Consider the following 225,300-nt stretch of genomic DNA (forward strand, 5'->3'; position numbering starts at 1 on the left):
GGAGTCCGGCGGCGGTGATGCTGCGCCGCTACGCCGTCCTGGGCCTGCTGTTCGGACTTCCGCACCTGGCGGTCTTCGACGGGGACATCCTCACCCAGTACTCGGTCGCGGCGCTGCTGCTGACCCCGCTGGTGCCGCTGCTGCTCGGCGGGTCCCGCCGCAGACCGCTGGTCGCGGCGGCCGTGCTGTTCGCCGCCGTGCCGGTGTCGGACCTGCTGCTCTCGCCGTTCCTCGGGGACCACACCTGGGGGGCCTCGGCGATGCTGGTCCCGCAGACCCTCGGGTTCTTCTGCGTGGGCGTGTGGCTGGCCCGCCGCCCGGAGCTCACCGCCGAGCCCGGAACCGGTGCGGAGGGGACCTCCCGCCTGCCGCTGCGCATGCTCGTGTTCGGCGCGGTGGTCCAGGTCCTGAGCGTGGCCCTCATGCTCGTCGGCAGCGTCGTGTTCCCGACCGAGTTCGGCGCCGACGGCGCGCCGGTGCGGTCCGTGGGCGAGACCGTGGTCGTCCTCCTGGGGAACACCTTGCTGAACCTGGGCGGAGCCCTGCTCTACCTGGGACTGGTGTGGTGGCTGGTACTCAGGGGACGGGGCGCGGCGCGCGTGCTGGGGACCCTGGCCCCGCTCGGGCGGATGACCCTCACGGTGTACCTGGGCAGCACGGCGGTGTTCCTGGCGGTCATGGGCCCGTTCGAGGGGACGGTTCCCCAGCTGGCCCAGTACGCCCTGGCCGCCGCCTACTTCGTCGCGACCGCCGTCCTGGCCCACCTGTGGGCGCGCCGGTTCCGGCTCGGTCCGCTGGAGTGGGTGTGGCGGAGCCTGACCCACCTGCGCCCGGTGCCCCTGCGCGCCGAGCGCTCCGGTCGGCGGTCCGGCCTCCCGGCCGCCAGCGGGGACCCGGCCTGACACCGGAACCCGACCGCTTCCGGCGGCGGTGGTGCTCACCTGCCGGCGGTTGCGGAACCGGGTCCCACCCGGAGAGAGCCATGGGGCGGCGGACCGGTGCACCCCTTCCGGTCACCGCGCCAGCCCGACGGGGACGCCCGTCCGGGGCACCGCCCCACGGAGGTGTCGGCGGAAGTCGCGCGGCGCCCCGCCCGCCCTGCCCCCGGGGGGGGGCTCCCGGACGACCCGCACGTCGTGCGGGTCCCCCTCAGCCCCCGGCGACCGAGGGCAGCACGCGCACGTCCGCGCCGTCGCGGACCGGCGCCGCCAGCCCGCCGGCCCCGCGGCACTCGTCCTCGTCCACGAACACGTTGACGTAGCGGCGCAGCCGCCCCTGCTCGTCGCGGATCCGCCTGTCCAACCCCGGATACCGGGCGGTGAGCGCGTCCAGCACCCCGCCCAGCGCGGTCCCGTCCTCGACCTCCACCGGGACGTGGGCCGCGCCGTCGGCGTCGGCCATCAGCAGACCCGGCAGGTGTACCGTCACCCGCATCTCACACCTCCGCGGCGCGTACGCACAGGACGTCGGGCAGGTGCTGGACCACCGGGTGCCAGCCGTCACCGCCGTCGGTGGCGGCGTAGACGTCGCCCGACCGGGTGCCGAAGTAGAACCCGGGCACGTCCGCCCCGTCGGTGCAGGCGCCGTCGCGCAGCACGATCCCGAAGTAGGGCTCCCGCGGCAGGCCCTGCGTGAACGGCCGCCAGCTGCCGCCCCCGTCGTCGGTCCGGTACACGCCCAGCCGGTGGTCGGGCGGCAGGTGTACCTCCTGGCTGACCACGGGGAAGTTGAGCGCGGTCTCCGGCCGGTGCGGGTGGGCGACCACCGCGAACCCGAAGTCGGTGGGGAGGCCGGTCTCCACGGCCGTCCACCCCTTCCCCGCGGGGTCCGAGCTGCGGTACACCCCGTGGTGGTTCTGCGCGTAGAGCACGCCGCCCGGCCCGGCGGCCACCTTGTGCACGCACTGGCCGTACTCGGGCTCCTCGTCGGGCAGGAACACCGCCGAGATCCCCCGGTTGGCCGGAGCCCAACTGGCACCGTCGTCGCGGGTCTGGTAGACACCACCGGTGGACATGGCCACCGTCACGGCTCCGGGCACGCGCTCGCCCGCGCCGAGGATCCCGGGCAGGATCGTGTGGACCGCGCCGCCGCCCGCCCCGGGGAACCAGTCGGCGCGGTGCGGGTGGTCCCACAGGGCGCGGACGAGTTCGAAGCGCAGCCCGCCGTCGGAGGACCGGAACAGGGCGTGCGGCTCCACCCCCGCGTACACGGTGTCGGCGTCGTCGCCGAAGGCGAACTGCCAGGCCCGGACGAGGGAGGCGTCGGTGTCCTCGGGGAAGGCGATGGGCGCGGACCCGGGCTCGTGCCAGGTGGCGCCCCCGTCGTCGCTGTACCAGACGCTCGGTCCGAAGTGCGAGCTCTCCGCTCCGGCGAGGATGCGGCCGCTGTGCGGGTTGACGCCGACCGCGTACACCGCGCTCATGCTGGCGTAGTCCGCGGAGTCGAGCCGGTGCGGGCCGCTCACCTCCCACGCGCGCCGATCCTCGCTGCGGGCGGTGAAGAGCCCCTTGCGTGTGCCGATGACCAGGAGATATGCCATGACCAGCTCCAGAATGGGATCGAGGTCTCCACTGTGGCACAGGCCACTGACAATCGGCGGTCGCGCGCCCCGGCGGGCCGCGTTCCCCGGCCGGGAAACTGTAAGGAAACCGAACATTTTCCTGGAAGATGTTCAATGGGGACTGAACCGGAATGGCTCCCGCTCCGGCCGCGCGGAAGGCGAAATCCGCTGAGAGGCGAACCGCTTTCCGGGTAGATGTTCCGCACGGTCCGGAAGGCGGTTGTCAGACGAACCCCGCTCTGCAATAAAATTCCGGGCCAACCAGTGCGCCCGCGTGGGTTTCGGACTGTGCCCACCGGATGCGTTCCCGCTACAACAGGACAGACGACTTCCCGCTCCCCGGTCTCGCGGTGCGTTTCAGGACTACCGTCCCAATGGTCCCGCGTACCAAAGAGAACCGGATCCCCACTCGATAGGGTCGCCTCATGCACCACCCCCCCGACACGCTCCACGCCCGCAAACGGCGTAAGGCCCGGGCCATGATCGTGTCAGCAGCCTTCCAGCTCTTCGCGGAGCACGGATTCGACAACGTCACGGTCGCCGCGATCGCCGAACGCGCGGAAGTCGGCCGGACCACCTTCTTCAGGTACTTCGGCGACAAACAGCAGGTGCTGTTCGCCGACGACGGGGCGGAGGCCGACCGCATGTGCGCCTACGTGCTGGAGAAGGCTCCCCGGCCGCTGGGCGAGGACCTCGGCGCCGCCGTCGAACTGCTCAGGGAGGCCGACGCCGCCGTCAGGCCGCACACCGCGCTCTCCCCGGCCCACTCCGCCGTCCTGGCGCGCCTGCTCCGGGAGAGCGGTGAGCTGCGCTCGCGCTACCTGCTCACCCGCCAGCAGCGCGCCCACCGGTTCGCCGGTGCACTGGTGGAGGCGGGTGCGGTCGAGAACGTCGCCGTGCTCGCCGCCCACACCGCCATGGCCTGCGAGTTGACCGCCATGCGGCTGGCGGAGAACCCGGAGGCCTTCCCCGCCCGCCTCGACGAGGCGCACGTCCTCCTCCACACCATCGGCAGACCGGCGGCCCCCTGACCCGGGCCCCCACCCCGCACCGACCCGGGGCGCACCGATACCGGTACCGGCCGCCCCGGGCCGTGTCGCGCGGCCGGTACGCCCACGGCGTCCCGGACACCCGCGCGGTCCGGAGCGTGCGCGCCTGGACGCGGCCGGCGCGCTCGCGGCGCCCCGGCACGTCCACGGCGTCAGGACGTGCGCCGGGCCGCGTCGAGGGCCGCCTCCACGCCCTCGTCGTAGCGGAGCGCGGCGGTGATCAGGCCGTGGCGCACCTCGAACAGGGTCGCGGTGCGCACCGGGGCCGCCTCGGGCCCCGAGTCGGCGCGGCCGGGCCATGCGGCGTCCTGCTCCACCACGACGCGGTGCTCGTCCACGGTGTGCCAGCCGACCGGTTCGATGCGGATGCCCGAGTCGCGGACCCAGTCCAGGAAGGCGTCCACGCCCTGCGCGGAGCCCTGGGGGCCGCCGACCCTGATGCCGGGGTCGGCGACCGCCTTCGCCGCCGTCAGGTCCCTTGCGCTCACCGCCGCGTGCCAGTCCCTGACCGGCGCCCAGCGCGCGTCGTCGGTGTCCGCGCTCATGTGCATCGCCCTCTCTGCGTCGGGTGTCCGTTCCTTCGGCCCGCGTGCTCCCGCGGGCTCCCCCAACCCGCTACCCGGAACCGGGCGGTCGTGATCTTCCCCCTCCGGGAACAGGGTGCGCGCGGGTCGTGGAGGAAGCCCCCCGCGCCTTCGGGGCGGTGTGCTCTTCCCTCCGGAGGGAAAGGGCGTTCCCCGTGGGAAAAGACGGCGAGGGCGTTTTCCCGATTTCCGGTCTGACGTTTTCCCCGGTGTCCGGGCAGGCCGGGAACGCCGTTCGGAAGCCGTTCTCCGCGGGCGCCGCCGCGGGAGGGCGCGCGCCGCTCCGGCGCCGCCGCGCACGGGCGGCCGGGCCGCGGGTGACGGCGGGGGAGGGCGCGCCCGGACCTGGTGTTCCGCGTGGCCGGGGCGTCCCCGGGGAGGCCGTGAGAAGTGGTTTCCCCTGTGTCCCCCCGCCGACGTCCTTTCCCCGGCGAGGAACCGGGTACGACGAGGACGCGCGGGAAAGCGCGTCGGAAGGAGCACGGGAAACCGAGGGAAAAAGCCCTGGAACACGCGGCGGAGAAACCCCGCGACGCGTTCCCGCGCCGGAACCCCTCTCCGAAATCCCCTGTGCAGGGGCGCGCGGGGAGCACCTTGCCGTCCTCCCCGCGCTTTCCGGCCGCCCGTCCAGGCGGGGCCCCTCGGCCGGGGCGCCGCGCGCCCGCCGGGAGCGAACGTTCCCCCCGGTCCCCGTCCTCTCCGCGCCTCCCCGGTCTCCCGGCCCGGGCGGCTCCCCTCGGCCGGGGTCAGTGCACGACGGCGGCCCGGTACGGCTCGGCCCTGAGCAGGGTGACCCCGATGACCGCGCCCCGGGGCGCGGTGAACGTGCGCCGCTCGCCCTGGCGGGCGCCCACCAGCGCCGCGCCCAGCGGGGACTCCGGGGAGTACACCGTCATCCGGTCCGCCACGGACGCGTCCCGGACGCCGAGGAGGAACACCTCGTCCTCCTCCTCGCCGTCGTAGCGGATGGTGAGCACCTTGCCGGGAGCGGCGATCCCGTCGTCGGGCGCGGCCTCGTCCACGACGGCCTCGCTGAGCAGCCGCTCGATGGTGTGCACGCGCGCCTGCCGCACGGCGGGGTCGTGAATGTAGCGGGGCGCGGGGAGTACGTCCCCCGCGCCCCGGTCCGCCCCGGTGCCGGGGTCGTCGTCGGGGAGCGCGCGCAGCGTCCGGAGCTCCTCCCGGAGCCGCTCGTAGGCCTCCCGGGTCATCCATCGGTCGGTGGTCCTGGCCATGAACGTTCCTTGTCTTCAGGGCCCGCGCCGCGGACCGGGTCCACGGACGGGGCGAGCACAGCGGCGGCCGACACGGGGGCCGTCACCTACCACGAGTGTGTCCACGGGGACGGGGCCGGGCGTTATCCTCGGGCGACAATCAGGTGAGGCCCCTTTGTGGCCGCGGAACAACTCCGCCGCCGGGGAAAGGAGCGGGCGTGATCCACCTCGACCGTCTCGTCAACGTCCTGGGCGGCTACGGCGCCCGGCTCGTCGGCCCCGAGCCGCTGCGCCGCAGGGAGCTGCGCAGCGTCGCCATGCACGATCCCACCGACGACGTGCCGCAGCTGGGCGACGCCTTCCTCGCGGTCGGCGTGGACTCGGCCGCCGAGGCGGTGCGCCTGGCCGAGCAGGCCCGCGCGACCGTCGTCATCATCCGGTCCGCGACCGAACCCGGCGACGACGTACGCGCACGCCTGGGCGAGGGCGGCCCCGCCCTCCTGGTCGTGGAGCCCGCCGTGTCGTGGAGCCAGGTCTCCGGGGTCGTCTACGGGCTGGTCCTGGAGGGGCGCGAGACCGAGGCCGGGCGCGGCCCCAGCGACCTGTTCACCCTGGCCGACACCGTCGCCGCCGAGGTCGGCGGACCCGTCACCATCGAGGACCGCGCCTCGCGCGTGGTGGCCTACTCGGCCTCCCAGGGCGGCACCGACCGGGTACGGCGCGACACCCTCGTCGACCGGCGGGTCCCCGAGCGGGTCCGCGAACGCCTCGACGCCGACGGGGTGCTCACCCGGCTGGCCGCCGCGACCGGCCCCCGGTTCGTACCGGGGATACCCGAACTCGACATGGGCGGACGCACCGCCGCGCCGATCCGGGTGGGCCGCGAACTCCTGGGCACGCTGTGGGTGGCGTGCGACGCGCCCCTGGACGCGGACCGCTCCCGGGCGCTGAGCGAGGGGGCGCACACGGTCGGGCTGCACATGCTGCGCGCCAGGGTCAGCAGCGACCTGGAGCGGCAGGTGGAGTCGGAGTCGGTGATCGACCTGCTGGAGGGCTCGGCCGACCCGGCGCAGACCGCCGGGCGGATCGGCCTGCTCGGGGCGGGGCTGCGGGTGATCGCCTTCCAGGCACGCGCCCGCACCGAGCCCGAGGCCGCGATCCTGCACCTGTTCGAGCAGGTCACCACCGGTTTCGGCTGGTCGCGTCCAGGACGCAGCACCCTGCTCGGAACCACCGTGTACACCGTGCTGCCGTGCGGGGACGACCCCGCTCCGGCGGTGGAGTGGGTGCGCTCGACGCTGCGCGGCCTGCCCGACCGGCTGGGCGTGGTGGCCGGGGTGGGCGGCACCGCCGACGCCGCGGGCCTGCCCGCCAGCAGGCAGGAGGCGGACGAGTGCCTGACGCTGCACGGACAGGCGCCCGAGGGCGCCGACGCGGTCGTCTACGACGACGCCTGGGACTCCGTGCTGCTGCGCCGCCTGCGCCTGGTGGCCGAGGCCGGGCGCATGCCCGTCCGCAACCCGGTGGCGGACCTGGTCCGGTACGACGCCGAGCACGGCACCGACCACGCGCGCACGCTCCGCGCCTGGCTGTACGTGCACGGGGACCTGGGGAGGGCGGCGGAGCTGCTGGGCCTGCACCCCAACACGGTGCGGTACCGGCTGCGCCGGATGGGCCGGGTCGCGGACCTGCCGCTGCACGACCCGCGGGCCCGGGTGGCGATGACGGTCGCGCTCGCCGCGCTCGTGGCGGACCCGCCCGGGGAGGAGGGACCTCACCCGCTCTGAACCGACACCCGTGTCCGCCCGCGTCCGCGTGCCGCGCGGACCGGCGGCGCACCCGCTCCGGGCGGGCGGCCGGGTGTGTTCCGGCGCACTCTCCCGAGTTCGGGCAATGCCCGGGTGCGCGGGTCCGCGGATCGCTACCGTTTGCGCATGAGCACACTGATCAAGGACCTGACAGCGTTGTTGGGGACCGCGGCGGCGACCACCCGGTGGGACGGGCGAGTGGAGGAGGAGCTGGCCCGGCCCCTGGTGGAGGCGGGCCTGGCCCGCAGGACCCCGGCCGGGACCTACCTGACCCCCGCCGGGCGCGACGCCCTCCCCGACGGCGCCACCGCGCGCGAGCTGCGCCCGCGCTTCGACTGGGGCAGTGACCCCTATCCGGCCGCGCCCCCGGCCGCGCCGACCGTGGAGGACGTGCGGGCCTACCCCGCCTACTGGCTCTGCGGCCCCGGCAGGGAGCGCGTCCGCGAGGAGTGCTGAGGCGGGCACCGCGGGGACCCGTCCGTCCGGGACGGGTCCGAGCGTCACGTGGGACGGGCGGAGCCCTCTCTTTGAAGGCCCCTGCCAACACGGACCGGGCCCGCGCGGGGCGACCACGGAGGCGGTCGGCCCCGGCTCACGCGGCACCGGGCCCGCGCGCACGGGACGGGGAGCGGCAGGTTCGCCCCGGCCCCTTGTCAGAAGGGGCGGGCGCGGATTCAATCGGGGTGTCGGGCGGTCCGTCGGCACGGCCCGCCGTCGCCTCGGCGGAGGGAAGCGCGCATGCCGGGACCGTGGAACGCGTGGCCGTGGGAGGCCGACCCCGAGGCCGTGCGCCGGGACGTGGCGGTCGCGCACGCGCGCTTCACCGACTCCGGTCGGGTCAGCGGCCCGGTCCGCCCCGTCGTCGGCGCCTCCTGGCGGCGCAGCGCCCAGCACGGCGTGGACCCCGACACCGCCCTGCCCCGGATCGAGCTCACCGGCCCCGACCTGCGCGACCACCGCGACGCGCACCCGCTGGCCGCCGTCATGCCGCTGCTGCGGCACCTGCTCGTCGACACCGCGCCCGGCCCCCAGATCCTCGCGGTGGGCGACGCCTCGGGCCGCCTGCTGTGGGTGGAGGGCGACCACCGGCTCCGCGGCCGGGCCGAGGACATGTGCTTCGTCGAGGGCGCCAACTGGCACGAGCACGCGGTCGGCACCAACGCGCCCGGTGTCGCCCTCGCCCTCGACCACGAGGTCCAGGTGTTCGCCAGCGAGCACTTCGCCCGGGGCGTGCAGCACTGGAGCTGTTCCGCGGCGCCCCTGCACGACCCCGGCACCGGCGCCCTCCTGGGCGTCCTCGACCTCACCGGGGACAGCCACCTCGCCTCGCCGCAGGCCCTGGCCCTGGTCCGCGCCGCCGCCACCGCGGCGGAGGCGGAGCTGCGCGCCCTGCGCGCCGGGGCCCGGGGGCCCGAGCCGAGACGGCGGCGGGCGGGCCGGACCGCCCGCCCGCCCACCGGTCCACGCGGAGGCGCCGCCTCCGCCGAAGCCCGCGGACCCGCCGGGGACGACCGGCTCCGCGTCCTGGGACGCGACGGCGCCCGGCTCACCCTGGACGGCCGCGACCTGGACCTGAGCACCCGCCACTCCGAGATCCTGCTCCTGCTCGCCCGCAGTCCGCGCGGGCTGACCGGCGACGAGCTCGGCGCCCGGCTGCACGAGCGGGACGCCTCCCCGGTCACCGTCCGCGCCGAGGTGTCGCGCCTGCGCCGCCTCCTCGGCCCCGGCCTGCTCGCCTCCCGCCCCTACCGGCTGTGCCGTCCACTGGCCACCGACGTGGACGAGGTGCGCCGCCACCTGGCCGCGGGCGCCTACCGGCGGGCCCTGGACGCCTACGCCGGGCCGGTCCTGCCCCGCTCGGAGGCGCCCGGCGTGGCCGAGGTCCGCGACGGCCTCCAGGCCGAGGTGTGCGAGGTCCTGGGCGCCAACGCCGGACCGGACGTGCTCCTGGACTGGGCCGAGCACCCCGAGTGGCGCGACGACCCCCGAGTCCTGACCGCCGTGCTGCGCGCCCTCGACCCCGCCTCCCCACGCCACGCCGCCCTGCGCGGCAGGCTGCGCTGGCTCGGCGGCTGACCCGCCCGCAACGTGGTCGCAACGTGGTGGTGACTAGCGTCACCCTCCCGACCTCCCCGGAAGCGGCTGCCGGCCCCACGGCCGGAGCCCGGTGAACTAAGGAGACCTCCATGGCGATCTACGCACCCCCGGGCCAGCCCGGAAGCGTCGTCGAGTACGCCGCCCGCTACGACAACTGGATCGGGGGCGAGTGGGTCAGGCCGGTCCGGGGCCGCTACTTCGAGAACCCCAGCCCCGTCAACGGCCGTGTCTTCACCGAGGTCGCCCGCAGCGGCGCGGAGGACGTGGAACTGGCCCTGGACGCGGCCCACGGCGCCGCCCCCGCGTGGGGCCGCACCTCCGCCGCCGAGCGGGCCCTGGTCCTCAACCGGATCGCCGACCGCGTCGAGGAGAACCTGGAGAGGCTCGCCGTCGCCGAGTCCTGGGAGAACGGCAAGCCCGTCCGCGAGTGCCTGGCCGCCGACCTGCCGCTGGCCGTGGACCACTTCCGCTACTTCGCCGGGGCGATCCGCGCGCAGGAGGGGCACACCTCCCAGATCGACGGCGACACCGTCGCCTACCACTTCCAGGAGCCCCTGGGCGTGGTCGGCCAGATCATCCCGTGGAACTTCCCGCTGCTCATGGCCACCTGGAAGCTCGCGCCCGCGCTGGCCGCCGGGAACGCGGTCGTGCTCAAGCCCGCCGAGCAGACCCCCGCGTCGATCCTGCTGCTCATGGAGCTGGTCGCCGACCTGCTGCCGCCCGGCGTGGTCAACGTCGTCAACGGCTTCGGCGCGGAGGCGGGCAAACCGCTGGCCAGCAGCCCCCGCGTCAGCAAGGTCGCCTTCACCGGCGAGACCACCACCGGCCGCCTCATCATGCAGTACGCGTCGGAGAACCTCATCCCGGTCACCCTGGAGCTGGGCGGCAAGAGCCCGAACATCTTCTTCGCCGACGTGGCCGCGGCCGACGACGCCTTCTACGACAAGGCCCTGGAGGGCTTCACCCTCTTCGCCCTCAACCAGGGCGAGGTGTGCACCTGCCCCTCGCGGGCCCTGGTGCAGGACGCCGTCTACGACCGCTTCATGGGCGACGCCCTGGCCCGCGTCGGCCGGATCCGGCAGGGGAACCCGCTGGACACCGACACCATGGTCGGCGCCCAGGCCAGCAACGACCAGCTGGAGAAGATCCTGTCCTACATCGACATCGGCCGCCGGGAGGGGGCCGCGGTGCTCGCCGGAGGGGAGCGGGTCGATCCCGGCGGAGACCTGTCCGGCGGCTACTACGTCGCGCCGACCGTCTTCGAGGGCCACAACGGCATGCGGATCTTCCAGGAGGAGATCTTCGGCCCGGTGGTGTCGGTGGCCCGCTTCGACGACTACGACGACGCCCTCAAGACCGCCAACGACACCCTCTACGGGCTGGGGGCGGGGGTGTGGTCGCGCGACGGCAACACCGCCTACCGCGCGGGCCGCGACATCCAGGCGGGCCGCGTGTGGGTGAACAACTACCACTCCTACCCGGCGCACGCGGCCTTCGGCGGGTACAAGCAGTCCGGCATCGGCCGCGAGAACCACAAGATGATGCTCGACCACTACCAGCAGACCAAGAACCTGCTGGTCAGCTACTCCGACAAGGCGATGGGGCTGTTCTGATGGATCCCCGCGCCGACGGCGCGGCCGTGGAGAGGGTGGCCGTCACCGACGCGGCGGCCGCCCTGCTCCGCGAGCTGCGCGCCGAACACGGGCCGCTCATGTTCCACCAGTCCGGCGGGTGCTGCGACGGCAGCTCGCCGATGTGCTATCCGGCGGGGGAGTTCCGCACCGGGGCCTCGGACGTGCGCCTGGGCGACCTGGAGGTGGGCGCGCCCGAACCGGTGCCGGTGTGGATGTCGCGGGCGCAGTTCGAGCTGTGGAGCCACACCCACCTGACCATCGACGTCGTCCGGGGCAGGGGCGCGGGCTTCTCCCTGGAGGCGCCGACGGGCAACCGGTTCCTCATCCGCTCCCGGCTGATGACCGACGACGAGGCCGAACGCCTCTGAGCCCGCGCGGACCCGGCGGGGCGGAGAACGCGGTGGGGCCGCCCTGACGGAGCCGGACGGGGCGGCCTCCCGGGGGAGCGCGGGGGGAGCGGCCCTCCGGTCCGCGCCGCCCCGTCCCCCGTCAGGCGTTCCCGGGGTCCGGACGCCCGTCGGTCCGCGCGCCGGCTTCGGAGGCGCGGAGTTCCTCGTTGATCCGCTGCGCCTCCTCCAGCTGGTCCTCCAGGATGATGATCCTGCACGCGGCCTCGATCGGAGTGCCCTCGTCCACGAGTTCGCGGGCGCGGGAGGCGATCCTGAGCTGGTAACGGGAGTAGCGGCGGTGCCCGCCCGCCGAGCGCAGGGGCTCGATCAGCCGGGCCTCACCCAGGGCGCGCAGGAAGGCCGGTGTGGCACCGATCATCTCCGCCGCGCGGCCCATGGTGTAGGCGGGGTAGTCGTCATCGTCGAACCGGTCTTCGGTTTCGGGACGGGACAAGCGTTTCTCTTTCTCTCCTCATCGCACGCCGAGGGCCCCAGCGCCGAACAGCGCTGGGGCCCGAGAGTTCAACACCATCTACCGGCTGCTGCCGGTCTTCCGCTTCCCGAGGTCGAACTGGGACGGGAGCGCGGGGATCGCGGTTGTGTGACCGTGGACCACCTTCTTCCGAACCGGGGCCTGCGGTACCCGAGTGGGACATCCCCACACCCGGGCGATCCTCGATGGCATCTACTCCTCTCGATCTCACTGCGTACACTTCACACCTGCCGCGGCGCCCCCCGTACGGGCGGGGCGCCGGTCCTGCGGTACTGCCTTACCTCTGTACTGCGTGTCGCTGTCCTACCGGCTCCCGGCGTCTTGAGGCACGTGCACACCGGTCGAGCCGACCTGCTCTGTCACTGCGCGGTCCTCCCCGTGCGGGCGAAGAACCGGTCCTGCGGTACTGCCCTACCTCTGTACTGCGGTCCTACCGGCTCCCGACGCCGTACGCAAACCTCTGCGTCGGTCGAGCCCTACCGCGTTCTCCCTGTTGCCGCGGCGTCCCCCGTGCGGGCGGGACGCCGGCCCTGCTCCCCACCGGCGCATCCGGTGGTCCACCTCGTGGATCTCTGTGGCTACGACAGGAAATGTATCAGCGCTTCCGGCGGATGTCTACTCTGGCCGATGTAGATTTCGGTGAGTCCCGCGAGGAGGTTTTCCGGAAGCGCCGCCTCAGCCCGCCTCGGCGTACACCGGGGCCTCCAGGGACGCCCTCAGCTGCTCGGCGAGCGGTTCGTCGAGGCTGTGCGGCAGGCCCCCGTGGCGAGGGTCCCGGCACGCCCGCCGGAAGGAGTCGGGGTCGCCGGTCAGCTCCGCGGTGGCGTTCCTGAGGTCCTCCAGCGCCTGGCGGAGGCGGTCGGGAGTGCTCCCCCACGCGGTCTCGTAGGCCCGGAGGGCGCGGAAGAAGCGGACGCACGCGAAATGGGTCGTCTCCCGGTGGTCGTGGCGCTGGATGTGCTCGGCCACGGCGCGGGTCCTGCGGAGTGTGGAAGGCATCGGATCACTGCTTCCTGAGGGGAGGGACACGGACACTGCTCAGGGGCGGGCGGCCCGGCCGGAGCCGGGCCGTCGGGGGCTCAGGCCCGGATACTGCGGGGCTGGCCCTCGCCTGTGCCGACGCTGATCTTGCGCGGCTTGGCCTGCTCGGCGACCGGGATGCGCAGGGTCAGGACGCCGTCGGCGTAGTCGGCCTGGATGGCGTCGGTCTCCAGCGTCTCGCCGAGGAACAGCTGCCGGGAGAAGGTGCCGGTGGGCCGCTCGGCGACCACCACCGACTCGCGGTCGCGCACGGTGTCGGGGCGCTCGGCGGTCACCGTGAGCACGTTGCGCTCGACCTCCAGGTCGATGGAGTCGGCGCGCACGCCCGGCAGGTCGAAGCAGACGACGAAGACATCACCGTCACGGTAGGCGTCGATCGGCATCGCGGCCGGTCGGGACGCATCGCCCAGGATCCGCTGTGTCAGGCGGTCGATGTCCCGGAAGGGGTCGGTACGCATCAGCATCATGGAAACCTCCCTTGGCTCTACTAGAAAACCTGATGCGAGGTGACGCAAGTTTTATACCTCAGTCTGGAGAGGTAAACAACTATGTCTGACAAAGATTTTCTCAAGCCGTGGGTAAGACGACGGTCCCGACGGGAAGGATGCGCTGATGAGGGGACCGGGGCCGGATCCTGTCCGGGGCCTGTACACGATCTCCGTGGCCGCGGAGCTGTCCGGCGTCGCGCCGCGGAGCCTGCGCGCCTACGAGGAGCGGGGCCTGGTCGCTCCGGCGCGCACCGAGGGCGGCACGCGGCTGTACAGCGACGACGACATCATCCGCCTGCGGCGGGTGGCCGAGCTGGCCGCCCAGGGGGTGAACCTCGCGGGGATCGGCCGGATCCTGGAGCTGGAGGAGGAGAACACCCGGCTGCGCGGCGGTCCCGGGTGAGGCGGGCGGGGGCCGGCTCCGCCCGGACCCGGCCCGGACACGGCGAGGGCCCCGGGAGCGGGCTCAGCCGCCCTCCCGGGGCCCTCGCGGGGGTTCTCGCCCGCCGTCTAGCGGGAAGCGCCGTCCGCTTCGCCGCCGCCCTTCCCGCGCTTGGCCTCCAGGCGCTCGGCCAGCTCGTCACGGGTGGTGAGCTCCTCGTCGATGCGCCCGGTCCGGTAGCCCACGCGGGCGGCGATGTGGCCCGCCACCGGGACGGTCACGATCTGGAACAGCGCCACCAGCAGCAGCGTTCCGGCGCTGAAGACGTTGGTCTCCACGGGGATCAGCCGGATGCCGATCCCCACCAGCACCAGCAGCAGTCCCAGGATCTGCGGCTTGGCGGCGGTGTGCATGCGCGAGAGCAGGTCGGGGAAGCGCAGCAGGCCCACGCCCGCCACGAGCGAGAGCATGGCCCCGGCCAGGACGCACAGGAGCGCCACCCAGTCCAGGACGGTGATCAGCTGGTCGCTCACGAGGTCTCCCCCTTCTCCGGCCGCTCCGAGTCGGGGACCGCGTCGGTGGGCGTCGCTGAGGTCGGATGGGCCTCGGTCGGCGTGGCGATGTGCTCCTGGTCCTCGTGCGCCCGCCGCGCGACGAACTTGGCGATGCTGACCGAGCTGACGAAGCCCAGCAGGGACAGGACCAGCAGCGTCGGCAGGACCGTGGGGTCGCGGGTGAAGGCCGCGTAGGCGCCCACGCCGGCCAGCGCCGAGGCGAGCAGCACGTCCACGGAGATGGCCCGGTCCAGGATGCCCGGACCGATGAGCATCCGGGTCACGCTCAGCAGCGCGGCCAGGCCGAGCATGACGCCGATGACGATCCACAGGACGTTCACGGTCTCCCCCTCCCCCCGCCCAGCACGGGCTCCCCGGCCCGCAGCGCGGCGATGTCCTCACGGGTGCCCAGCGCCATCACGATCCGCTCCTCCAGGTGCAGGACGTCCTCGCGCCCCTGCTCGATCGAGCCGTCGTCGTCCGCGCCCAGCACGTGCACGTACAGGGTCCGGTCCGGCTGGCCGACCTCGACGATCACCGAACCCGGGATGATCGAGCTGGCGATCGACACGCACACCTGCATCAGGTCGGAGTCGGTACGCAGCCGCACCTCCACCACCGAGCTGTGCACCCGTCCGGGCGTGAAGGTCTGCACGGTCACCCGGAAGCTGGCCCAGACCATTCGGGCGAGCATGTACACCAGCAGCCGGACCAGGTACAGCGGCCGGAACCGGAACCCCGGGGAGATCGGCGGCAGCGGGAACACCAGCATGATCACCACCGACACCAGGAAGCCCAGGACCAGCAGGCCCAGCGACTCCGGCCGCAGATGGAAGGCGTCGAAGAGCAGCATCCACACCAGGGTCATGCCGAGTGCCACCGGGATCTGCACCTTGCCCAGGCGCCTGCGCAGCGCGGTCAGGCCGATCCGCTTCTTCTCCTGCAGGCCGTTCACCGGTCGCCTCCCAGAACCGCCTCGATGTAGGGGCCGCGCGCCTGGAGCTCGACCGCCGCGTCCGAGGAGTACTCGATCAGCGGTCCGGCCAGCACCGTCAGGGCGATGCTGAACACCACCAGCGCCACCGTGGCGCCGACCATACTCCTGGGCAGGACGACGGACGTGACCACGGGCGTGGCCGCGGTCGAGGTGTCGCCCAGGCGGGAGGACGGACCGACCGCCTCGCCGGGGCCCAGGGCCGCGGTGGAGGGGTCGTCGGTCTCGGTGTCCTCCAGCACGGTGCCGGGCTCGGCCACCATGCCCTCGGAGGGCGTGCGCCAGAACGCGTAGTTCCACACCCGGGCGATGACGTACAGGGTCAGCAGGCTCGTCAGCACCGACGCGCCCACCAGGGCGTAGGCCAGCGGCGTGCCCGCCTCCACCCCGGCCTGGATCAGGCCGAGCTTGCCGAGGAAGCCCGACAGCGGCGGGATGCCGCCCAGGTTCATCGCCGGGACGAAGAACAGGACCGCGAGTATCGGCGCGATCCGCACCAGTCCGCCCAGCTGGTCCAGCGAGGTGGAGCCGCCCCGGCGCTCGATCAGACCCGTGATGAGGAACAGCGTGGTCTGCACCGTGATGTGGTGCGCGACGTAGAACACCGCGCCCGCCATGCCCTGCTCGCTGCCCAGGGCCACACCGAACACCATGTACCCGATGTGGCTGATCAGCGTGAACGACAGCAGACGCTTGATGTCGGTCTGCGCGACCGCGCCGAGGATGCCCATGATCATCGTCGCCAGGGCGACGACCATCAGCAGGTCGTTGAGCTGGTCGCCCGGGAACAGCAGGGTCTGGGTGCGGATGATCGCGTACACGCCCACCTTGGTGAGCAGGCCCGCGAACACCGCCGTGACCGGCGCGGGCGCGGTCGGATAGGAGTCGGGCAGCCACGCGGCCAGCGGGAAGACCGCCGCCTTGATGCCGAAGGCGAACAGCAGCACGACCTGGAGGACCGCCCGCAGGTCCGAGGACAGCTCGGGCAGCCGCTCGCCGAGCTGGGCCATGTTCACGGTGCCGGTCGCGCCGAAGACCAGCGCGATGGCGATGAGGAACAGCACCGACGACACCAGGGACACCACGACGTAGATGGCGCCCGCCCGCATCCGGGACTGCGTGCCGCCCAGGGTCAGCAGCACGTAGCTGGCCGTCAGCAGGATCTCGAACCCGACGTACAGGTTGAACAGGTCACCGGCCAGGAAGGCGTTGGAGACGCCCGCCACCAGGATCAGGTAGGTCGGCTGGTACACCGACAGCGGTGCCACCTCGGCCTTGCCCGCCATGCCCTGGCCGATGGAGTACACCAGCACGGCCAGCGTGATCGCCGCCGACACCGTCACCATCAGCGCGGAGAGCCGGTCGGCGACCAGGGTGATGCCGATCGGCGCCTCCCAGCCGCCCACCTGCACGACCTGCGGGCCGTAGGCGTGGGAGCCGAGCATCAGCACGAGGCCGATGACCAGCACCAGGGCCAGCGAGATGACGCTGAGCGCCTGCTGGAGCCGGGGCCAGCGGATGCCGAGCGCCAGCTTCACCCCGGCCGCGAACAGCGGGAGCACCACCGGCAGCGGGATGAAGTAGTGCAGCAGACCGACGAAGTAGTCCGTCCCCATGGTCACTCGCTCCCTTGCAGGTCGCTGTCCTCGGCGCGGGCCAGGCGCTCGCGTTCGGCCCGCATGGTCTGGCGCGCCTGCCTGCGCTGCGAGCGGATGCGGCGGCGCAGCTCGCGCCACAGCTCGCGCTCGGCGGCGCGGTCCGCCCGCCTGTGCTCGCGCAGGCGCCTGCGCCCCTGGCGGATGCGCCCGCGCAGCTCCTGGACCTGGGCGGTCATCGACTCCGCGCGGTCGCTCAGGCGGCGCATGGTCTCGCGGGACTGCTCGTCCGGATCGTTCTCCTCCGCCTCCAGCTCGTAGCGGGCCAGTTCGGCCTGCGCCCGCGCGATCTCGGCCTTGATGCGGGCCTGCTCGGCCAGCTCGCGGGCGTCGGCGGTGGCGATGGTCGCCTGGAGTTCGGCCCGCTGGCGGCGGATGTCGGCCTGGAGCCTGCGGCGCTCCTTGAGGAAGCGCTGGCGCACCGCGCGGCGGCCCTCGCCCTGGACGATGCGCAGGTCCTCCGCGTCGTCCTGGACCTCGTCGTTGCCCTCCAGCTGCCAGTTCCGGTAGGCCATGGCCAGCAGGAAGGCGGTGATGCCGAGGGTGATGACGATCGCCGTCAGGATCATCGCCTGCGGCAGCGGGTCGGTCATCTCCTCCGGTTCGGTGAACCACAGGACCGGCGGCCCGCCGGGCTCGCCCGCCATGGACAGGATCATCAGGTTGACCCCGTTGCTCATGACGATGAAGCCGAGCAGCACGCGGGTGAGGCTGCGCTCCAGCAGGAGCACGACGCCCACCGCGACCAGGACGCCGACGATGACGACCAGGAGCAGGCTGGGGGACTCGTTCACGAGATGACCTCCTCGGGGCGTTCGGGTCCCCCGGTCCTGGCCTGGGCCTCCGAGTGCGCGGCGTCCCGCTCGATCTGCTCGTCGATGCGGGCGCCGAGGCTGCGCAGGATGTCGAGGATGAGCCCGATCACCAGCAGGTACACGCCGATGTCGAAGAGCATGGACACCGTGACGTGGGCCTCGCCCAGGATCCAGAAGTCGATGTAGGTGTCGCCTCCCGCGAGGACGTCGGTGCCGAAGACGGCCCCGCCCAGCGCGGTGCCGGTGGCCACGGCCAGGCCCGCGCCGATCAGCGCGCCCGGCTGCACCCACGCGGTGGCGTACAGCTCGAACCGGCCTCCGGCCAGGTAGCGGACGATGAACGCCAGGCCCGCGACGATGCCGCCCGCGAAGCCCCCGCCGATGGCGGTGTGGCCGGTGAGCAGCAGGTACACCGAGATCACCATGATCACGGGGAACAGGAAGCGCGAGACGACCTCGAAGATGACCGACCGGCGCTCGGTGGGCAGGGCGTCGGCGCCCGGCAGCCAGGTGCGCGCCCACCGGGGCTCGACGTGCATCCTGCGGGGGGCGAACCGCAGGCCGCCGAGGTCGAGTCCGCGCTGGCCGTCGGCGGGCGGCGGCGGTTCGGTGACCGACAGGGCCATCACCCCGCCCGGCGTCTTGCGCGGCTGGGCGCGGCGGCGCACGAACATCAGGCTGGCCACGCCGGCGGCCGCGGCGGCGAGCACCGAGATCTCGCCCATGGTGTCCCAGGCCCGGACGTCGACCAGCAGGACCGAGATGATGTTGTAGCCGCCCGCCTCCTCGGCCGCGGCCGGGTAGCCCGCCGAGATGGAGGGCTCCTGGCGGCCCGCGAGGGCGAACCAGGTCATCGCGGCCACCAGGACTCCGGTGGCCGCGCCCAGGGCCAGGTTCCACACCCGGCGCCCGCGCAGCGCGGGCGCCGAGAAGCGGGCCGGGAAGCGGCGCAGCACCAGCACGAAGACCACCAGGCTGACGGTCTCCACGAGGAACTGGGTGAGCGCGATGTCGGGGGCGCCCATCAGGTAGAACAGGGCGGCGACGCCGTAGCCGCCGGTGCCCACGAGGATCACCGCGAACAGGCGGCGGCGCACGAACAGCGTCAGCAGGGCGGACGCGCCGATGATCAGGACCGGGATGATCTGGACCGGGCTGTCCCACAGGCGCACCGCGGGGTAGTCCCCCTCCCAGATCCGGCCGCTGACCATCCACCACCCGGCGGCGACGACCAGCGTGACCAGGATGGTGCCGAGGTAGACCGGCAGCGAACCGCGCTGGGTGCCGCCGGTGACCTGGAGGGCCAGGTTCTCCAGCGCGGCCAGCATCCGGCGGTAGACCCGGTCGGCGTCGGGCAGCGCGGTCCGCGTTCCCGCCCACACGATCTCGTGGCGGAACCGGAACAGCGCCAGGCCGCCCGCGACGCACACCGCCGACAGCAGCAGGGGCAGTCCCAGGCCGTGCCACAGGGCCAGGTGCTTGGCGTAGTCGCCCTCGGCGACGGGGACGGTGTCGGCGTACACGGCCAGGAAGGGGTCCACGAGGGTGGAGAGCAGGCCGCCGAGCAGGCCGAGCCCGGCCAGGACCGCGGCGGGCGCCTGGAGGAGCGGGCCGGGGGCGTGCAGCGGGGTGGCCGGGACGTTCTCCTTGTCCCAGAAGGCGCCCCACAGGAAGCGCAGGCTGTAGGCGACGGTGAAGGTGGAGCCGATCACGATGCCCGCCAGGACGGCGATGTCGGCGCCTCCGCCGTGCTCGAAGGCGCCGAAGGCCAGCTCCTTGGCGGCGAACCCGAGGGTGGGCGGCAGACCCGCCATGGAGGCCAGAGCCACGACCGAGGTCCAGAAGGTCACGGGCATGGAGGAGCGCAGGCCGGACAGCTCGCGCAGGTCGCGGGTCCCGGTGCTGTGGTCGATGACGCCGACCACGAGGAACAGCGGCGCCTTGAACAGCGAGTGCGCGATGAGCATCGAGATCCCGGCCAGGGCGCCGGCCTGGGTTCCGGCGCCCAGCAGGGTGATGAGGAAGCCCAGCTGGCTGATGGTGCCGTAGGCCAGGACCAGCTTGAGGTCGTACTGGCGCAGCGCCTTCCAGCCCGCGAGGACCATGGTGAGCGTGCCGAAGAACAGGGCCGTGTACTTCCACACGGCGACGTCGTGGAAGGCGGGGGTGAGCCGGGCCACCAGGTAGACGCCCGCCTTGACCATCGCCGCGGCGTGCAGGTAGCCGGAGACCGGCGTGGGGGCGCGCATGGCGGCGGGGAGCCACAGGCTGAACGGCAGCAGGGCCGACTTGGACATCGCGCCGACCATGATGAGCACGAGCGCGACGTTGACCAGGGCGCCGGCCGGCGGCGAGGCGACGATCTCGGAGATCACGTAGGTCCCGGCGGTCTCGCCGAGCATGATCATGCCCACGAGCATCGCCAGTCCGCCGAAGGTGGTGACGGTCAGGGCCGTCATCGCCGCCCGGCGGCTCTCCTTCAGCTCCGTGCTGTGCCCGATGAGCAGGTAGGAGAAGACCGTGGTCAGCTCCCAGTAGACGAAGAGCTGGATGAGGTCGTCGGCCAGCACCAGGCCCAGCATGGCCCCGGCGAAGGCGACGAACACCCCGGCGAAGCGGGCCAGACCGGGTTCGGAGTCGTCGAAGTAGCGGGCGCAGTAGATCAGGATCAGCGCGCCCACGCCCGCGGCGATGAGCGTCATCACCAGGCCCAGGGCGTCCATGTACAGGCCGAGCCGGAGGGAGAACTCCGGTGCCCAGGGGATGGAGACGGCGAGGGTCTCGCCGCGCATGATCGCGGGGATCTGGAAGAGGGCCCAGAGGGTGGACACACCCGGGACGACGGCGAGCGCGAGGAAGGCGTTACGGCCCCACTGGCGCACCAGTAACGGCGCGATCGCAGCTGCGATGAAATGCGCGATCAGCACTGTTGTCAATGCGCCCCTCCCGGACCTGTCCGGGCCCGCCCTGGTGTCGGACGGACGTCCACTGCCCCGCACCGTGTCCACAACCGGTCAGTGGACGGGAGGTGTCGCTACGGTTTGTGGGGGCATGGATGTATGTGAACTTGCGTGCCTTAGCTATTTAATAGCTAGACTACACAAACGTCAAACCACCGCGCGGATTGTGGACCCGCGGTGCCCGCCCAGCATGCGAGGACCGTTTCGTGCCCGACGAGACCCACGAACCCCGTGCCGAACAGCACGGTTCCGAGCTTGAGGAGTTCCAGCGCGCCTGGACCGAACTCATCAACGCGGCTCTCCACGCCCGCTCGCGCAGCGGTCACGGTCACCGGGGTGCCGAAGATCTCACTCTGACGCAGGCGCTCCTGATGGAGGCGGTGCGCGGTATGGACAGCCCCAGCGTCGGCGCCGTCGCGCACATCGTCGGTGTCTCGTCCCCCTCCGCCACCCGCATGATCCAACAGCTGGAGCGCAAGGGCATGATGGCGCGCCGCCGCTCCGAGCGCGACGAGCGCAGCACCGTGGTGACCCTCACCGAGGAGGGCGAGCGGGTGCTCGCGATCCGCCGCAGGGACATGGAGCGCAAGCAGCGCCAGGTGTTCGACGCCATAAGGCCGTCGCTGCGCCCGATGGTGCTCACCCTGCTGCGCGACCTGCGCGAGGCCCTCGACGAGACCTGAGGCGCCCGGGGCCGGCGGGGTCCCCGGTACGGGCCCGGAGCCCCCGCCCGGGGGGCCTCTGCCGTCGGCAGATCTGCCCCGGGCCGAAACGGTGGAAGTCTCCCTCCCCGCCGCCGCAGGCTGGGATCACCGGCCCACGGGGGCCGGGGAAGGGAGAGTGCCATGCCGACCCATGTCGCCGCCTCGGACGAGACCTCCGGCGGTGCCTTCGACGACCAGCTGGCCACGCGCCTGCTGCGCAGCCGCATCGTGCTGCTGGGCACGCAGGTGGACGAGGCCAGCGCCAACCGCGTGTGCGCGCAGATCCTGCTGCTCGCCGACGAGGACCCGCGCAGGGACATCACGCTGGCCGTCAACAGCCCCGGGGGCTCGGTGTCGGCCGGACTGGCCATCTACGACGTGATGAACTTCGTCCCCAACGACGTGTCCACCCTGGTCATGGGGTTCGCGGCCAGCATGGGCCAGTTCCTGGCCTGCGTCGGCACGCCGGGCAAGCGCTACAGCCTGCCGCACGCGCGGATCATGATGCACCAGCCCTCCGGGGGCCTGGGCGGGACGGCCGCCGACATCGCCATCCAGGCCGAGAACCTCGCGCACACCAAGCAGACCATGGTGCGGCTCATCGCCAAGCACACCGGCCAGACCGAGGAGACCATCTCCCGGGACCAGCACCGCGACGCCTGGTTCACCGCGCAGGAGGCCAGGGAGTACGGGTTCGTCGACCACGTGGTCGCGTCGGTCGCGGAGATGGACGGCGGAGGCATTCGGCTGGGCGCCGGGGCACCCGGGTTCGCCACGTACGTGAAGGGGGAGGACCGGTGAGCGGTCGTTACACGGTGCCGATGGTGGTGGAGCGCACGCCCCACGGCGAGAGGTCCTTCGACGTGTTCAGCCGACTGCTGTCGGAACGGATCATCTTCCTGGGCACGCCGATCGACGACGACGTCGCCAACGTGGTGATGGCGCAGATGCTCCACCTCGACTACGAGTCGAGCGAGACCGACATCCAGCTCTACATCAACTCGCCGGGCGGCTCGAACACCGCGCTGACCGCCATCTACGACACCATGCGGTTCGTGCGCGCGGACGTGGCCACGGTGTGCATGGGCCAGGCGGCCTCCGCCGCGGCGGTGCTGCTGGCGGCGGGCACGGCGGGCAAGCGCACGGCCCTGGAGCACGCGCGGGTGCTGCTGCACCAGCCCTCCGGGGAGGGCCAGGGAGTGGCCGCCGACCTGGAGATCCAGGCCGAGGAGATCCTGCGGGTCCGCTCGCAGGTGGAGGAGATCCTGGCCCGGCACACCGGGCAGACGCAGGAGCGGCTGCGCGCCGACACCGACCGGGACAAGATCTTCACCGCGCAGCAGGCGAAGGAGTACGGCCTGGTGGACGGGATCATCACCACCCGCCAGGCGCACCCGGCGACGGGGAGGACCGCCGCCTAGGGGACCGTCCGGGGCCGGGGGCAGGCCCCCGGCCCCGGGGCCCGCCCCCTCAGGCGGCCAGCGACAGGACCCGGGCCTGGTGGGCGGGCGCGGTGGCGGGCCGGTAGTCGCCCAGACCGGTGCCCGTCCGGGTCAGCCGGGCTGTCACGGTGCGCTCGTACAGCCCGCCCAGCACGTCGGACAGGCTCAGCCCCAGGGAGCGGTAGACGGCGGCGAGCACCTCGGAGGAGGCCTCCTTGCGCCCGCGCTCGATCTCGGACAGGTAGGGCAGCGAGACCTGGGCGTCCTCGGCCACCTCGCGCAGCGTGCGGCCCTGTTCGTTGCGGGTGCGCCGCAGCAGGTCGCCGATGAGGTCGCGCATGAGGGGTTCCGGCGGCTCCTCGGCGCGCCTGCCCGCGCGGGCCTCGTCCAGGGAACTCAGGACGTCGGTCATCGGGCCTCCACGGTTGTCGTGCGCGACGGTCTCACCCGACGAGCCTACGCCGCCGCGGTCTCGCGGGGGAGTGCGTCCACAGGCGTTCTGCGAAGGGCAGAACCGTCCGGGCCGCGCGTGCGTCGCATCCGCTGTCGGGCACCCCGGCCCCCGCGCCGCGGGGCCGACGCCGCGGCCGAGGAGAGCCGGTGCCCCCGAGGAGAGAGGCCAGGGTTGTGGACACGACCGCCAGGACAGCCGGAACAGGGAGCCCGCCCCGGGAGGAGTTCTCGACCGCGCGCAGGCGCGTGCTGCGCACGCGCAGCCTCATCGCGCTCGGCGTCTACGCGCTGACCTGGGCCCTGGTGTTCGTGGTGCTGGCGACCGCGCACTCCATGGGCGCGCTCGCCGTCTCCCAGGACGGCATGGCCTCCGTGCTGTTGGTGAGCCTCCTGCTCGCACCGGTGCTGCTGTGGCTCGTGGTCAAACCGCTGCACGTGCTCGGCCGCGCGCTGACCCGCTGGCTCGGCGGCCACCGGGTGCTCTGGACGACGCTGCTGGTCGTGGCGGCCCTGGCCCTCGGGGTCGCCGCCCTGACCGCGCTCACGGCCGACCCCGCGCTCGGCGCGGTCGCCGCGGGGGATCTCGTCACGCCGCTGGCCGAGGGCGTGGCGCTCCTGTCCGCCGCCGCCCTGGTGGCGCTGCCGATGACCGTCCTCTACGCCGCCCTGCGCGTGGACCGGCCGATGCCCGAGTCCATCACGCGCGGCCTCCTCGCCCTGGCCCTCCAGGCGGTCGCGAACTGGTAGTCGGCCAGGCCACGGCCGGGCACGGAACGCGCAAAGCCTTGGTGCCGGGCGCGTGTCCCGCGTGTTTTCGCCGTCACCGAGCGGGCAGGGGGTGAGGGCGTCAACATCCGGGAGGAACAGATGGAGATCACCGGAATCATCAGTGCGATCATCGTCGGCCTGATCGTCGGCGCACTGGGACGCCTCATCGTCCCCGGCAAACAGCACCTGCCGATCTGGCTGACCCTGGTCCTGGGCATCGTGGCCGCCTTCATCGGCGGTTGGATCGCCGCGGGGCTCTTCGGCGCCGGGTGGATCATCACGCTGATCATCCAGGTGCTGGTGGCCGCAGCGATCGTCTACCTCGCCGACGGCTTCTACTCCAGGGGAGCGAAGGGCCGCACCGCCTGACCCCGCGGCCGACGAGGTCCGGAGAGGCACCGCCGCCGCACCGGAGGCCGACCCGCGAGGTCCGCCTCCGGGCGGCGCCGTCCCGTGCCGCTAACCGAGCGCCTCGTCCACGCCCACGGCCCGGCCCAGGCGCACGGAGGCCTCGGCGGCCTCCAGCACGGCCACCACATCCCGGCCGAAGCGCACGTCGCAGGGGTCGCCGACCTCTCCTTCCACCTGTGCCAGCAGCCGGTCGACCGCCGTGCCGAACGCCTGCACCGGGCTCCGGTCGCCGCCGGGCACCGGCACCCAGCCCCGATCGCCGTGCAGCACGACCTCGAAGGCCTTGGCCTCGGGCGCGGCGTCCACGGTCACCGCGAACGAGCCGACCGCGCCGCTCTCGTGCCGCGTGAGCATGTGCACGGTGTCGCGCGGCCCGGCCATCGCCGTCACCTGCGTGACCGGGCCGAGCACGGGCAGCACCAGCGACAGCACGTGCGGGCCCACGTCCCACAGGCCGCCCTTCTGCTGACGCCAGCGCGAGCCGCCGTAGGGGTTGCCGGGCTCGAAGATCGAGGCGAACAGCGTCGCCCGCACGCCGTGCCAGCCGCCCTCCGCCGCGGCCGAGTCCACGAAATCCACCACGTTGTCCGAGAAGCGGCTGGTGAAGAAGACCACCGACGCCAGCCCGCGCGCCTCGGTCTCGGCGACCACCGCGTCCGCCGCCAGGGTCGACAGCGCCAGCGGCTTGTCCAGCAGCAGGTGCTTGCCCGCCCGGGCGGCGCGCAGGGCCAGGTCGCCCTGGATGTGGGGCGGCAGCGCGATCGCCACGGCGTCCACGTCGTCCAGCAGCGCCTCGAAGTCCTCGTACGCCCGGGTCCCGTAGCGTTCGGCGAGCGCCGCCGCCTTGACCGCGTCGCGTCCCCACACCCCCGCCAGGGTGGCGCCGGGGTGGGCGTCCAGCGCCGCGGCGTGCGTCTCCGCGGCCCAGTAGCCGGTGCCCAGCAGACCGAACCTGAGTCCCATGCGTGCTCCCTCGTCCCTTGTGTCCACCGTCTCACCATTGTCCATGGAAGCGCTCCCACACTCCCGGTCGGGGCCGATCGCCCGCGGCTCCCCGCCCGGCGCCTCAGGGGTGCAGACGGCGCGCCCCCGCGGACGGCAGGGCACCGAACGCGGCCGGTTCCTCGAAGCCCCGCTCCCGGTAGGCCTCCAGCACCGCCTTCCCGCAGGCCTCCACGCGCCCGGTCTCCACCAGGGCGACCACGCACCCGCCGAAGCCGCCGCCGGTGATCCTGGCCCCCAGCGCGCCCGCGGCCAGCAGCGCGTCCACCGCGGTGTCCACCTCGGGCACGCTCACCTCGTAGTCGTCGCGCAGCGAGGCGTGGGAGGCGGTGAGCAGCGGCCCCACCTCCCGTGTGCGCCCGGACCGGAGCAGGTCCACGGCCCGCAGCACCCGCTCGTTCTCGGTCACCACGTGGCGCACCCGGCGGCGGGACACGTCGTCGGGCAGCGCGGCCAGGGCGCCCGGCAGGTCGGTGACGTCGCGCAGGGCCGCCACCCCCAGGACGCGCGCGGCCTCCTCGCACGAGCGGCGGCGCTCGGCGTAGGCGCCGTCCACGTGCCGGTGCGGGGCGCGGGTGTCCACCACCAGCACGGTCAGCCCGTCCGCGGAGGGGTCGAAGGGCACCTGCTCGGTCTCCAGGGTGCGCGTGTCCATGAACAGGGCGTGCCCCTCGGTGGAGAGCATGGACGCGGACTGGTCCAGGATCCCGCAGGGCATGCCCACGAAGTCGTTCTCCACCCGCTGGGCCAGCCGGGCCACCCCTCCCGGCGCGAGGTCGGCCCCGTACAGGGAGGCCGCGGCCATGACGGCCGCGCACGACAGCGCGGCCGACGAGGACAGGCCCGCCCCGCTCGGGATCGTGCTGTCCACCAGCAGGTCCAGCCCGTCCACCGGGTGGCCCTCGTCCCGCAGGACCCACAGCGCCCCGGCGGGGTAGGCGGCCCACCCCTCCACCGCGCCGGGGACCAGGTCGCCCACCGGGCCCGCGTACTCCTCCGGCGACTGCCGGGAGAGCAGCCGCACCCGCCCGTCCGTCCGCCGGGCGGCCGAGGCCGTCAGCGCGTGGGGCAGGGCGAAGGGGAGCACGAACCCGTCGTTGTAGTCGGTGTGCTCGCCGATGAGGTTGATCCGCCCCGGCGCGGTCCACACGCCCTCGGGCCCGTACCCGAACGCCGAGTGGAACGCGGTCGTCACGTCGTCCACGAGGTCCTGCCTTCCTGCTGTGCGATGGGGGTCAGGCCGTGCCGCGCCGCGCCAGGACGAACTCCCAGGCGTCGGCGACGGTCTCCTCCAGCGTGCGCACCGGCGTCCAGCCCAGCTCCTGACGGGCCCGGTCGTTGGCCGCGACCAGGACGGCCGGGTCGCCCGCGCGGCGCGGGCCGTCCACCACGGGCACCGGGCGGCCGGTCACTCGCCGGACCGCCTCGATCACCTCGCGCACGCTGTGCCCGCCGCCGGTGCCCAGGTTGTGGACGCGGAAGACGCCCGGGCGCACGCTCTCCAGGGCGCGCAGGTGCGCGTCGGCCAGGTCGGCGACGTGCAGGTAGTCGCGCACCGCCGTTCCGTCCCGGGTCGGGTAGTCGGTGCCGAACACGCTGGCGTGCCCGTCCCCCTCGGCGGCCACCCGCAGCAGGTTCGGCACCAGGTGCGTCTCGGTCTCGTGCCGCTCCCCGAAGCCCAGGTGCGCCCCCGCCACGTTGAAGTAGCGCAGGCTCACCGCGCCGACACCGTGCGCCGCGGCCCACGACTCCAGCATGTGGTCGACGGCGAGCTTGCTCGCGCCGTAGGGGCTGGTGGGCACCGCCGGGTCGGTCTCGCGGATCGGCGCGTCGCCCGCGGGGTCGCCGTAGACGGCGGCGCTGGAGGAGAACACCACGCGCCCCACGCCGTGGCGCCGCACGGCCTCCAGCAGGGCCAGCGTCCCCGACACGTTGGTGTGCCAGTACTTGCCCGGGTCCGCCACCGACTCGCCCACCAGGGACTTGGCGGCGAAATGCAGCACGGCGTCCACGGACGGGTCCAGCACGTCGGCGGCCTCGCGCACGTCGGCCACCACCAGCCGGGCCCCCTCGGGCACGGCGTCCGCGTGCCCGGTGGACAGGTCGTCCAGGACGGTCACGGCGTGGCCGGCCCGCAGCAGCAGGGCGGTCACCACGCTCCCGACGTATCCGGCGCCCCCGGTGACGAGCAGCCTCACGGCGCGACCTCCCGCAGCCGCTCGGCGACGGTCTCGGGCGCGACGTCGCTGATGAACGCGCCCATGCCGGACTCGGTTCCGGCCAGGTACTTGAGCTTGCCCGGCGCACGCCGCACCGAGAACAGCTCCAGGTGCAGGTGGGCCAGGTCGCGCCGGTCGCGCACGGGCGCCTGGTGCCAGGCGGAGATGTAGGGCAGGGGCGCGTCGTAGAGCGCGTCGAAGCGGCGCAGCAGGTCCAGGTAGAGGCGGCCGAAGTCCTCGCGCTCCTCCTCCGACAGCGCGGGCAGGTCGGGCACCTGCCGGTGCGGGTACAGGTGCACCTCCACGGGCCAGCGGGCCGCGGCCGGGACGAAGGCCGTCCAGTGCTCGGTCCTGGCCACCACCCGGATCCCGGCCTCCTGCTCGGCGCGCAGCACGTCGGCGAACAGCGAGCCGCCGGTGCGCTCGCGGTACTCCTCGGCGGAGTCGAGCATCCGCCGGGTGCGGGGGGTGACGAAGGGGAACGCGTAGATCTGTCCGTGCGGGTGGTGCAGGGTCACCCCGATCTCGGGCCCCCGGTTCTCGAAGCAGTACACCTGCTCCACGCCCGGCATCGCCGACAGCGCCTCGGTCCGGTCGATCCAGGCGGCCATGACCGTGCGGGCCCGCTCGGGGCCCAGGTCGGCGAAGGACGCGTCGTGGTCGGAGCCGAAGACGAGGACCTCGCAGCGGCCCGCGGCCACGCGCCGGGACGGCTCCAGCTCCCCGACCCCCTCCAGGGCGCGACCGTCATCGCGCACCAGCGAGGGGAAGCGGTTCTCGAAGGCGACCACGTCGTAGGAGGCGGCCGGGACCTCGGTCAGGCGCCCCTCCGCCGAGGGGCACAGCGGGCAGTCGTGGCTGGAAGGCAGGTGGGTGCGGCCCTGCCGGTGGGAGGCCACCACCACCCACTCGCGCAGCAGGGGGTCGAAGCGCATCTCCGCGCCCGTCGCGGACGGGGGCAGCTCGCGCAGGTCGGGCGCGGGTTCGCGGGCGGTGTCGCCCTCGTCGAAGTAGACGATCTCGCGGCCGTCGGCCAGCCGGGCCGAGGTCCTCCTCATCCGTCCTCCCTCTTCCTCGGTCGCACGTCGGCGACCACCAGGCGGCCCACGTGCTCGGTCAGCGCGGCCCGGACGGCCGGGTCGGTTCCGGAGTCGGTGACCAGCACGTCGCAGCGGTCCAGCGGCGCGATGGTGCTGATCCCGACCGTGCCCCACTTGCTGTGGTCGGCGGCGACCACGAGGGAGGCGGCGGCCTCCACCAGGGCGCGGTTGGTCTCGGACTCCATGAGGTTGGGCGTGGTGAACCCGGCGCGCTCCTGCATGCCGTGCACGCCCAGGACGAGGACGTCCAGGTTGAGGCCGCGCACGGAGGCGAGCGCGAGCGGGCCCACGAGCGCGTCGGAGGGCGTGCGGAAGCCGCCGGTGAGCGCCACGGTCTGGTCGGGCCGCGCGGCCCGGTGGAACACCTCGGCCACGCGCAGCGAGTTGGTGACGACCGTCAGCCCCGGCGTGTCGGTGAGGTACTCGGCGACGGTGGCGGTCGTGGTGCCCGCGGACAGGCCCACGGCGCTGTGCGGCTCGACCAGCTCGGCCACGGCCCGCGCGATGGCGTGCTTCTCGTCCTCCTGACGGGTGGACTTGGCCTCGAAACCGGGCTCCTCGGTGCGCGCGCCCTCCGGTGCCACGGCCCCGCCGTGCACCTTGCGCACCTCGCCCCGGCTCTCCAGGGCGTCGAGGTCGCGGCGCACGGTCATGTCCGACACCGAGAGGCTCTCGACCAGGTCGGCCACCCGCACCGCCCCGCTGCGCCGCACCTGTTCGAGGATCAGCTCCTGCCGTTGCGCAGCCAGCATCCGCCCCCCAGGCATGATCGAAAATGTGGGAATGTGTTGGATCCAGTGTTCCAGGTTCCCCTCCGGTGTCAATGGTACCCACCCTCTTGCCGGAAAACTGTTGGAAAACGTTGGGACCTGTTGACAGAGCCGGGGGTGCGTGTCGAACATATTAAAACGTTCGTGTGACCCCCTTCACATCAGTTCACCCCCTTCGAAGGAGGCCCCCATGCACCACGGACCACCGGGATCGTCGGGACCGCCCGGCCCGCCGGGCCTGAGGCGCCGCACCCTGCTGCGCGGTCTGGTCGGCGCCGGAACGCTGCTGGCCCTGCCCTCCCTGGCGGGCTGCGGAGCGGGCCGGCGCGGGGACCCGAACCTGGTCACCCTCGCCTCCAACCGGGCCAACCCCGCCCAGCGCGAGGCCGTCGCCGAGAGCGTCGGGCTCTTCGAGGCGGACTCCGGGCTGACCGTGGAGGTCAACACCTTCCAGTCCACCGCCTTCCAGGAGAGCGTCAACAACTACCTCCAGGGCACCCCGGACGACGTCATCGGCTGGTTCGCTGGCTACCGGACGCGCTTCTTCGCCGAACGCGGCCTCATCAGCGACGTCTCCGAGGTCTGGGACCGCCACTTCGGGGACGTCTTCACCGACCAGGTGCGCGGGCTGTGCACGGCCGACGACGGCAAGCAGTACATCGTCCCCGACTCCACCGCGCCCTGGGCGGTCTTCCACCGCAGGAGCGTGTTCGAGGAGCACGGCTACGAGGTCCCCGCCACCCGCGCGGAGTTCGAGGAGCTGTGCGTGCGCATGCGCGCGGACGGGCTCGAACCCCTCGCCTCGGGCATCCGCGAGGGCTGGCCCGCGATGGGCATGTTCGACCACCTCAACCTGCGGCTGAACGGCCCCGAGTTCCACCTGGAGCTGCTCAACGGCGACCACTCCTGGGACTCCGCCGAGGTCAGGAGCGTCTTCGGCACCTGGGCCGAGCTGCTGCCCCACCACCAGCCCGACCCCCTGGGCCGGGGGATCAACGAGGCCCAGACCGCCCTGGTCCGGCGCGAGGCCGGGATGATGCTCTGCGGCATGTTCATCACCCACGTCTTCCCCGAGGGAGAGGACCTGGACGACCTGGACTGCTTCGCCTTCCCCGAGTTCGACCCCGCGATCGGCGCCGACGCCGTCGAGGCGCCCATCGACGGGTTCATGCTCTCCGGGGACCCGCGCAACCCCGACGGGGCCCGCGAACTCGTGGGGCACCTGGGCACCCTCCGGGCCCAGGAGATCTACACCGCCATCGACCCGCAGGCGCTCCCCACCCACCTGGACGCCGACACCAGCGGGTTCAGCGCCCTCGACGCCAAGGTCAACGACATGGTCGCCAACGCGGGAGCGCTCACCCAGTACATGGACCGGGACACCCGTCCCGACTTCGCGTCCGTCGTCATGATCCCCGCGCTCCAGCGCTTCCTCGAACAGCCGGACGACATCGCCGACCTGACCGCCAGCATCCAGCGCCAGAAGGTCTCCATCTTCGGCGGCTGAACCAGAAGGGAGAGCAGGTGTGGTGTCGAACGCCCCCTCACCGCCTCGAAACCCGACCCCGGGGTCCGCGCAGGCCCCGCCCGGCCGGTCCCCGCGCGCACGCGGGAGCATGCGCCACAGCCGAGGGGACCGGATCGCCCTCGGCCTGATGCTGGGCGTGCCCGCCCTGCTCGTGGTGGGCCTGGTCTGGCTGCCCGCGATGGCCACGGTCGTCCTGTCCTTCACCCGCTGGGACGGCATCGGCGGCCTGGACACCATCGAGTGGATCGGGACGCGCAACTACACGGACGCGTTCACGATCTACCCGCCCTTCGCACCGGCCCTGCGCAACAACCTGGTCTGGCTGGTAGCGCTGTTCGCGGTCCCCACCCTCCTGGGGATGTTCCTGGCGGTGCTGCTCGACCGCGAGCTGCGCGGCGGTTCGGTCTACCGGAGCGTCTTCTACATGCCGGTCGTGCTGTCGCTGGCCCTGGTCGGGTTCATCTGGCAGCTCGTCTACTCCCGCGACCAGGGGCTGCTCAACGCCTTCCTCGCCGTGGTCGCCGACGTTCCGCCCGTGGACTGGTTCGGCGACCCCGAGATCAACCTGTACGCGGTCCTGGTCGCGGCCGGGTGGCGGCACACCGGCTACATCATGCTGCTCTACCTGGCCGGGCTGAAGGCGGTCGACCCCTCCCTGCGCGAGGCCGCCGCGATCGACGGCGCCGGGCCGGTGCGCACGTTCACCAGGGTCGTCTTCCCGACCCTGCTGCCCATCAACCTGGTCGTGCTCGTCGTGACCGTCATCGACGCGCTGCGCGCCTTCGACATCGTGTGGATCATCAACCGCGGCCGCAACGGCCTGGAGCTGATATCGGCGCTGGTGACCTCCAACGTCATCGGCGAGGCCAGCCGGGTGGGCTTCGGCTCGGCGCTGGCCGTGGTCATGCTGGTGATCTCGCTGGTGTTCATCGTCGTCTACGTGTCCACCATGCTGAGAGGGGCCTACCGGTGACCGCCACGACCCTCCCCGACGCCTCCCGGCGGCACCGCCGCCCCAGGGTCCGCCCGGCCCGGCTGGTGCTGCACGCCTTCCTCGGCGCCACCGCGCTGGCCTGGTTCTTCCCCATCCTGTGGGCGCTGGTCAACTCGCTGCGCGACTACGAGTACACCGCCCTGCACGGCTACCTCTCCCTGGGCGGGTTCACCCTGGACAACTACGCGCGGGCGTGGAACGAGGGCGAGCTGCCCGGCTACTTCTGGAACTCGCTGGTCATCACGGTCCCGGCCGTGCTGCTGACCCTGTTCCTGTCCTCCTGCGCGGCCTTCGTGCTCTCCAGCTACTCGCGCGGGTTCAACCTGACGATGCTCGCCGTGTTCCTGGCCGCGAACCTGCTCCCGGCCCAGGCGCTGCTCGTCCCGCTGTTCCGGCTCTACACCTCCATTCCCCTGCCGTACTGGATCAGCGAGTCCGGCTCCCTCTACGACAGCCACATCGGCGTGGTCCTCATCCACACCGCCTTCCAGATCGGGTTCTGCACGTTCGTGCTGAGCAACTTCATGAAGGCCATGCCCGCCTCCCTGCTGGAGGCGGCCAGGGTGGACGGGGCATCGGTCTTCCAGCAGTACTGGAGGGTGGTGCTCCCGCTGTGCCGCCCGAGCCTGGCGGCCCTGGCCACCCTCCTGGTCACCTGGATCTACAACGACTTCTTCTGGGCGCTGGCGCTGCTGTCCAGCGGGGACAAGCTGCCCATCACCACCGCGCTCCAGAACCTCCAGAGCGCCTTCTTCGTCGACTACAACCTGCTCTCGGCCGGGTCGGTCATCGTCGCCCTGCCCACGCTCGTCGTGTTCTTCGCGCTGCAACGCCACTTCGTCGCCGGACTCACCCTGGGAGCGAGCAAGGGTTGACTTCCTCTCCTGCCGGAAGGCAGGAGATTCCGGAACCACCTACCGGTGGTTCGAGGCCAATGCCTCGTCACGGGTCGCCCCGTGGCCTTCCTGTTTCGTCGCCGGTCGCCCCGTCCGGGAGGACTCCCGTTGAGGTCTCACACCAGCTCCGCAGGCAACAACCGCCAGCCCGGCGGCTTCGAGATTGTTCGCCGCATTCACATCACGGTCATGAGTGATCCCGCACCCGGGGCACGTCCACTCCCGCACGTTCAACGGCAGCGACGCGTGCACGTACCCGCATCCGGGGGTCGAGCACGTCTTGGAGGAGGGGAAGAAGCGGTCCACCACGACCAGGTCGCGTCCGTACCAGGCGCACTTGTACTCCAACATGGTGCGCAGCTCACGCCAGGCCGCATCCGAGATCGCCCGGGCGAGCCTGCGGTTCTTGACCAGGTTGCGCACCGTCAGGTCCTCGATCACGACCACTTGGTTCTCGCGGACGAGTCGGGAGGTGAGCTTGTGCAGGAAGTCGCGCCTGCGGTCGGTGATGCGGGCGTGCACCCGCGCCACCTTCCGGCGGGCCTTGTCCCGGTTCGCGCTGCCCTTGGCCTTGCGGGCCAGCGCCCGCTGGGCGCGGGCCAGCCTGGCGCGGTCGCGTTGCTCGTGGCGGGGGTTGGCTACTTTTTCCCCGGTCGACAACGTCACCACGGAGGTGATTCCGGCGTCGACGCCGACCGCGTTGTTGACGGCCGGGGCCGACGTGATGGTGTCCTGGCACAGGAGCGAGACGAACCAGCGTCCGGCCGCGTCCCGCGAGACCGTCACCGTGGACGGCCGTGCCCCTTCGGGCAGGGGCCGCGACCAGACGATGTCCAGGGCTTCGCTCATTTTGGCCAGGGTCAGGTGGCCGTCGCGGTAGCGGAACCCGGACCGGGTGTACTCCGCCGAGGCACGCGACTTCTTCTTGGACTTGAACCGCGGATACCGCGCGCGACGGTCGAAGAAGTTCCGGAAGGCGGTGTGCAGGTGGCGCAGCGTCTGTTGCAGCGGGACGCAGGAGACCTCGGTGAGGAAGGACAGCTCCTCGGTCCTCTTCCATGCGGTGAGCATGGTCGAGGTGTGGGAGTAGCCCACGCGTTCCTGGTGCTGGTGCCAGGCGGTGCTGCGTTCGGCCAGAGCGCGGTTGTAGACCAGGCGCACGCACCCGAACGTGCGCGACAGCTCGGCCGCCTGCGCATCGGTCGGGTAGAAGCGGTACCGAAACGCCCGCTTCACGCTCTTGTTGGTCATGGAACACACCGTAGCGACCGCTCTGCGATCGCGTGAGCCGAATCCAACACAAAGTCACGAGAAGGGAGAGGGCGTTTCCTCCCCGCCCTGAAGGGCGGGGTCTCCACGCCCAACAAACAGATGACCCACCGCACCATCAGCCTGCGCGCGGCGGGGACCGCCCTGGTCCTCGCCGTGCCCGAGGCCGGACTCCCGCACGTCCTGCACTGGGGCGCCGACCTGCCCGACGCCGAGGGGCTGGCCGCCGCCGCGGCGCCCTCCGCCGCGCACAACGACGTCGACCAGCCCCGGCGGCTGTCCCTGGTGCCCGTCCAGGGGGAGGGCTGGCGCGGCCACCCCGGGATCTCGGGCCACCACGAGGGCCGGGTCACCTTCCCCGAGTGGACCGTGCGCGAGGTCCTGGCGGACCCGTTGGAGGACGCCGCCCCCGGCGTGGGCGGGGCCCTCACGGTCCTGGCCGAGGCCGCGGGGATCGCGCTGCGCTGCGAGCTGCGCATGGAGGCCTCCGGGCTGGTCCGCGCCCGCAACACGGTCACCAACACCGACGCCGCGCCGTGGACCCTGGACGCCCTGCGGGTCACCCTGCCCCTGCCCCGCGAGGCGGGCGAGGTCCTGGACCTGACCGGCCGCTGGTGCCGTGAGCGCTCCCCCCAGCGACAGGAACTGGCGACGGGCACCCGCCTGCGCGCCTCGCGCCGGGGCCGGACCGGGCACGACGCCGCGCTGGTCCTGGCCGCCGGGACACCCGGGTTCGGGTTCCGCCACGGCGAGGTGTGGGGCGTGCACACCGCCTGGAGCGGCGACCACGTCCACCTGGCCGAACGCCTGCCCGAGGGCGCCGGGCAGGCCGACGCCGTGCTCGCGGGCGGCGAACTGCTCCACCCCGGCGAGGTGCGCCTGGACCGGGGCGCCTCCTACTCCACCCCGTGGGTGTTCCTCTCCTGGTCCGACCGGGGGCTGGACGGGCTGTCCGCGCGGATCCACCGCTGGCTGCGCGCCCGGCCCGCCCACCCCTCCACCCCGCGCCCGGTGGTGCTCAACACCTGGGAGGCCGTCTACTTCGACCACGACCTCGCCACCCTCAGGCGGCTCGCCGACACCGCCGCGCGGATCGGCGTGGAGCGGTTCGTGCTGGACGACGGATGGTTCCGGGGCCGCCGCGACGACACCGCCGGACTCGGCGACTGGACCGTGGACACCGGCGTGTGGCCCGGGGGCCTGCACCCGCTCTTCGACCACGTGCGCTCCCTGGGCATGCAGGTCGGGCTGTGGGTGGAGCCGGAGATGGTCAACCCCGACTCCGACCTGGCCCGCGCCCACCCCGAGTGGTTCCTGGCCGCCGAGGGGCGCCCGGCCCCGCCCAGCCGCCACCAGCAGCTCCTGGACCTGTCCCGCCCCGAGGCCTTCCGGTACGTGTTCGAGCACCTGGACGCGCTGGTCACCGAGTACCGGCCCGACTACCTCAAGTGGGACCACAACCGCGACCTGCTCGAACCCGTGCACGCCCCCACCGGCGCCGCCGGGACGCACCGCCAGACCCTGGCCGTCTACGCGCTGCTCGACCGGCTGCGCGCCGGGCACCCCGGCCTGGAGATCGAGTCGTGCTCCTCCGGCGGGGGCCGCGTGGACCTGGGGATCCTGGAGCGCACCGACCGCGTGTGGGCCTCCGACACCAACGACCCCCTGGAGCGGCTGGCCGTCCAGCGCTGGACCTCCCTGCTGCTGCCGCCCGAACTGGTCGGCAGCCACGTCGGCGGACGCACCGCGCACACCACCGGCCGCGACGCCGACCTGTCCTTCCGCTGCCTGGCCAGCCTCCTGTCCCACGCCGGGATCGAGTGGGACGTCACCCGCTGCACCGACGACGAGCTGGCCGCGCTGACCTCGTGGATCGCGCTGTACAAGGAACTGCGCCCGCTGCTGCACTCGGGCGAGGCCGTGCACGCCGACGCGCCCGACCCCGCCGAGCAGCTCGACGGGGTGGTCGCCCCGGACGGGAGCGAGGCGGTGTTCCGCTACGCCCGGCTGGCCACCTCCGTCCGCGCCCTGCCGGGGCGGGTCCGGCTGCCCGGCCTGCGCGAGGACCGCCTCTACCGCCTGACGTGGCGGCCGGAGGCGGGTACGCCCTCGACCACGCAGCGCGTGCTCCCGGAGTGGTTCGCCAGCGGCGGGGCCACCGTGTCGGGGGCGGTGCTCACCCGCTCGGGCGTGCAGCTGCCCAACCTCAACCCGTCCCAAGCCCTGCTCCTGCACCTGAGGGAGGCCTGACGTGCCCGCCATCCGCAAGCCCGCCTACCTGGAGGACTTCGCGCCCTCCGAGGGGACCCTCGCGCCCCGCGCCCGCTTCTCCTCCGACGCCCCGTCCCTGGACCTCAACGGCACGTGGCGGTTCCGGCTGCTCGACCGCGCGCGGGCCGACACCGACGGGTTCGAGGAGCCCGGCCACGACGACTCCGACTGGTCCGAACTGCCGGTGCCCGCCCACTGGCAGATGCACGGCCACGGCGCCCCCGCCTACACCAACATCTCCTACCCCTTCCCGATCGACCCCCCGTACGTGCCCGACGACAACCCGACCGGCGACCACCGGCGCGTCTTCGACCTTCCCCGGGAGTGGCCCGAGGGGGCGGCGGTCCTGCGCTTCGACGGGGTCGACTCCTGCTTCCGCGCGTGGCTGAACGGCACCGAGCTGGGCTTCTCCACCGGGAGCCGCCTGGCCGCCGAGTTCGAGGTCGGCCACCTGCTGCGCCCGGGGCGCAACACCCTGGCGGTGCGCGTCCACCAGTGGTCGGCGGCCAGCTACCTGGAGGACCAGGACATGTGGTGGCTGTCGGGGATCTTCCGCGACGTCACCCTCCTCGCCCGGCCCGCCGACGGGGTCGGCGACCTCGCGGTGAGCGCCGCCTACGACCACACCACGGGCACGGGTACCCTGCGCGTGGACGTGGCCGGATCCGCCGACGCCCTGGTCAGCGTTCCCGAACTGGGGCTGGTGGACGCCGCCGCCGGTGTGGACCACGGGGTCGGCGCGGTCGAGCCGTGGACGGCCGAGACGCCCCGCCTGTACGACCTGGAGGTGCGCACACCGGGGGAACGGGTCCGGACGCGGACGGGCTTTCGGACCGTGGAGGTCTCCGGCGGGCTCCTGCGGGTCAACGGCCGCCCCCTGCTGCTGCGGGGCGTGAACCGCCACGAGTGGCACCCCGACCACGGCCGCGCCGTGCCCCGGGAGACCATGCGCGAGGACGTGCTGCTGATGAAGCGGCACAACGTCAACGCCGTGCGCACCAGCCACTACCCGCCCCACCCGGACTTCCTGGACCTGTGCGACGAGCTGGGCCTGTGGGTCGTGGACGAGTGCGACCTGGAGACCCACGGGTTCGAGGAGGTCGGCTGGCGCGGCAACCCCTCCGACGACCCGCGCTGGCGCGAGGCCTACCTGGACCGGATGCGCCGCACCGTCGCGCGCGACCGCAACCACCCCAGCGTCGTCCTGTGGTCCCTGGGCAACGAGTCCGGGACCGGGGAGAACCTGCGGGCCATGGCGGAGTGGACCCGCGCACACGACCCCTCCCGGCCGCTCCACTACGAGGGGGACCGCGACAGCGCCTACGTGGACGTGTACTCGCGCATGTACGCGCCGCACGAGGAGGTGGACGCCATCGGCCGCCGGGAGGAGGCGCCGACCGCCGACCCGGCCGCCGACGGGCACCGGCGCGGACTGCCGTTCGTCCTGTGCGAGTACGGGCACGCCATGGGCACCGGCCCCGGCGGGCTGGAGGAGTACCAGCGGCTCTTCGAGGAGCACGAGCGCTGCCAGGGCGGGTTCGTCTGGGAGTGGATCGACCACGGGGTCCGCCGCCGCGAGCCGGACGGCACCGCGTGGTTCGCCTACGGCGGCGACTTCGGCGAGGCCCTGCACGACGGCAACTTCGTCGCGGACGGCCTGCTGCTGCCCGACCGCACGCCCAGTCCCGGGCTGGAGGCCTACGCCAAGACCGTCGAACCGGTCCGCGTGGTCCCCGACCCGGCCGCCGGGACCGTCCGCGTCACCAACACCTGGGACTTCCGGGACACCGCGGGCCTGGCCTTCGTCTGGCGGGTCGAGGGGGAGGGGATCCCCCTGGGGGAGGGCCCCCTGGACGTGCCGGTGCTCGCCGCCGGGGAGAGCGCCGAGGCGGTGCTGCCCGCACTGCCCGAGCCGTCCGGGGAGACCTGGCTGACCGTGTCCGTCCGGCTGGCCGAGGACCAGCCCTGGGCCCCGGCCGGGCACGAGCTGGCCTGGGGACAGGCCGAGGTGGGCGCCCCCGGGGAGCCGGGCGCGGCAGCGCCGGGGGTTCCGGGTGGGCAGGAAGGGACGAGTGCGTCGGAGAGGTCGGGCGCGCTGCGAGAGCCGCGGGAGCCGGGGGACCCGGGTGCGTGGCCGGGGGCGGAGGGAGCTGTCGTGCTTCCGGCGTCCGCCGGGCAGGACGGCACCGTGCGGATCGGCCCCGGCCTGCTGGACACGGGGACCGGCGCGCTGCTCTCCGTGGGCGGCCTGCCCGTGGACGCGCCGGCCGTGGACCTGTGGCGCGCTCCGACCGACAACGACGTGGCCCGGCACGGGGACTCCGTGGCCGTCCCCTGGCGCGCGGCGGGGCTGCACCGGCTCACCGAGCGCCTGCTGTCCACCGGCTGGGAGGACGGCGCGTTCGTCGTCCGGACACGGCTGGCTCCGGCGGCCCAGGAGTTCGGCATGCGCGCCGCCTACCGGTGGGGCGCCGACGGGGAGCGCCTGCTCCTGACCGTGGAGGCCGAGGCGGAGGGGGAGTGGCCCTGCCCGCTGCCGCGCTTCGGCGTGCACGTCGGCCTGCCCGCCTCCCTGGGCGAGGCGGAGTGGTTCGGCCGCGGACCCGGGGAGGCCTACCGGGACGTGTCCCAGGCCGCGCGGGTCGGCCGCTTCTCCAGCACGGTCGACGGCCTCCAGACGCCCTACCTGCGGCCCCAGGAGAACGGCAACCGCGTGGACGCCAGGTGGCTCGCCCTGCGGGCGGCGGACGGGACGGGCCTGCGGGTGGAGGGCGACCCGGTGTTCGACTTCACCGCGCGCCGCTGGGACACGGCGGCGCTCGACGCGGCCGACCACCCGCACGAACTGGTCCCCGGCGACCGGATCCACCTGCACCTGGACCAGGCGCACCAGGGCGTGGGCTCGGCCTCGTGCGGCCCCGGGGTGCTCCCCGCCCACCGCCTTGCGGCCGGGAGCCACCGCCTCCGGCTCGCCCTGGTCCCGCTGGGCTGAGTCCCCGGGCGGCGGTCGCCGCGCGGTGGTGGTCCGGGTCGGCACCACCGCCGCGACCGCCGCCGGGGCGCCCGTCCCCTGTGCGGGGGGGTGAGGGCCCCGCCCAGCACCGGGAAGCCCGGGGCCGTGGCGGTCAGCGGACCGGCCGGGGAAGGACACGGCCACCGCGGGCAGGCGTTCCGGGCCCCGGGACCGGAACGCGCGGGTCGGCAGGGAGCCGACCACGCCCAGGCAGGCGAACCCGAGCGCGTTCGGCGCGGTGGGGGCGCCTCGCGGCCGGGCCCGTCCGGGGAGGGAGAACCGTGTCCGGGGCCGGGAAACCGCGGAGGAGGGGTGGCCGCGGCCCCGGGGCCCTGCTGCGATGGAACCCCCACAACGAAAGGGGTTCCGCCCATGGCAGAGCCGACCGGACCCGCCGCCTCCCCCGCCCGGGGAGCCCCCCGCCTCGACCGCAGGTCCCTACGCGCCGACCTGCGCCGTCTGGTACCCGACACCGCCGCAGCCCTCGCCGTCACCTTCGCCCTCTTCGTCCTCCTCTACTCCCGCGTCGAGGCGGGCACCTCGCAGACCCTCGTGGTCATGCCCTTCCTCGCCGACGCCGACGAGTACTGGCTGTACTGGCTCTGCCAGGCCTTCGGCTGGTCCGGGCTGCTGTGGGCCTGGATCACCGTCATGCTCGGCCTGCTCCGCTCGACCGCCCCCCTGCCCGGGGCGCCGGTCTCCCACGCCCGGATCGAACGCTGGCACCGCGTCATGAGCCTGACCACCATCGGGCTCATGTTCGCCCACGCCCTCGCCTTCTTCCTCGAACTCGTCCGGGACAACGAGGACGGACTGGGCTGGGGCGGGCGCCTGTCCTCCGCGTTCGTGGACACCTTCGTGCCCGGCGGCTACTCCTCCGGGACCGGGCAGGTCGCCATCCTCATCGGCCTGATCGCCTTCTACCTGGCGATCCCTCTCGGCCTCGCCTACTACGTGCGCTCCTGGACCGGGACGCGCGTGTGGCGGGCCCTGCACCGGTTCGTCATCGTCGTCTACGCGCTCAGCGTGTGGCACACCCTGCTCTACGGAACGAACGTGTGGTTCGACGGCTGGTTCCGCACGGCGGTGTGGGCGCTCCAGCTCCCCGTGGCCCTCCTGCTGCTGGCCCGGCTCCTGGCGCCGCTGCGCGCGGACGAGCGCCTCACCCCGGGCGACCTCGCGGGAGGGCGCAGGCTCAGGGGACTCGCCCGCGCGGGTGCGCGTCTGGGCGTCGCGGCCGCCGTCGTCGTCCTGCTCGCCGTGACCGTCACCGGTCGCGACGGGGGCAGGACGCCGGGGGCCGGGAGCGGGGAGATGCTGGTGACCCAGAGCATGGTCTGGGGCGGGCTCGCCCTCCTGCTCACGGTGATCGGCGCGGTCGTCCTCGCGCTGCGCGGGCGCCCCGCGCGGGAGTGACGAGGACGCGCACGCGGGCGGGGGGAGCGTGTCGGCGCGTCCGCGCGCCATGAGGGTCGGGCGGGCGCGCACGCGGGCGGGGAGGCCCCTGTCGGTGCCTCCCCGCCCGGGATCGCGCGGAACCCCCTATCTCCCGGGCTTGTCGTCCCGGGTCAGGGCGTCCTTGGCCTTCTCGCCCGCCTGCTTGAACTTCGAGGTGTTCTTCTCGGCCTTGCCCTCGGCCTGCCACTGCTGGTTGTCCGTGGCCTCGCCGAGCTTCTCCTTGGCCTTGCCCTTCAATTCGTCGGCCTTGTTCCTGGCCTGGTCGCCTGCGGACATGTGCGCCTCCCACTCGGTGTTCGCTCCTGTGGGCAGACCCCTGACCGCCGGGCGGGGGCACGAACCGTGGTCCCGGTAAAAAATCCGACAAAAAGGTCAGAGGGGAGATGTCGCCTGGGTCCTGTTTTTTGAACCGGCCTCAGCTCGGGGGGTCCGTCCGGGCGCCCGAACACGGACCGAAGCGAAGGTCCAAAAAACACTGCCTAGGCTCCGGGGGCGACCGTGGCCACCGAGTCGAACGGGGCGTGCGTGCCCACCCGGTTGCTGATGCCCTCGCGCACCATCTCCTTGGCCACGTCGGCGGCCGGTCCCACGTCGCCGCCCTTGGCCAGCTCGGCGGTGATCGCGGCGGCGAAGGTGCAGCCCGCGCCGCTCACCCTGGCGTTCCCGATCTTGGGGGCGCTGAGGACGACCGTCTCCTCGCCGTCGAAGTACACGTCCACGGCGTCCGGGCCCGGCAGCTCCACGCCGCCCTTGACGATGACATGCCGCGGCCCCAGTTCGTGGATGCGGCGGGCGGCCTCGACCAGGTCGTCCACCGTCTCCAGCGCCTCCATCCCCGCGAGGGTGCGCGCCTCGAAGAGGTTGGGCGTGATCACGGTGGCCAGCGGCAGGATCTGCGCGGTGAGCGCCTTGTCGGTGTCCAGGGCCGCGCCCGGCTCCTGGCCCTTGCAGATCAGCACGGGGTCCAGGACCACGTGCCGCCACGGCTGGCGCCGGAGCCCCTCGGCGACCACGTCGATGGTGTCCGGGGTGCCCAGCATGCCGATCTTGACCACGTCCAGGTCGTGGCAGGAGGTGGCCGCCTCGATCTGGTCGGCGATGACCTCGGGGGCCACGGGGACGAAGCGGTGGCCCCAGCCGTTCTTCGGGTCGAAGGACACGATGCAGGTGATCGTCCCCATGCCGTAGACGCCCAGCTCCTGGAAGGCCTTGAGGTCGGCCTGGATGCCGGCGCCTCCTGTGGCCTCCGACCCTGCGATCACGTACGCGCGGTTGGTCATCGGGGAACCCCCTCGTCTCGGTGTGCTGTTGCGGAGTCCGCGGCCCCCACCTGCCCGCGAACCCCCGAACAATTGCACCACAGCGGACAGACCCGACGTTCCTCCAGGTCGGGGCGGCCGATCCGCGACGCCCCGGCCGGATCCTTCCAGGATCTGGACGGCATAAAAATATTACCGTATTATTTTTTCATGGCACGAACAGCGGACCACGAGGAGCGCAGGCGGCAGGTCGCCCGCGCGCTCCTGAGCACGGTGGGGGAGCGGGGGCTGGCGCGGACCACCCTCGCCGACGTCGCCGACCGGGCCGGCGTCTCGGTCGGCCTGGTGCAGCGCTACTTCCGCACCAAGTCGCAACTGCTGCGCTTCGGCGTGGAGTACCTCTACAAGCAGGGCGCCGACCGGCTGACGGCGGTGAACACCGACGGGCCGCCGATCGCCTCGGCCCGCGATTGGGTCTCCCGCGCGGCGCGGACCCTGCTGCCGCTCGACGACGAACGCCGCGCCGAGCTGACCGTGTGGCTGGAGTTCCTGCCGGCCACGATGACCGACCCGGAGATGTCGCGCCTGCACAAGGACACCACCGCCGAGCTGGTGGGCGTGTTCACGCAGGTGATGGACGAGGCGGTGCGCCGGGGCGAACTCCCGCCCGGCACGGACACGGCGGCCGAGGCCGCCGGGCTCGTCGCCCTCGTGGACGGCCTGACCGTGCACCACCTCATCACCGGCGACGACGCCTTCTCCGAGAGCGCGGTCCGCGCCGCGCTCGCCACCCACCTGGACCGGCTCTTCCCCGCCCCCGAGGGGCCGTGAACCCGTGAACCCGTACGAGCCAGAGCCCGAGGGGGCCGCTATGACCAGCACGACACCGCGGAGCACGGCCACGGCCCGCCCGACCACCCGGCTGCCCCTGCTCGACGTCCTGCGCGGCGTCGCCATCATGGGCACCCTGGGCACCAACGTGTGGCTGTTCGCCGCACCGGGCGCCGAGGCGGGCATCATCTTCGTCCCGGACTCGATCGGCCCGATGGCGGCCTTCCGCGAGGACCCGTCGGCGGCGACCCTGGCGCAGGGCCTGTTCGCCTTCGCCGCCAACGGCAAGTTCCTGGCCCTGCTCACCCTGCTCTTCGGTGTGGGGCTGGCCATCCAGTTCCGCTCCGCGGCCAGGCGCGGCGGGCGCTGGCCCGGCCCCTACAAGTGGCGGGCGCTGTTCCTGTTCGCCGAGGGGCTCGTGCACTTCACGCTGGTCTTCGCCGCGGACGTGCTCATGGGCTACGCGGCGGCCTCGATCGTGGTGGCCTGGCTGCTCACCCGGTCGGAACGGGCGCAGAACGCCGTGATGTGGACGTGCGCCGCCCTCCACCTGGCCTTCGTCGGCCTGGTCACGGCCGCGCTCCTGTCCGAACCGGATCCGCAGGGCGCCGAGGTCCCGCCCGAGGCCGTGGAACTGTACGCCGAAGGCGGTTACCTGGAGCAGGTCGCCTTCCGGCTCGACAACGCGCTGCTGTTCCGGGCCGAACCGGTCGTCACCTTCGCCCTGATGGTGTTCATGTTCCTGCTGGGCGTACGGCTCCTCCGCGCCGGGGCCTTCGGCGGCGACGACACCGGCCGCCGGATCCGGGGCCGCCTGCTCGCCTGGGGGCTGGGGATCGGGCTGCCGGTCAACCTGGCCACGTCCCTGGCCGGACCCGACCTGTTCATGCTGGACCGCTACGCCGCCGCGCCCGTCGTGGCGCTCGGCCTGGTCGGCGCGGTCGGCTGGGTCGTGGACCGGGCGAACCCCGCCGGACGGGGGATCACCGCCGTGTCCTCCCTGGGGCGGATGGCGATGAGCGGCTACGTCGCGCAGAACGTCGTCTGCATGCTGGTCTGCTACGGCTTCGGCCTGGGGCTGGCCGCACGCCTGGCCGACACCGGCCCGTGGTGGGTGATGGGCCTGTGGGCGTCGGTGTGCGCCCTGCTCCTGACCGTCTCGACGCTCTGGCTGCGCCGCTTCCGGGCGGGGCCGCTGGAGGCGTTGCAGAAGGCCGTGCTGGCGCGGGTGCCCGAACGCCGCTGACCGCCCCGCCGGGGGGACCCTCCGAGGGGCCCCGCACGCCGCGTCCGCCGAGGGCGGACGAGCCGGTGCCGGAGCGAGGGACGGCCCGGCACCGGGCGGCGTGCGGGGGAGGCCCCCGTCAGATCTGGTAGACGGGGGTCTGGGGCGTGTTCCACCGCGTGGGAGTGCCCTTGGACCCGAAGAAGTCGCCGCCCTTGCGCAGGGCGTCGTCGGTGCCCCAGGCCTCGTCGCGGCCGACCTTGCGCAGGTGCGGGATGTGCTTGCGGCAGTGGATGTAGGCCTCCTCCACGTGCACCACCGTCCACAGCACCGCCTTCTGCCCCGGGACCTCGGGCTCGGGCAGGCCGCGGACGTGGCGCCGCAGCTCCACGTCCTCCAGCAGGGACGCGCGGCCGTTGACGTGCAGTCCGATGCGGTCGTGCGTGAAGTCCAGGAACATCAGGCCCACGTGCGGGTTCTCCAGGATGTTGCCCGCGCTGGCGAAGACGCCGTTGCCCCGGAACTCGGGATAGGTCAGGGTGTGCTCGTCGATCACGTGGACGAAGCCGGGCGGGCCCGCGCGGAAGCTGGAGTCGCACTCGCCGTGCCGGTCGGAGGTGGCGATGAACATCATCTCCTGCCGGGCGACGAACTCGCGCATGAGCGGGTTCAGGTGGTCGAGCATCTGGTCTCGGTAGAAGCGTTCGGCGCGTTCGCTCGTGCCGTTCAGCGCCTGGACGCGGTGCTCACCCTCGCTGCCGGGAACGTGCCGTGGGGAGGTCTCGCGCATCACTGCCTCTCGGTGGGGCTGGTGGGGCCGGTGGGGCTGGTGTGACTGTTCAGGGACTCAGGGGCCGCTGCTGTCGGGGAGGAGGGGGGTCGGGGAAGGGAGTGCGGACGCGCCGGGGCGTCAGCCGGTGCCTTCGGGGTGAGGCCGCCGCGCCGCGGCACGGGTCAGCGTGTCGGGGCGTCGGCCCGCCGGTAGGGGGAGGCCCCCTCGGCGGAGGGGCCGGGCTGGGGCGGCGCGGGTGGTGCGGACGGCGCGGGCGGTGCGGGGCGCTCCTCGGCCGGGGACGCGGCGGCCCTGCCGTGCCTGGCCGTCTCGGACCCGGCGTGCCTGGCCGTCCGGGACTCACCCGACCCGGCCGACCCGCCCGACCCGCCCGACCCGCCCGACCCGGCCGACCCGCCCGACTCGGCCTCGCGCGCCCCCGCGAGCATGTTGGCGGTGATCCACTCGTAGACCACGATCCAGGCGGAGCTCATGGAGGAGGACCAGGTCGGCGAGACCTCGCTGACCGCGCGCACCAGGGCACGGCCCACGTAGGGGTAGTGCTCGGGCTTGATGTCCATGTCCCGCTTGTGCTGGGCGCCCAGCCGCCTCAGGTACCCGGCGACCTCCTCGGGCTCGTCGAGGTAGCGGACGACCTCCAGCAGGGCGAAGGCCATGCGCTCCTTCTGCGTCTGCATGTTCGCGGGGAACATGTCGCGGACGGCGGGCGCCATCTCGAACAGGTTCTGGTAGAAGCGGTCGGCCAGACGGGTGGAGCCGGGCGGTAACGCGGAGCACGACTGCCGGACCGCCTCGATGACGGCGGGGGCGGGGAGCGGTACCTCTTCGATGGAGCGGGGAGACAAGGAAGCCTCCAATCAGGTCGCGGAAAGGGCTGTGCCACGGGGGTGCACGTACCACCGTGGTGACGGAGCGTAGTCATGCCGGGGGTGCGGACACGCGTTCCCCACTGGTTCGCCGACCGAGGGGACACGTGCGGGCTCCACGCGCGCGGAGCCGGACGACCGGACGCGCGCGGGAGGGCCTCAGCTCACCGCTGGCCCGGCGGAGTCCCGGGGAACGGATGGGCCGCCCCGGCGGCCGGTTCCGCCCTTCGGGTACTCCCAGCCTCCGGCGCTCCTGACGGGGCCGTGTGCGCGGGCTGGGGCGAAGGGGACGGACGTAGCGCTCCTTCGGCAGTAGCGGGGGTGTCGGGAACCCTCATCGCTGCCTCGTCTTCTTCCGGATTCAGTACACATCCAAGGTTCGGATAGCGCTGAATGCCACGTGAGGGGTGAGCGACGACCGTTTCAACGTTCGCTACCCCCTTTACTGTGCCTGTTGTGGCAATGTAACAGAAATGTCGACGTTTGAGGATATTACCCTCTGGTAGCGCATGAGGCCACAGTGCTACCTGAGTTATCAGTGACAACTTTCGTCCTTCGTGTGACAGACGGCCTCCGTGCACCGTCCGGAGGGAGCGCGTCAACCGATCGGTTGACGCCGCGATCCACCGATCCCGTGGCCGGGCGGGCGATCCGCGGCGCACCCGCCGCGGGCGATGCTCGGGACATGCCGATCATCGACGTCAGGAACCTGCACAAGCGCTACGGGGAGAAGGTCGTCGTCGACGACGTGTCCTTCTCCGTCGAGGAGGGTGAGATCTTCGGGATCCTCGGCTCCAACGGGGCCGGGAAGACCACCACGGTCGAGTGCGTCGCGGGGATGCGCCCCACCGACGCGGGGTCGATCACCGTGCTCGGCCAAGACCCGAGGCGGGAGCGGGACGGGGTCCGCCAGCGCCTCGGCATCCAGCTCCAGGAGGCGCGGCTGCCCGACCGGATCAGGGTCGGGGAGGCCCTCGACCTCTACGCCTCCTTCTACCGCTCCCCGGCCGACACCGGTCAGCTCATGGAGAGGCTGGGCATCGCCGACAAGCGCGACACCCAGTACCGCAGGCTGTCCGGGGGACAGAAGCAGAGGGTGTCCATCGCCCTGGCCCTCGTGGGCCGACCCGCGGTGACCATCCTCGACGAGCTGACCACGGGACTGGACCCCCAGGCGCGCAGGGACACCTGGGACCTCATCGAGGATGTGCGCGAATCCGGGGTCACGGTCGTGCTCGTCACCCACTTCATGGACGAGGCCGAGCGGCTCTGCGACCGGCTCGCGCTGATCGACTCGGGCCGCGTCGCCGCCCTGGACACCCCGGACGGGCTCGTCACGCGGGCCAGCCCGGAGCAGCGGGTGACCTTCCGCGCGCCCCCCGGGTTCGACGAGCAGCTGCTCACCGCGCGGCCCGAGGTGGTCTCCGCGCACCGCAGGGGACGCCAGGTCCGGGTGGCCGGGCGGGACGACCTGCTCCACGCCGTGACCTCCGTCCTGGCCCGCGAGCACGTCGTCGCCGAGGACCTGCGCGTGGAGCGCTCCAGCCTGGACGACGCGTTCGTCGTCCTGACCGGAAGGGCCCTCGAATCATGAGCACCGACACCAGGAGGAGAGCCACCGTGTCCACCCTGCTGCGCGTCACCGCGACCGAGGCCCGGCTGCTGACGCGCGAGCCCGTGGCGGTCAGCGTCGGCATCCTGCTGCCCACCGCGCTCCTGCTCGGGCTCGGCGCCCTGCCGACGCTGCGGGAGCCCTCCCCGGAGTTCGGCGGCCTGCGCTTCGTCGACACCTGGGCTCCCATGGCCCTGATCCTCGGCATGGGGATCCTGTGCGTCCAGCACCTGCCGACCACCCTGGCCGCCTACCGGGAGCGGGGCGTCCTGCGCCGGATGTCGACCACGCCGATGCACCCCGGAACGCTCCTGAGCGCGCAGATCATCGTGGTCTCCGCCGCGGCGGCCGTCTCCGCCGCGCTCCTGGTGCTGTCCTCCTGGCTGGTCTTGGACGTCGAGCCGCCGAGCCGGCCGCTGCTGTTCACCGCCGCGTTCGCCGTCGGGACCGCCTCGCTCATCGCGCTGGGGGTCCTCATCGCCGCCGTGGCGCCCAGCGCGGGCGCGGCCAACGGCCTGTCGATGACGCTGTACATGCTCCTGCTGCTCCTGGGCGGGGTCTTCCTGCCGCAGAACGCCCTGCCCGACCTCCTGGTGCGCGCGGGGGAGTTCGCGCCGCCCGGCGCCCGGCTCCTGCTGGAGAGCTGGTCGGGCGGAGCCGGGGACGCGGGGCTGCCGCAACTCGCCCAACTGGCGATAATGGCGGGGATCGCCGTGGCGGCCGCGGCGCTGGCGGCCCGACTGTTCCGATGGGAGTGAGCGGCGGATGAGCCGACGGAGCACCGGGGCGGACGCCGTGCGGGACTGGGACCGGTGGTGGGACGGGTTCCTCGCCGCCGCCCCCTGGGCCCTGCTGCTGCCCTCGGCGGCGCTGGTCCTGTCCCGGCCCGTGGCGGACTGGACCGAGCACGCGGTCACCGTCGGCCTGACCGCGCTCACCGCCGCCTGGGTGCTCCTCGGGTACACGCCGCCGTGGCGGGACGGCCGACCGCTGCCCGCCGGGATCCACTTCGCGGTGCTCCTCGCGCTGGCCTCGGCGCTGATGGCGCACGACACCCTGTTCATGATGTTCACGGTCTCGCTGTTCTTCCGCGCGATGGCGCTGCCCCGGCGGCTGACCCTCGTCGGGATCGCGGCCACCGCGGTCGCGCTGTACACGAACACGATGGGATTCCCCGGAACGGACACGGAGCGGCCGTTCCTGGAGCACCTGTTCGTCTACGTCGGCGTGATCACCATCCAGACCGTGGCCGTCGGCGGAGGGCTCGTGATCGCGTCCAAGGCGGCCGAACAGCACCGGGAGCGCCGGGTGACGGTGGCCAGGCTGGAGGCGGCCCTGGAGGAGAACGCCGGGCTGCACGCGCAGCTCCTCACCCAGGCCCGGGAGGCCGGGGTGTTGGACGAGCGCCAGCGGATGGCACGGGAGATCCACGACACCCTGGCCCAGGGGCTCGCCGGGATCGTGACGCAGATCCAGGCGGCGCAGCGGGTGTGGGAGGACCCCGGGGCGGCGCGTCCGCACGCGGACCGCGCGCTCGGCCTGGCGCGGGAGAGCCTGGCCGAGGCCCGGCGCTCCGTGCAGGCCCTGCGCCCCGGGCAGCTGGCGGAGAGCCAGCTGCCCGAGGCCCTGGGCGAACTCACCCGCCGCTGGGCGGAGGAGCACGGCGTCCGTCCCGACCTCGACGTCACCGGCGAACGCGTCGCACTGAGCCCGGCGATCGAGGTGGTCCTCTTCCGGGTGGCCCAGGAGGCGCTCACCAACGTCGCCAGGCACGCCGACGCCTCGCGCGTGGGCGTGACCCTGTCCTACTCCGACGACGTCGTCCTGCTCGACGTGCGCGACGACGGCAGGGGCATCACGGGACACAACCAGCACGGGTTCGGGCTCAGCAGCATGCGCCAGCGCGTGCGCGGGATCGGAGGAGCGTTGGAGATCGAGAGCGGCGAGGGGGAGGGCACCGCCGTCAGCGCCACGGTGCCCGCGATTCCGGTGGGGGCGGCGTGATCCGGGTCCTGATCGCCGACGACCACCCGGTCGTGCGCGACGGCCTGCGCGGAGCCTTCACCGCGCAGGACGACATCGAGGTGGTCGGCGAGGCCGCCAACGGCCGCGAGGCGGTCGAACTGGTCGGACGGCTGGCCGTGGACGTGGTGCTGATGGACCTGCGCATGCCGGTCCTGTCCGGCGTCGGGGCGATCGCCGTCCTGTCCCGGGAGCGGCCGGACGTGCGCGTCCTCGTCCTCACCACCTTCGACAGCGAGAGCGACGTGCTCCCGGCGATCGAGGCCGGGGCCACCGGCTACCTGCTCAAGGACGCCTCCCCCGACGAACTCCTGCGCGGGGTGCGCGCGGTGCACCGGGGGGAGTCGGTCCTGGCGCCGACCGCGGTCCGGCACCTGATGGGTCAGGTCCGCAGACCCGCCGGTCAGAGCCTGAGCGACCGCGAACTGCAGGTGCTGGGGCTCGTCGCCGACGGCGCGTCCAACCGGGCCGCGGCGGCGCGGTTGTTCATCAGCGAGGCGAGCATCAAGACCCACCTCCAGCACGTGTACAACAAGCTCGGCGTGCGCGACCGGGCCGCTGCGGTCGCCGAGGCGTACCGGCGCGGCCTCCTGGGGTAGTCCCCGGTCCCCGGTCCCCGGTCCGCTGCTTTCGCCTCCGATTACCCCGGAGGGTGATTAGTCAGATACTCTCCGCTTGTGTCCGGGGTGGTGACCCCGGGCCGTACGAGCGGGAAGTAGGCGCGATGGACGCGTTTGGACATGGCGGGGACCCGGGGCCATGGGACGGTTTCGGGGGGCGGCGGGGGATGGACGCGCGTCCCGGTGCCGAGCCGGACGCGCCGGACCCGCGGGGCGGGCCCGACCGGCTGCGGTTCGCGTTCCGACTGGTCGACGGTGCGGACGAGTACGGGCTGGTGTTCTCCTTCGCCCGCCTCGGCGGCGCGGCGGGAGGGGGCGCGGAGGCCCACCAGGCGGTCTGGTACGTGGCCGACCGGAGCGCACGCGTGCACGGCGGCGAGTCGTGGGTGGACCAGGGGTGCGTCGACGCCGTCCGCGCCCTCGTCGGGGCCGACCGGGTCACCGACCCGCGGGTGCGCCGTGCGCTCCTGGACACCCTCTCCCAGGGGCGCCTGCCCGAACCCGACCGCCTGCTCCCGCGCGCGGCGCGGTGGCGGGAGGCGCCCCTGGACCTGGACGCCGGGGACGTGGTGCTCGTGCGGGGGGACGGGCACGGCGGTCTCCTCGTCGAGGCGCGGGGGGAGGAGTCCGGTTTCCGGCTGCGGCTGTCCCCGCCCGGGGACGGAGGCCGACCGCGCGAGCACGTCGGCACGGCCCGCGCCTCCACGGACGCGGCCGGGGCCGCGAGCCCCGAGGCCCCCGTCCTGGAGGCCCCCGTCCTGGAGGCCCCCGTCCTGGAGGCCGCGAGCCTGGAGGCCGCGGGGGTCCTCCACTTCCGGGGCCGATCCGCGCGGGTCACGGGCCGGGGCTGGCACGAGCGCGCGTTCGGCGGGGACATCCTCCCCGCGCGGGACGGCCGCGACGCCTCCTGGTCCCGTGCCCGCGTCCGCCTGGACAACGGATGGGAGCTGGCCGTCCACCGCACCGGCGGGGCCGACGCCCCGGACGGGACCCCGGCCGCGTGCGGGGCGACGGCCGTGCTGTCCTCCCCGGACGGGGAGCGCGTCGAGGCGCCCGCGACCCTGCTCGGCCTGCGCCCCTGGACGTCCCTGACCACCCTCAACACCTATCCCACGGCCTGCGACGTGGAGGTCCCGCTCCTGGACCTGCGGCTCCGGACCACGGCGTGGTTCCCGCGCCAGGAGGCGGTCTCGGTCACCGCCCCCTCCGGGAGGCTGGAGGCCCACGCCGACGCCGAGGGCACGATGGGCGGCCGCCCGGTCCGCGGCCACGGACTGTGGGAGGTCTTCCCCGACAACCGGATCGAGGACTTCGAGCGCCACGTCACCCGCATCCGCGCGGTCACCCGCCAGGAGATCGACCGCCTCTACCCGGCGGAGCCGGACGCGCGCTCCCTGACGGAGCTGGCCGGGACCGAGCACCGGCCCGAACGTCTCGACGGCGCGGTGCTGGAGGACCTGCACGCGTCGCTCGTGGGCCCGGTCCGGCACACCACCGCGGGCCTGGGCAGGAGCTGGCGCTCCTACGTCTCGATGGCGGCCATCGAGCTGTTCGGCGTCGACAGCGAGCCCTACCGGCCCCTGGTGGCAGCCGCCGAGCTCCTGCACACCGGCAGCCTCATCGTCGACGACGTCGAGGACCGCTCACCGCTGCGGCGGGGCCGACCCGCGGCCCACGTCGTCTTCGGCGAGGCGGTCGCCGTCAACGCGGGCACGGCGGCCTACTTCGCGCTGGACCGCGTCCTGAACCGGGTCCTGCCCGACGACGCGGCCCTGAGGCTGCGCGTCTACCAGGTCTACCTACGGGTGCTGCGGGCCGGACACGGCGGACAGGCGATCGACATCGCGGGCCACCGGGCCGCGATGGACGAGGCCGTGGAGACGGGCGACGCCGAGGCGCTCCTGCGGCGGGTGCGCTCGGGCCACTGGCTCAAGACCGCGGCGCCCGTGCGGGGGCTGGCCGAGATCGGCGCGCTCGTCGCCGGCGCCCGGGAGGAGCAGTTCCGGGCGCTGGGCGAGTACTTCGACGCCGTGGGGCTGGCCTACCAGATCTCCGACGACGTCATGGACCTGCGCGGCCTCACCGCGCCCGCCGGGGGCGGCGGGCGCTCGGCGACCAAGCACACCGCCGAGGACCTGCGCGCGGGCAAGGTCACGATGCCGCTGGCCCACGCCGTGGCCCTGCTGCCGCCCCGCCGGGTGCGCGAGCTCTGGTACGCGGTGCGCGACGGCGACGCCGACGAGGCGACCGTGGCCGCCGCCGCGGCGTCCCTGGAGGAGTGCGGCGCGGTCGCCGCCTGCACCGGGGAGGCCCGGGACCTGGTCGAGCGGACGTGGAAGCCCCTGCGGGACCTCGTGCCCTGCACCTGGGCCTCCGTCATGATGGGCGCCCTCGGCGCCTACGCCGCCCGCAGGGAACGCGAGTAGTAGCGGCGACCCCCTTCCCCCTCCCTCACGAGTGAGCAGACCGATGTCACACGCACCCACCCCCACACCGGCGCTGCGGGTCCGCGGCGTCCACAAGTCCTACGGCCGCCACCACGTGCTGCGCGGCGCCGAACTCGAACTCCCCGAGGCCTGCCTGGCCGGACTGGTCGGGGAGAACGGCTCCGGCAAGTCCACCCTGCTGCGCATCCTCTCGGGCGTCCTCGCCCCCGACCGCGGCACCGTCGAGCACCCCGGCAGCCTGGGCTACTGCCCCCAGCACACGGTGCTGAACCCGGCCTTCACCGTCTCCCAGCACCTGCGCCTCTTCCAGGTCGCGCACGACCTGCCCGACCTGTCCCGCGCCCGCGAACTCCTCGACGTCCTCGGGTTCGCCGAGTACCTCCACCACCGGGTCTCCACGCTCAGCGGCGGCACCCGCCAGAAGCTCAACCTCACCCTCGCGCTGATGCACGACCCGCACCTGCTGCTCCTGGACGAGCCCTACCAGGGGTTCGACTGGGACACCTACGAGCGGTTCTGGCGGCTGGCGGCCGACCTGCGGGACCGGGGCCGCTCCGTGCTGGTGGTCTCGCACATCGCCTTCGACACGGTGCGCTTCGACCGCCTGTGGCGGCTGGAGGGCGGGCGTCTGGTGGAGGGGGCGTCCTCGTCGGCGCCCTCGGCCCCCGCGGCGGCGGAGGGCCGGTGATGCGCCGCGCCTGGACCCGTTACGCCACCGCCACCCGCATGGCCCTGCTGGAGCACCTGCGCAACCGGCTGGCGCTGGTCCTGGTGGTGCTCTTCATCCCCGTCTGGATCACCCTGGTCTACCTGGTGATCGCCGACGCCGACGTGCGGTTCCTCCTGCGCGCCACCGGGGAGGCCGTCACCGTGCACGGCAACCACGTCAGCAAGATCTCCGGCGCCGTCAACGCCGTCACGCTGATCGTCGGGTTCATGATGTTCATCGTCACCTACCGCTCCTTCGGGTTCGACCAGCGGCTGGCGATGGCCGGGTACCCGCGCCTGCACCTGCTCGCGGCCAAGCTCACGGCGCTGGTCACGGCCTCGGCGCTGGTCTGCGCCTACGCGGTGGCGGTGATCTGCTGGTACTGGGTCCCCGAACAGCCGTTCATGCTCTGGCTCTCCCTGCTGGGGTCCGCGCTGGCCTTCGGCGGGATCGGGGTGATGCTGGCGGCCCTGCTCCGGGGGGAGCTGGAGGGCATGTTCTGCATCGTCATGCTGTCCATCATCGACATGGGGCTGCAGAACCCGGTGGCCAACCCGTCCTCGGACAGCGACGTCGTGCGCTACCTGCCCACCTACGGCACCATGCAGACCGGGGTCGCCGCGGGCTTCCAGGACACGGTGCCGCTCGCGTACCTGCTGCTGGGGCCGGCGTGGTTCCTGGCCACGGTGGCGGTGGCGGGGACGGCGTTCCGCCTGCGCACCCGGGACCGCAGCCGGTCCTTCGTCCGCCCGCGTGCCCTCCGGTCGCGCCCGGTCCGTGCGGACTGAGTGACGGCGCCGCGCCCGCCGGACCCGGACGGCGGCGCGGCGCCGGAGGTTTTTCTCGCGCCGGAAAAGACGGGAAACGGATGACGAAGCGCCGTGGAAAATCCGGAGGAGGGTTTTAACGGCGGTGGAAATTGCGTTCCCGGGGGCGGTCGGTCGCTTTTTCCCGAACCTTCCGTCGGGGGCGCGACAAGCCCCTCTGGTCAGGCGGTCCGGCCTGGTTCGGCGGGCTGTTCCGACCCTCTTCCCGGCAGGGCACGCGGAGCTTTTACGGGAATATCCAACGGCGCTTTCTGGTTGGAAAAGACAACAGGAGTGCGGGCCGGTGGTGAGGGCCCGCCGCAACGCCGCTCCGGTGCCCGAGACGGCGGGCGGGAGCGGAGGCCGTGGGGAGGAGCGGTGCAGCACACCGAACACATGCCGTACGACGAGGTCCTGGCCGACGCCGACCTCGGCGCGATGACTCCGGAGGCGCTGGCCTCCCTCGAACGCTTCGGGCGTGAGGTCTCCGCGGCCGCGCGCCGGGCCCTGCGGGCGCACGCCGAGGCGGGGGAGACCGCCTCCGCGGCCCGCGCGTGGAACGTCCTGGCCTCGGCCGACGGGGACTACTCCGTACGCGAGGCGGCGCACGTCCTCAACCGCGACCCCGCCATCTCCACCGGGCAGCGCCGACTGTTCTCCTTCATCCGCGCCAGCGGAATGGTCTCCCCGGACGACGACGTGCCTAGGGCCCGGCACGAACGGCACCTGCGCCTGCGGCCCACGTCCTACGACCACCCCCGCACGGGCAGGCGCGTGCCGGGGAGGCCGCAGCTGCGGGTCACCGCCGAGGGGCTGCGGTACCTGCACCGGAGGCTGGCCGGACACACCGCCCCGGCCCTGGACGAGGCGGCGTAGGGCCCGCGGGGCGCACGCCGCGTCCGCCACCGCCCGCGGGCACGGTGCGGAACGCGCCCGGCGGCGCGCGCCAGAACCCTCGCGCGTGCTCCCGGGCCCCCGGCGCGCGCCGGGGGCCCTCGCGCGTCAGGACAGGCGCAGGTCCACGCGGGCGGTCCCTGCCGGAACCGACACCAGGGTGCCGTCGTCGGTCACGGTGACCTCCGCCCCGGTGCCATCGGTCTCGGCCCCGCCAGTGCCGACCAGCAGCACCCGCCACCCGTGGGCCGGAGCGGCCCCGGCCTCCACGGTGACCCCGCCCCCCGAGCGCTCGGTCCGGAAGATCGCGGCGGCCGAGCCGTCGGCGGACGGCACGACCGTGGTGGTCGCCGTGGCCGCCTCCCCGGCACCGTACACGCGCAGGGTCAGCCCGTCCGTGTAGTCGTAGTCGGGCCGGTCGTCCACCGCGCCGACCGGCAGGACCGCGTTCGGCCGCACCAGCAGGGGCAGGGAGTCGAACCCGTGGGTCTCGCGGCGCCAGACCGGGCCCCGCACCGTCTCGCCCGTGATCAGGTGGGTCCACACGCCCTCGGGGACGTAGTACTCCACGGAGCCGTCCGCGCTCAGCACCGGGGCGACCAGCAGGTCCTCACCCAGCATGTACTGCGTGTCCAGGTGGTGGCAGGTCGGGTCGTCGGGGAACTCCAGCAGCATCGCGCGCATCACGGGCGTCCCCTCCCGGTGGGCCTGCACGGCCGCGCCGAACAGGTAGGGCATGAGCGCGCACTTGAGCCGGGTGAACACGCGGGCCACCTCGGTGGACTCCTCGTCGAAGTCCCACGGCACCCGGTAGGAGCGGCTGCCGTGCAGCCTGCTGTGCGAGGAGAGCAGGCCGAACGCGAGCCAGCGCTTGAACACCGCGGCGTCGGGGGTGCCCTCGAAGCCGCCGATGTCGTGGCTCCAGAACCCGAACCCCGACAGCCCCAGGGACAGGCCGCCGCGCAGGCTCTCCGCCATCGCCTCGAACGTCGAGGCGCAGTCGCCGCCCCAGTGCACCGGGAAGCTCTGCCCGCCCGCCGTGGCCGAGCGCGCGAACAGGACGGCCTCGCCCTCACCGCGCTCGCGCTTCAGCAGGTCGAACACCGTCTCGTTGTACAGGTGCGTGTAGTAGTTGTGCATGGCCTGCGGGTCGGAGCCGTCCGACCACACCACGTCGGTCGGCACCCGCTCGCCGAAGTCGGTCTTGAAGCAGTCCACACCCATGTCGAGCAGGACCTTGAGCTTTCCGGCGTACCACGCGCGGGCGTCGGCGGACGTGAAGTCCACCAGCGCCATCCCCGCCTGCCACATGTCCCACTGCCACACGGTCCCGTCCGGCCGCCGGACCAGGTGCCCCAGCCGGGAGCCCTCCTCGAACAGCGCCGACCGCTGGGCGATGTAGGGGTTGATCCACACGCAGGTCCGCAGCCCGCGCCCCTTGAGTCGGGAGAGCATGCCCACGGGATCGGGGAACAGCTCCGGGTCCCACTCGAAGTCGCACCAGTGGAACTCGCGCATCCAGAAGCAGTCGAAGTGGAACACGCTGAGCGGCACGCCCCGCTCCGCCATGCCGTCGATGAAGCGGTTGACCGTGTCCTCGTCGTAGGAGGTGGTGAACGACGTGGACAGCCACAGCCCGAACGACCACCGCGGCGGCAGCGCGGGGCGGCCGGTGAGCGCGGTGTACCGGGCCAGGATCTCCTTGGGGCTCTCCCCGTGGATCACGTAGTAGGTCAGGGCGTGGTCCTCCACGCTGAACTGCACGCGGCCCACCGACTCCGAGCCGACCTCGAACGACACCGGCCCCGAGTGCGCCACGAACACCCCGTAGCCCCGGTTGGTCAGGTAGAACGGCACGTTCTTGTAGGCCTGCTCGCTGCTCGTGCCGCCGTCGGCCTGCCAGATGTCCACGGTCTGGCCGTTGCGCGTGAACGGCGTGAACCGCTCGCCCATGCCGTACACCAGCTCGCGGATCCCCAGCGACAGCTGCCCGAGCATGTGGTGGGAGCCGTCCGCGTCCTCCATGAACGCGGTGCCCTTGGCGTCGGAGCCGGTCAGCACGGCGCCGCCCGCGCGGAACTCCATCCGCCAGGGGCCCTCGGTGGCCACCCGCAGCGACAGCTCCCCGCTGGTCAGCTCCACCGAGGAGCCGTCCCGCGCCACCGAGGGGGCGGCGCCGGGGTCGCTGCGCACGTCGAACTCCGGCGCGCGCCGGACCGAGCCCGCCAGGTGCGTGCTCCGCACACCGATCACACCGGGCGCGGGCGACCAGCAGTCCACCGTGATCAGCGGTGTGTTGAGCGTGTCCCCCCGGTGCCCGATCGGGCGCACCGGGGCGTAGAGGGTGAACCGGTCGTCGTGCACCCGCACGTCGCGGGCCTCGCGCGCGCGGTTGGCGCGCACGCCCTCCCTCATCTGCCAGAAGCCGTCGGTGAACTTCATGGGCGTCCCTTCCCTGTCGTCGTGGTCTCGGTTCGCCGGTGGTGCGGGCGGCGGGTCACTTGATCGACCCCCCGGAGATCCCGGCCGCCACGTATTTCTGCGCGACGACCAGGAGCACCGCCGCGGGGATCGAGGAGAGGACGGCCACGGCCATGACGGCGCCCCAGTCGCCGACGTGCGCGCCGATGTACTCGTAGATGCCGAGCGTCACGGGCTTGACCGCGTCGGTCGTGTTCAGCGTCAGCGCGAACAGGAAGTCCGACCACGCGAACAGGAAGGTGAACAGGCTGCCCGTGATCAGCGCGTTGCGGCTCATCGGCAGCACGATCGAGACCAGCACGCGCAGGCGTCCGCCGCCGTCGAGCATCCCGGCCTCCAGCACCTCCTCGGGGATGGACACCATGAACGCGCGCAGCAGGACGATCGTGAAGGGGATGCCCAGGGACGCGTCGGCCAGGATCAGCCCGAGGTAGGAGTTGACCAGATCCAGTTCGACGTAGGCGTTGTACAGCGCGTTGGCCACGACGATGCCCGGGACCATCTGGGTGATCAGGGTGGCGAACACGACCGTCTCCGCGCCGCGCAGCCGGAACCGGGCCAGGGCGTAGGCCGCCGGGGCGGCCACCGCCAGGCAGACCGCGACCGCGCCGAGCGCCACCAGGATCGAGGTGAGCAGGTTGCCCGCCTGCGACTCCCACGCCCGCTGGAAGTTGCCGAGGTCGAGCGTGCGCGGGAACCACCGCAGCTCCACCATCGCGGCGCCCGGTTGCAGCGCCGTGTTGACCATCCAGTACAGCGGGAACAGCAGCACGGCCAGGACCAGGACGCCGAACACCGCGCTCACGGCGTCGCCCCGCGCCCTGCGCGTCACGCGCGGGCGCCGGGGCCGCGCGGCGGCCGGTGCCCCGCCGCTCCGGGACGGGCCCGCCGGGGAGGGGGCGGTGCTCTCGGGTGCGGCGCTCATCGGGTGACACCTCCACGGTTGGCGCGCAGGTAGATGACCGCGAACACCATGCTGACGAGGATCAGGACGTTGCCGACCACGGCCCCCTGGCCGAAGTCGAGCTGGAGGAAGGACAGCTGGTAGGTGAGGGTGCCCAGGGTCTCCGTGGAGTGCGCCGGACCGCCGTTGGTCAGCGCCAGGATCAGGTCCAGGATCTTCACGGTCGACATGAAGCCCAGCACCAGCACCACGGTCACGACGGGCCGCAGCAGGGGCAGGGTCACCCCGAAGAAGGTGCGCAGCGGGCCCGCGCCGTCGAGCACGGCCGCCTCGCGCAGCTCCGCGGGGATCTCCTGGAGCCCGCCGTAGAGGATCACCATGTTGAAGGGGATGCCGATCCAGATGTTGACCAGCACCACCGACAGCAGCGCGAAGTCGGGGCTGCTCAGCCAGGGCACGGCCGACGACGTGATCTGGAGCGCCTGGAGCGACTCGTTCAGCACGCCGGTCTCCTGGTCCAGGACCCTGCGCCAGACGGTGCCGGCCACCACCATCGGGATCAGCCACGGCAGCAGGAGCAGGGACCGCATGATCCCCGACAGCGGGAAGCGGCGGCTGAAGAAGACCGCCAGCGCCATGCCGATGCAGAACTGCCCCGCCAGCGATCCCAGTGTGAACAGCAGGGTGTGCCACAGGGACGCGCCGAACAGCTCGTTGGCGAAGACCGCCCGCCAGTTCTCCAGCCCGTTGAACGGCGCCTCCCCCGTGAAGTACGTGGAGAAGGTGTAGTCCTGGAAGCTCATCGCCACGTTGCGGACCAGCGGGTACCCGAAGAACAGCAGCATGTACAGCAGCGCCGGGGCGACGAACAGCCACTTGGTGAGGTTCTGGCGCCCGCGCGCCGTGGTCGCCGTCCTCGCGGTCGCCGTCGCCGTGGGCCTCGTCCCCGTCGCCGTCATGACCGGGCCTCCAGCTCCGCCTCGACCCGCGCCTGGGCGCGTTCCATGGCCTCCCGCGGGCTCGCCTCGCCGGTGAGCGCCGCCTGGAGCGCGGTGCCGATGGCCTGGGAGTAGGCGTTCCACTCGGTGCCGGCGTGCTCGGTCCGGCTGCGCGCCGTGCGCACCTGGTCCACGAACGGGGCCAGCTCCGGGACCAGGTCGCGGTACTGCTCGGCCGCCCCGGTGTCCACGGGCACGTTGCTGCCCTTGGTGGACCAGTCCAGCTGCGCCTCGGCCGTGGTCAGGCAGGCCACGAGTTCGGCGGCCACGCGTTCGCGGTCGGGGTCCTCGGCGTTGACCGGCACGGTGAAGGTCGTCCCGCCGATCGGCGCCACCGAGGTGTCCCCGGCCTCGGGCACGGGGATCTCCGCCACGGCCCACTCCAGGTCGGGGTGCTCCTGGAGGACCGGCAGCTGCCAGGGGCCGTTCACCATCATGGCCGCGTTGCCCGCGATGAACTGGTCGTTGACGTCGGCCTGGGTCCAGTTGACCACCGAGGGGGAGACCGATCCCGCCTCGACCAGCGAGGTGACGTACTCCAGTGCCTCCACCGACTCCGGTGAGGCCAGCTCCCTCTCGTCGCCGCCGTTGGACCACAGCCACGGCAGGAACTGGTAGACGCCGTCCTCGGTGGCCAGGGCGCTGATCGCCAGGCCGTAGCGCCCGCCCCCGGTCAGCTCGGCGGCGGCCTCCTCCAGCTCAGCCCAGGTCCGGGGAGGGTCGATGCCCGCCTCCTCCAGGGCGGCCGCGTTGTAGAAGAGGCCGAGGGAGTTCACCGACCGGGCGGCGCCGTAGTACACGCCCTCGTAGCTGCCGATGGACAGCGCGCCCTCGGACAGGCCGTCCGTGGGTATGCCGAGTTCCTCCAGCGGTACCAGGCCCCCGGCCGCCGCGAACTGCGGCAGGTCCGAGCCGTCGAGGTTGAGCACGTCGGGGAGCGAGTCGGAGGAGGCCATCCGCAGGGCCTTGGGCACGAGCTGGTCGGCGGGCACGCTGATGTGGCGCACCTCCACGCCCACCTGTTCCCCGCAGGCGTCCATCGCCTCCTGGTCCCAGGTGTGGTAGGGCTCGTCGGTGCTGGAGTCCATGATGGTGTACACGCTCGGGTCGCGTTCGGCCGCGCAGCCGACTCCGGTCAGGGCGAGCGCCGCGGCGCAGACGGCCGCCGACGCCGTTCGTAGCGGGCGGTGCGGGTGTCGGTACAGGTGTTCGCGCATGTCGGGGGGCCTTCTCGGCGGGGGCGGGTGTCAACGCGCCGGTCGCGTCGGGGGCTGGCGCCGCCGGGGTCGCGACCGGCCGTCGGGTCCGGCGAGCGGGTCGCCGGGGCCGGGGGGTCAGGGCGGGGGAGCGGCTACCGTCCCCCCGGGGGTGATCTCGGGCGGGATGAGTTCGCGCCGTCCTCCCGGGAGCGGCGGGCTGCCGCGCGCGGCCTCGGCGGCCAGCCGGGTCACGGCGGCCGACATCCGCTCGACGGGCAGCTCGACCCGGGTCACGTCCAGTCCCGCGAGGTCCTCGGGGAAGCTGCCGATGGCCACCAGGGAGACGTCCCCGGGCACGTCGGTGCCGCGCGCTGCGAGGTGGCGCAGGACCCCGGGCACGGCGGCGGGGTGCTGGAGGGCGAGCGCGGTGGGCGGGCGGTCCCCGTCGAGGAGCGCGTCCAGCCGCCGGTACAGCTCGGCGGGGTCCTTCGCCGAGGGCAGGACGCGCACGGGGACGCCGAGTTCGGCGGCGGCGCGTTCGGCCCCGCGCAGACCGCGCACGGAGTAGCTGCGGCCCGAGGCGATGTCCTCCTCCACAGTCGACACGAAGCACAGGTCGCGGTGCCCGGTCCCGTGCAGCAGGCACAGCGAGGCGACCGCGGCCTCCTCCCAGTCGAGGTCGGCCCAGGGCGCGGCGTCCTCGTCGGAGGGGCGGCCGAGGACCACCACGGGGAACCCCAGCGCGTCCATCGCGCCGATGCGGGGGTCCTCCATCTCCACGCCCATGATCACCGCGACGTCGGCGAGCCTGCTGCGCGCGGCGCGCTCCAGCCCGTACGCCCCGGCGTCGTCGTCGCGCACGGTCAGGAGCAGCAGGTCGTAGCCCAGCTCCCCGGCGGCGCGGCTCAGCCCGTACATGAACCGCCCGCCGACCGGCAGGTAGCCGGGCGAGGCCAGCGGCAGGGCCAGCGCGATCACGCGGGTGCGGGCGCTGCGCAGGGAGCGCGCACCCGCGTTGGGGTGGTAGCCCAGTTCGTCGATGGCCGTCCGCACCGCGGACCGGGTCCGTTCGGAGACGCGGCGGGAGCCGCTGAGCACGTAGGACACCGTGCTCGGGGCCACGCCCGCCGCCGCGGCGACGTCCTTGATGGTCACCATCGCGGCCTCCCTCCCCCGCACACCTTTGTCGAAGCGCTTCGACAGCCCGCCGCGCGGATCCGTCGAATCGATTCGATGAACGGGCACCATGGTAGGAACCACACCCCCGTGTGACAACCCCCTCATCGGAGGATCCTCGCGGAGTCCGGGGCCGGGCCGCCTCGCCCCGGACCGCCGTGCGCCGAACCGGCGGCGCCCCCGTTTGCCGCGCGCCCGTGCGGTCAGGAGCGGGGGAAGGCGGACGAGGGGAGAACGCCATGGGACGCGGAGTCGCGCGCAAGCTGATCGACGCGCACCTGGTCGAGGGGGAGATGGCGCCCGGGGAGGTCATCGGGCTCTCCGTCGACCAGACCCTCACCCAGGACGCCACCGGCACCCTGGTCATGCAGGAGCTGGAGGCCCTCGGACTGGACCGCACCCGGGCCCGGGTCAGCGTGCAGTACGTGGACCACAACCTGCTCCAGACCGACGAGAAGAACGCGGAGGACCACGCGTTCCTGCACTCGGCGGCGCGCCGGTACGGTCTGTGGTACTCCAAGCCCGGCAACGGCGTCTCCCACCCCACGCACATGCAGCGCTTCGGGGTGCCCGGCGCGACGATGGTCGGCTCGGACTCCCACACCTGCGCCGCCGGATCGCTGGGCATGCTGGCGGTCGGCGTCGGCGGCCTGGAGGTGGCCATGGCCATCGCCGGGCGCCCGCTGCGCGTCCGGGCGCCGCTGATCTGGGGCGTGCGCCTGACCGGGGAGCTGCCCCCGTGGACCTCGGTCAAGGACGTCATCCTGGAGATGCTGCGGCGGCACGGGGTCAAGGGCGGGCTCAACCGGATCATCGAGTACCACGGTCCCGGAGTCGCCGCGCTCACCGCCATGGACCGCCACGTCATCGCGAACATGGGCGCCGAGCTGGGCGCCACCACCACGGTCTTCCCCTCCGACGGCGCGGTGCGCGACTTCCTGCGCGCCGAGGGCCGTGAGGACGACTTCACCGAGCTGCTGCCCGACGACGACGCCGACTACGACGTGACCGACGAGATCGACCTGTCCGGGGTGGAGCCGCTCATCGCCCGGCCCTCCTCGCCCGGCGACGTCGTCCCGGTCCGCGAGGTGGCGGGCACCGACGTCAGCCAGGTCGTCATCGGCTCCTCCGCCAACCCGGGACTGCGCGACTACGCGGTCGCCGCCGCCATGGTCAGGGGCCGCCAGACCGACAGCGCGGTCAGCTTCGACGTCAACCCGTCCTCACGCCAGATCCTCTCCGACCTGACCCGCACGGGAGCGACCCTCGACCTCATCCAGGCCGGGGCCCGCATCCACCAGGCCGGATGCCTGGGCTGCATCGGCATGGGCCAGGCGCCCGCCGTCGGCCGCAACTCGCTGCGCACCTTCCCGCGCAACTTCCCCGGCCGCTCGGGCACGGTGGAGGACGCGGTGTGGCTGTGCTCCCCGGAGACGGCCGCCGCCTCCGCGCTCACCGGAGTCATCACCGACCCACGCGACCTGGCGAGGGAGCTGGGCCTGGACCATCCCGACCTGCGTCCGCCGGAGCGGGCGGCGGTCAACACCGCGATGCTGGTCCCGCCGCTGCCGCCGGAGGAGGCCGCGCGGGTCGAACTCGTCAAGGGGCCCAACATCTCCGCGCTGCCGGACTTCCCGCCCCTGCCCGACCGGATCGAGGCGCCGGTGCTGCTCAAGGTCGGCGACGACGTCTCCACCGACGAGATCTCCCCGGCGGGCGCCCGCGCGCTGCCCTTCCGCTCGAACGTGCCCCGGCTCGCCGAGTTCACCTTCACCCGTATCGACGAGGACTACCCCCGCCGGGCGAGGGAGGCGGGCCGCGAGAGGGGCCACATCGTGGTCGGAGGGGAGAACTACGGGCAGGGCTCCTCCCGCGAGCACGCGGCGATCACCCCCCGCTACCTGGGCCTGCGGGCGGTGATCGCCAAGTCCTTCGCCCGCATCCACTGGCAGAACCTCGCCAACTTCGGTGTGCTGGCCCTGCGGTTCACCGAACCCGGCGACTACGACCGCGTCGGCTCCGGCGACGTCCTCGTCCTGGACGGCCTGGAGGAGGCCCTGACCTCCGGCTCGGAGCTGACCGCGCGCAACACGACGAGGGACGAGGAGTACCGGCTGGACCACCAGCTCTCCCCGGCGCAGGCCGAGGCGGTGCTGGCGGGCGGCCGGATCCCGCTGCTGGCCCGGGAGCTGGACTGACCTGCCCGCCGCCCGGGCCCGACGCCGGGACTCCCCTCAGGAGGCGGTGTCGGAGGAGCGCTGCCTCTCCGGCTCGGCGGCGCTCGGCGCGGTCGGCTCCGCGCTCTCCTCCGGGGCCGCGGGGGCGGCGCGGCGCTCGACGAGGTGGGCGCGCAGCGACCAGACCACGGCGCCGATCCACGCCGCCCACACGAGCACGTAGACGGCCGTCTGGGCCGCCGGGGGAAGGGTCAGCCACTCGGTGCCGAGCAGCGTCCGGGTGTTGGTCAGCACGATCAGCCCGCCGACCAGCGAACCGAGGATGCGGGGCGGGATGTAGCGCACGATCCAGGCGGCGATCGGCGCCGCGATGATGCCGCTGATCAGCAGCGCGAGCACCCAGCCGACGTTGATCCCGGCCGCGCCCAGACCGACGAGGAAGCCGAGGCTGGCGGCGAGGGCGACGATGAACTCGCTGGTGTCGATGGTGCCGACGACCTTGCGCGGCTCCATGCGCCCGCTGGCCAGCAGGGCGGGGGTGCCGACCGGGCCCCAGCCGCCGCCTCCGGTGGCGTCGACGAACCCGCCCACCAGGCCGAGCGGGGTCAGGAAGCGCCTGCGCAGGGGCTTGTCCAGGTTCCGGGTCGGCGTGCCCCACGCGGTGAAGCGGATGAGGATGTAGAGGCCGAGCGCGAGCAGGATGCCGGACATGATCGGCGCGGCGGCCTCGGTGGACAGCCAGCTCAGGAAGGTCGCCCCGGCGAACGAGCCGATCGCGCCGGGCAGGGCGATGCGCCGGACGACCTTCCAGTCGACGTTGCCCAGCTTCCAGTGCGAGACGCCCGAGGCCAGCGTGGTGCCGATCTCGGCGAGGTGGACCGTGGCCGAGGCCGCGGCCGGGTTGGTGCCGAAGAGCAGGAGCAGGGTGGTGGAGGTGACGCCGTAGGCCATGCCGAGACTGCCGTCGACGAGCTGGGCGAAGAATCCCGCGATGGCGAGGAGGACGAGAGTGCGCATGTGGGCCTTCCGGTGGGGAGGGATACGCGGGGCGGTGGAGGTCGGCGCGGTGTCCGGCTCCGGACGGAGGGCTCGGATCGGTCCGCCGCGGGCGCCGGATCGGGCGCCGTGCTGGCGATGGAGGTAAATCTACCATGTTGGTAGGAATAGTGGCCAAGTAGATCGCCGGGTGTTTCCGAGGATTTTTCGGCGCCCGCCCGGGGCGGCTCCCGGATCCCGCGCGGCTCCAGGGGTGGCCGCAGAGGGTGTCCGGTGGCGTGCGCCACGAAACCATATTATTCCTACCAACTTAGTTGACTTTAGGGTTCGGCCGGTCCTACCTTCGTGTCACTCGCCGCGAACGGCCCGCGACCGGACGCGTGAGGTGACCGCCGCGCCTTCCCGCCCCGTGAGGAGCCCTGCCGTGACCACCACCACGGACCTGTCCCTTCGCCCCGTCGCCGGACGCATCGGCGCCGAGATCTCCGGCGTGCGCCTGGGCCCCGACCTGGACGGGGCCACCGTCGCCTCGATCCGGGCGGCCCTGCTCGCCCACAAGGTGGTCTTCTTCCGCGACCAGCGGCACCTGACCGACGAGACCCAGGCGGGCTTCGCCGCCCTGCTCGGCCCGCTCACCACCCCGCACCCCACCACGGGCGCGGCCTTCGGCGGCGACCACCACGTCCTGCCGATCGACTCCGAGCGGGGCAAGGCCAACAGCTGGCACACCGACGTCACCTTCGTCGACCGCCCGCCGCAGGCCAGCGTCCTGCGCGCCGTCCACCTGCCCCCGCGGGGCGGCGACACCGTCTGGGCCAACACGGCCACGGCCTACCAGGACCTGCCCCAGCCGCTCAAGGACCTCGCCGACGGCCTGCGCGCGGTCCACACCAACGACTACGACTACGCGGCGGTCGCCCCCGAACGCGAGCCCACCGGCGACCTCAGGAAGTACCGGGAGGCCTTCGTCTCCACCCTCTTCAAGACCGAGCACCCCGTGGTGCGCGTCCACCCCGAGACGGGCGAACGGGTCCTGTTCCTCGGCCACTTCGCCCAGCACTTCACCGGCCTGAGCAGCAAGGACTTCCACCACCTGTTCGACCTGCTCCAGCAGCGCGTCACCCGGGCCGAGAACACCGTCCGGTGGAGCTGGCGCGAGGGGGACGTGGCCGTGTGGGACAACCGCGCCACCCAGCACTACGCCGTGGCCGACTACGGGGACGAGCCCCGGCGCCTGCACCGCATCACCGTCGGCGGCGACCTCCCCAGGGGCGTGGACGGCCGCCCCAGCCGCTCCCTGACCGGCGACTCCAGCGGCTACACCCCCGCGGTCTGACCCGCGGCCCCGAACCTCCTTCTGCCCGCGGCGGGCCGGCGAGCCCGGCCCGCCGCCCTCCGGAGCCAACACATGCACACCCGACGCGACATCCTGCGCCACACCGCGGCCGCCGGGGCCGCCCTCCCCCTGCTCTCCGCCTGCGGACCCCCGGGGAGCGGCGCGGCCGGAGCCTCCCCCGTGATCCGCTACCAGGGCTGGACCGGAGACGTCCTCCTGCCCGAACTCGCCGAGGACCTGGGCTACCTGGACGGCATCGGGCTGGAGTGGATCGGCGACACCACCAGCGGCCCCCAGGACATCCAGGCCGCGGCCACCGGCAGCACCGACGTGGGCGGCGCCTTCAACGGGGCGATCGCCAAGCTGGCCGCCGCCGGGGCGCCCGTCACCGCCGTCCTGGCCTACTACGGGGCGGACGAGGAGACCCACAACGGCTACTACGTCCTGGAGGACAGCGACATCACCGGGGCCCGCGACCTCGTCGGCAAGCGGGTCTCCATGAACACCCTGGGCGCCCACCACGAGTTCGTGGTCCGCGAGTGGCTGGCCAGGGAGGGACTGACCAACGAGGAGATCGCCCGGGTGGAGCTGACGGTGGTCCCGCCGGTCAACGCCGAGCAGACCCTGCGCAACGGGCAGGTGGAGGTCGCCACGCTCGGCGACCTGCTGCGCGAGGTCGCCCTGGAGCGCGGCGGCATCCGGCCCCTGTTCACCGACCACGGCCTGTACGGCGCCTTCAGCTACGGCTCCCTCGTGCTGCGCGACGACTTCATCGAGGCACACGAGGACACCGTCCAGGCCTTCGTCGGCGGGGCCGCCCGCGCGATCCGGTGGACGCAGACCACCCCGCGCGAGGAGGTGGTGGACCGCTACACCGACATCATCGGGCGGCGCGGCCGCAACGAGAGCGCCGAGGCCGTCCGGTACTGGCGCAGCACCGGCGTCGCCGGACCCGGCGGCGTCATCGCCCCGGACGAGTTCCGGACCTGGATCGACTGGCTGGTCCGCAACGGCGAACTCGACGAGGGGGCGGTCGAGGCCGAGGAGCTGTTCACCAACGACTACAACCCCTACGCCAACGGGACCTACCCCGAGGGCTCCGGCCCCGACGGCCGACCCCTCGCGGAGGGCGGTGCTCCCGGGGACGGCGCCTCCGGGGGAGCGGACGACACACGGCGCGCGGCCGGGGACGGGGGGAACCGATGAGCACCGCCACAGCACCCGTCAAGCTCCGCCTGAACGGGGTGCGGCAGACCTTCACCGCACGCGGCCGGTCCGCCACCCTGACCGCGATCGACGACGTCACCCTGGACATCGCCTCGGGCGAGTTCCTCACCCTGGTCGGGCCCAGCGGCTGCGGCAAGTCCACCCTGCTCGACCTGGTCGGCGGGCTCACCCGGCCCGCCTCCGGCGAGATCCTGCTCAACGGCGCCCCGGTCAGGGGACCGGGCCTGGACCGGGGCCTGGTCTTCCAGCAGTACGCGCTGCTGCCCTGGCGCACCGCGCAGGGCAACGTCGAGTTCGGGCTGGAGGCCAAGGGCCTGCCCCGACGCACCCGGGCCGACCGCGCGCGCGAGTACCTGTCGCTGGTCGGCCTGGAGGGGTTCGAGGACCGCTACCCCCACGAGCTGTCCGGCGGTATGAAGCAGCGCGTGGCCATCGCCCGGAGCCTGGCCTTCGACCCCGAGGTCCTGCTCATGGACGAGCCGTTCGCGGCCCTGGACGCCCAGACGCGCGAGTCCCTCCAGGAGGAGCTGCTGTCCGTGTGGGAGCGCACCGGCAAGACGGTCCTGTTCATCACGCACGGCATCGACGAGGCGGTCTACCTGGGACAGCGGGTCGCGGTGATGACCTCGCGCCCGGGCCGGATCAAGAGCGTCATCGACATCGACCTCGACCGGAGCGCGGGCGGCGACCTGCGCTCGGACCCCGCGTTCGCGCACTACCGGCACCGGGTGTGGCGGGAACTCCACGACGAGGTGGCCCAGGCCCGGCGGACCGAGCGCGCGCTCACCGGGAGGGGAACCGACCATGGCTGACACGCTGACCCGCTCGGCGGGCACCGCCCCCTCCGACGCCTCCTCCCCGGCGGCGCCGGGCCCGGGCGGACCTCCCCCCGCGCTCACGGCCGCGCTCCGGCTGGCCTGGCTCTGGTTCAAGCGCTCGGCCGTCATCGCGGCCTTCCTCCTGCTGTGGGAGGTGGCGCCGAGGATCGGCCTCCTCGACCGGGTGTTCCTGCCCCCGCTGACCGAGGTCCTGGCCGCGACGCGGGACCTGGCCCTGAGCGGACAGCTGTGGAACCACGTGTCCGCCAGCCTCGCCCGCGCCCTGAGCGGCTTCCTCGTCGCCGTGGCCGCCGCCGTGCCGCTGGGCGTCCTCATCGCCTGGTACCGGCCGGTGTCGGACTTCCTCACGCCGATCCTGGAGCTGTTCCGCAACACCGCGGCCCTGGCCCTGCTGCCGGTGTTCGTGCTCGTCCTGGGGATCGGCGAGGCCTCCAAGGTCTCCCTGGTGGTCTACGCGTGCGCCTTCCCGGTCCTGCTCAACACCATCACCGGGGTCCGGACCGTCGACCCCCTGCTCGTCAAGTCGGCGGCCTCCCTGGGGTTCGGGCCGCTCGCGCTGTTCCGCAAGGTGGTGCTGCCCGCCTCGGTCCCGTCGATCTTCACCGGCGTGCGCATGGCCGGGGCCTCCTCGATCCTCGTGCTCATCGCCGCGGAGATGGTCGGCTCCCAGTCGGGCCTGGGCTACCTCGTCAACGCCGCCCAGCTCAACTTCCTCATCCACGACATGTACGCGGGAATCCTGGCCATCGCCGTGGTGGGGGTGGCCCTCAACGGCGTCCTCGTCGCGCTCGAACGGCGCTTCTCCCGCTGGCGCACGACCGAGCGGTGACCGCGTGCCCCGGAGGCGGTGACCGGAACCGCCGACCGCTGGCCGACGACCGATGACCCACGACAGCGAAGGACCACGCAGATGACCGACGGACGACGGCTCCACCTCAACGCCTTCCTCATGGGGGTGGGGCACCACGAGGCGGCCTGGCGGCACCCGCGCACGCGGCAGGACGGGGTGCTGGACGTGGCGCACTTCCAGAACCTGGCGCGCGTCGCCGAACGCGGACGGCTGGACTCGGTGTTCTTCGCCGACGGCCTGGCCGTGGGCCACCGGGTCGAGCGCAACACCCTCGCCGTCTTCGAGCCCATCACCCTGCTCAGCGCGATGGCCGCGGTGACCGAGCGGGTGGGGCTGATCGCCACCGCCTCCACCGGCTACTACCCGCCCTACCTGCTGGCCAGGGCCTTCGCCTCGCTGGACCACATCAGCGGCGGACGCGCCGGATGGAACATCGTCACCTCCGGCCGCGAGGACGAGGCGGCCAACTTCGGACTGGACCAGGTGCCCGAGCACGCCGACCGCTACGCGCGTGCGGCGGAGTTCACCGACGTCGTCGTCAAGCTGTGGGACAGCTGGGAGGACGGCGCCCTGCGACTCGACGCCGAGGAGGGGGTGTTCGCCGACCCCGACCGCGTCCACGCCATCGACCACGAGGGCGAGCGGTTCCGGGTGCGCGGGCCGCTGAACTCCCCCCGCCCGCCGCAGGGCCGTCCGGTGCTGGTGCAGGCGGGGTCCTCCGAGGACGGCAGGGAGTTCGCCGCGCGCTACGCCGAGGCGGTGTTCACCGCGCAGCAGACCCTCCGGGAGGGGGTGGACTTCTACCGCGACCTCAAGGGGCGGTTGGCGCGTTTCGGACGCGCCCCGCAGGAGTTGAAGGTCCTGCCCGGGATCGTGCCGTTCATCGCGCCGACGGAGGCCGCGGCCAAGGAGCTGGAGGCGGAGTTCACCGGGCTCATCTCCCCGGACTACGCCCTGCGCCAGCTCTCCCAGATGCTGGGGGTGGACCTGACGGGGCACCCGCTGGACGCCCCCCTGCCCCCGCTGCCCGGCGAGGACGGCATCCGCGGCAACAAGAGCCGGTACACCCTGGTCGCGGACCTGGCGGCGCGTGAGTCGCTGACCGTGGGGGAGCTGATCGGGCGCCTGGGCGGCGGGCGCGGCCACCGGACCTTCGCGGGCACGCCCGAGCAGGTGGCGGACGAGATCCAGGGCTGGTTCGAGGCCGGGGCCGCCGACGGGTTCAACGTCATGCCGCCCCACCTCCCCGGCGGCCTGGAGGACTTCGTCGACCAGGTGGTGCCGATCCTCCGGGAGCGCGGCCTCTTCCGGGAGGAGTACGAGGGGACGACCCTGCGCGACCACTACGGTCTGCCCCGTCCTCCCAGCCAGTACGCCGAAGCCGTGCCGGTACCGGAGGTCTCCGGCGCGGTCTGAGGCGGCCGCGGACGGGACCGCGGCGTCGGCGCCCTTGGCGGCCCCTGCCGCCGCGGTTATTCCATACTTTTTCGGTTGGCAAAGTGGATTGAAGGGAAGGACCCTCGACACGGGGCGGTGGAATCGCGGAGCCGCCGCCCCGGGGCCGACCTCCGGCCGCCGCTCCGACGACCGCCGGAGCGGCGACCGCGCGGTCGGCCCGCGGATCCGGGGCAGGGGAGGGCCGCTGCGCGCGGAGCGCCGAGGCCCCGCCCCGGATCCGCCTCCCCGGCCCCGGCCCCGTCCTCCGCCCCGGATGTGTCGTCCCGCCCCGGGAGGCCATGCGCCTCCCCGGGCCCGTTCGCCTCCCGGACCTGTGCGCCCCCACGGGTCCCGACCGCCGTACGGCCACCGCCCGGCCGCCTCACGGCCACCGGCCGTGAGGCGGCCCCGCCCCGTGGCGCACGCCGCCTGAACGCCGCGTTCCCAGTACCGAGGGAGAGTCCGATGAGCACCGCGCAGAGCGCTTCCCCGCCCCACCCCGCCTCCGAGGCCGCCCGGTTCCGCGCGACGCTGCGGCACCACCCGGCGGGGGTCGTCGTCATCACGGCCGGTGTCGACGGCCGCCCCGTCGGACTGACGGCCACCTCGTTCACCAGCGTGAGCCTCGATCCGCCGCTGGTGGCCTTCTACGTCGCCGAGACCTCCTCGACGTGGACGACGCTGCACCTGGCCGGGGCGTTCGCCGTACACCTCCTGGCCGAGGACCAGACGGACCTGGCGGCGAGGTTCGCCCGCAGCGGCGCGGACCGCTTCGCCCCGCCGACGTCGTGGCGCCCGGGTCCCGAGGAGGTCCCCCTGCTCGACGGGGTGTCCGCCAGCCTGGTGTGCAGGAGGTTCGATACCCGGCTGATCGGCGACCACTGGCTGGTCGTCGGCGAGGTGACGCACACCCTGGTCCTGGACGACCTCCGTCCGCCGCTGCTGTACCACCGCGGCGCCTTCGGCGGTTTCGTCCCTCTGCACGGCCCGAACCCCGCCTGACCAGGGCGACTCCGACGGCCGCCCAGGACCCGGCGGTGACGCGTCGTACCCCCGCGGGGGTACGGCGCTCAGTCGTGCGCGGCGGACGATTGACATGACGTCATATTTGACGCCATAATGACGTCATGGATTTGATGCCGTATGTCGATGAACTCCGACGCCAGCTCCAGGTGGCCGCCGAGGCCGGGAACGAGGACGCCCGGGTCATCGCCGAACGTCTCAGTGCAGCTCTGGAACCCGCTGCGCGGCTGACTCTGCTGGACGCGCTCTCCGCCGCCGCAGACGAGATCACGCGCGAACTCGCGCCCGGGTCGGTCGAGGTCCGGCTGCGCGGACGGCGGGCTGACTTCATCGTGACGTCACCCGACTTCGAAGACGTCGAAGACGACGGTCTCATGACGCCACAGGCGCACCAGGATGACGTCAGACAGGCCGACCGGGCCCTCACGGAGCAGCTCCGGGCCGACGCCGAGGACGGGGGCACGTCGCGGATCACCCTGCGCCTGCCCGACCGCCTCAAGCCGCACGTCGAGGAGGCGGCCCGCGGGGAGGGGCTGTCGGTCAACGCCTGGCTGGTGCGCGCGGTGACCGCGTCCCTCGACAGCGGCAGGCGCCGACCCGACACCCGGGCACGCCAGATCGGCCGCGGTTACACCGGCTGGGTCCGCTGACCGGACCCGGCCGCCCGACTCCACCACGTCTCCCACCGGCGGAGACGACCACCAACGCCACGTCAGGGAGACAGCCATGCCAACTTTCGACACCCCCGGACCCGTCACCGCCGACATCACCCTGGTCGCCGGAACCCTCCAGATCAACGCCGGAGGCCGCACCGAGACCACCGTCGAGGTCCACCCGCGCGACGCCGCCAAGGAGAGCGACGTGCGGGCCGCCGAACAGGTCGAGGTCGAGTACGCCGGAGGCCGCCTCCAGGTGAGGGACCCCCAGCCCTCGGGCCTGGGCCGCGTGATCGGGCGCAAGGGCATGGTCGACATCACCGTCGAACTGCCCGCGGGCTCGCGCGTCCACGTCAGCGGCGGCTTCGGCAGCGCCCGCTGCGAGGGGGTCCTGGGCGCGTCCGAGATCACCTTCTCCAACGGCAACATCGCCGTGGACCGCGTCACCGGCAACGCCGAGCTCACCACGGGACACGGCTGGGTCCGCGCGGGGGAGATCGACGGCTCCGCCGTGGTCAAGTCCACGGGCGGGGCCCTCACCCTCGGCACGGTGACCGGTGATCTGCGGGCCAACTCCGCGCACGGTGACATCACCGCCGACCGCGCCCTGGCCTCCGTCACCGCGCGCACCCACCACGGCAGCATCCGGCTCGGCCAGGTGGTCCGGGGCGGCATCGACATCGGGACCGCCTTCGGGGAACTGGAGATCGGCGTCCGCGAGGGCACCGCCGCCTGGTTGGACGCGGTGTCCAAGAAGGGCGTCGTGCGCAGTTCCCTGGAGGCCGCCGACGGCCCCGGCCCCGCCGAGGAGACCGTCGAGATCCGCGCCCGCAGCGTCCACGGCGACGTCATCGTCCACCGGTCCTGAACAGACGGAAGAAGAGACCGAACATGAACCAGCGCACCCCCCGCTCGGCCGTCGCGGTCACCGGACTGCGCCGGACACACACCACCGCCAGACGAGGAACGGCCATGAGCGACCCCCTCCACACCGTCACGGCGCTGCCCGAGGCGCGTCGGCCCGGCTGCCCCTTCGATCCGCCCGAGGAACTGCTCCGGGCGCGCGAGCACGGCCCCATCAGCCGCTACGCCTTCCCCGACGGCCACCAGGGCTGGCTGGTCACCGGATACGACCTGGTCCGGTCGGTCCTGGCCGACCCGCGCTTCAGCTCCCGCAAGGAGCTCATGCGCCACCACCCGCTGATCGACTACGGCGACATCGAGGTCCCTCCGGCGCCGCCCGGCGAGTTCCTCCTCATGGACGAGCCGCAGCACGGGCGCTACAGGAAACCGCTGGTGGGCAGGTTCACCGCGCGGCGGATGCGGCTGCTCACCGAGCGCGTCGAGGAGATCACGGCCGAGCACCTGGACGCCATGGAGGCGGCCGGGCCGACGGCGGACCTGGTGACCGCGTTCGCCAAGCCCGTCCCCACCATGGTGATCTGTGAGCTGCTGGGGGTGCCGTACGAGGACCGGCGCTCCTTCCAGGAGAACATCGACAAGTTCATGAGCGGGGAGACGAGCGACGAGGACCTGACAGCGGCCTACACCGCGACCCAGCGCTACCTCGCGGAACTGGTGGCCGCCAAGCGCGCGAACCCCACCGACGACGTGCTCAGCGACCTCACCGACAGCGACCTGACCGACGAGGAGCTGAAGGGGATCAGCCTGGTCCTGCTGGCGGCCGGGTTCGACACCACAGCGAACACCCTGGCGCTGGGCGCCTTCGCACTGCTGCGCGATCCGGCGCAGCTGGCCGCGCTGCGGGACGAACCCGCGCTCGCCGACCGTGCCGTGGAGGAGCTGCTGCGGTACCTGAGCGTGGCCAAGACGTTCATGAGGACGGCGCTGGAGGACGTCGAGCTGGGCGGCCGGACCGTCGAGGCCGGTACGACGGTCATCGTGTCGCTCAACACCGCCAACCGCGATCCCGAGCGCTTCACCGATCCCCACGTCCTCGACGTCGGCAGGCGCGAGGGCGGGCACCTGGCCTTCGGCCACGGCATCCACCAGTGCCTGGGGCAGCAGCTGGCCCGCGTCGAGATGCGGGTCGCGCTGCCCGCGCTGTTCGACCGCTTCCCCACGCTGCGCCTGGCCGTGCCGGCCGAGGAGGTCGAGGCCGGACTGCGTCCGGAGACCGCGGACCTGCACGGGCTGAAGAGCCTCCCGGTCACCTGGGACGTGTCTACGGTGACGGCGTGAGGTGACCGTGCGGGCGGGGGAGCGTGACCGTCACGGTCAGCCCCCCGCCCGCGCGCGGTCGCAGGTCCAGCGCGCCGCCGTGGACCTCGACCACCCGCGCGACCAGGGCCAGGCCCAGCCCGTGGCCCGGGTCGGCCCCGAACCTGCCCTGCCCGCGCAGGAAGGGTTCGTGCAGTCGGGCCACCGTCTCGGGCGTGTGGTGCGGACCGGTGTTGTCGACCCGCAGGACGGTCCCGGCGCCGGGGGCGTGACCGGTGCTGACCGAAGCCGTCCCGTCCCGCCCCGCGTTGTGGCGCAACGCGTTCTGCACCAGGTTCTGCGTGAGCTGGGTGAGCAGTGCGGGGTCGCCGAGCGTCGGCGCCGGAGCCGACGCGAGGTACAGCCGCACCCCGCGGCGCTCGGCCTCCGCCGAGTTCTCGGCCACGACGTCGCGGACGATGTCGGCCAGGTCGACCGGCACGGAGACGGCGGTCACGGCGTTCGCGTCGGCCAGCCGCAGGAGGGCCTCGGTGAGCTCGACCGCCCGGGCGTTGGTGACGCTGAGCCGTTCGACCAGGTGCGGGACGTCCTGCCCCTCCGGGTCGCGGCGGGCCACGTCCAGGAGGGTGGCCGTCACGGCCAGCGGGGTCCGCAGTTCGTGGGAGGCGTTGGCGGCGAAGCGCTCCTGGGTCTCGAACGCGTTCTCCAGGCGGTCGAGCATGTGGTCGAAGGCGTCGGCGAGCTGTCGGAACTCGTCGTTGCGCTCGTGCAGCCGGATGCGGTGCTCCAGCCGCCCCGAGGCGGCGATGCGCACAGCCTCGTTGATCCGGTGCAGGGGGCGCAGCACCCATCCGGCGAGGAACCACCCGCCGACGAGTCCGATCACGGCCAACACCGCCAGGACGACCCCGGAGACCATGACGACGGCGTCGAGGATCTGCCCGCGGGTGGGGACGACCGGGCCGCCGGAGTCGCGCGGGTTGGCCGCGGTGAGCGGGTAGTCGGGGACGTAGCGCAGGACCACGTAGACCCCGGCCAGCACCGCCAGGCCCGCCGCCACGAGGAAACCGGCGTAGCTCAGGGTCAGGCGCAGGCGTGCGCTGCCCCTCCTCCCGGACGGGGCGGGGACGCGGGCGTTCACCGCTCCTCCCCGGGGGCCGCGAGGCGGTACCCGGCTCCGGGGACGGTGACGATGGGGTCCGGCCTGCCCAGGGTCCTGCGCAGCTGCGACATCGTCACCCGGGGCGCGCTGGTGAACGGGTCGGCGTTCTCGTCCCAGACCTTCTCCAGCAGCGTCTCGGAGCTGACCACGCCCCCTCCCGCCCTGATGAGCAGCTCCAGGACGGCGAACTGTTTGCGGGGCAGCCTCAGACGGCGCCCGTCCCGTTCGGCCTCCCTGCGGTACGGGTCCAGGCGCAGTCCGCCCCATTCCAGGACCGGCGGAACGGACGACGAGGGCCTCCGGGCGAGTGCGCGCAGGCGCACGACCAGTTCCTCCAGAGCGAAGGGCTTGGTGAGGTAGTCGTCGGCGCCCAGGGCGAATCCGCCCACCTTGTCCCGTAGCCGGGTCGCGGCGGTGAGCATCAGAACCCTGGTCCCGGGATGGTCGCGCACCACCGCCGCGCACACGTCGTCACCGTGGACCCCCGGGATGTCCCGGTCGAGGACGATCGCGTCGTAGTCGTTGACCGCGGCGCGCTCCAGCGCCTGGTCGCCGTCGAGGGCGATGTCGGCGGCGATGGCCTCCTGGCGCAGCCCCGCCTGGAGCGCCTCGGCCATGAAGACCTCGTCCTCGACGATCAGCACACGCATGGTGCCCCCTCCCGCTCCGATCGCTGCCGCGTCCCGGCACGCCCCGCCGACGGCGCCGGCGTCCGCGCGACCCGGCTCCGTGGCCGTTCAGCATAGGCGGGGGCCTGTTGCGAAAACGTTGGGCGCCGGGCACGAGGACCACACATCCGCGCAACAACCGCCCTCCTACGGTCGGGCGCATGCGAAGTCGTACTCTCCTGTCCGCTCTCGTCCTCGCGGTGACCGCGACCGTGGTCACCGCGGTCCCGGCGCACGCCATCGTGGGCGGGAACCCTTCAACACAGTCGTATGAGTTCATGGGCTCGTTCCAGCCTGACTACCCCGCGCCGCCGCGCCCGGACGGCCACGGGTGCGGGGTCGTCGTCCTGGCTCCCCAGTGGGTGCTGACCGCCAGCCACTGCGCGGGCAAGAACCCGACCAACGCGCGGACGGGCGTTCCGCGGGGCTGGAGCGTCCGCGTCGGGTCGCCGGACTCCGACTCCGGAGGCGAGGTGGCCGAGGTCGACCACTACTACCGGCTGGCCACGAGCGGGGACGAAGGGGGTTTCTGGGGCAGGGACCTCGCACTGATGCACCTGGAGCGCCCCGTCGAGGCCCAACCGTTGCCCATCGCCTCGGCCTCGCCACCGCCCGGGACACCGGTGCGGATCATGGGCTGGGGCATGACGTGCGACGACGCCGGGAACCCCGACTGCTTCCCGACACGGTTGCGGGAGGCCGACACCGTGGTGCAGCCGCCCTCGGCGTGCCTCGGCCAGGCGGTCGAGGGCGAGTTGTGCGTCGGCAGCCGGGACGGGAGCGTGGCCGCGGCCAACATGGACTCGGGCGGTCCCGCGCTGGTCCGCGAGGACGGCGCGTGGGCGCTGTCCGGGGTGGTCAGCGGTCCCAGCGGGGAGGGGGCGCCCACGCTGTTCACCGACGCCACCCGGCACACCGGGTGGATCGACGGCGTCGTCTCCGGCACCGACGTGCCCCCGGACGACGAGATCCCGGACGTGGAGGGCATGGTGGACCTCCAGGGCTGCGTGGGCTCGGTGGTGCGCACCCCGGCCTCGGAGCCGGACGCGCCGGCGCTGATGCTGACCAACGGCCACTGCGTACGGGAGGACTGGCCGGCGCCGGGGGAGGCCCTCGTGGACCGGCCCGCCGACCTGGAGGTGCCCGTGGCCGACCCCCGGGGCTATCCCCGGGTCACCGCCCGGGCCGAGCGCCTGGTGTACGCGACGATGACCGGAACCGACGTCGCGCTCTACCGCCTGGACCGGACCTACGAGCAGTTGGCCTCCCAGGGGGCGAAGACCTTCGAACTCGGCACCACCCCCGTGCGCCCCGGCGACGAGGTGACCATGGTCTCTCCCGGCACCCGCTCGGACTGCTCCGTCGAGGCCGTGCCCGCGCACCTGCGCGAGGGCGGCTACCAACAGGACGACCCGATCCGCTACGCCTCCGGTGAGGGATGCCTCCCCTACCCCGGCATGTCCGGCTCGGTGCTGTTGGCCCCCGACGGTTCCACCGTCGTGGGCGTCCACAACACCCACAACAGGGACGGCGAGGAGTGCACCGACGACAACCCCTGCGAGGTGGACGCGGACGGGAACGTGACCTTCGAGCGGGGACGCGGTTACGGCCAGCAGGTCCACACGGTCCCGGCCTGCCTGACCGACCGTTCGGAGCTGGACCTGTCACGCCGGGGCTGCTCCCTCACCGGCGCCGGGTCGGCCTGACCGTTCCGACCGGCCCGCCCGACGCTTTCGGGGCCGCGACGGGGAGCCCGTGCGCGGCCCCGGCGCGGCCCACCGCGTCCTCGTGGTTCACGACGCCGGGCTGTCGCCCCCGGACGCCGCCAACGACGTGATGAAGCGCTCGGCCGCGGCGTCGACCTCGGCGGAGGGGGCCAGCAGCCTCTGCAGCAACAGCCCTCGCAGGCACGAGGTCGCGATGATGCTCCGCTGCCTCGCGTCCGCCGCCGTGTGTCCGTCGCGAAGGGCGGCCGCTTCGAGGAGGGACGCCAGGTCGTCGATGTCGGCGACGAACTCATGGAAGACGTCGTGCTCGTACACCGCGAGTCCGACCAGGTGGAAGAAGGCGCGGATCCGGTCCTCGTGCGCGTCGTTCGCGTAGAAGCTCCACACGGCCCTGCACAGGGCGGCGAACCCGAGTTCGCCGCCGGTCGCGGCGATGACGAGGTTGTCGCGGCGGCGCGCCTCCAGCAGCACGGCGCGCAGGAGTCCCGGCCGCGACCCGAAGTGGTAGGTCAGCAGCGTGTGGTGTACGCCGAGCCGCTCCGCCACCTGGCGCATCGACAGGTTCGGGCTGGGGCCGCTCCCGCCGTACTCCTCGAACAGCGCCTGCAGGAGGCGCTCCCTGCCTTCCCCGACCGGTGCCCTCACACTGCCTCCCTTGACGAATTCACCACTGTTGAGTACGTTACCGCACAGCGAATTCACCACTGTTGAGGATGGTGGGTCGCAGTCCCGGAGAGGAGGCCCCGTGGCCGATGCCTGGTTCGCCGGCGGCATCGTCGCGGACGGATCGGGCGCCGACCCGACCGCGGTCGACGTGGGTGTGCGGGACCGCCTCGCCGGGTCCGTCAGCGCATGGCCTCGGCGTTGGAGGCCTCCCGTGCGGCGGGCCCGCGGATCGGCCTGGGTTCGGACCTCATCGGGCCGAACCAGCGGCGCCGGGGCGAGGAGCTGCGGCTGCGCGCCGAGCTGGAGTCACCCATGCGGGCGCTCGTGTCGGCCACCGGCGTCAACGCCGACATCCTCGGCCTGGGCGGGACGGTCGGGACGATCCGGGTGGGGATGCGGGCCGACATGGTCGTCTGGCGGCGGAACCCGCTCCAGGACGCGGCGGTGTTCGCCGATCCGGACACGGCCGTCCTCGTCGTGAAGGACGGCCGCATCATGAAGGGAGAAGCCCGATGAGCGGGATACTGCACGGCTGCCTGCCGGACACGGAGTACCTGGAGACCACCGCGCGGTCGGGGCGCCGCTACGGCGTCTGGGTGACCACACCCCCCGGTTACGCGGACTCCGCGGACCACCTGCCGCTGATCTACGTGTTGGACGGCAACTGGACGGTCGGCCTCACCGCGCCCCTCATCGTCACCCAGGCGGACCCCTACCTGACGATCGCCCCCTACATCCAGGTCAGCGTCGGGTACGCCGGTGAGGAGGCCGCGGGCTGGGCGCACATCCGCAACCGCGACCTCGTGCCGCCGGGCGAACCCGTCGGTGACGACATGCTGGCCACCCTCGCGGCGGCCCGCGAGTCGGGTGCGATGACCCGGGAGCAGGTCGACGCCTACCTCGCGGAGCTGCGGGAAACCCGGGCCGACGCCTTCCTCGACTTCCTGACCGGCGAACTCCACCCCCACCTGCGGTCGAAGCTGCGTGTCAGCGAGTCCGGGCACGGCCTCTTCGGCTACTCCTACGGAGGCCTCTTCGCCCTCTACGCGTGGCTGCGCGGGACAGGACCCTTCGCGAGCGTCGGTGCGGGCAGCCCCGGTGTGGCCAGTGCGGACAGCCGGATCCTCACCCTCGTCGAAGCCCTGCCGGAACCCGGCGAGGACGCGGCCGCTCCACGGCTGCACATCACGCTGAACGAAGCCGAGCTGCTGGGGGACATTCCGTTCTACCGCGGGATGGCCCGTAACGTCCTGACGACGGTGGAACAGTTGCACGCCAAGGGGCGGTCGGAGCGGATCTCGCACGTGTTGTTGCGGGAGACGCACGTCACCGGGCTACAGGCGTCGTTCCTGAGCTACCTGAAGGCGTGCCACACGCGCTAGCCGACGCTGCTCCCCGCCGACCGTGCGGCGGGAGCGCGTCACCGTCCCCTCGCCCCGCCCCGTCCGTCCTGGGAGGCGACACAGGACCCGCGTCCGCCTCCGCCGCGAACGGCCCATGGCGGGCGGGACGCGGGGCGGGCGACCCGACCATCGTTCGGGCCGTTCCGCGCACAATGGTCCACCGCGCCCGGCGGCGGTGTTGTGCGTGGGACGGGTGACGACCGCGCCACGCGCTTCCGGGCGTGCGGACCCACGCCGCCGAGCAGGTGGCGTCCCCCTTCGGACGATCCACTCCGGTCGCACCCCCGTCGCGGCCCGGGCATGAAAAAAAGGCCCTGCGAGCAGGGCCTTTCGTTTGTGTCCGAGGGGGGACTTGAACCCCCACAGCCTTAACGGCCACTAGCACCTCAAGCTAGCGCGTCTACCTATTCCGCCACCCGGACCGGGTGTGCTCGGCGCTCCCGCGCCGGACACGTCAACCATAGCAAAGGTCGAACACCGCGCGAACCATGTTTTCCGCCGGTGGAAGACATGGCAGGGTCGGTGGAACAGTAGGGCGACAAGGTGCGGCTGGACGGGAGCGTCAGATGGCGGAGCCAGGCAGGGAACTGAGCGCGGCCGAGGTCGAGGTGGTCGACCTGTGCCGGGAGCTCATCGAGTTCGACACCTCCAACTACGGCGACCACTCGGGACCCGGGGAGCGCAAGGCGGCCGAGTACGTGGCGGCCAAGCTCGACGAGGTCGGCGTCGAGTCGAGGATCTACGAGAAGCACCCGGGGCGCAGCAACGTCGTGGCCCGGATCACGGGGGAGGACTCCAGTCGTCCCCCGCTGCTCATCCACGGCCACCTCGACGTCGTTCCGGCGGCCCCGGAGGACTGGACCCACCACCCCTTCGCGGGCGAGGTCGCCGACGACTGCGTGTGGGGCCGCGGCGCGGTCGACATGAAGGACATGAACGCGATGGTCCTGGCGATGCTGCGCCAGCGCCTGCGCGAGGGCCGCCGTCCCCCGCGCGACATCGTGCTGGCCTTCCTCGCCGACGAGGAGGCCGGGGGCACCTGGGGCGCCCAGTACCTGGTCGACGAGCACCCCGACCTGTTCGCCGACTGCGACTCGGCGATCAGCGAGGTCGGCGGCTTCTCGTTCACGGTCAAGGAGAACCGGCGCCTCTACCTCATCGAGACCGCCGAGAAGGGCATCGCCTGGATGAAGCTGACCGCGCGCGGCACCGCCGGGCACGGTTCGATGGTCAACACCGACAACGCCGTCACCGAACTGGCGGCGGCCGTCGCCCGCCTGGGCGAGCACCGGTTCCCCGTCCAGCTCACACCGACCGTGCGGACCTTCCTGGAGGAGATCTGCGAGGAGTTCGGCATCCCCTTCGACGAAGGGGACGTGGACGCCACGGTCGCCCGCCTGGGCCCCATCGCGCGCATGATCGGCGCTACCCTGCGCAACACCCTCAACCCCACGGTCCTGGGCGGCGGCTACAAGGCCAACGTCATCCCGGGCGAGGCCACCGCCCAGGTGGACGGCCGCTTCCTGCCGGGCACCGAGGACGCGTACTTCGCCGAGATCGACCGGCTGCTGGGCCCCAAGGTCAGCCGCGAGTTCATCCACCACCTGCCCGCCGTGGAGACCTCCTTCGACGGCGGCCTGGTCAGCGCCATGTCGGAGTCGCTGCTGGCCGAGGACCCCGGCGCCAAGGCCGTCCCCTACTGCCTCTCCGGGGGGACGGACGCCAAGAGCTTCTCGCGGCTCGGGGTGCGCAACTACGGTTTCGCCCCCCTCCAGCTGCCCCCCGAGCTGGACTTCGCGGGCATGTTCCACGGGGTGGACGAGCGCGTCCCGATCGAGGGCCTCCGGTTCGGGGTCCGCGTCCTGGACCGTTTCGTCGGGTTGAGCTGACCCCGGGCGCTTTGCGCCGTCCCCTCAGCCGAACCGCGCCGAGAACTTTTTCGGCGCGGTTCGTAATCCGGCCTCCCGTCACCGAACGTGATGTTAGTGTTGCTGTGAGTTCGACGGTGCACGGCTCCCCGCCCGCCTTCGCGGGCGCGGAACGGCACCGGCGTGTGACCGTGGCGGGACCACCGCACGGGACCGTCCAGTAGCAGCGAAACGGGGGGCATCCATGGTGCTCGCGGGCAAGGAGTGGCTGGTCTCCAGTCGCGCTGCCCGCATGGCCCTGAGCCCCGCCCGGCTGCTGCTCCTGTCCGGCATCGTCGCCGTCGCATGGCTGGCCGGGGGGATCGGTGTCGCCCACGGCGAGACCGCCCCCGAGTCCGGTGGCCTGGTCGACCGCGTGCTGGAGGTCGGCGACGGGACCGGACGCACCGGACAGGCCGCCGCGGAGGAGATCCGCAGCGCCCGCCTCTCCGACGCCACGGCCCGCGCCGCGTCGGCCACGGAGTCGCTCGCCGACACCGTGGTGCCCCAGACGGCCGCTCTTCCCGCCGAGACCCTGCACGGGACCGGCGTGACAGCGGCCCTGGAGCGGACCAGGACCGGATCCGCCGCCAACAGGGCGGTCGAGGACACCACCCGGACCGTCGACGAGACCGCGCGCGGCGCGGGCGACCTCGTCGGGGGCATCGCCCGCAGGGGCCACGACATGGTGGAGTCCACCGACCGCTCGCTGCGCGACGGCAGCCTGGTGGGCACGGTCTCCGAGGGGCTCGCCGAGTCCACCCGGGCCGTGCAGGACCGGATCGGCGGCTCCGCGGGCACCGCGACGCCGCTCGGCCTGCCCGTCCTCGGCGGCGCCGACGAACTCTCCCCGACCGCACCCGCGCCCAAGCGCTCCGCGTCCGACGAGGACGAGGGCTCCGGCGCGGAACGCGACGGGGACCGCACCGGCGGGGTGACGGCCGTCCACGCTCCCGTGGACCCGTCCGTCTGGCACCGGGTCGCCGACGAGGGCGCCGACCGGGCGCCGGGCGACGACGGCCCCGGTGAGCGCATCCGCCTCATCGCGGGCGGCGGGTACCACCAGGCCGGAGCGGACGCCACCGGCGCCGCGTCTCCGTCCTTCCCCGCGCCCGGCGCCGCCGGGTTCCTGACGGCCCGGGCCGACCACCTGGCTCCCCGGGCCCAGCGGGTCGCCCTTCCCGGTGACCCCACCCTGGTTGTCCGCGACGCCGCGGACGACCCCTCCTTCGCTCCCGACTAGCCGCGTCCTCCACGACCGCGGCCGGTCCGTGCGCTCCTCTGCGCGCAGCCGCCTCGCCGAATCCGGCGGGCGTGCCTTCTCCCCGGCTTCCCCGGAGCACGAAGCTCTCCGTCCGCGGTCCACGAGCAGCTGGCCGATCTTTCTCGTTGACCAAAGGACACGCGATGACCTACCACACGCACGCCCGTATCGCCGCACTGGTGGCCGCGGGATTCTTCACCGCCGCCGGCGCCGGAGTGGCCTACGCCGACACCACGGCCACGACCAGCGGAAACGGCTCCATCCTCGGCGGCAACCAGATCGTGGCCGACCTGGACGCCCCCGTCAACGTCTGCGGTAACTCGATCGCCGTCCTCGGCCTCGCGGGCGCCCAGTGCACCGACAGCGGGGCCGTGGTGGAGGACGACAGCTCCACCTGGACGCCCGAGAAGCCCGAGGAGCCCGAGACCCCCGACGAGTCCGAGAAGCCGGAGACCCCGGAGAAGCCCGAGAACCCCGAGAAGCCGGAGAAGCCCGGCTACGGGGGGGAGCCCGGTGACGGCGGCCACGACGGCGGCGGTCACGACGGCGGTGGCCACGACGGCGGTCACGACGACGGCTACGGCGATGGTGACCACGGCGGCGGCGGTGGCGGTGGCGGCCACCACGGCGGCGGCGGTGGCGGTGGCGGCCACCACGGCGGCGGCGGTGGCGGCGACCACGGCGGCGGCAACGGCGGCGGTGGCGGCGGCACGCCCGAGCAGCCCGTCTCCCCGCCCGCCACGGACGAGGAGCCCCCGGCGCCCGCCCCGGAACTCGCCCGGACCGGCACCGACGGCAGCGCCCTGAGCGGTCTGTTCGCCAGCGCCGCCGCCGCGATCGCCGCGGGCGCCGGACTGCTCCTGTTCGGCAGGCGCCGCGCCCGCGCCTGACCCCGGCCTCCCGGGCCGTTCGCGGCCCGGGGGCTGACGCGAGTCCCGTAGCACCGGCCAAGGCCATGTGCGCGGGGTTCACGTCAGCCGCCGCCCTCCGGGGCGGGGCTGATGGACGGGGTGCGCGCGTTCCGCCGCAACCAGCGGAGCGGGACCGCGGCGCACTCTCCAAGCACCGGTAGCACGCACCTTCCAGGTGTGAGGCGGACCGGAGGAAACCCCGGCCTTGGCCGAAGGCCCGCACCCCACCCAGGGGCGTGGAACGGCCTGTGGCCCGAGCACACACCTTCTCATCGACATGTTTGAAAGGACCTCCCACATGCGTAAGTGGGTCAGCACATCCGCGAAGTCGGTGCTCCTGACAGCCGGTTTCGTCGCGCTGGGCAGCGGCGTGGCCTTCGCGGACAGCCAGGCCGTCACGAGCGGCAACGGCTCCCTGCTGGGCGGCAACCAGGCGGTCGTGAACGGGGACGTCCCCGTGAACGTCTCCGGCAACGCGATCGGCGCCGTCCTGGGCACCGCCGGTGCCAGCAGCACCGACACCGGCGCGGCCGTGGTCGACCACCAGCACGGCCCCGACGCGGCCACGTCGGGCAACGGCTCCGCGCTCGGCGGCAACCAGCTGGTCGTGGACGGCGAGATCCCCGTGAACGTCTCGGGCAACGCGATCGCCGCCGTGGCCGGGATCGCGGGCGCCAGCACGACCGACACGGGCGCCGCGGTGGTCGAGCACCAGCACGGCCACCGTCACCACCACCACAGCCCCGACGCCGTTACCTCCGGCAACGGCTCGCTGCTCGGCGGCAACCAGGCCGTGGTCGACCTGGACGTGCCGGTCAACGTCGCGGGCAACGCCATCAGCGCGGTCGGCGGCGTGGCCGGCGCCGCGGCCACCGACACCGGCGCCCTGGTGCACGACGGCCACGGCCACGGGCACCGCGAGCACCACTCCGCGCCCGCCGAGTACACGGCCATGGACCTGGTGCACGAGGCCGCGGAGAACGCCACCATCCTGCCGCTGCCGGACACCTCCGGCGTGAACGCGGGCGTGCTGCGCCAGTCGGCGCCCCGTGAGCACCAGTCGGCCCCGCGCGAGCACCAGTCCATCGCGACCTCGGGCAACGGCTCGCTGGTGGGCGGCAACCAGGCCGTGGTCGACCTGGACGTGCCGGTCAACGTCGCGGGCAACGCCATCGGCGCGGTCGGCGGCGTGGCGGGTGCGGCCTCCACCGACACCGGCGCCCTGGTGCTGGAGGAGGAGGAGCACGTCGCGACCTCGGGCAACGGCTCCGCGGTCGGCGGCAACCAGCTCGTCGCGGACGGCGAGGTTCCGGTCAACGTCTCCGGCAACGCCATCGCGGCGGTCGCGAGCCTGGCCGGCGCCAGCAGCACCGGCGACGGGGCCGCGGTCGTGCACCAGAGCGCGCCCGAGGCCCAGTCCAGCGCCCTGGACGCCCTGCCCCTGGTGCAGGACCTGCCCGAGGTCCCGGTCTCGGACATGCTGCCCGTCGAGTACGAGGTGAGCGAGACCACCCGTCAGGCCGTGGAGCAGCACGCTCCCGAGCACGCCGACCAGCTGCCCGCGTCCGCCCCCGTGGGTGTGGCCGACCCGGTCAACGAGCTGCTCGGCGCCGCGGGCGTGGGCCTGTAACGACAGAACAGGGGATCGCGCCCGCGTCCGTGCGGGCCCGGGGGAGTACGGCGTCCCGTTCCGTGAGGAACGCGGTGGACTGCGGGGTGCCGTATCCCACAGGGCGGCGTCGGACACGGAGCGCGATCCCGGACCGGCACAACGCGTGCCGTACGCGTCGACGGGCCACGACGACCCGCCTCCGCACTCCCGTTCCGTGAGGAACGCGGTGGACTGCGGGAGCGCGGAGGAGCTGGCCGTCAGCCCGTGACGTGAGCCGAGTCCTCCCGGGAATATCCGGGAGGACTCGCCGCATTCTGGGGAAAGCGGGCACTCGACGACCATCAAGTGTGACTGAAGTCACTCGCGGGGGTCGTTATGGGTGCTCGTCAGAGGCGGTGCTGGCCAACCGGCCCACGTTGCCGGGGCGGCTCACGTACGCTACGGACCGGTACCGGTTCGGGAAGCGCTTATTCTGCGGGTGCCGGTGGGCGTGGGCCGGGTGTCCACCCAGAGCGACGGAGCCCTCACCCGCGGAGGGGACAGCCCCTCCCGCCCACCGACGGGGGTAGCGCCTGGAGTTTCGGTTACTGTCGGTTCCCAGGAGCTTCCGACAGACCGCGGCCGGAAAGATCACGTAGGGCTAGACGTAGGGGAAGAGCGTGCCACCCACGAAGGGCAGCGCCGGCAAGAACGGCTCGAAGGACAGCGGACGACAGGGGGCGGGCACCGCCCTCGTCATCGTCGAGTCACCGGCCAAGGCGAAGACCATCGCCGGTTATCTGGGGCGCGGCTACGTCGTGGAGTCCAGCATCGGCCACATCCGCGACATGCCCAACAAGGCCGCCGAGATCCCCGCCAAGTACAAGGGGCAGGCGTGGGCCCGGCTCGGGGTGGACGTCGACGGCGACTTCGAGCCGCTCTACGTGGTCAACACCGACAAGAAGGCGCACGTCAAGAAGCTCAAGGAGCTCATGGCCGACGCCGACGAACTCCTCCTCGCGACAGATGAGGACCGCGAGGGCGAGGCGATCGCCTGGCACCTGCTGGAGGAGCTCAAGCCCCGCATCCCCGTCCGCCGCATGGTGTTCAACGAGATCACCAAGGACGCCATCCAGCGCGCGGCCCACAACACCCGCGACCTGAACACCCGCCTGGTCAACGCACAGGAGACCCGGCGCATCCTGGACCGCCTCTACGGCTACGAGGTCTCCCCCGTGCTGTGGAAGAAGGTCATGCCCAAGCTCTCGGCGGGCCGCGTGCAGTCCGTGGCCACCCGCCTGGTGGTCGAGCGCGAACGCGAGCGCATGGCGTTCACCTCCGCCGAGTACTGGGACCTCAAGGCCCTCTTCGACGCCACCGAGGCCGGTGTCGCCGAAGGCCCCGCCACCTTCCCCGCCGCCCTCGTCTCCGTGGACGGCACCCGCGTCGCCGCGGGCCGCGACTTCACCCCGCAGGGCACGCTGCGCTCGGACCGCCCCGTCCGCCAGCTGGACGAGGCCGCGGCGCGCGGCCTCGCCGAGCGGCTGTCCGGCGCCGGGTTCTCGGTCTCCTCGGTGGAGCGCAAGCCCTACCGCCGCTCGCCCTACGCGCCGTTCCGCACCACCACCCTCCAGCAGGAGGCGTCCCGCAAGCTCGGCCTGTCGGCCAAGCAGACCATGCAGGTCGCCCAGCGGCTGTACGAGAACGGCTACATCACCTACATGCGCACCGACAGCACCACGCTGTCGGACAGCGCGGTCAAGGCCGCCCGCTCCCAGGTGCGCAGCCTCTACGGCGGCGACTACCTGCCCGACAAGCCGCGCGTGTACGCCAAGAAGGTCAAGAACGCCCAAGAGGCGCACGAGGCGATCCGCCCGTCCGGCGACACCTTCCGCACGCCCGCCCAGACCGGCCTGTCCGGCCCCGAGTTCCGGCTCTACGAGCTGGTCTGGAAGCGCACCGTCGCCTCCCAGATGAAGGACGCGGTCGGCGAGTCCGTCACCGTGCGCATCGAGGGCACCTCCTCCGACGGCGAGGTCGCCGAGTTCAGCGCGACCGGCAAGGTCATCACCTTCCACGGGTTCCTCAAGGCCTACGTGGAGGGCTCCGACGACCCGGCCGCCGACCTGGACGACCGCGAGCGCCGCCTGCCCGCGATGTCGGAGGGCGACCCGCTCAAGGCCCAGAACCTGGAGGCCGAGGGGCACAGCACCCGGCCGCCCGCGCGCTACACCGAGGCCACCCTGGTCAAGGAGCTGGAGGAGCGCGAGATCGGCCGCCCCTCCACCTACGCCTCGATCATCGGCACCATCCTGGACCGCGGCTACGTGTTCAAGAAGGGCACGGCGCTGGTGCCGTCCTTCCTGGCCTTCGCCGTGGTGCAGTTGCTGGAGCGCCACTTCGGCAACCTGGTGGACTACGAGTTCACCGCGCGCCTGGAGGACGTGCTCGACGACATCGCCCGGGGGGAGGCCGAGAGCCTGCCCTGGCTGCGCCGCTTCTACTTCGGCGGCGAGGACACCGAGGGCCAGCGGGAGACCGGGCTCAAGGAGCTGGTCAACGACAACCTCTCCGACATCGACCCCAAGGAGATCAGCTCCCTGCCGCTGCCCGGCACCGACATCGTGCTGCGGGTGGGGCGCTACGGCCCCTACCTGGACCGGGACGGCGTGCGGGTGAACGTGCCCGAGGACCTGGCCCCGGACGAGTTGACCGTGGACAAGGCCGAGGAGCTGTTCGCCCAGCCCAGCGGCGACCGGGAGCTGGGCACCGACCCCGAGACCGGCCGCGTCATCGTGGCCAAGACCGGGCGGTTCGGCCCCTACGTCACCGAGGTGATCGAGGAGCCGCAGGAGGCCGAGGAGGGCAAGGCCAAGACCAGGGCCAAGGCCAAGGTCAAGCCGCGCACCAGCTCGCTGCTCAAGTCGATGAGCCTGGACACCGTCACCCTGGAGGACGCGCTGCGCCTGCTGTCGCTGCCGCGCGTGGTCGGCCAGATCGACGGCGAGGACGTCACCGCGCAGAACGGCCGGTTCGGCCCCTACATCAAGAAGGGCACCGACAGCCGCTCCCTGGAGACCGAGGAGCAGATGTTCACGGTCACACTGGAGCAGGCCGCGGCGCTGTTCGCCCAGCCCAAGCAGCGCGGGCGCCGCGCCGCCGCCCCGCCGCTGCGCGAGCTGGGGGAGGACCCGGCCTCGGGCGCCAAGATGGTGATCAAGGACGGCCGGTTCGGCCCCTACGTCACCGACGGGGAGGTCAACGCCTCCCTGCGCAAGGGCGACGAGGTGGAGTCGATCACCGACCAGCGGGCCGCCGAGCTGCTGGCCGAGCGCCGCGCCAAGGCGCCCGCCAAGAAGCCCGCGGCCAAGAAGCCCGCCGCGAAGAAGGCGCCCGCCAAGAAGACCTCCACGACGGCCAGGAAGACGGGCACGGCGGCCAAGAAGGCGTCCACCTCCACGACGGCCAGGAAGTCACCGGCCAAGGGGACCGGCGCCTCCGACCCCGCCCCGGAGGAGTAGACGCGGGCGGCGGGGAGCGGCCGGGATTCGTCTCCCGGGCCCCGGCACGCGTAGGCTCACCCGGACACCTCCCGACGGGGGTGACCGGGTGGGCGGTCTCCCGCGTGTTCACCCCGGGTGGGCGCAGCCTCACCCCTGTGCGGGAGCAGCCTTCCGTACTACGCTTGGCAGGACTCACGGGAACGCGGAAACGTGCGCGCTCCCCGGAGCCATCCAACGATTCTGAGGCGGGTCCGCGACCCGTCCTTCCCTCTCCCCCTCACCGATAATCTTGAGCGCTATGAGCAGATCTGCACCCCTGGGAGCGCCGGCCGAGGCGCGCAACGTTCTTGCGATCACACCCTTCCGAAGGCTGTGGATCTCTCTCTCCCTCTCCAGCCTGGGCGACTGGCTCAGCCTGCTGGCACTGGTGTCCCTGGCGACCGTCTTCACCGCCGACGGATCCCAGCTCGTCCAGTACCTGGCCGTCAGCGGCGTCGTGGCGATCAAGCTCGCCCCGTCGATCCTGCTCAGCCCCCTGGTCGGGTCGGTCGCCGACCGCCTCGACCGCAGGTGGACGATGGTGGTCGGCGACGTCCTGCGCGCCGTGCTGTACGTCTCCATCCCGGTCGTGGGCCTCCTCTTCCCCGGCTTCGCCCTGGAGTGGCTCCTCATCGCCACCCTCCTGGCCGAGGTCGTCGCCCTGTTCTGGACCCCGGCCAAGGACGCCACGGTCCCCAACCTGGTGCCCCGCAAGCTGCTGGGGCAGGCGAACCGGCTGAGCCTGCTCACCGCCTACGGCACCGCGCCCGTCGCGGCGCTGCTGTTCGCCGCGCTCGCCTCGGTCAGCAACGTGCTCGGCGCGTTCCTGCCCTCCATGGCCAGCCCCGAGGCCGACGTCGCCCTCTACCTCAACGGCCTCACCTTCGTCGTCGCGGCGGTCGTCGTCGCCGGGCTGCCGATCCCCAGGCACAAGCCCTCCAAGGACGCGGAGAGCGACACCCGCGACAGCGGCATCCTGCGCGCGCTGGGGACCGGTCGGCGCCACGCGGGCGGCACGCCCCGCGTGCGCGGCCTGGTTCCGGGCATGCTCTGCGTCGTGGCCGCCGGGGGCGTGGTCATCGGTGTCGGCCGCGTGCACGTCGAGGGCCTGGGCGCGGGCAACGCCGGTTTCGGCGTGGTCTTCGCCGCGGTCTTCGCGGGCATGGCCCTGGGCGTGCTCGCCGGGCCGCGCGTCCTCAAGCAGTTCAGCCGCAGCCGGCTGTTCGGTCTGAGCATCGCCCTCGCCGGGCTGGCCCTGCTGTTCGCCGGGGCCGTCGCCGACATGGTGCTCACCGCCGTGCTCACCGCGCTGCTCGGCGTGGGCGCGGGTATCGCCTGCGTGATCGGCCTGGCGGTGTTCGACCGCGAGGTGGAGGACGAGCACCGGGGTTCCGCCTTCGCCTTCCTGCACGGCGCCGCCCGCGTCACCCTGGTCGGCGCCGCCGTGCTCGCCCCGCTGGCCGCCGGGCTCATCGGCAGTTACCGGATCCCGGTCGGCCCCCTGAGCTACGACCTGCGCGGCAGCGGCCTCGTCCTCATGCTCTCCGGCCTGGCCGTCCTGGTCGTGGCGCTGGTCTGCTACCGGCGGATGAACCGCCGGGACGACCCCGAGGCCGGTCCCGGCCTGCTCCCGGAGCTGTTCGCGGCGCTGCGCGGCGTCGCGATCGCGCCGGAGGAGGACGAGGAGGCCAGGCTCGCGGGCGCGTTCATCGTCGTCGAGGGCGGCGAGGGCGCGGGCAAGTCCACCCAGGTGCGCGAGCTGACGGTGTGGCTGCGCGACCAGGGGTTCGAGGTGATCGGCACCCGCCAGCCGGGCGCGACCAAGCTCGGCATGCGCCTGCGCGGCCTGCTCCTGGACCGGGAGAACTCGCACATCACCCCGCGCGCCGAGGTGCTGCTCTACGCGGCCGACAAGGCCGACCACGTCCAGCAGGAGATCCTGCCCGCCCTGCGGCGCGGCGCGGTCGTCATCAGCGACCGCTACGTGGACTCCCTGCTGGCCTACCAGGGCTCGGGGCGCGACCTGTCCTCGGACGAGATCCGCCGGATCAGCGACTGGGCCACGCAGGGCCTGGTTCCGGACCTGACGGTGCTGCTCGACGTGCGGCCGGAGGACGGCCTGTCCCGCCTGGGCGGCCCGGCCGACCGCATCGAGGGCGAGCCTGCGGAGTTCCACGACCGGGTCCGCCGGGGCTTCCTGGAGCTGGCCAGGGCCGCGCCGGAGCGCTACCTGGTGCTCGACGCCCGCGAGCCGCAGGACAGGATCACCCGCGAGATCCAGCGCCGGGTGCGCTCCCTGCTGCCCGACCCGGTCCCGAGCAGCGCCGAGGCCGTCACCGGCATGATCCCGGTGATCAGGAACGACGAGGTCGGACAGGGCTGAGGCCGAGGCGGCCGGGCCGTCCGACACGCCGAGGGCTCCCTGCCCCGCTCGGGGGAGGGAGCCCTCGCCCGTGTCCGGGCGGGGCTCGCTCCGGAGCGGGCCGACCCGGGTCCGGCGCAGCGCCGGGGGAGAGCGGCCTGTGGACAACGGTCCGGACGTCGGCGCCGACTCCTATCCTGAAGACCGAAGCACCAGCGGTGGGAGGGAAGCATGACGGTCTTCGACGACCTCATCGGCCAGCGGTCCACGGTGGGCCAGCTCCAGCGGGCCGTCGCCGGGGCCGCCGACCTCGTCTCCGGCGGACGGGGCACGGGGATGACCCACGCCTGGCTGTTCACCGGGCCGCCCGGTTCGGGCCGCTCGGAGGCCGCCCGGGCCTTCGCGGCCGCCCTCCAGTGCCGGGACGGCGGCTGCGGGCACTGCGCCTCCTGTCACCAGACCCTCGCCGGCACCCACCCCGACGTGCTGTACGTGCGGCCCAGCGGACTGAGCTTCGGTGTGGCCGCCACCCGCGACCTCGTGTTGCGCGCAGGCTCCAAACCCTCCGGCGGCCGGTTCCGGATCGTGCTGTTCGAGGACGCCGACCGCGCCACCGAGGCCGCCTCCAACGCCCTGCTCAAGGCGGTGGAGGAGCCCTCGCCGCGCACCGTGTGGCTGCTGTGCACCCCCACCCCCGACGACCTGCTCGTCACCATCCGTTCGCGCTGCCGCATGGTCACCCTGGCCACGCCCGGCACCCGGGAGCTGGTGGACGCCCTCGTCCAGCGCGACGGGATCGACGCCGAGACCGCCCGCGCCGCGGCGGTCGCCGCCTCCGGGCGGATCGACCGGGCCCGGCAGCTGGCCACCGACCCCGAGGCGCGCAGACGCCGGGAGGAGGTGCTGTCCATCCCCGCCCGGCTCGACGGGCTCGGCGCGTGCGTCACCTCCGCCGCCCGGCTCTACGAGATCGCCGAGGAGGAGTCCAAGGCCCTCACCACGGCGCTCGACGAGAAGGAGAGGGAGGAGCTGCGGGCCGCGTTCGGCGAGGGCTCCACGGGCAAGGGCGTGGCCAAGGCGATGCGCGGCTCCGCGGGGGCGATGAAGGACCTGGAGGAGCGGCAGAAGCGCCGTGCCACCCGCATCAAGCGCGACTCCTACGACCGCGCCCTGCTCGACCTGGTCGCGTTCTACCGGGACGCGCTCACCCTCCAGCTGGGCGCGAGGGTGGAGCTGTCCACGGCCGAGCGCTCCGGCGACCTGGAACGCGTCGCCCGCTCCAGCACACCGGAGTCCACGCTGCGCAGGATCGACGCCATCATGGAGTGCCGTGAGCGCATCGCCGCGAACGTGCACCCCCAGATCGCCATGGAGGCCATGACCTCCGCCCTCCTGGCCGGATAGGCGGCCGCCCCGCGGGCGCGGCCTCCCCCCGCGGGCGGGACCGCCCTTCCCGGGCACCGTTCCGGCGGTCCCGTGGCAGGCGCGGCCCTCCGCGCGAACCCGTCGCGGGGCGGTGCGGCGGCGTCCGCACCCGGACGGCGGCCCCCGCGCCGGAGCGGGGAGGGGTACGCGACACCGCCCCGGCGGGGGAGAGGAACGCGAGTTGGACCGGTGCGGGCCGCGCCGGTCGTGGAGAATGGGGCGGCGCCGACGACACGTCGGTCGCGGTCGGACGTGACGAGAGGGCGGGACACCGTTGGCGACGAGGGTTCGGGGACCGTGGGCGGCCGTGCTCGCCGGGTCCGTGCTGCTGGCGACGGCGTGCACGGCGCAGGGCGACCAGCCGAGGGAGGGAGGCGTCGCGCCCGGGCTCTCCGGGGACCTGGCGGCCTTCGCCGACCAGGAACTGGCCTGGGGCGAGTGCGAGAGCGGAGCGCCCGGCACCGAGTGCGCCACCTACGAGGTGCCCCTCGACTACGGGGACCCGGACGGCGAGCGCATCGAGATCGCGGTCAAGCGCTTCCCCTCCGAGGGAGGCGACGTCCTCGGCTCCCTGCTCGTCAACCCCGGCGGACCCGGCGGCTCCGGGTACGACTTCGTGGACCACGCCCCCTACACGGTCAGCGACGCGGTGCGCGAGAGGTTCGACGTGGTCGGGTTCGACCCGCGCGGTGTCGGCCGCAGCTCACCGCTGACCTGCCTGGACGCCGAGGGCATCGACGAGTTCCTCGGCGGGGTGGACAGCGTCGAGGGCGACGGCGACATGTCCGAGGTCTCCGCGGCCGAGCTGGCCGAGCTGGAGGAGGACAGCCGCGGCTTCGTCGAGGCATGCCAGGCCAACCACCCCGAGCTGATGCGGCACGTGGGCACCGCGGACGTGGCCCGCGACATGGATCTGCTGCGCGCCCTGCTCGGCGACGAGAAGCTCACCTACCTGGGCGCCTCCTACGGCACCAGCATCGGCGCCCACTACGCCGAGCAGTTCCCCGACCGCGTCCGCGCGCTGGTGCTCGACGGCGCAGTGGACCCCAGCCAGGGGCAGCTCGACCTCAGCGTGCAGCAGGCGACCGGGTTCGAGACCGCCCTGCGGGCCTTCGTGGAGGACTGCCTGAGCCGGTCGGACTGCCCGCTCGGCGCCCCCGGCGACAGCGTGGACGACGGCATCGGGGCGCTGACCGCCTTCCTGGCCGACACCGCCGAGAACCCCCTGTCCAACAGCATGGACGACCGCGAGGTCAACCGCGCCCGCGCCGAACTGGGCGTGCTCGCCGCGCTCTACACCGAGGACTGGTGGCCGCGCGTGCGCGAGGCCCTCACCGCCGGTACGGAGGGCGACGGCACCCTTCTGCTCCAGCTCGCCGACGACCTCTACAGCCGGAGCGACACGGACGCCTACGTCAACTCCACGGCCGCGCTCATCGCGGTGAACTGCTCCGACTCGCCCAGCCCGCGCGACGTGGAGGCCTACACCGAGGCCGCGGCCCGGGCCGGTGAGGAGTCACCGATCTTCGGCCCCAGCCTGGCGTGGGGCGCCCTGCCCTGCGCGTACTGGCCGGAGGAGGCGGTCGACCCGCCCGTGGAGCTGGACGGGGACGGAGCCGCGCCCGTCATGGTGCTGGGCACCACCCGGGACTCGGCCACCCCGTACGCGTGGTCCGAGGCGCTCGCGGAGCAGCTCGACTCGGGTTTCCTGGTGACCCGCGACGGCGACGGACACACCGGTTACCGGATGGGCGACCAGTGCGTCGACGCGATGGTGGACGCCTACCTGGTCGACCTCACCGTGCCCGAGGACGGCATGGCCTGCGCCTGAGGCCGGCGGCCGGGTGAGCAGGCCGCCGTGTCCCCGGCACTCCGCCGAGGGGCTAGAATGGTGACCGCATCGCCGCGTGGAACACGCGGCGGCGCGCCGCCTTAGCTCAGTCGGCAGAGCGATTCACTCGTAATGAATAGGTCGTCGGTTCGATTCCGACAGGCGGCTCCAGCCGAAACGCCACCCCGGTCCGGGGTGGCGTTTCGCGTTGGTGACCAATTGGGTGACCAATGCCTACTCGGCGAAGAGGTCCCCCATGAAGCGTGCCCCCTCGGTGATCACCGGCCGCAGCTCCTCGCGGTGGACGAGCTCGGTCGCGGCCGTGCCGCTGTGCCCGACCAACCGCGCGATGTCCAAGTGGACGCCGTTGGCGGACATGGGCGGCACGAAGCCGTGTCACAGCTCCCGGGGCGTCCACGACCCTTCGACCCCGACGGCCCGCGGGGGCCCGAGGCGCCTCGCGGACCGTACCGCCGTCCGGCCCGGGCCCCGCGCCGCCCTCAGGCGCGCTGCCGGTTCTGGAACCAGCCCCACACGGCGGTGGCCACGAACAGGACGGCGCCGATGACGGCGAGCCAGAGCAGGCCCTTGATGACCATGCCCAGGATGGCGAGGATGAGCCATATCGCCAGCAGCACCAGGATGAAGTAGACCATGTCGTCCCCCAAGATCGCGTCTCTTCGGGGCCTACCCGCTTCCGCGCCCGACCGCACACGCCGGGAGCGCACGGGCCCCGCGCGGCGCACCGGCACCGCCGTGGACCGGCCCGTCAGGGCCAGGTGCCGTCCACCACGGTTCCGTGGCCGGGTTTGCTGCGGTCCATCCACTCCTGGCGGTTGCGGGCGAAGGCCAGGGACCAGTCGACCTGGCGCTGGTGCAGCTCGGCCAGGCTGACGGCGGCGAGTTCGGGGTGCCTGGCGCCGATCTCCTCGGCCAGGGCCAGCGCAGCCGAGGCGTCGGCGGCCGCGGTGTGGGCGTCGGTCAGCTCCACGCCGTAGTACTCGCACATGGCGCCCAGGTTGCGCTTGCCCCTGCGGTAGGGTTCCACGCCCCGGTCGATCACCAGCGGGTCCACCACGGGCGCCAGCGGGCCGCTCAGGCGTTCCGCGAGGGGGGTCAGCCCGTGCCGCCGCATCTCCCCGGAGAGCACCCGGAGGTCGTAGGGGGCGTTGAAGACCACCAGCCCCTGCCCCGAGGAGAGCTGGTCGGCCAGTGCCTGGCCGATCTCCTCCAGGCACTCCCCGGCGGGGCGGCCCTCGGCCCGTGCCCGCTCGGTGCTGATGCCGTGGACGGCGACGGCGTCCGCGGGGATCTCGCGGGGGCCCGGGTCCACCAGCCAGGTGCGGGCCTTGCCCTCGCGGTCCACCAGCGCGGCCGAGACGAGGAAGGCGGTGTCGGGGTCGCGGGAGGAGGTCTCGGTGTCGAACCCCAGCAGGGGAGTGGTGTGCCAGCCGGGGTGGCCGCCCCGGACGGGAGGGGTGGGGCGCGGCTCGTGCTCCGCGCAGTAGGTGCGCCACCGGCCGCCCTCCTTGACGACGACACCCTCACCGGCGCCGACGGAGGACTGGCAGTCGGTGCATGTCCCGGGATAGCGGTTGCGCATGGGATCCTCTCGGTCGGACGGTCGACACCGCCGTGAACAGCGGCGATTCGTGGACATCGTAGAACGGCGGGGGGACAGTCCGCCGGGAGAGCGTGCCGCGCGCACCGCGGCGGGAGACGCCTGGGGCCCTTGATGTGCAAGTGCCGACTTCTGGGGAAGGAAGAGGGACATGAGTCTGGAAGAGGCATCACGTCAACTCGAAGCAGCCATTCACGACGCCCGCGTCTCCTTCGACTGCATCCTCCTGGAGGAGCTGGACCGGGCGCACACGAACGCCATCACCGCGCGTGCCGCCGTGGACGCCGCGGAGCAGGCCATCCGGGTGGAGATGGAGAGACGCGAGTCCGCCGAGGGCGGGACGCCCGGATCCTCCGGGACCGTGGACTGACCCCTGGCCGCATCGAACAGGTTTTCGAACAGCGGGTATGATCGGAGGCATGCCCGATCAGTCGCTGACGCCGGACTGGCCCGCGAGCGTCCACCCGCCCGGGGCGGACTCCTTCGAACAGACGGCCCTGGTGTGGCTGTTCGACCACGTGCCCGCCGACTACCGGCTGCACGGCGTCCTGAGGCGCCATCCGGTCGCCCTGTCCCGGCTGGCCCACCAGTACGTCTCCTCGGCGCTGGAGGCCGCCCGGGAGGGCTACCGGACCGCCCGGGTCGACCTGCGCGACCACATGCCGCCCCACGCCCTCGACCAGGTCATGAACGCCTACCTCGCGGAGGGACAGCGCATGGCCGCCGTCCTCAGGTCGGTCGAGGCGGTCGACGCCGCCCTGCGCGCGGCCGCGACCGAACGGGGCGGCGATGAGTGAGTTCGCGTGTCCGTGCGCCCGTTCAGGCGGTCACCCGGACCACCACGGCCACCTCGTCGCCGGTGTTGACGAGGTGGTGGCGGCCACCGCTGCCCTCGGCGGAGCCCACCACCCGGGCCCGGCCGGCGGACAGCTCCGACGCCGAGCGCATCTGCCCGTCCGAGGCGGAGGCGATCAGGTGCGCGCGCCCGCTGACCAGGTACAGCACCTCCATGCCGTGCTGTCGGGACGGGTGCGGGGCGGGTCCGGACACGAAACTGTTGGGTTCGAGGGCCACCGCGGTCACGCGGAGCCTGCCGCCCGCCTGGCGCCGGGCCGCGCGGGGGACGAGCTGCCAGCGCCCCCGCCGGGACGGCCGCAGCGTGGGCCCGCCCAGGGAGGCGGCGGCGCCCCGGGCGGCGGTCACCAGGCGGCCGAGGGTCGGCATGCGGCGCTCGCCCAGGTGGGCGTAGCCGGAGCGGCGTCCGGCGTCCACCACGTCGCCGATCCCCTCCAGGGAGACGGGCGCGCTCCTCGGGGACGGCGCGGACGACGGGGCCGGTGCGGCGGCGGCCGGTGCAGCGGCGGCCGGTGCGGTGGCGTTGTGGGGAGCGGGGAGTACGGCAGTGCCGGAGAGAGTGCGCTGGGGCATCGTGAGAGGATCCTTCACGTGTGCGCGCCCCGGGAACGGGAGCGCGCGGATGTCGTCTGGAAGCCCCGGTGCGCCGGGGCGGCAGGGGGAGCGGCCCCGCGGATTCACGCGGAGACGGAGATCACCCTGCGGGGAGGTGCCCAGCGCCCGGCGTCCACGATGGACTTGGGGGCGCGGAGGGGCACGCGGTCGGTCGGCGGCGTACGAGGACGCCTCGGCTGCGACTCAGCGACGACAACACGGACACGCCGCACGGGCCAGGCGGCAGGAGGCCCCGGGGGCCGTACGAGCCATGGCGTCGGTGCGCGTGCGCGGATACATGGGTGTAAGGAGACCAGCAAAGGCCGGGAGGAGTCAAGCGACGGTGCGGTGGCCCCGCGTGTCGCCCCCCTCACCCCGGCGTTCGCGGGGCGTGTTGCGGGCGGCGCTCCGTGGTGGTGACATGTGGAACCCGAGTACGGTGTGCGGCCACCGCCGGAAAGGGCTCCATCCCCCAGCCGTAGTGACAGGAGCGGCCGTTATGGCATCCGTCCCCGGAAGGCGCAGTTGAGCACCGAGGCGCCGGGACTGTGGGCGCGCGTCCTGGTGCGCGCGCTCGTCGTCGCGGCGGCCTGGGTGATGGCGCTCGGCTTCCTCGGACCGGGGGAGGCCCTGCTCGTCGCCGTCCTGACCGCGCTCACCTTCGTGCTGCTGTGGCTGCGCTCCCGAGCCGGTGGGCCCGCCCCGCCGCCACCGGATTCGACAAAGCGGTGAGCACCGTGCCGCGCGCGGCGTAGATTCTTGGTCTATGACGGACCGGGATCTTCTCCACGCCCTGCGCTCCGGCCGTACTCCGCCGGAGGACGCCTACGCCAGGCTTCTCGACGCGTACGGAGCGGAGCTGTACCGGCGCTGCATCCTGGTCCTGCGCGACCGCGACGCCGCGCACGTGGTGCTCAGGGACACGCTGATCGTCGCCCGCGCGCACATCGGGCGCCTCGCCGACGCCGATCGGCTGGGGGAGTGGCTGCACGCGCTCGCCGAGGCCGAGTGCGCCCGCCACCGGGCCAACGGCCCGCAGGCCGGCGCCCCGGCCGAGCTGGGGCTGCCGGAGAACACCGCGCTGGTCCCGACGCGCGTGCTCAACGGCATGGTCGGTCCCGAACTCGACGGCTACCGCACGCATGTGGCCGTGCGCGCCGACCGCTTCGACCGCGAGGGCTTCCCCAAACCGCCGAGCGGTCCGCTCCTGACCCGCGGCCTGGCCTCCCTGCTGCCCGTCGCCCTGGCGCTGCTGTTCGCCCTGCTGCTGATCGTGCTGGCGGGGTACGTGCTCACCAAGGACTCCGCGCACGAGCCCCTGCCCGGCCCCGGGGCGGTCGCCTCGCACGGTCAGCGCTGAGGCCGCCCGGACACGGCGCGGCCCGGCGGGGAGTCCTCCGCCGGGCCGTCGCTGCGACGCCGTGACACGTGTGTTCGGGAGCCGACTAGCTCTCCTTGACCTCGGAGATGTGCGAGGCGTCGCCGTGCACGCCGGCCTCCTCGGCGCGCTTGACCGAGGCCACGATCTCCTGCTCGGCCTCGTGGCGGCCGACCCAGGTGGCGCCCTCCACGGACTTGCCGGGCTCCAGGTCCTTGTAGACCGTGAAGAAGTGCTCGATCTCCAGGCGCTCGAACTCGTTCACGTGGTGAATGTCACGCAGGTGCTCCTGGCGCGGGTCCGTCGCGGGGACGCAGAGCAGCTTGTCGTCGCCCCCCGCCTCGTCGCGCATGCGGAACATGCCGATGGCGCGGGCCCGGATCAGGCAGCCCGGGAACGTCGGGGCCTTGAGCAGGACGAGGGCGTCCAGGGGGTCGCCGTCCTCGCCGAGGGTCCCCTCGACGAACCCGTAGTCGGCGGGGTAGGTCGTGGAGGTGAACAGCATGCGGTCGAGACGGATACGACCGGTCTCGTGGTCCACCTCGTACTTGTTGCGCTCCCCCTTGGGGATCTCGATCGTAACGTCGAATTCCATGCTGATCTCGGCTCCCAATGCGACTAATGTCGCCGTATAACTACAACGTCAGGCCGCTACACCGAAGGAAGGGCAGGTGCCCCCGAGTGCGACGGGTACGAGGCGAGGCGCTCCTCGCGCTGGCCCTGCTCAACATATTCGTGCTGATTGCCGGGTTTGTCGCCCTCGACGTGATCGGGGCGCGGCCCCTTCCCGCGGCGCCCAACCCGGTCACGGACGCCGAGGGCGTGGCGGCGGCGCAACCCGCGGCCTCGACTCCGGCGGACCCGGAACGGATCGCGGACATCCTCGATGATCCCATGTCGGATTCCGGGATCGAGGAGGGCCTCTCCGGTTTCGTCGTGGACGCCGCCACCGGTGAGACGCTCTTCGAGCTGGACCCGGACGCCCCCGTGACCCCGGCCTCGACCACGAAGATCGCCACGGCCGTCGCCGTACTGGACGCAGTCGGACCCGACCACGTGCTGAGCACCGAGGCCTACCTGGTTCCCGGACAGGACCGCGTGGTGCTGCGCGGAGAGGGCGACGTCACCCTGACCACGACCGCCGACTCCGCAGCTTACCCGCAGGTAGCGACCCTGAAGGAGCTGGCCGAGCGCACGGCGCGGGCCCTTGGCGCGGAGGGCGTCGACACGGTCTCCCTCGGCTACGACGACTCGCTGTTCACCGGTCTGGACAGCGGCCCCGGCTGGAAGCCCAACTACGTCACCGAGGGCAGCACCGCCACGGTGCACGCGCTGATGATCGACTCCGGGAGGTTCTCCCCCGAGGCCAGCGGCTACGGGTCGCGCGTGCCGGACCCGCCCCTGTTCGCCGCCGAGGCCTTCGCCGAACAACTGGAGGAGGCGGGGATCACGGTCGAGGGCTCGCCCACCGAGGAGCGGGCCTCCGGAGAGCCCGTCGCCAGCGTCGACTCGCCCCCGATGTCGGCGCTGGTCGAGCACATGATGCTGGCCAGCGACAACAACATGGCCGAGGCGCTGGGGCGGGTCACCGCGATCGCCCTGGACGGGGAGCCCTCCTTCGACGGCGCCGCGGCGGCCACCCACCAGGTGATGGAGGGCCTGGGCGTGCAGGGCGTGCGGCTGTCGGACAACAGCGGCCTGAGCACCGAGAACAGGATCACACCGCGGGCCCTGGTGGAGCTGCTGCGGTTGGCCGCGAGCGACGACCGCCCCGACCTCAACGCCGCCATCACCGGGCTGCCCACGGCCAACTCCACGGGCACCCTGGCCAGCGGGGGCCGCTACTCGGCCTACTCCGCGGCGCACGAGGGCGCGGGGCTGGTGCGCGGCAAGACCGGCACCCTGAACGGGGTGAGCACCCTGGCCGGGACCGTCCACGACCAGGAGGGCAACCTGTTCCTGTTCGCCTTCATGGCCAACCACCCCCAGGCAGTGGGCTCCCGCCTGGACCCCCTGGCCTCCGCGCTCAGCCAGTGCGGCTGCTCCTGACCGGTCACCACGCGTACGCCCCCGGCCGCGCGACCCGGCGGCGCGGAACCCGTCGGTGACACCGGAGGAATCGGGGAAATCGGTCGTCCTCAGGGTCATCCCGGGCGGTACCCGGAATTCCCACCCTGATCCCCGTGCCGTCCCGCGCCTCGTGGGTAGGCTGGCGGTGTGACTGTGATCGACTGGGACGTAGCCGTGAACACCGGTGTCCGCCTCGTGCGCCCGGGCCCGCAGGTGGACCTGTCCGACGCGCGGCAGGCCGTCGCGCAGTTGCGGGAACTCTCCACCGTGGCGGCCGGGCACGTGCGCGAATTCACCGGAATGAACCCCCTCGAACCAGCGGGCCCCGCGGTCATCGTGGACCGCCCCGGCTGGATCCGAGCCAACGTCGACGGGTTCCGAGTGGTCATCGAACCCGTACTCGAACAGATGGGCGCCGACCGGCTCAACAACAGCCCGGCCGGGAGCCTGACCAGCGCGGTCGGCTCCCGGATCACCGGGGTGCAGCTCGGAGCGGTGCTCTCCTACCTGGCGGGGAAGGTCCTCGGCCAGTACGAACTCTTCCTGCCGCCGGACCCCGACGGCACCCTGCCGACCGGCCGTCTGACGCTGGTGGCGCCCAACATCGTCAACGCCGAACGCGAGATGGACGTCGACCCCCGGGACTTCCGCCTGTGGGTGTGCCTGCACGAGGAGACCCACCGCATGCAGTTCACGGCCACGCCGTGGCTGCGCGGCCACGTCCAGGGGCTCATGCAGGAGCTGCTCCTGTCGTCGGAGATGGACGCGGGCGACCTCATCGGCAGGCTGCGCGCCGCGGGCGAGGCCGTCGCCGACGCCGTCCGGGGCGGGGGCGAGAGCAACCTCATCACCGCCATCCAGAGCCCCGAGCAGAGCGAGATCATGGACCGGGTCACCGCGGTCATGAGCCTCGCCGAGGGCCACGGCGACTTCGTCATGGACGCCGTCGGCCCCGAGGTGGTGCCCAGCGTCGCCACCATCCGCGCCCGCTTCCAGAAGCGCCGCGAGTCCGCCAACCCGATCGACCGGATCATGCGCCAGCTGCTGGGCATGGACATGAAGATGCGCCAGTACGAGGAGGGCGCCGCCTTCGTCCGCGCCGTGGTGGCCGAGGTCGGCATGACCGAGTTCAACCGGGTGTGGACCTCGCCCGAGACCCTGCCCACCCTGGCGGAGATCCGCAACCCCACCGCCTGGGTCGACCGGGTCGTGCGCCCGGCCGCCGTCAACGAGTGAGCGGTCCGCACCCCGCCGTCGCCGCCGTGCGCTCGGCGGTCCGGCGGGTGCTGCGCGACCTGCCCGACGACACCACGGCTCTCGTGGCGTGCAGCGGCGGCGCCGACTCCCTGGCGCTGGCGGGCGCGGTGGCCTTCGAGGCCCCCCGCGTCGGCCGGGCCGCGGGGGCGGTCACCGTCGACCACGGGCTCCAGGAGGGCTCGGACCGGCGCGCCGAGGACGTGGCCAAGGTCCTGGCCGGGCTCGGGCTCGACCCCGTCCTGGTCCGGACCGTGCGGGTGACCGGACCGGGCGGGCCCGAGGCGTCGGCCCGGCGCGCCCGCTACGAGGCACTGGACGGCGCGGTCGCCGAGCGCGCCCCCGCCGTGGTGCTGCTCGGCCACACGCTCGACGACCAGGCCGAGACGGTCCTGCTCGGCCTGGCCCGCGGCTCCGGGGCCCGTTCGCTGGCGGGCATGGCGCCGCGCGTCGGCCACCGCCTGCGCCCCCTGCTGGACCTGGACCGGGCCACCGTGCGCGAGGCCTGCGCCCGGATGGGTCTGGACGCGTGGGAGGACCCGCACAACCTCGACCCCCGCTTCGCCCGGTCGCGGGTGCGCCACGAGGCGCTGCCCGCCCTGGAGCGCGCGCTGGGCCCGGGGATCGCCGCCGCGCTCGCCCGCACCGCGGGCATGCTGCGCGCGGACGCCGACACCCTGGACCTGCTCTCCGACGGACTGTTCGAGGAGGCGTCCGGCCCGGGCGAGGGGGACGGGCGGGACGCGCGCCCGGTCGGGCCCGTGCTGGCGGTGGCACCGCTGGAGCGGGCCCCCGAGTCCCTGCGCACCCGGGTGCTGCGCCGCGCCGCGCTCGCCGCGGGCTGTCCGGCCAGCGCGCTGACCGCCCGGCACGTGCGCGAACTGGACCGGCTGGTCACCGCGTGGCGTGGTCAGGCCCACATCGACCTGCCCGGGGGCGTCCGGGGCCGCCGTGTCGCGGGCCGTGTCCGTTTCGAGCGCTGAGGCCCGGCCGCGCCCGGCGTGTCCGCCCCCGGGACGCGCCGCCGCGGGGGAGGGCGGGCCGGTCCGGCTCCGCCGCCGCGTTCGGCACGTTTATCCTGGTTGCCGCAAACGGGGAACCCAGCAGCGAGGACATCAGCGTGGACGCCAAAGACATGGGTCGGGACCTGGAGAAGGTCCTGGTCACCGAGGAAGAGATCAAGGCCCGCCTGGAGGAGGTCGGCGCGCGCATCGACGCCGACTACGCGGGCAAGGACCTGCTCATCGTCGGTGTGCTCAAGGGCGCGGTGATGGTGATGGCCGACCTCGCCCGGGTACTGCACACCCCGGTCTCCATGGACTGGATGGCGGTCTCCTCCTACGGGGCCGGGACCACCTCCTCCGGGGTGGTCCGCATCCTCAAGGACCTGGAGACCGACATCAAGGACCGCGACGTCCTCATCGTCGAGGACGTCATCGACTCCGGTCTGACCCTGTCGTGGCTGATCGGCAACCTGAAGTCGCGCGGGCCCCGCTCGGTGGAGGTCTGCACGATGATCCGCAAGCCGCTGGCCTTCGACGTGGACCTGCACGTGGAGTACGTCGGCTTCGACCTGCCCAACGAGTTCATCGTCGGCTACGGCCTCGACTACGCCGAGAAGTACCGCAACCTGCCCTTCATCGGCACCCTCGCCCCGCACGTCTACGAGAGCTAGGAGGGCGGGCCCGACCCGCCGCGGAGGCGCCGTCCGGACTCCGTACGGGCTCGCACTGACCCGTACGGAGGCTGTGGGGAGCGCCACGGGAACAACGCGGTGGGGTGTCGTCGTTGCTTTCATGACGGTTCCCGTCCGGTCGTCCGTGCGGGCGTGCCCGCCCTCGGGGGCGAGGTGTACCGTCGAATATCCCGGCGACGTTCCGGGGAACCACGTGTCCGATAGGTCCTGCTTCGGAAACTCCTCTGGGGCGGGGCGGCCTGGTCAGGAGGGACGGACCCGACAGGGTTCCGCTCACATGAATCTGAAGCGTTTTTTCCGCGGTCCGTGGATCTGGATCCTGGCCGTCGGCCTCATGCTCATCATCGGCTTCCGCGTGTTCGACGTCGGTGGCGGTCCCCAACCCACGGAGACCGACATCTCGACCGTCCACCAGCTCATCGAGCGGGACGAGGTGGACAACGCCGAGATCGTCGACCGCGACCAGCGCATCGTGCTGACCACCGTGGACGACGAGATCTACGAGGCGTACTGGGTCGAGGGGCAGGGCCTCCAGCTCGCGGAGATGCTCCAGACCTCCCTGGACAGCGAGGGCTCCAACCTGGAGTCCTACGAGGTGTCGGTCGCCACCACACCGGTGTGGACCACCGCGCTGTTCAGCCTGCTGCCGCTGGTCATCATCATCGTCATCTTCTGGTTCATCTTCAGCCAGATGCAGGGCGGCGGCTCGCGCGTGATGAACTTCGGCAAGTCCAAGGCCAAGCTCATCACCAAGGACACGCCCAAGAACACCTTCGCCGACGTCGCCGGGGCCGACGAGGCCATCGAGGAGCTCCACGAGATCAAGGAGTTCCTCCAGAACCCGGCCAAGTTCCAGGCGATGGGCGCCAAGATCCCCAAGGGCGTGCTCCTGATGGGCCCGCCCGGAACCGGTAAGACCCTCCTGGCCCGCGCCGTCGCCGGCGAGGCCGGGGTCCCGTTCTACTCCATCTCCGGCTCGGACTTCGTCGAGATGTTCGTCGGTGTGGGCGCCTCCCGCGTGCGCGACCTGTTCGAGCAGGCCAAGGCCAACGCCCCCGCGATCATCTTCATCGACGAGATCGACGCCGTCGGCCGCCACCGCGGCGCCGGCATGGGCGGCGGGCACGACGAGCGCGAGCAGACCCTCAACCAGATGCTGGTCGAGATGGACGGCTTCGACGTCAAGGGCGGCGTCATCCTCATCGCCGCCACCAACCGGCCCGACATCCTCGACCCGGCGCTGCTGCGCCCCGGCCGCTTCGACCGGCAGGTCGTCGTGGACCGCCCGGACATGGACGGCCGCCGCGACATCCTCAAGGTCCACGCCAAGGGCAAGCCCATGGCGGACGACGTCGACTTCAACGTCATCGCCCGCCAGACCGCCGGGATGACCGGCGCCGACCTGGCCAACGTCATCAACGAGGGCGCCCTCCTGTCCGCGCGCGCCGACCGGAACGTCATCACCCACGCCGTCCTGGAGGAGGCGATCGAACGGGTCATGGCCGGTCCCGAGCGCAAGACCCGGGTGATGTCCGACCGGGAGAAGAAGGTCATCGCCTACCACGAGGGCGGCCACGCCCTGGTGGGCCACGCGCTGCCCAACTCCGACCCGGTGCACAAGATCACCATCCTGCCGCGCGGCCGGGCCCTGGGCTACACGATGTCGGTGCCGACGGAGGACAAGTTCCTCACGTCGCGTTCGCAGATGATGGACCAGCTCGCGATGATGCTCGGAGGTCGCGCCGCGGAGGAGCTCGTCTTCCACGAGCCCACCACCGGCGCGGGCAACGACATCGACAAGGCCACCAGCCTGGCCCGCAACATGGTGACCGAGTACGGCATGAGCGAGCGCCTGGGCGCCCGCAAGTTCGGCTCCGGCAACACCGAACCCTTCCTGGGCCGGGAGATGTCGCACGCCCGCGAGTACTCCGAGGAGATCGCCTCCATCATCGACGAGGAGGTGCGCCGCCTCATCGAGTCCGCGCACGACGAGGCCTACGAGGTCCTCGTCGAGTACCGGGACGTCCTGGACGACCTGGTCGTGGCGCTGCTGGAGAAGGAGACCCTGTCCAAGGCCCAGGTGCTGGAGATCTTCGCGCCGGTGGTCAAGCGACCCTCCCGCGGCTCCTACACGGGGTACGGCAAGCGCCAGCCCTCGGAGCGGCCCCCGGTGCGCTCCAAGAAGGAGCTGGCCGTGCTCAACGGCGCCGAGGTCCCGGGCGCCGACGCGGTGCAGGGCTCCACTGACGTCCAGGACCCCCAGGCGGTCCGGGGCTCCTCGACCAACGGACAGCTCCCGGGGCCGTCCGACAGAGGCGAGGAGGAGAGCTCGTGAGCCCGACCGAGGACCTGCCGCCCAGGTCCGTGGACCGTCCGCGCATCGAGCGCGCCGTCCGCGAGATCCTGCTCGCCATCGGCGAGGACCCGGACCGCGACGGCCTGGTCAAGACGCCCGAACGGGTGGCCAGGGCCTACGAGGAGCAGTTCGCGGGGCTGGGGCAAAAGCCCGGGGACGTGCTCACCACCGTGTTCGAGGCCGACCACGAGGAGATGGTCCTGGTCAAGGACATCGAGCTCTACTCCACCTGCGAGCACCACCTGGTGCCGTTCTACGGGGTGGCGCACGTGGGCTACATCCCCGGCGCGGACGGCCGCATCACCGGTCTGAGCAAGCTCGCCCGCCTGGTGGACGTGTACGCGCGCCGGCCGCAGGTGCAGGAGCGGCTCACCGGCCAGGTGTCGGACGCGATCATGGAGTTCCTCCAGCCCCGCGGCGTGATCGTCGTGGTCGAGGCCGAGCACCTGTGCATGACCATGCGCGGGGTACGCAAGCCCGGGGCCAAGACCGTCACCTCGGCCGTGCGGGGGATCTTCCGCAGCAGCGACCGGACCCGCTCCGAGGCGATGAGCCTGATCCTGAGCCAGCGCTAGCCAGGGGCCCTTCCCGTGAACCCTCCCCCGCGACTCGGTCGCGGGGGAGGGTTTCGCGCCTCTGCGGACGGGCACAAGCCCCGGGCGCGCGCCTCCGGTTTTCCGGCGTACGCGTAGGGTGATCCTTATGGGGCCGAAACACACACTTCCGGGCCTGCCCGATCGCGGGCGGTGCCTGGTCATGGGGGTCGTGAACGTCACCCCCGACTCCTTCTCCGACGGCGGCGCGTGGTTCGATCCCGACAGGGCGATCGAACACGGGATGCGCCTGGCCGAGGAGGGCGCGGACCTGGTCGACGTAGGCGGTGAGTCCACTCGTCCCGGCGCGCAGCGCGTCTCCGCCGCCGAGGAGCTGCGCAGGGTCGAACCGGTCGTGCGGGAGCTCTCCGCGCGGGGCGTCGCCGTCAGCGTCGACACCATGCGCGCCGAGATCGCCGAGAAGGCCGTGGAGGCCGGGGCCGTGCTGGTCAACGACGTCAGCGGCGGGCTCGCAGACCCGGCCATGGCCCGACTCGTGGCTTCTTCCGGCGTTGCCTACGTGTTGATGCACTGGCGTGGGCATAGTCATGACATGCAGAGCCGTGCCGTGTACACGGATGTCGTCCAGGAGGTCCTCGATGAGCTCCGCGACCGTATGGAGGCCATGATCAGTGCAGGTGTCGACCCCGGACAGATCGTTCTGGACCCCGGGTTGGGATTCTCCAAGCGCCCCGAGCAGGCGCACAACTGGGCGCTGCTGCACGAGCTGGAGCGCTTCCACGAGCTGGGGCGCCCCGTGCTGGTGGCCGGATCGCGCAAGCGCTTCCTGAGCCGCCTGCTCGGCGACGCCAAGGGCGAGGACCGCCCCTTCACCGAGTGCGACGCCGCCACCGCGGCCGTCACCACCCTGTCCGCGGACCGGGGGGCGTGGGCCGTGCGGGTGCACGACGTCCGTCCCAGCGCCGACGCCGTCCGCGTGGCGGCGGCCTGGTCCGACGGCGGCGCCCGTCTGGACGAGGGACGCGCCGAGCCGGTGGAGGGCCGCCTGTGAAGTCGCGGCAGGAGGTCATGGAGAGCGTGGCCGAGGCCAACGCGCAGTTCTACAGCGCCATCGAGAACGGCGACATCGACCTGATGCGCAGCGTCTGGGCGGAGGAGCACGAGGCGCCCGACCTGGTGTGCGTCAACCCCGGCTGGCCGCTGCTGCGCGGGCGCACCGAGATCATGCGCGCCTGGTCGCTGATCATGGCCAACGTCACCTACATCCAGTACGTGCTCACCGAGACCCACATCGGGGTCGGCGGCGACATCGCCATGGTCACGTGCGAGGAGAACGTGCTGACCGCCGAGGAGGACAGTCCCGGCTTCGTCGCGGGCGGCCAGGTGGTGACCACCAACCTGTTCGTGGACACCGACCAGGGGTGGCGGCTGTGGTCGCACCACGCCTCGCCCGTGCTCATGGAGGACGACGAGGACGAGGGAGAGGTCGAGGCCTGATGCCCGATCGCGTCGCGCTCCGCGGACTGCGGGCCCGCGGCCACCACGGCGTGTTCGAGTTCGAGCGTCGGGAGGGCCAGGACTTCGTGGTCGACGCGGTGCTGTACCTGGACACCGCCCCGGCGGCGGCCTCCGACGACGTGGGCGACACCGTCCACTACGGCCTGCTCGCCGACCGCCTGGTCGCGATCGTGACCGGGGAGCCGGTCAACCTGATCGAGACCCTCGCCGAGCGGCTGGCCCGGGAGTGCCTGGCCGAACCGCTGGTCGAGCGGGCGGAGGTGACGGTGCACAAGCCGTCGGCGCCCATCGAGCACGAGTTCGCCGACGTGGCCGTCACCGTGGTCCGGGAGCGGACACGGCGCGAACCCGGCGACCTCGGGGACGCCCGGGACCCGGCGGGCGCGCAGGACCCCGCCAGGCGGCGCGCCGTACTCTCCCTGGGCTCCAACCTCGGGGACCGGATGGCCGCCCTCCAGGGGGCCGTGGACACGCTGCTGGACGGCGCGGACGCGCCGGTCCCGGTGGCGGTGTCCCCCGTCTACGAGACCGCGCCGGTGGGGGGCCCCGAACAGGGCGCCTTCCTCAACGCGGTCCTGGTCGTGGACACCGACGGTCCGCCCCGCGCCCTGCTGGAGCGCGCCCGAGCGGCCGAGCGGGCCTTCGACCGCGTCCGCGGGGTCCGGTGGGGGCCGCGCACGCTGGACGTGGACGTCATCGCGTTCGGGGACGTGCGCGACGACGACCCGGAGCTGACCCTGCCGCACCCGCGCGCCCACGAACGGGGGTTCGTGCTCCGTCCCTGGCTGGACGCCGACCCCGGGGCGCGCCTGCCCGGGAGGGGTCCGGTCGCCGACCTGCTGGAGGCCTGCGGTGAGCAGGGACTGCGCCGGCGCGACGACCTGCGGCTGCGTCTGCCGGGGCGGGACTGATGCCCCGGGACGAGGAGGGGCGGATGCGCCCCACCGGATGGCGGGTCCCGTCCCTGCTGGCGGTCGTCGGCGCCCTCACCGGGGTGCTGGTCACCAACTCCCTGCCGGGGCTGCCGCTGCTGCCGTGGTCGGCGATCCCGACCCTGCTGCTGCTCGCGGTCGCCGAGGGCTACACGGCGGGGCGGACCCGCAGGCGCATCCTCCGGGAGCCGGGGACCGAGCCGATGCAGCCGCTCAGCGCGGCCCGCCTGGTCGCCCTGGCCAAGGCCAGCGCGCTGTTCGCGTCCCTGGCGCTGGGCTTCTTCGCGGGGATGGCGCTGTCGGTGTCGGACACGCTGGTGCTGCCCGTGCACCGGGAGGTGTTCCTCACCGCGCTGGGCACGGCCCTGTCGTCGGGGTTGCTGCTGGCCGCCGCCCTGTACCTGGAGCACGCCTGCAGGGTCCCCGAGGACGACGATCCGCAGGACGGCGCCCGGTTCTGACGCCCCGGGGTCTTTCGCCCGGATTCGCCTGCGCGCCGCGTCGGTCTGCCGGTGCTTGCCCCCGGATGGTTGACTGGCTCCGTGGAGACCAGTGACACGACACCGCCGCCCGGGCCCTCCAGGCCACTCGACGCGGCGTTCGCACCGCCCGGGGAAGCCTCCTGGAGCCGTGTGTCGCCCGCCCTGGCCTGGTACCGCCGGATCGTGGTGGGCACGCTGTGCCTGCTCGCCGGGGGCGGGGGCGCCGTGCTGCTGCTCGTGCGGGCCTCCTGGCCCTGGGCCGCCGCCTGGGCGGTTCTGGCCGCGGCGGTCCTGGCCGCGGGCTGGGTCCTGGCCGGGCTCTTCCGCCGGTCGTGGGGCTACGCGGAGGCCGATGAGGAGCTCTACCTCACCTACGGGGTGTTCGTGAGGCAGTTGGTGGTCATCCCCTACGGCCGGATGCAGGTCGTGGACGTCACCGCCGACCTCCTCGAACAGGCCCTGGGCATCGCCACCGTGCAGGTGCGCACCGCCGCCAGCACCGCGGACACCCGGGTGGTCGGGCTGCCGCTGGCCGAGGCCGTCCGGATGCGCGACCGGCTCGCGGCGCGCAGTGAGAGCTTCTCGACGGGGTTGTAAGTGCACGGACCAGCTCAGCCACCGCAGGGTCCCCCGGGCCCGCACGTCCGACCGGGGACCGCCGGGCCTCAGTGGTACCAGGGTCCTCCGGGACCGCCCTTCGGGCCGCCCGGGCCGTCGCAGCCGCCCGGTCCGCCGTTCGGTCCGCCGCAGCCGCCCGCCATGCTGCCCCCGTTCGGGTGGCGGCCCCAGCCGGCCCGGCCCCCGCGGCCGGAGGACGACGTCACCACGGGCGTGTTCCGTGCGCACTGGATGAGCGTCCCGCTCCAGGTCGTCGCGGTGACCCTGGTGTTCGTGGCGCTGGTCGGCCCCATCCTCAACACCTTCGGCTTCGCCTGGGTCGTGATGATGGCCGTGGCCGTCGTCTTCGGCACGCTCGCCTACGCCCTGCCCGCGTGGTGGTACGCCACCTTCGGGCTGCGCGAGGACCACCTGGTCGTCCACAGCGGCCTGGTCAGGCGCAGCTCGCGCGAGGTGCCGCTCAGCCGCCTCCAGGCGGTGGACGTGGTCCGGCCCCTGTTCCTCCAGGTGTTCGGCATGGCCGAGCTGCGCATCGAGCTGGCGGGCGGCGACGGGAGCGACATCCGGCTGCGCTGCCTGCCCCGCGTCCTGGCCGAGCGCCTGCGCGTGGCGGTCCTCGCACACGCCGCCGGACTCCCCGGGCGCTCGCCCGAGGCGCCGGAGTGGCCGTTCTACCGGCTGCCCTTCCTGCTGCTGCTCGGCGCGCTGACCTTCCGTGTGCCGGTCCTGCTGTCCTTCATCGCGCTGCTCATGCTCGCCACCGCGGGCGCGGTCTTCGCGGAACCGGGCGTGGTGGGCGCGCTCCTCCCGCTCACCCTGGGGCTGCTGCGCTACTTCTGGGGGCCCCTGGCCCGCTACACCGACTACTACGCCTCCCTCTCCTCCGACGGTCTGCGCCTGCGCTACGGCATGTTCCAGCGGCGCATGCAGACGGTCCCGCCGGGGCGCGTGCAGGCCGTGCGCGTGGTCGAGCCCCTGCTCTGGCGGGCCCTGGGCGTGGCCCGGGTCGAGGCCAACGTGGCCGGTTACGCGGGCGCGCGCCAGGCCGACTCGTCCACCCTGCTGCCCGTGGCGCCGCGCCGCACGGCCTTCGCCCTGGTCAACGAGCTGTTCCCGGAGAGCGAGGCGGCCCATGTGCCGCTCGTGCCCAACGACAGGCCGGTGCCGAACCTGATGGGCGTGGACGAGCACCTCTTCGTCAGCACGCGCGGCCTGTTCTGCCTGGTGACCGAGATCGTCCCGGTGGAACGCGTCCAGACGGCGCGCCTGGTGGCCGGGCCGCTGGCCCGCCTGACGGGACGTGTCGCGGTGGACGTGGACACGCCCCCGGGGCCGGTCCGCGCCAGGGCCCACGGGCGCCGGGCCCGGGAGGCGCGCCGCTTCCTGGACGCGCTGACCGAGCACGGGCGCCGGGCCCGGGTGCCCGCGGCGGGCACGGAGCGCTGGGCGACCCGAGCCACCCTCACCCGCCGGACCGGGGCCGCGGGGCGGCCCCCCTTCGAGGAGGCCGGGCCCGGAGAACCCGCGTCCGCCGGGGCGGCGTCGGCGCACATCGAGGACGCGCAGGACCTGACGCGCGTCGAGGCCCCGGCTGCGGACGCGCCGCCGCCGGGCGGCCGTCCGCGTTTCCTGGCGCCGGGGGCCGAAGGTCCCGAATCCGAGGATTGGGGACCAGGGGTCGCGGAAGCCGGGAAAGACGGCACCGCCGACACCTCCGCCGAGGACGGTACGGAGGGGACCCGGGACACCCCCGAACGCTGATGTGGTGTGCGTCACATTAAGGGGTTCTCGGGCTCCCTTTTGTGACTCACATGTCGGACATGGATGCGCACGGAAGGTGATAATTCCAGCTCGCGGTCGCGAAATGCTTTCGCGTTATGGCCACGCGGAGTGAGGGAGTATGGCTAAATGGTGACCGAACACGAGGAGTGTTCATTGTCATACGCATAGTCAATGGTATCGACCGGTTGGCGCCCCCCGCCAACCGGTCCGACGGGAGAAACCACATGCTGAAGAAGGCTTTCGCCGCCAGTGCCATCGTCGCCGCCGCCGCGGGCGTCCTGCTCACGGGCGCTCCGGCCATGGCCAACAGCAACGTCTCGACCTCCGGCAACGGAAGCGTCCTGGGGGGCAACCAGCTCGTGGCCGACCTGGACGTGCCGATCAACGTCTGCGGCAACGCCATCGCGGTCCTCGGTGTGGCCGGCGCCAACTGCGTCGACTCCGGCGCCGTCGTGAAGAACTAGTAGCGGCTCAGGGCGGCCCGACCCGGCTCCGCCGGGCGGCGGGCTCCCGGCCGAGGCGCCATCCCGTGACGACGGGGTGGCGCCTTCGTCGTGTCCGGGTCCCGCACCCGATCCTCCCGGATCCGGCCCGCGAACCCCGTCCGCGACCCGCCCCTTCCGCTCGACCGCAATCGCAATTGTCGTCCGACTGGAAACCGTCCGGCCGGTGACGCTGCGCGCACACGCCTCCCGCCGATGTCTGGGTCTTTGTCCCGAACACACCCGAGAGGCGCGCGCACGCAGTGTGAACATAAGGATGCTTCTCGTTATAAGGCCAGTTCAAAGCGGGGAAACAAGGTCTTCCCGGGGGTAATTTCTTGAGCGGCTCCCCAGGGGGCCGCCACACAACCAGCCGTCCGGCGGTCCCCCCGACCGGACACAGAAGGAGACGCGCAGTGCTCAAGAAGACGCTCGCCACCAGCGCCGTGATCCTCGCCTCGGCCGGGGTCCTCCTCACCGCGGCACCGGCGGCCGCGAACGTCGGCACCTGGACCTCCAACCACGATTCCGAATTCAGCGGCAACCTCTCCTACATCAACGGCCTGACGAACGGGAACGTGGGTTGCGGCAACTCCAACGCCGCCTTCGGCCAGTCCCTGGGCTCGTGCTTCAACACCGGGGTGATCATCCAGGACTGATCCTGTCGGCCCCGCGGAGGGGGTCGGCGTGCCGGGTGGTGGGGGCGGACGCGGTGTCCGCCCCCACACGCGTGCGCGGGGGCGGGTCGGCAGGTCACCGGCCGGGGAGGACTATCGTGTGCTCAGGCGCCCCGGTACGACAGGAACCGGACGCGCCCCACGCGTTCGGACCACGAGGGGGCACACATGGAGACGACGCAGGGACGCCCCGCCCGCCTGCGGATCGGCGTCATCGGATCCGGCCGGGTCGGCTCCGTCCTCGGACAGGCCCTCGGCCGGGCCGGGCACAAGGTCGTCGCCGCCTCCGCGGTCTCCGACGCCTCCCGTGCCCGCGTCGCCGACCGCCTGCCCACCGCGCGCGTGCTCGAACCGGCTCAGGTCGCCGAGGCCAGCGACCTCGTCCTGCTCACCGTCCCCGACGACGCCCTTCCCGAACTCGTCGAGGGGCTCGCCTCCACCGGCACCGACCTGCGCGGCAAGATCCTCGTCCACGCCAGCGGCGCCCACGGCTACGGTGTCCTGGCCCCCGCCACCCTCGTCGGCGCGCTGCCCCTCGCGCTCCACCCCGCCATGACCTTCACCGGGCGCGACGAGGACGTCGACCGCCTCGCCAACTGCGCGTTCGGCGTCACCGCGCCCGAGCAGCTGCGCCCCATCGCCGAGGCCCTCGTCGTCGAGATGGGAGCCGAACCCGTGTGGATCACCGAGGACAAGCGCACCCTCTACCACGCGGCCCTCGCCGGGGGCGCCAACCACCTGGTCACCCTGGTCTCCGACAGCGCCGCCCTGCTCGCCTCCGCCGGGGTCCCCGAACCCGGCCGCATGCTCGCGCCCATGCTCAGCGCGGCCCTGGACAACGCCCTGCGGCTGGGCATCCACGGGCTCAGCGGCCCCGTCCTGCGCGGCGACGCCGGAACCGTCGCCGGGCACATCGAGCAGCTGCGGGAGAACGCCCCCGAGAGCGTGGCCAGCTACGTCGAACTCGCCCGGCTCACCGCCGACCGCGCCATCAACGCCGGAATGCTCAAGCCCGAGGACGCCGCGCGCCTGCTCGACGTCCTCCGCCGCTGAGACGCCGCCGGGTCCGGCGCGCGCACGGCCGCCGCGACGCAGAACACCACCACGGGAAACCACCGATGACCGCACCGCACCCCGCCGCCCCCGCCCCCCTCGTCGCGCACACGCCCGACGAGCTGCGCCGCGCCCTCACGGGCGCCGGGCGCGTCGCCCTCGTCCCCACCATGGGCGCCCTGCACGAGGGCCACCGCAGCCTCATGCGCCTGGCCCGCGAGCGCGCCGACACCGTGGTCGTCAGCGTCTTCGTCAACCCGCTCCAGTTCGGGCCCAACGAGGACTTCGACCGCTACCCGCGCACCCTGGACACCGACACCGCCGTGTGCGCGGAGGAGGGCGTCGACGTGGTCTTCGCCCCCGGAGTCGACACCATGTACCCCGCCGAGCAGACGGTCACCGTCCACGCGGGCGCGATGGGCGACCGGCTGGAGGGCGCCTCCCGCCCCGGGTTCTTCACCGGCGTGCTCACCGTGGTCAGCAAGCTCCTGCACCTGGTCGGCCCGGACCTCGCGGTCTTCGGCAGCAAGGACGCCCAGCAGCTCGCCGTGGTCCGCCGCATGGCCGCCGACCTCAACATGCCCGTGGAGATCGTCGGCGCGCCCACCCTGCGCGACCCCGACGGCCTGGCCACCTCCAGCCGCAACGTCTACCTCTCCGGGGCCGAGCGCACCAGTGCCCTGTCCCTGTCCCGCGCCCTGGAGGCGGGCCGCGCCGCCGTCCCGGGGGGCCCCGACGCCGTCCGCGCCGCGGCCCGGGCCGTCCTGGACGACGCGGCCGGGGCCGAACCCCCCGTCGAACTCGACTACCTCGCGTTGGTGGACCCCGCCACCTTCGCCGACGTCCCCGCCGACCACACGGGCGAGGCCGTCCTGGCCGTCGCCGCCCGCGTGGGCGCGACCCGGCTCATCGACAACGTGTCCCTGACCCTCTAGGCCGACCCCGCCCCGCGTCCCAGGGGTGGGCCGGATCCCCCGCACACCAGCGCCGCGTACCGGCGGCACCCCGGAAGAGAGAACACGGATGAGCACACCCCTCCAGACGCGGCTCGACGCCCCCGAGCCGGGGTGGACGATCGAGGCCGACGTGGCGGTCGTCGGCTCGGGCATCGCCGGTCTGAGCACCGCGCTGCGCTACGTCCAGCGCACCGAACGCGGCCGGGTCGTGCTCGTCACCAAGGACCGCCTGTCCACCGGCTCCACCGCCTACGCCCAGGGCGGGATCGCCGCCGCCATGGCGCCCGAGGACGGGCCCGTCGCCCACATGGTCGACACCCACCTGGCGGGGGCGGGCCTGTCCGACCCCCACGCCGTCAACGTCCTGGCCGCCGAGGGCCCCGACGCCCTGCGCTGGCTCATCGGGCTGGGCGCCGAGTTCGACCTCGCCGAGGACGGCGCCCTGGCCCTCACCCGCGAGGGCGGCCACCGCGCCGACCGCGTCGCGCACGCGGGCGGCGACGCCACCGGCGCCGAGATCCAGCGCGCCCTGGTGGCCGCCGTCCTGGCCGAGGAGCGCATCGAGGCCGTCGAGCACGCCGTGGCCCTGGACGCCCTGCGCGACCCCGACACGGGAGCGGTGTGCGGCGCCACCCTGCACGTCATGGGCGAGGGCGCCCGCGACGGCGTCGGCGCTGTCCTGGCCCCCGCCGTGGTGCTGGCCACCGGCGGCATGGGGCAGGTCTTCGCCGCCACCACCAACCCGCCCGTGTCCACCGGCGACGGCCTCGCCCTGGCCGCCCGCGCCGGGGCGCGCCTGCGCGACCTGGAGTTCATCCAGTTCCACCCCACGGTGCTCTGGCTCGGCCCCGAGGCGCGCGGGCGCCAGCCCCTGGTCTCCGAGGCCCTGCGCGGCGAGGGCGCCTATCTGGTGGACGCCGAAGGCAGGCGCATCATGGAGGGCGTCCACGAGCTGGCCGACCTCGCCCCCCGCGACGTGGTGGCGCGCACCATCGCCCGCACGATGGCCGAGCAGGGCGTGGACCACGTCTACCTGGAGACCCGCCACTTCGGCCGGGCCACCTGGGAGCGGCGCTTCCCGACCATCCTCGCCTCCTGCCGCGAGCACGGCATCGACCCGCTCGCCCAGCCGGTCCCCGTCGCCCCCGCCGCCCACTACGCCTCCGGCGGCGCCGAGGTCGACATCGACGGCCGCACCTCGGTCCCCGGCCTGTGGGCCGTGGGCGAGGTCGCCCGCACGGGGGTGCACGGCGCCAACCGGCTCGCCTCCAACTCCCTGCTGGAGGGCCTGGTCTACGCCGACCGGATCGCCGCCCGCCTGGCGGTCGACCCCGCCCCCCGGTCCGCGCGGGCCGAGGCCGTCGGCACCGTCACCCCGCTTCCCGACCCCGCCGCCGCGGCCCGCGTGCGCACCCTCATGTCGCGCCACGCCGGGGTGCTGCGCACCGGTGAGGGGCTCGCCGAGCTGACCGCCGAACTCGACGGCCTCGCCCGTCCCGGTTCCCCGGCCACCCCCGACGTGGCCGCCTGGGAGACCGCCAACCTGCTCACCGCGGCTCGGCTCGTGGCCGCCGCCGCGCTGCACAGGACCGAGAGCAGGGGCGCGCACCAGCGCGCCGACCACCCCGAGCCCGTGCCCGGGCTCCGGATCCGCCCTGTCGTCGTCCGACTGGAAGGGAACACCATCGTGACCACGGATGAGGACTGGACGCCCTCCCTGCCGCCCGCGCTCACCGCGGAACTGGACTCCATCGGCCTCCCCCTCGCCGGTCCGGGCGCCGGCGGGGTTCTGGAGGCGTCGGACGCCCACCCGGACGCGCGCGCCGAGTTCTCCCTCCCGTACACCGCCCCCTCGCAGTCCCACGTGGACCTGGTCCGCCGCGCCCTGTCCGAGGACCTCACCGCGGGGCCGGGCATCGACGTCACCACCGTCGCGACCATCCCCGGCGACCAGGTGCGCACCGCGCACGTGGTGGCCCGCGCCGACGGCACCGTCAGCGGCCTCCCGCTCGCCGAACTCGTCTTCTGGCTGGTCGCCGACGGGGCCCTGGAGGCGCACCGGACCGTGGCCGACGGCGACGCGGTCAAGCGCGGCGACGTCCTGATGACGGTCACCGCGCGCACCCGCGACCTGCTCACCGCGGAGCGGACCGCGCTCAACTTCCTCACCCACATGTCCGGAATCGCCACCGCCACCCGCGCCTGGGTGGACGCCGTGGCCGGGACCGGCGCCCGGATCCGGGACAGCCGCAAGACCCGGCCGGGGCTGCGCGCGCTGGAGAAGTACGCCGTGCGCTGCGGCGGCGGGGTCAACCACCGCTACGGCCTCAGCGACGCCGGACTGGTCAAGGACAACCACGTCGTCGCCGCGGGCGGCGTCGGCGAGGCGGTCCGCGCCATCCGCGCGCGCTTCCCCGACCTCCCCCTGGAGGTGGAGGTGGACCGGACCGACCAGATCGAGGACGCCATCGCCGCGGGCGCCGAGGAGATCCTGCTCGACAACTTCACCGTCGAGCGGCTCCGCGAGGCGGTCGCGCTGGTCGCGGGCCGTGCGCGGCTGGAGTCCTCCGGCGGCCTGACCCTGGACGTGGCGGGTGACGTGGCCCGCACCGGGGTGGACTACCTGGCGGTCGGGGCGCTCACCCACTCCAGCCCGGCGCTGGATATCGCGCTTGACCTGTTGTGAGCGGCCCGGTTGGTGGAAGATTCCTTGAGAACACACCACTTCGACCACGGATGAGGCCCCCAGCATGCTGCTCGCGATCGACGTCGGCAACTCCGAGACGGTCTTCGGTCTCTTCGCATCCGACGACCTTCTCGAACACTGGAGGGTGGGAACCGACACCAGGCGCACGGCCGACGAGTGGGCCGTGGTCCTGCGCGGGCTCGTCGACGGCAGCAGCCTGGGCCGCCCCGAGGACATCGACGGCATCGCCCTGTGCTGCTCGGTCCCGTCGGTCCAGCACGAGATGCGGGACATGTTCCGCCGCCACTTCGGGGACGTCCCGGCCGTGATCGTCGAACCCGGCGTCAAGACCGGGGTGCCGATCCGGATGGACAACCCCAAGGAGGTGGGCAGCGACCGGATCATCAACGCGCTGGCCGCCAACCACCTCTACGGCGGCCCCGCGGTGGTGGTGGACTTCGGGACCGCGACCACCTTCGACGCGGTCAGCGCGCGCGGGGAGTACGTGGGCGGGGCCATCGCCCCGGGCATCGACATCTCCGTGGACGCCCTCTCACGGCGAGGCGCCCAGCTGCACATGGTGGAGATCGTCAAGCCGCGCGCGGCCATCGCCAAGAACACCACCGAGGCGCTGCGCTCGGGGATCGTGTTCGGGTTCGCGGGCCAGGTGGACGGGATCGTGGACCGCATGGTCGCCGAGCTCACCGACGCGCCCGACGACGTGACCGTGGTGGCCACCGGGGGGCTCGCCTCCATCGTGGTGGCCGAGTGCGAGACGGTCGACCTGCACGAGCCGTGGCTGACCCTCATCGGCCTGCGTCTGGTCTACGAGCGCAACGTCGGCTGATCCGGGTCCGGGGCGGGGGAGAGGGAGGAGGCCTTCCGCCCCGGCGGGTTCAGTCCTGGTCGTGCCGCTGCACGCGCAGCCGGGGGAACACCTCGGCGAGGTGGTCGAAGTCGCGGTCGCAGTGCACGAGGACCGCGTCGGTGCGCAGGGCGACGGCCGCGATGAGGCAGTCGTAGAGCTTGCGGATCGTCTTACCCCTGGAGCGGGCCTCACGGTAGATGCCCGCCGAATGGTGGAAGTCGAGCCTGTTGTCCAGAGACAGCTGGATCAGGCCGTCGGTGAGGCGTTCCAGCTGCTGGAGCTCGGTGGAGCTCTTCGCCCCGCTCAGGATCTCGGCGGCGACGGGTTCGGTCGTGGCCAGGTGGACGCCGCGCTCGATGAGTTCCCTGACGAAGACGTGGGTCTCGGAACCGGTCTTGCGCAGGTACTCCACCCAGGCGGAGCTGTCCACCAGATAGACGGTGTTCACGAGGCGGGCGCCCCGCCCTCGAAGCCGGAGCGGCGCATCTCTTCCAGGTCGCCCTCCCAGCCGATGCCCTCCAGGCTGAGGAGGAACTCCTTGGTGAGAGGTGTGCCCACGGCCCGGCGAAGGGCGATGTCCACGGCTTCGCGCTTGGTGCTCACCTGGAAGCGTTCCATGGCGGTAGTGACCAGTTCGTCGTCGATGTCAATGTTTGTGCGACTCATGCACCCATATTACACCTGTTACCCTGTGTAAAGAAACGGTTTCCGGGAGTTCGCGGCCGCGGTGGTGCGGCGACCGGCCCCGGCCGCCGCGCCACCCCCGGTTCAGCCCGAGGAGACGGTGCCGGGGGACGCCTCCGGAGAGGCCCCGCCGCGGAACAGGTCCGGCTCGATGTAGACCAGCGTGGCGATGGGCACCGCCGTCCGGATGCGCTCCTCGGCCTCGTTGATCGCCCGCGTGATCCGGCCCGCGTCGTCGTGCGCGTCCACGGCCACCTTCGCGGCCACCAGCAGCTCCTCGGGGCCCACGTGCTGGGTGCGCATGTGGATCAGGCGGTCGATGTCCTCGACCGACTCGATGGCCCGGCGGATGGCCCGCACGTTCTCGCTCGTGGCGGACTCGCCGATGAGCAGGCTCTTGACCTCGACGGCCAGCACGACCGCGATGACCACCAGCAGGACGCCGATGGCGGCGGTGCCCAGGCCGTCCCACAGGCCGTCGCCCGTGATCAGGGTCAGACCGACACCGGCCAGGGCGAACACCAGGCCCAGCAGGGCGCCGGCGTCCTCCAGCAGGATCACCGGCAGCTCGGGGGACTTGGAGCGGCGGACGAACTGCACCCAGCCCGCCTTGCCCCGGACCGCGTTGGACTCCTTGACCGCCGTGCGCATGGCGAACGACTCCAGCACGATCGCCACCAGCAGCACGGCCACGGGGACCCAGTGCCAGGACGTGATCGGCTCGGGGTGGGAGATCTTGTGCCAGGCCTCGTAGAGCGCGAACAGGCCGCCCAGGCTGAACAGCACGATCGCCACCATGAACGCGTACACGTAGCGCTCGCGGCCGTAGCCGAAGGGGTGCTCCTCCGTGGCGCCCCGGCGCGCCCGCTTGCCGCCGATCAGCAGCAGCGCCTGGTTGCTGGAGTCGGCGACCGAGTGGATGGACTCGGCCATCATCGACGACGATCCGGTCAGGAGGTAGGCCACGAACTTCGTCGCGGCGATTCCCAGGTTCGCGCACAGCGCCGTGACGACGGCTCTCGTGCTTCCCTCGACACTCACCAGTGGGGTCCGTCTCTCGGTAGGTACTGCTCTCGGATGTGAAGGCGCGGGGCAGGGCAGCGCAATACTAGTGATCCGCGTCACTGCCGACCCGCCGTGCCCCTACCCCGGGACGGGACCCCGACCACCGGAGCGCGCCCCGTTCCCGCGGACGCCGACCGGTCGGGCCGGACCGCGGCCGCCGGTAGGATCGTGCGCGTGAATGACGCGCACGACGACACCTACGACGACCTGCCCGAACAGATGCGGGTCCGGCGCCAGAAGCTGGACCGGCTGCGGGAGGAGGGCACCGACCCCTTCCCCGTGACCTTCCCGCGGTCCACGTCGATCGGGGCCGTGCGCGACAAACACCAGGGACTGGAGCCGGACACCCGCACGGGCGCGGAGGTCTCCGTCGCCGGACGCGTCATGCTCTACCGCACCGGCGGCAAGCTGTGCTTCGCCACCCTGCGCGACGAGACCGGCGACATCCAGATCATGCTGTCCCTGGACCAGGTGGGCCGGGAGCGCCTGGACGCCTGGAAGGCCGACGTCGACCTCGGCGACCACGTGGGCGTGGAGGGCGAGGTCATCACCTCCCGCCGCGGCGAGCTGTCGATCCTGGTGACCTCCTGGACGCTGACCGCCAAGTGCCTGCGCCCGCTCCCGGAGAAGCACAAGGGCCTGACCGACCCCGAGGCCCGAGTCCGCCAGCGCTACGTCGACCTCATCGTCAACCCCGAGTCCCAGCAGATGGTGCGCCGCCGCTCGGCCGCCATCCGCGCGATCCGCGAGGGGCTCGCCTCCCGCGACTTCGTCGAGGTCGAGACGCCCATGCTGATGCGGGTGCACGGCGGCGCCACGGCGCGCCCGTTCACCACCCACATCAACGCCTACGACATGGACCTGTACCTGCGCATCGCCCCCGAGCTGTCCCTCAAGCGGCTGGTCGTGGGCGGCCTGGAGAAGGTCTTCGAGGTCAACCGCAACTTCCGCAACGAGGGCGCGGACTCCACGCACAACCCCGAGTTCACGATGCTGGAGTTCTACCAGGCCTACGCCGACTACAACGTCATGGCCGACCTGACCCGCGAACTCATCCAGGAGGCGGCGCGCGCCGTGTTCGGCTCGACGGTGGTCGAGCGGGACGGGCGCACCTACGACCTGGGCGGGGAGTGGCCGCAGGTCACCCTGTACGGGGCGGTGTCCGAGGCGCTGGGGGCCGAGGTCGACCCGCGCACGCCGATCGACGAGGTCCGCCGTCTGGCCGACTCCAGGGGAGTGGAGTACGACCCCTCCTGGGGACAGGGCAAGCTCGTGGAGCACGTCTTCGAGGAGCTGGTGGAGCACACGCTCGTCCAGCCCACCTTCGTGCGCGACTTCCCGGTGGAGACCAGCCCGCTCACCCGGCAGCACCGCGAGGACCCGCTGCTCACCGAGAAGTGGGACCTCATCGGGTTCGGCATGGAGATGGGCACGGGCTACTCGGAGCTGGTCGACCCCGTCGAGCAGCGCGAGCGCCTCACCCGGCAGTCGCTGATGGCCGCGGAGGGCGACCCCGAGGCGATGCAGCTGGACGAGGACTTCCTGCGGGCCCTGGAGTACGGAATGCCGCCGACCGGCGGTGTGGGCGTCGGTATCGACCGCCTCCTCATGGCCTTCACCGGAAAGAACATCCGGGAAACTGTCCTTTTCCCGCTCGTGAAGCCTTCCGGGGATTGAGTCGGAGCACCATGGTCCCGGATTTACCGGGGATATAACGGCGTCGGCCGGATGACCGAAAGGCGGGGCGGGGCCGTCGCACACACGGTGCGGCGGCCCCGCCCCCTCAGTCGGGACAGGGCCCGTACCACGGGTTCCGCCGTCCCGGCCGGACAGGCCGTGCGAACCGGGGGCCACGGCCGCGTGACCCGTCGGACAGTTCCGAAGTTTTTGCCGACCGGGGCCGGGCGAACTCGGCCACTCTCCGCTGAACGTTGTTTACGCAGGTCAATGTAGTCAGCGTATTTTCCCTTCCATTACTTTGTCACGGAAGGGGCTGCCATAACTACACATGGTGATTTATGGGGCCTTGACGGTATCATCTCTGCGGCCTAGCGTGCTGTGAGCGGGTCGAGACCCGTGGAGTTCGCCGAAGTGGATCGAGAACGACGGTGAGCGGGGAGAGGGACCGCCGGACGCGGTCCGCGTTCCCGCGCGCATGCGCGCCCTCGGTGGAGTCTGTCCGTCCCAGCCTCCAGCGAACCGGCCCCTGCGACGTCCGTGCGCCCGCCCCCGGTCCCTGTGCCAGAGGGATACGCGGGGGACAGCGGTGCGCCCGGGAGTCTTCCGTCGCGCCGGACCAGGGGGAGACCCGTGTCCGGCGCGCTCGCGTCCGCCAGGTGACGAGTCGATGTTCCGCACTCACATGATGAGGGAGGACGGAGTGGAACAGGCCACACTCGTACGACGTACCGCTGATGAGCAGGGCACCCTTCAGACCAGGGAGCACCGGGAGAACGTGGTCCCCCTGCAGGCCCGCCCGCACGAGACGGCTGTGAGCAGCCCCTACGCGCCGGTGGAACTGAACCACGAGGAACTCGAACTGCTCGCCGAGATCGCCACCGGTGTCACCACGGAGGTGGCGGCCCGGCACCTCGAACTCAGCGCGCGCACCCTGCGTCGCCGCATCCGCAACATCTGCGACGTGCTCGGCGTGAACACGCCCATCGAGGCGGTCGTCTGGGCCGCGCGGCGCCAGCTCATCTGAGCCGTCCGCGGCACGGCGCCGCGGTCGCGCGGCGGCGCCGGGCGACCTCCGGAGAAGGTGCTCGCCGGAGTAAGGGCGATCCGGTGGGCGCGGCACCCACCACGGCACCCACCGGCGCACCGGTGGGTGCCGACGCGTTTTCGGACCGCGCGCGTCCGCCGGGCTCGGGGTCCGGGCGTAGTCTGGTCCGGCTATGCCCGTTCGCCATGTTCACGTGCGCCGCGCCAGGACGCGCGACGTCGCCGCCGTCCGACGCCTCGTCGACGCCTACACCGTCGACCGGCGCGTGCTCTCCAAGAGCACCGTCAACCTCTACGAGGACGTTCAGGAGTTCTGGGTGGCCGAGGCCGAGGTGGTCCCCGACGGCTCCGGCCCCGCCTCCCCGCACGCCGCGCCCCCTCCCGACGCCCCCGCGCCCGGAGCGGAGCGCGCCGATCCTCCCGACGCCGGGGCCGAGTACCGCGTGGTGGGCTGCGGAGCGCTGCACGTGCTCTGGGAGGACCTGGCGGAGGTGCGCACCGTCGCCGTGGACCCCTCCCTGCGCGGGTTCGGCGTCGGACACCGGATCGTGTCCGCGCTGCTGGACACCGCACGGGAGTTGGGCGTGCGCCGTGTGTTCTGCCTGACATTCGAGACCGGTTTCTTCGCCAAACACGGCTTTGCCCGGATCCAGGGCACGCCGGTCTCCCCCCGTGTGTACGAGGAACTCCTGCGTTCCTATGACGAGGGCGTCGCCGAATTTCTCGACTTGGAGCGGGTTAAGCCCAACACCCTCGGGAACACCCGCATGCTTGTGCACCTCGACGCGGCAACGCGAACCACCCGGACCTAAAGGTTTTCGCGCTCACTCGGGACCAAGTTCCCCATACGGGCCGCAGCCGGGCCAACACCGCGTCCGACCCGCGTCCGCGCAGCTTATGCACAACCGGATGGCGGGGCCGGGGAAGGGGGCGGGTAATGTGTACCCCAGGGGTGGAGTCCCGCCCACACGTTGAAGGAAGTTCCGCGAAGCGGTGACGAAGGGTCGGGATTTGACACCGGTGGACACGGTGTTCCCCCGCGGACACACCAGGGCGCCGAACGCACGGCCGGACATTGGCCCCCTTCGGGTTTGCCGGAGGTGTCTCGGGTACGTCCGGTGTCAAACCGGGGGCAAACGATGTCTATGATGTCCGGTATGCGTTTGCCCGGGTGCCTGGCGAGCCATCCCCCAGGAGCAGCCCGACACGGAGTCGGGTATTTGCTGCAATAAGTAACAACCAGGAAGGGTGGACGGCTTCGATGGGGAACTTTTTGTCGTCGGTGCTTCCCCCCGGACTGATCGACGTATTGTCGGCGCTCATCCCACCGGTGGTTGTCGGTGCCGTCTTCTGCACCTTCGTCATCCAGCTCCTGCGCAAGGAGATGGCGCCCCGCCGGATGGACGGAAGCCTGGTCAGCAAGGACAAGGCGGCCGAAGACACGGGTGAGGGCAGGGATGGTTCCGGGGCCGCTGAGCCGGGAGCCGCGAACGAGACGCCGATTGTCCGGGGTGGGGAACGCACCGAATCCGACGGTCGTTGATACGGTACTCGACCGATCACGCGCTCCTCGGGGAGCGACGAACCGGCCACGCGCGTGCGCGGGCCATCTCGCCGATCCCGCGCGCCCGCCGGTGACCCCCGAAACCCGACACGGTGTCCGGGTGATTTCAGGCACGCCGGGAATTGTCTTCCGCGTTCTCGCGAGATAGCTTTACATTCAGGTGTGGAGACACCGCTCTTCTGAAAGGTTTGATTCCATGGCACAGAAGGTCCAGGTTTTCCTGGTCGACGACCTCGACGGCGGCGAGGCCGAGGAGACGGTGACGTTCGGTCTGGACGGCTCCGTGTACGAAATCGACCTCAGCGCGGGTAATGCGGCCAAGCTCCGCGAGGCCCTTACTCCGTTCGTCGACGCCGCCCGCAAGGCTCCGGCCAAGGCGTCCCGCAGCGCGGGCCGCCGCACCGGCAGCCGGAATGCTCCCAGCCGTGAGCGCAGCGCCGAGATTCGCGCCTGGGCGAAGGCCGCGGGCAAGCCCGTCAATGAGCGCGGCCGTATCCCCGCGGCGATCGTCGCCGAATATGAGGCCATCAAGGGCTAGGTTTGCCGCCGACCCCCGGTTCGCCGAAATGTTGTCAGGTCTTGATCGAATTACGGTCGGTACCTGCCGGGGGAAGACACCCGAACCCGACCATCCCGGGCCGCGGCGCGGCCCAGTGACACGGGATGCCAGGGGATACGCCGGGCCCGACGGGTCCCTCGGGCGGCACGGAGCGCCGGACAGGGCTCCGCGTCGATGACAGCGCTCCTGCGGCCCCGCGGCTCCAGACCTCCGCCGCCACACCCACGCGCTGGGCCGGACGGCGAGGCGGAGCGGGGCAGTGCGCCGGAGCGCCGCGACGCCGCCTCCGCGCGCGACCGCCCACGAACGATCGGGACCGCACGCGACACCTCCCGGTTCCGGGGAAAGGCACTCGCTTCCGGTCCCGCGGCCCCGGTCGCGGGACCCGAGTCCCACACCATCCCCGCTCCGGTCGACGGCGCGCATTTCCCGCTTTCCCCGACCGAACGGTCCGGTCGGAAGAACAACACGCGGCTTGTTCGCTCAGAGCCGATAACGCTTACACGTGCGCGGTCCGGGCACTCCTGTGACACAGGGAGAGCCCGGGCCGTTCGCCTTCGGCGTACAGGGAAATCTGGCGCCGCAATTGGTAGTTGGATGTTGGGTGAACGCCCTATCGTCGGGGAAAGTCTCTGGCACGGACGGCTGCGGCCGACCGTACGGAGGCCTACGTCTGGTCGGCAGCCGGTCGACCGTACGGACGGGTGCGACAGCGCTCCCCGGGGCGGTTCATCCCTGTGGGGCCGATATGCGGAAGAGTTGGGTCGGAGTGAACCGTCCCTGCCTGACCGCTCTGTAGAGGAGCGACGAGACATGTTCGAGAGGTTTACCGACCGCGCGCGGCGAGTGGTGGTTCTGGCCCAGGAAGAGGCCAGGATGCTCAACCACAACTACATCGGTACGGAGCACATCCTGCTCGGTCTCATCCACGAGGGTGAGGGCGTCGCCGCCAAGGCTCTGGAGAGCCTTGGTATCAGCCTCGAAGCGGTTCGGCAGCAGGTTGAGGAGATCATCGGCCAGGGGCAGCAGGCCCCGTCGGGGCACATCCCGTTCACCCCGAGAGCCAAGAAGGTCCTGGAGCTGTCGCTGCGCGAGGCGCTTCAGCTGGGCCACAACTACATCGGTACCGAGCACATACTGCTGGGCCTGATCCGCGAGGGCGAGGGCGTCGCCGCCCAGGTCCTGGTCAAGCTGGGCGCGGACCTCAACCGCGTGCGCCAGCAGGTCATCCAGCTGCTGCACGGCTACCAGGGCAAGGAACCGCAGGCCACCGGCGCCTCGTCGGAGTCCACCCCCTCCACCTCGCTGGTGCTGGACCAGTTCGGCCGCAACCTGACCCAGGCCGCCCGGGAGAGCAAGCTCGACCCGGTCATCGGCAGGGACAAGGAGATCGAGCGGGTCATGCAGGTCCTGTCCCGCAGGACCAAGAACAACCCGGTCCTGATCGGTGAGCCCGGCGTCGGCAAGACGGCCGTGGTCGAGGGTCTGGCCCAGAAGATCGTCAAGGGCGAGATCCCCGAGACGCTCAAGGACAAGCAGCTGTACACGCTGGACCTGGGCGCGCTGGTCGCGGGCAGCCGCTACCGCGGTGACTTCGAGGAGCGCCTCAAGAAGGTGCTCAAGGAGATCCGCACCCGCGGCGACATCATCCTGTTCATCGACGAGCTGCACACGCTGGTCGGCGCGGGCGCGGCTGAGGGCGCCATAGACGCCGCCTCCATCCTCAAGCCCATGCTGGCCCGGGGTGAGCTCCAGACCATCGGCGCGACCACGCTGGACGAGTACCGCAAGTACCTGGAGAAGGACGCCGCGCTGGAGCGCCGCTTCCAGCCCATCCAGGTGGACGAGCCGACCATCAAGCACGCCATCGAGATCCTCAAGGGCCTGCGCGACCGCTACGAGGCCCACCACCGGGTCTCCATCACCGACAGCGCTCTGGTGGCCGCCGCGCAGCTGGCCGACCGCTACATCAGCGACCGGTTCCTGCCCGACAAGGCGATCGACCTCATCGACGAGGCCGGCTCGCGGATGCGCATCCGCCGGATGACCGCTCCGCCGGACCTGCGCGAGTTCGACGAGAAGATCGCCGGGGTGCGCCGCGACAAGGAGTCCGCGATCGACGCGCAGGACTTCGAGAAGGCGGCGTCGCTGCGCGACGACGAGAAGCAGCTCCTGGGCAAGAAGGCGCAGCGGGAGAAGGAGTGGAAGGCCGGCGACATGGACGTCGTGGCCGAGGTGGACGAGGAGCTCATCGCCGAGGTCCTGGCCGCCTCCACCGGCATCCCGGTCTTCAAGCTCACCGAGGAGGAGTCCTCCCGGCTGCTGCGCATGGAGGACGAGCTGCACCGGCGCGTCATCGGCCAGGAGGACGCCATCAAGGCGCTCTCCCAGGCGATCCGCCGTACCCGCGCCGGGCTCAAGGACCCCAAGCGCCCGGGTGGTTCGTTCATCTTCGCCGGCCCGTCCGGTGTGGGTAAGACCGAGCTGTCCAAGACGCTGGCCGAGTTCCTGTTCGGGGACGAGGACGCGCTGATCCAGCTGGACATGTCCGAGTTCATGGAGAAGCACACCGTCTCGCGGCTGTTCGGCTCCCCGCCCGGATACGTGGGCTACGAGGAGGGCGGCCAGCTCACCGAGAAGGTGCGCCGCAAGCCGTTCTCCGTGGTGCTCTTCGACGAGATCGAGAAGGCCCACAACGACATCTTCAACTCGCTGCTCCAGGTGCTGGAGGAGGGACGTCTCACCGACGCCCAGGGTCGCAACGTCGACTTCAAGAACACGGTCATCATCATGACGACCAACCTGGGTACCCGGGACATCTCCAAGGGGCAGGCCATGGGCTTCGCCAAGGAGGACGACGCCCAGACCAACTACGAGCGGATGAAGGCCAAGGTCAGCGAGGAGCTCAAGACCAACTTCCGGCCCGAGTTCCTCAACCGTGTGGACGACATCATCGTCTTCCACCAGCTGACGGAGAAGGAGATCTTCCAGATCGTGGATCTGATGATCACGAGCCTGGACAGCCGTCTCAAGGAGCGGGACATGGGGATCGAGCTGCGGCCCAAGGCCAAGCAGATCCTCTCCGAGCGCGGGTTCGACCCCGTGCTGGGCGCCCGTCCGCTGCGCCGGACGATCCAGCGGGAGATCGAGGACCAGCTGTCCGAGAAGATCCTGTTCGGCGACCTCAAGGCGGGTCAGATCGTGGTGATCGACGCCGAGGGCGAGGGCACGGACGCCAAGTTCACCTTCAAGGGCGTGCCCAAGCCGGCCGCGGTGCCGGACACGCCCGAGGTCGAGGAGTCGGCCGCGGGCAAGCGGGAGTAGCACCGCCCGACCGCCCGTGACTTCGGGGGCACCCCTTCGGGGGTGCCCCCTTCGTCGTGCGGGGGGCGGGGCGCGCGGGGCCGACGCCGCGCGTCCGGCCGCGGGGTGTGCGCCCGCCCGGCATGTTCTAGGGTGCGAACGTGACTCATCCAGATCCCCGACAGCACGATCCGTGGCAGGCGCGGCAGCCGCAGCCCGGACCCGCTCCACACGGTCCCCGGCCGGGTGAGGCGCCCCCAGGACACCACGGCGCGGTTCCGCCCGGCGGTCCGCCTCCCGGAGGCCAGCCCCCGCCCGGCGGTCCGCCTCCCCCGGGCGCGGCGCCGCCGCCCATGGGGCCGCAGGGCCCCCACGGCGGTCCGCCCGGCCCCCAGAGTCCCTACGGTCCGCCCGGTCCGTACCCGCACCAGCCCCAGCCGGGCAGGAAGGGCGGGACCGGCCTGATCATCGGGGCCGTGGCCTTGGTCGTCGTCCTCATGCTGGGCGGCGGGATCGCCGCGGTGTGGCTGTTCTCCGGCGGTGGCGGCGGAACCTCCGCGGAGGGCGTCGGCGAGGTGCGGTACTACGAGGGCCTGTCCAGCGAACACGTGGACGAGGGCGAGACCGTCGACTACGGGATGTTCCCGCCCGCGGGCGGGCCGCACTACCCGATCTGGCAGAACTGCGGCGTCTACGACCAGCCCCTGCGCTCAGAGTACGTCGTGCACGCCCAGGAGCACGGCGCCGTGTGGATCGCCTACGACCCCGGGCTCTCCCAGGCGCAGGTCCAGACCCTGGCCGGGTACTACTCGCCCGGCGACTACCTGGTGGTCAGCCCCGTGGAGGGCCTGCCCGCCCCGGTGGTGGCGTCGGCCTGGGGCTCCCAGATCCTGCTGGAGGACCCCGAGGACCCGCGCCTGGCGGAGTACCTCGTGGAGTTCGTCCAGGGCGAGAACACCCCCGAGCCGGGCGCGCCGTGCAGCGACGGCCACTCCGGCACCGAGGCCGGCCCCGCGGGGGAGACCGGGACCGCCGCGGCGCGGCACCCCGGCCCGCGGACCTGAGACGCCCCTCCCGGCCGTGCGGACCGGGGACGGCGCCGGGGTCGGGGTGCGCCCGCGCTCCGTCCGCGCCGTGCGGCCGAGCCCCGCGCGGTCGCCGCGCGGCGACCGGCCTCCCCGGACCGGGCGCGCTCAGCCCGGCAGGGCGTACCGGCCGTCGTCCAGGGGGTCCACCAGGCCGTCGGACACCAGCGCGTCCAGGGCCCGCTCGCGCTGGACGTGGTCGTCCCAGACCACGTCCAGCGCGCCCTTGGGCACCGGGTGGGCGGAGTCGCGCAGCACCGCCAGCAGCCGTCCGCGCACCTGCCGGTCGGTGCCCGCGTAGGTCTGGCCGCGCCGGGGCGGACCGTCGTAGGCGGGCTTGCCCGCGAGCCGCCAGGCGCACTGGTGGGCGATCGGGCAGTCCGCGCACGCGGGCGTGCGCGCGGTGCACACCAGCGCCCCCAGCTCCATGACGGCCACGCCCCAGCGGGCGGCCACCGAGGGCGCGGACGGCAGCAGGGACTCGGCGAGGGCGGTCTCCGCCTTCGTCTGGGTTTTCGGCGGGTACTGGACCCCGGTTTCGGCTCTCGCCAGGACACGTCGAACGTTCGTGTCCAGAATGGCGTGCCGCTGACCGAAGGCGAAGCTCGCCACCGCCGCCGCGGTGTAGGAGCCCACGCCCGGCAGGGACAGCAGGGTGGCGTGGTCCTCGGGGACCCGCCCGCCGTGTTCCTCGGTGATCGCCACCGCGCACGCGTGCAGGCGCAGCGCCCTGCGCGGGTAGCCGAGCCGGTTCCACATGCGCACAGCCTCACCGGAGGGCTCCCGTGCCAGGTCGGCCGGGGTGGGCCAGCGCTCCATCCAGGCGTTCCAGGCGGGCAGGACACGCACCACGGGCGTCTGCTGGAGCATGATCTCGCTGACCAGGATCGACCACGGTGAGGCGTCGGGCCGTCGCCAGGGGAGGTCGCGGGCGTGGCTCTCGTACCACGCCAGAACCGGGGTGCTGTAAGGGTTATCGCTCATCTTTAACTGGGAATCGGCGGGTTGAGTAGGTGAGGTACACGCAAAACCGCAATACTACGGCGCATGGCGTCAAGTACCGGACAACCAGGAGCCGTCAGCCGCGAGACCTACTGGAAGCGGCGAGCCTTCGTGCTGGCCGGGGCCCTGTTGTTGCTCGCGCTCATCGCGTACGCCTGCCGTCCCTCCGGGGAGGAGAGCGGCGAGCCGACCCGCTCGGACGCGGGCATCGAGGCCTCCCCCAGTGTCTCACCCACCGAGCCCTCCGCGGACGCGAGCGAGGAACCCGAGGCCGATCCCTCCGAGGGGGCACGGGAGAGCGCCGACCCCTCCGAGGACGCTGAGGACTCCGGCGGCTCCGCGGCCGGCGACGGCGGCTCCGCCGAGGGCGGGGAGGGCGGCGAGGTGCCCGCTCCGGAGCGCCCCGAGGACGCCTGCCGCCCGCAGGACATCGTGGTGACCTTCGAGTACGCGGAGGAGGACCAGGAGGTCTACGGGGCCGGCGCCAACCCGGGCTTCAAGATCACCGTGGTCAACACCGCCGAACAGACCTGCACCGTGGACGTGGGCGGCGAGGCCATGGAGATCCGCATCCACTCGGGCGACGACCGGATCTTCTCCACCGCCGACTGCGCGGAGAACAAGAGCGCGGAGAAGCGCCAGATCAGCAGGGGCGTCCCGCACGAGTACACGTTCACCTGGGAGCGGATGCGCTCCTTCGAGGACTGCCGCGGCACCGAAGCCTCGGCGCAGCCCGGCTGGTACCGGGCCAACCTGCACGGGGACTACGCCGGGGACCAGCCCGAGCTCCCCTTCCAGCTCAAGGCCTGAGCCGCCGCGCACCGCGGGCCGGGGGCGACGCACACCCCGGCCCGCGGTGGCGGTTGCGCGGTGCGGCGAACCCCTTTACGCCATGGGAGTCTGAGGATACTCTTTCCGCAGTTGGGAGCGCTCCCAAGCGGGCGCTCCTCCGGGGGTGCCCGCTCTCGTCTTAAGGAGTCCCCACGTGAAGGACCTCCTCGTACGGACCGCGGCCCCGGTCGCGGCGCCCGCCGCCCCCGCCCGGGCCGACGGTGGCATGGCGGAGGGAGGCGGGACGCGACGATGCGCTACCGCGGACCGGCGGAACTGACGGTCGTCCGCCACGGGCAGAGCGCGTTCAACGCCGCCCTGGCCGCCGCCGCGCGCGGCGGCGGGCGCCTGGACGCGGCGGACCTGCCCGCGCGCAACGCCGACGTGGACCTCACCCCGCTGGGCGTGCGCCAGGCCCGCGCCGTGGGCTCGGGCTGGCTGGCGTCCCTGCCCGGCGACCGGCGGCCCGGCGTCGTGTTCTCCTCCACCTACCTGCGCGCCCGCCGCACCGCCGCACTGGCGCTGGAGGCGGCCGGGCTGGTCCTGCCCGTGCACCTGGACGAGCGGCTGCGCGACCACGACGGCGGCCCCTTCACGTTCATGACCCCGGCCATGGTCGAGGAGTACGACCCCGAGGAGGCGCCCCGGCGCCTGGCCGACCGGATGCACCACCGGCCCGAGCGCGGCGAGTCCCTGGCCGACGTCCTGCTGCGGCTGCGCTCGTTCCTGCGGGACCTGTGCGCGGAGTACCCGGGCGAGCGGGTGCTGCTGTTCGCCCACGAGCCCGTCGTGGTCCTGCTCCGGGGGATCCTGGAGGACCTGGAGGAGGACGAGGTGTGGCGGACGAGCCGACGGGAGCCCGCGGCGGCGGCCTCGGTCAGCCGCTGGACGGCCGACGCCGGGGGAGACCTGCGGCCCGACGGCTACGGAGCCGTGGGGCACCTGTCGGGGGTGTCGGCGGGGGAGTGACGGGGATTCCGACATAACCGCGCATTCTCTGCTTTTCGCCCGGCATTCGGGTCTGGCCGCAACCCCGGCGCAGGGAAATTCCGGCGACCTCGCGGAAAAGCGACAGCTTCGCGTAATGGTTCGATTACCATCCGTGCTGTCTGGAATCCGCACGTCCCTGGAGGCTGTCGTGAATCGCATCGTCCCGGCCCTGGCCGCCGCTCCCGTCCTCGCCCTGGCGCTCGCCGCGCCCGCGCACGCCGCCGAGGCGGCGCAGACCGGTGAGAGCGGCTACATCCTGCGCGTCCACGGCCTCACCACCGGCGAGACGCGTGAGGTCACCCTGGTGTGCTCCCCCGTCGCCGCGGGCACGCACCCCAGAGCCGCCGAGGCCTGCGAGGCCATCGCCGAAGCCGGTTCGCTGGCGGCGGTCGAGGGTCAGGAGCGGCCCTGCACGTTCATCTACGACCCGGTGGTCGCCGTGGCCTACGGCACCGAGGACTACCGCGAGGAGTTCTCCAACGAGTGCGTACTCCTGAGCGAGAAGGGTGTGGTCTTCGACTTCTGACGCGCCGGTTCGCAGGGGATCCGCGCTCAGTCCCCGTCACGGGGGGCGCGGGCCCGCCGCGACCGCCGGGCCACCCGGCTCAGGGCCTCGCTCAGCTCCTCCACCTCGTGGACGCGGATGCCCGGCACCGGGTCGCCGAAGTGCTTGGGCACGACCGCCTCGGTGAAGCCGAGCCGCTGCGCCTCCGCCACCCGGCGCCGCACGCCGCTCACGGTGCGCACGTCGCCCGCCAGGCCCACCTCGCCGATCGCGATGAAGCCGACGGGCAGCGCGACGTCGTTGTTGGAGCTGGCCGCCGCCATGGCCAGCGCCAGGTCCACGGCGGGCTCGGTCAGCTTCACACCGCCCACGGTGGAGGCGTACACGTCCATGTTGGCCAGCTTCATGCCCGTGCGCTTCTCCAGCACCGCCAGGATCATGTTCACCCGCGAGGTGTCCAGGCCCGAGGTGGCCCGGCGCGGCGCGGGCAGCGGGGTCGGCGCGACCAGGGCCTGGACCTCGGTGATGAGCGGCCGCCGCCCCTCCAGGGTGACGGTGACGCACGTGCCCGGCACCGGGTCGGTGCGCTCGGTGAGGAACAGCCCGCTCGGGTCGGGCAGGCCGACGATGCCGGACTCGGTCAGCTCGAAGCAGCCGATCTCGTCGGTGGGCCCGTAGCGGTTCTTGACCGCGCGCAGCAGCCGCAGCTGGGAGTGGCGCTCGCCCTCGAAGTGCAGCACCACGTCCACCAGGTGCTCCAGCATCCGCGGACCGGCGATGGACCCGTCCTTGGTGACGTGTCCGACGAGCACGGTGGCGATCCCCCGCTCCTTGGCGATCTGGATCAGCGCGCCGGTCACCTGGCGGATCTGGGTGACGCCGCCCGGGACGCCGCTGGCGTCGGGGGAGACCATGGTCTGCACCGAGTCCACGATGAGCAGCCGGGGGCCGACCGCGTCCACGTGGCTGGCCAGGGCGGCGATGGAGGTCTCGGCGGCCAGGTAGAGCTTGTCGGAGAGCGCGCCGAGCCGCTCGGCGCGCAGCCGCACCTGCCCGGCCGACTCCTCCCCGGTCACGTACAGCACGGGGCCCTCGGCCGCGCGCATCGCGGCGACCTCCAGCAGGAGGGTGGACTTGCCCACGCCGGGCTCACCGGCGAGCAGCACCACGCCGCCCGGGACCGCGCCGCCGCCCAGGACCCGGTCGAGCTCGTCGACGCCGGTGGGGACGGCCTCGGCGCTCTCCACGCTGATCTCGGTGATGGGCCGGGCCCGGGAGGTGACGGGCGCGGGCGCGACGGCGGAGGGCGCGGGGGCGCCCGCCTCCTCGACCGTGCCCCAGGCCTGGCACTCGCCGCAGCGGCCCACCCACTTGAGGGTGCTCCATCCGCACTCCGCGCACCGGAACGTGGTCTTCGCTGCCTTCGCCATGGTGGCCACGCTAGCGGCTTCCTGGGACAACTCCGCCGAGAGGAGTAAAGGGACCTTTCGGAGACACATGAAAGTTACCTACGAGTTAGGCGCCTTATCCCGTAGGTCGTGTTAAAGAATTCCTAGGGTCCGACAGCTCCAACGCCCCCGCTCCATGGAGAGGAAACCCGCGTGCCCCGTACATCCGCCACCGCCGCGCCCCGATCCCCGCGCCGTGCCCTGGTTCCCGTGGCCGTCGCCGCGCTGAGCGCGTCCCTGGTCGCCGCGCCCGCCGCCGCCGAGACCGCGCAGGCGCCCGCCTTCGACAGTTACGTCTCCCTCGGCGACTCCTTCGTCGCCGGACCGCTCATCCGGGAGGAGAGGGTCAGCAGCAGCATGCCGCTGCTGGGCTGCCTGCGCACGTCCAACAACTACCCCACGATGCTCGCCGAGCGGATGGGCGTCACCGACTTCACGGACGCCAGCTGCTCGGGCGCGGTCGTCAACGACCTCTACGAGCCGCAGTTCGACGACACGCCGCCCCAGCTCGACGCCCTGACGCCGGAGACCGACCTGGTCACGGTCGGGATCGCGGGCAACGACTTCGGCTTCTCCGAGGTGCTCCTGGAGTGCGCCAAGCAGAGTCTGAGCAACCCGCTGGGCGACCCGTGCGCCGAGCACTACGGCGACGAACTCGACCAGCGCATCGAGGACCTGCGGCCGGAGGTCGCGGGGGTCTACGCCGACATCGCCGAGCGCAGCCCCGACGCCACGGTCCTGGCCGTGGGCTACCTCCAGATCCTGCCCGAGAGCAGGGGCTGCTGGCCGAGCACGCCCATCGCGTGGGGCGACGTGCCCTTCCTGGACCGGGCGCAGACCGCGCTGAACGCGATGATCGCCGAGGAGGCCGAGGCCCAGGGCGCGGTCTACGTGGACGTCTTCGAGCGCGGCCACGACGTCTGCCAGTCCTCCGACACCCGCTGGGTGGAGGGCCTGATCCCCGAGAACGGGGCCCCGGTGCACCCGAACTACCTCGGTATGCAGGCCACGGCCGACTTCGTGGGAGCCGAGCTGGGGGTCCCCGCGCCCGTGGACGACGCCGCGTAACCCGGGGTGACCGGCCGCCGAGGAGGGGAGTCCGTTCAGTGGTGACCTGAGTGCTTTCGTCCCCCGAAGGTCAAGGACTCTTTACCGTCTTTGGCGGCCGTTCGTGCTACGGAGAGTGACATATCGCGTGGTCTGTGTGACGAATGGTGAGGGCGTCGCGACGGGGAGATCCGCGTCACAGTGACGTGGGCGCCGCGACGCTCCGAGCGAGAGCGGGAGAACCACCGTCATGCGAATACCGCGACACCACGAGCAAACGCAGGCCTGCCGTCCCACGGATCCGGGGCGGCAGGCCTCGCCCGTTCCTCCGCGCCGCGGCGGGCGCGCGCTCGCCGTCGCCGCGCTCACCGCGGCCGCCCTGGCCGCCGGTACGGCGCCCGCGCTCGCCCAGCCGGTCCAGCATCCGCAGCCGGTGCGACCGGCGCAGCAGGCCGCGCCCACCGCGCAGGACTCAGCCGGACCCCGGCGCGTCCACATGTCGCTGTCCAGGTCGACGGTGGAGGACGCCATCGACGCCGCCGAGTCCAAGAAGGGCACCCCTTACCGCTGGGGAGGCACCGGCCCCAACGGCTTCGACTGCTCGGGACTCGTCCAGTGGGCCTACAAGCAGGCCGGGGTTGACCTGCCCCGCATCGCCCACGACCAGGTCGGCGCCGGGACCCGGGTCTCCTACTCCAACGCCCGCAGGGGCGACATCCTGTACTGGGCCGACAGCGGCGGATACGCCTACCACGTCGCCATCTACCTCGGTGGCGGGCGCATGATCGACGCGCCGAACTCGGGGGACCACGTCCGCGAGCGGGACGTCCACAAGCACGGTCTCGCAGGCGCCGTACGGCTGTGAGACGGGCGGGCCTCGCGCGGCGCGCTGACGGCCCCCACACACGCCGGGGAGTGAACCCGGCCGGGCCCGACCGCCCCGACGACGTGGCGGTCGGCAACCACGAACCAGGGCTCCGCGGGTGCACCCGCGGGCCCTCCCACCACCGCCGCGCGACCGCGACCCGCACCCTCCGTGGGGGAGGGCGTGGGGAGAACGGCACGCCGCGTTCACGCGGGCGGTACGCACACGAGGGGTGTTAGCGCATACTCTGGTTGGCGTGAGCCCTATCCAGGTCCCAGACGCGCCCGTCGTCCTGTCGTCGGCGTCGGTCTACCCGGAGAAGACCCCGGCCGCCTTCGAGATCGCCGCGAAGCTGGGGTACGACGGCGTGGAGGTGCTCGTCTCCTCCGATCCGGCAAGCCAGGACATCGACCTCCTACGGCGCCTCTCGGACTACCACCAGATCCCCGTCACCGCGGTCCACTCACCCTGCCTGGTCCTGACCCAGCGGGTGTGGGGCAGGGAGCCCTGGGGCAAACTCGTCCGCTCCAAGGAGATGGCCGAGGCCCTGGGCGCCAAGACGATCGTGGTGCACCCCGCCTTCCGATGGCAGCGCGACTACGCCCGCGAGTTCGAGACCGGTATCTCCCGCATGCAGGACGAGACCGACGTCGTCTTCGCCGTGGAGAACATGTACCCGGTGCGCGTGCGCGACCGCGAGGTCGTCCCCTACGCGCCGAGCTGGAACCCGCTCGACCGCGACTACCCCGACGTCACGCTCGACCTGTCGCACACCGCCATGTCCGGCTCCGACGCCATGGACATGGCCAAGCGCCTGGGCGACCGCCTCTCCCACATCCACGTGGCCGACGGCATCGGCGGCCAGAACCTCGACGAGCACCTCATCCCCGGGCGCGGACGCCAGCCGGTGGGCGAGCTGCTGGAGTACCTGGCCGGGAACGGCTTCGAGGGCCAGCTGGTCCTTGAGGTCAGCACCCGCAAGGCCCCCGACCGCCAGGCGCGCATGCGCGAGCTGGCCGAGGCCCTGGCCTTCACCCGGCTGCACTTCGCCCGCACCGCGGGCCCCGGCGACCGGCCGCGCGACCGCCGCGAGCGCATCGCGCTGCTGCGCCGCGCCCCCTCGGCGCCGCCCCGCCGCTTCGCGGTCGACGAGGGCGGCACCGTGGACGACAAGGGCACCGTCGACCCCGAGTGAGGGCCGGGTGTCCACGGAGTGGGATCCGGTGTCCACGCGGGGTCACCGGTGCCGTTAGCGTGGGGGCATCCGCAGGAAGGACCTTCATGATCGCCATCATCGGTGCCGGGAAGATGGGCGAGGCTCTGCTCGCCGGAATGCTGGCCACGGGCCACGCGCCGGAGGACGTCCTCGTCACCGAGCCGCGCGAGGAGCACGCCGGGGAGCTGCGCGCCCGCTACGGGATCGAGGTGGTCCCGGCCGCGGACGCCGCCAAGCGCGCCGACACCCTCCTGCTCGCGCTCAAGCCCCAGGACATGGTGGCGCTGCTGGACGACCTGGCGCCGCGCCTGTCCTCCTCCTGCCTCGTGATCTCCGTCGCGGCCGGGATCACCACCGCCATGCTGGAGGAGCACCTGCCCTCCGGGACCCCCGTCGTCCGGGCGATGCCCAACACGCCCGCCCTGATGGGGCAGGGGATGACCGCGATCGCGGGCGGCGCCCACACCGGTGAGGCCCACCTGGACCGCGCCGAGGCGCTGCTGGGCACGGTCGGCGATGTCATCCGCGTGGGCGAGCAGCACATGGACACCGTCACCGCCATCTCCGGCAGCGGCCCCGCCTACTTCTACTTCATCGCCGAGACGATGATCGAGGCCGGTGTGGCGATGGGGATGCCGCGCGCCACCGCGCAGAAGCTGGTCGGCCAGACCATCACCGGCGCCGCCGCGATGCTCAACGGCTCGGGCGAGCACCCGGTCGTGCTGCGCGAGGCCGTCACCTCGCCGGGCGGCACCACCGCCGCCGCGCTGCGCGAGCTGGAGCGGCACGGCGTGCGCACGGCCTTCACCGACGCCATCGAGGCGGCCAGGGACCGCAGCAACGCGCTCTCCGGAAGCTGACGAGGCCCTGGGGCCGGGTGAAGCGTGCCGTCGGGGTCGTTCCGCCCGGAGGCGGGACGGAGCGCGGGCTGGCGCCGCGCCTCCTCGGGGGTCGTGGAGCGGACCGGTGACGGCGGCCCGGCACCCGCGGGTGCCGGGCCGCCGTCACCGGCCGGTCGGGGCCGCCGTTCCGGTGGAGGCCCCGGGCCCGCCCCGCCGCGGGAAGATGGCCGGAAGCGGCCCGTCCTGGGGGGTCCGATGTCGGGGGACCTGGGTAGTGTCTTCGGTGAAGGGTGTACACGGCCCCCTCGGTCCCGTACGCGCGGGATCTCCCCCATCTCCTGATTCCAGGGTCCTCCATGACTTCTCCCCCTCCCCCGCCCGACCCTTCCCAGCCGCCCGGCGGAGGCTTCCCGCCTCCGGGGCCCACGCCTTCCGGCCCGACCGGCGCCAACCCCGCGGGGGGCGGCCCCGCCCAGGGCGGTCCGACCGGCGCCAACCCGGCCGGAGGGGCCTTCCACGGCGGTGCGCCGACCGGCGGTAGGCCCGCCGGGGACGCGCCCAGCGGGGGCACACCCGCGAGCGGGATGTACTCGGGCGGTGCGCCCGGCCCGCCTCCGGGCGGTATGCCCTTCACGGGGCCTCCTCCCGGCGGCAGGCCGCCCGGCATGATGCCGCCCCCGGGCGGGACGCCGCAGGGCGGCCCGCCTCCCCTGGGACCTCCCCCCGGCGGTATGCCCCCCGGCGGTCCGCCGCCGATGGGGCCCCCTCCCGGTGGCATGCCCCCCGGCGGGCCTCCTCCGGGTCAGTTCGGCCCGCCGCCGCCCCCGAGGCCGCCCAGGCTCGGCCTGTTCTCCTCCCCGTCCGCGCTGCGCACCTCGCTGCTCAACGCCTCGGGCATGGGAGCCGGGTACGTCTACCTGCGCCAGTGGCCGTTCTTCGCCGCCGCGCTCATCATCACCCTCGGCCTGCTGGTCACCGCCGCCGTCCTCGGCGCAGCCGACAACCTCCTCCTGTGGGCGTCGATCCTCGTGGCCTGGTTCGCCGCCGCGGCCGTGCACGGCCTGTTCGCGGGGCGCGCCCGCGACGAGCGCCTGCTCGGCGGGGGGGAACAGCCCTCCAAGCGGGCGCTGCCCCTCCTCACCGCCGCCGGACTGGCGCTCGCCCTGATGGCGACCCTCACCGGCGTGTGGCAGGCGGGGGAGTGGCGGCTGCGCGTCGCCGACGCGGCCCACGCCCGCGGCGAGTGCGCGACCTCCGAGGCGGTCGCCGCCTACGGGAGCGTGGAGGACCTCTTCCAGCTCTCCTTCTCCCCGTCGCTCATGTCGCGCGCCCGCGCTGGCGCCGAGGCCTGCGCACTCCTGGACCTGGCCCAGTCCGACGTGGCCGAAGAGGCGTACGCGCAGGCCCTGGACTCCTACGCCGCCTACTTCGAGCACCCCGCCGCCCGCTGGGAGGACACCGACGGCGAGGTCGCCGACATCCACCTCTCCTACGCCGCCGACCTGGTGGCCTCGGCCGAGGAGGACTTCGACGGCGAGGTCACCGACGGGTACCGCGAGAGCATGCGGCGGGCGCACGAGATCTACACCGTGATCCCGGCGGACTACGAGGGCACCGAGGCCGCGGGCCAGGTCCCCACCGCCCTCACCGAGCTCTACGACACCGGCACCGCCGAGTACGCCGCCGAGAACTGGTGCGCGGGCTTCGACCAGATCGACATGTTCTCCGACCTGGCCTGGGACACCGTCCCCGAGGTCGCCGAGCGCATCACCACCGAGCGCCCCGACGCCGCCTTCAACTGCGGCTGGGACAGCGTGGACGGCGGATCGCTCGACACCGCCGACGAGATGGTCGCCCTCCTGGAGGCGGAGTACCCCGACCACGAGACCGACGAGGTCGAGCGGATGGTCACCCACATCGGCGCCGGGCGCATCGAGGAGAGGATGGACGCCATGACCTCGCTCGGCGAGGTCGACTTCGCGCCCGCCCCCACCGGCAGCTCCGGCAGTGACAAGAGCGTCCTGGAGATCACCAACAACACCCCGTACGAGATGCAGTTCCTCTACGTCGGGCCGGACGCCGTCCACGAGGAGATCATCACCCCCGCGTGCGAGGACTGCGAGGTCTACAGCTCGCCGCCCTCGGGCAACTCCTGCTTCGACGACGGCGACGTCATGCGCGTCGAACTCGAACCGGGCGAGTACCGGGTGCTGCTCACCTCGAAGGACTCGCTCTTCGGGGCGGCACCCCTGCACGGCACCGTCGACCTCTCCGGCGGCGACCTGTACGAGTCCTGCTACTTCGTCACCGAGTAGCCGGGGTCCGGACGCCGCGGTCCGGCACGGGGGCCGCTCCCCGTGCCGGACCGGGCAGCCAACCCCGGGGTTCGTCCACGCGTGCGGTTGTGCGTACTGTGTGCTTCGGAGCACGCACACCTGAAACGGGGGTCACCACATGGGAGGGCGCACGTCCTGCTCGCTTCGGGTGGCATGGGACGACGGACTCACGGCCTACGACTTCGGTCCGCAGCACCCGATGGCGCCGATACGCGTCGAGCTGACCATGGCGCTCAGCCGCGAACTCGGCGTGCTGGACGCGCCGGGGGTCGGACTCCTGGACGTCGAACCCGCCTCGGACGAACTCCTGTCCCTCGTGCACGACCCCGCCTACATCGAGGCGGTCAAGCGCGCGGGCCGCACGCTGGAGCCCGACGACGCCCACATGCTGGGCACCTCCGACAACCCCGTCTTCAAGGACATGCACGACGCCGCCGCGCTCATCTCCGGCGCGTCCGTGGCCGCCGCGCGGGCGGTCTGGAGCGGGGAGACCGCGCACGCGGCCAACATCGCGGGCGGCCTGCACCACGCCATGCGCGGCAACGCCTGGGGCTTCTGCGTCTACAACGACCCCGCCCTGGCCATCGCCTGGCTGCTGGAGCAGGGGGCCAAGCGCGTCGCCTACGTGGACGTGGACGTCCACCACGGCGACGGCGTCCAGAACGCCTTCTACAACGACCCGCGCGTGCTCACCATCAGCCTCCACGAGTCCCCGGCGACCCTGTTCCCCGGCACCGGCCAGGCCTCCGAGACCGGCGGCCCGGACGCCGAGGGGTACGCGGTCAACGTCGCCCTGCCCGCGGGCACCGGCGACAACGGCTGGCACCGCGCCTTCGACGCCGTCGTGCCGCCGCTGCTGCACGAGTTCCAGCCCGAGATCCTGGTGACCCAGCAGGGCTGCGACACCCACGCCCTGGACCCGCTCGCCAACCTCACCCTGAGCGTGGACGGCCAGCGCCGGGCCTACGCCGAGCTGCACGAGCTGGCCCGCAAGACGGCGGGCGGCCGCTGGCTGCTGTTCGGCGGCGGCGGGTACGGGCTGGTCCACGTCGTCCCCCGCGCCTGGACCCACCTGCTGGGCGAGGCCGCGGGCCGTCCCATCGACCCCGACACCGAGACCCCGCAGGGCTGGCGCGACTTCGTGCGCCAGCGCACGGGGGAGCTGGCGCCGCTGTACATGACCGACGGGCGCGAGGTCGTCTTCGACCACTTCGTGGACGGCTACGACCCGGGCGACCCGGTGGACCGGGCCATCCACGCGACCCGGACCGCGGTCTTCCCCAGCCACGGGATCGACCCGAGCCTGTAGGGGGCGGCCCTTCCGCGTCGTCGCGGTCCGGGCCGCCGGTCCGGTGCCGGCAGGGATTCACGGGGCGCCGGGCGGCTCACGGAACGGCTCCCATAACACCCCGGTGTCGACCGGCGTGAATTCCGGAGGAGCCGCGCGTGTCGCGTCCGAAGCGGGTAGGACAGAGGTTGAATACCGGGCGAACAGGAGCAGGCGCCGTGGTGGCCGCCCAGCGTGGCGCACGCTCGCTGCGCAGACGAGGAAGGGGAGCGCCAGGTGACGCCGCCGACACGCGCTGAACTGATCACCTATCTGGTGCGCACGGGAATCGCCGGGCACGTCGACACCCCGCGCCAGAACAACCTGCGGCACTACCGGCGGCTCGTCCAGAAGGACCCCTACCACCAGTTCGGTCTCACCTTCTCCCACGACTGGACCTACTCCGAGGTCCTGGCGCTGATGAGCAAGCGCTGCGGCGTGGTGGCCGACGAGGAGTACGTGTGGGGGATCGACACCATCGACCCCGACCTGACCATCGACGCCCTGGAGGCCTTCGCCGACCGGCTGGCCCTGGCCGCCGAGCGCCGGGAACGGGTCCTGTTCGCCACCGGCCACCCGCGCAACCTCCGCGAGACCTACCGCGCCTGGAAGGACGCCCTCGCCGAGCGCGGGTGCCAGGTTCTCACCGCTGGTGGCGGCTATTCCTACGAAGTGACCACGGAGCGTCCCCCGAACCGGCGGATCGTGGTGTGGGAGGACGACATCGCCATCGTCACGGACGGTCGCCTCGCCCGCCACAGCCACCACCCCTTCGCCATGCGTGCCATCCTCGCGGACCTCGCGGACCGCGGTGAGGCATGGCCGCAGTTGGTCATCGCCGACCACGGGTTCGCGGGTGCGGCGGGTGAGGCGGGAGTGCCCGCGATGGGCTTCGCCGACTGCAACGACCCCGCCCTCTTCCTCGCCGAGGCCGAAGGGAAACTACTGGTCACGGTGCCTTTGGACGACGGTTACCTGACCGAGGACTACGCCCCTCTGCGCGAATACGTTCTCGCCCGGGCCGGTCTCCTGTGAGCAGGGGGAGACCATTTATACCCACCGTTAAACCTCATCCGACCCGCCATCAACACATAGCGCCGAAGACAGGCCCAACGGCCTTTCGCTGAGGCGAACTCGGCTCTACTCTGAAAACGGACGTGTCAGTAGTGACAGCGTGACACGCTGGCATGGTTTGGGGCGGGTACACCGGGGTCGCCGCCGCACACCACGCCGGTCCCAAGGGTAGACAATGCTCACGTCCGGGAATGAGGGCGTCGAAAGATGAACGGGAGCAAGCCGCCTCTCGAAGAGGTCAGGTTCCTGACCGTGGCGGAGGTAGCCACGATCATGCGTGTGTCCAAGATGACCGTTTACCGAATGGTGCACTCGGGAGTTCTCCCCGCGATTCGCGTGGGGCGTTCCTACCGGGTCCCCGAGCGGGCCGTGCACGACTACCTCCGCGAGGCTTTCGTCGAGGCTGGTTGATCCAGGGCCCGGCCGACCGGGGCCGCCCCCCGGCCCCCGGTCAGCCGACACACCCGGGGGCGGTGACTGACGGACACCGCCCCCACCGGCGTCTCCACCCCCCTCCCGACGCGCGCCGTCCGGAGCGCCGCAGGGCCGTCCCCCACCCCCACCGGCCGCGGTTCCCCCTTGTGCCGGGGCGGCCGAACGGGTCCCAGGGCATCTACTACACTTTGTCGTTGTTGTAGTCCGCCCTGTTCACACCCCGTTCGCGAGGTCCCCTCGATGCCCAGCACCAGCACCGGTACGCGCCGAAGCCGTGCCGTGCCGCGCCTGGCGGCGGCCGGACTGGCCGCCGTACTCGCCCTGACCGGCTGTGCCGGGGGCAACGAGATCCAGGCCAGCGACGAGGAAAACCGCTTCATCTCCGGAGACGGCAGCGCCACCACCTTCGAGGCCGCCGAGCGCACCGAGGCCCCCGAGGTCACCGGCACCACCCTCGACGGCGAGGAGGTCTCCCTCGGCGACTACGAGGGCGGCATCGTCGTCCTCAACGTCTGGGCGAGCTGGTGCGGCCCCTGCCGCGCCGAGCAGCCGGTCCTGGACGAGGTGCACGCCGAGTACGCGGACCTGGGCGTGGACTTCCTCGGCGTGAACATCAAGGACGACGAGACGGCCGCGCGGTCCTACCAGGAGAGCATGGGCGTCCCCTACCCGAGCCTGTACGACCAGCCCGGCGCGGTGCCCCAGGCCTTCCGCGACACCGTGCCCCCGCGCTCCATCCCCAGCACGCTCGTCATCGACCCCGAGGGCCGCATCGCCGCCCGCGTCATCGGCCCGACCACCTACGGCCAGCTGACCGAGCTGCTCAACCCGCTGGTGGTCGAGTTCGACTTCGGCGACCCGGAGGAGCGCCCCCGCGTCGCGGAGCAGGAGGCCGGGCAGACGGCCTCCCCGGAGGAGGCCGACCCCTCGGCCGGGCCGTCGGACGCGCCGTCCGAGGCGGACCAGGGCTCCGGGGACGAGGGCTGATGGACCCCATCGGCACCACCGTCCTCACCGGCTCCCTGCTGGCCGCGATCCCGCTGGCCCTGGCCGCGGGCCTGGTCTCCTTCCTCTCGCCCTGCGTGCTCCCTCTCGTGCCCGGCTACCTGTCCTACGTGACCGGGATGAGCGGCACCCAGGTGCGCGAGCGCACCGCCTCGACCGCGGGGGGCGGCACCGCCACCGTCGCCGACGTCGACGCCGAACTGGCCTCCCGCCGCTGGACCATGGTCACGGGCAGCGTCCTGTTCATCGCCGGGTTCACCCTGGTGTTCGTCGCCGTCGGCGGCTTCATCGGCTGGCTCGGTGAGATCCTCATGGACTACACCGACCCCATCACACGGGTGCTCGGCGTCCTCACCGTCGTCCTGGGCCTGGCCTTCATGGGCGTCGTCCCGGGCTTCGGGCGCGAGTTCCGCTTCCACCGCCTGCCGCGCGCCGGACTGGCGGGCGCGCCCCTGCTCGGCGTCCTGTTCGGCCTGGGCTGGACCCCCTGCATCGGGCCGACCCTGGCCGCCGTGCAGACCCTCGCCTTCGTCGAGGGCGGCGCCGGACGCGGCATGCTGCTGTCCCTGGCCTACTGCGTCGGCCTCGGGCTGCCGTTCGTCCTGGCCTCCCTCCTCTACCGGCGCGCGCTGGGCACCTTCGACTGGCTCAAGCGCCGCACCCGCACGGTCACCGTGATCGGCGGGGCCATGCTCGTCCTGGTCGGCCTGGCGATGGTGACCGGCCTGTGGACGCAGCTGACCATCGCCATGCAGGGCTGGGCCGCCGACTTCCAGACGGTGATCTGATGAGTACGACCGCGAACGACCAAGGGGCCGGGACCGCCGCCCAGAACGGGGAGGGCGCCCGACCGCGCCCCAAGGGCCTGGGCGCGGTCGGCTGGCTGCGCTGGATCTGGCGCACCCTGACCTCGATGCGCACCGCCCTGATCCTGCTGTTCCTGCTGGCCGTCGGGGCCATCCCGGGCTCGATCCTGCCGCAGAACGTGGTGAGCGTCGACGAGGTCAACACCTACTTCCAGGAGAACCCCGAACTGGCGCCCTGGCTGGACCGGTTCTACCTCTTCGACGTGTTCTCCTCGCCCTGGTACGCGGCGATCTACCTGCTGCTGTTCGTCTCCCTGGCGGGCTGCGTGCTCCCCCGGGCGCTGGCGCACGCCCGCGCGGTGCGGGCCCGCCCGGTGCACACGCCCAAGAACCTGGGCCGGATGCCCTACGCCGCCGCGTTCACCACCGACGCCGACCCCGAGACGGTGCTGGAGCAGTCCCGCAGGGTCCTGCGGGGCTACCGGACCGAGCGCTACGGCGACTCCCTCTCCACCGAGACCGGCTACCTGCGCGAGGCCGGGAACGTCCTGTTCCACCTCGCCCTGCTGGGCCTGCTGCTCGCCCTGGCCGCCGGGTCCTTCCTCGGCTACCGCGGCAACATGCTCCTGGTGGAGGGCGACGGGTTCGCCAACACCCTGACCTCCTACGACGCGATCTACCCCGGGCACTGGACCGACACCGACTCCCTGGAACCCTTCTCCATCCACCTGGACGACTTCGAGGCCTCCTTCATCGAGGACGGCGGCCTGCGCGGCCAGGCCGAGTCCTACGTCGCCGACCTCACCTACAGGGAGGCGCCCGACGCGCCGCAGGAGCGGCACCGGCTGGAGGTCAACCACCCGTTGAGCGTGGCGGGCGTGCAGGTCTACCTGCTCGGCCACGGGTACGCGCCGGAGTTCGAGGTGCGCAACGCCGAGGGCGACCTGGTCTTCGACCAGGCGGTCCCCTTCCTGCACCGGGACACGGCCTCCTACACCTCCGACGGCGTGGTCAAGGTGCCCGACACCGGAGGCGAGCAGCTCGGCTTCGTCGGCGTGTTCCTGCCCAGCGCGGTGGAGACGCCCGAGGGGGAGATGGTCTCCAACTTCCCCGGGGCCCAGAACCCCCGGATCACCCTGGAGGGCTACCGGGGAGACCTGGGGCTGATCGACCCGCAGTCGGTCTACCAGTTGCGCACCGGCGGCATGGAGGAGCTGGGCAGCTCCCCCGTGATGGAGATCGGGGACACCTGGGAGCTGCCCGAGGGCGCCGGGTCGATCACCTTCTCCGGATACAAGGAGTACGTCAGCCTCCAGATGAACCGCGACGGCGCCCGGCTGCCCGCGCTGACCGCGGCCTCCCTGGCCGTCGCCGGGCTGATCGTCACCCTGTTCGTCCGCCCGCGCCGCGTGTGGGTGCGCGCGACCAGGGGCGGGGACGGCCGCACCCACGTGGAGCTGGCCGCCCTGGGCAAGACCGAGGCGGCCGGGAACAACGTGGAGTTCCACGAACTCACCACGGAACTCGCCGGACGGCTCCGGAGCCGGTCCGACGGGGAATCCGGCTCCGGACCGGACAGCCGTCCGACTGCCGGCCCGGACTCCGACCCGGACCCCGCTCCGGGCTCCGACCCCCATCCGCCATCCGACCCGCCAGAGTCGACCACACAAGGGAGTGACCGGTGACGTACACACTCGCCGCACAGGTGGACGAGGTGATGACGTCAGTCAGTGACTCGTTGATCATCGCGATGATCGTCACGTACGCGGCTGCGCTGTTCCTCTTCGCCATCGAGGCCGCCTACGGAAAACGCACCAGGCTCAAGGCCGGTCGGCTCATGCCGGTCAACGCCGGTGCCGAGTCCGGCGCCGACGACGGCATCAAGGTCAACGTCCGCAGCACCGAGGTGGAGGCCAGGGCCTCCCAGAGCGTCCTGGGCAAGATCGCCCTGGGCGTGACGACGTTCGGCTTCGTGATGGGTGTCGCCCAGATCATCGCCCGCGGCCTGGCCGCCGGGCGCTGGCCCTGGGGCAACATGTTCGAGTTCGTCGTGGCCCTGTGCCTGGTCGCGGTGGGCGGTCTGCTCTTCGCCTCCTACCGGTACCAGGCGCGCTTCCTGGGCGCGTTCGTGCTGGTCCCGGTGCTCGTCCTGCTGGGCATCGGCGTCCGCTGGCTGTATGTGGACCCGGGCCCGCTCATCCCCGCCCTGCACTCGTACTGGGTGCCCATCCACGTGACCGCGACGATCATCGCGGGCGGCGCCTTCATGGTCTCCGGCGCGGCCGGCGTCACCTACCTCGTGGCGCACCGGGCCGAGGCCAGACGCGCGCTGGGCGAGCGGGTGGCCGGTATCGCGGGCCGCCTGCCCAGCCCCGAGCTGCTGGACCGGATCTCCCACCGGTTCATCCTCTTCGCCTTCCCGCTGTGGACCTTCGGCATCATCGCCGGTTCCATCTGGGCCGACGAGGCCTGGGGCCGCTTCTGGGGCTGGGACCCCAAGGAGGTCTGGTCGTTCATCTCCTGGGTGATCTACGCGGCCTACCTGCACGCCCGGGCCACCGGCGGCTGGCGCGGACCCAAGGCCACGTGGATCAACGTGGTGGGCTTCGCGACCATCCTGTTCAACTTCTTCGCGGTGAACTACATGTTCAGCGGTCTGCACTCCTACGCCTGACCCCGGCCCGCGAACGGGGCCCCGCCACGGCGGGGCCCCGTTCGCTTTGGGGCTCCGCTCCGCTTCGCCCGTGTCCGGGCGCCCGGACGTGTTCGCTTCGGGGCTCCGCGTCCTCCGTGTTCAGGCGGGCGGGGGAGCGGTGGACCCCCGCACGACCAGGCGGGTGTCCAGGGTGACGGTGCCGGGGGAGTCCCCGCTGCTGACGCGGTGCAGCAGCAGGTCGATGGCGGAGCGTCCGGCCGCGGCGGTGGGCATGTCGATGCTGGTCAGGTCGCAGTGCCGGGCGGTGTGGGTGTTGTCGACGCCGACGACGCTGAGGTCGCCGGGCACGGACGCGCCCAGGTCCCGCAGCTCCTGGACCAGACCGAGGGCGACCAGGTCGTTGTAGGCCAGGACGGCGGTGGCGCCGAGGTCCAGCACCTCCCGGGCGGCGGCCGCGCCGCCCTCCTCGGTGGGCTGGTTGGGTCCCACGCCGTGCAGGACCAGGCCGCGGCGCAGGGCGGCCTCCTCCGCCGCGCGCTCCAGGCGCTGGTTGGTCCACGACGCGCGCGGTCCGGTGAGCAGGGCGATCTCGCGGTGGCCGAGGGTGGCGAGGTGGTCCACGGCCTGCCCGGCGCCCGAGGCCACGTCCATGAGGACGGCTGGCAGCCCGGCGGGCTGGCGGTTGACCACGACGAAGGGCACGTCGGCGCTCAGCTCCGCGATCAGGCGGTTGCTCAGGCGCGGCGCGACCAGGAGCGCGCCGTCCACCTGGGTGGCCATGGAGCGGATCAGCTCCTCCTCCACGCGGGCCTGCTCGTCGGTGTCGGCGACGAACACGTGGTGGTCGCTGCGGCGGGCGTGGGCCTGCGCGGCCTTGATCAGGGGCGGGAAGAACGGGTTGGCGATGTCGGCGACGATCAGCCCCAGGTTGCCGGTGCGGCGGGTGGACAGGGCCCGCGCGGCGCGGTTGGGCCGGTAGCCCAGGGCGCTGGCGGCGGCGAGCACGCGGGTCCGGGTGTCGGCGTTGACCAGGTGCGCGGCGGAGAAGGTCCGGGAGACGGTGGAGACGTGCACCCCGCTCGCCAGGGCGACGTCCTTGATGGTCACGGCCACCCGTGGCCTCCTTCGGTGGGGAACGGCTCCGAGGTTACTGGCAAGCGGTTGTGGTTGACCAGTGCGTACTTTGAGGTTCGGTGCCTGGTTTTCCGGGGTTTTCCCGGGTGGGAGGGGTTGACGCCGGTCCGACTCCTGGGAGATGTTCATGCAACCGTTTGCAGTCCCCCCTGAGGAGAAGAAACATGCGCAGGCTCGCACTCCCTCTGAGCGCGGTGTTGGTGATGACCGCTGTCGCGCCCGTCCAGGCGGCGCCCGACGTGGGCAGGCAGGTCCTGCCCGAGGGCGACGGCTGGGCCTCGGCCGGAGGCGGGACGACGGGAGGCGCGGACGCCTCCCCGGAGAACGTCTTCCGCGTCTCCACGGCGCAGGAGTTCCGCGAGGCGGTGAGCGGGGACGAGCCCAAGATCGTCTACGTCGAGGGTCTCATCGACGCGAACACGGCGCCGGACGGCACGCCCCTGTCGTGCGGGGACTACGCCGTGGACGGCTACACGTTGGAGGGCTACCTGGCCGCCTACGACCCCGGGGTGTGGGGCTGGCAGGACCCCAGCGGCCCGCTGGAGGAGGCCCGCGAGGCCTCTGCCGACGCCCAGGCGGAGCGGATCCGGGTGGAGGTCGGCTCCAACACGACCGTGGTCGGGGCCGGGGACGGCGCCGAGATCACCGGGATGAGCATCCGGGTGGTCGGCGCGCGCAACGTCATCCTGCGCAACCTCACCCTGTCCGACACGCACGACTGCTTCCCCGGCTGGGACCCCGGCGACGGCGGCGAGGGCAACTGGAACTCCGAGTACGACCACCTGGAGGTCTCCGGCTCCACGAACGTGTGGATCGACCACAACACGTTCGACGACGGCGACAACCCGGGCTCGGAGCTGCCGGAGTACTTCGGACGCCGCTACGAGGTGCACGACGGCCTGCTGGACATCGTGCGCGCCAGCGACCTGGTGACGGTGTCGTACAACCACTTCGACGGCCGGGACAAGGCGATCCTGGTGGGCAACAGCGACGGCCGCACCACCGACCGCGGGTACCTGCGCACCACCTGGCACCACAACCACTTCGACAGCCTGGGCCAGCGCGCGCCCCGCGTGCGCTACGGGCAGGTGCACGTCTACAACAACCACTACACGGTGGCCACGGACCTGTACCAGTACAGCCTGGGGGCGGGCTTCGAGTCGCACCTGTACGCGGAGAACAACCTGTTCGACCTGCACGACGGCATCACGGCCGGGGAGATCGTCGGCAACTGGGGCGGCACCGACATCGTGGAGCACGGGAACGCGGTGATGGAGGACGGCCGCGGGCGCGTCACGGAGGTGGACCTGGTGCGGGCGCACAACGAGGCCTACCCCGACCAGGCGCTGGGCACCGACCTGACCTGGGTGCCGCAGTTCTCCACGCGGGTGGAGCCGGTGCACGCGGTCCGCGGCGTGCCGCGCGAGGCGGGCGCCGGGGTGCTCTGAGTTCGTCGCCCCCGGAGTGGTCGCGTACCCCGGGAGCCGGGCCCGCCCGGCCCCGTCCGGGCGGGCCCTCGCGGTTACAGGGGCTGGTCGTCGACCTCGATGTCCCACTGGACGTCGTCGCCGTCGACCGAGGTGGTCGTGATGGTCACGCCGTAGTTCATGCCCCCGTCCACGAGGTTGCAGCGGATCTCGGCGCCCACCTCCGCGGGGAGGCCCTGGGGGCAGGAGAAGTCCTCGGGGGCCCGGCCGACCACCGCCTCCAACTGCGCTGCCGACTGCTGGGCGACCTGCTCGGCGGGGACGACCCCGTCGCTCGCGGCGGTACCTCCGTCCCCACCGGCGCCCCCGCCGGTGTCCTCGCCCGCGCCGTCCCCGGCGGCGTCCTCGGCGACCTGGGCGTCGTCGACCTCGACGTCCCACTGGACGTCGTCGCCGTCGACGGAGGTGGTCGTGACGGTCACTCCGAGGGTCTGGCCGTCGGCGGTGAGCTCACAGCGGATCTCGGCGCCCACCTCCGCGGGGAGGTCCTCGGGGCAGGTGAAGCCGTCGGGGGTCTGGCCCACCTCCTCGGCCAGCATCTCGCTCGACCGCTCGGCGACCTGTTCGGCGCCGACTGCGTCGGGGCCGCCGATGCTGAACTCGAACGAACAGCCGGTGGACAGAAGCAGGGAGACCGCGCCCAGTGCCGTTCCGGTGATGACTCGACGGCGTCCGGTCTGCCGCATGGCGGCCTCCTCAGTGTTCGGGGATGTGCACGGGTATGGACGCCGAACGCGAGGAGCGGGTTCCGGAGCGGATGGCTCCGATGCGGGGATGTGACATCGGTGTCTGGTGTGGTCGGCCGGTGCCGCGCCGGGGAGCCGCCCGGATGTGCTTGCCCCGGGGTGGGGGAACGGGAAGGGTGGAACACAGCGGTGGGGGCCGCGTCCTGTCGGGCGGCCCCCACCGTCGTCGTGTACCGGTCCGGGTCGGTCGTGTCCGGGTCAGTCCTCCGGATCGATCCGCCGGTTGAGTCGTCGCAGGAACTCGGGGTCGTCGTCCGGTCCGAGCGGGTGCGGGCTGCCCGAGGGCTTGGTGAAGTCGGACGGGTCGAGGTCGTCGGCCGAGGCCGTGGCCTGTGTCGGGGAGGGCGCGCTCCCGCGGGCTGAGGCCGCCTGGCGCGGGCGGCCGAGGAGGAGCCACAGGATGGCGCCGACGGGCACGAACAGCACGATGACGAACACCCACAGCACCTTCGGCAGAGTGCGCACCTCAGAGGAAGGGGTGGTGAGCGCGTCGAAGAACGCGTACACCCACAGAACGATCGATACGAGCGTGATCAGGCCACCAAGCCACACCATGGTTCCAGCCTAACTCTTGCAGTCGACTCCTCACGGTCGGGACACCGGGCCGGAGGGCAGGGGGAGTCCGCGGAGCGGTTGACCGGCCGACGGGGCGGTCGGAGGGCCCTGTGGCTCCTGGAGCTCTGGCTCCCGCCGGATGGGTTGTCTTGGGGCACTCGGCCTCAGGGCGTGCTCTCGCTCGGCTCCCCGAGCAGGAGGGCGCGCACCTCCGACTCGCGGAAGCGGCGGTGCCCTCCCGGGGTCCGGATGCTGCTGATCCGCCCGGAGGCGGCCCAGCGCGTGACGGTCTTGGGATCAACCCGGAAGAGTGAGGCCACTTCCCCGGGGGTCAACAGGCGTTCGCTTGCTCGTTCCACCTTCACATTCCCCCAATCGTGCCCGCCTCGGACTGTGGGGGCGGCGGGCGTTTGATCCCCTAGTGTGCACGAGTTAGACCGTTTCCTCCCTAGTTTTCGGAGAAATTGCGGTGTTGGGGGGAGGAGTACCGGATATGTGACCGGAACGTGATGTTCGGACCCTGCTGTCGGGATTGGAAACATCCCATGACTATGCGAATCGTGTTCGCCTATGTCCCGTTCCCCTGTGCCGCAAGCGACACACCGACCCGATGCCCGTCGCGGCGGGCACGCCCTTAACCTGGAGATAAGGACCTGTGGGAGGCCGTCGGCCCGACCCGTGTGGGGTGCGGGAACGTCCGGACACAGGTGTTGACCGGGCGTTCCGCGCCGCCGATGGGCGTAGCGACCAATCTAGTCCAGGTAATCGTCTGTTGTGAGGCTTTTGGATGCGTAGCTTGCTGACCTATACCGCCGCCCGCCTGGGGCTGTTCGCGGCGGCCTTCGGAGTGGTCTACCTTTTCGGCGCCCGTGCGTGGATCGCCCTCATCCTGGCCTGGCTGGTCAGCGGACTGGCCTCCTACGTCCTGTTGTCCGGGATGCGCGACAAGGTCTCCGCGAGCGCGGTGGAGCGGATGGAGCGCCGCAAGGCGAACAGCCTGTCCGCGCGCCTGGCGGACGCCTCCGCCCGCGAGGACGACTTCCAGGAGGCACCGGATCAGGAGGCGGCCCCTGCCGGGGCCGACGCCCGTGCCGAGGAGGCCGGGGCCGAGGCGAAGCCGGGCGAGGACGCGCCGACCGCCGCCAGGGAGTCCTGACCGGAGCGGTGGCCGGGGAGCGTTCGGCTCCCGCCGGGGGCGCTCCCGCCGCCAGCGCCACCGTCGGCGGCCACAGCGGCCCCGGGAGCGGGAACACCGATCCGGACACCCGTTCGCGGTGGCCCTACCCTGTGCCCGTGCCCGCGTCCGCCCCGCCCGCTGACCGGCGCGCCTCCGTCCCGTGCCTGTCGATGCCCTCGGCCGCGCGGCCCACGAGCGGCGGCAGGACCGCGGCCAGGTAGAGGGCCGCGCACGCCAGTAGCACCGGCGCCGCTCCGAGCAGTCCGGCCGCCGCGCCCGCGACGGGCGCGCCCAACGGCGCCGCCATCCGGGTCAGCGCGCCGATCGTCGCCGTGCCCCGCCCCACGGCTCGGCGGGGCAGGCGCTCGAACAGCACCGCGCCCAGGATCGGGTTGAGTACCCCGCCCGCGAGCCCGCACAGGCCCCACACCGCCAGGACCGCCCACAGCGGCACGTCCAGCGCCAGCACGACCAGCCGGGGCGGCCCGGCCAGCACCAGCCCCGCGAAGAACACCGCCCTCCGGGGCAGCAGGTGCCCGACCGCCGTGGCCGCGAGCGAGCCCACCACCGAGGCCGCGCCCATCACGCCGCCCAGGAGGCCGACCACCGCGGGACCCATGCCGTTGTCGTCCGCCCACACCGGCAGCAGTACCGAGGCCACGGACATGTCGATCATGTTGGTGACCGCGAGCACGACCACCAAAACGCGCAGGGTGGCGTCGCCCCAGACCGCCCGCCAGCCGGTGCGCAGCCTGGTCGGGTAGCCCGCGTCCGCCTCGGGGTCCCCGCCCGGGCGGGGGCGCTCCCCGGGCTGGGTGGCGGCCAGTACCACCGCCGCCGCGGCGAGCAGCGCGGCGTTCGTGTACAGGGCGGGGAGCGCGCCGAGCAGGGACACCAGTCCGCCCGCGGCCACCGGTCCGACGGTCGTGGACAGCCGGTCCACGGTTCCGGTGAGTCCGGTGACCCGTTCGAGGCGCGTCCCCGTGCGTTCGGCGACGGCCGGGGCCATGGAGACCTTGGCGGCCTCGGCGGGGCCGGTGGCCAGGCCGATCACGGTCACCAGCGCCAGGAGCACGGGGAAGGACAGCAGCCCGGCCGTGTGCAGCAGCGGGACGCAGGCCACCGCCGCCGCGGCGACGAGGTCGGCGCGCACGCTCACGGCACGCTGACCCATCCGGTCCAGCAGCGGGCCGCCCAGCAGTCGGGCCAGGGTGTAGGAGCCGATCTCGAAGAAGGCCACCGCCCCCATGGACGCCGGGCTGCCGGTGGCCTCCAGGACGAACCAGGGGATGGCGATCATCGCCAGCCGCGTGGCGGTGTAGCACAGGGCCTGGGCGGCGACCAGCCCGCCGACGCTCCTCACGTGCCCGTCCCCGTCGCCCCGTCGTCCCCCTCCACGTCCGGGCCCCTGTCCTCGGGGTCGGGGAAGGCGGCGAACTGGACGTGCACCGGTCGACTGCCGGGGGCGCCGGTCTCGCGCGTGTAGCGGTCGAAGAGCGCGCGGACCTCCTCCCGGAAGGCGGAGAGTTCCTCCAGGGTCAGCTCCGTGCGCCGCCCGGACATGACCTGGGCCTCGCGCCAGCCCTCGGGCTGGGCCGCCCACAGGTTGACGGCCGAGGCCAGTTCCTCGCTCCAGCTGGCGGCCAGGGCCATGCGCACGGCGGCGCTCAGCTCGGGCTCGTCGGTGTCCAGGTGCTCGGGGAAGCGGAATCCCTTGTGCCTGGAGCGCCACCAGCGCTCCCGCGAGGTGCCCAGGGAGGGGTCCTCCTCGATGAACCCGTGCGCCTCCAGCTGCCGCAGGTGGTAGCTGGCCGAGGCGGAGGAGACGTCCAGCCACTCCGAGACGGTCTTGCCGGTGGCGGGCCCCCGCTGCTGGAGGAGGTTGAGGACGCGGATGCGCAGGGGGTGGGCCAGCCCGCGGAGGGAGCGGGCGTCGAGGGTCGCCGCATGGGCGAAGGGGTCGGGGGCGCGGCCCGGGCACTGGGAGGGGGTCTCGCTGTCGCGGGGGGCGGAGTCGTTCATGCGGTCACTGTAGAGGCCCAAGGTTTCTTGGCCAAGGGTTGTTGGCCAAGAAATCTTGGGCTGGTTACGGCGACCCGGAACCCAGGGGCTCGCGGCCCATATATCTAGTTTCCTGGGCGCTTGAGTAGCAATCGGCCTAGCTTTAGAATCATGGTCAACAAGCGGATGAAGGCGCGGGTCCTGCTCGCCCTGGTGCGCCGAATGGCGCGCAAGAACGGCCTGCGCCTGGAAGAACTCAAAGGACGGGGCAAGGGACCACACCAGACCTATGTCCTCTTGGACGAGGGCGGAGCACAGGTCGGTCGTTTCATGGTCACGCAACATTCCAAGGGGCTGTCCCGGGGCCTTCTGCGGGACGTGGAGAACGGCTTGCAGCACCTGTTCGGTGAGAAATGGATGGAGAAGTGATGCCTGACTACACGGCTACCGTCATCCGCGATGAGGACCTCTGGGTCGTACGTGTCTCGGGGCTGCCCGAACACGTCGTCGGAACGGTCGACTACGTGCACTTCTCCGAGATCAAGGACGAGGTTCCCGAGGCCATCGCCGACCTCACGGACACCGACCCGGAGGACTTCACGATCACCTGGCGTTACGAGTTCGGCGGCGAGGACGTGACCGAGGACGTGATCCAGTACCTCGTGGCGGAGGAGGAGTTCCGGCGGTCCCAGATCGAGCGCGACCGCGCCCGCGCCCGGGTGCTGGAGACCATGCGGAGGGAGGGCGTCACCCAGCGGGCCATGGCCGACGTCGTGGACCTCTCCCACCAGCGCGTCCACCAGCTGCTCAAGGGGGTGGACACGCCGGTGCCCGGGGGACGCCGGGGGCGCCGCAGGGACGCCCCCGTGTCCTGAGGCCCCGGCTTCAGGAGAGCGGGAACATCCCCAGCCGGGCGTGGTACTCGTCGGCGAGGCGCTCGGTGTCGCTGCCCACGTACAGCCCGTCGGAGGTGGCCAGCATCGCCTCCACGCCGTGGCCGCGCGCCCGGCCGGGGTTCCACGGCAGGGCCTTGCCGGTCTCGGGGTCCACGGCCGCGATGCCCTCGCGCGCCACCGAGCCGGGCCCCGGGTTGAGCGCGCCCTCGGGGTTGTCCATCCAGCGCTGGTGTCCGCCCACGTACACCGCCGCCGACGTGATCTCCACCGAGTACAGCGAGTCGCCGCCGGTCTTGTTGCTCCAGGTGGGCTCCGAGCCCGGGGAGTCGGTGTTCTCGAAGCGCGCGACGGACTTGCACAGGCCCGGCCTGACGTACGGGCCGCCCGCCGTCACCACCGCGAAGTAGGAGCCGTCCGGGGAGAAGGCCATCCGCCGCATGTAGGTGTGCAGCTCCTCGTAGTCGCAGGGCTCCTCGTAGGCGGACGTGGACCACGGTGTGACCGAGCCGCTCGCGGTGTCCATCATGGCGATCTGGTGCCGCTCGTGACCGTCGATCCTGGTGAAGGAGCCGTTGACGGCCAGCCGCCGCCCGTCCGGGCTCAGCGCCAGCTCCTGGACCTTCAGCACGCCCTGGCGCGCGTCGGACACGTCGGGTGTGAAGCCGGTGTCCACCTCGCCGGACCCGGAGTCGAGACGGACCAGCGTGGGCTGCTCCACGCCGTTCACCCCCGAGAAGCTGCCGCCCACGTACAGGTGCTCGCCGTCGCTGGCGATGCGCTGGACGCGGCCACCGTCGACGACGGCGCCGAACTCCGGCACCGGGTCGCCGTCGTCCACCGACAGCCGGGCCAGCCCGTCGGCGGGCTCGCCGTCCACCGAGCCGAAGTCCCCGCCCGCGATCACCGTCCCGTCGGGTCCGGGGGCCAGCGTGGTGACGGTGCCGTCCACCTCCGGTTCGAACCCGTGGAGGATCCGACCGGTGCCGTGCTCGAACGCGAACAGGTGGGGCAGGTCGTGGGCGCGGCCCCCCTCGGTCTGGCCGACCCGCGTGAAGCTTCCGGCGACGAGGATGGTGTCGCCGACGCGCAGGATGTCCTTGACCGCGCCGTCCAGGACGTGCGGCGTCCACTGCACGGGCTGTTCGCTGACCACGCGCGCGTGGTCGGCCTCTGCGGCGGGGGAGGCGGGCGCCGCGGCCGCGGCCCCGGCGGGGAGTAGGAGCAGCGTGCCCATCGTCAGGGCGAGCAGCGGGCGGCTGGGTTTCACGGAAGGACTCTCCCTCGGTCGTGCGGGTCCATGCGTGCGGGCCGACCGGAGGAGCCGGTCGGAGGGTGTCCGCACCCTCTCAGAGGGTCGCACAAAAACTACGGAGAGTGACACATGCCGAGCGCGGTTCCGGATCGGCGTAACCGGTGGGACCGGCGGGGCCCGAGGGAGGGGGCGCGGCCGTGCCCGGGGCGGAGCTTGCCCGGGGAGGGGCCGCGCGGCGAGGGGCCCGGCCGTGGTGCTCGCACAGCCGGGCCCCTCGGTCCCCGGGGACTCAGCGGGCGCGGGCGCCCGAGGTGTCCAGGCCCCCGTTGTCCAGCCGCCGCTCGACCGCCTCACGGTAGTCGTCGGTGACCGCCTCCAGCAGGGTGCTCTTCTCCCGGTCCGTCCGCCCCGCCATCGAGCGCTCCGAGCGGTCCATCCTGCGGTTGGCCCGGACGATCTCGTTGGTCGCGGGGAGCCGCACGTCCTCGTAGCGCCGCAGCGCCGCCTCCACGTCGCCACCGGTCCCCAACTCGGCGGCGAGGGCCGCCGCGTCGAGGACGGCCTGGGACGCGCCGTTGGCCCCGATGGGGTACATCAGGTGGGCCGCGTCCCCGAGCAGGGTCGTGCGGCCCTCGCCCCAGTGCTCCAGGGGGTCCCGGTCCACCATGGGGTACTGGAGGATCCGCTCGCTGCGGGCGAGCACGCCGGGGACGTCGAGCCAGCCGAAGTCCCAGTGCGCGTAGTGCGGGGCGAGTTCCTCGATGCGCCCGTTGTCGTCCCAGTCCGCGTCGACGGACAGACCGGGGGAGGGCACCAGGCACACCCAGTTGAGCAGTGCGCGGCCGCGCGCCGCGTGGCGGGCCGAGATCGGGTACGCGACGAGCCTGGCGGAGTGCTCGTCGTTGGCGACGATCATGGTGCGCCCGTCCAGGAAGCCGTCCAGCTCGGTCAGGCCCCGCCACATGTGGACGCCTCCGCCGGACAGGGCGGTGCGGTCGGGGTGGAGCTGCGCGCGGACGCGCGAGTGCAGCCCGTCCGCGCCGACCAGCGCCGCTCCCGTGACCTCCGCGGCTCCGCCGGACTGGTCGCGGGCCAGGGCGCGCACGCCCGTCGCGGTCTGCTCGAAGGAGTCAAGGCGCAGGCCGGTGCGGACCGCGCCGGGGCCCAGACGCTCGCGGACGGCCTCCAGCAGGAGCAGTTGGAGTTCACCGCGGTGGATCGAGTACTGCGGGTACTCGTTGCCCGCCGCCACGCCGCGGGGTTCGTTCCAGAGGGTGGTGCCCCTGTGGTCGAGGTAGAGGTGTTCCCGGGTGGGGATGCCCGTCGCGGCGAGCGCGTCGCCGAGGCCGAGGGCGGTCAGCTCGGCGATCGCCGCGGGCTGGACGTTGATGCCGACCCCGAGCGGACGGATCTCCTCGGCGGTTTCCAGAACGGTGGCGCTGATTCCGTGGGAGTGCAGGGCGAGGGCTGTGGCCAGCCCTCCGATCCCAGCGCCGACGATCACGATGTCGGCACCATCGGCTGAGGTCATGGCGGCCCTCCGTGCTTCCTGCGATCTGGTGGTCGCGTTGTCTGCGGGCACACGCGCGCCCGTCGGGTGGTGCGGTCGATGGGCCCGGGGTCCCGGTGCATCAGAGGTGCTATCACGGCGGGGGCCGATCACCCAAGGGAGTCAGCCGGGAGGCCGCACACGAGACGGGCGGAGGCCCGGGCGGACGGTGCGCCGACTTCCCGGTCGCGCACGTCCGGCCCCGGACCCCCGCCCGCTCGCGCAAGGGAGGATGGGGAGGAAGGACCTGTGATCCTTTGTCAGGCGTGGTGGGTCGAGACCACCGAGTACACGCCGGGCGCCGGGGTGGCCAGCGCGGCGGCCTTCTTGCCGTAGGCCTGGGCCTCGGGGTCGGCCATGGTCGCCTGGATGTCCGCCGGGCTGTTCCACTGGGCCAGGTTGATGACCTTGGTCCCGTCCAGGCTGGCCAGGATGTTCACCGACACGAACCCGGGGCGGTTCTTCATGACCTTCTCGGTGCCCTCGTTGAGGACGTCGACGAGCTGCTGCTGCTTCTCCTTCTCCACCTCGAAGACGTTGACGAGGACGGCGAGGCCGTCGTTTGCGCGAATAACGGTTTCACTCATGAAACGGAGGCTAGCAGAACCGGTATCTCGAAACAAAGGTCGTTCGCGGGTTTTTTGGAGAAAGGGGTAACCAATTTTTGATACGCCAAATAAACAGGCGTCCCGGTCGTGTCGGCAGCGCTCTTCAATGCGCGCTGCCCGGGTGTGTGCCTGTTCTTCGGGTGTGGTTCGCCTTCCGTTTCACGGCGCGGGGGCGGCTGGCCCGGTCGCTTTCTCCGCCACCCGGGGAGAAGTCCGTATGAGTGTCTGCCGGTCATTCACCCCGGGCGGGGCGCGGTTCCGTGGTCCAGCGGCCCCGTTCCGCGGCTCCGCTCCGTGGCCTGGTGCGGTGGTCTAACCTTTCCGACCGACGTCCTCTCCGCTTCCGGTCCCCCCTCCGCATGGTCTCCGGTGACGCTCCTCCCCGGGGCTCCTACTCCTCTCGGACGGCGCTTCCGCCTGCGAATTTCCTGGTGGTGGCGGCTGGGGCGCCGCCGGGGAGCGGGCGTCGGCCTCCGCGGGCCGACCCCGGTCCACCCGCCCGGACGCGGCGTCGACCCCGGCCCGTGCGGGCATTCCGACAGGCGGGTCGAAAGGATTCGACGCGCCGGAAGGGTCCTTTCGGTGAAATGGCGGGCAACGGCCGCAAGGGATCACCCGGGCGTGCGCGGAGTTCTGTTCCCGCGCTCCTCGGTGAGTCCCGGCCGTGCAACTGCGGATAATGCTCGGTTGTCCTTGTGTCTGTCGCTTCCCGCTTCGTTCCCGTCCTTTCCGGCGAGGTGGGGGTTCAGGGATTCCGTTTACCTGGACGGATGATTCCCGAACCCCTGTCAGCGGGTGCTCCTCAAGGTCACCTTCCGCCTTCGATGAGGCCGTAGACGTTGCCGTCCCAACCGGAGATCTGGGCCCACCGGTTCCCCTTTCTCCACGCGGTGTCCTGAGGCTCCGTCAGAATTTCGACCCCCTGTCCGCGCAGGTTCTCGCACACGGCGTCGAGGTCGTCGCAGTTGAACCACCCCTGGGCCATGCGGCCGACCCGCGACCGCACCTCCTCCAGAAGCCCGGAGTCGACCTGGGCGAGCGCCACGCTGGTCTGCGACCCCGGAAGGTGCACCTCCACCCAGCGCTGGCCGCCCTGGTGGACGGTGTCGACCTCCAGCCGGAAACCGAGCGCCTCCGTCAGGAAGTCCAGGGTCCTCTGCTGGTCGCTGGTGTAGAGCACGGAGAGCCGGGGGTGGGTGAGCATGGGCTTCCTCTCGGGGCCGACGGGGCGGCTGCGTCCGCAGCCGGAGGAACCGTAGTGCAGGCGGACGGAGGACTCACGCGACGGCCGCACACCGCCGCGCGCCCCTCCACCGGCCCCGCACCGGCTCCCGCTCCTCCCCACCCCCGCTGGGGAGGCCGGCCGACGGCCCGGGGCGCGTCCGCGCCCGGCTCCGTGCGGACCCCGCCCCTCCAACCGCGCCCCCGCGACGGTCATGAACCCACTCCTCTCCTCACCCGGTCCGCTGACGCCCTTCACCTCCATGACGGACGGCGGGAGGAGAAGGTGACCGGACGGCGGGAGGGGGAAGGCGTACGGGCGCCCGGCCGCGCGGGGGCCGCCGTCCGGCGGCCCCCGAAAGGGGACGGGGTTCGGAGAAGTACGCCATTTCCGGGAAGTCGCGCCGCGTCACGAACGGTCACGCGGAGCGTTCGTTCGGAGAAAAGGCAAGGAGCGGATCGTGTTTCTCGGATTGTCCGCGCGGCCCGTGCCCGTGCACGCGTTCCTGCCCGTGCTTGACACCGTCGCCCCAGTTCACAAGGGCCCGGACGCATTCCTTCCCGCCGTCGCCGGGGCACGGGAAGGCAGCCGGTTCCCCCTGTCCCAGCCGCGGTCCGGATGCTTTCACCTGGGGGTTTCCGGGCCGTCCGCCACGGCCCCGTGTTTTCCCCGCTGTCCGCTTGCGGACAGCTTCGCGCTGGCGCTGCTGCGGGTCTCAACCTAGGCTGAATCCGGTTGTGATCCCCTCTGGAGAGTCCACCCTGCTCGCATGCCCTTCACGAAGGGAAATTTCACTGTGCCTGCCCAAACCATGCCATCCGCCCCTGGACTGGGGGAGGGTCAGAGAAATGACGGGGACCTGCTCCCCGAGGTGGCTGACATAATCAGGGATCTGCCCCAGGGAATTGTTCCCATCGCGGACCTCGCCCCTTCCCTTTCTCCGCGCGAGAAGATGGAGGACCCGGCCCACGCCCGTGTGATCGCGGAAATGGGGAGCGCCGTCGAACCCATCCTCGTCCACCGCCGCACCATGCGCGTGATCGACGGGGTGCACAGGATCCGCGCCGCGCGGATGAGGGGGAAGACCGAGATCAGGGCCCGTTTCTTCGACGGCAGCGACGAGGACGCCTTCGTCCTCGCGGTGCAGCTCAACGTGGGGCACGGGCTTCCGCTGACCCTGAGCGAGCGCAGGACCTCCGCCCAGCGCATCATCCTGTCCCATCCGCACTGGTCCGACCGGGCCATCGCGAGGAGGGCCGGGCTGAACGCCAAGACGGTGGCCAGGCTCCGTCGGGAGGCGGGAGAGGGGGGCTCCGTCGCGGAGAGCAGGGTGGGCATGGACGGAAGGGCCAGACCGCTCAGCAGCGTCGAGGGCCGGCGCAGCGCCGCGGCCATCCTCGCCGAGAACCCCGAGATCTCGCTGCGTGAGGTGTCCAGGAAGAGCGGGCTGTCGGTGGGCACGGTCCGGGACGTCCGCAAGCGCGTCGACCAGGGCCAGGACCCCATTCCGGAGCGCTTCCGCCGCAACGGCGGGGAGCGCGTCCCCGTGTCGGTCGCGGTCCGGGAACCGGACCGCAGGCCCCGGGTCACCGAGTCCACGGCGGTGGGCGAGACCGCGGCGGCGGTCCGCAAGCTCGCCCGGGACCCCTCCCTGCGCGCCACCGAAGCCGGTCGGACCCTGCTGCGCATGCTGACGATCACCGAGGTCGGACGCGCGCAGTGGGAGGAGATCATCAGGACGATCCCCGAGCACTGGCTGCCCCTCGTCCGCGCCATCGTCCTCCAGCGCTCCCAGGAGCTGCGGGAACTCGCCTACATGGTGCCCGGCGAGGACTCCGACCCGGACTGAGGACCCGTCCGGCGTCCCCCAGAATTTCCCTTCGGACAGTATTAAACGCAGAAAAGGAAAGGCCAGGTAGTCTGCCATGCCCGAAAACTTTGAGTTTCCTGCGGACGGTGACGAGGCCGCGATCCGGAAACACAACCGTGACGTGGTGGAAACATACATGAACACGAGAGGGCAGGATCGGCTGAAGCGTCACCTCCTCTTCACCGAAGAAGGTGTCGGAGGGCTCTGGACCAATGACACCGGAGAGCCTATCGTCATCCGTGGCCGGAATCGCCTCGCCGAACACGCGGTCTGGTCGCTGAAATGCTTCCCCGACTGGGTCTGGACCAATATCCAGATCTTCGAGACGCAGGACCCCAACTTCTTCTGGGTGGAATGCGACGGCGAGGGAGCCATCCGTTTCGAGGGTTACCCCGAGGGTCACTACACGAACCACTTCCTGCACTCCTTCCGTTTCGAGGAGGGGAAGATCGCGCAGCAGAGGGAGTTCATGAACCCCTTCGACCAGCTCCGTGCTCTGGGTATCCCCGTTCCCACGATCAGGCGTGAGGGAATCCCGACCTGACCCCGAGGGCTGGTTCGGATTCCACTCGGGCTGGCGATTCAGGCACGCACACAGAACCGATCAATGGAGACGCGTGGACAACGTGATGCCCGACATCGAGTCCAGAACCGCCCTGCAACAGCCCGACTGGAGCGACGCCTCCCAGGTCCGGAGGGTGGCCGACGTGCTGTCCTCCCGGCCCGCCCTCGTCAGGGCCGAGGACGTGCTGGCCCTGCGCTCGCTCCTGGCCGACGTGGCCCTCGGCCGGTCCCTGGTCGTCCAGGCCGGGGACTGCGCCGAGGACCCGGAGGAGTCCAGCGCGAGACACGTCAGCAGCAAGGCCGCCCTGCTCGACATGCTGGCCGGCGCCCTCAGGATGATCACCCACAAGCCCGTCCTGCGGGCGGGCCGCATCGGCGGGCAGTTCGCCAAACCCCGCTCCAGCCCCACGGAGAAGGTCGGCGAACTGGTGCTGCCGGTGTTCCGCGGCCACCTGGTCAACGGCCCCGATCCGACGCCCGAGAGCAGGAAGGCCGACCCGCTGCGCCTGCTCACCGGCTACATGGCCGCGGGCGACGTGATGGAGCACCTCGGCTGGCGCGGCTCCTTCGCCCGGCCCGCCAGCGACCCGCCGGTGTGGACGAGCCACGAGGCACTGGTCCTGGACTACGAGGTGCCGATGCTCCGGCAGACCGACAAGACGGACAAGCCGGTGCTCGGCTCCACCCACTGGCCCTGGATCGGTGAGCGCACCCGCCAGATCGAGGGAGCGCACGTCGCCCTGCTGGCCGAGGTCGCCAACCCGGTGGCCTGCAAGGTCGGACCGGCCATGGCCGAGGACGAACTGCTCGCCCTCTGCGAGCGGCTGGACCCCCGGCGCGAGCCGGGCCGCCTGACGCTGATCGCCCGGATGGGGGCCGACCGGGTCGCCGACCGGCTGCCGCCGCTCGTCGAGGCCGTGGCCGAGGCGGGCCACCCCGTGATCTGGCTGTGCGACCCGATGCACGGCAACACGGTCCGGACCCCGGAGGGCCACAAGACCCGGGTCGTGGAGGACCTCAGGAAGGAGGTCCGCGGCTTCGTCCGCGCGGTCGAGTCGGCGGGGGGAGTCCCCGGCGGCCTGCACCTGGAGACCACACCCGACGACGTGACCGAGTGCGTGACCGACCCGAGCGGGTTCCCGCGGGTCGGCGAGCGCTACACGACCTTCTGCGACCCCCGCCTCACCCTCTGGCAGGCGGTCTCGGTGATCTCCGCCTGGAGCGACTGACCCGTAGGAACCGATCGGAAAGGACGAACATGCCCGGTATCCCCGTCATCGAGCCCTACGCGCTCCCGGCCGCTGGTGACCTCCCCGAGAACACCGCCCAGTGGGTGCCCGACCCCTCCCGCGCTGTCCTCCTCGTCCACGACATGCAGCGCTTCTTCCTCAAACCCTTCCCCGAACAGGTGCGAGACGAGCTGGTCGGCAACATCGCCCTCCTGCGCGAGCGCGGCGCCCGGCTCGGCGTCCCCGTGGGATACACGGCCCAGCCGGGCAGCATGAGCGACGAACAGCGCGGCCTCCTCAAGGACTTCTGGGGACCCGGCATGCGCAGGTCCCCCGAGGACAGGCTCGTGGTGGACGAACTGGCCCCCTCACCCGACGACTGGATGTTCACCAAGCTCAGGTACAGCGCGTTCCACAAGTCGGACCTGCTGGAGCGGATGCGGGCCGCCGGGCGCGACCAGCTCGTCGTCTGCGGCGTGTACGCGCACGTCGGGGTCCTGATGACGGCGGTCGAGGCCTACACCAACGACATCCAGACCTTCCTGGTCGCCGACGCCGTCGCCGACTTCAACGCCGACTACCACCGCATGGCCGTCCGGTACGCCGCCGAGCGCTGCGCGGTCGTGCTGCCGGCCAAGGAGGTGTTCGCGTGAACGCGCCGGACACGGCGCCACGGGCCGGGGCGGAGGGGGACGGACTCCTGAGCACCGTCCTGGGGACGGAGCGGCCACCCCCCTTCGCCCTGCTCGTGCGCTCCGGCGGCGACGGTCCCGGCCGCGTGGACGTGCTGACCGGCGAGGTGTCCGCCGTCCCCGAGACCGCCGACATCCCCCTGCCCGACCTGACGGGGAGGGGCGGGGGCACGGAGCGCCACGACGTGCTGGCCCTCATCCCCTACCGGCAGATCACCGAGCGCGGCTTCGGCTGCAACGACGACGAGGCGCCCCTGCTCGTCATGACGGTGGCCGACCAGGAGACGCTGCCGGTCTCACGGGCCCTGGACCTCATCCCCGACCTGCCCGTCGCCCTGTCCGACGGCCGCTTCGACGTCGACGACGAGGACTACGCCGAGACCGTCCGCAGGGTGGTCAAGGAGGTGATCGGCGAGGGCGAGGGCGCGAACTTCGTGATCAGGCGCTCCTTCGTCGCCGACATCGGGGAGTACACCCCGCACAAGGCCCTGGCCGTCTTCCGCCGGCTGCTCCGGGTCGAGGTGGGCGCCTACTGGACCTTCGTCGTCCACACCGGCGACCGGACCTTCGTCGGCGCCACCCCCGAGCGCCACGTCACCCTCCGGCGGGGGCTCGCCACCATGAACCCCATCAGCGGCACCTACCGCTATCCCCCCTCGGGCCCCTCGCTGCCCGAGGTCATGGACTTCCTCGCCAACCAGAAGGAGTCGGACGAGCTCTACATGGTCCTGGACGAGGAGCTCAAGATGATGACGCGCATCTGCGAGCCGGGCGTGCACGTGTCGGGACCCCACCTCAAGCAGATGGCGCGGCTCGCGCACACCGAGTACTTCATCGAGGGGGAGACCCGTCGCGACGTCCGCGACATCCTCCGGGAGACGATGTTCGCCCCGACCGTCACCGGCAGCCCGCTGGAGAACGCCTGCCGCGTCATCCAGAACTACGAGACGGGCGGACGCGGCTACTACAGCGGGGTGCTCGCCCTCGTCGGAAGCGACGCCTCCGGCGAGCGGACCCTGGACTCGTCGATCCTCATCCGCACCGCCGACATCGACGACCGCGGCAGGATGGCCATCGGCGTCGGCTCCACCCTCGTCCGCCACTCCGACCCGGTGTCGGAGGTGGCGGAGACCCACGCCAAGGCCGCCGGTCTCCTCGCGGCGGTGGAGAGCCGCGGGGCCGGGGGACTGGACACCCATCCCGACATCCGCGACGCGCTGGTCAGGCGCAACGCCAACATCGCCGACTTCTGGCTGCTGGGCGAGGGCCACCGGCGCGGCGCGGAGTTCCCCGGGCTGGCCGGGTGCCGGACGCTGATCGTCGACGCGGAGGACACCTTCACGTCGATGCTCGACCACCAGTGCCGCGACATGGGCATGTCCGTCACGGTCGTGCGCCACGACGACGTCCCCTCCTTCGACGGCTACGACTTCGTCGTGCTCGGCCCCGGTCCGGGCGACCCGCGCGACCCCGCGCACCCGAAGATGGCCAACATGCGGGCGGCGGCGCGGGCGCTGCTCGCCGAACGCAGGCCCTTCCTGGCCGTCTGCCTGAGCCACCAGATCCTCAGCGCCGAGCTCGGGTTCCCGATCCGGCGGCGCCCCTCGCCCAACCAGGGCGTGCAGAAGGAGGTCGACCTCTTCGGCGACCGCCAGCGCGTGGGCTTCTACAACACCTTCGCGGCCTGGTCGGAGGCGGACACGGTCGAGGTGGACGGCGTCGGCGCGGTGGAGGTCTGCCGCGACCCCGCCTCGGGGGAGGTGCACGCCCTGCGGGGCCCGCGCTTCTCCTCCCTCCAGTTCCACGCCGAGTCCGTTCTCACCCAGAACGGCCCGCACATCCTCGGCTCGTTCATAGGAAGGACGTTGAGCGCATGAACGGCAGTCCGGCGCTCCTGGAAAGGGCGCACTCCTACGTCGTCGTCGACGCGTTCACCGACAAGCCCCTGGCGGGCAACCCCGTCGCGGTCTTCTTCGGGGCCGAGGACCTCTCGGCCCCGCGCATGCAGAGCATCGCCCGGGAGATGAACCTGTCGGAGGTGACGTTCGTGCTGCCCCCCAAGCAGGGCGGCGACGCGCACATCCGCATCTTCACCCCGGTCAACGAGCTGCCCTTCGCGGGGCACCCCCTCCTCGGCACGGCGGTCGCCCTCGGCGACTCCGCCGAGAAGGACCGGCTCCGGCTGGAGACGGCCATGGGGATCGTGGACTTCGACCTCGAACGCGCCGACGGCAGGGTGGTCTCCGCCGCGATGGAGCAGCCGATCCCGACCTGGGAGCCGTTCGACCGCGTCGAGGAGCTGCTCGCCGCCCTCGGGGTGCCCGAACCGGAGACCCCCGTCGAGATCTACACCAACGGCCCCCGGCACGTCTTCGTCGGACTGCGGAGCATCCCGGCGCTGTCCGAGGTCAACCCCGACCACCGTGCCCTGGCCGCCTTCCCCGACATGGCGACCAACTGCTTCGCCGGTTACGGGACGCACTGGCGGAGCCGCATGTTCTCCCCCGCCTACGGGGTGGTCGAGGACGCGGCGACCGGGTCCGCCGCGGGACCGCTCGCCATCCACGTCGCCCGCCACGGCCACGCCCAGTACGGCCAGTGGATCGACATCCACCAGGGCGTGGAGATCGGGCGGCACTCCCTGATGCGGGCCCGTGCCAGAGGCAACGGCGATCACGTCACCGAGGTCCGGGTCAAGGGCAGCGGCGTCACCGTCGCCAGCGGGACCATCTACGTCTAGACAGTCGCGGGAGCACGCGTGAGCAGCAGGTTCGAGACTCTGACCGGTGAGATGGAAGGGGGCTTCCCCGAGTACGAGACGCCTCCGGCCGCCCCCATGGGGCTGGTCGGACGGTGGGTCGACGCGGCCAAGCAGAGGAAGGTGCGGGAGCCGCTGTCCCTGGCGCTGGCCACGGCGGACGCCAAGGGCCGTGCCTCCAACCGGATGGTCGCCGTCATCGACGTGTCGGACCGGGGCCTGGTCTTCACCACCCACAGCAGCAGTCAGAAGGGCAGGGAGATCGCGGCCACCGGCTGGGCCTCCGGGTTGTTGTACTGGCGCGAGACCGCCCAGCAGGTGATCGTCTCCGGGCCGGTGGAGACGCTGCCCGAGGCGGAGTCGGACCGGCTCTGGGCCGCCCGGCCGCCGCAGCTGTACCCGATGACGACGGCGTCCCGGCAGAGCGAGCCCCTCGACGACGTGCCCGGCCTCCTCGAACGGGCCCGGCGGCTGGCGGAGGAGGGCGGCCACTCCCTGCCCAGACCCGAGCGGTTCGTCGGCTACCGCCTCGAACCGGACACGGTCGAGTTCTGGGCCGCCGACCGCGAACGGCTGCACCGCAGGCTGCGCTACGACCGCACACCGCACGGCTGGGAGGTCGTGCGGCTCCAGCCCTGAGCCGTCCCCGACCCGCCCCACGGCGTCCACCGCCGTCCCTCCCCGACGACGCGGGCCCCTCTCCCCGGCCCGGCGCCCCCACCGACGACGCGGGCCCCTGCCCCAGCCCGGCGTCCCGGGCCCCCGGCTCTACCCCGCCGGGGGCCCGGAACCCACCCCCGCTCGAACACCATCCCTTTCCCTACACAATCGTGAGGAACTGTCCCGTGACCAACGCGAAGAACACCGATCTCGACGCGATCGTCGTCGGTGCCGGGTTCGCCGGCATCTACGCGCTGCACAAGCTCCGCAACGAACTGGGCCTGTCCGTCCGGGCCTTCGACAAGGCGGGCGGGGTCGGGGGCACCTGGTACTGGAACCGCTACCCCGGCGCCATGTCCGACAGCGAGGGCTTCATCTACCAGTACTCCTTCGACCGCGACCTGCTGCGGGAGTGGACCTGGAAGAAGCGCTACCTGTCCCAGGCGGAGATCCTGGGCTACCTGGAGGCGGTCGTGGAGCGGCACGACCTCGCCAGGGACATCCAGCTCAACACCGGCGTCGAGACGCTGGTCTACGACGAGGCCGCCGCCCTGTGGACCGCGACCACCAGCGACGGCCAGACCCTCACCGCCCGCTACGTGGTGACCGCCCTCGGACCGCTGTCCACCTCCCACTTCCCCGACTTCAAGGGCCGCGACAGCTTCCAGGGCCGCCTGGTCCACACCGGCTCCTGGCCCGACGACCTCGACATCGAGGGCAAGAGGGTCGGCGTCATCGGCACCGGCTCCACCGGAACCCAGTTCATCTGCGCGGCCTCGAAGGTGGCCGGGCAGCTCACCGTGTTCCAGCGGACCCCCCAGTACAACGTGCCCTCGGGCAACGCCGAGGTGGACGAGGCCTACTTCACCGACCTGCGCGGCCGCTACGACCAGGTCTGGGAGCAGGCCAAGAAGTCCCGCGTGGCGTGCGGCTTCGAGGAGAGCGAGATCGCCGCGATGAGCGTCTCCGAGGAGGAGCGCCGACGCGTCTTCCAGGAGAACTGGGACCGGGGCAACGGCTTCCGCTTCATGTTCGGCACCTTCTCCGACATCATCTTCGACCCCAGGGCCAACGAGGCGGCGGCCGACTTCATCCGGTCCAAGATCCGGGAGATCGTCAAGGACCCGGAGACCGCCCGCAAGCTCCAGCCGACCGACTACTACGCCAAGCGCCCGGTCTGCAACGAGGACTACTACGAGTCCTACAACCGGGACAACGTCAGCCTGGTGAGCCTCAAGGAGACCCCGATCCGGGAGTTCACCCCCACGGGGATCGTGACCGAGGACGGGGTGGAGCACGAGCTGGACGTCGTCGTCTTCGCGACCGGTTTCGAGGCCGTCGAGGGCAGCTACCGGCAGATGGAGATCCGCGGCCGGGGCGGCGTGACCATCGAGGAGCACTGGGGGGACACGCCCGCCAGCTACCTCGGGGTCAACGTCTCGGGCTTCCCCAACATGTTCATGGTCTACGGCCCCAACAGCGTCTTCAGCAACCTGCCCACGGCCATCGAGACCCAGGTCGAGTGGATCACCGACCTGGTCCGGATGATGGAGGAGCGCGACCTGACCTCCATCGAGCCGACCCCGGAGGCGGAGGAGGGCTGGACCGAGCTGTGCACGCAGATCGCCGACCACTCCCTGTTCCCCAAGGTCAACTCCTGGATCTTCGGGGCCAACATCCCGGGCAAGAAGAAGCGGGTCCTGTTCTACTTCGCGGGGCTCGGCAACTACCGCCAGAAGCTCGGTGACGTGGCCGCGGCCGACTACGAGGGCTTCATGCTCAAGGGCAACCCCTCGGTGGTGACCGCCTGACGGCGGCGGCGCCCGGTCGGCTCGGTCCGCCGACCGGGCGCCGCCCCGTGTCAGCGCACCGCGGGCTCGCGCGGCGCCAGCAGCGCGGGCAGGCGGGTCACCCGCTCCTCCGCCTCCGCCAGGGAACGCGCGGCCATGTCCTGGAACTCCGCCAGCTCGGGGACGTCCGAGGCCCTGGTCATCTCGGCGTGGACGACGTGCACGTTCCCGCCGGCGATGCCCAGGCCCTCCAGGTACATGCGCATGTAGGGCGTCTGGAAGTCGAACGCCTCCTTGGGCGAACCCGGCCCGTAGCCCCCTCCGCGCGCGGCGACCACCACGGCCCGGGCGTCGCGCAGCAGCGACTCACCGGTGCGGGAGTCCTTGAAGGCCCCGGGGAAGGTGATCCTGTCGATCCACGCCTTGAGCGAGGCCGGGACCGTGTAGTTGTACATCGGGAGGCCGATCAGCAGGGTGTCCGCGTCCAGGACCTCCTCGATCAGGGGCAGGGTTCCCGCCCACTCCAGCTCCTCGGACGGCGACTCGGCCATGGCCGTCACCGCCGTCAGCGGCAGGGTGCCCCGCCTCTCCACCCGCTGGGCGAAGGAGCAGTAGGTGGCGGTGACCAGCGGCACCGGTTCGGCGGCCAGGTCCCGGTAGCGGTATCCCCCGTCCCCGTGCAGCCGTCGCCACTCCCTGGCGAACAGGCCGGTGAGGTACCTGCTCACCGAGTGGTCCGAGTGGCTGGAGTCCAGGTGCAGCAAAGACGTCATCGTTCTTCCCCCGTTCGGCGCGTGGCCGTCGTGTCCCGCGCGGCTCCGGGCGCGGGGTCCGTGTGCGGATGCGGTGGGGCACGCGACTCGTCCCCCGTGGATGTCGTCGCTGAGTGCTCCTACCCCTATGACGGAGAGCGACGGGGGAAAGTGACCGGCGGGAGGGGACGGGGATCGTCGGACGGTTCGGGAAAGACGTCGCGAGCAGCGCCGACACCGCCGCGGCCGCCCGCCCGCCGGGCCAGGGCCCGGTCGGCGGACGTCGCGGCTGGTGTGCGCTGGGTCACCGCTACGCCGGGTCGGCCACGGAGATCTCCAGCTCCCGCAGGCGCTCCGGGGCGCCGATGATCTCGATCCCGCTGACGCGGTCGCCGCGGACGGTGATCTCCAGCACGAACAGGAGCCGACCGCCGGGGGCGACGACGGCCCCGGGCATGCCGTTGACGAGCGCGGGACGGGCGAAGCGGGTCCTGCGGACGTTGTTGGCGGTCTCCCCGGCGACCTGGCGCGCACCGCGCAGCACCGCGGGCTCGCGCAGCCGGAGGGCCTGCGGGTCCGCCCGCCGCACGACGTCGGGGGCCAGGACCTTGAGCAGGCCGTCCAGGTCGCCCGCGCGCGAGGCGTCGAGGAAGGCGTCCACGACCTCGCGCCGCCGTGTGAGGTCCGGTTCGGGGACGCTCGTGGTGCCCTGCACCCTCTGCCGCGCCCGGCTCGCCATCTTCTTGGCCGCGGTCGGGGTGCGCTCGACGATCTCGGCGATCTCGGCGAAGGGGACGGCGAACAGGTCGTGCAGGACGAAGGCGACGCGCTCGGCGGGGCTGAGCCTGTCCAGCACGACGAGCAGGGCCAGGCCCACGGAGTCGGCCAGCACCGCCTCGCCCTCGGGGTCCGGGCCCCGGTCGTGGGCGAGCAGCGGCTCGATGTCGCTGACGTCCATGAACTCCTCGCGGCGGCTCCTGCGCGAGCGCAGCATGTCGAGGCAGACGCGTCCGACGATCGTGGTCAGCCACCCCGTCATGTTGGAGACCTCGCCGAAGTCCCCCCGGCACGCCCGGATCCACGTCTCCTGGAGGGCGTCGTCCGCCTCGGCGGCCGACCCGAGCATGCGGAAGGCGACTCCGCGCAGATGTCTACGGGAGCGTTCGAAGTGATCCGCCAGCTCGATCTGGCCGTTCATCGTTCACCTTTCCTTCGTCCGTGGCCGCTGCGCAGGCGCGTTTCGAAAGCGCGATAAAAGAAGAATGCGGCTGTAGGCATTGAATTACCGGTATGGGTGGAATTAGTGCTTCGTGGCGGGGCAGGGGTGGTCGTCCTGGCTTCCCTCCTGGTGCCGCCAGCCCGGCCCCGCTCCCGGCTCCGGGCGGTGTGAGCAGCGGATACGCGGTCGGTTCCGGCAGGACTGTCGTACTCGGGGGATCGTGATTCGGGTGCGTGGGACGGTGGGGATTCCGGCCGCTTCGGGCTGATCCTCTTCATCCTAAACGGGTGAAGAGGGGTGTCACATGAGGGATCGCCGCTGGAGTATTCGCGCACTACAGCGTGTTTATGCGGCCGCGGTGCGCGCCGGATTCCCGCCTCCGGCGACACGGGTGTGCGGCTCCCCGCTGGCACGGTGGGTGCGGTGTGTACGGTCCGCGTGGGAGTGCACGCGGAGCCAGCCGTGCGGCGTGTGGTGGTGGACGCCGGTGGCCCACTCGTCGGCGTGGAACTCCCTGCCGCAGAAGCGCGGCGTGTCCGGGGGCGGATCGCGCGGCGGCCCGCCCCCGGGACCGGTCAGCGGGTGAACACGAAGGGGCGCAGGCCGGGCGGCACGGCGGCGGGGTCCACGGGAAAGGCGGCCCACACGTGGGTGCCCAGGTCGGCCCAGGGCGCGAGGCGGTAGTGGCCCCAGGCGGCGGACAGGTTCTCGACCAGGAGCAGGCCGCGCTGGCCCTCGGCCCAGTTCCACTCGTCAGCCGTGCGCTGGTGCGGGACGGCCGGAACGCCGCCCCCGCCGCCGCAGTCGGACAGGCCCACACGCAGGGTGGCCGCATCGGGCATCGACAGTGCGCGCAGGACCTCGCCGCCGGAGCGGCCCGAATCGGTGTACTTGCAGCAGTTGGCGAACAGTTCGCTGGTGACCAGCGTGAGCGTGTCCACCAGGTCGGGATCGAACCCGGCCAGGTCGCGGGCCAGGTCGGCGCGGACCTCGGCGAGCCGGGACAGCGCACCGGGGTAGACGCGGTGCTCCCAGTGGACGTGGGCGCGGCGGACGGCGGAGTCGAGGCCGGAGGCGGTCATGCCGGAACCCCCTGTCGCTGCTCGTCCCAGACCCGGATGAGGGAGGCCAGTTCGCCCCACTCGGCGTAGCGGTCGGGTTTGGCGGGTGTGGTGGGATCGGCGGGCCCGGCGGGGCGCACGACGCCGAAGCGGGGCGCGGGTTCGCCGAGCAGGTCGCCGCCGGGGTCGTCCCGCCACTGCTGGACAAGCGCGGCGGCGCGTTCCTGGACGAGGGCGAACGCGCGCCGGACCTCGTCCGTCTCCGGAGCGGGTTCGGCGCTGCGGGGCGCGGGAACGCGGGGCGCGGCGGAAGCGGTCAGGCGCTCGTGGGCGGCGAAGTAGGGGCGGACCAGGGCCACGTCCTCGGCCGGGATGACCTCGCGGGCGGGAACCAGCCTCGGTATGGCGGGCTCGGAAGCGGAGACGGGCGGGGCCTCGCGAACGTAGCGGCGGACGCGGGCGGAGCGGCGTCGGCGGCGACCGGCCACCGTGGAGTGGCGTCCGCAGGGGACGGAGAGGAAGGCGATCAGCGGGCCGAGGGCACGGCTGAGAAGGGCAGCGCTAAACTGGCGCATGCTAGCAGTTCCTTTGGTTAAAGGTCTCGAAGTTGCTGGCCACGGCCCCGGACGGTACTTAGTCGTCGCGGGGTCATTTGAGTTGTGTGTTCGAGAGAGAGGATAAGGGGTGGTGGGAGTGGAATGCCAAAATACTGGGGAGTAATGTGGGGGCAAATGAGAAAACGGCCGACCAGAATACTGGTCGGCCGTTGTTATGTCCCGTTTTTAGGAGTTTGTGAGGGAGGTGCAGCTCAGGAACGCGGTCCAGGCCTCGGGGGTGTAGTCGAGGTGGCCGTGTTCGCGGTTCTGGGTGTCGCGGACGAGGACCGTCTGCCCCTCGGCTACCTCGACGCAGCTTCCCGATCCGCCGCTGTAGCTGCTCTTGTGCCAGTGGGGTTCACGCTTTGCCATCGAGTTCTTCCTTGACCTTCCTGATCAGATCCAGGCTCGCACGGGGCGACAACGCCTCCGACTGGAGAACGCCGAAGAGCGTCGCGCAGTGCTGCACCGGCATCATGTCATCCATGAGTGCTTCGCCCTCCATGTGCTCCGCGGAGGCGATCGTGGGCTTGTCGGGGAAGGTGTAGAGCCGGAAGGGCCCGGAACCGCCCGGGTGGCACTCGGCGTTAGCAGGGACCACCTGGAAGCGAATCCTCTCCTCGTCGATCAGGGTCAGGACCCGCGCGATCTGCTCGCTCAGGACCTTCCGGCCGCCCCTGATGTTGCGATGGAGCACGGCCTCCTCCACCACGACCGACACCAGCGGCGGGTTCTCGCCGGTCAGGATCTCCTGACGCTCCATGCGCAGGGCGACCATCCTCTCGACCTCCGTCGTGGAGAACCAGGGGACGGTGTCGGCGAGCAAGCCTTTGGTGTACGACTCGCACTGCACGAGCCCCGGGAAGATCACCGGCTGGTACTCGCGCAGCTCGACCGCCTCGCGCTCCAGCTGGCCGACCTCGGTGTACCAGGGCGGTAGTGCGTCGGGCGTGTTCGCGGTGTTCCAGGCCTGCTTTATCGCACCGGAGGAGCCGAACAGCTCGTCCAGCCTCTCGGCCTGTTCGACGGGCAGCTTGCGCTTGCCGCACTCCCAGGACGACATGGTGGACTGCGTCACCTTCAACGCCCGGGCGACCTGGGTTTGCTGCATCCCCACCGAGTCACGAACGCTCCTGAGCTTCTTTCCCAGGCGCACGCGCTTGGGGTCCAACTTGCGGCCCATTACGACTCCCATGTCCGGGCTATCACCGTCATCACCCATGCAAGACCCAGGCGCGACCCGATAGGGCGGAGAACGACGAAGTGTGACCGTTCGGTGATATCCCTGGCGCGCCCGAAGAGCCGTTGTTCATGGTGGTGCCGCGCGCTGCGGTGGTCGCGGCGGCGCGGAAAGGGAATTCAGGTGGGTGTGGTGATCCGTATCAATCCTGGTAAAAACGGTACTAATTGTCATCCCGACCCGTTGCCGCGGCGGGTCACCGACTCCGAAGCACGGGCGCCGATCGTGCTGGGCCGGATATCGCAGCATCACCCGAACCACGCGCTGAAACTGCCGGGGGTGCCCGATCAGGCGCGGGTGCTGCGCAGGCGCCTGGGCGCGGTGCTGCCGGACGCGCTCACGGACACGGCCCTGGCCCTGACCAGCGAACTGTTCAACAACGCCCTCGCCCACTCGCGCAGCGGGGAGGCGGGCGGCGAGGTCACCGTGATCGTGAACCGGTTCCCCGGCCGGGTCCAGATCAAGGTCATCGACCAGGGCCCGCGCGACGCGCACGCCCCCTCGCCGCACCTGCGCCCGGTCGTGCCGGTCCGTGGGGGAGGGGCGGGCGGGTTGCGCGGTGCGGGTGGGACAGGTGGCGGTGCGGGGGAGGCCAGCGGCGGCGTGGGCGGGTGGGGCCTGCGCATGGTGGCCGCGGAATCCAGCCGTTGGGGGACCCTCCACGACGGGGGCCGCACCACGGTGTGGTTCGAGCTGGACCGGCCGCGCACGCGCCCGCTGAAGTGAGGGCGGCGGAGGTGGGCTGGAACCGCGCCGACGACCTGGACCGGTACGAGACCGCGCGGGTGCTCGACCGGCGGTGCGGGCGGCTGTGGACGGTCATGTGGAGTCCGTCGATGCGGGTCTACACGGCCTTCTACCTGGGGCCGCAGGCCGTGCCGTGGCAGGCCGCGCCGTCCCCGGCCGGGCTGGTGGAGCGGTTGCGGGAAGTGGAACGCGAGGTGGCGGGGGCCGCCGGCGGTTACTGGAGCTGCCCGGTCGCGGGGTGCGTGTGGTCCTCGATCCGCCCGATGCGCCACCCGTGCCCGCTGCCCGCCGACGGCAGCCGCACCGTCGGGGTCCCCCGGCCGCGCCCGCCGAGCGCGTTGGTACGCGGCCACGGACACGGGACCGCGCACTGATGACCGGTCCCCGCGCCGGTTACTCCATCGCGCGGCCCTCGGCTTCTTCCCGGAGTTTCTCGCGGAGCCAGTCGGTCATGTACTCCTCGTCTCGCGGGAAGTAGACCAGGTCGTTGGTGAAGCCGAAGGCGGTGGGGAAGGTGATGCCGGGGTCCTCGTCGTAGTTGTAGGTGACGTTGAACCTGCCGGGCGGGGTGATGACGTACTCGAAGGAGAACCAGGTGCCCTTGCCCTCCTGGTACATTCCCGCCCTGAGTTTGTCTCGTATGAGACTGATGTCAGCGGGAGGGAATTTTCGGCGACTGGTACCGTCCCCGAACTCGACGATGAGTTCGCTGCTTGCGTGCTCGATGGCGGTCTGGACCCGGTAGGTCAGGCTCTTCCATCCTTCCGGTGCCTCGCTGAGGATACGGCTACCGATCTGGACGAGGATCTCCTGCTGCTCCTCCGGGCTGAGCCCGCCCTTCCTGGTATAGGGACCGAGCATCGGGTCTCGCTTTCGCGGTGGTCATGGCGTCTGTGCGTGAGGGTAACGGCGGGGTCGGACACCGGGTGCGCCATCACGCTCTCGCCACGCCGCGCGCCGGTGGCGAGGCCAGTACGTGATGGGACTGATACTGCCACTGGGCACTGCTTATGTGGAGTCCCCGCCAGTGCTGCACACCTTCTACGCGTGCCGTTCCGGTACGTTCTCCTCGGGGCGGGGAAGTGGTGCAGTTCCTGCCCTGTCGGGGCTCCCGGGTTCCGCCGTAGGTTCTTAGACGGGGAACTCGCCGTACCAGGATCGCTGTACGAGGTGTTTGGGTAGGTAGCCGGACTCGACCTCCAGGCGGAAGTCCGGGTCGACCTGATGGGTGTCGTAGGCCAGGCAGGCCAGGGCGAGCAGGGGCAGGGACACGACCCCTTCAATGTCTCTGGTGCGTTCGGCGTCGGAGGTCTGGTAGGTGCGGAATAGCTCCAGGCCTTGGGCGAGGGCGTCGTTGAACTTCTCGGTGTCGCGCTCGACCAGGCGCAGGAAGGTGTTCATCGGGGGGAAGACGATCATCTCCATCAGCTCGGGTGAGCCGATGTCCACTCGGTCGGGGGCGGATAGTTCCATCGCGGCCAGGAATTCCTCACCCAGGCCGGGGCGGTTGAGGACGAAGGCCTGGAGGGCGGAGATCCAGTGGTAGGTGAAGGGGTTGTACTGGGTTCCTTCGCTCTCCCCGGCCTCGCGCAGGCGGTCGACGGGGATCTCGCACAGTTGACGGTAGCGCTGCTGGTCGCGGCAGACGACGGCGAGGAAGAAAGCCGTGAGCCAGTTGCTGGCGTTGGTGCAGTAACGCGGCCCGGTGGCTTGGGGGTGTCGAACCTGGTGGTTGACCATGAGTTCGAGTTCGGTGCCCGGTGGGTTGGTGGTCATCGCGAACATGGCGTGGTGCATCTGCATCGCTGTGGTCCAGGCCTCCCAGGTGTCGAGCCTGGCCGCATCAGGGTCCGAATGGACGCTGTACATCGCGTTCAGGTAGAGCGTGGTCAGGGAGAAGTAGATGGTGCTGGCGTCCTCGGTGTCCAACCGAGCCGACCAAGCTTCGCGATTGAGCTTGTTCAGCTCCCAAATCTCTTCCTCGGGCTCGCGGTTCAGGTCGTGCCGGGGCACATAAGTGTTCATGAAGCCTTCTCGGACAAGTCGAAAATCTGGTGACAGAGGCTCGCCGAACTGCTTACTCCGCCCGTAGCCGTTCATCGCCACGGGTATGAAACGGGGTTTCTTCGGCCGCGTCCCGCAGGACACGGCCGAAGCAAGAAACAGAATGTTTATTTCATTGCCCGGCCCTCGGCCTCTTCCTGGAGTTTCTCGCGGAGCCAGTCGGTCATGTAGTCCTCGTCGCGCGGGAAGTACTTGAGGTCGTTGGTGTAGCCGAAGGCGGTGGGGAAGGTGATGCCGGGGTCCTCGTCGTAGTTGTAGGTGACGTTGAACCTGCCGCGTGGAGTGATGACGTACTCGAAGGAGAACCAGGTGCCCTTGCCCTCCTGGTACATCCCCGCTCTGAGGTCGTCGATCATCATGCCCATGCCGGATGGAGGAGATTTCCGACAGGTCGTCCCGTACCCGAACTCGACGATGATCAAGCCGGTCGAATGGTCGATAACCGCCTTTTCCGTGTAGACGATTCGTGTCCATCCTTCGGGGGCTTCATCGAGGATGCGTCCACCGATCTGCGTGAGGATCTTCTGCTGCTCTTCCGGTCCCAGATGTCCGTGCTGGAAATGGCTCATCGCTCGGTTGTCCTCCGTAGCCGGGGCGGTTCCTCGGATTCCGCCGTAGGTTCTTAGACGGGGAACTCGCCGTACCAGGATCGCTGTACGAGGTGTTTGGGCAGGTACTCCGACTCCACGTCGAGGGAGAAGTCGCCGCGTTGGGACTTGTCGTAAGCCAGGCAGGCCCACGCCAGCAGCCCGAGCGGAACGATGCCCTGGGCCCCGGGCGGGGCGTCCTCGCGGGTGTGGTAGCTCTTGAAGCCCTCCAGAGCGAAGACGAGCGTTTCGTTGAACTTGGTGGAGTCTCCCATCAGCAGACGGCGGAAGACCTCCATCTTCGGGAAGATCAGCAGATCAAGGGCTTCGCCGCCGAAGGCGCCACTGCGGGGAGAGGACTGTTCCATGGCCGACCGCAGTTCACGGACCAGGTCATCGGTGCCGTTGACGTAGGCCTGGAGGGCGGCGATCCAGTGGTAGCTGTACTCGTTGTACCGCACCTTTGCGCCCTCGGCCGCGCGGCGCAGGTGTTCCACGGGGACGCGGCACAGGGCGTCGGCGCGGGCGTTGTCGCGGCAGACGACCGCCAGGTAGAACGCCTTCTCCCACGTGGCAGGGTCGGCGCAGTGGAGCATCCCGGGCGCAGTGAGCGCACGGACCTCATGGTCGATCAGGTACGCGACCTGTGTCCCCTCCTCCGCCTCGGAGACGGCGAAGACAGCGCCGTGGAGCTGCATCGCCTTGGTCCACGCTTCCCAAGTCTCCACCGTCGCAGCTGTGGGCTCCAGCAGGAGAGAGAGCTCAGCGACTCGGTAGGCCGGTGTGAGAGACAGGTCAATGTTGGAGCAGTCCTGCTCCAAGTTCCGGATCTGCTGCGTGTTTCCCTCGATCTTGAGGTTGAGGAACTGCTGGTTGACACCGTGTTCGATGCAGTGTCGGGAGATATAGGTGGTCATGAGGCCTTCTCAGACAAGTCGAAGGTCCGGCGACAGTGCCTCCCCGAGCTCCTCCTTCCGCCCGTAGCAGTTCATCGCCACGGGTATAAAACGAGGTTCTTCGGCCGCGTCCCGCAGGACACGGCCGAAGCAAGAAACAGAATGTTTATTCCATTGCCCGGCCCTCGGCCTCTTCCTGGAGTTTCTCGCGGAGCCAGTCGGTCATGTAGTCCTCGTCGCGCGGGAAGTACTTGAGGTCGTTGGTGTAGCCGAAGGCGGTGGGGAAGGTGATGCCGGGGTCCTCGTCGTAGTTGTAGGTGACGTTGAACCTGCCGGGCGGGGTGATGACGTACTCGAAGGAGAACCAGGTGCCCTTGCCCTCCTGGTACATCCCCGCCCTGAGGTCGTCGATCATCAGACCCATGCCGCTCGGAACGGACTCCCTCTGACTGGTTCCGTCCTCGAATTCAACGACGAGGGTGCTCGTGGACTGTTCGATAACGGATTTCCTGGTGTAGACGATCTTTGCCCATCCGTCGGGGGCTTGGTCAAGGATCCGTGCCCCGATTTGCGTCAGGATATCCTGTTGCTCATCTGGGGTTAGATGGCCTCTTTGGAAGTGATGGTTGACCATGAGACTTAATTCCTTCCCTAGTCCACGAGGGGTGGTACGTTGTTGTACTCTCGGTTTTCCATTCTAACCCCGTTGAGGACCCATTCGACCTCAATCCTGCTCGGTGGTGGCAAGTGACGGTTTCCGGACTTGTCGTACACCGGTGGCAGGCTGGGGTCGTAGATGTTAGTGATCTTAACGTCGATCTTGGGGTTATTCGGATTCAGTGCGAGGGCGGCGTCCCAGCTCCCGTCATTGAATTTGGGGTTGGTGAATCCATGCCAGGAGCCCTTGTCGCGCATGATTCCACGCCAGGAGCGCTCGATGTTCCGGTAACTTCCCTCGATGCCGCCCCGTACTTCTTCGGGGATGTCATCCAGGGCGGTCTCGGTCCTGTTCTGGTTCACGTCGAACCGCATCGGGACCATGTTCAGGCGCTCGCCGATACCGAAGAACTCCGCATACCCGATCAGGTGGCCGCCGTCCCACTGGATGTCCTGGTACTGGGGAACCTCACCCGCCTCCGGCGGACGGCCGTTCGCCGCTTCGAAGTCATCGCGGATCTTCTGGTTCAGCTGTTCGTAGTAGTCCGAACCCTGGCTGTTGACCTTGGACTGTTCGCTTTCGTTGCGGACGTTCGGTTCCTTGTGCAGCGTTCCCTCGACGGAGACCGTCCGGCCGTACTCGTCGGTCCTGTAGGTGTAGCCGTCCACGTTGAAGGTCATGTCCGGCCGGGGGTTGAGGTACTCCGGATGTTCGGAGTTCCAACCCTTGGACTCGGTCCGGATCTCCCTGATGTTCCCGTCTGCGTCGGTGATGTAATCCGTGTGCAGGTCGCTGCCCGGTTCGTAGAGCCTGTACCTGCTGTTCGGCTCCAGAACGCGGTTGCTGACGTTGCCGTTGTCGTCCCTGATCTCACCGAAGCGCAGGCCGTCCCTGGGGAGGAGTTCCCGGACCCTGGGGTCGGTGCTCTCCGGTCGCAGGTCGGGCTGGTTCCTGATCGGGGTGTTCTGCGGGCCGTCGTTCCGGCCGCCGAGGATGTCGCCTCCGGCACTGCCCGGCCGCGTGTCGCCGGGGCCCCGACCGTTGCCGCCCGTGCTGTGCGTGTTGCCACCGCCGTCGCCGGACCCGTCCAGGACGTCCGTGCCGCCACGGGAGTTCCCGCCGGTGTCCAGCGGGTCACTACCGTTGCCGCCGGTGCTGTTGGTGACCGTGGGCGTGCGGTCCCGCATCTGCGGGCCGTCGTCGCCGAGGTCCGTGTCGCGGTGGTCGTCCGGGAGTCGGCGGGGACCGTCGCCGCCGGTGCCGGTGAGGTCCACCCGGTCGTGGGACGGCGGGTTGGGGACGTCCCGGCTGGCGTCGAACGTGTCGTTGTTCCCGCCGCCGACGAGGGCGGGCACCCTGCCCGCGTCCGGGCCGTCCGGGGACTGCCTGGCCTCCCACGCCGGGTAGTCCGAGGCGCGCGCGTTCATGTCGTTGAACACGGCCTCCAGGGACGGGTCCAGGCCCAGCTCCTCCAAGTCGGACCGCCCGGAACGGTTCGTCCGGGGGGAACCGCTGTCGCCGCCCTCCTCGCCGAGGACCCGGCGGCCGGTGTCGCCCAGCTCGGCGAAGTCCGGGTGGGAGGCCAGCAGCTCCATGAGTTCCTGGCTGTCGTCGAGCTGGCGCGTGGTCGGGTGCACGGCGGGTCGGGTGTCGGCGGGGCCGCCCTCCCCGTCGCCGTGGTGGTTGGCGACGCGCTGGCTGTTGGAGCCCTCGGAGCCGTTCCCGTCGCCGCCGGAGCCGTTGCCGCCCGGGCCGTCCCCGCCGCCGAAGAAGTTCCCGCCGGCGAACCTGCTCAGCAGGTTCTGCATCTCCGACAGCCGGGAGGTGCTGAAGGCGCCCTGCCGGAGCTGGCCCAGGTCGATCCTCAGGTCGGCCAGGGAGACGTTGCCGAACCGGGGCAGGCTCAGGTTGATCCGGCTCATGTCCGGCACGTCCACGTCCGGGACGCTCGGCCCGTCCCCGCCCATCCGGTTGAGCATGGCCGACCCGCGCCAGGCCATCAGCGGCGCGCCCACGACCGCGCCCACGCCGGTCGCGGTCAGGGCGGCGCCGCCCACGGTCGCGCCGATGTTGAGCAGGGCGGTCCCGATGACGTAGCCGGGCCGATCGCCCCACTCCTCCCAGGGCACCACCGCGTGCGCGGCGTCCTTCCAGGCGTTGCCGACGGTGCCCCAGCCCGACCAGCCCCAGCTGTCGTTCTCGGAGTCGTACATGCCCGCCAGCGAGGCCAGCGACTGGAGGTTGCCCTCGTGGTACTCCCACATGGCGTCGCCCCAGGACATCTCGAACCAGCCCTCGGAGCTGTACATCCCGGTGATGCCGCCGACGTCCTCCGCGATCCCCACGACGAAGTCGCCCACCGCGGCCCCCGCGTCGATCCACCAGCCGTGGTCGGTCTCCATGGGACCGCCCCAGGGCATGGCGACGTCGCCGAGGTAGCCGTCGTAGCCGTGCTCGAACTCGCCCGGCGCGGACTCCCCGTCGCCGTCGCCCGCTACGAAGTTGGTGCGGTCGGGGATGTCGGCGTTGATCGCGTTGGCGCAGGCGCGCTCGGCCTCCTCGTACTCCCGCCGCAGCGCGTCCGCGCGGTCGAGCAGCGCCTGGTGCTCCTCCACCTTGTCGCTCTCGCGGCCCAGCAGCCTGTCGACGAACCCGTCGGCCTTGCGCCAGTCGTCGTCGCCCTCGATGGAGCTGAGGAAGGCGTAGGAGTCGGTCTCCAGCGTGCTCCACTTGCCCTTGATGTCGCGGACGGCCGCGGCGAAGGTCTCCAGCGCGCTCGCGGCCTTGTCGAAGGAGGTCTCCACCTTGTCGCCGTCGGTCGCGACCGGGTCCACCACGGCGTACAGGGTCTCGGCCTCGGGCGCGGAGTAGCACGAGGACAGGCCCGCCCAGGCGCTCTTGATGTCGCCGCCGATTCCGGCGACGTTGGCTCCCTCCTGGCGCAGTTCCCTGGCCTGCCTCTCCAGCGTGGCGGGGACGGCGGTCGGAATGGGGAAGGTCGCGGGGTTGATCAGGCCGCCCGTGGGCGTGCACATGTCGGTCAAGGGACGCCTCCGTCTGGGAGCTGGGGGAAGAACGCGGTGGGGGTCCTCGGGGCCGGGGGACCGGGGCCGGGGGGAGGGACGGGAGGAATCGGGGCGGAGGGCACCGCCCCGGCCGGGGCGGGGACCGCTACACGGGTACGTGGGGCCCGTACTGCGGGGGCGGCTCGGGTTCGGGGATCACGCCCGCGTTCTCCTGCGCCTCGGCGGCCATCTCCAGGTTGCCGTTGAAGTAGTGGGTGACGGCCGTGCTGGTGCTGGACACGGCGCCCACGGCCAACCCGGCCATGTCGCCCATGAGACCGAAGTTGTGCTCGGCGAACTCGCCCAGCGCGATGCTGACGGGCGTGCTGTCGGCCTCCTCGTTGATGGCCGTGATGAGGTTCTCGGCGGAGGTCATGGCGCCGACGAGGCCTTCGTCGCCGCCCTCCTCGCCGATGTGGTCGGCGACGCTGGTCAGCACGGCGCCCACCTCGGCGGGCTGGATGTTCCACCCGGTCATGCGGACACTCTCCTCTCAGGGGCTCTCGGAGCTCTCGGGGGGCTTTCAGGAGTCTCCGGGGCGCGAGAAGGCGCCCGCGCGGAAGTTGGCGGGCGGCGCCGCGTCCGCGGGCGCGGCCCCCTCCCGGAACTGGACGGTCTGGATCTGCTCGTTGAGCATGCCCAGGGAGGCGTGCAGGGTGGCGAGGTCGTCCCGGAGCCGGGAGCGCATCCGCGCGGAGGCCATGACGAGCCTGGGGTGGACGCCGCGGGCGGCGCCCCCGTCGGAGGCCTCGGGCAGATCCTCGTCGAGGACGGCCTGTTCGTCGCTCGGCTCCACCAGGTCGAACTTCATGTACTCCCCCTCTCGGCCGGGCCGTGTCCGTTCCTTGTGACGTCCGAAGGCCCTCGGTGGTTCGGGAAACCTCGCGCACACCCTATTCTTGCGCGCGGACAGTCCTTCTGCCCAGGGGTTGTCCGCTTCGCGCCAGGGAGTCCGCTCCGTACGGACCCGCGGGGTCGGGGCGCTCGGGCCGCACCCTTAGTCTTGTGCCCATGACCCGCGCCAAACTCGACAAGAAGCCCCAGGACGTCGCGGCGATGTTCGACGGCATCGCCGACAGGTACGACCTCGTCAACGACGTCATCTCGCTGGGCCAGGACCGCATCTGGCGCAAGGCCGCGGTCAACGCGGTCGACGCCTACAGCGGCGAACTCGTCCTGGACCTGGCGGCGGGGACGGGCACCTCCTCGGAGTCCTTCGTCAGGAAGGGCGCCCGCGTGGTGGCCTGCGACTTCTCCCTCGGCATGCTCCGCGCCGGGGTGCGGCGGCGCGGGGGGGCCTCCCGGGGCGGCGTGACCTTCGTGGCGGGCGACGCCCTGCACCTGCCCTTCGCCGACGAGACCTTCGACGCGGTCACGATCTCCTTCGGCCTGCGCAACGTCAACGACGTGGACCAGGCGCTGCGCGAGCTGCGGCGGGTCACCAAGGTCGGCGGGCGGATGGTCATCTGCGAGTTCAGCCACATCCCGGTCGAGTTCGTGGACCGGCTCTACTCCACCTACCTCATGGGCGCGCTGCCCAAGATCGCGGGCATGGTGTCCGGCAGCGGCGAGTCCTACGACTACCTGTCCGAGTCGATCATGGCCTGGCCCAAGCAGCCCGAGCTGGCGCGCCGCCTCCAGGACGCGGGCTGGTCGCGGGTGGCCTGGCGCAACCTGTCGACGGGGATCGTCGCGCTGCACCGAGGCTTCCGCGACAAGTAGCGGCACGGTCCGGAACGTTTCGGGTGTGACGCCAGGGGTGTCGGAAGCGCCAGAGGTATCGCGCTCGCGCTGATCCCGCTCCTGGCGTCGCGTTCTGCTCCTGGCTCCATGTTCGCGGCCGGGGTCGTCTCCGGCGGCGGCCACGCCGGGAGGGCCGTTCCCCGACCGCGCCACCGAACCCCCCCGGGGCCCGTCCCCGCGAGTCCCGCGGTCTCGCGCCGAGTTCGTCCCGCGGACCCCGCACGGCCGGGGCACACCAGGCATAAAAATTTCGTAATCCCGAGGAGTGCCCCGCTCCTCGGGATTTTCGTGTTGCCCGTGTGGCGCCTGGGGCAGTGGTCACCATTCTGAACTGGGGCTCTCGCGGAGCGTGACGTTGTTCGGGGCGTGTGAAGCCTTCTGGGGCCTATATCCCCTTTGGTAGCAGGCCGTCTGAATACCCCCCGGGGACTCGCCTCCGACTGCGGGAGGGTCTAGACTGCCGAAAAGGGCTTGTGAAGTGCTTCACAAGTCTAGGAGGTATAGGACACATGCCTCTATGTCGGACATAACGGACTCCCCACAGCACCCATACAACTCCCCCCGTGAGCGGGTCCATCCCGCAGGCAGACCCGCCACGGTGCATCCGCGCGAGCAGTCGAGGACCCACCCGTGAGCGAGACAGCCACCTCCTCTCCCCGAGGCCGGGAGCGGACCGAGTACGACGCCGACGTGATCGTGGTCGGCGCAGGTCCCTCCGGCTCCACCACCGCCTACTACCTTGCCCAGGCAGGACTGGACGTCCTGCTCCTGGAGAAGACCTCCTTCCCGAGGGAGAAGGTCTGCGGAGACGGACTCACCCCCCGCGCGGTGAAGCAGCTCACCGCCATGGGTGTCACCTTCGACGACCCGGGGTGGATGAAGAACCACGGCCTGCGCATCATCGGCGCGGGCGTCCGCCTGGAGCTGCCCTGGCCCGACCTGGCCGCCTACCCGGGTTTCGGCCTCGTGCGCACCCGTTACGACTTCGACCAGATCGTGGTCAACCGCGCGGTGGCCGCCGGGGCCAAGCTCCTGGAGCGCACCACCGTCACCGGCCCCCTCATGGACGAGCGCAGCAACCGCATCGTCGGAGTCCGGGCCAAGAACGCCGACCGCGAGCCCGTCACCTTCCGGGCGCCGCTGGTCGTGGCCGCCGACGGCAACTCCTCCCGGCTGTCCGTGGCCATGGGCATCCGCAAGCGCGACGACCGGCCCATGGGCGTGGCCGTGCGCACCTACTTCGAGAGCCCCCGCCACGAGGACGACTACCTGGAGTCCTGGCTGGAGCTGTGGGACCGCAGCGGCGACAAGGACGTCCTCCTGCCCGGCTACGGCTGGGTCTTCGGCGTCGGCGACGGCACCAGCAACGTCGGCCTGGGCATCCTCAACTCCACCGCGTCCTTCCAGGACATGGACTACCGCAAGCTCCTGCGCCGCTGGACCGAGTCCATGCCCGAGGAGTGGGGCTTCACCGAGGACAACCAGAAGGGCGCCATCCGCGGCGCCGCACTGCCCATGGGCTTCAACCGGGTGCCGCACTACTCCCGCGGCCTCATGCTCGTCGGCGACGCGGGCGGCATGGTCAACCCCTTCAACGGCGAGGGCATCGCCTACGCCATGGAGGCCGGGAACATCGCCGCCGACGTGATCGTGCAGGCGCACGGCAGACCCACCCAGCAGACCCGCGAGCGGGCCCTGCTGCGCTACCCGGACGTGCTCGCCGACACCTACGGCGGCTACTACACGCTCGGCCGCTACTTCGTGAAGGTCATCGGCCAGCCCGAGTTCATGAAGTACGCGACCAGGTACGGCCTGCGCCAGCGCACCCTCATGAAGTTCGTGCTGAAGATGCTGGCCAACCTCACCGAGCCCACGCAGGGAGACGCCATGGACAGGGTCATCAACGGCCTGTCCCGCATCGCCCCCGCGGCCTGACGGGCGGGTCCGGGCGCCCGCGCCCGGACCCGCCCGGACGGGGGCGCCGCCTCCCGGGGAGGACCGGAGCCGCACGAGCGCCGACAGCCGGGCGCCGCGGCGCCGAGGCCCCCGGGACACGGGGCGCCGACCCAGCCGTGACACACAACCCACCGGGCGGTCGAGCCCGGCTCCACAACAGGACACACGGGACGACCGGAGATGAGCCCGCACAAGTGAAAGCAATCACAAGCGCTCCCGGCACGCCGCGCGGGCGTGCCCAGCAGCCAGGAGGAGGGTGAGCGTGGAGCTGTACACACCGATCTTCGTGCTCGGCGGGATCGGCGCCGCGTTCGTCGTGGTGTCGATGGTCGCCGGTGCGGTCCTGGGGCCCAAGCGCTACAACCGCGCCAAGATGCAGGCCTACGAGTGCGGCATCGAGCCCACGCCGCAGCCCGCGGGCGGCGGCCGGTTCACCGTCAAGTACTACATGACGGCCATGATGTTCATCGTCTTCGACATCGAGATCATCTTCCTCATCCCCTGGGCCGTGCACTTCGACGCCCTGGGCTGGTTCGGACTGGTCGCGATCGTCCTCTTCCTGGTGAACGTCTCCATCGCCTACGCCTACGAGTGGCGCCGGGGAGGCCTCGAATGGGACTGAACAGTGCTCGCCTTGGGCCTCCGCTCCGCTGCCCACCCGTCACCCGCCACCACCCTCAACCGACGCCTACGGCGCAGTTCCTCCCTTGTTCGGGCGTCCCGAGGGCGGGAACCTTCGGCCTCTACGCGCCAGTCCTCGTTCCTCGGACAGGCGCTTTGAGACCTCCAGAACCCCGCCGACGCCCGAACGCGGACCACCGCGGCAAAGCGCCGACCGCAGAGCACACCCAGCAGCCCAGCCCGGAGGAGGAGAGCGTCTGATGGGACTCGAGGAGAAACTGCCCAGCGGCATCATGCTCACGACCGTCGAGCAGGTCGTGGGCCTGGCCCGCAAGAGCTCCATGTGGCCCGCCACGTTCGGCCTGGCCTGCTGCGCCATCGAGATGATGTCCGTCGGCGGCCCGCACTACGACCTGGCGCGGTTCGGCATGGAGAAGTTCGGCGCCACCCCGCGCCAGGCCGACCTGATGATCGTGGCCGGGCGGGTGAGCCAGAAGATGGCCCCCGTCCTGCGCCAGATCTACGACCAGATGCCCGAGCCCAAGTGGGTCATCGCGATGGGCGTGTGCGCCTCCAGCGGCGGCATGTTCAACAACTACGCGATCGTCCAGGGCGTGGACCACGTCGTCCCCGTGGACATGTACCTGCCCGGCTGCCCGCCGCGGCCGGAGATGCTCCTGGACGCCGTGCTCAAGCTGCACGACAAGGTGCAGAACACCAAGCTCGGCGCCCACCGGGAGCAGGAGATCACCGAGAACGAGGAGCGGATGCTCCGCCGTTCGCTGCCGCTGGTGAGCAAGGACTGACATGAGTACCGACAACGAACGCGAACGCGACGAGGAAGCGGCCAACCTCCCCGACAAGCTGGGCCGCGAGCGGTTGGCCGCGCCGGTCCGGCGCACCGGGATGTTCGGCGCCACGACCACCGGCGACACCTCCGGCTTCGGCCGCCTGCAGGTGCGGGGGAGCGCTCCCGTGCGCAGCCAGCGCCCCTACACCGACCCCGAGGACGCGCGCACCGCCGACTTCGACCGGGTGGCCGACGACCTGGAGGCCGCCCTGGGAGAGGACGCCGGAGCGGTCGAGCGGGTCGAGGTGGCCCGCGGCGAACTGACCTTCCACACCCGCCGCGAGGCGCTGCCGAGGCTGGCCCGCCTGCTGCGCGACGAGCCCGCCCTGCGCTACGAGCTGTGCCTGGGCGTGACGGGCGTGCACTTCCCCGACGACGCCGGCCGGGAGCTGCACGCGGTCTACCACTTCCGGTCGATCACCCACAACAGCGAGATCCGCGTCGCCACCACCTGCCCCGACGCCGACCCGCACGTGCCCTCGATCGTGTCGGTCTACCCGACCAACGACTGGCACGAGCGCGAGGCCTGGGACTTCTTCGGGATCGTCTTCGACGGCCACCCGGCGCTGACCCGCATCCAGATGCCCGACGACTGGCACGGCCACCCCCAGCGCAAGGACTACCCGCTGGGCGGCATCCCGGTCGAGTACAGGGGAGCCACCGTGCCCCCGCCGGACGAGCGGAGGTCCTACAAGTGAGCCCCGCCAACCCCACGCACTCCGTCACAGAGGGAGGCCCGGCATGACCATCACCGAGGACTACATCGACGCCTCCGGCGGGGACTGGGACGACGTCATCGAGAAGGCGCAGGCCACCAGCGCCGAACGCCTCGTCGTCAACATGGGACCCCAGCACCCCTCCACGCACGGCGTCCTGCGGCTCATCCTCACCCTCGACGGTGAGACCTGCACCGAGGCGCGCGTCGGTATCGGCTACCTGCACACCGGTATCGAGAAGAACATGGAGTACCGGACGTGGACGCAGGGCACCACGTTCGTGACCCGCATGGACTACCTGACGCCGCTGTTCAACGAGGCGGCGTACTGCCTGGCGGTCGAGAAGCTGCTCGGCATCGAGGACCGCGTCCCCGAGCGGGCCAGCGTCATCCGCGTGATGATGATGGAGCTCAACCGGATGGCCTCGCACTTCGTGGCGATGGCGACCTTCGGCATGGAGCTGGGCGCGACCACGGTCATGACCAACGGCTTCCGTGAGCGCGAGATGATCCTGGACATCTTCGAGCTGGTCACCGGCCTGAGGATGAACCACGCCTACATCCGCCCCGGCGGCGTGGCCCAGGACCTGCCGCCCGGCGCGGCCGGCAAGGTCCGCGAGCTGCTCAAGGAGATGCCCAAGCGCATCGCCGTCATGCGCAAGCTCCTGGACGAGAACCCCGTCTACCTCGCCCGCACCAAGGACGTGGCCCACCTCAACCTGCCCGGCTGCATGGCGCTCGGCGTCACCGGCCCGCTGCTGCGGGCCTCCGGCCTGGCCTGGGACCTGCGCAAGGCCAAGCCCTACTGCGGCTACGAGGGCTACGAGTTCGACGTCCCCGTCTCCGACGGCGGCGACGTCTACGCCCGCTACCGGGTGCGCATGGCCGAGATGGAGGAGAGCCTGAAGATCATCGAGCAGTGCCTGGACAAGCTCCAGCCCGGCCCGGTGATGATCCAGGACGCCAAGATCGGATGGCCCGCCAAGCTGGCGCTGGGGCCCGACGGCCTGGGCAACTCGCCCGACCACATCGCGCACATCATGAGCGGCTCCATGGAGGCGCTCATCCACCACTTCAAGCTGGTCACCGAGGGCTTCCGGGTCCCCGCGGGCCAGGCCTACGCGGCCGTCGAGAGCGCCAAGGGCGAACTCGGCTGCTACGCGGTCAGCGACGGGAGCACCCGCCCCCACCGCGTGCACTTCCGCGACCCCTCGTTCACCCACCTGCAGGCCGTCGCGGCCATGTGCGAGGGGGGAACGGTGGCGGACGTCATCGCCGCCGTGGCCAGTATCGACCCGGTGATGGGAGGCGTGGACCGGTGAGCGAGCACGAGACCACCGAGACCGCGGCGACGGCCGAGCCCCGCGAGGCCTTCACCGCCGAGGTCACCGCTCGGCTGGAGCCCGAGGCCAAGGAGATCATCGGCCGCTACCCGCGGCCGCGCTCGGCGCTGCTGCCGCTGCTGCACCTGGTGCAGGCCGAGGAGGGGCACGTCAGCAAGGCCGGGATGCGCTTCTGCGCCGACCAGCTCGGCATCACCCTCGCCGAGGTCAACGCGGTCGCCACGTTCTACACCATGTACCGCCGCCGCCCCGGCGGCGACTACCAGGTGGGCGTGTGCACCAACACCCTGTGCGCGGTGATGGGCGGCGACGAGATCTTCCAGACCCTCAAGGACCACCTGGGGGTCGGCAACAACGAGACCACCGAGGACGGCAAGGTCACGCTGGAGCACGTCGAGTGCAACGCGGCCTGCGACTTCGCGCCGGTCGTGATGGTCAACTGGGAGTTCTTCGACAACCAGACCCCCGACACGGCCAAGCGGCTCGTGGACGACCTGCGCCTGGGCAGGGACGTCGCGCCCACGCGCGGCCCCGCCAGCCTGTGCACCTGGAAGCAGGCCTCCCGCGTACTGGCCGGGTTCGAGGACGGCCGCGCGGGCGAGGGCGTCCAGGCCGCCGCGCCCTCCCTGGCCGGACTCAGGCTGGCCAGGGAGCGCGGCTGGACCGCTCCGGATCCCGACAACCTTCCGCCCCGCGAACAGGGTGAGGAGGACGCCAAGTGACCACCCTGACCCCGATCCTGTCGCGCGACTGGGACCGCCCCGACTCCTTCACCCTGGAGGGCTACCGGGCCACCGGCGGCTACGGCGCGCTGCGCAAGGCGCTGGCCATGGAGCCCGACGCCATCGTGGACCTGGTCAAGAAGTCCGGCCTGCGCGGTCGCGGCGGCGCCGGGTTCCCCACCGGGATGAAGTGGGGCTTCCTGCCCGCGGACAACCCCAACCCGCGCTACCTCGTCGTCAACGCCGACGAGTCCGAGCCGGGCACCTGCAAGGACATCCCGCTCATGCTCGCCAATCCGCACGTGCTGGTGGAGGGGGTGGCGATCGCCGCGTACGCGATCAAGTCCAGCCAGGCCTTCATCTACGTGCGCGGCGAGGTCCTGCACGTCATCCGGCGCCTGCGCCGGGCCGTCGCCGAGGCCTACGAGGCCGGGCTGCTCGGCAGGGACGTCCTGGGCACCGGCTTCGACCTCGACGTCGTCGTCCACGCCGGGGCGGGCGCCTACATCTGCGGTGAGGAGACCGCGCTGCTGGACTCCCTGGAGGGCTACCGGGGCCAGCCCCGGCTCAAGCCGCCCTTCCCCGCGGTCGCCGGGCTCTACGCCTCGCCGACCGTGGTCAACAACGTCGAGTCCATCGCCAGCGTGCCGAGCATCGTGGCCAACGGCGCCGAATGGTTCACGTCCATGGGCACCGAGAAGTCCGCCGGGTTCGGCTTCTTCTCCCTGTCCGGGCACGTGGCCAACCCCGGCCAGTACGAGGCCCCGCTGGGCGTGACCCTGCGCGAGCTGCTCGACATGTCGGGCGGGATGCGGCCCGGGCACCGGCTCAAGTTCTGGACGCCCGGCGGCTCCTCCACGCCGATCTTCACCGAGGAGCACCTGGACACCCCGCTCGACTTCGAGTCGGTGGGCGCCGCCGGGTCCATGCTCGGCACCCGCGCCCTCCAGATCTTCGACGAGACGACCTGCGTGGTGAAGGCCGTCGGCCGCTGGATCGCCTTCTACGCCCACGAGTCCTGCGGCAAGTGCACGCCCTGCCGCGAGGGCAACTTCTGGATGGTCCAGGTCCTGGACCGGCTGGAGAACGGGCAGGGCACCGAGGCCGACCTCGACAAGCTCCTGGACATCTGCGACAACCTGCTCGGCCGCTCCTTCTGCGCCCTCGGCGACGGCGCGACCAGCCCGGTGACCTCCTCGATCAAGCACTTCCGCCAGGAGTACATCGACCACGTGGAGCGGGGCGGCTGCCCCTTCGACCACTCCCGGGCCACCCTCTGGGGCGACCGGCCGACCACGACGGGAGGACAGCAGTGACCGTCACCTCCAACTCCTCCGGCGGAGCCGCGCCCGCGCCGCCGCCCGAGGACCTCGTCACCGTCACCATCGACGGGTTCCAGGTCCAGGTGCCCAAGGGGACCCTCCTGATCCGGGCCGCCGAACTCCTCGGCATCCAGATCCCGAGGTTCTGCGACCACCCGCTGCTGGACCCGGTCGGGGCCTGCCGCCAGTGCCTGGTCGAGATCCCCGACATGGGCAACGGGCGCGGCATGCCCAAGCCGCAGGCCTCCTGCACCATCACCGTCATGGAGGGGATGGTGGTCAACACCCACCTGACCTCCCCGGTGGCGGAGAAGGCCCAGCGCGGGATCATGGAGTTCCTGCTCATCAACCACCCGCTGGACTGCCCGGTCTGCGACAAGGGCGGCGAGTGCCCCCTCCAGAACCAGGCCATGTCCACCGGGCAGGGCGAGACCCGCTTCGTCGACGTCAAGCGGACCTTCCCCAAGCCGATCGCGCTGTCCACCGAGGTGCTGCTGGACCGGGAGCGCTGCGTGCAGTGCGCCCGCTGCACCCGCTTCGCCGCGCAGATCGCGGGCGACCCGCTCATCGAGCTGATGGAGCGCGGCGCCGACGAGCAGGTCGGCATCGCCGAGGGCGAGCCCTTCCAGTCCTACTTCTCCGGCAACACCGTGCAGATCTGCCCGGTCGGCGCGCTCACCGGCTCCGCCTATCGATTCCGGTCGCGCCCCTTCGACCTGGTGTCCACGCCCAGCGTGTGCGAGCACTGCGCCGACGGGTGCGCCCAGCGCACCGACCACCGGCGCGGCAAGGTCATGCGCCGCCTGGCCGGGGACGACCCGCAGGTCAACGAGGAGTGGAACTGCGACAAGGGCCGGTGGGCGTTCAGCTACACCACCCAGTCCGACCGCCTGTCCCGCCCGCTGGTGCGCGACGGGGAGTCCCGGGCCCTGGAGTTCGCCTCCTGGTCCGAGGCGGTCGGCGTCGCCGCCCAGGGCCTGGCCGCCGCGCGCGGCCGGGTCGGCGTCCTGACCGGGGGCCGCCTCACCTACGAGGACGCCTACGCCTACGCCAAGTTCGCCCGCGTGGCCCTGCGCACCAACGACGTGGACGCCCGCGCCCGCGCGCACTCGCCCGAGGAGGCCGACTTCCTGGCCGCCCACGTGGCCGGGACCCCGGTCGGCGTGGACTTCACCGCCCTGGAGAAGGCGCCCGCGGTCCTGCTGGCCGGGTTCGAGCCCGAGGACGAGTCGCCCCTGGTCTTCCTGCGGCTGCGCAAGGGAGTGCGCAAGCGCGGCCTCAAGGTCTACTCGGTCGGCTCCCACGCCAGCCTGGGCCTGACCAAGACCCACGGGACCCTGGTCCGGGCCGTCCCCGGCGACGAGGCCCGCGTCCTCAACGCCCTGGACACCGACGACCCCGACGTCGTCGCGGCCCTGAACCAGGAGGGCGCGGTCATCATGGCGGGCGAGCGCCTGGCCGCCGTGCCCGGCGCCCTGACCGCCGCCGCGGCCCTGGCCGAGCGGACCGGCGCCCGCCTGGTGTGGGTGCCGCGCCGCGCCGGGGAGCGCGGGGCCGTGGACGCCGGAGCGCTGCCGGGCCTGCTGCCCGGAGGCCGACCGGTCGCCGACCCCTCCGCCCGCGCCGAGGTCGCCCAGGTCTGGAACGTGGGCTCCCTGCCCGAGACCCCCGGCCGCGACACCGCCGCCATCCTCGCGGCGGCCGCCGCCGGGGAGCTGGACGCCCTGGTCGTCGCCGGGGTGGAGCTGGACGACCTGCCCGACCCCGACGCCGCCCGCGCGGCCCTGGCCCGGGTGCCGTTCGTCGTCAGCCTCGAACTGCGCGCCAGCGACGTCACCGACCGCGCCGACGTGGTGCTGCCGGTGGCCGCCGTCGCCGAGAAGTCCGGCACCTTCGTCAACTGGGAGGGCCGCCACCGGCCCTTCGGCGACGCGCTCAAGGTGCCCGGCGCGCTGTCCGACCTGCGGGTGCTCTCCGCGATCGCCGACCAGATGGACGTGCACCTGGGCCTGCCCGACGCCGCGTCCGCCTACGGCGAACTGATGGAGCTGGGTCTGTGGACCGGCGAGCGCGCGGACGGACCCCGCGTGCGGCCCGTCGAGGTCGTGCGGCCCGAACCCGGCCAGGCACTGCTGTCCACCTGGCGGCAGCTGCTCGGCACCGGCCGCATGGAGGACGGCGAGCCCTACCTCGCCGGGACCGCCCGGCAGGCCCGCGCCTACCTGTCCCCGGCCACGGCCGAGGAGATCGGCGTCCCCGACGGCGGAACCCTGCACGTCACCGGAGCCCGCGGATCGGTGACCGTGCCGGTCATCGTCACCGACATCGCCGACCGCGTCGTCTGGCTCCCGGCCAACGCCGACGGGTGCGACGTTCCCCGCGACCTGGGCGGCGGCGCGGGGCAGACCGTCCTGCTGTCCGCGTCCACCACCACCGGAACCGGTAGCAACGGGTCCGCCAGCACCCACGGGAGGCAGCAGTGACCCCCGCCGCTCTCGGTCCGGGCGTGACCGCCCACCTGGCCTCCGAGGAGACGCTGAGCGCCTTCGGCGGCGACCCCTGGTGGATCACCACCATCAAGGCGCTGGCGATCTTCGTCTTCCTCATGATCTGCGTGCTGATGATGATCATGGCCGACCGCAAGGTCATGGGCCGGATGCAGCAGCGCCACGGACCCAACCGGATGGGCCCCTTCGGCCTGTTCCAGTCGCTCTTCGACGGCATCAAGCTCTCCCTCAAGGAGGACCTGATCCCGCGCGGGGTGGACCGGTTCGTCTACATCGCCGCGCCGATGATCGCGGCCGTGCCCGCCTTCATCGCCTTCTCGGTCATCCCGATCGGACCCGAGGTGAACCTGTTCGGGGTCATCACCCCGCTCCAGCTCACCGACCTGCCCGTCGCGGCCCTGGTGGTCCTGGCCACCGCCGCGCTGGGGGTCTACGGGTTCGTGCTCGGCGGCTGGGCCTCCCAGTCGCCCTACGCCCTGCTCGGCGGCCTGCGCGCCTCCGCGCAGGTGATCAGCTACGAGATCGCGATGGGCCTGTCCTTCGTCGCGGTCTTCATCATGTCCGGGACCCTGACCACCTCGGGGATCGTCGAGTCCCAGCGCGGACTGTGGTTCGCCGTGCTGCTCCTGCCGTCCTTCCTCATCTACCTGGTGACGATGGTCGGCGAGACCAACCGGCTGCCCTTCGACCTGGCCGAGGGTGAGGGCGAGATCGTCGGCGGCTTCATGACCGAGTACGGGTCCATGAAGTTCACGATGTTCTTCCTCGCGGAGTACGTGAACATGTGCACGGTCGCCGCCGTGTCCGTCACGCTCTTCCTCGGCGGCTGGCTCGCCCCGCCCGGGATCGCGGCGATCCTGCCGGGCGCCAACGAGGGCTGGTGGCCCGCCCTGTGGTGGCTGCTCAAGTTCGTCTGCGTGATGTTCCTGTTCATCTGGGCGCGCGGCAGCCTGCCCCGGGTGCGCTACGACCAGCTCATGAAGCTGGGCTGGAAGGTGCTCATCCCGATCCAGCTGGTGTGGATCACCGCCGTCGCCGTCGTGCGGATGCTCGTCCTGGACGGCGCCTCCCCGCTGGTCGTCGGCGTGGTGATCGCCGCCTTCACCGCCGCGACCGTGGCCGCCTTCGCCGCCTGGCTGCGCCACGTGCGCCGCGAGCGCGCCGAGGAGGCCCGCCAGCGCGCGGAGAACGCCCGCCGGGCGCACCGGGAACCCGCCTTCGGCGGCTTCCCGGTTCCGCCGAGCGCCGCACCGCACTACGGCAGCAGCGTGCTCGCCGAACCGCCGCGGACGGCCCCGGCCGCCGCCGACCGCAACAAGAAGGGTGAGGAGGTTACCGGTGCTTGAGTGGCTCAACCCCGTCAAGGGTTTCGGTGTCACCTTCCACACGATGTTCAAGAAGGTGCCGACCGTCGAGTACCCGGAGGTCAAGCGCCCCACGGCGCCTCGCTTCCACGGACGGCACCAGCTGAACAGGTGGGCCGACGGCCTGGAGAAGTGCATCGGGTGCGAACTGTGCGCCTGGGCCTGCCCGGCCGACGCCATCTACGTGGAGGCCGGTGACAACACCGACGACGACAGGTACTCGCCCGGCGAGCGCTACGGCCGGGTCTACCAGATCAACTACCTGCGGTGCATCCTGTGCGGGCTGTGCGTGGAGGCCTGCCCCACGCGCGCCCTGACGATGACCAACGAGTACGAGCTGGCCGACGACAGCAGGCAGAGCCTGATCTGGACCAAGGAGCAGCTGCTGGCCCCGCTGCGCGAGGGCATGGAGCAGCCGCCCCACCCCATGCGCCTGGGCGAGACCGAGCAGGACTACTACGCCACCGGGCGCGGCCAGCACGGCTCGCAGGACGGGCACGAGGCGCCCGAGACCCCGGAGGCGGTCCGTTGAACCCGCTCACCAGCGTCCACGCCGCCCCGCCGTCCGACCAGCCGCTGTACCTGGCCGCGCCGATCGGCGGCGGCGAGGCGACCGCGTTCTGGATCCTGGGCGCCGTGGTCCTCCTCGGCGCCCTGGGCGTGGTCTTCTCCCGCAAGGCCGTGCACTCGGCGATGTCCATGGCGCTGACCATGGTCGGCCTGGCGATCTTCTACGGCATCAACGCGGCGCCCTTCCTCATGGTCGTGCAGATCGTCGTCTACACCGGCGCCGTCCTCATGCTGTTCCTGTTCGTGCTGATGCTCATCGGCGTCAGCTCGGCCGACTCCCTGGTGGAGACGCTCAGCGGACAGCGCCTCATGACGGCCGTCGTCGCCCTGTGCTTCGTCGGCGCCCTGACCACGGGCATCACCCGCATCGCCGTGGGCGACCCGGTCGGCCTCACCGAGGGCGCCGCGGCGGCCGGGGGCACCATCCCGTGGATCGCGGGCGAGCTGCTGCTGCGCTACGTGGTCGCCTTCGAGGCCACCGGCGCGCTGCTCATCACCGCGGTCCTGGGCGCGATGGTCCTGGCGCACACCGCCCGCACCAAGAAGCGCCGCACCCAGCGGGAGATCGCCGAGGACCGCATCCGCGGCGACCACCCGACCCCGCTGCCGGGACCGGGCACCTACGCCCGGCACAACGCGATCGACATGCCCGCGCTGCTGCCGGACGGCACGGTCTCCCAGCTCTCGCTCAACCCCGTCCTGGCCGCCCGCGCCCCCGAGTACCAGTCCCGGGTGCCCGAGACCGTGCGCGCCGGCCAGGCCCCGCTGCCCGGCGGGGCCTCGGACTCGGCCGACTCCAAGACGGCCGAGCCGGTCGCCGACGACCGGGCCCGGCCCGCCGCGGAGAGGCCCGGGAACCGGGTGGGGAACGGAACGAGGGTCGCGGCCGAGGACGACGCCGACGAGGGCGGCGGCGGGGCCGTGGGCCCCGACGGTCCCGACGACGCGGACGGGCCGCGCAACGGCAACGGCAACGGGCAGGAGGTCGAGTCCTCGTGGACCCGATGAACTACATCGTCCTCGCGGCGCTGCTGTTCACCATCGGCGCCGTCGGCGTCCTGGTCCGGCGCAACGCGATCATCGTCTTCATGTGCGTGGAGCTGATGCTCAACGCCTGCAACCTGGCGTTCGTCGCGTTCGCCCGGATGCACGGGGACATCGAGGGGCAGGTCATCGCCTTCTTCGTGATGGTCGTCGCCGCCGCCGAGGTGGTCGTGGGCCTCGCGATCATCATGCAGATCTTCCGAACCCGCAGGTCGGCGTCGCTGGATGACGCCAACCTGCTCAAGCACTAGAAGGCGACGTGGCTGTGACATCTCACGCGTACCTCGCCGCCGAACCCGTGGTGGCGACCGCGGCCGACAGCGCGGTGCTGTCGGGCGCATGGCTGCTCATCGCCCTGCCGCTCGCGGGCGCGGCGATCCTGCTGCTCGGCGGCAGGCGCACCGACAAGTGGGGGCACTGGCTGGCCACGGCCCTGCCGGTCGCCTCCTTCGCCTGGGCGCTGCTCGTCCTGTTCGACCTGCTCGGCAGGGCGGCCGACGCCCGCAGCGTCTCCGTCCCCGTCTACGAGTGGTTCTCCGTCGGGGAGTTCTCCGCCGGGGTGGACCTGCTCGTCGATCCCCTCTCGATCAGCTTCGTCCTGCTGATCACCTTCGTGGGGTCGCTCATCCACATCTACTCCATCGGCTACATGGCCGAGGACCCGGGCAGGCGGCGCTTCTTCGCCTACCTCAACCTGTTCGTGGCCGCCATGCTCGTGCTGGTGCTCGCGGACAACTTCGTGCTGCTCTTCCTCGGCTGGGAGGGCGTGGGCCTGGCGTCCTACCTGCTCATCGGGTTCTGGCAGTACAAGCCCTCCGCCGCGGTGGCCGCCAAGAAGGCGTTCCTCATCAACCGCGTCGGCGACATGGGCCTGCTCATCGCGATCATGATCATGTTCGCGGTGCTGGGCGCGGTCAGCTTCAGCGACGTGTTCGCGGCCGTCCCGGGCGCGAGCGACGGCGTGCTGCTCGCCGTCGGGCTGCTGCTGCTCCTGGGCGCCTGCGGCAAGTCCGCGCAGCTGCCGCTCCAGGCGTGGCTGCTCGACGCCATGGAGGGCCCGACCCCGGTGTCCGCGCTCATCCACGCGGCCACCATGGTCACCGCGGGCGTGTACCTCATCGTGCGCGCCGGACCCATCTTCGAGGGCGCCCCGGTCGCCCAGACCGTGGTCACCGTCGTGGGCGCCGCGACCATGCTGGCGGGCGGGATCATCGCCTCGGCCAAGGACGACATCAAGAAGTCCCTGGCCGGGTCCACGATGAGCCAGATCGGCATGATGGTCCTGGCCGCCGGGCTCGGCCCGGTCGGCTACGTGGCCGCCATCGCCCACCTGGTCACGCACGGCTTCTTCAAGGCCGGGCTGTTCCTGGGCGCCGGATCGGTCATGCACGCCATGAACGACGGCGTGGACATGCGCCGCTACGGCGGCCTGGCCCGGGTCATGCCGGTCACCTTCGCCACCTTCGGCCTCGGCTACCTGGCCATCATCGGCTTCCCGCTGCTGTCGGGCTGGTGGACCAAGGAGAGCATCATCTCCGCGGCCTTCGGCGTGGGCGGCACCCGGGGCATGGTGCTCGGGACCGCCGTCATCGTTGGCGCGGGGCTCACCGCCTTCTACATGTCGCGGATGGTCTTCATGACCTTCCTCGGCAGGAAGCGGTGGGACGAGGGCGTGCACCCGCACGAGTCGCCGGTCAGCATGACCGCCCCCATGGTGGTGCTCGCCGTCGGGTCGGTGGCGCTGGGCGCCCTCCTCACGCTCGGGGACCGGTTCGCGGCCTTCCTGACCCCGGCCACCGGGGCCCACCCGCACCACTTCGACGTCGTGCACGCGTTCACCGCGCCCTACGGACTGGCCGCCCTGGGCGTCATGGTCCTGGGCGTGGCCGCCGCCTGGGCGGTCTACCTGCGCAGGCCCGTGGAGCGCACCGCGCCCAAGGGCAACCCCGTCACCGTCGCCGCCAGCCGCGAGCTGTACGGCAACGAGATCAACGAGGGCCTGTTCATGCGGCCCGGCCAGCAGCTCACCCGGGCCCTGCTCGTCATCGAGGACAAGGTCATCGACGGGGCGGTCAACGGGCTCGGCGCCGGGGTGCGCGACTCCTCCAGCGGCCTGGGCCGGGTCCAGACCGGGTTCGCCCGCACGTACGCGCTCACCATGCTCTTCGGCGCCGTCATCGTCGCCGCGACGCTGGCTGTGAGGTTCTGACATGATCCCCTGGCTCACCATCGCGATCGCGCTCCCCGCGGTCGGCGCGGTCCTGGTCTGGGCGCTGCCGCGCACCGCCAAGGCCGCCACGGAACGGACGGCCGCGGCCTCGGCCGCCTCGTCCGCCACCGCCTCCTCCGCGGGCGCCACCGCCACGGCGACGGCCGTGCGGCCCGCCGCCGCGGCCAAGGGCGGGGCCCCGGCCGAGACCGCCAAGCGGATCACGCTGGGCTTCTCGCTCGCCACCCTGCTCGTGCTCGGGGCCATGGCCCTGCAGTTCGACACCTCCCGGGCGGGGGCCCTCCAGTTCGAGGAGGTCTACCCCTGGATCCCGCGCTTCGGCGTCAGCTACGCCGTGGGCGTGGACGGCATCGCCCTGGCGCTGGTCCTGATGTCGGCCGTGCTGGTGCCGCTGGTGGTTTTGGCCGCCTGGCGCGAGCACGACGACCGCGAGGACGGGGGGCGCGGCTACTTCGCGCTCATCCTGGTCCTGGAAGCGATGATGATCGGCGTCTTCGCCGCCACCGACGTTTTCCTGTTCTACGTGTTCTTCGAGGCCATGCTCATCCCGGTCTACTTCATGATCGGGCGCTACGGGCGCGGCGACGACCGGTCCAGGGCCGCGGTCAAGTTCCTGCTCTACAGCCTCGCCGGCGGCCTGGTCATGCTGGTCGCGGTGATCGGCGTGTACGTCGTCGGCGGCACCTTCCTGTGGAGCGACCTGGTCGGTGAGGGCAGCGCCCTGGCCGCCGTGGACCCGGCCACGGCCCGCTGGCTGTTCCTCGGCTTCTTCATCGCCTTCGCGATCAAGGCGCCGATGTGGCCCGTGCACACCTGGCTGCCCTCGGCGGCGGGCGCCTCGCGCCCGGGCACCGCCGTGCTGCTGGTGGGCGTGCTGGACAAGGTCGGCACCTACGGGATGCTGCGCTACTGCCTGGAGCTGTTCCCGGCGGCCGTGTCCTGGTTCGTGTGGCCGGTGGTGGCGCTGAGTCTGGTGAGCATCATCTACGGCGCGATCCTGGCCATCGGGCAGAACGACATGATGCGCCTGGTGGCCTACACGTCGGTCTCCCACTTCGGCTTCATCACCCTGGGCATCTTCGCCCTGACCGCGCAGGGGCAGGCCGGGGCCGCCCTGTACATGGTCAACCACGGGTTCGCGACCGGGGCGCTGTTCCTGGTCGTGGGCTTCCTGATCGCCCGCCGCGGCTCCGCGCTCATCAGCGACTACGGCGGCGTGCAGCGGATCGCGCCCAAGCTGGCCGGGGTGTTCCTGGTGACGGGCCTGGCCGGTCTGGCGCTGCCGGGGCTGGCGCCGTTCGTCAGCGAGTTCCTGGTGTTCGTCGGCGTGTACGCGTTCAGCCCGGCCCCCGCGATCGTCGCGGCGGTCGGCGTGGTCCTGGCCGCGCTCTACATCCTGTGGATGTACCAGCGCACCATGAACGGACCCACCCGGGAGGACCTGACCGGCCTGCGCGACCTGTCCGCGCGGGAGACGTGGGCGGTGGCCCCGCTGCTCGCGCTCATCCTCCTGCTCGGGCTCTACCCGCAGCCGGTGCTGGACGTGATCAACCCCGCGGTGGAGCGCACCGTGGAGGTCGGCGCGGGCCCTGACAGCGGGACCGGGGGCGCCGAGGGCGCCCAGGAAGAGGAAGGAGACGCGGAGTGATCCCCCACATGGACCTTCCCGTCATCACCGAGGCGGCGCCGCAGATGGACTGGTGGCTGCTCGCGCCGCTGCTCACGGTGTTCGCCGCCGGTGTTCTGGGCGTGCTGTTCGAGGCGTTCGTCCCCCAGGGGCGGCGCCGCGCCATCCAGATCGGGCTCGCGGCGCTCGCGCTGCTGGCCGCGTTCGTCCTGCTGGTGCTCCAGGTGGGCTCGCTGCCCGAGGACGCGCCGGGGGTGACGGTCGGCGCCGGGGCGCTGGCGGTGGACCGGACGGTGATCTTCTTCCAGGGCACCATCACCGTGCTCGCGCTGGTGAGCCTGCTGCTGATCTCCGAGCGCCGGGACGGGCGCGACGCGTTCGCCGCGCAGGCGGCGACGGTGCCCGGGAGCGAGGAGGAGCGCGCGCACATCCTGGCGGGCTCCCAGCACACCGAGGTGTACCCGCTGGTGATGTTCGCGGTGCTGGGGATGCTGATGTTCCCGGCCTCGAACGACTTCCTGACGATGTTCATCGCGCTGGAGGTCATGAGCCTGCCGCTGTACCTGCTGTGCGGGCTGGCCCGGCGCCGCCGCCTGTTCTCGCAGGAGGCCGCGGTCAAGTACTTCCTGCTGGGCGCGTTCTCCTCGGCGTTCTTCCTGTTCGGCGCCGCCATGGTCTACGGCTACGCGGGCTCGGTGAACTTCGGCGAGATCCGCGCGGCCGTCGAGGCGGGCGGCGCGGACGTCTTCCAGGGCGGAGACGGCGAGCCGCTGCTGCTCATGGGCATCGGCCTGGTGGCGATCGGCCTGCTGTTCAAGGTCGGCGCGGTGCCCTTCCACAACTGGAAGCCGGACGTGTACCAGGGCGCGCCGACCCCGATCACGGCGCTGATGGCCTCCTGCACGCTGGTCGCCGCGTTCGGCGCCCTGCTGCGGGTGTTCTTCGTGCCCTTCGGCGGCTCGGCCCAGACCTGGGAGCCGATGCTGTGGGCGGTGGCCGTCCTGACGATGGTCGTGGCCGCGGTCATCGCGGTGACCCAGCGCGACGTCAAGCGGCTGCTGGCCTACTCGTCGGTGGTGCACGCCGGGTTCATCCTGACCGCCGTCGTGGCGGGCAGCACGGACGGGCTCGCGGGCGCCATGTTCTACCTGGCGGCCTACGGGTTCACCACGCTGGGCGCGTTCGCCGTGGTGACGCTGGTGCGGACCAAGGACGGCGGCCAGGAGCTGGGCGACCTGGACCGGTGGGCGGGGCTGGGCCGCCGCTCGCCGGTGCTGGCCGGGGCGCTGGCGCTGTTCCTGCTGGCGTTCGCCGGGATCCCGCTCACGAGCGGCTTCATCGGCAAGTTCGCGGTGTTCGAGGCGGCGGTGGCCGCCGGCGCCGTCCCGCTGGTCGTGGTCGGTGTGCTGAGCAGCGCGGTGACCGCGTTCTTCTACGTGCGGATCATCGTGGTGATGTTCTTCCGGGACCCGGAGGGCGAGGGCCCCACGGTGGTGCGCGCGGGCGCGGCCACGGGCGGGGTCATCGCGATCGGGGTGGCGGCGACGCTGCTGCTCGGCGTGTACCCGGGAGCGGTGCTCGACAACCTGCTGCCCCCGGCCGACGCCGACCAGGCCCCGACCTCGGTGATGGTCGAACAGGCGTCGACGCAGGCCGGAGGCACGGAGTGACCGGCGACCGTGAACGCGCGGTGACCGGCGGGTACGGGCCGCGGTTTCCGGACGGACGCGGGCGCTGACCACGAGTGACCGGCAGAGTGACCAATTACCAGGTCTGACCTGGGATTCGTCACCTGCCGGTTCCGTACCCGGGTGTGGCTTTGGCTGTTCATTCCGGGTCGGATACCGTGGCAAGTCGGATCATGTTCATGTGCTGAGCACGCGGTGGCCCCCTCACCCGGGGTCACCTCCGTGCCGTTCGACAGGTGGAGCTGTACGGTGAGCGGTGCTGTCCCGAGCGGGTTTCTCGCTCTGCCGAGAGTCGACGATGCCCTTGCCCGGGAGGTCCAGGACAACCTGGAGAAGGTCGAGGACCTGCTGCGGGAGTCGGTCGCGTCGAGCGACCCCCTGCTGACCGAGGCGGCGTCCCACCTGCTGGCCGCCGGGGGCAAGCGCTTCCGCGCGACCCTGGTGCTGCTGGCCGCCCACTTCGGCGACCCGTCCGTGCCCGACCTCATCCCGGCCGCGGCCGTGGTGGAGCTCACACACGTGGCCACGCTCTACCACGACGACGTCATGGACGAGGCCGAGCTGCGGCGCGGCGAGCCCAGCGCCAACCAGCGCTGGGGCAACAGCGTCGCCATCCTGACCGGCGACTACGTGTTCGCCCGCGCCTCGGAGATGCTCGCCGACCTGGGCACCGAGGCGGTCCGGCTCCAGGCGACCACGTTCGGGCGCCTGGTGCAGGGGCAGATCCTGGAGACCTCCGGTCCCCAGGAGGGCACCGACCCGCTGGACCACTACCTGCGGGTGATCAGCGACAAGACGGCCTCCCTGATCGCGTCGTCGGCGGAGTTCGGCGGCATGTTCGGCAAGGTCGACCCCGAGACGATCGGGACGGTCACGCGGGCGTGCGACGCGCTGGGGATGGCCTTCCAGCTGGCCGACGACCTGCTGGACGTGGCGAGCGAGAGCACCGACTCGGGCAAGACCCCGGGGACCGACCTGCGCGAGGGCGTGCTGACCCTGCCGATGTTCTACGCGCTGCGCTCCCGGGACGCGGCGGACGAGCGGCTCAAGTCGCTGCTGGGCCGTCCGCTGGACGACGAGGAGGCCGAGGAGGCGCTGGCGCTGCTGCGGGTGCACCCGGCGATGGCCGAGGCCGAGGCCACGCTGCGCGGCTGGGCCGACAAGGCGCGCGCGGAGCTGGCGACCCTGCCCGAGAGCCCGGCCAGGGGCGCCTTCGAGGCGCTGTGCGACTACGTGGTCGAGCGCTCGGGCTGACGCCCCGGCGGCCGAGGGGCCGAAGGACCGACGACGGCGCCGCCCGGTGGGGCGGCGCCGTCGCCGTGTCTCTCGGTCCCGCCGTGCGGGGAGGCCGCGCCGGTGTCGCGGTGGGATTCCGTTCAGGTGCCCGGCGGACCGCCCCGGGACCGGCGGACGCGGCGGGGGAGAGCCGTCGCGCCCGCCGGCTGTGCGGGGCCGCGGGCTAGCTCACGACGGGCAGGGCCTCGGAACCGGGCAGGTCCATGAAGGTCGGGTGCTGCGTCATGCCCGCGGGGGTCTCCTGCGGGACGGTACCGCCCTCGACGGACAGCAGGTCACTGGTGTCCACGTCGTTCAGCAGGTCGGTGCCGCGGCCCAGCTCCGCCACCAGGGCCTCGGCGGTCCGGGTGTCCACGCCCTCGGCGATCGTGGGCACCCCGGCGTCGGCGAGCTGCGGCACGACGGAGTCCACCGCGTCGTCGACCACGGGCACACCGGTGCCGGAGAGGCGGGGGACCCCGGACTCGGCCAGGGGGCCCTCCACGTTCAGGGGCTGGAGTTCGGCGGCCCTGAGGTCGCCGCTCTCGGCGCCGCTCGCGAGGGCGTCGGCCAGGTCGCCCAGTCCGGGCGCCGCGGGCGCCGACTGGTGGACGGTGGTGAGGGGCTGGTCGAGGTTGCGCTGGCCGATCATGCCGAGCACCTCCTCCTCGCCGAGGCTGATGTTGTTGTCCTCGGTCAGGGGGGTGGCCTCCATGAGGTCCTGCACACTGCCCGGCGTCTCCACGCCGAAGACGTAGGCGATGTCCCACATGTTCGGGACGGGGGGCGCGGCCGCGCTCTGGCGCACGGTGGGGGAGCCGCCCAGACCCAGGGCGTTCTCCAGGGCGGGCGCCTCGGCGCCGTCCAGCGCCAGGCTGTTGCCGCCGGTCACCGAGGACAGGTCGGAGGTCTCGGGCAGCTGGGCGACGTCGCGGAGCCGGGAGGTGTCCGGCAGCTGGGCGACCTGGCCGACCCGGGGCAGGTCCACCTGCTCGCGCAGCCCGTAGACCGACTCCAGGGTGTGCGGCAGCACCGTGACCGCGGTCTCCTCCACGGCCTCGCCCGCACGGTGGCCGCCGTGCTCCAGGGCCCGCCCGGCGTCGTGGCCGATGGTGTCGTGGGGGTCGCCGTCCAGACCGGTGGCGTCCTGGACCCCGGAGACGGTGTCGGCCAGCTCGGAGGTCGGGTTGGGCACCTCGCCCAGCGGGGTCCGGATGTCCTGGCCCTCGGGCAGCGGGGCGGCCAGGTCGGGAGCGGGCTTCTCGGGGTTGTGCGCGGTCTCCTGGAGCTCGCTCAGGGCGCTGCCGGCGATCGGCCCGACGCCCTCGGGCGCCACGCTGTTCATGGTGGGGGCGACGCCCTCGACCAGGGCGCGCTCGACGAGGGGTGCGATCTCGTGGACGGGCGAGGAGAGGGACTCGGCGCCGGCGATCCCGGCGCCGAGGGCGACGAAGCCCGCCGTTCCGGCGGCGAGGAGGACGGCCCTGGCTGATATGCGCTTGACCTGCGTCATGGGTTTCCCTTCGGAAGTTGTGCTCTGGATCAGTGGATACGGGGACCGAACGCGTGGGGCGCGTCCGGCCGGAGCCGGGGCGGACCACCGGCTGGCGTGAATTCCGTGAACGGGGCACGGGACTCAGGTCAGCTCCCAGAGGGCGCGCAGAGGGCCTGGCTGGGACGGGTCCGTGCGCGGGAGTGTGCGTCCGCGCGGGAGGGGACGCGTCCTAGTCGGGGGAGACGGTGGGGTCGTCGCTGGGGCCGACGGGCACCGTGAGCAGGGCCCGGGCGGCGAGCAGGACGGCGTCGGCGGAGGGCGCGGTGACGGGCGCCGCGGTGAGGTAGCCCGCGACGGCGGGGACGGGGGCGCCGCCCCCGGCGGGCGCGGTCGAACCGGCCGTGAGCTGGTGGGCGGAGGAACCGGGGGCCGGGGCCGCGGTGTCCGAGCGCTCGCCGCGGTCCGCGCCGGCGGAGGCTCCGCCGGTGTCGGCCGGGATGATCGCGCCGTGCCCGTAGACGCTGCCGTGCGCGGACCCGGGAGCGGTGTCCTCGTCCTCGGCCCTCTCGCGCGCCTCGTCCGCTGAGTCGTCCGCGTCCCGCTCAGGGGCGGGGGCGTGGGCCGCGGGGACCACGGGGGAGAGGAGCCCGGCGTCGGCGTGGCCGTCGCGGTCGAGTCCGCGGACCAGGCTCCGTGCGCCCTCGCCCATCCCGGCGACCGGCCACGCGGCCTCGGGCAGGACGGCGGCGGTCTCGGCGGCGGTGCGCCCGGCCCCGTGTTCGAGGTGCCGGTGCACCGTGCCGAGGGTGGAGGCGACCGGCTCGGCCACCTGGCCGACGCCCTCGGGGACGACCTCGCCGAGGCGTCCGGAACCCTCCAACCCGAGGGAGGAGGCGTCCAGGGCCGCCCGGCCGGAGGAGACGCGGTCCCGGAGGCCGTGGTGCGGTGCGGTGCGCTCCGAGGAGGCGCGGTCGGGGTTCCCGGAGGTACCGGAGAAGCCGTCCGGCAGCCGACCGCCGGTCAGCGGACCCCCGTCGAGCAGGGACCGGGAGCCGCCGGAGTCGGCGCCGGAGTCGGCGGCGGCGGGGGCCGCGCCGAGCAGCCACAGGCCGACCAGCAGCGCCCCGACCACCAGCGGCAGCAGGAGCAGGGAGGGCGCCTCGGGGCACACGGCCGCCACGGCGCGCGTGGCGCGTGCCGTTCGGCTGGTGCGAGGCATGGGAGGGCCCTCCGGGACGTGCGGCCTGGTCCGAGCCGGGGACTGCCCCCGACCCGCGACCTGACGTTAGCACAGAGTCACAGAGGGTAGTTTGGGTTTTCCGGAACCGGGGAAGGCCGGATCAGTCCGCGGATTCGGGCCGGGCGGGTCCCCCGGGGAGCGGATCCCCGGGCTGTCCGAGTTCGCGCCGCCGCTGTTCGTCGTGGGTCCGGTCCTGTTCCCCGACCTCTTCCCCGACCTGCTCCGCGGCCTGTTCCCCACCCCGGGAGGAGGCGCGTGACCGGGGCCGGGAACGGGCGTCGCGGACCTGGTCGACGACGAACGCGCACAGCGCCAGCCACACCAGCGCGAAGCCCAGCCAGCGTGCGGGCGGCATCTCCTCGCCCTGCACCAGCCAGCCGACGAAGAACATGATGACCGGGGCGATGTACTGGAGGATGCCGATGACGCTCAGGGGGACCTGGCGCGCGGCCACGCCGAACAGCAGCAGCGGCAGGGCGGTCACGAAACCGCTGCCGACCAGCAGGGCGGTGTGGCCCGGGGACACGGAGAACATGGTTCCCGCGCCGGTGGCCTCCAGGTGGACCACGAAGCCCAGCGCGGGCAGGAACATCACCATGGTCTCGACGGTCAGGCTCCGCACGCCGTCCAGGTCCACGTACTTCTTCACCGCGCCGTAGGCGGCGAAGGTGGCGGCCATGAGCAGCGCCAGCCACGGGGTCACGCCGTAGGCGACGGTCATCACGGCCACGGCCAGGACGCCCAGGCCGACCGCCGCCCACTGGAGGGCCCGCAGCCGTTCGGAGAACAGCAGCACCCCCAGACACACCGACATCAGCGGGTTGATGAAGTACGCGAGCGAGGCCTGGAGCGTCTGCTCGATGGAGACCGCGTAGATGAACCCCCACCAGTTGACGGAGATCAGCACCGCCGCTGCGGCCACCGGCAGCAGGCGGCGCGGGCTGCGCAGCACCGAGGGGAACCAGGACCAGCCCCGGCGGGTGACCAGGATGACGACGCACATCGCGAGCAGGGCCCACACCATGCGGTGGGCGAGGATCTCGCTGGGTTCGGAGGAGGAGAGGAGCGGCCAGTACAGGGCCGCCACACCCCAGAGGAGGAAGGCGGTCGCCCCGAGGACGACGCCACGCTTGGATTCCGGCACGTCAGCAATGGTAGGACGAATTGTCCGGAGTGTCTTCACCGCGGAAGCGGGCGCGCGCCGCGTCCGTCCACGGGTCCGATCGCGCCCGTGCGCCGGGCCGGGCCCGTGGATACCCTGGAAAACATGTTCGGGAGAAAGACGACCATGGTCGATCCAGCACGCGCCCTGCCCGGTCGGGACACCCCGATGGACGTGCCCTTCGGGCACACGGTGCTGGGCACCAGCCTCACCCCGCCCTACCCGGAGGGCAGCCGGATCGCCGACGTGGCGATGGGCTGCTTCTGGGGCGCCGAGCGCGTGTTCTGGCGCCTGGGCCCGGAGCGGGGGATCATCACGACCGCGGTGGGCTACGCGGGCGGCTACACGCCCAACCCGACCTACGAGGAGGTGTGCTCGGGCCTGACCGGTCACACCGAGGCGGTGCGCGTGGTGTTCGACCCCGAGCGCATCTCGTACGCGGAGATCCTCAAGGTGTTCTGGGAGGGCCACGACCCGACCCAGGGCATGCGCCAGGGCAACGACGTCGGCACCCAGTACCGGTCGGCGATCCTGTACCACGACGACGTCCAGCGGATCGCGGCCGAGGCCAGCCGCGACGCGTTCCAGCCGGTGCTCACCCGCGCGGGCTACGGGCCGATCACCACCGAGATCGCGCCGCTGCGGGAGTTCTACTTCGCCGAGGACTACCACCAGCAGTACCTGTCCGACGCCAAGAACCCCAACGGCTACTGCGGCATCGGCGGAACCGGCGCCAGCTGCCCGATCGGTGTGGCGCCCGCCGAGTGAGCGGGAGGTCCTCTCGGGACCGCGTCGGGGTGGCGGGGCCGCTCGGAGGCGCCCAGCGGGCGTGAGGGCCCCGGCCGCCCCGCGCGCCCGCTGTCGGCGGGGCCGGGGCGGCGCGAGCCCTTCCGCTACTTCACCGCGCCCGCCGACAGCCCGGACACGAGGTAGCGCTGCACCAGCATGAAGGCCACGACCACCGGCAGGGAGACGGTCACCGACGCGGCCAGCAGCTCGTTCCACAGGGTGTCGGTCTGGCTGGTGTAGAGCTCCAGCCCGATGGAGAGGGTGCGGGTCTCGGTGTCGGTGAGCACCGAGGCGAACAGCACCTCCCCCCAGGCGGTGATGAACGCGAACACCCCGACGGCGAGGATGCCCGGGCGGGCCACGGGGAGGATGACCCGCACCAGGGCGCCGATCCTGCCGGTGCCGTCGATCATCGCCGCCTCCTCCAGGCCCTCGGGGATGGCGCTGAAGTACCCGGCCAGCATCCAGATCGAGAACGGCAGGGCGAAGGTCAGATAGGTGATGATCAGCCCGGTGTAGGAGCCGGTGAACTCGATGCCGGTGAGGTCCTCCAGCCGCACGAAGATCAGGAAGAGCGGCAGCAGGAACAGGATGCCGGGAAACATCTGCGTCGAGAGCACCGTCATGCTGAACAGCCGCCTGCCGCGAAAGCGCAGCCGTGACAGCGGATAGGCGGCCAGCACCGCCACCACCAGTGCCAGGGCCGTCGCCGTGGTCGTGACGATCAGGCTGTTGGTGAGGTAGCGGGCCAACGGGATCGTCGTCCACATGTCCACGTACGGCTGGAGGGTGACGCGGTCCGGAAGCCAGGTGAACATCCCCCGGACGTTCTCCAGCGGCTTCACCGAGGTCACCACCAGCACGTACAGGGGCAGCACCGTGAACACGGTGAGGAAGGTCAGGACGATCCGCCGGAACCAGCGGAACCCGCGTGTCTCATGCATTGCCGCTCCCCTTGGGCAGCACCAGTCGGACGTAGACCGCCGACGCGATGACCAGCGCGACGAGCAGCAGCACGCTCATCGCGGCGCCCAGGCCGAAGTTCCAGTTGACGAAGGAGTGCTCGTAGATCAGCGGTGAGATCAGCCGCGCGCTCTCGGGCGAGGTGTCGCCGAAGAGCAGGAAGGGAATGTTGAACTCGTTGAACGTCCACAACGTCATGACGAGCAGCACGACCGCGTTCGCCGGGCGCACCATGGGCAGCGTGATGCCGGTGAACCGCCTCCAGGTCGAGGCGCCGTCGATGGCCGCGGCCTCGTACATGTCCTCGGGGATGCTCTGCAACGCCGCCAGCAGCATCAGGAACGCGAACGGCCACAGCCGCCACACCGACACGATCACCAGCACCCAGAAGGCGTTCTCACCGATGAGCCAGAACGGGCGCTCGTCCAGCAGACCCAGATCCTCCACGAGCACCCGGTTGACCATGCCGTCGCGCTGGTTGAACATGAACGCCCAGATGATCGCGGCGACGTAGACCGGCAGGGCGTAGGGCACGAGGAACAGCGTGCGCAGCACGCCGCGTCCCCGGAACTTCGTGTTCAACGCGACGGCGGCGGCCATCCCCAGCACCCACGACACCCCCACCACCAGCACGGTGTAGACGGTGGTGCGGAACAGGCTCTCGAACAGGGCGCTGCCCAGGGCGTTTCCGGGGTCGAGGCCGCGGACGAAGTTCTCCAGGCCGACCAGCGGCGCCGTCGTCCAGCGCCGGATGGTCAGCTGCGTCAGCGAGGTGAACGCGATGTAGATCCCCAGGGCCATGGGGACGATATGGACCAGCAGCTCCAGTACCGCCGCGGGCAGCACCATGCCGTAGGGCAGGAACCACCCCGGGCGGCGCGGACGCCGCCTGCCCGGTTCCTCCACGGGGCCGGTCCGGGGCGGGGCCTCGACGGCGCCGGGCCCCTGTTCTTCTGTAGTCGACATCTAGCGCCTCCATCAGACGGCCGCCCCGCCGCGGGGACGGGGCGGCCGAAGGGCCGCACCGCCTAGTTCGCGGCGTCCATCTGGGTCTCGGCCGCCTCCATGGCCTGGCGGACGTCGGCCTCGGTGATCTCGTCTCCGGTCGCCACCCGGGCGAAGAGCCCGCCGATCGCCTCGCCGAGCACCGTCTCCATCTGGCCCTCCTCGGGGATCAGCGGCATCGGAGCGGAGTGCTCGGTCAGGATCGTGCGGAAGGTCTCCATGGACTCGCTCCGCAGCTCCTCGCTGTCGTAGGCCTCGGTGGCCACCGGCAGCGTCTGGAACTCCTGGGACAGGTACACCTGCTCCTCCGGGCTGGTCAGGTGCTCGACCAGCCGCAGAGCGCCCTCCTTGTCGTCGGTGTCGTTGAAGACGCTGATGTTGATCCCGGCCGCGTGGCTCTGGATGGGCTCGCCCGGCAGCGGGTCGAGCATCGGCACCTGGGCGACCTCGTAGTCCTCGAAACCGCGGGCGGCCATGCTGGTGCGGGCGCTGCCCTGCACGATGATCATGGCCGCGCGCCCGTCGACGAAGTCGCTGATGCCCTGGGTTCCGTCGCTGAACTCGGCGCTGCTGGGGTCGACGACCTCCTCCACGGCCATCAGGTCCACCCACTGCTTGACCGCGGCGACCTGCTCGTCGGAGGAGAAGGAGGGCCCGTCCTCGCCCCACAGCCGTCCGCCCTGCTGCTGGCCGAGGATGAAGGCCATGTGGGAGTTCTGCCGCTCGTTGCCGCCCTCCAGCACGAACCCGTACTGGTCGACGTCGCCGTCGTCGTCGGTGTCCCTGGTCAGCTCGTCCGCGGTGTCGACGAACTCGTCCCAGGTCGCGGGCGGTTCCTCGATGCCCGCCTCCTCGAACATGGTGGGGTTGTAGAACAGCGCGTAGGACAGCCCGTAGAGCGGCACCGACGTCGGCGTCTGGCCCTCGGCGCCGCCGGTGGCGAAGCTGGTGCCGACGAAGCGCCCCTCGCCGCCCACCGCCTCCAGGTCCGCGCCCTCGTAGGGCACGAAGGCGCCGGTCTCCTGGAGGCTGGCCGCCCAGGTGTTGCCGATGTTGAGCACGTCGGGGCCGTCGCCGCTGCTCACCGCGGTGAGGATGCGGTTGTACAGCTCGCTCCAGGGGATGACCTCCAGCTCGACCTCCACCCCGGTCTCCTCGGTGAAGCGGTCCAGCACGGGCTGGAGGACCTCCCGGTCCTCCTCCACGCTCGCTCCCTGGTTGCTGGCCCAGTAGGTCAGCGTCTGGTCACCGGAATCCTCGCCGGAACCGCAGCCGGTCAGTGCCGCGGCCAGTACCAGCGCCGTCGAGGCGGACAGGAGTGCTGTGGGGGGTGTCTTCACGGCCGTCTCCGTTTCTCTGTAGGCCATGTGAGCCCGTCGTCAGCGTCGGCGGTGACGGAGCGGGCGGATCGGACGCGCCCGTCGGTCCGTGGGCGGGAGCGTCGGGAACCGTGGGCCACGACCGTCGCTCTGCGTGACCTGATGATTAGGTAAACCGGTTTACCTCGGAAGTGTAGGCGAGATCACAGGAAGGCAGGAGGGGCAGTTGTGGAACCGTTACAAGCCTTGGATCGGCTGTCCGGACGACTTCCTCGGGCGGAGCTCACCGACGAGCACGGTCGACAGCGGCGGCTCCTGCCCCTTGAGCATGTCCAGCAGGATGCGGGCCCCGACACTGCCCAGCGCGCGGTGCCTGTTGCGGACGGTCGTCAGCGGCGGTGTGACGAACGAGGCCAGGGGGATGTCGTCGAACCCGGCCACCGCCATGTCGTCGGGGACGGTCAGACCCGCCTCCCCCAGCACGGAGTAACCGCCTATGGCCATGAGGTCGCTGCCGTAGAAGACGGCGGTGGGGCGTTCGACGGCGGGCCTGGCGAGGATGCGCTCCGTGGCCCGGGCCCCGCCCTCGATGGTGTAGCCGCCGTGCTCCTCCACGGGCCCCGGCTCCAGGCCGAACTCGCGCACGGCCTCCTCCCAGTGGCGCCGGCGCTGGTGCGCGTGCAGCATGTGGGGGTCGCCCTGGACGTGGGCGATGCGCCGGTGCCCCGCCTCGGCGAAGCAGCGCACCAGACCGCGGATCGCCTCCCTGGAGTCGTTGGTGACGGTGGGGAAGTCGGAGGAGCCCTCGGGCGCGCCCACCACCACGGCGGGCGCGCCCAGGCGGCGCAGCATCGCGGGACGGCCGTCGTCCGTCCGCAGGTCGGTGACCAGGAAGCCGTCGACGAAGTGGTCGTTGAACAGCCGCTCGTAGGTGGCGGCCTCGGTCCGCTCGTCGGGTACGAAGCGGATGACGGTGGCGTGCTCCTCGCCGGAGAGCACCGACTCGATACCGGACAGGAACGAGGGGAAGAACGCGTCGAAGTCGAGGATCTCGGGGGAGCGGCGCACGATCAGTCCGATGGTGCCCAGCGACTTGCCGTTGAGCGCGCGTGCGGCGTAACTCGGGTTCCAGCCCAGTTCGACCGCCGCCTGGCGGATGCGTTCACGGGTGCTGGCACTGGTGCCGGTACCGGTGTTCAACGCCCGGGACACGGCGCCCTTGCTCACACCCGCCCGGCGGGCGACGTCGCTGATCGTGGGGCGCTTGCGACCCGTGTTCCCGGTTGCCATGGTGACGATGGTAGTCCGCCGGGCTTCGGGGCCCGCGCCGCTAACGCCTGCTACCGCGGCCTCGGAGCGTTCCGGTACCGGGACGTGCTCCGGGGAGCGGTGCGGCCCCGCGACCGCGCCGAACGGCCAGGTCCGCCCGGCACGCGGCCTTCCTCGCACGCGGTCTCCCGGCACGCGGCCTTCCGACAGGTGGCCTCCCGGGGAAGAGCACTTCCCGGAAGCCGCCGGAGGCCGTCCGTACTAGGGTGTGCCGGTATGGACTGGACCCAGCGGCTCGGCTCCGTCAAGCGGTGGACCCGTGCCGGGGTTCGCGCCCCCCACAAGCCCCTCCTGCTGCTGTACGCGCTCGCGCACCACCAGCGGAACGGCAACGCGCCCATCGTCTACAGCGAGGCCGAGACCCGGCTCGCGCGACTCCTGCGGGAGTTCGGCCCGGCGAAACCCACCAACCCCGGCTACCCCTTCCACCACCTGGAGACCGACGGGTTCTGGCGGGTCACCACGGTGGACGGCGAGGGGTCCCCGGGCTCGGCGGTGACCCTGCTGCGGGAGAAGGAGGCGCGGGGCAGGCTGGATCCCGACCTGGACGCGGCCCTGAGCGACGACCCCGGCCTGGCCACCCGCATCGCCCGCCGTCTGCTCGACGACAACTTCGCCCCCTCGCTGCACGAGGGCATCATCGCCCTCACCGGACTCCGCGTGGGCCAGGGGCCGGTCCCCGCGCCGGGGGAGGGCGGCGTCCGCGACCCCCGGTTCCGGGAGACCGTGCTGACCGCCTACGAGCACCGGTGCGCGTTCTGCGGCTACGAGGGGCGGCTGGACGGCGTGTCGGTCGGGCTGGAGGCCGCCCACATCCGCTGGTGGTCGTACGACGGCCCCAACGACCTGGACAACGGCCTGTGCCTGTGCCCGACGCACCACCTGCTGTTCGACCGCGGCGTCCTCGGGCTCACCGGCGAACTCACCGTCGCGGTGTCCCCGCGCTTCGAGGCCCGCTCCCCCGCGGCCGAGACGGTCGTCCTCTCCCTCGCCGGACGCGACCTCGTCCGCCCGGCTCCGGGAAGCCCCGCCGTCGAACCCGCCCATGTCGCCTGGCACTCCAAGCAGGTCTTCCGCGTCGCCGCCTGAGGACCGCCGCCCCGACCGGCGCGTTCCGACCCCCGTGGCCCCCCTCTCCGAGCGCCTCGGAACGGGCTGGGACGTGACCCGGGTCACGCGCGTGTCAGGATTGTGTTAACACCCGCGTCACGTTCGGTCGTATTGTTCGTGCAACGCCCACCTGCGGGTTCGCCCGGCCGGGGCTTCCGCGTCCCCCGCCACGGCGCCTGGAGAACACATGATCACGTACCCCGCGCGCTTTCGACTGTCGCTCACCGGCTCCCTGTTCATCGGCTACGTGCTCCTGCTGGCACTGGCCCTGGCCGCCGTGGGCGCGCTGTGGGCCGTCCACATGGACCGGGCCACCGACCGCCACTACGCCGAGCGGGTCCTGAGCCTGGCCCGGTCCGTGGCCGTCATGCCCGAGGTCGTCACGGGCCTGCAGTCCGCCGACCCGGCGGCCGAACTCGCCCCCCTGGCCGACCGGATCGACTCCGCCACCAGCACCGAGTTCGTGGTCATCGCCTCCCCGGAGGGGATCCGCTACTCGCACCCCGACGACGAACTCATCGGCCGCACCGTGTCCACCCCGCCCGGACCCGCCGCGCAGGGGCGGGAGTGGACCGGCGTGCAGGAGGGGACGCGGGGACGCACCGTGCGCGCCAAGGTCCCGGTGTTCTCCGGCGGCGGCTCGGTCAACGGCGGCGACGCGCGCGGCGAGGTGGTCGGCTACGTCTCCCTGGGCATCCTCGCCTCCAGCGCCGCCACCGAGGCCAGGGCCGCGGTCCCCGCCATACTGGGCACGGTGGCCGTGGTGCTGGTCCTGGGCGTGGCCGGCGCGTGGGCACTCTCCCGCCAGGTCCGCACCAAGACCCACGGACTCGAACCCGCCGACATCACCTCCCTGCTGGAGAGCCGCGAGGCCCTGCTGTACGCGGTCCGCGAGGGCGTGCTCGCCGTGGACGGCTCGGGCCGCCTCGTCCTGGCCAACCCGCCCGTCCGGGAGATGCTCGGCCTGCCCGAGGACGCCGAGGGCCGGGGCCTGGACGAACTCGGCCTGTCCGAGCGCGTCCGCGATATCGTCTCCGGCGCCGACCCCGGCGACGACCGCCTCCTCCTGGCGGGGCACCGCATCCTGGTCGCCAACCGGATGCCGGTCCACGTGCGCGGCCAGGACGCCGGGGCGGTCGTCACCTTCCGCGACCGCACCGAACTGGACCGGCTCACCGGCGAGCTCGACGGCGCGCGCACGGTCACCCGCGGCCTGCGCGCCCAGACCCACGAGTTCGCCAACCGGGTGCATACCATCGCCGGAATGCTCGAACTCGGCGCCCACGAGGAGGCCCGCGCCTACCTCGCCGACCTGTCCGCGACGCACAGCCGCACCAGCGCGGACATCTCCCGGCACGTCGGCGACTCCGCGCTGGCCGCGCTGACCATCGCCAAGTCCGCGCAGGCCTCCGAGCTGGGTGTGGACCTGCGGCTGTCCCCCCTCACCAGCGTCCCCGCGCTGGACAGGGAGGTGCGCTCCGACGCGCTGCTCGTCCTCGGCAACCTGGTCGACAACGCGCTCGACGCGGTGGCCTCGGCCCCGCACGGCTGGGTGGAGCTGATGGTGCGGCTGCACCGGGCCGAGGGCACCGACCTGCCCCACGACCTGCTGGAGATCCGGGTGACCGACTCCGGACACGGGGTGGCCGACGACGTGGCGGAGGAGATCTTCCGGCTCGGGTTCACCACCAAGGCGTCCCGGGACGGCGGCACGCGCGGGCTGGGCCTGGCGCTGGTCAAGCAGGTCTGCGAGGGAAGAGGGGGAAGCGTGGAGATGGAGGCGCCCGACGCCGACGAGGGCGCGGTGTTCACCGCCTGCCTGCCCCTGCCGGGGGCGCGGGCGCCGCAGGGGGCGGCCCGATGATCCGTGTGCTGGTCGTGGACGACGACGTGCGGGTGGCGCGCAACCACCAGGAGCTGGTGGAGTCGCTGCCCGGGTTCACCGTGGCGGGGGTCGCGCACACGGCCGCCGCCGCCCTCACCCAGATCCGGGGGCACCAGCCCGACCTGGTGCTGCTCGACCTGCACCTGCCCGACGCCTCGGGGATCTCGGTGATGCGCGCCCTGCGCGCCGCCGCCACCAGCGCCGCGCCCCAGCGGACGGACTTCCTGATGATCACCGCCGTGCGCGACATCGGCCAGGTGCGCTCGGCCATGCACGGCGGGGCGGTCCACTACCTGCTCAAGCCGTTCCCGCTCAGCGTGCTGCGCGACCAGCTGGAGCGCTACGCCGTGGCGCGCCGGAGGATGGACGCCGACGGGGAGGCCACCCAGCAGGAGGTGGACCGGCTGTTCGGGCTGCTGCGCCCGGCCGGGGGCCGATCGCTGCCCAAGGGGCTGACCCCGACCACCGTGGACCTGGTGGCGGGAGTGCTGCGGGAGGCGGAGGGGGACGTGTCGGCCTCGGAGGTGGCCGAGCGCGCCGGGGTGTCCCGGGTGACCGCGCGCCGCTACCTGGAACACCTGTGCGCGGTCGGCCGGGCCGAGCTGCGCATGCGCTACGGCTCGACGGGGCGCCCCGAACACCTCTACCGCTGGACGGCCTGAGCCTCCTCGGGTTCGCCGCCGATGTGCTTCCTCCACGCGCCTTCGGCCACCAACCAGTGCGGCACGAGCCTGAGGGGGAAAGGCGAATCGGTCTCGAAGACGTCCTCCCCGTGGACCTGGGTGATCTCCTGGTACTGGCCGTTTTCCAGGCGTAGCTCGACGAGCCCGACCTTGTCGGGGAGCGGATTGATGACCCAGTAGGAGGGGATGCCGAACGCCGCGTATTCGTGGCGCTTGGTGTGGTTGTCCCGTAGGACGCTTTCAGGGGAGACGATCTCCACGGCAAGAAGCGGGGGAACGTCGAAATAGCCCTGTGACGGCAACTCGCAGTCGAAGACTGCCAGGTCAGGGATACGGTGGTGAGTTCGCTCGGCGTTCAGGTCGATGCCGGGACCTTCACCGATCTCCAACGCGTCCGGAGCCACGGTACCGAGATGGAAACCCAGGCGGTAGGAAACGCGAGTATGCAGGGGTTTGGGGGCTGGCGACACGTCAAGCCGCCCGTCGACCAGCTCGTACCGCCGACCGTCGTCCGGCGTTTTCTCCAGGTCGTCCACGGTCAGGCGTCGTTCGGGTGCTTCCGGGTCCTGGTAGTCATGGCCAACATCATGCCTCCTCGTCTTCATGAGGGCCAGTATTCTGACGCACGCTCGGTCACCGGCGGGTTTCGCGGAGAAAGCCTCGCAAGGGTGTTCGAAACCCGGCCCTGCACCTGGCCCCTTACCCCCGGAAGTGTCGGTGGCCCGTGTCACACTCATCCCATGTTGGACCACCTCGGAATCCAGGTCAGCGACCCCGCGGCCAGCGCCGCCTTCTACGACGCGGTCCTCGCCCCGCTGGGCGCCCGCCGCGTCCTCGACTACGGCGAGGACGTCGGCTACGGCACGTCCGGACCCGACTTCTGGATCGGACCCGCGCCCGCACCCGGTGAGGCCCGCGAGTCGCACTTCGCCTTCACCGCGCCCGACCGGGCTGCGGTGGACGCCTTCTTCGCCGCCGCCGTCGAGGCGGGCGCGGAGGTGCTCCACGAGCCGAAGGTCTGGCCGGAGTACCACGAGCACTACTACGGCGCGTTCGTCCGCGACCCGGACGGCAACAACGTCGAGGCCGTCTCGCACGTGCCCGCCTGACCGGCCCGGCCAGGAACACGCCACCGCGCGGGCGGCCGCGGAGCCGGTCCTGCCGCCCGACCAAGCACGCCACCGGGACCCGGGCGACGGGAACGGCGGAGGCCTCCACGGGCCTCCGCCGTCCCAGCCGTCCCGAGGCTTCCTAGCGGGTGCCGACGGCGCGCCTGCCCGTGGCCGCCTCCGCCGCCGCGACCGCGCTGTTGAGCGACACCTCGCCCAGGAGGCCGGGCGCCGCCACCGCGTCACCCGCCAGGTAGACGCCGTCGCCCCGGTCCACGGCCGGGCGGTCCCGCCACGTGTACCCCGGCAGGTCCAGCGCGCCCGTGCGCCCGCGCGCCACCTGGTCGCGCCGCCACGTCACCCGCTCCCGCCATCCCGGCAGGGACAGGTCCAGGAACCGCTCCAGCCGCTCGGCGACCCGCGCCCGGGACTCACCCGGCCGCACCGGCAGCTGCGCCTGGACCAGCTCCTCGCCCTTGGGGGCGAGCGTGCGGTCCACCAGTGAGTAGCGCTCCAGGAAGCCGCACTCGTCGGCGTCGAAGACGATGAAGGGGTCCCGGCCGCGCCGCAGCCCCAGGTCCACCATGAGGGCGTGCCCGCTCTCCCACTCCAGTGAGTCGTCGCCGAGCAGCGCGCGGGCCGAGGCCAGCGACGTCGCGACGATGGTCGGGGTACCCGGGAGCGCGTCCACCCGCTCGCCGGTTCCCACGCGCACCCCCATCTCCCGCGCCCGTCCGGCCAACCGCTCCACCAGCGAGGACCAGCCGCCGACCAGGTACTTCGGTGAGGGCCAGCCGGGGTTGGTGACCCGCAGGAACCGCTCCCAGACGAACGCGGCCGACAACCGCGACGGGTCGGAGTCGAACAGCGCCACGCCCATCATGTTCGCGGCCACGCGCGCGGGCTCCGCGCCGAGCGCCTCCCGCGCCCACGAGCCGAAGTCCCGGTCGTGCGGAGCGCGCAGCCGCCGCCGCGCGGCGGCCCGGAGCAGGGCGACCGGCGGCGCTCCCACACGCCCCCGGTCGCGCACGCGCACCCGGGGCACGGCGCGCGCGGGGAAGGGCAGGTGGGGCGGGAGCAGGTCGCGTTCGGCCAGCCAGGAGAACAGCGGGCCGTCGCCGTACAGCACGTGCGGCCCCTCGTTGGCCGTGTACGGCGGTTCGGTGGAGCGCGCCCGCCCGCCCAGGGTCCGGTGCGCCTCCAGCAGGGTGACGTTCGCGCCCCTCTCGGCGCTGGCGATGGCCGCGGTCAGTCCGGCGAGCCCACCGCCCACAACGGTGATGTCCATGCCACTAGGACGGTTCGGGCGCCCGCAGACGTGACATCTTGTCGGGATTGACCACGAGGTACACGTGCCGCACACGGCCCTCGGCGGTGATGTCCAGGGACAGCAGTGCGACCACCCTGTCCCCGACGGAGACGACCGCCGCCGGTCCGCCGTTGACCTCGGTGACCGCCGACCGAGGCTCCTCCGTGCCGTCCAGGCCCGCGGAGACGAGGAAGCGCTCCGCGTTGCGCGGCCGCGCCAGCACGGACAGGAACCGGACGACCCTCGCCGCGCCCTCCAGGATCCGGTGGGGCGCCCTGGTCCGGCCGCCGCTGTCGCTGACCAGCGTGACGTCGTCGGCCAGCAGGCCGGTCAACCCCTCCAGGTCACCCTCCAGGCAGGCTCCCAGGAAGCGCTCGGTGATCCGCCGCCGCACGGCCCGGTCGGCCTCGAACCGCGGGCGCCTGTCGCGTACGTGCTCGCGCGCCCGCCGGGCGAGCTGGCGGGTGGCGGCCTCCTCCCGGCTGATCACCGCGCCGATCTCGGCGTAGGGCATCTGGAAGGCCTCGCGCAGTACGAAGACGGCGCGCTCCAGCGGGCTGAGGGTCTCCAGGACCACCAGCAGCGCGAACTCCACCGAGTCCGCGAGTTCGGCGTGCTCGGCCCCGCCGGGGACGTCGCTGACCGGTTCGGGCAGCCAGTCGCCCACGTAGGACTCCCGCCGGGACCGGACGCTGCGCAGCCGGTCGATGGCCAGCCGGGAGGTGACGGTGACCAGGTAGGCGCGCGGGTCCTCCACCGCGGCCGGATCGACGGAGGACCAGCGCAGCCAGGCCTCCTGGACGGCGTCCTCCGCGTCGGAGGCGCTGCCGAGGATGCGGTAGGCGACACCGGTCAGCAGGGAGCGGTGCTCTTCGAAGACATCGGTGGTCATGACAGGCAGACGTACCAGCTCCGGCCGTACGTGACATCCCCGGGCGCGGAACGGGTCCTCCCGGCCGGCGGACGGGGCGGCGGGGCCCGCGCGGGGAGATCCGCCGACCCACCCTCCCCGAAGGCGGGAGGAGGAGTGGCTGTAGCGTGGCGCGGTCAGAGCGCGGACGAGGAGGAGGCAGCCGCTGTGTACCGACTGCGCGGGTGGGAGCCGGGGGACGCCGACCGGGTGCTGGAGGCCTTCGCCGAGCCGGAGCTGGCCTGGCAGTCGCCCGAGGTCCCCGACACCCCGGAACTGGCCGCCGCGTGGATCGACCGGCAGCGCGTCCGGGCGGAGGAGGGCACGGCCTTCGGTTTCGCGGTCGTCGAGGACGGCGGGCCGGTGCTGGGACACGTCCAGGTCAACGTGACCAGCAGGGCCCACGACACCGGCTGGGTCTCCTACTGGACCCTGGCCGAGGCGCGGGGCCGGGGTGTGACCACGGCCGCGACGCTGCTGGTGAGCGAGTACGCCTTCGCCGAGGCGGGCCTGTTCCGGCTGGAGCTGGGGCACCGGCTGAACAACCCGGGATCGTGCGTGGTGGCGCGCCGGTCCGGATTCCGGCCGGAGGGGATCGAACGGCGCAAGCTGCGCTACGGCGCGGAGCGCTTCGACACGGGTGCGCACGCCCGGCTGGCCACCGACCCGGTGGAGGGCGTCGATCCGCGGCCCTGCGCGTCCTGAGCGCTCTGTCCGCCCTGTCCGCCACAGACACAGAACGCGGGGCGCGGCGTGCGCCGTGCCCCGCGTCCACCCCCACAGAAGGTCGTGCGCAAGAGGTTCGTCGTGTCGACGGGCTTAGTCCTCGACGGAGATGCCGTTCGTGCTGGTGCCGGAGGCCACGTTGCAGTCGCCGCCCAGCTCGAAGCCGGTGAAGGCCAGCACGTTGGCGCAGATCGGCACGGTGACGTTCTGGATGTTGGCGTTGTTGTCGGCGGCGGCGGTGCCGGACATGGCGCCCAGGGCGAGGCCGGTGGCGAGGATGAGGCCGGAGACGGAGGCGAAGCGCTTCATGGTGTTGGTCCTTTTCGGTTCGTGGTGTGATCGTTGGTGCTGACGGAACCCGTGGATCCCGCTGTGACCGAGCCGGGTGCGAGGGCGGGCCGGTCCTAGTCGTTGACGGAGATGCCCTTCGTGGACTCCCAGTCGATGACGTTGCAGTCGCTGCCGCTGACGCCGGAGGCCGCGAGGACGTCCAGGCAGATCGGGATGGTCACGTTCTGCACGTCGGCGTTGTTGTCGGCGGCGGCGGTCCCGGTGAAGGCACCGAACGCGAGGCCGGTGGCGAGGACGAATCCGGAAACCTTGGCAATACGGGACATTCTTCTTACCTTTCGGAAGTTCAAAACAGGGTGGCTGCATCCGCCGGAATTAACTTAGCGTAGTCGAGGACGTGCTTGGAGTACTTTCAGGGAAGAATCCAGAGTTTCCCTGGAGTTTCTTCGGCTTCGGGGTAGGCATGCCGGACATATCGTCGCTTCGTCGGGTGAAGGTTTTATCCAGCCGAAATCAGGGTCAGCGGCGATGTACGCCGAATACATCGGAACCCGGATTTGTCCGGTATCAGGCGCACGAAAAAGGCCCGCACGGCTGGCCGTGCGGGCCTGTTACTCGATCGCGGGACTACCAGCCCTGCTGCTGCCCGTATCCCGGGTACTGCTGCCCGTATCCGGGCTGCTGGCCGTAGCCCGGCTGCTGCCCGTACCCGGGGTACTGCTGCTGGTCGTATCCCGGGTACTGCTGCTGCCCGTATCCGGGCTGCTGGCCGTACCCCGCGTACGGGTCCTGCGGCTGCGCGCCCGTCGGCGGGTGCGGGTAGGCGTGCTGCTGGCCCGAGGGCTCCTGCTGGTGCTGCTGCTCGGCCTTGGCGGCGTCGTCCTTCTTGCTGTCGGGGTCCGGACGGAAGATGAACAGACGGGCGGGCTTGTCACCCTCGTCGCCCGGGGTGATCAGGTCCAGCCGCCACCCGGCCTCCTCGATCCCCTCCAGGATGCGCGTCAGCCCGGGGCGCAGCTTGCTGGAGGCCTCGTCGTAGGCGTTCACCTCCAGCTGGATGATGAACATCCGGCGCTTCTGCTGCGCGGCGACCTTGGCGTGCTCGACGACCGTGCTGTCCCTCACGACCTGCGTGACGCTCATGAATAACCGTACCCATCTGCTCTGCGTGGAGCTTGCCGTACTCGTCGGGCTGACACCCGGTCATCCGCGTCCACCGTGGCGGGGCTCCGCCGGGCTCCGCAACCATCATGCCCCCTGGAGGCGCATCTGGCCACAGAGAGCCGCGGGCACCCCCTCAGGAGGAGGCGGCAGCGGCGCGGACGGCCTCGGCGACGGGTGTCTCCCCGTTCACCAGGTTGAGAACCCTGCCGACCGTTCCCGGTTCGTCCAGAAGGGCGACGATCACCGAGGCCACGTCGTCACGGGTCACCGCGTCGCGCTCGACCTCCCCGCCCAGCTCCACCCTGCCGGTGCCCGGGTCGTCGGTCAGCCGGCCCGGGCGCAGGATCGTCCAGTCCAGCTCCAGGTCGCGCTCGCGCAGGTCGGCGTCGGCGGCCCGCTTGGCCTCCACGTACGCCGCCCACGTCTCGTCGGTGCCCTCCGGCACGGGTTCGTCCACGCCGATGGCCGACACCTGGACCAGGCGGCGCGTGCCCGCCAGGGAGGCCGCGTCGGCGGTCAGCACGGCGGCCTTGTGGTCGACGGTCGCCTTGCGGGCGGCGCCGCTGCCCGGGCCCGCGCCCGCGGCGAACACGACGGCGTCCGCGTTCATGAGTTTCTCCGTCAGCTCGGTGACGGTGGCCTTCTCCAGGTCGATCACGACCGGTTCGGCACCGGCGTCGACGACGTCCTGGGTGTGGTCCGGGTTGCGGATGAGGGCGACGGGCTCGTCACCTCGGTCGGCCAGCTGCCTGGCCAGCCGCAGCGCGATCTTCCCGTGTCCTCCGGCGATGACGATACGCATGGGGGAGAGCGTATGCCCTCATGGTGCGGTCGGCGGGGTGGTGCGTCTGTCCGCCGTGTCACACCCGGCCGCCCGGCGGGTCCGGGTCCCGCATACCAGCGGCGCGGGGCCCGTGCCGTACGGACCCCGGCGCGTCCGGGCCCCGCACCCCGGCGGGACCCGGACACGGCCCTACTCCACCCTCCAGGTGTCCCCGCTGGCCAGAAGGGCGGCCAGCTCGCCGGCGCCGCGCTCGGCCCGCGCGTCGGCCACCTGCTCGTTCACCAGCTCGTCGTAGGCCGGGCGGCGCACGTCCCGCAGCACCCCGATCGGCACGTGCTCGAACGCGGGCTGGTCCAGGCGCGACAGCGCGAACGCGTACCCCGGGTCCTCCCGGTGCGCGTCGTGCCGCAGCAGCCGGTCCTCTCCCACCGAGTCCACGTCCACGACCTCCAAGCCGCCGAACTCCCCGGCGACCACGCCCCGGTCCGGGCCCAGCCGCAGCGGCTCGCCGTGCTCCAGGCGCAGCAGCCGGACGT

213 protein-coding genes, 2 tRNA genes and 1 pseudogene (2 of these 216 only partly in view) are annotated in these 225,300 nt (G+C 72.2%); 133 read left to right on the plus strand and 83 right to left on the minus strand.

Going from position 1 to position 225,300, the window contains the following annotated elements; all coding sequences use genetic code 11:
* A protein-coding gene (locus UIS43_RS19985) for a DUF418 domain-containing protein (protein ID WP_370011257.1) crosses the window boundary here: on the plus strand, window positions 1-902 show its 3' portion. 469 nt of this gene lie to the left of the window's left edge; the window shows 902 of its 1,371 coding nt (coding positions 470-1,371); the start codon falls outside the window, past its left edge; its stop codon occupies window positions 900-902.
* A gap of 247 nt (window positions 903-1,149) precedes the next feature.
* On the opposite strand, the gene UIS43_RS19990 is transcribed toward UIS43_RS19985, so the two are convergent.
* Complete coding sequence (locus tag UIS43_RS19990) at window positions 1,150-1,434, minus strand: ubiquitin-like small modifier protein 1 (protein ID WP_370011259.1); 285 nt, start codon at window positions 1,432-1,434, stop codon at window positions 1,150-1,152.
* Window position 1,435: 1 nt separating this feature from the next.
* Window positions 1,436-2,539, minus strand: a complete 1,104-nt coding sequence (locus tag UIS43_RS19995; RefSeq protein ID WP_013155866.1) for a sialidase family protein — start codon at window positions 2,537-2,539, stop codon at window positions 1,436-1,438.
* 446 nt (window positions 2,540-2,985) lie between these two features.
* On the opposite strand from UIS43_RS19995, the gene UIS43_RS20000 reads away from it, so the two are divergent.
* Entirely contained in the window at window positions 2,986-3,591 is a 606-nt protein-coding gene (locus tag UIS43_RS20000) for a TetR/AcrR family transcriptional regulator (RefSeq protein WP_013155867.1), read from the plus strand.
* 170 nt (window positions 3,592-3,761) lie between these two features.
* On the opposite strand, the gene UIS43_RS20005 is transcribed toward UIS43_RS20000, so the two are convergent.
* Together UIS43_RS20005 and UIS43_RS20010 are read right to left on the minus strand one after the other, a co-directional pair.
* Window positions 3,762-4,154 (minus strand): nuclear transport factor 2 family protein, encoded by a 393-nt coding sequence (locus UIS43_RS20005; RefSeq protein WP_013155868.1) that lies wholly within the window; start codon window positions 4,152-4,154, stop codon window positions 3,762-3,764.
* 785 nt (window positions 4,155-4,939) lie between these two features.
* Window positions 4,940-5,428: a GreA/GreB family elongation factor gene (locus tag UIS43_RS20010; protein ID WP_013155869.1), complete on the minus strand. Its 489-nt coding sequence runs from the start codon at window positions 5,426-5,428 to the stop codon at window positions 4,940-4,942.
* Window positions 5,429-5,625: 197 nt separating this feature from the next.
* Here UIS43_RS20010 and UIS43_RS20015 point away from each other — a divergent pair, with 197 nt between their 5' ends.
* The 5 genes from UIS43_RS20015 (at window position 5,626) to UIS43_RS20035 (ending at window position 11,314) form a co-directional block, all read left to right on the plus strand.
* Window positions 5,626-7,194 carry a CdaR family transcriptional regulator gene (locus UIS43_RS20015; protein WP_013155870.1) on the plus strand — a complete coding sequence of 523 codons (1,569 nt, stop codon included), beginning with the start codon at window positions 5,626-5,628 and terminating at the stop codon, window positions 7,192-7,194.
* A 147-nt stretch (window positions 7,195-7,341) separates the two neighbouring features.
* Complete coding sequence (locus UIS43_RS20020) at window positions 7,342-7,671, plus strand: hypothetical protein (RefSeq protein ID WP_013155871.1); 330 nt, start codon at window positions 7,342-7,344, stop codon at window positions 7,669-7,671.
* Between the two features lie 282 nt (window positions 7,672-7,953).
* Complete coding sequence (locus UIS43_RS20025; RefSeq protein WP_370011265.1) at window positions 7,954-9,291, plus strand: GAF domain-containing protein; 1,338 nt, start codon at window positions 7,954-7,956, stop codon at window positions 9,289-9,291.
* Window positions 9,292-9,401: 110 nt separating this feature from the next.
* Window positions 9,402-10,925 (plus strand): aldehyde dehydrogenase family protein, encoded by a 1,524-nt coding sequence (locus UIS43_RS20030; RefSeq protein ID WP_013155873.1) that lies wholly within the window; start codon window positions 9,402-9,404, stop codon window positions 10,923-10,925.
* A complete protein-coding gene (locus tag UIS43_RS20035; RefSeq protein WP_013155874.1) occupies window positions 10,925-11,314 on the plus strand; it encodes a DUF779 domain-containing protein in 390 nt (129 codons plus the stop codon). Before UIS43_RS20030 ends, UIS43_RS20035 begins: the two co-directional genes overlap by 1 nt.
* Before the next feature lie 121 nt (window positions 11,315-11,435).
* On the opposite strand, the gene UIS43_RS20040 is transcribed toward UIS43_RS20035, so the two are convergent.
* The 3 genes from UIS43_RS20040 to UIS43_RS20050 form a co-directional block, all read right to left on the minus strand.
* The gene (locus UIS43_RS20040; RefSeq protein ID WP_013155875.1) at window positions 11,436-11,789 is read right to left on the minus strand and encodes a MerR family transcriptional regulator; all 354 of its coding nucleotides are present in this window, start codon (window positions 11,787-11,789) and stop codon (window positions 11,436-11,438) included.
* Between the two features lie 714 nt (window positions 11,790-12,503).
* Entirely contained in the window at window positions 12,504-12,827 is a 324-nt protein-coding gene (locus UIS43_RS20045) for a hypothetical protein (protein WP_041553368.1), read from the minus strand.
* A gap of 80 nt (window positions 12,828-12,907) precedes the next feature.
* Window positions 12,908-13,336: an Hsp20/alpha crystallin family protein gene (locus UIS43_RS20050; protein ID WP_013155877.1), complete on the minus strand. Its 429-nt coding sequence runs from the start codon at window positions 13,334-13,336 to the stop codon at window positions 12,908-12,910.
* A gap of 145 nt (window positions 13,337-13,481) precedes the next feature.
* Between UIS43_RS20050 and UIS43_RS20055 the strand changes: the two genes are divergently transcribed.
* Window positions 13,482-13,760: a MerR family transcriptional regulator gene (locus UIS43_RS20055; RefSeq protein WP_013155878.1), complete on the plus strand. Its 279-nt coding sequence runs from the start codon at window positions 13,482-13,484 to the stop codon at window positions 13,758-13,760.
* A 107-nt stretch (window positions 13,761-13,867) separates the two neighbouring features.
* Here the strand turns inward: UIS43_RS20055 and mnhG are convergent, their stop codons facing one another.
* Genes mnhG through UIS43_RS20085 form a run of 6 tightly spaced genes read right to left on the minus strand, consistent with a single transcriptional unit; the run spans window position 13,868 to window position 20,684 of the window.
* Window positions 13,868-14,272 (minus strand): monovalent cation/H(+) antiporter subunit G, encoded by a 405-nt coding sequence (gene mnhG / locus UIS43_RS20060; protein WP_013155879.1) that lies wholly within the window; start codon window positions 14,270-14,272, stop codon window positions 13,868-13,870.
* Window positions 14,269-14,634, minus strand: a complete 366-nt coding sequence (locus UIS43_RS20065) for a monovalent cation/H+ antiporter complex subunit F (protein ID WP_013155880.1) — start codon at window positions 14,632-14,634, stop codon at window positions 14,269-14,271. The genes mnhG and UIS43_RS20065 overlap by 4 nt, the downstream gene beginning before the upstream one ends.
* Complete coding sequence (locus UIS43_RS20070; RefSeq protein WP_071621096.1) at window positions 14,631-15,248, minus strand: Na+/H+ antiporter subunit E; 618 nt, start codon at window positions 15,246-15,248, stop codon at window positions 14,631-14,633. The genes UIS43_RS20065 and UIS43_RS20070 overlap by 4 nt, the downstream gene beginning before the upstream one ends.
* On the minus strand, window positions 15,245-16,903 hold the full coding sequence (locus tag UIS43_RS20075) for a Na+/H+ antiporter subunit D (RefSeq protein ID WP_013155882.1): 1,659 nt from the start codon (window positions 16,901-16,903) through the stop codon (window positions 15,245-15,247). Before UIS43_RS20075 ends, UIS43_RS20070 begins: the two co-directional genes overlap by 4 nt.
* Before the next feature lie 2 nt (window positions 16,904-16,905).
* Window positions 16,906-17,736: a Na(+)/H(+) antiporter subunit C gene (locus tag UIS43_RS20080; protein ID WP_013155883.1), complete on the minus strand. Its 831-nt coding sequence runs from the start codon at window positions 17,734-17,736 to the stop codon at window positions 16,906-16,908.
* Window positions 17,733-20,684 (minus strand): Na+/H+ antiporter subunit A, encoded by a 2,952-nt coding sequence (locus UIS43_RS20085; protein ID WP_041553371.1) that lies wholly within the window; start codon window positions 20,682-20,684, stop codon window positions 17,733-17,735. The genes UIS43_RS20080 and UIS43_RS20085 overlap by 4 nt, the downstream gene beginning before the upstream one ends.
* 239 nt (window positions 20,685-20,923) lie before the next feature.
* Between UIS43_RS20085 and UIS43_RS20090 the strand changes: the two genes are divergently transcribed.
* From UIS43_RS20090 to UIS43_RS20100, 3 genes are all read left to right on the plus strand, one after another.
* On the plus strand, window positions 20,924-21,400 hold the full coding sequence (locus UIS43_RS20090) for a MarR family winged helix-turn-helix transcriptional regulator (RefSeq protein ID WP_013155885.1): 477 nt from the start codon (window positions 20,924-20,926) through the stop codon (window positions 21,398-21,400).
* A 162-nt stretch (window positions 21,401-21,562) separates the two neighbouring features.
* The gene (locus UIS43_RS20095) at window positions 21,563-22,222 is read left to right on the plus strand and encodes a ClpP family protease (RefSeq protein WP_013155886.1); all 660 of its coding nucleotides are present in this window, start codon (window positions 21,563-21,565) and stop codon (window positions 22,220-22,222) included.
* The gene (locus UIS43_RS20100; RefSeq protein WP_013155887.1) at window positions 22,219-22,842 is read left to right on the plus strand and encodes an ATP-dependent Clp protease proteolytic subunit; all 624 of its coding nucleotides are present in this window, start codon (window positions 22,219-22,221) and stop codon (window positions 22,840-22,842) included. Before UIS43_RS20095 ends, UIS43_RS20100 begins: the two co-directional genes overlap by 4 nt.
* Before the next feature lie 49 nt (window positions 22,843-22,891).
* Here UIS43_RS20100 and UIS43_RS20105 read toward each other — a convergent pair whose 3' ends face one another.
* Window positions 22,892-23,275 (minus strand): helix-turn-helix domain-containing protein, encoded by a 384-nt coding sequence (locus UIS43_RS20105; RefSeq protein WP_013155888.1) that lies wholly within the window; start codon window positions 23,273-23,275, stop codon window positions 22,892-22,894.
* Between the two features lie 188 nt (window positions 23,276-23,463).
* Here UIS43_RS20105 and UIS43_RS20110 point away from each other — a divergent pair, with 188 nt between their 5' ends.
* A complete protein-coding gene (locus UIS43_RS20110; RefSeq protein WP_013155889.1) occupies window positions 23,464-24,063 on the plus strand; it encodes a hypothetical protein in 600 nt (199 codons plus the stop codon).
* 120 nt (window positions 24,064-24,183) lie between these two features.
* Window positions 24,184-24,453, plus strand: coding sequence for a GlsB/YeaQ/YmgE family stress response membrane protein (locus tag UIS43_RS20115; protein WP_013155890.1), 270 nt, complete (start codon window positions 24,184-24,186; stop codon window positions 24,451-24,453).
* A 90-nt stretch (window positions 24,454-24,543) separates the two neighbouring features.
* Here UIS43_RS20115 and UIS43_RS20120 read toward each other — a convergent pair whose 3' ends face one another.
* The 5 genes from UIS43_RS20120 to UIS43_RS20140 form a co-directional block, all read right to left on the minus strand.
* Window positions 24,544-25,458, minus strand: a complete 915-nt coding sequence (locus tag UIS43_RS20120) for a Gfo/Idh/MocA family protein (protein ID WP_041553373.1) — start codon at window positions 25,456-25,458, stop codon at window positions 24,544-24,546.
* A 103-nt stretch (window positions 25,459-25,561) separates the two neighbouring features.
* The gene (gene galK, locus UIS43_RS20125; RefSeq protein ID WP_071621101.1) at window positions 25,562-26,701 is read right to left on the minus strand and encodes a galactokinase; all 1,140 of its coding nucleotides are present in this window, start codon (window positions 26,699-26,701) and stop codon (window positions 25,562-25,564) included.
* 31 nt (window positions 26,702-26,732) lie between these two features.
* Window positions 26,733-27,695, minus strand: coding sequence for a UDP-glucose 4-epimerase GalE (galE, locus tag UIS43_RS20130; RefSeq protein ID WP_071621103.1), 963 nt, complete (start codon window positions 27,693-27,695; stop codon window positions 26,733-26,735).
* Window positions 27,692-28,774: a galactose-1-phosphate uridylyltransferase gene (galT, locus tag UIS43_RS20135; RefSeq protein ID WP_013155894.1), complete on the minus strand. Its 1,083-nt coding sequence runs from the start codon at window positions 28,772-28,774 to the stop codon at window positions 27,692-27,694. The genes galE and galT overlap by 4 nt, the downstream gene beginning before the upstream one ends.
* A complete protein-coding gene (locus UIS43_RS20140; protein WP_019609372.1) occupies window positions 28,771-29,568 on the minus strand; it encodes a DeoR/GlpR family DNA-binding transcription regulator in 798 nt (265 codons plus the stop codon). The genes galT and UIS43_RS20140 overlap by 4 nt, the downstream gene beginning before the upstream one ends.
* A gap of 208 nt (window positions 29,569-29,776) precedes the next feature.
* Here UIS43_RS20140 and UIS43_RS20145 point away from each other — a divergent pair, with 208 nt between their 5' ends.
* The 3 genes from UIS43_RS20145 (at window position 29,777) to UIS43_RS20155 (ending at window position 32,983) form a co-directional block, all read left to right on the plus strand.
* Complete coding sequence (locus tag UIS43_RS20145; protein WP_370011273.1) at window positions 29,777-31,093, plus strand: ABC transporter substrate-binding protein; 1,317 nt, start codon at window positions 29,777-29,779, stop codon at window positions 31,091-31,093.
* A gap of 109 nt (window positions 31,094-31,202) precedes the next feature.
* Entirely contained in the window at window positions 31,203-32,087 is an 885-nt protein-coding gene (locus UIS43_RS20150; protein ID WP_358169403.1) for a sugar ABC transporter permease, read from the plus strand.
* A complete protein-coding gene (locus UIS43_RS20155) occupies window positions 32,084-32,983 on the plus strand; it encodes a carbohydrate ABC transporter permease (RefSeq protein WP_013155898.1) in 900 nt (299 codons plus the stop codon). The genes UIS43_RS20150 and UIS43_RS20155 overlap by 4 nt, the downstream gene beginning before the upstream one ends.
* A 39-nt stretch (window positions 32,984-33,022) precedes the next feature.
* On the opposite strand, the gene UIS43_RS20160 is transcribed toward UIS43_RS20155, so the two are convergent.
* Window positions 33,023-34,255: an RNA-guided endonuclease InsQ/TnpB family protein gene (locus UIS43_RS20160; RefSeq protein ID WP_370011277.1), complete on the minus strand. Its 1,233-nt coding sequence runs from the start codon at window positions 34,253-34,255 to the stop codon at window positions 33,023-33,025.
* A gap of 120 nt (window positions 34,256-34,375) precedes the next feature.
* On the opposite strand from UIS43_RS20160, the gene UIS43_RS20165 reads away from it, so the two are divergent.
* From UIS43_RS20165 to UIS43_RS20175, 3 genes are all read left to right on the plus strand, one after another.
* Window positions 34,376-36,523 (plus strand): alpha-galactosidase, encoded by a 2,148-nt coding sequence (locus UIS43_RS20165; protein WP_370011280.1) that lies wholly within the window; start codon window positions 34,376-34,378, stop codon window positions 36,521-36,523.
* Between the two features lies 1 nt (window position 36,524).
* Window positions 36,525-39,536 (plus strand): glycoside hydrolase family 2 TIM barrel-domain containing protein, encoded by a 3,012-nt coding sequence (locus UIS43_RS20170; RefSeq protein ID WP_370011283.1) that lies wholly within the window; start codon window positions 36,525-36,527, stop codon window positions 39,534-39,536.
* 393 nt (window positions 39,537-39,929) lie between these two features.
* Window positions 39,930-40,973, plus strand: a complete 1,044-nt coding sequence (locus UIS43_RS20175; protein ID WP_071621107.1) for a ferric reductase-like transmembrane domain-containing protein — start codon at window positions 39,930-39,932, stop codon at window positions 40,971-40,973.
* 126 nt (window positions 40,974-41,099) lie between these two features.
* Here UIS43_RS20175 and UIS43_RS20180 read toward each other — a convergent pair whose 3' ends face one another.
* On the minus strand, window positions 41,100-41,291 hold the full coding sequence (locus UIS43_RS20180) for a CsbD family protein (RefSeq protein WP_013155903.1): 192 nt from the start codon (window positions 41,289-41,291) through the stop codon (window positions 41,100-41,102).
* A gap of 203 nt (window positions 41,292-41,494) precedes the next feature.
* Complete coding sequence (gene thiD, locus UIS43_RS20185) at window positions 41,495-42,295, minus strand: bifunctional hydroxymethylpyrimidine kinase/phosphomethylpyrimidine kinase (protein WP_013155904.1); 801 nt, start codon at window positions 42,293-42,295, stop codon at window positions 41,495-41,497.
* 189 nt (window positions 42,296-42,484) lie between these two features.
* Between thiD and UIS43_RS20190 the strand changes: the two genes are divergently transcribed.
* Together UIS43_RS20190 and UIS43_RS20195 are read left to right on the plus strand one after the other, a co-directional pair.
* Window positions 42,485-43,105, plus strand: a complete 621-nt coding sequence (locus tag UIS43_RS20190; RefSeq protein ID WP_071621109.1) for a TetR/AcrR family transcriptional regulator — start codon at window positions 42,485-42,487, stop codon at window positions 43,103-43,105.
* A gap of 40 nt (window positions 43,106-43,145) precedes the next feature.
* The gene (locus UIS43_RS20195; protein ID WP_013155906.1) at window positions 43,146-44,351 is read left to right on the plus strand and encodes a DUF418 domain-containing protein; all 1,206 of its coding nucleotides are present in this window, start codon (window positions 43,146-43,148) and stop codon (window positions 44,349-44,351) included.
* Window positions 44,352-44,469: 118 nt separating this feature from the next.
* On the opposite strand, the gene UIS43_RS20200 is transcribed toward UIS43_RS20195, so the two are convergent.
* Together UIS43_RS20200 and UIS43_RS20205 are read right to left on the minus strand one after the other, a co-directional pair.
* Window positions 44,470-45,120, minus strand: coding sequence for a pyridoxamine 5'-phosphate oxidase family protein (locus tag UIS43_RS20200; protein WP_013155907.1), 651 nt, complete (start codon window positions 45,118-45,120; stop codon window positions 44,470-44,472).
* Window positions 45,121-45,284: 164 nt separating this feature from the next.
* Complete coding sequence (locus UIS43_RS20205) at window positions 45,285-45,968, minus strand: globin domain-containing protein (RefSeq protein WP_370011289.1); 684 nt, start codon at window positions 45,966-45,968, stop codon at window positions 45,285-45,287.
* A gap of 706 nt (window positions 45,969-46,674) precedes the next feature.
* On the opposite strand from UIS43_RS20205, the gene UIS43_RS20210 reads away from it, so the two are divergent.
* The 8 genes from UIS43_RS20210 (at window position 46,675) to UIS43_RS20245 (ending at window position 55,081) form a co-directional block, all read left to right on the plus strand.
* On the plus strand, window positions 46,675-47,583 hold the full coding sequence (locus tag UIS43_RS20210; protein ID WP_013155909.1) for an ABC transporter ATP-binding protein: 909 nt from the start codon (window positions 46,675-46,677) through the stop codon (window positions 47,581-47,583).
* Complete coding sequence (locus UIS43_RS20215) at window positions 47,580-48,359, plus strand: ABC transporter permease (RefSeq protein WP_041553377.1); 780 nt, start codon at window positions 47,580-47,582, stop codon at window positions 48,357-48,359. The genes UIS43_RS20210 and UIS43_RS20215 overlap by 4 nt, the downstream gene beginning before the upstream one ends.
* A gap of 7 nt (window positions 48,360-48,366) precedes the next feature.
* The gene (locus tag UIS43_RS20220) at window positions 48,367-49,605 is read left to right on the plus strand and encodes a sensor histidine kinase (RefSeq protein WP_013155911.1); all 1,239 of its coding nucleotides are present in this window, start codon (window positions 48,367-48,369) and stop codon (window positions 49,603-49,605) included.
* A complete protein-coding gene (locus tag UIS43_RS20225; protein WP_019609388.1) occupies window positions 49,602-50,222 on the plus strand; it encodes a response regulator transcription factor in 621 nt (206 codons plus the stop codon). Before UIS43_RS20220 ends, UIS43_RS20225 begins: the two co-directional genes overlap by 4 nt.
* Before the next feature lie 188 nt (window positions 50,223-50,410).
* A complete protein-coding gene (locus UIS43_RS20230; protein WP_370011293.1) occupies window positions 50,411-52,669 on the plus strand; it encodes a polyprenyl synthetase family protein in 2,259 nt (752 codons plus the stop codon).
* Between the two features lie 43 nt (window positions 52,670-52,712).
* Window positions 52,713-53,378 (plus strand): ATP-binding cassette domain-containing protein, encoded by a 666-nt coding sequence (locus UIS43_RS20235; protein ID WP_013155914.1) that lies wholly within the window; start codon window positions 52,713-52,715, stop codon window positions 53,376-53,378.
* A complete protein-coding gene (locus UIS43_RS20240) occupies window positions 53,378-54,187 on the plus strand; it encodes a hypothetical protein (protein WP_071621118.1) in 810 nt (269 codons plus the stop codon). The genes UIS43_RS20235 and UIS43_RS20240 overlap by 1 nt, the downstream gene beginning before the upstream one ends.
* Window positions 54,188-54,583: 396 nt before the next feature.
* Entirely contained in the window at window positions 54,584-55,081 is a 498-nt protein-coding gene (locus tag UIS43_RS20245) for a phage antirepressor KilAC domain-containing protein (RefSeq protein ID WP_019609392.1), read from the plus strand.
* 126 nt (window positions 55,082-55,207) lie between these two features.
* On the opposite strand, the gene yicI is transcribed toward UIS43_RS20245, so the two are convergent.
* The 5 genes from yicI to UIS43_RS20270 form a co-directional block, all read right to left on the minus strand.
* Entirely contained in the window at window positions 55,208-57,541 is a 2,334-nt protein-coding gene (gene yicI, locus UIS43_RS20250) for an alpha-xylosidase (protein WP_370011297.1), read from the minus strand.
* A gap of 55 nt (window positions 57,542-57,596) precedes the next feature.
* The gene (locus UIS43_RS20255; protein ID WP_013155918.1) at window positions 57,597-58,505 is read right to left on the minus strand and encodes a carbohydrate ABC transporter permease; all 909 of its coding nucleotides are present in this window, start codon (window positions 58,503-58,505) and stop codon (window positions 57,597-57,599) included.
* Window positions 58,502-59,443 (minus strand): sugar ABC transporter permease, encoded by a 942-nt coding sequence (locus UIS43_RS20260; RefSeq protein WP_358169396.1) that lies wholly within the window; start codon window positions 59,441-59,443, stop codon window positions 58,502-58,504. The genes UIS43_RS20255 and UIS43_RS20260 overlap by 4 nt, the downstream gene beginning before the upstream one ends.
* Entirely contained in the window at window positions 59,440-60,699 is a 1,260-nt protein-coding gene (locus tag UIS43_RS20265) for a sugar ABC transporter substrate-binding protein (protein WP_013155920.1), read from the minus strand. The genes UIS43_RS20260 and UIS43_RS20265 overlap by 4 nt, the downstream gene beginning before the upstream one ends.
* Window positions 60,700-60,816: 117 nt before the next feature.
* Window positions 60,817-61,839: a LacI family DNA-binding transcriptional regulator gene (locus tag UIS43_RS20270; protein ID WP_370011301.1), complete on the minus strand. Its 1,023-nt coding sequence runs from the start codon at window positions 61,837-61,839 to the stop codon at window positions 60,817-60,819.
* A gap of 257 nt (window positions 61,840-62,096) precedes the next feature.
* On the opposite strand from UIS43_RS20270, the gene UIS43_RS20275 reads away from it, so the two are divergent.
* Entirely contained in the window at window positions 62,097-64,055 is a 1,959-nt protein-coding gene (locus UIS43_RS20275) for an aconitate hydratase (protein WP_370011303.1), read from the plus strand.
* Between the two features lie 36 nt (window positions 64,056-64,091).
* On the opposite strand, the gene UIS43_RS20280 is transcribed toward UIS43_RS20275, so the two are convergent.
* Entirely contained in the window at window positions 64,092-65,051 is a 960-nt protein-coding gene (locus tag UIS43_RS20280) for a sulfite exporter TauE/SafE family protein (protein ID WP_370011305.1), read from the minus strand.
* Window positions 65,052-65,454: 403 nt separating this feature from the next.
* Here UIS43_RS20280 and UIS43_RS20285 point away from each other — a divergent pair, with 403 nt between their 5' ends.
* The 9 genes from UIS43_RS20285 to UIS43_RS20325 all read left to right on the plus strand — a co-directional run bounded on the left by UIS43_RS20285 (window position 65,455) and on the right by UIS43_RS20325 (window position 74,600).
* Window positions 65,455-66,366: a TauD/TfdA family dioxygenase gene (locus UIS43_RS20285; protein WP_019609400.1), complete on the plus strand. Its 912-nt coding sequence runs from the start codon at window positions 65,455-65,457 to the stop codon at window positions 66,364-66,366.
* 72 nt (window positions 66,367-66,438) lie between these two features.
* Window positions 66,439-67,572, plus strand: coding sequence for an ABC transporter substrate-binding protein (locus UIS43_RS20290; protein WP_370011308.1), 1,134 nt, complete (start codon window positions 66,439-66,441; stop codon window positions 67,570-67,572).
* Entirely contained in the window at window positions 67,569-68,405 is an 837-nt protein-coding gene (locus tag UIS43_RS20295) for an ABC transporter ATP-binding protein (RefSeq protein ID WP_013155926.1), read from the plus strand. The genes UIS43_RS20290 and UIS43_RS20295 overlap by 4 nt, the downstream gene beginning before the upstream one ends.
* The gene (locus UIS43_RS20300) at window positions 68,398-69,261 is read left to right on the plus strand and encodes an ABC transporter permease (protein ID WP_370011311.1); all 864 of its coding nucleotides are present in this window, start codon (window positions 68,398-68,400) and stop codon (window positions 69,259-69,261) included. Before UIS43_RS20295 ends, UIS43_RS20300 begins: the two co-directional genes overlap by 8 nt.
* Before the next feature lie 81 nt (window positions 69,262-69,342).
* Window positions 69,343-70,698, plus strand: coding sequence for an LLM class flavin-dependent oxidoreductase (locus UIS43_RS20305; protein WP_013155928.1), 1,356 nt, complete (start codon window positions 69,343-69,345; stop codon window positions 70,696-70,698).
* 486 nt (window positions 70,699-71,184) lie between these two features.
* Window positions 71,185-71,721, plus strand: a complete 537-nt coding sequence (locus tag UIS43_RS20310; RefSeq protein WP_117198414.1) for a flavin reductase family protein — start codon at window positions 71,185-71,187, stop codon at window positions 71,719-71,721.
* Window positions 71,722-71,846: 125 nt separating this feature from the next.
* A complete protein-coding gene (locus UIS43_RS20315; protein WP_358416303.1) occupies window positions 71,847-72,392 on the plus strand; it encodes a histidine kinase in 546 nt (181 codons plus the stop codon).
* 76 nt (window positions 72,393-72,468) lie between these two features.
* Entirely contained in the window at window positions 72,469-73,266 is a 798-nt protein-coding gene (locus UIS43_RS20320; protein ID WP_013155931.1) for a DUF4097 family beta strand repeat-containing protein, read from the plus strand.
* A 104-nt stretch (window positions 73,267-73,370) separates the two neighbouring features.
* Window positions 73,371-74,600, plus strand: coding sequence for a cytochrome P450 (locus tag UIS43_RS20325; RefSeq protein ID WP_041553487.1), 1,230 nt, complete (start codon window positions 73,371-73,373; stop codon window positions 74,598-74,600).
* Here UIS43_RS20325 and UIS43_RS20330 read toward each other — a convergent pair.
* Together UIS43_RS20330 and UIS43_RS20335 are read right to left on the minus strand one after the other, a co-directional pair.
* Window positions 74,584-75,720 carry a HAMP domain-containing sensor histidine kinase gene (locus UIS43_RS20330; RefSeq protein WP_013155933.1) on the minus strand — a complete coding sequence of 379 codons (1,137 nt, stop codon included), beginning with the start codon at window positions 75,718-75,720 and terminating at the stop codon, window positions 74,584-74,586. The two genes, UIS43_RS20325 and UIS43_RS20330, sit on opposite strands and share 17 nt — an antisense overlap.
* Window positions 75,717-76,391, minus strand: coding sequence for a response regulator transcription factor (locus tag UIS43_RS20335; RefSeq protein ID WP_013155934.1), 675 nt, complete (start codon window positions 76,389-76,391; stop codon window positions 75,717-75,719). Before UIS43_RS20335 ends, UIS43_RS20330 begins: the two co-directional genes overlap by 4 nt.
* 179 nt (window positions 76,392-76,570) lie before the next feature.
* On the opposite strand from UIS43_RS20335, the gene UIS43_RS20340 reads away from it, so the two are divergent.
* Window positions 76,571-78,115, plus strand: coding sequence for a trypsin-like serine protease (locus UIS43_RS20340; protein WP_370011317.1), 1,545 nt, complete (start codon window positions 76,571-76,573; stop codon window positions 78,113-78,115).
* A gap of 87 nt (window positions 78,116-78,202) precedes the next feature.
* Here the strand turns inward: UIS43_RS20340 and UIS43_RS20345 are convergent, their stop codons facing one another.
* Window positions 78,203-78,781 carry a TetR/AcrR family transcriptional regulator gene (locus UIS43_RS20345; protein ID WP_071621133.1) on the minus strand — a complete coding sequence of 193 codons (579 nt, stop codon included), beginning with the start codon at window positions 78,779-78,781 and terminating at the stop codon, window positions 78,203-78,205.
* Window positions 78,782-78,988: 207 nt separating this feature from the next.
* Between UIS43_RS20345 and UIS43_RS20350 the strand changes: the two genes are divergently transcribed.
* Window positions 78,989-79,318: an amidohydrolase family protein gene (locus tag UIS43_RS20350; RefSeq protein WP_041553380.1), complete on the plus strand. Its 330-nt coding sequence runs from the start codon at window positions 78,989-78,991 to the stop codon at window positions 79,316-79,318.
* The gene (locus tag UIS43_RS20355) at window positions 79,315-80,184 is read left to right on the plus strand and encodes an alpha/beta hydrolase (RefSeq protein WP_013155937.1); all 870 of its coding nucleotides are present in this window, start codon (window positions 79,315-79,317) and stop codon (window positions 80,182-80,184) included. Before UIS43_RS20350 ends, UIS43_RS20355 begins: the two co-directional genes overlap by 4 nt.
* A 358-nt stretch (window positions 80,185-80,542) precedes the next feature.
* Here the strand turns inward: UIS43_RS20355 and UIS43_RS20360 are convergent.
* A tRNA-Leu gene (locus UIS43_RS20360) sits at window positions 80,543-80,627 on the minus strand.
* Between the two features lie 144 nt (window positions 80,628-80,771).
* On the opposite strand from UIS43_RS20360, the gene UIS43_RS20365 reads away from it, so the two are divergent.
* The 9 genes from UIS43_RS20365 to UIS43_RS20405 all read left to right on the plus strand — a co-directional run bounded on the left by UIS43_RS20365 (window position 80,772) and on the right by UIS43_RS20405 (window position 95,209).
* Window positions 80,772-82,094 carry a M20/M25/M40 family metallo-hydrolase gene (locus tag UIS43_RS20365; protein ID WP_013155938.1) on the plus strand — a complete coding sequence of 441 codons (1,323 nt, stop codon included), beginning with the start codon at window positions 80,772-80,774 and terminating at the stop codon, window positions 82,092-82,094.
* A 223-nt stretch (window positions 82,095-82,317) separates the two neighbouring features.
* Entirely contained in the window at window positions 82,318-83,355 is a 1,038-nt protein-coding gene (locus tag UIS43_RS20370) for a hypothetical protein (RefSeq protein WP_370011322.1), read from the plus strand.
* A 164-nt stretch (window positions 83,356-83,519) separates the two neighbouring features.
* Complete coding sequence (locus UIS43_RS20375; RefSeq protein ID WP_370011324.1) at window positions 83,520-84,266, plus strand: chaplin family protein; 747 nt, start codon at window positions 83,520-83,522, stop codon at window positions 84,264-84,266.
* Between the two features lie 319 nt (window positions 84,267-84,585).
* Window positions 84,586-85,917: a hypothetical protein gene (locus tag UIS43_RS20380; protein ID WP_013155941.1), complete on the plus strand. Its 1,332-nt coding sequence runs from the start codon at window positions 84,586-84,588 to the stop codon at window positions 85,915-85,917.
* A 641-nt stretch (window positions 85,918-86,558) separates the two neighbouring features.
* Complete coding sequence (gene topA / locus UIS43_RS20385) at window positions 86,559-89,399, plus strand: type I DNA topoisomerase (RefSeq protein WP_013155942.1); 2,841 nt, start codon at window positions 86,559-86,561, stop codon at window positions 89,397-89,399.
* A gap of 280 nt (window positions 89,400-89,679) precedes the next feature.
* A complete protein-coding gene (tmk, locus tag UIS43_RS20390; protein WP_013155943.1) occupies window positions 89,680-91,803 on the plus strand; it encodes a dTMP kinase in 2,124 nt (707 codons plus the stop codon).
* Window positions 91,804-92,013: 210 nt separating this feature from the next.
* Window positions 92,014-93,186 (plus strand): DNA polymerase III subunit delta', encoded by a 1,173-nt coding sequence (locus UIS43_RS20395; RefSeq protein ID WP_013155944.1) that lies wholly within the window; start codon window positions 92,014-92,016, stop codon window positions 93,184-93,186.
* A gap of 328 nt (window positions 93,187-93,514) precedes the next feature.
* A complete protein-coding gene (locus tag UIS43_RS20400; RefSeq protein ID WP_013155945.1) occupies window positions 93,515-95,038 on the plus strand; it encodes an alpha/beta hydrolase in 1,524 nt (507 codons plus the stop codon).
* Between the two features lie 95 nt (window positions 95,039-95,133).
* A tRNA-Thr gene (locus UIS43_RS20405) sits at window positions 95,134-95,209 on the plus strand.
* A gap of 63 nt (window positions 95,210-95,272) precedes the next feature.
* Here UIS43_RS20405 and UIS43_RS20410 read toward each other — a convergent pair.
* The 3 genes from UIS43_RS20410 to UIS43_RS20420 form a co-directional block, all read right to left on the minus strand.
* On the minus strand, window positions 95,273-95,416 hold the full coding sequence (locus UIS43_RS20410) for a hypothetical protein (RefSeq protein WP_370011328.1): 144 nt from the start codon (window positions 95,414-95,416) through the stop codon (window positions 95,273-95,275).
* 122 nt (window positions 95,417-95,538) lie between these two features.
* Window positions 95,539-95,706, minus strand: coding sequence for a hypothetical protein (locus UIS43_RS20415; RefSeq protein ID WP_156095244.1), 168 nt, complete (start codon window positions 95,704-95,706; stop codon window positions 95,539-95,541).
* Window positions 95,707-95,807: 101 nt separating this feature from the next.
* Window positions 95,808-96,641 carry an exonuclease domain-containing protein gene (locus UIS43_RS20420; RefSeq protein ID WP_013155948.1) on the minus strand — a complete coding sequence of 278 codons (834 nt, stop codon included), beginning with the start codon at window positions 96,639-96,641 and terminating at the stop codon, window positions 95,808-95,810.
* 169 nt (window positions 96,642-96,810) lie between these two features.
* On the opposite strand from UIS43_RS20420, the gene UIS43_RS20425 reads away from it, so the two are divergent.
* The gene (locus UIS43_RS20425; RefSeq protein ID WP_013155949.1) at window positions 96,811-97,029 is read left to right on the plus strand and encodes a hypothetical protein; all 219 of its coding nucleotides are present in this window, start codon (window positions 96,811-96,813) and stop codon (window positions 97,027-97,029) included.
* A 37-nt stretch (window positions 97,030-97,066) separates the two neighbouring features.
* Window positions 97,067-97,456 carry a hypothetical protein gene (locus UIS43_RS20430; RefSeq protein ID WP_013155950.1) on the plus strand — a complete coding sequence of 130 codons (390 nt, stop codon included), beginning with the start codon at window positions 97,067-97,069 and terminating at the stop codon, window positions 97,454-97,456.
* A gap of 22 nt (window positions 97,457-97,478) precedes the next feature.
* Here the strand turns inward: UIS43_RS20430 and UIS43_RS20435 are convergent, their stop codons facing one another.
* Window positions 97,479-98,087 (minus strand): hypothetical protein, encoded by a 609-nt coding sequence (locus UIS43_RS20435; RefSeq protein WP_013155951.1) that lies wholly within the window; start codon window positions 98,085-98,087, stop codon window positions 97,479-97,481.
* Window positions 98,088-98,633: 546 nt separating this feature from the next.
* On the opposite strand from UIS43_RS20435, the gene UIS43_RS20440 reads away from it, so the two are divergent.
* Both UIS43_RS20440 and UIS43_RS20445 read left to right on the plus strand, forming a co-directional pair.
* The gene (locus tag UIS43_RS20440; protein ID WP_013155952.1) at window positions 98,634-98,840 is read left to right on the plus strand and encodes a hypothetical protein; all 207 of its coding nucleotides are present in this window, start codon (window positions 98,634-98,636) and stop codon (window positions 98,838-98,840) included.
* 34 nt (window positions 98,841-98,874) lie between these two features.
* The gene (locus UIS43_RS20445) at window positions 98,875-99,468 is read left to right on the plus strand and encodes an RNA polymerase sigma factor (RefSeq protein ID WP_013155953.1); all 594 of its coding nucleotides are present in this window, start codon (window positions 98,875-98,877) and stop codon (window positions 99,466-99,468) included.
* An 85-nt stretch (window positions 99,469-99,553) separates the two neighbouring features.
* Here UIS43_RS20445 and UIS43_RS20450 read toward each other — a convergent pair whose 3' ends face one another.
* Entirely contained in the window at window positions 99,554-100,081 is a 528-nt protein-coding gene (locus UIS43_RS20450; protein WP_013155954.1) for an inorganic diphosphatase, read from the minus strand.
* Between the two features lie 86 nt (window positions 100,082-100,167).
* On the opposite strand from UIS43_RS20450, the gene dacB reads away from it, so the two are divergent.
* The 19 genes and pseudogenes from dacB (at window position 100,168) to UIS43_RS20545 (ending at window position 119,449) form a co-directional block, all read left to right on the plus strand.
* Entirely contained in the window at window positions 100,168-101,535 is a 1,368-nt protein-coding gene (dacB, locus tag UIS43_RS20455) for a D-alanyl-D-alanine carboxypeptidase/D-alanyl-D-alanine-endopeptidase (RefSeq protein ID WP_013155955.1), read from the plus strand.
* A 174-nt stretch (window positions 101,536-101,709) separates the two neighbouring features.
* Window positions 101,710-102,792 (plus strand): zinc-dependent metalloprotease, encoded by a 1,083-nt coding sequence (locus tag UIS43_RS20460; RefSeq protein WP_019610467.1) that lies wholly within the window; start codon window positions 101,710-101,712, stop codon window positions 102,790-102,792.
* Window positions 102,789-103,793, plus strand: coding sequence for a tRNA lysidine(34) synthetase TilS (tilS, locus tag UIS43_RS20465; protein ID WP_370011336.1), 1,005 nt, complete (start codon window positions 102,789-102,791; stop codon window positions 103,791-103,793). Before UIS43_RS20460 ends, tilS begins: the two co-directional genes overlap by 4 nt.
* A gap of 137 nt (window positions 103,794-103,930) precedes the next feature.
* Window positions 103,931-104,485, plus strand: a complete 555-nt coding sequence (gene hpt, locus UIS43_RS20470; protein WP_197724863.1) for a hypoxanthine phosphoribosyltransferase — start codon at window positions 103,931-103,933, stop codon at window positions 104,483-104,485.
* A 298-nt stretch (window positions 104,486-104,783) separates the two neighbouring features.
* Window positions 104,784-106,841, plus strand: coding sequence for an ATP-dependent zinc metalloprotease FtsH (ftsH, locus tag UIS43_RS20475; RefSeq protein WP_013155959.1), 2,058 nt, complete (start codon window positions 104,784-104,786; stop codon window positions 106,839-106,841).
* On the plus strand, window positions 106,838-107,437 hold the full coding sequence (gene folE, locus UIS43_RS20480) for a GTP cyclohydrolase I FolE (RefSeq protein WP_013155960.1): 600 nt from the start codon (window positions 106,838-106,840) through the stop codon (window positions 107,435-107,437). The genes ftsH and folE overlap by 4 nt, the downstream gene beginning before the upstream one ends.
* A 181-nt stretch (window positions 107,438-107,618) precedes the next feature.
* Window positions 107,619-108,467, plus strand: coding sequence for a dihydropteroate synthase (gene folP, locus UIS43_RS20485; RefSeq protein ID WP_041553488.1), 849 nt, complete (start codon window positions 107,619-107,621; stop codon window positions 108,465-108,467).
* On the plus strand, window positions 108,464-108,913 hold the full coding sequence (locus UIS43_RS20490; RefSeq protein WP_013155962.1) for a nuclear transport factor 2 family protein: 450 nt from the start codon (window positions 108,464-108,466) through the stop codon (window positions 108,911-108,913). Before folP ends, UIS43_RS20490 begins: the two co-directional genes overlap by 4 nt.
* A pseudogene (folB, locus tag UIS43_RS20495) lies at window positions 108,913-109,269 on the plus strand (dihydroneopterin aldolase); the annotation flags it as partial. The gene UIS43_RS20490 and the pseudogene folB, both read left to right, overlap by 1 nt.
* Before the next feature lie 84 nt (window positions 109,270-109,353).
* Window positions 109,354-109,845: a 2-amino-4-hydroxy-6-hydroxymethyldihydropteridine diphosphokinase gene (gene folK / locus UIS43_RS20500; RefSeq protein ID WP_269473045.1), complete on the plus strand. Its 492-nt coding sequence runs from the start codon at window positions 109,354-109,356 to the stop codon at window positions 109,843-109,845.
* Window positions 109,845-110,327 (plus strand): DUF3180 domain-containing protein, encoded by a 483-nt coding sequence (locus UIS43_RS20505; RefSeq protein ID WP_013155964.1) that lies wholly within the window; start codon window positions 109,845-109,847, stop codon window positions 110,325-110,327. Before folK ends, UIS43_RS20505 begins: the two co-directional genes overlap by 1 nt.
* Window positions 110,328-110,498: 171 nt before the next feature.
* Window positions 110,499-110,945, plus strand: coding sequence for a PH domain-containing protein (locus UIS43_RS20510; RefSeq protein ID WP_013155965.1), 447 nt, complete (start codon window positions 110,499-110,501; stop codon window positions 110,943-110,945).
* Between the two features lie 162 nt (window positions 110,946-111,107).
* Window positions 111,108-112,727: a PH domain-containing protein gene (locus UIS43_RS20515; protein WP_370011341.1), complete on the plus strand. Its 1,620-nt coding sequence runs from the start codon at window positions 111,108-111,110 to the stop codon at window positions 112,725-112,727.
* A 245-nt stretch (window positions 112,728-112,972) separates the two neighbouring features.
* Entirely contained in the window at window positions 112,973-113,212 is a 240-nt protein-coding gene (locus tag UIS43_RS20520) for a chaplin family protein (RefSeq protein ID WP_071621163.1), read from the plus strand.
* A 434-nt stretch (window positions 113,213-113,646) separates the two neighbouring features.
* Entirely contained in the window at window positions 113,647-113,889 is a 243-nt protein-coding gene (locus UIS43_RS20525; protein WP_013155968.1) for a hypothetical protein, read from the plus strand.
* A gap of 186 nt (window positions 113,890-114,075) precedes the next feature.
* On the plus strand, window positions 114,076-114,960 hold the full coding sequence (locus UIS43_RS20530) for a Rossmann-like and DUF2520 domain-containing protein (protein ID WP_013155969.1): 885 nt from the start codon (window positions 114,076-114,078) through the stop codon (window positions 114,958-114,960).
* 65 nt (window positions 114,961-115,025) lie between these two features.
* Window positions 115,026-115,895, plus strand: coding sequence for a pantoate--beta-alanine ligase (gene panC / locus UIS43_RS20535; protein WP_013155970.1), 870 nt, complete (start codon window positions 115,026-115,028; stop codon window positions 115,893-115,895).
* Window positions 115,896-115,983: 88 nt separating this feature from the next.
* Window positions 115,984-118,602, plus strand: coding sequence for an L-aspartate oxidase (locus UIS43_RS20540; protein ID WP_370011344.1), 2,619 nt, complete (start codon window positions 115,984-115,986; stop codon window positions 118,600-118,602).
* Between the two features lie 64 nt (window positions 118,603-118,666).
* Window positions 118,667-119,449 carry a type III pantothenate kinase gene (locus UIS43_RS20545; protein WP_013155972.1) on the plus strand — a complete coding sequence of 261 codons (783 nt, stop codon included), beginning with the start codon at window positions 118,667-118,669 and terminating at the stop codon, window positions 119,447-119,449.
* Between the two features lie 49 nt (window positions 119,450-119,498).
* On the opposite strand, the gene UIS43_RS20550 is transcribed toward UIS43_RS20545, so the two are convergent.
* From UIS43_RS20550 to UIS43_RS20560, 3 genes are all read right to left on the minus strand, one after another.
* Window positions 119,499-119,918, minus strand: coding sequence for a PIN domain nuclease (locus UIS43_RS20550; protein WP_013155973.1), 420 nt, complete (start codon window positions 119,916-119,918; stop codon window positions 119,499-119,501).
* Window positions 119,915-120,136, minus strand: a complete 222-nt coding sequence (locus tag UIS43_RS20555) for a type II toxin-antitoxin system VapB family antitoxin (protein WP_013155974.1) — start codon at window positions 120,134-120,136, stop codon at window positions 119,915-119,917. The genes UIS43_RS20550 and UIS43_RS20555 overlap by 4 nt, the downstream gene beginning before the upstream one ends.
* 102 nt (window positions 120,137-120,238) lie before the next feature.
* Window positions 120,239-121,195 carry a cation diffusion facilitator family transporter gene (locus UIS43_RS20560; protein WP_370011347.1) on the minus strand — a complete coding sequence of 319 codons (957 nt, stop codon included), beginning with the start codon at window positions 121,193-121,195 and terminating at the stop codon, window positions 120,239-120,241.
* A 96-nt stretch (window positions 121,196-121,291) separates the two neighbouring features.
* Here UIS43_RS20560 and lysX point away from each other — a divergent pair, with 96 nt between their 5' ends.
* The 7 genes from lysX (at window position 121,292) to UIS43_RS20595 (ending at window position 130,433) form a co-directional block, all read left to right on the plus strand.
* Window positions 121,292-122,896 (plus strand): bifunctional lysylphosphatidylglycerol synthetase/lysine--tRNA ligase LysX, encoded by a 1,605-nt coding sequence (gene lysX, locus UIS43_RS20565; protein WP_081461785.1) that lies wholly within the window; start codon window positions 121,292-121,294, stop codon window positions 122,894-122,896.
* A 703-nt stretch (window positions 122,897-123,599) separates the two neighbouring features.
* A complete protein-coding gene (locus UIS43_RS20570) occupies window positions 123,600-123,923 on the plus strand; it encodes a LuxR C-terminal-related transcriptional regulator (RefSeq protein WP_041553490.1) in 324 nt (107 codons plus the stop codon).
* Window positions 123,924-124,116: 193 nt separating this feature from the next.
* Window positions 124,117-124,755, plus strand: coding sequence for an amino-acid N-acetyltransferase (locus tag UIS43_RS20575; RefSeq protein ID WP_013155978.1), 639 nt, complete (start codon window positions 124,117-124,119; stop codon window positions 124,753-124,755).
* A gap of 449 nt (window positions 124,756-125,204) precedes the next feature.
* Entirely contained in the window at window positions 125,205-125,486 is a 282-nt protein-coding gene (locus UIS43_RS20580; protein ID WP_013155979.1) for a hypothetical protein, read from the plus strand.
* Between the two features lie 217 nt (window positions 125,487-125,703).
* Entirely contained in the window at window positions 125,704-126,045 is a 342-nt protein-coding gene (locus UIS43_RS20585; protein WP_013155980.1) for an Lsr2 family protein, read from the plus strand.
* Window positions 126,046-126,879: 834 nt separating this feature from the next.
* Entirely contained in the window at window positions 126,880-129,390 is a 2,511-nt protein-coding gene (locus UIS43_RS20590; RefSeq protein ID WP_013155981.1) for an ATP-dependent Clp protease ATP-binding subunit, read from the plus strand.
* A 332-nt stretch (window positions 129,391-129,722) separates the two neighbouring features.
* A complete protein-coding gene (locus UIS43_RS20595; RefSeq protein WP_013155982.1) occupies window positions 129,723-130,433 on the plus strand; it encodes a DUF3105 domain-containing protein in 711 nt (236 codons plus the stop codon).
* Window positions 130,434-130,562: 129 nt separating this feature from the next.
* Here the strand turns inward: UIS43_RS20595 and UIS43_RS20600 are convergent, their stop codons facing one another.
* Window positions 130,563-131,438 carry an A/G-specific adenine glycosylase gene (locus tag UIS43_RS20600; protein WP_013155983.1) on the minus strand — a complete coding sequence of 292 codons (876 nt, stop codon included), beginning with the start codon at window positions 131,436-131,438 and terminating at the stop codon, window positions 130,563-130,565.
* A 129-nt stretch (window positions 131,439-131,567) separates the two neighbouring features.
* Between UIS43_RS20600 and UIS43_RS20605 the strand changes: the two genes are divergently transcribed.
* From UIS43_RS20605 to UIS43_RS20615, 3 genes are all read left to right on the plus strand, one after another.
* Complete coding sequence (locus UIS43_RS20605; RefSeq protein ID WP_013155984.1) at window positions 131,568-132,266, plus strand: hypothetical protein; 699 nt, start codon at window positions 131,568-131,570, stop codon at window positions 132,264-132,266.
* Window positions 132,267-132,539: 273 nt separating this feature from the next.
* The gene (locus UIS43_RS20610) at window positions 132,540-133,256 is read left to right on the plus strand and encodes a histidine phosphatase family protein (protein WP_358169379.1); all 717 of its coding nucleotides are present in this window, start codon (window positions 132,540-132,542) and stop codon (window positions 133,254-133,256) included.
* Between the two features lie 169 nt (window positions 133,257-133,425).
* Window positions 133,426-133,803, plus strand: coding sequence for an SSI family serine proteinase inhibitor (locus UIS43_RS20615; protein ID WP_013155986.1), 378 nt, complete (start codon window positions 133,426-133,428; stop codon window positions 133,801-133,803).
* Window positions 133,804-133,829: 26 nt separating this feature from the next.
* On the opposite strand, the gene radA is transcribed toward UIS43_RS20615, so the two are convergent.
* The gene (gene radA, locus UIS43_RS20620) at window positions 133,830-135,212 is read right to left on the minus strand and encodes a DNA repair protein RadA (protein ID WP_041553496.1); all 1,383 of its coding nucleotides are present in this window, start codon (window positions 135,210-135,212) and stop codon (window positions 133,830-133,832) included.
* A gap of 171 nt (window positions 135,213-135,383) precedes the next feature.
* On the opposite strand from radA, the gene UIS43_RS20625 reads away from it, so the two are divergent.
* From UIS43_RS20625 to ccsB, 12 genes are all read left to right on the plus strand, one after another.
* Window positions 135,384-136,298 carry an SGNH/GDSL hydrolase family protein gene (locus UIS43_RS20625; protein WP_013155988.1) on the plus strand — a complete coding sequence of 305 codons (915 nt, stop codon included), beginning with the start codon at window positions 135,384-135,386 and terminating at the stop codon, window positions 136,296-136,298.
* 229 nt (window positions 136,299-136,527) lie between these two features.
* Window positions 136,528-137,142: a C40 family peptidase gene (locus UIS43_RS20630; protein ID WP_013155989.1), complete on the plus strand. Its 615-nt coding sequence runs from the start codon at window positions 136,528-136,530 to the stop codon at window positions 137,140-137,142.
* A 256-nt stretch (window positions 137,143-137,398) separates the two neighbouring features.
* On the plus strand, window positions 137,399-138,337 hold the full coding sequence (locus UIS43_RS20635) for a sugar phosphate isomerase/epimerase (protein ID WP_013155990.1): 939 nt from the start codon (window positions 137,399-137,401) through the stop codon (window positions 138,335-138,337).
* 86 nt (window positions 138,338-138,423) lie between these two features.
* Window positions 138,424-139,218, plus strand: coding sequence for a pyrroline-5-carboxylate reductase (gene proC, locus UIS43_RS20640; RefSeq protein ID WP_370011354.1), 795 nt, complete (start codon window positions 138,424-138,426; stop codon window positions 139,216-139,218).
* 758 nt (window positions 139,219-139,976) lie between these two features.
* Complete coding sequence (locus tag UIS43_RS20645; protein WP_041553385.1) at window positions 139,977-141,515, plus strand: hypothetical protein; 1,539 nt, start codon at window positions 139,977-139,979, stop codon at window positions 141,513-141,515.
* A gap of 169 nt (window positions 141,516-141,684) precedes the next feature.
* Window positions 141,685-142,845, plus strand: a complete 1,161-nt coding sequence (locus UIS43_RS20650) for an acetoin utilization protein AcuC (protein WP_019610438.1) — start codon at window positions 141,685-141,687, stop codon at window positions 142,843-142,845.
* Between the two features lie 255 nt (window positions 142,846-143,100).
* Window positions 143,101-143,898, plus strand: a complete 798-nt coding sequence (locus UIS43_RS20655) for a phosphatase (protein WP_013155994.1) — start codon at window positions 143,101-143,103, stop codon at window positions 143,896-143,898.
* Window positions 143,899-144,144: 246 nt separating this feature from the next.
* Window positions 144,145-144,348 carry a helix-turn-helix domain-containing protein gene (locus UIS43_RS20660; protein WP_013155995.1) on the plus strand — a complete coding sequence of 68 codons (204 nt, stop codon included), beginning with the start codon at window positions 144,145-144,147 and terminating at the stop codon, window positions 144,346-144,348.
* 303 nt (window positions 144,349-144,651) lie between these two features.
* Complete coding sequence (locus tag UIS43_RS20665) at window positions 144,652-145,359, plus strand: TlpA disulfide reductase family protein (protein ID WP_041553387.1); 708 nt, start codon at window positions 144,652-144,654, stop codon at window positions 145,357-145,359.
* Entirely contained in the window at window positions 145,359-146,165 is an 807-nt protein-coding gene (locus UIS43_RS20670) for a cytochrome c biogenesis CcdA family protein (RefSeq protein ID WP_013155997.1), read from the plus strand. The genes UIS43_RS20665 and UIS43_RS20670 overlap by 1 nt, the downstream gene beginning before the upstream one ends.
* Window positions 146,165-147,868 (plus strand): cytochrome c biogenesis protein ResB, encoded by a 1,704-nt coding sequence (locus UIS43_RS20675; protein WP_117199193.1) that lies wholly within the window; start codon window positions 146,165-146,167, stop codon window positions 147,866-147,868. The genes UIS43_RS20670 and UIS43_RS20675 overlap by 1 nt, the downstream gene beginning before the upstream one ends.
* Window positions 147,865-148,857 carry a c-type cytochrome biogenesis protein CcsB gene (gene ccsB, locus UIS43_RS20680; RefSeq protein ID WP_013155999.1) on the plus strand — a complete coding sequence of 331 codons (993 nt, stop codon included), beginning with the start codon at window positions 147,865-147,867 and terminating at the stop codon, window positions 148,855-148,857. Before UIS43_RS20675 ends, ccsB begins: the two co-directional genes overlap by 4 nt.
* 120 nt (window positions 148,858-148,977) lie before the next feature.
* On the opposite strand, the gene UIS43_RS20685 is transcribed toward ccsB, so the two are convergent.
* A complete protein-coding gene (locus UIS43_RS20685; protein ID WP_013156000.1) occupies window positions 148,978-149,952 on the minus strand; it encodes a LacI family DNA-binding transcriptional regulator in 975 nt (324 codons plus the stop codon).
* A gap of 185 nt (window positions 149,953-150,137) precedes the next feature.
* Between UIS43_RS20685 and UIS43_RS20690 the strand changes: the two genes are divergently transcribed.
* Window positions 150,138-151,421 carry a polysaccharide lyase family 1 protein gene (locus UIS43_RS20690; protein ID WP_071621183.1) on the plus strand — a complete coding sequence of 428 codons (1,284 nt, stop codon included), beginning with the start codon at window positions 150,138-150,140 and terminating at the stop codon, window positions 151,419-151,421.
* Between the two features lie 74 nt (window positions 151,422-151,495).
* On the opposite strand, the gene UIS43_RS20695 is transcribed toward UIS43_RS20690, so the two are convergent.
* The 3 genes from UIS43_RS20695 to UIS43_RS20705 all read right to left on the minus strand — a co-directional run bounded on the left by UIS43_RS20695 (window position 151,496) and on the right by UIS43_RS20705 (window position 153,126).
* Entirely contained in the window at window positions 151,496-152,146 is a 651-nt protein-coding gene (locus tag UIS43_RS20695; protein WP_083555176.1) for a DUF4333 domain-containing protein, read from the minus strand.
* A gap of 258 nt (window positions 152,147-152,404) precedes the next feature.
* Entirely contained in the window at window positions 152,405-152,761 is a 357-nt protein-coding gene (locus UIS43_RS20700; RefSeq protein ID WP_013156003.1) for a PLD nuclease N-terminal domain-containing protein, read from the minus strand.
* Window positions 152,762-152,925: 164 nt separating this feature from the next.
* Window positions 152,926-153,126, minus strand: a complete 201-nt coding sequence (locus UIS43_RS20705; RefSeq protein ID WP_017535950.1) for a BldC family transcriptional regulator — start codon at window positions 153,124-153,126, stop codon at window positions 152,926-152,928.
* Between the two features lie 422 nt (window positions 153,127-153,548).
* Here UIS43_RS20705 and UIS43_RS20710 point away from each other — a divergent pair, with 422 nt between their 5' ends.
* On the plus strand, window positions 153,549-153,917 hold the full coding sequence (locus UIS43_RS20710) for a DUF4229 domain-containing protein (protein WP_013156005.1): 369 nt from the start codon (window positions 153,549-153,551) through the stop codon (window positions 153,915-153,917).
* A gap of 124 nt (window positions 153,918-154,041) precedes the next feature.
* On the opposite strand, the gene UIS43_RS20715 is transcribed toward UIS43_RS20710, so the two are convergent.
* Window positions 154,042-155,301, minus strand: coding sequence for an MFS transporter (locus UIS43_RS20715; protein ID WP_370011361.1), 1,260 nt, complete (start codon window positions 155,299-155,301; stop codon window positions 154,042-154,044).
* Complete coding sequence (locus UIS43_RS20720; RefSeq protein WP_049800396.1) at window positions 155,298-155,960, minus strand: helix-turn-helix domain-containing protein; 663 nt, start codon at window positions 155,958-155,960, stop codon at window positions 155,298-155,300. Before UIS43_RS20720 ends, UIS43_RS20715 begins: the two co-directional genes overlap by 4 nt.
* 150 nt (window positions 155,961-156,110) lie before the next feature.
* On the opposite strand from UIS43_RS20720, the gene UIS43_RS20725 reads away from it, so the two are divergent.
* The gene (locus tag UIS43_RS20725; protein WP_117199083.1) at window positions 156,111-156,368 is read left to right on the plus strand and encodes a hypothetical protein; all 258 of its coding nucleotides are present in this window, start codon (window positions 156,111-156,113) and stop codon (window positions 156,366-156,368) included.
* The gene (locus UIS43_RS20730; RefSeq protein ID WP_013156009.1) at window positions 156,368-156,814 is read left to right on the plus strand and encodes a hypothetical protein; all 447 of its coding nucleotides are present in this window, start codon (window positions 156,368-156,370) and stop codon (window positions 156,812-156,814) included. Before UIS43_RS20725 ends, UIS43_RS20730 begins: the two co-directional genes overlap by 1 nt.
* Window positions 156,815-156,824: 10 nt before the next feature.
* Here UIS43_RS20730 and UIS43_RS20735 read toward each other — a convergent pair whose 3' ends face one another.
* The 4 genes from UIS43_RS20735 to UIS43_RS20750 form a co-directional block, all read right to left on the minus strand.
* A complete protein-coding gene (locus UIS43_RS20735) occupies window positions 156,825-158,102 on the minus strand; it encodes a hypothetical protein (RefSeq protein WP_370011365.1) in 1,278 nt (425 codons plus the stop codon).
* Window positions 158,103-158,376: 274 nt separating this feature from the next.
* Window positions 158,377-159,618 carry a flavin-dependent oxidoreductase gene (locus UIS43_RS20740; protein ID WP_013156011.1) on the minus strand — a complete coding sequence of 414 codons (1,242 nt, stop codon included), beginning with the start codon at window positions 159,616-159,618 and terminating at the stop codon, window positions 158,377-158,379.
* A 278-nt stretch (window positions 159,619-159,896) separates the two neighbouring features.
* Entirely contained in the window at window positions 159,897-160,223 is a 327-nt protein-coding gene (locus UIS43_RS20745; protein WP_013156012.1) for an antibiotic biosynthesis monooxygenase, read from the minus strand.
* Between the two features lie 829 nt (window positions 160,224-161,052).
* Window positions 161,053-161,448: a VOC family protein gene (locus tag UIS43_RS20750; RefSeq protein ID WP_041553390.1), complete on the minus strand. Its 396-nt coding sequence runs from the start codon at window positions 161,446-161,448 to the stop codon at window positions 161,053-161,055.
* A 1,006-nt stretch (window positions 161,449-162,454) separates the two neighbouring features.
* Here UIS43_RS20750 and UIS43_RS20755 point away from each other — a divergent pair.
* The 8 genes from UIS43_RS20755 (at window position 162,455) to UIS43_RS20790 (ending at window position 171,050) form a co-directional block, all read left to right on the plus strand.
* Window positions 162,455-163,315, plus strand: coding sequence for a winged helix-turn-helix transcriptional regulator (locus tag UIS43_RS20755; RefSeq protein ID WP_232051624.1), 861 nt, complete (start codon window positions 162,455-162,457; stop codon window positions 163,313-163,315).
* A 76-nt stretch (window positions 163,316-163,391) separates the two neighbouring features.
* Window positions 163,392-163,880: a PhzA/PhzB family protein gene (locus UIS43_RS20760; protein ID WP_013156016.1), complete on the plus strand. Its 489-nt coding sequence runs from the start codon at window positions 163,392-163,394 to the stop codon at window positions 163,878-163,880.
* Window positions 163,881-163,953: 73 nt separating this feature from the next.
* Window positions 163,954-165,129 (plus strand): 3-deoxy-7-phosphoheptulonate synthase, encoded by a 1,176-nt coding sequence (locus tag UIS43_RS20765; RefSeq protein WP_041553392.1) that lies wholly within the window; start codon window positions 163,954-163,956, stop codon window positions 165,127-165,129.
* 29 nt (window positions 165,130-165,158) lie between these two features.
* Window positions 165,159-165,782: an isochorismatase family protein gene (locus UIS43_RS20770; protein ID WP_013156018.1), complete on the plus strand. Its 624-nt coding sequence runs from the start codon at window positions 165,159-165,161 to the stop codon at window positions 165,780-165,782.
* Window positions 165,779-167,698 (plus strand): anthranilate synthase family protein, encoded by a 1,920-nt coding sequence (locus UIS43_RS20775; RefSeq protein WP_370011371.1) that lies wholly within the window; start codon window positions 165,779-165,781, stop codon window positions 167,696-167,698. The genes UIS43_RS20770 and UIS43_RS20775 overlap by 4 nt, the downstream gene beginning before the upstream one ends.
* Complete coding sequence (locus UIS43_RS20780) at window positions 167,695-168,561, plus strand: PhzF family phenazine biosynthesis protein (protein ID WP_370011372.1); 867 nt, start codon at window positions 167,695-167,697, stop codon at window positions 168,559-168,561. Before UIS43_RS20775 ends, UIS43_RS20780 begins: the two co-directional genes overlap by 4 nt.
* An 18-nt stretch (window positions 168,562-168,579) precedes the next feature.
* Window positions 168,580-169,218: a phenazine biosynthesis FMN-dependent oxidase PhzG gene (gene phzG / locus UIS43_RS20785; protein WP_013156021.1), complete on the plus strand. Its 639-nt coding sequence runs from the start codon at window positions 168,580-168,582 to the stop codon at window positions 169,216-169,218.
* A gap of 206 nt (window positions 169,219-169,424) precedes the next feature.
* Window positions 169,425-171,050, plus strand: coding sequence for an NAD(P)/FAD-dependent oxidoreductase (locus UIS43_RS20790; protein WP_013156022.1), 1,626 nt, complete (start codon window positions 169,425-169,427; stop codon window positions 171,048-171,050).
* 50 nt (window positions 171,051-171,100) lie between these two features.
* On the opposite strand, the gene UIS43_RS20795 is transcribed toward UIS43_RS20790, so the two are convergent.
* From UIS43_RS20795 to UIS43_RS20820, 6 genes are all read right to left on the minus strand, one after another.
* Window positions 171,101-171,802, minus strand: a complete 702-nt coding sequence (locus UIS43_RS20795; RefSeq protein ID WP_071621192.1) for an FMN-dependent NADH-azoreductase — start codon at window positions 171,800-171,802, stop codon at window positions 171,101-171,103.
* A gap of 289 nt (window positions 171,803-172,091) precedes the next feature.
* On the minus strand, window positions 172,092-172,979 hold the full coding sequence (locus UIS43_RS20800) for a sigma-70 family RNA polymerase sigma factor (RefSeq protein ID WP_370011374.1): 888 nt from the start codon (window positions 172,977-172,979) through the stop codon (window positions 172,092-172,094).
* Between the two features lie 596 nt (window positions 172,980-173,575).
* Window positions 173,576-174,082, minus strand: coding sequence for an ATP-binding protein (locus tag UIS43_RS20805; protein WP_370011376.1), 507 nt, complete (start codon window positions 174,080-174,082; stop codon window positions 173,576-173,578).
* Window positions 174,079-174,636, minus strand: a complete 558-nt coding sequence (locus tag UIS43_RS20810; protein WP_358170151.1) for a hypothetical protein — start codon at window positions 174,634-174,636, stop codon at window positions 174,079-174,081. Before UIS43_RS20810 ends, UIS43_RS20805 begins: the two co-directional genes overlap by 4 nt.
* Before the next feature lie 207 nt (window positions 174,637-174,843).
* On the minus strand, window positions 174,844-175,029 hold the full coding sequence (locus UIS43_RS20815; protein ID WP_370011380.1) for a DUF397 domain-containing protein: 186 nt from the start codon (window positions 175,027-175,029) through the stop codon (window positions 174,844-174,846).
* Window positions 175,016-175,840: a helix-turn-helix domain-containing protein gene (locus tag UIS43_RS20820; protein WP_370011382.1), complete on the minus strand. Its 825-nt coding sequence runs from the start codon at window positions 175,838-175,840 to the stop codon at window positions 175,016-175,018. Before UIS43_RS20820 ends, UIS43_RS20815 begins: the two co-directional genes overlap by 14 nt.
* Window positions 175,841-176,176: 336 nt before the next feature.
* Between UIS43_RS20820 and UIS43_RS20825 the strand changes: the two genes are divergently transcribed.
* Window positions 176,177-176,623, plus strand: a complete 447-nt coding sequence (locus UIS43_RS20825; protein WP_370011384.1) for an ATP-binding protein — start codon at window positions 176,177-176,179, stop codon at window positions 176,621-176,623.
* A gap of 11 nt (window positions 176,624-176,634) precedes the next feature.
* A complete protein-coding gene (locus UIS43_RS20830; protein ID WP_370011386.1) occupies window positions 176,635-177,018 on the plus strand; it encodes a hypothetical protein in 384 nt (127 codons plus the stop codon).
* Window positions 177,019-177,037: 19 nt separating this feature from the next.
* On the opposite strand, the gene UIS43_RS20835 is transcribed toward UIS43_RS20830, so the two are convergent.
* The 8 genes from UIS43_RS20835 to UIS43_RS20870 form a co-directional block, all read right to left on the minus strand.
* Entirely contained in the window at window positions 177,038-177,505 is a 468-nt protein-coding gene (locus UIS43_RS20835) for a hypothetical protein (RefSeq protein WP_370011388.1), read from the minus strand.
* 270 nt (window positions 177,506-177,775) lie between these two features.
* Window positions 177,776-178,669: an immunity 49 family protein gene (locus tag UIS43_RS20840; protein ID WP_370011390.1), complete on the minus strand. Its 894-nt coding sequence runs from the start codon at window positions 178,667-178,669 to the stop codon at window positions 177,776-177,778.
* Window positions 178,670-178,815: 146 nt separating this feature from the next.
* On the minus strand, window positions 178,816-179,130 hold the full coding sequence (locus tag UIS43_RS20845) for an immunity protein YezG family protein (RefSeq protein ID WP_370011392.1): 315 nt from the start codon (window positions 179,128-179,130) through the stop codon (window positions 178,816-178,818).
* A gap of 200 nt (window positions 179,131-179,330) precedes the next feature.
* The gene (locus tag UIS43_RS20850; RefSeq protein WP_370011394.1) at window positions 179,331-180,212 is read right to left on the minus strand and encodes an immunity 49 family protein; all 882 of its coding nucleotides are present in this window, start codon (window positions 180,210-180,212) and stop codon (window positions 179,331-179,333) included.
* A 145-nt stretch (window positions 180,213-180,357) separates the two neighbouring features.
* Complete coding sequence (locus UIS43_RS20855; RefSeq protein ID WP_358416429.1) at window positions 180,358-180,606, minus strand: immunity protein YezG family protein; 249 nt, start codon at window positions 180,604-180,606, stop codon at window positions 180,358-180,360.
* 236 nt (window positions 180,607-180,842) lie between these two features.
* A complete protein-coding gene (locus tag UIS43_RS20860) occupies window positions 180,843-183,884 on the minus strand; it encodes a DNA/RNA non-specific endonuclease (RefSeq protein WP_370013269.1) in 3,042 nt (1,013 codons plus the stop codon).
* Window positions 183,885-184,020: 136 nt separating this feature from the next.
* Window positions 184,021-184,392 (minus strand): DUF6507 family protein, encoded by a 372-nt coding sequence (locus UIS43_RS20865; RefSeq protein WP_370011396.1) that lies wholly within the window; start codon window positions 184,390-184,392, stop codon window positions 184,021-184,023.
* Between the two features lie 45 nt (window positions 184,393-184,437).
* Window positions 184,438-184,725: a hypothetical protein gene (locus UIS43_RS20870; protein WP_370011398.1), complete on the minus strand. Its 288-nt coding sequence runs from the start codon at window positions 184,723-184,725 to the stop codon at window positions 184,438-184,440.
* A 200-nt stretch (window positions 184,726-184,925) separates the two neighbouring features.
* Between UIS43_RS20870 and UIS43_RS20875 the strand changes: the two genes are divergently transcribed.
* From UIS43_RS20875 to UIS43_RS20955, 17 genes are all read left to right on the plus strand, one after another.
* Complete coding sequence (locus UIS43_RS20875; RefSeq protein ID WP_013156039.1) at window positions 184,926-185,636, plus strand: demethylmenaquinone methyltransferase; 711 nt, start codon at window positions 184,926-184,928, stop codon at window positions 185,634-185,636.
* 651 nt (window positions 185,637-186,287) lie between these two features.
* Complete coding sequence (locus tag UIS43_RS20880) at window positions 186,288-187,592, plus strand: geranylgeranyl reductase family protein (RefSeq protein WP_013156040.1); 1,305 nt, start codon at window positions 186,288-186,290, stop codon at window positions 187,590-187,592.
* Between the two features lie 283 nt (window positions 187,593-187,875).
* Entirely contained in the window at window positions 187,876-188,235 is a 360-nt protein-coding gene (locus UIS43_RS20885; RefSeq protein ID WP_026114451.1) for an NADH-quinone oxidoreductase subunit A, read from the plus strand.
* Window positions 188,236-188,494: 259 nt separating this feature from the next.
* Window positions 188,495-189,040, plus strand: a complete 546-nt coding sequence (locus UIS43_RS20890) for an NADH-quinone oxidoreductase subunit B family protein (RefSeq protein ID WP_013156042.1) — start codon at window positions 188,495-188,497, stop codon at window positions 189,038-189,040.
* Between the two features lies 1 nt (window position 189,041).
* A complete protein-coding gene (locus UIS43_RS20895; protein WP_013156043.1) occupies window positions 189,042-189,782 on the plus strand; it encodes an NADH-quinone oxidoreductase subunit C in 741 nt (246 codons plus the stop codon).
* 43 nt (window positions 189,783-189,825) lie between these two features.
* Window positions 189,826-191,121: an NADH-quinone oxidoreductase subunit D gene (locus tag UIS43_RS20900; protein ID WP_013156044.1), complete on the plus strand. Its 1,296-nt coding sequence runs from the start codon at window positions 189,826-189,828 to the stop codon at window positions 191,119-191,121.
* Window positions 191,118-191,864: an NADH-quinone oxidoreductase subunit NuoE gene (gene nuoE, locus UIS43_RS20905; protein WP_013156045.1), complete on the plus strand. Its 747-nt coding sequence runs from the start codon at window positions 191,118-191,120 to the stop codon at window positions 191,862-191,864. The genes UIS43_RS20900 and nuoE overlap by 4 nt, the downstream gene beginning before the upstream one ends.
* Window positions 191,861-193,180, plus strand: a complete 1,320-nt coding sequence (gene nuoF, locus UIS43_RS20910; protein WP_013156046.1) for an NADH-quinone oxidoreductase subunit NuoF — start codon at window positions 191,861-191,863, stop codon at window positions 193,178-193,180. Before nuoE ends, nuoF begins: the two co-directional genes overlap by 4 nt.
* Window positions 193,177-195,669 carry an NADH-quinone oxidoreductase subunit G gene (locus UIS43_RS20915; RefSeq protein WP_013156047.1) on the plus strand — a complete coding sequence of 831 codons (2,493 nt, stop codon included), beginning with the start codon at window positions 193,177-193,179 and terminating at the stop codon, window positions 195,667-195,669. The genes nuoF and UIS43_RS20915 overlap by 4 nt, the downstream gene beginning before the upstream one ends.
* Window positions 195,666-197,039 carry an NADH-quinone oxidoreductase subunit NuoH gene (gene nuoH / locus UIS43_RS20920; protein ID WP_013156048.1) on the plus strand — a complete coding sequence of 458 codons (1,374 nt, stop codon included), beginning with the start codon at window positions 195,666-195,668 and terminating at the stop codon, window positions 197,037-197,039. The genes UIS43_RS20915 and nuoH overlap by 4 nt, the downstream gene beginning before the upstream one ends.
* On the plus strand, window positions 197,032-197,589 hold the full coding sequence (gene nuoI / locus UIS43_RS20925; protein ID WP_013156049.1) for an NADH-quinone oxidoreductase subunit NuoI: 558 nt from the start codon (window positions 197,032-197,034) through the stop codon (window positions 197,587-197,589). The genes nuoH and nuoI overlap by 8 nt, the downstream gene beginning before the upstream one ends.
* Entirely contained in the window at window positions 197,586-198,635 is a 1,050-nt protein-coding gene (locus UIS43_RS20930; RefSeq protein WP_013156050.1) for an NADH-quinone oxidoreductase subunit J, read from the plus strand. Before nuoI ends, UIS43_RS20930 begins: the two co-directional genes overlap by 4 nt.
* Window positions 198,623-198,922, plus strand: coding sequence for an NADH-quinone oxidoreductase subunit NuoK (nuoK, locus tag UIS43_RS20935; RefSeq protein ID WP_013156051.1), 300 nt, complete (start codon window positions 198,623-198,625; stop codon window positions 198,920-198,922). The genes UIS43_RS20930 and nuoK overlap by 13 nt, the downstream gene beginning before the upstream one ends.
* A 14-nt stretch (window positions 198,923-198,936) precedes the next feature.
* The gene (gene nuoL, locus UIS43_RS20940) at window positions 198,937-200,880 is read left to right on the plus strand and encodes an NADH-quinone oxidoreductase subunit L (RefSeq protein ID WP_370011401.1); all 1,944 of its coding nucleotides are present in this window, start codon (window positions 198,937-198,939) and stop codon (window positions 200,878-200,880) included.
* Window position 200,881: 1 nt separating this feature from the next.
* Window positions 200,882-202,549 carry an NADH-quinone oxidoreductase subunit M gene (locus tag UIS43_RS20945; RefSeq protein WP_013156053.1) on the plus strand — a complete coding sequence of 556 codons (1,668 nt, stop codon included), beginning with the start codon at window positions 200,882-200,884 and terminating at the stop codon, window positions 202,547-202,549.
* A gap of 8 nt (window positions 202,550-202,557) precedes the next feature.
* Window positions 202,558-204,198 carry an NADH-quinone oxidoreductase subunit NuoN gene (gene nuoN / locus UIS43_RS20950; RefSeq protein ID WP_071623122.1) on the plus strand — a complete coding sequence of 547 codons (1,641 nt, stop codon included), beginning with the start codon at window positions 202,558-202,560 and terminating at the stop codon, window positions 204,196-204,198.
* A 267-nt stretch (window positions 204,199-204,465) separates the two neighbouring features.
* Window positions 204,466-205,470, plus strand: coding sequence for a polyprenyl synthetase family protein (locus tag UIS43_RS20955; RefSeq protein ID WP_013156055.1), 1,005 nt, complete (start codon window positions 204,466-204,468; stop codon window positions 205,468-205,470).
* 205 nt (window positions 205,471-205,675) lie between these two features.
* On the opposite strand, the gene UIS43_RS20960 is transcribed toward UIS43_RS20955, so the two are convergent.
* From UIS43_RS20960 to rarD, 3 genes are all read right to left on the minus strand, one after another.
* Window positions 205,676-207,004: a hypothetical protein gene (locus UIS43_RS20960; protein ID WP_013156056.1), complete on the minus strand. Its 1,329-nt coding sequence runs from the start codon at window positions 207,002-207,004 to the stop codon at window positions 205,676-205,678.
* A gap of 211 nt (window positions 207,005-207,215) precedes the next feature.
* Window positions 207,216-208,205 carry a flagellar associated protein gene (locus UIS43_RS20965; protein WP_013156057.1) on the minus strand — a complete coding sequence of 330 codons (990 nt, stop codon included), beginning with the start codon at window positions 208,203-208,205 and terminating at the stop codon, window positions 207,216-207,218.
* Between the two features lie 121 nt (window positions 208,206-208,326).
* On the minus strand, window positions 208,327-209,370 hold the full coding sequence (gene rarD / locus UIS43_RS20970) for an EamA family transporter RarD (RefSeq protein WP_071621215.1): 1,044 nt from the start codon (window positions 209,368-209,370) through the stop codon (window positions 208,327-208,329).
* A 123-nt stretch (window positions 209,371-209,493) separates the two neighbouring features.
* Here rarD and msrA point away from each other — a divergent pair, with 123 nt between their 5' ends.
* Window positions 209,494-210,156 (plus strand): peptide-methionine (S)-S-oxide reductase MsrA, encoded by a 663-nt coding sequence (gene msrA, locus UIS43_RS20975; RefSeq protein WP_013156059.1) that lies wholly within the window; start codon window positions 209,494-209,496, stop codon window positions 210,154-210,156.
* A gap of 125 nt (window positions 210,157-210,281) precedes the next feature.
* Here msrA and UIS43_RS20980 read toward each other — a convergent pair whose 3' ends face one another.
* The 4 genes from UIS43_RS20980 to UIS43_RS20995 all read right to left on the minus strand — a co-directional run bounded on the left by UIS43_RS20980 (window position 210,282) and on the right by UIS43_RS20995 (window position 214,754).
* Window positions 210,282-211,121 (minus strand): carbohydrate ABC transporter permease, encoded by an 840-nt coding sequence (locus tag UIS43_RS20980; protein ID WP_013156060.1) that lies wholly within the window; start codon window positions 211,119-211,121, stop codon window positions 210,282-210,284.
* Complete coding sequence (locus tag UIS43_RS20985; protein ID WP_013156061.1) at window positions 211,114-212,106, minus strand: carbohydrate ABC transporter permease; 993 nt, start codon at window positions 212,104-212,106, stop codon at window positions 211,114-211,116. The genes UIS43_RS20980 and UIS43_RS20985 overlap by 8 nt, the downstream gene beginning before the upstream one ends.
* 62 nt (window positions 212,107-212,168) lie before the next feature.
* The gene (locus UIS43_RS20990) at window positions 212,169-213,485 is read right to left on the minus strand and encodes an extracellular solute-binding protein (RefSeq protein ID WP_083555182.1); all 1,317 of its coding nucleotides are present in this window, start codon (window positions 213,483-213,485) and stop codon (window positions 212,169-212,171) included.
* A 216-nt stretch (window positions 213,486-213,701) separates the two neighbouring features.
* Complete coding sequence (locus UIS43_RS20995) at window positions 213,702-214,754, minus strand: LacI family DNA-binding transcriptional regulator (RefSeq protein ID WP_117197829.1); 1,053 nt, start codon at window positions 214,752-214,754, stop codon at window positions 213,702-213,704.
* Window positions 214,755-215,009: 255 nt separating this feature from the next.
* On the opposite strand from UIS43_RS20995, the gene UIS43_RS21000 reads away from it, so the two are divergent.
* The 3 genes from UIS43_RS21000 (at window position 215,010) to UIS43_RS21010 (ending at window position 218,450) form a co-directional block, all read left to right on the plus strand.
* On the plus strand, window positions 215,010-215,882 hold the full coding sequence (locus UIS43_RS21000) for a phosphorothioated DNA-binding restriction endonuclease (protein WP_370011411.1): 873 nt from the start codon (window positions 215,010-215,012) through the stop codon (window positions 215,880-215,882).
* 208 nt (window positions 215,883-216,090) lie between these two features.
* A complete protein-coding gene (locus UIS43_RS21005) occupies window positions 216,091-217,767 on the plus strand; it encodes an ATP-binding protein (protein WP_370011413.1) in 1,677 nt (558 codons plus the stop codon).
* Window positions 217,764-218,450 (plus strand): response regulator, encoded by a 687-nt coding sequence (locus UIS43_RS21010; RefSeq protein ID WP_013156066.1) that lies wholly within the window; start codon window positions 217,764-217,766, stop codon window positions 218,448-218,450. Before UIS43_RS21005 ends, UIS43_RS21010 begins: the two co-directional genes overlap by 4 nt.
* Here UIS43_RS21010 and UIS43_RS21015 read toward each other — a convergent pair.
* Window positions 218,432-219,076 carry a Uma2 family endonuclease gene (locus tag UIS43_RS21015; RefSeq protein WP_370011415.1) on the minus strand — a complete coding sequence of 215 codons (645 nt, stop codon included), beginning with the start codon at window positions 219,074-219,076 and terminating at the stop codon, window positions 218,432-218,434. The two genes, UIS43_RS21010 and UIS43_RS21015, sit on opposite strands and share 19 nt — an antisense overlap.
* Before the next feature lie 135 nt (window positions 219,077-219,211).
* On the opposite strand from UIS43_RS21015, the gene UIS43_RS21020 reads away from it, so the two are divergent.
* Complete coding sequence (locus UIS43_RS21020) at window positions 219,212-219,580, plus strand: VOC family protein (RefSeq protein ID WP_370011417.1); 369 nt, start codon at window positions 219,212-219,214, stop codon at window positions 219,578-219,580.
* Between the two features lie 142 nt (window positions 219,581-219,722).
* Here UIS43_RS21020 and UIS43_RS21025 read toward each other — a convergent pair whose 3' ends face one another.
* Window positions 219,723-220,868: an FAD-dependent oxidoreductase gene (locus tag UIS43_RS21025; protein WP_370011419.1), complete on the minus strand. Its 1,146-nt coding sequence runs from the start codon at window positions 220,866-220,868 to the stop codon at window positions 219,723-219,725.
* Window positions 220,869-220,872: 4 nt separating this feature from the next.
* Complete coding sequence (gene sigJ, locus UIS43_RS21030) at window positions 220,873-221,781, minus strand: RNA polymerase sigma factor SigJ (RefSeq protein WP_370011420.1); 909 nt, start codon at window positions 221,779-221,781, stop codon at window positions 220,873-220,875.
* Between the two features lie 186 nt (window positions 221,782-221,967).
* Here sigJ and UIS43_RS21035 point away from each other — a divergent pair, with 186 nt between their 5' ends.
* Window positions 221,968-222,504 carry a GNAT family N-acetyltransferase gene (locus UIS43_RS21035; protein ID WP_370011423.1) on the plus strand — a complete coding sequence of 179 codons (537 nt, stop codon included), beginning with the start codon at window positions 221,968-221,970 and terminating at the stop codon, window positions 222,502-222,504.
* Window positions 222,505-222,618: 114 nt separating this feature from the next.
* Here UIS43_RS21035 and UIS43_RS21040 read toward each other — a convergent pair whose 3' ends face one another.
* The 5 genes from UIS43_RS21040 to UIS43_RS21060 all read right to left on the minus strand — a co-directional run.
* Window positions 222,619-222,834: a hypothetical protein gene (locus UIS43_RS21040; protein ID WP_013156072.1), complete on the minus strand. Its 216-nt coding sequence runs from the start codon at window positions 222,832-222,834 to the stop codon at window positions 222,619-222,621.
* A 95-nt stretch (window positions 222,835-222,929) separates the two neighbouring features.
* Window positions 222,930-223,142 (minus strand): hypothetical protein, encoded by a 213-nt coding sequence (locus UIS43_RS21045; protein WP_013156073.1) that lies wholly within the window; start codon window positions 223,140-223,142, stop codon window positions 222,930-222,932.
* Between the two features lie 301 nt (window positions 223,143-223,443).
* Window positions 223,444-223,959 (minus strand): hypothetical protein, encoded by a 516-nt coding sequence (locus UIS43_RS21050; RefSeq protein WP_013156074.1) that lies wholly within the window; start codon window positions 223,957-223,959, stop codon window positions 223,444-223,446.
* A gap of 154 nt (window positions 223,960-224,113) precedes the next feature.
* Window positions 224,114-224,782, minus strand: a complete 669-nt coding sequence (locus UIS43_RS21055; protein WP_013156075.1) for an SDR family oxidoreductase — start codon at window positions 224,780-224,782, stop codon at window positions 224,114-224,116.
* Between the two features lie 171 nt (window positions 224,783-224,953).
* Window positions 224,954-225,300, minus strand: the 3' portion of a protein-coding gene (locus UIS43_RS21060) for a 2-oxoacid:ferredoxin oxidoreductase subunit beta (RefSeq protein ID WP_013156076.1). The gene runs 745 nt beyond the window's last position; only the last 347 of its 1,092 coding nucleotides appear in the window; the start codon falls outside the window, past its right edge — the gene reads right to left on this strand; its stop codon occupies window positions 224,954-224,956.

The sequence above is a fragment of the Nocardiopsis sp. LDBS0036 genome (assembly GCF_041228755.1).
GTDB classification, from domain to species: Bacteria; Actinomycetota; Actinomycetes; order Streptosporangiales; family Streptosporangiaceae; genus Nocardiopsis; species Nocardiopsis dassonvillei.

What these genes read in the sequence shown, in the direction of transcription:
- UIS43_RS20530 (WP_013155969.1), top strand. Translation starts at nt 114,076, where the DNA reads ATGGAGACGACGCAGGGACGCCCCGCCCGCCTGCGGATCGGCGTCATC.
- UIS43_RS20115 (WP_013155890.1), top strand. Translation starts at nt 24,184, where the DNA reads ATGGAGATCACCGGAATCATCAGTGCGATCATCGTCGGCCTGATCGTC.
- UIS43_RS20985 (WP_013156061.1), bottom strand. Translation starts at nt 212,106, where the DNA reads ATGTCGACTACAGAAGAACAGGGGCCCGGCGCCGTCGAGGCCCCGCCC.
- UIS43_RS20855 (WP_358416429.1), bottom strand. Translation starts at nt 180,606, where the DNA reads ATGATCGACGACCTCAGGGCGGGGATGTACCAGGAGGGCAAGGGCACC.
- UIS43_RS20810 (WP_358170151.1), bottom strand. Translation starts at nt 174,636, where the DNA reads ATGCGCCAGTTTAGCGCTGCCCTTCTCAGCCGTGCCCTCGGCCCGCTG.
- UIS43_RS20755 (WP_232051624.1), top strand. Translation starts at nt 162,455, where the DNA reads ATGGGGAGCGCCGTCGAACCCATCCTCGTCCACCGCCGCACCATGCGC.
- UIS43_RS20030 (WP_013155873.1), top strand. Translation starts at nt 9,402, where the DNA reads ATGGCGATCTACGCACCCCCGGGCCAGCCCGGAAGCGTCGTCGAGTAC.
- UIS43_RS20745 (WP_013156012.1), bottom strand. Translation starts at nt 160,223, where the DNA reads ATGAGTGAAACCGTTATTCGCGCAAACGACGGCCTCGCCGTCCTCGTC.
- UIS43_RS20900 (WP_013156044.1), top strand. Translation starts at nt 189,826, where the DNA reads ATGACCATCACCGAGGACTACATCGACGCCTCCGGCGGGGACTGGGAC.
- UIS43_RS20270 (WP_370011301.1), bottom strand. Translation starts at nt 61,839, where the DNA reads ATGGTGACCATCAAGGACGTCGCCGCGGCGGCGGGCGTGGCCCCGAGC.
- UIS43_RS20035 (WP_013155874.1), top strand. Translation starts at nt 10,925, where the DNA reads ATGGATCCCCGCGCCGACGGCGCGGCCGTGGAGAGGGTGGCCGTCACC.
- radA (WP_041553496.1), bottom strand. Translation starts at nt 135,212, where the DNA reads ATGGCGAAGGCAGCGAAGACCACGTTCCGGTGCGCGGAGTGCGGATGG.
- UIS43_RS20260 (WP_358169396.1), bottom strand. Translation starts at nt 59,443, where the DNA reads ATGACGGCGACGGGGACGAGGCCCACGGCGACGGCGACCGCGAGGACG.
- UIS43_RS20875 (WP_013156039.1), top strand. Translation starts at nt 184,926, where the DNA reads ATGACCCGCGCCAAACTCGACAAGAAGCCCCAGGACGTCGCGGCGATG.
- UIS43_RS20165 (WP_370011280.1), top strand. Translation starts at nt 34,376, where the DNA reads ATGACCCACCGCACCATCAGCCTGCGCGCGGCGGGGACCGCCCTGGTC.
- thiD (WP_013155904.1), bottom strand. Translation starts at nt 42,295, where the DNA reads ATGACCAACCGCGCGTACGTGATCGCAGGGTCGGAGGCCACAGGAGGC.
- UIS43_RS20350 (WP_041553380.1), top strand. Translation starts at nt 78,989, where the DNA reads ATGGCCTCGGCGTTGGAGGCCTCCCGTGCGGCGGGCCCGCGGATCGGC.
- UIS43_RS20265 (WP_013155920.1), bottom strand. Translation starts at nt 60,699, where the DNA reads ATGCGCGAACACCTGTACCGACACCCGCACCGCCCGCTACGAACGGCG.
- UIS43_RS20420 (WP_013155948.1), bottom strand. Translation starts at nt 96,641, where the DNA reads ATGCGCAACCGCTATCCCGGGACATGCACCGACTGCCAGTCCTCCGTC.
- UIS43_RS20850 (WP_370011394.1), bottom strand. Translation starts at nt 180,212, where the DNA reads ATGACCACCTATATCTCCCGACACTGCATCGAACACGGTGTCAACCAG.
- UIS43_RS20365 (WP_013155938.1), top strand. Translation starts at nt 80,772, where the DNA reads ATGGCGGAGCCAGGCAGGGAACTGAGCGCGGCCGAGGTCGAGGTGGTC.
- UIS43_RS20320 (WP_013155931.1), top strand. Translation starts at nt 72,469, where the DNA reads ATGCCAACTTTCGACACCCCCGGACCCGTCACCGCCGACATCACCCTG.
- UIS43_RS20545 (WP_013155972.1), top strand. Translation starts at nt 118,667, where the DNA reads ATGCTGCTCGCGATCGACGTCGGCAACTCCGAGACGGTCTTCGGTCTC.
- UIS43_RS21040 (WP_013156072.1), bottom strand. Translation starts at nt 222,834, where the DNA reads ATGAAGCGCTTCGCCTCCGTCTCCGGCCTCATCCTCGCCACCGGCCTC.
- UIS43_RS20230 (WP_370011293.1), top strand. Translation starts at nt 50,411, where the DNA reads ATGGACGCGCGTCCCGGTGCCGAGCCGGACGCGCCGGACCCGCGGGGC.
- UIS43_RS20600 (WP_013155983.1), bottom strand. Translation starts at nt 131,438, where the DNA reads ATGAGCGATAACCCTTACAGCACCCCGGTTCTGGCGTGGTACGAGAGC.
- UIS43_RS20780 (WP_370011372.1), top strand. Translation starts at nt 167,695, where the DNA reads ATGAACGGCAGTCCGGCGCTCCTGGAAAGGGCGCACTCCTACGTCGTC.
- UIS43_RS20450 (WP_013155954.1), bottom strand. Translation starts at nt 100,081, where the DNA reads ATGGAATTCGACGTTACGATCGAGATCCCCAAGGGGGAGCGCAACAAG.
- UIS43_RS21015 (WP_370011415.1), bottom strand. Translation starts at nt 219,076, where the DNA reads ATGAAGACGAGGAGGCATGATGTTGGCCATGACTACCAGGACCCGGAA.
- sigJ (WP_370011420.1), bottom strand. Translation starts at nt 221,781, where the DNA reads ATGACCACCGATGTCTTCGAAGAGCACCGCTCCCTGCTGACCGGTGTC.
- UIS43_RS20025 (WP_370011265.1), top strand. Translation starts at nt 7,954, where the DNA reads ATGCCGGGACCGTGGAACGCGTGGCCGTGGGAGGCCGACCCCGAGGCC.
- UIS43_RS20240 (WP_071621118.1), top strand. Translation starts at nt 53,378, where the DNA reads ATGCGCCGCGCCTGGACCCGTTACGCCACCGCCACCCGCATGGCCCTG.
- UIS43_RS20980 (WP_013156060.1), bottom strand. Translation starts at nt 211,121, where the DNA reads ATGCATGAGACACGCGGGTTCCGCTGGTTCCGGCGGATCGTCCTGACC.
- UIS43_RS20585 (WP_013155980.1), top strand. Translation starts at nt 125,704, where the DNA reads ATGGCACAGAAGGTCCAGGTTTTCCTGGTCGACGACCTCGACGGCGGC.
- UIS43_RS20255 (WP_013155918.1), bottom strand. Translation starts at nt 58,505, where the DNA reads ATGAGCGCCGCACCCGAGAGCACCGCCCCCTCCCCGGCGGGCCCGTCC.
- UIS43_RS20865 (WP_370011396.1), bottom strand. Translation starts at nt 184,392, where the DNA reads ATGACCGGGTGGAACATCCAGCCCGCCGAGGTGGGCGCCGTGCTGACC.
- tmk (WP_013155943.1), top strand. Translation starts at nt 89,680, where the DNA reads ATGAGCAGATCTGCACCCCTGGGAGCGCCGGCCGAGGCGCGCAACGTT.
- UIS43_RS21025 (WP_370011419.1), bottom strand. Translation starts at nt 220,868, where the DNA reads ATGGACATCACCGTTGTGGGCGGTGGGCTCGCCGGACTGACCGCGGCC.
- UIS43_RS20180 (WP_013155903.1), bottom strand. Translation starts at nt 41,291, where the DNA reads ATGTCCGCAGGCGACCAGGCCAGGAACAAGGCCGACGAATTGAAGGGC.
- UIS43_RS20590 (WP_013155981.1), top strand. Translation starts at nt 126,880, where the DNA reads ATGTTCGAGAGGTTTACCGACCGCGCGCGGCGAGTGGTGGTTCTGGCC.
- UIS43_RS20965 (WP_013156057.1), bottom strand. Translation starts at nt 208,205, where the DNA reads ATGCCTCGCACCAGCCGAACGGCACGCGCCACGCGCGCCGTGGCGGCC.
- UIS43_RS20710 (WP_013156005.1), top strand. Translation starts at nt 153,549, where the DNA reads ATGCGTAGCTTGCTGACCTATACCGCCGCCCGCCTGGGGCTGTTCGCG.
- UIS43_RS20275 (WP_370011303.1), top strand. Translation starts at nt 62,097, where the DNA reads ATGGGACGCGGAGTCGCGCGCAAGCTGATCGACGCGCACCTGGTCGAG.
- UIS43_RS20895 (WP_013156043.1), top strand. Translation starts at nt 189,042, where the DNA reads ATGAGTACCGACAACGAACGCGAACGCGACGAGGAAGCGGCCAACCTC.
- msrA (WP_013156059.1), top strand. Translation starts at nt 209,494, where the DNA reads ATGTTCGGGAGAAAGACGACCATGGTCGATCCAGCACGCGCCCTGCCC.
- UIS43_RS21045 (WP_013156073.1), bottom strand. Translation starts at nt 223,142, where the DNA reads ATGTCCCGTATTGCCAAGGTTTCCGGATTCGTCCTCGCCACCGGCCTC.
- UIS43_RS20555 (WP_013155974.1), bottom strand. Translation starts at nt 120,136, where the DNA reads ATGAGTCGCACAAACATTGACATCGACGACGAACTGGTCACTACCGCC.
- UIS43_RS20020 (WP_013155871.1), top strand. Translation starts at nt 7,342, where the DNA reads ATGAGCACACTGATCAAGGACCTGACAGCGTTGTTGGGGACCGCGGCG.
- proC (WP_370011354.1), top strand. Translation starts at nt 138,424, where the DNA reads ATGATCGCCATCATCGGTGCCGGGAAGATGGGCGAGGCTCTGCTCGCC.
- UIS43_RS20760 (WP_013156016.1), top strand. Translation starts at nt 163,392, where the DNA reads ATGCCCGAAAACTTTGAGTTTCCTGCGGACGGTGACGAGGCCGCGATC.
- UIS43_RS20695 (WP_083555176.1), bottom strand. Translation starts at nt 152,146, where the DNA reads ATGCGGCAGACCGGACGCCGTCGAGTCATCACCGGAACGGCACTGGGC.
- UIS43_RS20215 (WP_041553377.1), top strand. Translation starts at nt 47,580, where the DNA reads ATGAGCACCGACACCAGGAGGAGAGCCACCGTGTCCACCCTGCTGCGC.
- UIS43_RS19995 (WP_013155866.1), bottom strand. Translation starts at nt 2,539, where the DNA reads ATGGCATATCTCCTGGTCATCGGCACACGCAAGGGGCTCTTCACCGCC.
- UIS43_RS20280 (WP_370011305.1), bottom strand. Translation starts at nt 65,051, where the DNA reads ATGCGCACTCTCGTCCTCCTCGCCATCGCGGGATTCTTCGCCCAGCTC.
- UIS43_RS20690 (WP_071621183.1), top strand. Translation starts at nt 150,138, where the DNA reads ATGCGCAGGCTCGCACTCCCTCTGAGCGCGGTGTTGGTGATGACCGCT.
- UIS43_RS20960 (WP_013156056.1), bottom strand. Translation starts at nt 207,004, where the DNA reads ATGACGCAGGTCAAGCGCATATCAGCCAGGGCCGTCCTCCTCGCCGCC.
- galT (WP_013155894.1), bottom strand. Translation starts at nt 28,774, where the DNA reads ATGAGGAGGACCTCGGCCCGGCTGGCCGACGGCCGCGAGATCGTCTAC.
- nuoN (WP_071623122.1), top strand. Translation starts at nt 202,558, where the DNA reads ATGGACCTTCCCGTCATCACCGAGGCGGCGCCGCAGATGGACTGGTGG.
- UIS43_RS20105 (WP_013155888.1), bottom strand. Translation starts at nt 23,275, where the DNA reads ATGACCGACGTCCTGAGTTCCCTGGACGAGGCCCGCGCGGGCAGGCGC.
- UIS43_RS20375 (WP_370011324.1), top strand. Translation starts at nt 83,520, where the DNA reads ATGACCTACCACACGCACGCCCGTATCGCCGCACTGGTGGCCGCGGGA.
- UIS43_RS20175 (WP_071621107.1), top strand. Translation starts at nt 39,930, where the DNA reads ATGGCAGAGCCGACCGGACCCGCCGCCTCCCCCGCCCGGGGAGCCCCC.
- UIS43_RS20395 (WP_013155944.1), top strand. Translation starts at nt 92,014, where the DNA reads ATGACGGTCTTCGACGACCTCATCGGCCAGCGGTCCACGGTGGGCCAG.
- UIS43_RS20295 (WP_013155926.1), top strand. Translation starts at nt 67,569, where the DNA reads ATGAGCACCGCCACAGCACCCGTCAAGCTCCGCCTGAACGGGGTGCGG.
- UIS43_RS20000 (WP_013155867.1), top strand. Translation starts at nt 2,986, where the DNA reads ATGCACCACCCCCCCGACACGCTCCACGCCCGCAAACGGCGTAAGGCC.
- UIS43_RS20140 (WP_019609372.1), bottom strand. Translation starts at nt 29,568, where the DNA reads ATGCTGGCTGCGCAACGGCAGGAGCTGATCCTCGAACAGGTGCGGCGC.
- UIS43_RS20720 (WP_049800396.1), bottom strand. Translation starts at nt 155,960, where the DNA reads ATGAACGACTCCGCCCCCCGCGACAGCGAGACCCCCTCCCAGTGCCCG.
- UIS43_RS20340 (WP_370011317.1), top strand. Translation starts at nt 76,571, where the DNA reads ATGCGAAGTCGTACTCTCCTGTCCGCTCTCGTCCTCGCGGTGACCGCG.
- UIS43_RS21010 (WP_013156066.1), top strand. Translation starts at nt 217,764, where the DNA reads ATGATCCGTGTGCTGGTCGTGGACGACGACGTGCGGGTGGCGCGCAAC.
- UIS43_RS20770 (WP_013156018.1), top strand. Translation starts at nt 165,159, where the DNA reads ATGCCCGGTATCCCCGTCATCGAGCCCTACGCGCTCCCGGCCGCTGGT.
- UIS43_RS20315 (WP_358416303.1), top strand. Translation starts at nt 71,847, where the DNA reads ATGGATTTGATGCCGTATGTCGATGAACTCCGACGCCAGCTCCAGGTG.
- UIS43_RS20055 (WP_013155878.1), top strand. Translation starts at nt 13,482, where the DNA reads ATGAGGGGACCGGGGCCGGATCCTGTCCGGGGCCTGTACACGATCTCC.
- UIS43_RS20190 (WP_071621109.1), top strand. Translation starts at nt 42,485, where the DNA reads ATGGCACGAACAGCGGACCACGAGGAGCGCAGGCGGCAGGTCGCCCGC.
- UIS43_RS20580 (WP_013155979.1), top strand. Translation starts at nt 125,205, where the DNA reads ATGGGGAACTTTTTGTCGTCGGTGCTTCCCCCCGGACTGATCGACGTA.
- UIS43_RS20005 (WP_013155868.1), bottom strand. Translation starts at nt 4,154, where the DNA reads ATGAGCGCGGACACCGACGACGCGCGCTGGGCGCCGGTCAGGGACTGG.
- UIS43_RS20300 (WP_370011311.1), top strand. Translation starts at nt 68,398, where the DNA reads ATGGCTGACACGCTGACCCGCTCGGCGGGCACCGCCCCCTCCGACGCC.
- UIS43_RS20075 (WP_013155882.1), bottom strand. Translation starts at nt 16,903, where the DNA reads ATGGGGACGGACTACTTCGTCGGTCTGCTGCACTACTTCATCCCGCTG.
- UIS43_RS20795 (WP_071621192.1), bottom strand. Translation starts at nt 171,802, where the DNA reads ATGACGTCTTTGCTGCACCTGGACTCCAGCCACTCGGACCACTCGGTG.
- UIS43_RS20835 (WP_370011388.1), bottom strand. Translation starts at nt 177,505, where the DNA reads ATGCTCGGTCCCTATACCAGGAAGGGCGGGCTCAGCCCGGAGGAGCAG.
- UIS43_RS20610 (WP_358169379.1), top strand. Translation starts at nt 132,540, where the DNA reads ATGCGCTACCGCGGACCGGCGGAACTGACGGTCGTCCGCCACGGGCAG.
- UIS43_RS20575 (WP_013155978.1), top strand. Translation starts at nt 124,117, where the DNA reads ATGCCCGTTCGCCATGTTCACGTGCGCCGCGCCAGGACGCGCGACGTC.
- UIS43_RS20505 (WP_013155964.1), top strand. Translation starts at nt 109,845, where the DNA reads ATGCCCCGGGACGAGGAGGGGCGGATGCGCCCCACCGGATGGCGGGTC.
- UIS43_RS20430 (WP_013155950.1), top strand. Translation starts at nt 97,067, where the DNA reads ATGATCGGAGGCATGCCCGATCAGTCGCTGACGCCGGACTGGCCCGCG.
- UIS43_RS21020 (WP_370011417.1), top strand. Translation starts at nt 219,212, where the DNA reads ATGTTGGACCACCTCGGAATCCAGGTCAGCGACCCCGCGGCCAGCGCC.
- UIS43_RS20210 (WP_013155909.1), top strand. Translation starts at nt 46,675, where the DNA reads ATGCCGATCATCGACGTCAGGAACCTGCACAAGCGCTACGGGGAGAAG.
- UIS43_RS20995 (WP_117197829.1), bottom strand. Translation starts at nt 214,754, where the DNA reads ATGGCAACCGGGAACACGGGTCGCAAGCGCCCCACGATCAGCGACGTC.
- UIS43_RS20595 (WP_013155982.1), top strand. Translation starts at nt 129,723, where the DNA reads ATGGGGCCGCAGGGCCCCCACGGCGGTCCGCCCGGCCCCCAGAGTCCC.
- UIS43_RS20820 (WP_370011382.1), bottom strand. Translation starts at nt 175,840, where the DNA reads ATGGGCCGCAAGTTGGACCCCAAGCGCGTGCGCCTGGGAAAGAAGCTC.
- panC (WP_013155970.1), top strand. Translation starts at nt 115,026, where the DNA reads ATGACCGCACCGCACCCCGCCGCCCCCGCCCCCCTCGTCGCGCACACG.
- UIS43_RS20290 (WP_370011308.1), top strand. Translation starts at nt 66,439, where the DNA reads ATGCACACCCGACGCGACATCCTGCGCCACACCGCGGCCGCCGGGGCC.
- UIS43_RS20645 (WP_041553385.1), top strand. Translation starts at nt 139,977, where the DNA reads ATGCCCCCCGGCGGGCCTCCTCCGGGTCAGTTCGGCCCGCCGCCGCCC.
- UIS43_RS20150 (WP_358169403.1), top strand. Translation starts at nt 31,203, where the DNA reads ATGCGCCACAGCCGAGGGGACCGGATCGCCCTCGGCCTGATGCTGGGC.
- UIS43_RS20750 (WP_041553390.1), bottom strand. Translation starts at nt 161,448, where the DNA reads ATGCTCACCCACCCCCGGCTCTCCGTGCTCTACACCAGCGACCAGCAG.
- UIS43_RS20945 (WP_013156053.1), top strand. Translation starts at nt 200,882, where the DNA reads ATGATCCCCTGGCTCACCATCGCGATCGCGCTCCCCGCGGTCGGCGCG.
- UIS43_RS20050 (WP_013155877.1), bottom strand. Translation starts at nt 13,336, where the DNA reads ATGATGCTGATGCGTACCGACCCCTTCCGGGACATCGACCGCCTGACA.
- UIS43_RS20815 (WP_370011380.1), bottom strand. Translation starts at nt 175,029, where the DNA reads ATGGCAAAGCGTGAACCCCACTGGCACAAGAGCAGCTACAGCGGCGGA.
- UIS43_RS20630 (WP_013155989.1), top strand. Translation starts at nt 136,528, where the DNA reads ATGCGAATACCGCGACACCACGAGCAAACGCAGGCCTGCCGTCCCACG.
- UIS43_RS20310 (WP_117198414.1), top strand. Translation starts at nt 71,185, where the DNA reads ATGAGCACCGCGCAGAGCGCTTCCCCGCCCCACCCCGCCTCCGAGGCC.
- UIS43_RS20860 (WP_370013269.1), bottom strand. Translation starts at nt 183,884, where the DNA reads ATGTGCACGCCCACGGGCGGCCTGATCAACCCCGCGACCTTCCCCATT.
- yicI (WP_370011297.1), bottom strand. Translation starts at nt 57,541, where the DNA reads ATGAAGTTCACCGACGGCTTCTGGCAGATGAGGGAGGGCGTGCGCGCC.
- UIS43_RS20160 (WP_370011277.1), bottom strand. Translation starts at nt 34,255, where the DNA reads ATGACCAACAAGAGCGTGAAGCGGGCGTTTCGGTACCGCTTCTACCCG.
- UIS43_RS20890 (WP_013156042.1), top strand. Translation starts at nt 188,495, where the DNA reads ATGGGACTCGAGGAGAAACTGCCCAGCGGCATCATGCTCACGACCGTC.
- UIS43_RS20660 (WP_013155995.1), top strand. Translation starts at nt 144,145, where the DNA reads ATGAACGGGAGCAAGCCGCCTCTCGAAGAGGTCAGGTTCCTGACCGTG.
- UIS43_RS20425 (WP_013155949.1), top strand. Translation starts at nt 96,811, where the DNA reads ATGAGTCTGGAAGAGGCATCACGTCAACTCGAAGCAGCCATTCACGAC.
- UIS43_RS20540 (WP_370011344.1), top strand. Translation starts at nt 115,984, where the DNA reads ATGAGCACACCCCTCCAGACGCGGCTCGACGCCCCCGAGCCGGGGTGG.
- UIS43_RS21055 (WP_013156075.1), bottom strand. Translation starts at nt 224,782, where the DNA reads ATGCGTATCGTCATCGCCGGAGGACACGGGAAGATCGCGCTGCGGCTG.
- UIS43_RS21050 (WP_013156074.1), bottom strand. Translation starts at nt 223,959, where the DNA reads ATGAGCGTCACGCAGGTCGTGAGGGACAGCACGGTCGTCGAGCACGCC.
- UIS43_RS20675 (WP_117199193.1), top strand. Translation starts at nt 146,165, where the DNA reads ATGAGTACGACCGCGAACGACCAAGGGGCCGGGACCGCCGCCCAGAAC.
- UIS43_RS20435 (WP_013155951.1), bottom strand. Translation starts at nt 98,087, where the DNA reads ATGCCCCAGCGCACTCTCTCCGGCACTGCCGTACTCCCCGCTCCCCAC.
- UIS43_RS20515 (WP_370011341.1), top strand. Translation starts at nt 111,108, where the DNA reads ATGCTGCCCCCGTTCGGGTGGCGGCCCCAGCCGGCCCGGCCCCCGCGG.
- UIS43_RS20870 (WP_370011398.1), bottom strand. Translation starts at nt 184,725, where the DNA reads ATGAAGTTCGACCTGGTGGAGCCGAGCGACGAACAGGCCGTCCTCGAC.
- UIS43_RS20220 (WP_013155911.1), top strand. Translation starts at nt 48,367, where the DNA reads ATGAGCCGACGGAGCACCGGGGCGGACGCCGTGCGGGACTGGGACCGG.
- UIS43_RS20380 (WP_013155941.1), top strand. Translation starts at nt 84,586, where the DNA reads ATGCGTAAGTGGGTCAGCACATCCGCGAAGTCGGTGCTCCTGACAGCC.
- UIS43_RS20520 (WP_071621163.1), top strand. Translation starts at nt 112,973, where the DNA reads ATGCTGAAGAAGGCTTTCGCCGCCAGTGCCATCGTCGCCGCCGCCGCG.
- UIS43_RS20335 (WP_013155934.1), bottom strand. Translation starts at nt 76,391, where the DNA reads ATGCGTGTGCTGATCGTCGAGGACGAGGTCTTCATGGCCGAGGCGCTC.
- UIS43_RS20120 (WP_041553373.1), bottom strand. Translation starts at nt 25,458, where the DNA reads ATGGGACTCAGGTTCGGTCTGCTGGGCACCGGCTACTGGGCCGCGGAG.
- UIS43_RS20840 (WP_370011390.1), bottom strand. Translation starts at nt 178,669, where the DNA reads ATGAACACTTATGTGCCCCGGCACGACCTGAACCGCGAGCCCGAGGAA.
- folP (WP_041553488.1), top strand. Translation starts at nt 107,619, where the DNA reads ATGGGGGTCGTGAACGTCACCCCCGACTCCTTCTCCGACGGCGGCGCG.
- UIS43_RS20725 (WP_117199083.1), top strand. Translation starts at nt 156,111, where the DNA reads ATGGTCAACAAGCGGATGAAGGCGCGGGTCCTGCTCGCCCTGGTGCGC.
- UIS43_RS20740 (WP_013156011.1), bottom strand. Translation starts at nt 159,618, where the DNA reads ATGACCTCAGCCGATGGTGCCGACATCGTGATCGTCGGCGCTGGGATC.
- UIS43_RS20445 (WP_013155953.1), top strand. Translation starts at nt 98,875, where the DNA reads ATGACGGACCGGGATCTTCTCCACGCCCTGCGCTCCGGCCGTACTCCG.
- ftsH (WP_013155959.1), top strand. Translation starts at nt 104,784, where the DNA reads ATGAATCTGAAGCGTTTTTTCCGCGGTCCGTGGATCTGGATCCTGGCC.
- UIS43_RS20700 (WP_013156003.1), bottom strand. Translation starts at nt 152,761, where the DNA reads ATGGTGTGGCTTGGTGGCCTGATCACGCTCGTATCGATCGTTCTGTGG.
- UIS43_RS20200 (WP_013155907.1), bottom strand. Translation starts at nt 45,120, where the DNA reads ATGCGCGAGACCTCCCCACGGCACGTTCCCGGCAGCGAGGGTGAGCAC.
- UIS43_RS20145 (WP_370011273.1), top strand. Translation starts at nt 29,777, where the DNA reads ATGCACCACGGACCACCGGGATCGTCGGGACCGCCCGGCCCGCCGGGC.
- UIS43_RS20325 (WP_041553487.1), top strand. Translation starts at nt 73,371, where the DNA reads ATGAGCGACCCCCTCCACACCGTCACGGCGCTGCCCGAGGCGCGTCGG.
- UIS43_RS20305 (WP_013155928.1), top strand. Translation starts at nt 69,343, where the DNA reads ATGACCGACGGACGACGGCTCCACCTCAACGCCTTCCTCATGGGGGTG.
- UIS43_RS20355 (WP_013155937.1), top strand. Translation starts at nt 79,315, where the DNA reads ATGAGCGGGATACTGCACGGCTGCCTGCCGGACACGGAGTACCTGGAG.
- UIS43_RS20730 (WP_013156009.1), top strand. Translation starts at nt 156,368, where the DNA reads ATGCCTGACTACACGGCTACCGTCATCCGCGATGAGGACCTCTGGGTC.
- UIS43_RS20235 (WP_013155914.1), top strand. Translation starts at nt 52,713, where the DNA reads ATGTCACACGCACCCACCCCCACACCGGCGCTGCGGGTCCGCGGCGTC.
- UIS43_RS21000 (WP_370011411.1), top strand. Translation starts at nt 215,010, where the DNA reads ATGGACTGGACCCAGCGGCTCGGCTCCGTCAAGCGGTGGACCCGTGCC.
- UIS43_RS20095 (WP_013155886.1), top strand. Translation starts at nt 21,563, where the DNA reads ATGCCGACCCATGTCGCCGCCTCGGACGAGACCTCCGGCGGTGCCTTC.
- UIS43_RS21005 (WP_370011413.1), top strand. Translation starts at nt 216,091, where the DNA reads ATGATCACGTACCCCGCGCGCTTTCGACTGTCGCTCACCGGCTCCCTG.
- UIS43_RS20045 (WP_041553368.1), bottom strand. Translation starts at nt 12,827, where the DNA reads ATGCCTTCCACACTCCGCAGGACCCGCGCCGTGGCCGAGCACATCCAG.
- UIS43_RS20805 (WP_370011376.1), bottom strand. Translation starts at nt 174,082, where the DNA reads ATGACCGCCTCCGGCCTCGACTCCGCCGTCCGCCGCGCCCACGTCCAC.
- UIS43_RS20370 (WP_370011322.1), top strand. Translation starts at nt 82,318, where the DNA reads ATGGTGCTCGCGGGCAAGGAGTGGCTGGTCTCCAGTCGCGCTGCCCGC.
- UIS43_RS20195 (WP_013155906.1), top strand. Translation starts at nt 43,146, where the DNA reads ATGACCAGCACGACACCGCGGAGCACGGCCACGGCCCGCCCGACCACC.
- UIS43_RS19990 (WP_370011259.1), bottom strand. Translation starts at nt 1,434, where the DNA reads ATGCGGGTGACGGTACACCTGCCGGGTCTGCTGATGGCCGACGCCGAC.
- UIS43_RS20410 (WP_370011328.1), bottom strand. Translation starts at nt 95,416, where the DNA reads ATGTCCGCCAACGGCGTCCACTTGGACATCGCGCGGTTGGTCGGGCAC.
- UIS43_RS20670 (WP_013155997.1), top strand. Translation starts at nt 145,359, where the DNA reads ATGGACCCCATCGGCACCACCGTCCTCACCGGCTCCCTGCTGGCCGCG.
- UIS43_RS20800 (WP_370011374.1), bottom strand. Translation starts at nt 172,979, where the DNA reads ATGAACGGCCAGATCGAGCTGGCGGATCACTTCGAACGCTCCCGTAGA.
- UIS43_RS20010 (WP_013155869.1), bottom strand. Translation starts at nt 5,428, where the DNA reads ATGGCCAGGACCACCGACCGATGGATGACCCGGGAGGCCTACGAGCGG.